The sequence below is a fragment of the Corallococcus sp. bb12-1 genome, assembly GCF_026626765.1.
Taxonomy (GTDB): Bacteria; Myxococcota; Myxococcia; order Myxococcales; family Myxococcaceae; genus Corallococcus; species Corallococcus terminator.
Genome location: NZ_JAPNJZ010000007.1, coordinates 226,657 through 457,342, shown reverse-complemented (window position 1 = coordinate 457,342; position 230,686 = coordinate 226,657). Strand labels below are relative to the sequence as shown.

Annotated in this window: 176 protein-coding genes, 1 tRNA gene and 2 pseudogenes (2 of these 179 running past the window's edge); 71 read left to right on the top strand and 108 right to left on the bottom strand. The window is 68.8% G+C overall.

Features of this window, described 5'->3' with window-relative positions:
* A protein-coding gene (locus OV208_RS12555; RefSeq protein ID WP_120543824.1) for a response regulator crosses the window boundary here: on the bottom strand, positions 1-238 show its 5' portion. 119 nt of this gene lie to the left of the window's left edge; only the first 238 of its 357 coding nucleotides appear in the window; the start codon lies at positions 236-238; its stop codon lies off the left edge, out of view.
* 88 nt (positions 239-326) lie between these two features.
* On the opposite strand from OV208_RS12555, the gene OV208_RS12550 reads away from it, so the two are divergent.
* The 3 genes from OV208_RS12550 (at position 327) to OV208_RS12540 (ending at position 1,879) form a co-directional block, all read left to right on the top strand.
* Complete coding sequence (locus OV208_RS12550; RefSeq protein ID WP_267574071.1) at positions 327-1,400, top strand: metallopeptidase family protein; 1,074 nt, start codon at positions 327-329, stop codon at positions 1,398-1,400.
* Positions 1,401-1,429: 29 nt separating this feature from the next.
* Positions 1,430-1,720: a hypothetical protein gene (locus OV208_RS12545; protein WP_267574070.1), complete on the top strand. Its 291-nt coding sequence runs from the start codon at positions 1,430-1,432 to the stop codon at positions 1,718-1,720.
* A gap of 60 nt (positions 1,721-1,780) precedes the next feature.
* Positions 1,781-1,879: transfer RNA gene (locus tag OV208_RS12540), tRNA-Sec, on the top strand.
* Positions 1,880-2,058: 179 nt separating this feature from the next.
* Here OV208_RS12540 and OV208_RS12535 read toward each other — a convergent pair.
* Positions 2,059-2,952, bottom strand: coding sequence for a DUF2381 family protein (locus tag OV208_RS12535; protein WP_267574282.1), 894 nt, complete (start codon positions 2,950-2,952; stop codon positions 2,059-2,061).
* 47 nt (positions 2,953-2,999) lie between these two features.
* Positions 3,000-4,856 (bottom strand): serine/threonine-protein kinase, encoded by a 1,857-nt coding sequence (locus tag OV208_RS12530; protein WP_267574069.1) that lies wholly within the window; start codon positions 4,854-4,856, stop codon positions 3,000-3,002.
* Positions 4,857-5,048: 192 nt separating this feature from the next.
* Here OV208_RS12530 and OV208_RS12525 point away from each other — a divergent pair, with 192 nt between their 5' ends.
* Both OV208_RS12525 and OV208_RS12520 read left to right on the top strand, forming a co-directional pair.
* Entirely contained in the window at positions 5,049-5,405 is a 357-nt protein-coding gene (locus OV208_RS12525) for a helix-turn-helix domain-containing protein (protein WP_267574068.1), read from the top strand.
* Between the two features lie 43 nt (positions 5,406-5,448).
* Positions 5,449-5,802 carry a helix-turn-helix domain-containing protein gene (locus OV208_RS12520; protein ID WP_267574067.1) on the top strand — a complete coding sequence of 118 codons (354 nt, stop codon included), beginning with the start codon at positions 5,449-5,451 and terminating at the stop codon, positions 5,800-5,802.
* A gap of 4 nt (positions 5,803-5,806) precedes the next feature.
* On the opposite strand, the gene OV208_RS12515 is transcribed toward OV208_RS12520, so the two are convergent.
* The 10 genes from OV208_RS12515 to OV208_RS12470 form a co-directional block, all read right to left on the bottom strand.
* Entirely contained in the window at positions 5,807-6,976 is a 1,170-nt protein-coding gene (locus OV208_RS12515) for a serine/threonine-protein kinase (protein WP_267574066.1), read from the bottom strand.
* A 98-nt stretch (positions 6,977-7,074) separates the two neighbouring features.
* Positions 7,075-7,362 (bottom strand): hypothetical protein, encoded by a 288-nt coding sequence (locus OV208_RS12510; protein ID WP_267574065.1) that lies wholly within the window; start codon positions 7,360-7,362, stop codon positions 7,075-7,077.
* An 8-nt stretch (positions 7,363-7,370) separates the two neighbouring features.
* Complete coding sequence (locus OV208_RS12505) at positions 7,371-7,874, bottom strand: hypothetical protein (RefSeq protein WP_267574064.1); 504 nt, start codon at positions 7,872-7,874, stop codon at positions 7,371-7,373.
* A gap of 47 nt (positions 7,875-7,921) precedes the next feature.
* Complete coding sequence (locus OV208_RS12500) at positions 7,922-8,488, bottom strand: M15 family metallopeptidase (RefSeq protein ID WP_267574063.1); 567 nt, start codon at positions 8,486-8,488, stop codon at positions 7,922-7,924.
* 42 nt (positions 8,489-8,530) lie between these two features.
* A complete protein-coding gene (locus tag OV208_RS12495) occupies positions 8,531-10,930 on the bottom strand; it encodes a fibronectin type III domain-containing protein (protein WP_267574062.1) in 2,400 nt (799 codons plus the stop codon).
* A 3-nt stretch (positions 10,931-10,933) separates the two neighbouring features.
* Positions 10,934-11,713: a hypothetical protein gene (locus tag OV208_RS12490; protein WP_267574061.1), complete on the bottom strand. Its 780-nt coding sequence runs from the start codon at positions 11,711-11,713 to the stop codon at positions 10,934-10,936.
* Positions 11,714-11,758: 45 nt separating this feature from the next.
* Entirely contained in the window at positions 11,759-14,404 is a 2,646-nt protein-coding gene (locus tag OV208_RS12485; protein ID WP_267574060.1) for a hypothetical protein, read from the bottom strand.
* A 236-nt stretch (positions 14,405-14,640) separates the two neighbouring features.
* A complete protein-coding gene (locus tag OV208_RS12480) occupies positions 14,641-15,024 on the bottom strand; it encodes a phage tail protein (RefSeq protein WP_267574059.1) in 384 nt (127 codons plus the stop codon).
* A gap of 34 nt (positions 15,025-15,058) precedes the next feature.
* Positions 15,059-15,484, bottom strand: coding sequence for a phage tail tube protein (locus tag OV208_RS12475; protein WP_267574058.1), 426 nt, complete (start codon positions 15,482-15,484; stop codon positions 15,059-15,061).
* A gap of 14 nt (positions 15,485-15,498) precedes the next feature.
* Positions 15,499-15,882: a hypothetical protein gene (locus OV208_RS12470; protein ID WP_267574057.1), complete on the bottom strand. Its 384-nt coding sequence runs from the start codon at positions 15,880-15,882 to the stop codon at positions 15,499-15,501.
* A gap of 87 nt (positions 15,883-15,969) precedes the next feature.
* Between OV208_RS12470 and OV208_RS12465 the strand changes: the two genes are divergently transcribed.
* The gene (locus OV208_RS12465) at positions 15,970-16,842 is read left to right on the top strand and encodes an HNH endonuclease (protein ID WP_267574056.1); all 873 of its coding nucleotides are present in this window, start codon (positions 15,970-15,972) and stop codon (positions 16,840-16,842) included.
* Positions 16,843-16,865: 23 nt separating this feature from the next.
* Here OV208_RS12465 and OV208_RS12460 read toward each other — a convergent pair whose 3' ends face one another.
* From OV208_RS12460 to OV208_RS12435, 6 genes are read right to left on the bottom strand one after another with little or no spacing between them, the layout of a single operon-like run.
* On the bottom strand, positions 16,866-17,288 hold the full coding sequence (locus OV208_RS12460; RefSeq protein WP_267574055.1) for a phage tail terminator protein: 423 nt from the start codon (positions 17,286-17,288) through the stop codon (positions 16,866-16,868).
* Positions 17,288-17,611 carry a hypothetical protein gene (locus OV208_RS12455; protein WP_267574054.1) on the bottom strand — a complete coding sequence of 108 codons (324 nt, stop codon included), beginning with the start codon at positions 17,609-17,611 and terminating at the stop codon, positions 17,288-17,290. Before OV208_RS12455 ends, OV208_RS12460 begins: the two co-directional genes overlap by 1 nt.
* On the bottom strand, positions 17,611-18,276 hold the full coding sequence (locus OV208_RS12450) for a hypothetical protein (RefSeq protein WP_267574053.1): 666 nt from the start codon (positions 18,274-18,276) through the stop codon (positions 17,611-17,613). The genes OV208_RS12455 and OV208_RS12450 overlap by 1 nt, the downstream gene beginning before the upstream one ends.
* A gap of 4 nt (positions 18,277-18,280) precedes the next feature.
* A complete protein-coding gene (locus OV208_RS12445) occupies positions 18,281-18,715 on the bottom strand; it encodes a hypothetical protein (RefSeq protein WP_267574052.1) in 435 nt (144 codons plus the stop codon).
* 31 nt (positions 18,716-18,746) lie between these two features.
* Positions 18,747-19,970 carry a phage major capsid protein gene (locus OV208_RS12440; protein ID WP_267574051.1) on the bottom strand — a complete coding sequence of 408 codons (1,224 nt, stop codon included), beginning with the start codon at positions 19,968-19,970 and terminating at the stop codon, positions 18,747-18,749.
* Positions 19,967-20,611: an HK97 family phage prohead protease gene (locus OV208_RS12435; RefSeq protein WP_267574050.1), complete on the bottom strand. Its 645-nt coding sequence runs from the start codon at positions 20,609-20,611 to the stop codon at positions 19,967-19,969. Before OV208_RS12435 ends, OV208_RS12440 begins: the two co-directional genes overlap by 4 nt.
* Before the next feature lie 137 nt (positions 20,612-20,748).
* Between OV208_RS12435 and OV208_RS12430 the strand changes: the two genes are divergently transcribed.
* A complete protein-coding gene (locus OV208_RS12430; RefSeq protein WP_267574049.1) occupies positions 20,749-21,954 on the top strand; it encodes a hypothetical protein in 1,206 nt (401 codons plus the stop codon).
* A gap of 39 nt (positions 21,955-21,993) precedes the next feature.
* On the opposite strand, the gene OV208_RS12425 is transcribed toward OV208_RS12430, so the two are convergent.
* Genes OV208_RS12425 through OV208_RS12415 form a run of 3 tightly spaced genes read right to left on the bottom strand, consistent with a single transcriptional unit; the run spans position 21,994 to position 25,200 of the window.
* A complete protein-coding gene (locus tag OV208_RS12425; protein WP_267574048.1) occupies positions 21,994-23,307 on the bottom strand; it encodes a phage portal protein in 1,314 nt (437 codons plus the stop codon).
* Between the two features lie 8 nt (positions 23,308-23,315).
* The gene (locus OV208_RS12420; protein WP_267574047.1) at positions 23,316-24,755 is read right to left on the bottom strand and encodes a terminase large subunit domain-containing protein; all 1,440 of its coding nucleotides are present in this window, start codon (positions 24,753-24,755) and stop codon (positions 23,316-23,318) included.
* Positions 24,745-25,200 (bottom strand): hypothetical protein, encoded by a 456-nt coding sequence (locus tag OV208_RS12415; RefSeq protein ID WP_267574046.1) that lies wholly within the window; start codon positions 25,198-25,200, stop codon positions 24,745-24,747. The genes OV208_RS12420 and OV208_RS12415 overlap by 11 nt, the downstream gene beginning before the upstream one ends.
* Before the next feature lie 197 nt (positions 25,201-25,397).
* On the opposite strand from OV208_RS12415, the gene OV208_RS12410 reads away from it, so the two are divergent.
* Positions 25,398-25,904, top strand: a complete 507-nt coding sequence (locus OV208_RS12410) for a hypothetical protein (RefSeq protein ID WP_267574045.1) — start codon at positions 25,398-25,400, stop codon at positions 25,902-25,904.
* A gap of 239 nt (positions 25,905-26,143) precedes the next feature.
* Here OV208_RS12410 and OV208_RS12405 read toward each other — a convergent pair whose 3' ends face one another.
* Together OV208_RS12405 and OV208_RS12400 are read right to left on the bottom strand one after the other, a co-directional pair.
* Entirely contained in the window at positions 26,144-26,452 is a 309-nt protein-coding gene (locus OV208_RS12405) for a hypothetical protein (protein ID WP_267574044.1), read from the bottom strand.
* On the bottom strand, positions 26,452-27,126 hold the full coding sequence (locus OV208_RS12400) for a sigma-70 family RNA polymerase sigma factor (protein ID WP_267574043.1): 675 nt from the start codon (positions 27,124-27,126) through the stop codon (positions 26,452-26,454). The genes OV208_RS12405 and OV208_RS12400 overlap by 1 nt, the downstream gene beginning before the upstream one ends.
* Positions 27,127-27,862: 736 nt before the next feature.
* Between OV208_RS12400 and OV208_RS12395 the strand changes: the two genes are divergently transcribed.
* From OV208_RS12395 to OV208_RS12380, 4 genes are all read left to right on the top strand, one after another.
* Positions 27,863-30,157, top strand: a complete 2,295-nt coding sequence (locus OV208_RS12395; RefSeq protein WP_267574042.1) for a virulence-associated E family protein — start codon at positions 27,863-27,865, stop codon at positions 30,155-30,157.
* A gap of 45 nt (positions 30,158-30,202) precedes the next feature.
* Positions 30,203-30,826, top strand: a complete 624-nt coding sequence (locus OV208_RS12390) for a hypothetical protein (RefSeq protein WP_267574041.1) — start codon at positions 30,203-30,205, stop codon at positions 30,824-30,826.
* Positions 30,827-31,520: 694 nt separating this feature from the next.
* Positions 31,521-32,864 carry a RecB family exonuclease gene (locus OV208_RS12385; protein WP_267574040.1) on the top strand — a complete coding sequence of 448 codons (1,344 nt, stop codon included), beginning with the start codon at positions 31,521-31,523 and terminating at the stop codon, positions 32,862-32,864.
* Positions 32,865-32,876: 12 nt separating this feature from the next.
* Complete coding sequence (locus tag OV208_RS12380) at positions 32,877-34,715, top strand: helicase (RefSeq protein WP_267574039.1); 1,839 nt, start codon at positions 32,877-32,879, stop codon at positions 34,713-34,715.
* Positions 34,716-34,720: 5 nt separating this feature from the next.
* Here OV208_RS12380 and OV208_RS12375 read toward each other — a convergent pair whose 3' ends face one another.
* On the bottom strand, positions 34,721-35,785 hold the full coding sequence (locus tag OV208_RS12375; RefSeq protein ID WP_267574038.1) for a RelA/SpoT domain-containing protein: 1,065 nt from the start codon (positions 35,783-35,785) through the stop codon (positions 34,721-34,723).
* A gap of 312 nt (positions 35,786-36,097) precedes the next feature.
* Between OV208_RS12375 and OV208_RS12370 the strand changes: the two genes are divergently transcribed.
* Positions 36,098-36,628, top strand: coding sequence for a hypothetical protein (locus tag OV208_RS12370; protein ID WP_267574037.1), 531 nt, complete (start codon positions 36,098-36,100; stop codon positions 36,626-36,628).
* An 83-nt stretch (positions 36,629-36,711) separates the two neighbouring features.
* Positions 36,712-38,700: a DNA polymerase gene (locus OV208_RS12365; RefSeq protein ID WP_267574036.1), complete on the top strand. Its 1,989-nt coding sequence runs from the start codon at positions 36,712-36,714 to the stop codon at positions 38,698-38,700.
* A 267-nt stretch (positions 38,701-38,967) separates the two neighbouring features.
* Here OV208_RS12365 and OV208_RS12360 read toward each other — a convergent pair whose 3' ends face one another.
* Complete coding sequence (locus OV208_RS12360; protein WP_267574035.1) at positions 38,968-39,285, bottom strand: hypothetical protein; 318 nt, start codon at positions 39,283-39,285, stop codon at positions 38,968-38,970.
* A gap of 324 nt (positions 39,286-39,609) precedes the next feature.
* Positions 39,610-40,677, bottom strand: a complete 1,068-nt coding sequence (locus OV208_RS12355; protein ID WP_267574034.1) for a site-specific integrase — start codon at positions 40,675-40,677, stop codon at positions 39,610-39,612.
* A 670-nt stretch (positions 40,678-41,347) separates the two neighbouring features.
* Here OV208_RS12355 and OV208_RS12350 point away from each other — a divergent pair.
* The 3 genes from OV208_RS12350 to OV208_RS12340 are packed head-to-tail and all read left to right on the top strand — an operon-like array spanning position 41,348 to position 43,801.
* Positions 41,348-42,349, top strand: coding sequence for a radical SAM protein (locus OV208_RS12350; protein WP_267574033.1), 1,002 nt, complete (start codon positions 41,348-41,350; stop codon positions 42,347-42,349).
* Positions 42,346-42,882, top strand: coding sequence for an NUDIX hydrolase (locus tag OV208_RS12345; RefSeq protein ID WP_267574032.1), 537 nt, complete (start codon positions 42,346-42,348; stop codon positions 42,880-42,882). The genes OV208_RS12350 and OV208_RS12345 overlap by 4 nt, the downstream gene beginning before the upstream one ends.
* Before the next feature lie 28 nt (positions 42,883-42,910).
* A complete protein-coding gene (locus OV208_RS12340) occupies positions 42,911-43,801 on the top strand; it encodes a hypothetical protein (RefSeq protein WP_267574031.1) in 891 nt (296 codons plus the stop codon).
* Between the two features lie 12 nt (positions 43,802-43,813).
* On the opposite strand, the gene OV208_RS12335 is transcribed toward OV208_RS12340, so the two are convergent.
* Both OV208_RS12335 and OV208_RS12330 read right to left on the bottom strand, forming a co-directional pair.
* A complete protein-coding gene (locus tag OV208_RS12335; protein WP_267574030.1) occupies positions 43,814-45,364 on the bottom strand; it encodes a GMC family oxidoreductase N-terminal domain-containing protein in 1,551 nt (516 codons plus the stop codon).
* 32 nt (positions 45,365-45,396) lie between these two features.
* Positions 45,397-45,966 carry a hypothetical protein gene (locus OV208_RS12330; protein WP_267574029.1) on the bottom strand — a complete coding sequence of 190 codons (570 nt, stop codon included), beginning with the start codon at positions 45,964-45,966 and terminating at the stop codon, positions 45,397-45,399.
* Positions 45,967-46,450: 484 nt separating this feature from the next.
* On the opposite strand from OV208_RS12330, the gene OV208_RS12325 reads away from it, so the two are divergent.
* The 9 genes from OV208_RS12325 to OV208_RS12285 all read left to right on the top strand — a co-directional run bounded on the left by OV208_RS12325 (position 46,451) and on the right by OV208_RS12285 (position 61,354).
* On the top strand, positions 46,451-46,885 hold the full coding sequence (locus OV208_RS12325; protein WP_267574028.1) for a response regulator transcription factor: 435 nt from the start codon (positions 46,451-46,453) through the stop codon (positions 46,883-46,885).
* 104 nt (positions 46,886-46,989) lie between these two features.
* The gene (locus OV208_RS12320; RefSeq protein WP_267574027.1) at positions 46,990-47,838 is read left to right on the top strand and encodes a phytanoyl-CoA dioxygenase family protein; all 849 of its coding nucleotides are present in this window, start codon (positions 46,990-46,992) and stop codon (positions 47,836-47,838) included.
* A gap of 34 nt (positions 47,839-47,872) precedes the next feature.
* Complete coding sequence (locus OV208_RS12315; protein ID WP_267574026.1) at positions 47,873-48,373, top strand: hypothetical protein; 501 nt, start codon at positions 47,873-47,875, stop codon at positions 48,371-48,373.
* 64 nt (positions 48,374-48,437) lie between these two features.
* Positions 48,438-49,148, top strand: a complete 711-nt coding sequence (locus OV208_RS12310; RefSeq protein WP_267574025.1) for a hypothetical protein — start codon at positions 48,438-48,440, stop codon at positions 49,146-49,148.
* An 88-nt stretch (positions 49,149-49,236) separates the two neighbouring features.
* Positions 49,237-50,259: a hypothetical protein gene (locus OV208_RS12305; protein ID WP_267574024.1), complete on the top strand. Its 1,023-nt coding sequence runs from the start codon at positions 49,237-49,239 to the stop codon at positions 50,257-50,259.
* Between the two features lie 28 nt (positions 50,260-50,287).
* The gene (locus OV208_RS12300; protein WP_267574023.1) at positions 50,288-58,372 is read left to right on the top strand and encodes an RHS repeat domain-containing protein; all 8,085 of its coding nucleotides are present in this window, start codon (positions 50,288-50,290) and stop codon (positions 58,370-58,372) included.
* On the top strand, positions 58,372-59,292 hold the full coding sequence (locus tag OV208_RS12295; protein WP_267574022.1) for a hypothetical protein: 921 nt from the start codon (positions 58,372-58,374) through the stop codon (positions 59,290-59,292). The genes OV208_RS12300 and OV208_RS12295 overlap by 1 nt, the downstream gene beginning before the upstream one ends.
* Positions 59,289-60,212, top strand: a complete 924-nt coding sequence (locus OV208_RS12290; protein WP_267574021.1) for an acyltransferase domain-containing protein — start codon at positions 59,289-59,291, stop codon at positions 60,210-60,212. The genes OV208_RS12295 and OV208_RS12290 overlap by 4 nt, the downstream gene beginning before the upstream one ends.
* A complete protein-coding gene (locus tag OV208_RS12285; RefSeq protein ID WP_267574020.1) occupies positions 60,209-61,354 on the top strand; it encodes a cytochrome P450 in 1,146 nt (381 codons plus the stop codon). The genes OV208_RS12290 and OV208_RS12285 overlap by 4 nt, the downstream gene beginning before the upstream one ends.
* Positions 61,355-61,451: 97 nt before the next feature.
* Here OV208_RS12285 and OV208_RS12280 read toward each other — a convergent pair whose 3' ends face one another.
* Positions 61,452-62,039: a hypothetical protein gene (locus tag OV208_RS12280; protein ID WP_267574019.1), complete on the bottom strand. Its 588-nt coding sequence runs from the start codon at positions 62,037-62,039 to the stop codon at positions 61,452-61,454.
* A 193-nt stretch (positions 62,040-62,232) separates the two neighbouring features.
* Here OV208_RS12280 and OV208_RS12275 point away from each other — a divergent pair, with 193 nt between their 5' ends.
* Positions 62,233-62,721: a hypothetical protein gene (locus OV208_RS12275; RefSeq protein ID WP_267574018.1), complete on the top strand. Its 489-nt coding sequence runs from the start codon at positions 62,233-62,235 to the stop codon at positions 62,719-62,721.
* Between the two features lie 112 nt (positions 62,722-62,833).
* Here the strand turns inward: OV208_RS12275 and OV208_RS41355 are convergent, their stop codons facing one another.
* From OV208_RS41355 to OV208_RS12260, 3 genes and pseudogenes are all read right to left on the bottom strand, one after another.
* Positions 62,834-63,046, bottom strand: a complete 213-nt coding sequence (locus tag OV208_RS41355; protein WP_420715014.1) for a hypothetical protein — start codon at positions 63,044-63,046, stop codon at positions 62,834-62,836.
* 49 nt (positions 63,047-63,095) lie between these two features.
* A complete protein-coding gene (locus tag OV208_RS12265; protein ID WP_267574016.1) occupies positions 63,096-64,796 on the bottom strand; it encodes a phospholipase D-like domain-containing protein in 1,701 nt (566 codons plus the stop codon).
* A 142-nt stretch (positions 64,797-64,938) separates the two neighbouring features.
* Positions 64,939-65,289, bottom strand: a pseudogene (locus OV208_RS12260) (transposase); the annotation flags it as partial.
* Here OV208_RS12260 and OV208_RS12255 point away from each other — a divergent pair.
* Together OV208_RS12255 and OV208_RS12250 are read left to right on the top strand one after the other, a co-directional pair.
* The gene (locus tag OV208_RS12255) at positions 65,251-65,604 is read left to right on the top strand and encodes a DUF3293 domain-containing protein (protein WP_267574015.1); all 354 of its coding nucleotides are present in this window, start codon (positions 65,251-65,253) and stop codon (positions 65,602-65,604) included. The pseudogene OV208_RS12260 and the gene OV208_RS12255 overlap by 39 nt on opposite strands.
* Before the next feature lie 130 nt (positions 65,605-65,734).
* A complete protein-coding gene (locus OV208_RS12250) occupies positions 65,735-67,639 on the top strand; it encodes a bifunctional metallophosphatase/5'-nucleotidase (RefSeq protein WP_267574014.1) in 1,905 nt (634 codons plus the stop codon).
* An 18-nt stretch (positions 67,640-67,657) separates the two neighbouring features.
* Here the strand turns inward: OV208_RS12250 and OV208_RS12245 are convergent, their stop codons facing one another.
* From OV208_RS12245 to OV208_RS12235, 3 genes are all read right to left on the bottom strand, one after another.
* Positions 67,658-69,244: an IS1182 family transposase gene (locus tag OV208_RS12245; protein WP_420715013.1), complete on the bottom strand. Its 1,587-nt coding sequence runs from the start codon at positions 69,242-69,244 to the stop codon at positions 67,658-67,660.
* Between the two features lie 102 nt (positions 69,245-69,346).
* Positions 69,347-69,955, bottom strand: coding sequence for a superoxide dismutase (locus OV208_RS12240; protein ID WP_267574013.1), 609 nt, complete (start codon positions 69,953-69,955; stop codon positions 69,347-69,349).
* Positions 69,956-70,002: 47 nt separating this feature from the next.
* Positions 70,003-70,503, bottom strand: a complete 501-nt coding sequence (locus OV208_RS12235; RefSeq protein WP_267574012.1) for a flavin reductase family protein — start codon at positions 70,501-70,503, stop codon at positions 70,003-70,005.
* A gap of 194 nt (positions 70,504-70,697) precedes the next feature.
* On the opposite strand from OV208_RS12235, the gene OV208_RS12230 reads away from it, so the two are divergent.
* The 5 genes from OV208_RS12230 to OV208_RS12210 are packed head-to-tail and all read left to right on the top strand — an operon-like array spanning position 70,698 to position 84,040.
* On the top strand, positions 70,698-73,055 hold the full coding sequence (locus tag OV208_RS12230; RefSeq protein ID WP_267574011.1) for an AAA family ATPase: 2,358 nt from the start codon (positions 70,698-70,700) through the stop codon (positions 73,053-73,055).
* A gap of 31 nt (positions 73,056-73,086) precedes the next feature.
* Positions 73,087-81,168, top strand: coding sequence for a hypothetical protein (locus OV208_RS12225; RefSeq protein ID WP_267574010.1), 8,082 nt, complete (start codon positions 73,087-73,089; stop codon positions 81,166-81,168).
* Between the two features lie 12 nt (positions 81,169-81,180).
* Positions 81,181-81,708: a hypothetical protein gene (locus tag OV208_RS12220; protein ID WP_267574009.1), complete on the top strand. Its 528-nt coding sequence runs from the start codon at positions 81,181-81,183 to the stop codon at positions 81,706-81,708.
* A gap of 17 nt (positions 81,709-81,725) precedes the next feature.
* Positions 81,726-82,493, top strand: a complete 768-nt coding sequence (locus OV208_RS12215; RefSeq protein ID WP_267574008.1) for a hypothetical protein — start codon at positions 81,726-81,728, stop codon at positions 82,491-82,493.
* A complete protein-coding gene (locus OV208_RS12210; protein ID WP_267574007.1) occupies positions 82,493-84,040 on the top strand; it encodes a formylglycine-generating enzyme family protein in 1,548 nt (515 codons plus the stop codon). The genes OV208_RS12215 and OV208_RS12210 overlap by 1 nt, the downstream gene beginning before the upstream one ends.
* A gap of 81 nt (positions 84,041-84,121) precedes the next feature.
* Here OV208_RS12210 and OV208_RS12205 read toward each other — a convergent pair whose 3' ends face one another.
* Together OV208_RS12205 and OV208_RS12200 are read right to left on the bottom strand one after the other, a co-directional pair.
* On the bottom strand, positions 84,122-84,262 hold the full coding sequence (locus OV208_RS12205; RefSeq protein ID WP_267574006.1) for a hypothetical protein: 141 nt from the start codon (positions 84,260-84,262) through the stop codon (positions 84,122-84,124).
* A gap of 9 nt (positions 84,263-84,271) precedes the next feature.
* Entirely contained in the window at positions 84,272-85,279 is a 1,008-nt protein-coding gene (locus OV208_RS12200; RefSeq protein WP_267574005.1) for a hypothetical protein, read from the bottom strand.
* 559 nt (positions 85,280-85,838) lie between these two features.
* Between OV208_RS12200 and OV208_RS12195 the strand changes: the two genes are divergently transcribed.
* From OV208_RS12195 to OV208_RS12180, 4 genes are all read left to right on the top strand, one after another.
* Entirely contained in the window at positions 85,839-86,735 is an 897-nt protein-coding gene (locus OV208_RS12195; RefSeq protein WP_267574004.1) for a transcriptional regulator, read from the top strand.
* Complete coding sequence (locus OV208_RS12190; protein WP_267574003.1) at positions 86,732-89,797, top strand: serine/threonine-protein kinase; 3,066 nt, start codon at positions 86,732-86,734, stop codon at positions 89,795-89,797. The genes OV208_RS12195 and OV208_RS12190 overlap by 4 nt, the downstream gene beginning before the upstream one ends.
* 213 nt (positions 89,798-90,010) lie before the next feature.
* Positions 90,011-91,357, top strand: a complete 1,347-nt coding sequence (locus OV208_RS12185) for a hypothetical protein (protein WP_267574002.1) — start codon at positions 90,011-90,013, stop codon at positions 91,355-91,357.
* Between the two features lie 253 nt (positions 91,358-91,610).
* Positions 91,611-93,815 (top strand): DUF4082 domain-containing protein, encoded by a 2,205-nt coding sequence (locus OV208_RS12180; protein WP_267574001.1) that lies wholly within the window; start codon positions 91,611-91,613, stop codon positions 93,813-93,815.
* A 62-nt stretch (positions 93,816-93,877) separates the two neighbouring features.
* Here OV208_RS12180 and OV208_RS12175 read toward each other — a convergent pair whose 3' ends face one another.
* Both OV208_RS12175 and OV208_RS12170 read right to left on the bottom strand, forming a co-directional pair.
* Complete coding sequence (locus OV208_RS12175; RefSeq protein ID WP_267574000.1) at positions 93,878-94,327, bottom strand: tellurite resistance TerB family protein; 450 nt, start codon at positions 94,325-94,327, stop codon at positions 93,878-93,880.
* 164 nt (positions 94,328-94,491) lie between these two features.
* On the bottom strand, positions 94,492-96,774 hold the full coding sequence (locus OV208_RS12170) for a hypothetical protein (RefSeq protein WP_267573999.1): 2,283 nt from the start codon (positions 96,772-96,774) through the stop codon (positions 94,492-94,494).
* 327 nt (positions 96,775-97,101) lie between these two features.
* Here OV208_RS12170 and OV208_RS12165 point away from each other — a divergent pair, with 327 nt between their 5' ends.
* The gene (locus tag OV208_RS12165; RefSeq protein WP_267573998.1) at positions 97,102-98,724 is read left to right on the top strand and encodes a kelch repeat-containing protein; all 1,623 of its coding nucleotides are present in this window, start codon (positions 97,102-97,104) and stop codon (positions 98,722-98,724) included.
* Positions 98,725-98,903: 179 nt separating this feature from the next.
* Here the strand turns inward: OV208_RS12165 and OV208_RS12160 are convergent, their stop codons facing one another.
* Positions 98,904-100,124: a CapA family protein gene (locus OV208_RS12160; RefSeq protein WP_267573997.1), complete on the bottom strand. Its 1,221-nt coding sequence runs from the start codon at positions 100,122-100,124 to the stop codon at positions 98,904-98,906.
* Positions 100,125-100,231: 107 nt separating this feature from the next.
* Positions 100,232-100,465 (bottom strand): hypothetical protein, encoded by a 234-nt coding sequence (locus OV208_RS12155; protein ID WP_267573996.1) that lies wholly within the window; start codon positions 100,463-100,465, stop codon positions 100,232-100,234.
* A 191-nt stretch (positions 100,466-100,656) separates the two neighbouring features.
* On the opposite strand from OV208_RS12155, the gene OV208_RS12150 reads away from it, so the two are divergent.
* Positions 100,657-100,950 carry a hypothetical protein gene (locus tag OV208_RS12150; protein WP_267573995.1) on the top strand — a complete coding sequence of 98 codons (294 nt, stop codon included), beginning with the start codon at positions 100,657-100,659 and terminating at the stop codon, positions 100,948-100,950.
* A 486-nt stretch (positions 100,951-101,436) separates the two neighbouring features.
* On the opposite strand, the gene OV208_RS12145 is transcribed toward OV208_RS12150, so the two are convergent.
* The gene (locus tag OV208_RS12145; RefSeq protein WP_267573994.1) at positions 101,437-103,026 is read right to left on the bottom strand and encodes a hypothetical protein; all 1,590 of its coding nucleotides are present in this window, start codon (positions 103,024-103,026) and stop codon (positions 101,437-101,439) included.
* Between the two features lie 265 nt (positions 103,027-103,291).
* Positions 103,292-103,813, bottom strand: a pseudogene (locus OV208_RS12140) (IS3 family transposase); the annotation flags it as partial.
* A 433-nt stretch (positions 103,814-104,246) separates the two neighbouring features.
* On the opposite strand from OV208_RS12140, the gene OV208_RS12135 reads away from it, so the two are divergent.
* Positions 104,247-105,347: a hypothetical protein gene (locus OV208_RS12135; RefSeq protein ID WP_267573993.1), complete on the top strand. Its 1,101-nt coding sequence runs from the start codon at positions 104,247-104,249 to the stop codon at positions 105,345-105,347.
* Between the two features lie 139 nt (positions 105,348-105,486).
* On the opposite strand, the gene OV208_RS12130 is transcribed toward OV208_RS12135, so the two are convergent.
* Positions 105,487-106,392 carry a LysR family transcriptional regulator gene (locus OV208_RS12130; protein ID WP_267573992.1) on the bottom strand — a complete coding sequence of 302 codons (906 nt, stop codon included), beginning with the start codon at positions 106,390-106,392 and terminating at the stop codon, positions 105,487-105,489.
* A gap of 100 nt (positions 106,393-106,492) precedes the next feature.
* Here OV208_RS12130 and OV208_RS12125 point away from each other — a divergent pair, with 100 nt between their 5' ends.
* Positions 106,493-106,897 carry a RidA family protein gene (locus tag OV208_RS12125; protein ID WP_120539146.1) on the top strand — a complete coding sequence of 135 codons (405 nt, stop codon included), beginning with the start codon at positions 106,493-106,495 and terminating at the stop codon, positions 106,895-106,897.
* Between the two features lie 279 nt (positions 106,898-107,176).
* Here OV208_RS12125 and OV208_RS12120 read toward each other — a convergent pair whose 3' ends face one another.
* The 21 genes from OV208_RS12120 to OV208_RS12020 all read right to left on the bottom strand — a co-directional run bounded on the left by OV208_RS12120 (position 107,177) and on the right by OV208_RS12020 (position 141,474).
* A complete protein-coding gene (locus tag OV208_RS12120) occupies positions 107,177-107,908 on the bottom strand; it encodes a hypothetical protein (protein WP_267573991.1) in 732 nt (243 codons plus the stop codon).
* A 1,237-nt stretch (positions 107,909-109,145) separates the two neighbouring features.
* Positions 109,146-111,317 carry a hypothetical protein gene (locus OV208_RS12115; RefSeq protein ID WP_267573990.1) on the bottom strand — a complete coding sequence of 724 codons (2,172 nt, stop codon included), beginning with the start codon at positions 111,315-111,317 and terminating at the stop codon, positions 109,146-109,148.
* The gene (locus OV208_RS12110) at positions 111,314-112,918 is read right to left on the bottom strand and encodes a hypothetical protein (RefSeq protein WP_267573989.1); all 1,605 of its coding nucleotides are present in this window, start codon (positions 112,916-112,918) and stop codon (positions 111,314-111,316) included. The genes OV208_RS12115 and OV208_RS12110 overlap by 4 nt, the downstream gene beginning before the upstream one ends.
* The gene (locus OV208_RS12105) at positions 112,887-113,081 is read right to left on the bottom strand and encodes a hypothetical protein (protein ID WP_267573988.1); all 195 of its coding nucleotides are present in this window, start codon (positions 113,079-113,081) and stop codon (positions 112,887-112,889) included. Before OV208_RS12105 ends, OV208_RS12110 begins: the two co-directional genes overlap by 32 nt.
* A gap of 4 nt (positions 113,082-113,085) precedes the next feature.
* Positions 113,086-114,273 carry a phage baseplate assembly protein V gene (locus tag OV208_RS12100; protein ID WP_267573987.1) on the bottom strand — a complete coding sequence of 396 codons (1,188 nt, stop codon included), beginning with the start codon at positions 114,271-114,273 and terminating at the stop codon, positions 113,086-113,088.
* A complete protein-coding gene (locus tag OV208_RS12095) occupies positions 114,270-114,479 on the bottom strand; it encodes a hypothetical protein (protein WP_267573986.1) in 210 nt (69 codons plus the stop codon). The genes OV208_RS12100 and OV208_RS12095 overlap by 4 nt, the downstream gene beginning before the upstream one ends.
* Positions 114,479-114,820, bottom strand: coding sequence for a hypothetical protein (locus tag OV208_RS12090; protein WP_267573985.1), 342 nt, complete (start codon positions 114,818-114,820; stop codon positions 114,479-114,481). The genes OV208_RS12095 and OV208_RS12090 overlap by 1 nt, the downstream gene beginning before the upstream one ends.
* A 26-nt stretch (positions 114,821-114,846) precedes the next feature.
* Positions 114,847-122,502: a hypothetical protein gene (locus OV208_RS12085; RefSeq protein WP_267573984.1), complete on the bottom strand. Its 7,656-nt coding sequence runs from the start codon at positions 122,500-122,502 to the stop codon at positions 114,847-114,849.
* Positions 122,499-126,140 carry a phage tail protein gene (locus tag OV208_RS12080; RefSeq protein WP_267573983.1) on the bottom strand — a complete coding sequence of 1,214 codons (3,642 nt, stop codon included), beginning with the start codon at positions 126,138-126,140 and terminating at the stop codon, positions 122,499-122,501. The genes OV208_RS12085 and OV208_RS12080 overlap by 4 nt, the downstream gene beginning before the upstream one ends.
* Positions 126,137-128,683, bottom strand: coding sequence for a hypothetical protein (locus OV208_RS12075; RefSeq protein WP_267573982.1), 2,547 nt, complete (start codon positions 128,681-128,683; stop codon positions 126,137-126,139). Before OV208_RS12075 ends, OV208_RS12080 begins: the two co-directional genes overlap by 4 nt.
* Complete coding sequence (locus tag OV208_RS12070) at positions 128,680-132,453, bottom strand: hypothetical protein (protein ID WP_267573981.1); 3,774 nt, start codon at positions 132,451-132,453, stop codon at positions 128,680-128,682. Before OV208_RS12070 ends, OV208_RS12075 begins: the two co-directional genes overlap by 4 nt.
* Positions 132,450-132,824, bottom strand: a complete 375-nt coding sequence (locus OV208_RS12065; RefSeq protein ID WP_267573980.1) for a GPW/gp25 family protein — start codon at positions 132,822-132,824, stop codon at positions 132,450-132,452. The genes OV208_RS12070 and OV208_RS12065 overlap by 4 nt, the downstream gene beginning before the upstream one ends.
* Positions 132,824-134,011: a phage late control D family protein gene (locus tag OV208_RS12060; RefSeq protein ID WP_267573979.1), complete on the bottom strand. Its 1,188-nt coding sequence runs from the start codon at positions 134,009-134,011 to the stop codon at positions 132,824-132,826. Before OV208_RS12060 ends, OV208_RS12065 begins: the two co-directional genes overlap by 1 nt.
* Complete coding sequence (locus OV208_RS12055) at positions 134,011-134,289, bottom strand: LysM peptidoglycan-binding domain-containing protein (protein WP_267573978.1); 279 nt, start codon at positions 134,287-134,289, stop codon at positions 134,011-134,013. Before OV208_RS12055 ends, OV208_RS12060 begins: the two co-directional genes overlap by 1 nt.
* Positions 134,290-134,294: 5 nt before the next feature.
* On the bottom strand, positions 134,295-135,023 hold the full coding sequence (locus tag OV208_RS12050) for a hypothetical protein (protein WP_267573977.1): 729 nt from the start codon (positions 135,021-135,023) through the stop codon (positions 134,295-134,297).
* Positions 135,020-135,235, bottom strand: coding sequence for a hypothetical protein (locus OV208_RS12045; RefSeq protein WP_267573976.1), 216 nt, complete (start codon positions 135,233-135,235; stop codon positions 135,020-135,022). Before OV208_RS12045 ends, OV208_RS12050 begins: the two co-directional genes overlap by 4 nt.
* Positions 135,236-135,253: 18 nt before the next feature.
* Positions 135,254-136,129, bottom strand: coding sequence for a hypothetical protein (locus OV208_RS12040; RefSeq protein ID WP_267573975.1), 876 nt, complete (start codon positions 136,127-136,129; stop codon positions 135,254-135,256).
* 1 nt (position 136,130) lies between these two features.
* On the bottom strand, positions 136,131-136,622 hold the full coding sequence (locus OV208_RS12035) for a phage tail protein (RefSeq protein ID WP_267573974.1): 492 nt from the start codon (positions 136,620-136,622) through the stop codon (positions 136,131-136,133).
* Between the two features lie 28 nt (positions 136,623-136,650).
* Positions 136,651-137,214: a phage tail protein gene (locus OV208_RS12030; protein WP_267573973.1), complete on the bottom strand. Its 564-nt coding sequence runs from the start codon at positions 137,212-137,214 to the stop codon at positions 136,651-136,653.
* Positions 137,214-139,541, bottom strand: a complete 2,328-nt coding sequence (locus OV208_RS12025) for a phage tail sheath subtilisin-like domain-containing protein (protein ID WP_267573972.1) — start codon at positions 139,539-139,541, stop codon at positions 137,214-137,216. The genes OV208_RS12030 and OV208_RS12025 overlap by 1 nt, the downstream gene beginning before the upstream one ends.
* A 16-nt stretch (positions 139,542-139,557) precedes the next feature.
* The gene (locus tag OV208_RS12020) at positions 139,558-141,474 is read right to left on the bottom strand and encodes a hypothetical protein (RefSeq protein ID WP_267573971.1); all 1,917 of its coding nucleotides are present in this window, start codon (positions 141,472-141,474) and stop codon (positions 139,558-139,560) included.
* Positions 141,475-141,823: 349 nt separating this feature from the next.
* Between OV208_RS12020 and OV208_RS12015 the strand changes: the two genes are divergently transcribed.
* Positions 141,824-142,219, top strand: a complete 396-nt coding sequence (locus OV208_RS12015) for a DUF1622 domain-containing protein (protein WP_267573970.1) — start codon at positions 141,824-141,826, stop codon at positions 142,217-142,219.
* Between the two features lie 72 nt (positions 142,220-142,291).
* Here OV208_RS12015 and OV208_RS12010 read toward each other — a convergent pair whose 3' ends face one another.
* Positions 142,292-143,413, bottom strand: coding sequence for a hypothetical protein (locus OV208_RS12010; RefSeq protein WP_267573969.1), 1,122 nt, complete (start codon positions 143,411-143,413; stop codon positions 142,292-142,294).
* Between the two features lie 218 nt (positions 143,414-143,631).
* Between OV208_RS12010 and OV208_RS12005 the strand changes: the two genes are divergently transcribed.
* The 4 genes from OV208_RS12005 to OV208_RS11990 all read left to right on the top strand — a co-directional run bounded on the left by OV208_RS12005 (position 143,632) and on the right by OV208_RS11990 (position 149,211).
* Positions 143,632-145,968, top strand: coding sequence for a PAS domain-containing sensor histidine kinase (locus OV208_RS12005; protein WP_267573968.1), 2,337 nt, complete (start codon positions 143,632-143,634; stop codon positions 145,966-145,968).
* Positions 145,969-146,108: 140 nt separating this feature from the next.
* The gene (locus OV208_RS12000) at positions 146,109-147,149 is read left to right on the top strand and encodes a hypothetical protein (RefSeq protein ID WP_267573967.1); all 1,041 of its coding nucleotides are present in this window, start codon (positions 146,109-146,111) and stop codon (positions 147,147-147,149) included.
* Complete coding sequence (locus OV208_RS11995) at positions 147,146-148,828, top strand: AMP-binding protein (RefSeq protein WP_267573966.1); 1,683 nt, start codon at positions 147,146-147,148, stop codon at positions 148,826-148,828. The genes OV208_RS12000 and OV208_RS11995 overlap by 4 nt, the downstream gene beginning before the upstream one ends.
* Positions 148,828-149,211 carry a DUF4280 domain-containing protein gene (locus tag OV208_RS11990; protein WP_267573965.1) on the top strand — a complete coding sequence of 128 codons (384 nt, stop codon included), beginning with the start codon at positions 148,828-148,830 and terminating at the stop codon, positions 149,209-149,211. Before OV208_RS11995 ends, OV208_RS11990 begins: the two co-directional genes overlap by 1 nt.
* A 13-nt stretch (positions 149,212-149,224) precedes the next feature.
* Here OV208_RS11990 and OV208_RS11985 read toward each other — a convergent pair whose 3' ends face one another.
* From OV208_RS11985 to OV208_RS11965, 5 genes are read right to left on the bottom strand one after another with little or no spacing between them, the layout of a single operon-like run.
* The gene (locus OV208_RS11985) at positions 149,225-150,901 is read right to left on the bottom strand and encodes a type VI secretion system baseplate subunit TssF (protein ID WP_267573964.1); all 1,677 of its coding nucleotides are present in this window, start codon (positions 150,899-150,901) and stop codon (positions 149,225-149,227) included.
* A 4-nt stretch (positions 150,902-150,905) separates the two neighbouring features.
* Positions 150,906-152,546, bottom strand: a complete 1,641-nt coding sequence (locus OV208_RS11980; RefSeq protein WP_267573963.1) for a hypothetical protein — start codon at positions 152,544-152,546, stop codon at positions 150,906-150,908.
* Positions 152,543-152,926, bottom strand: a complete 384-nt coding sequence (locus OV208_RS11975) for a GPW/gp25 family protein (RefSeq protein ID WP_120543361.1) — start codon at positions 152,924-152,926, stop codon at positions 152,543-152,545. Before OV208_RS11975 ends, OV208_RS11980 begins: the two co-directional genes overlap by 4 nt.
* Before the next feature lie 13 nt (positions 152,927-152,939).
* Positions 152,940-153,893 (bottom strand): hypothetical protein, encoded by a 954-nt coding sequence (locus OV208_RS11970; protein WP_267573962.1) that lies wholly within the window; start codon positions 153,891-153,893, stop codon positions 152,940-152,942.
* A 13-nt stretch (positions 153,894-153,906) separates the two neighbouring features.
* On the bottom strand, positions 153,907-154,878 hold the full coding sequence (locus OV208_RS11965; RefSeq protein ID WP_267573961.1) for a type VI secretion system protein IglI family protein: 972 nt from the start codon (positions 154,876-154,878) through the stop codon (positions 153,907-153,909).
* Positions 154,879-154,933: 55 nt separating this feature from the next.
* On the opposite strand from OV208_RS11965, the gene OV208_RS11960 reads away from it, so the two are divergent.
* The gene (locus OV208_RS11960) at positions 154,934-155,536 is read left to right on the top strand and encodes a hypothetical protein (protein ID WP_267573960.1); all 603 of its coding nucleotides are present in this window, start codon (positions 154,934-154,936) and stop codon (positions 155,534-155,536) included.
* Positions 155,537-155,587: 51 nt separating this feature from the next.
* On the opposite strand, the gene OV208_RS11955 is transcribed toward OV208_RS11960, so the two are convergent.
* Genes OV208_RS11955 through tssB form a run of 3 tightly spaced genes read right to left on the bottom strand, consistent with a single transcriptional unit; the run spans position 155,588 to position 158,397 of the window.
* The gene (locus tag OV208_RS11955; protein ID WP_120543365.1) at positions 155,588-156,235 is read right to left on the bottom strand and encodes a hypothetical protein; all 648 of its coding nucleotides are present in this window, start codon (positions 156,233-156,235) and stop codon (positions 155,588-155,590) included.
* Positions 156,236-156,270: 35 nt separating this feature from the next.
* The gene (tssC, locus tag OV208_RS11950) at positions 156,271-157,782 is read right to left on the bottom strand and encodes a type VI secretion system contractile sheath large subunit (RefSeq protein ID WP_267573959.1); all 1,512 of its coding nucleotides are present in this window, start codon (positions 157,780-157,782) and stop codon (positions 156,271-156,273) included.
* A 54-nt stretch (positions 157,783-157,836) separates the two neighbouring features.
* Complete coding sequence (gene tssB / locus OV208_RS11945) at positions 157,837-158,397, bottom strand: type VI secretion system contractile sheath small subunit (RefSeq protein ID WP_120545748.1); 561 nt, start codon at positions 158,395-158,397, stop codon at positions 157,837-157,839.
* 305 nt (positions 158,398-158,702) lie between these two features.
* Between tssB and tssK the strand changes: the two genes are divergently transcribed.
* The 9 genes from tssK (at position 158,703) to OV208_RS11900 (ending at position 174,215) form a co-directional block, all read left to right on the top strand.
* Positions 158,703-159,956: a type VI secretion system baseplate subunit TssK gene (tssK, locus tag OV208_RS11940; protein ID WP_267573958.1), complete on the top strand. Its 1,254-nt coding sequence runs from the start codon at positions 158,703-158,705 to the stop codon at positions 159,954-159,956.
* 35 nt (positions 159,957-159,991) lie between these two features.
* On the top strand, positions 159,992-160,591 hold the full coding sequence (locus tag OV208_RS11935; RefSeq protein WP_267573957.1) for a hypothetical protein: 600 nt from the start codon (positions 159,992-159,994) through the stop codon (positions 160,589-160,591).
* 10 nt (positions 160,592-160,601) lie between these two features.
* Positions 160,602-161,240 (top strand): DotU family type IV/VI secretion system protein, encoded by a 639-nt coding sequence (locus tag OV208_RS11930; protein WP_267573956.1) that lies wholly within the window; start codon positions 160,602-160,604, stop codon positions 161,238-161,240.
* Complete coding sequence (locus tag OV208_RS11925) at positions 161,237-161,569, top strand: hypothetical protein (RefSeq protein WP_267573955.1); 333 nt, start codon at positions 161,237-161,239, stop codon at positions 161,567-161,569. Before OV208_RS11930 ends, OV208_RS11925 begins: the two co-directional genes overlap by 4 nt.
* Positions 161,570-161,572: 3 nt before the next feature.
* Positions 161,573-165,265, top strand: coding sequence for a type VI secretion IcmF C-terminal domain-containing protein (locus tag OV208_RS11920; RefSeq protein WP_267573954.1), 3,693 nt, complete (start codon positions 161,573-161,575; stop codon positions 165,263-165,265).
* Positions 165,262-165,780, top strand: coding sequence for a hypothetical protein (locus OV208_RS11915; RefSeq protein ID WP_267573953.1), 519 nt, complete (start codon positions 165,262-165,264; stop codon positions 165,778-165,780). Before OV208_RS11920 ends, OV208_RS11915 begins: the two co-directional genes overlap by 4 nt.
* A 9-nt stretch (positions 165,781-165,789) precedes the next feature.
* Complete coding sequence (locus OV208_RS11910) at positions 165,790-171,519, top strand: choice-of-anchor D domain-containing protein (protein ID WP_267573952.1); 5,730 nt, start codon at positions 165,790-165,792, stop codon at positions 171,517-171,519.
* Positions 171,520-171,565: 46 nt separating this feature from the next.
* Complete coding sequence (locus tag OV208_RS11905; protein WP_267573951.1) at positions 171,566-172,549, top strand: hypothetical protein; 984 nt, start codon at positions 171,566-171,568, stop codon at positions 172,547-172,549.
* Positions 172,550-172,823: 274 nt separating this feature from the next.
* Positions 172,824-174,215 (top strand): peptidoglycan-binding protein, encoded by a 1,392-nt coding sequence (locus tag OV208_RS11900; RefSeq protein WP_267573950.1) that lies wholly within the window; start codon positions 172,824-172,826, stop codon positions 174,213-174,215.
* 637 nt (positions 174,216-174,852) lie between these two features.
* On the opposite strand, the gene carB is transcribed toward OV208_RS11900, so the two are convergent.
* Entirely contained in the window at positions 174,853-178,107 is a 3,255-nt protein-coding gene (gene carB, locus OV208_RS11895; RefSeq protein WP_267573949.1) for a carbamoyl-phosphate synthase large subunit, read from the bottom strand.
* Positions 178,108-178,251: 144 nt separating this feature from the next.
* Between carB and OV208_RS11890 the strand changes: the two genes are divergently transcribed.
* Positions 178,252-179,013, top strand: coding sequence for a hypothetical protein (locus OV208_RS11890; protein WP_267573948.1), 762 nt, complete (start codon positions 178,252-178,254; stop codon positions 179,011-179,013).
* 85 nt (positions 179,014-179,098) lie between these two features.
* On the opposite strand, the gene OV208_RS11885 is transcribed toward OV208_RS11890, so the two are convergent.
* The 6 genes from OV208_RS11885 to OV208_RS11860 all read right to left on the bottom strand — a co-directional run bounded on the left by OV208_RS11885 (position 179,099) and on the right by OV208_RS11860 (position 184,304).
* Positions 179,099-179,707: a carboxypeptidase-like regulatory domain-containing protein gene (locus OV208_RS11885; RefSeq protein WP_267573947.1), complete on the bottom strand. Its 609-nt coding sequence runs from the start codon at positions 179,705-179,707 to the stop codon at positions 179,099-179,101.
* Between the two features lie 138 nt (positions 179,708-179,845).
* On the bottom strand, positions 179,846-181,036 hold the full coding sequence (locus OV208_RS11880) for a pyridoxal phosphate-dependent aminotransferase (protein WP_267573946.1): 1,191 nt from the start codon (positions 181,034-181,036) through the stop codon (positions 179,846-179,848).
* An 83-nt stretch (positions 181,037-181,119) separates the two neighbouring features.
* Complete coding sequence (coaD, locus tag OV208_RS11875) at positions 181,120-181,602, bottom strand: pantetheine-phosphate adenylyltransferase (protein WP_267573945.1); 483 nt, start codon at positions 181,600-181,602, stop codon at positions 181,120-181,122.
* A 47-nt stretch (positions 181,603-181,649) separates the two neighbouring features.
* Entirely contained in the window at positions 181,650-182,207 is a 558-nt protein-coding gene (gene rsmD, locus OV208_RS11870; RefSeq protein WP_267573944.1) for a 16S rRNA (guanine(966)-N(2))-methyltransferase RsmD, read from the bottom strand.
* A gap of 9 nt (positions 182,208-182,216) precedes the next feature.
* Positions 182,217-183,263, bottom strand: coding sequence for a hypothetical protein (locus OV208_RS11865; protein ID WP_267573943.1), 1,047 nt, complete (start codon positions 183,261-183,263; stop codon positions 182,217-182,219).
* 45 nt (positions 183,264-183,308) lie between these two features.
* Positions 183,309-184,304 (bottom strand): cation diffusion facilitator family transporter, encoded by a 996-nt coding sequence (locus tag OV208_RS11860; protein ID WP_267573942.1) that lies wholly within the window; start codon positions 184,302-184,304, stop codon positions 183,309-183,311.
* Positions 184,305-184,416: 112 nt separating this feature from the next.
* Here OV208_RS11860 and OV208_RS11855 point away from each other — a divergent pair, with 112 nt between their 5' ends.
* The 3 genes from OV208_RS11855 to typA all read left to right on the top strand — a co-directional run bounded on the left by OV208_RS11855 (position 184,417) and on the right by typA (position 188,944).
* Positions 184,417-186,015: a sigma 54-interacting transcriptional regulator gene (locus OV208_RS11855; protein WP_267573941.1), complete on the top strand. Its 1,599-nt coding sequence runs from the start codon at positions 184,417-184,419 to the stop codon at positions 186,013-186,015.
* Positions 186,012-186,932 (top strand): alpha/beta fold hydrolase, encoded by a 921-nt coding sequence (locus OV208_RS11850; protein WP_267573940.1) that lies wholly within the window; start codon positions 186,012-186,014, stop codon positions 186,930-186,932. The genes OV208_RS11855 and OV208_RS11850 overlap by 4 nt, the downstream gene beginning before the upstream one ends.
* A gap of 164 nt (positions 186,933-187,096) precedes the next feature.
* Positions 187,097-188,944 (top strand): translational GTPase TypA, encoded by a 1,848-nt coding sequence (typA, locus tag OV208_RS11845; RefSeq protein ID WP_267573939.1) that lies wholly within the window; start codon positions 187,097-187,099, stop codon positions 188,942-188,944.
* 67 nt (positions 188,945-189,011) lie between these two features.
* Here typA and OV208_RS11840 read toward each other — a convergent pair whose 3' ends face one another.
* Both OV208_RS11840 and OV208_RS11835 read right to left on the bottom strand, forming a co-directional pair.
* On the bottom strand, positions 189,012-190,202 hold the full coding sequence (locus tag OV208_RS11840) for a PKD domain-containing protein (RefSeq protein ID WP_267573938.1): 1,191 nt from the start codon (positions 190,200-190,202) through the stop codon (positions 189,012-189,014).
* 57 nt (positions 190,203-190,259) lie between these two features.
* Positions 190,260-191,057, bottom strand: a complete 798-nt coding sequence (locus OV208_RS11835) for a hypothetical protein (protein WP_267573937.1) — start codon at positions 191,055-191,057, stop codon at positions 190,260-190,262.
* Positions 191,058-191,241: 184 nt separating this feature from the next.
* Here OV208_RS11835 and OV208_RS11830 point away from each other — a divergent pair, with 184 nt between their 5' ends.
* A complete protein-coding gene (locus tag OV208_RS11830) occupies positions 191,242-192,090 on the top strand; it encodes an AraC family transcriptional regulator (RefSeq protein WP_267573936.1) in 849 nt (282 codons plus the stop codon).
* Positions 192,091-192,096: 6 nt separating this feature from the next.
* Here the strand turns inward: OV208_RS11830 and cglE are convergent, their stop codons facing one another.
* The 14 genes from cglE to OV208_RS11760 all read right to left on the bottom strand — a co-directional run bounded on the left by cglE (position 192,097) and on the right by OV208_RS11760 (position 208,853).
* The gene (gene cglE / locus OV208_RS11825; protein ID WP_267573935.1) at positions 192,097-192,696 is read right to left on the bottom strand and encodes an adventurous gliding motility protein CglE; all 600 of its coding nucleotides are present in this window, start codon (positions 192,694-192,696) and stop codon (positions 192,097-192,099) included.
* Between the two features lie 175 nt (positions 192,697-192,871).
* Entirely contained in the window at positions 192,872-194,926 is a 2,055-nt protein-coding gene (locus OV208_RS11820) for a TonB family protein (RefSeq protein WP_267573934.1), read from the bottom strand.
* Between the two features lie 59 nt (positions 194,927-194,985).
* Positions 194,986-195,273, bottom strand: a complete 288-nt coding sequence (locus OV208_RS11815) for a hypothetical protein (protein WP_147448755.1) — start codon at positions 195,271-195,273, stop codon at positions 194,986-194,988.
* 158 nt (positions 195,274-195,431) lie between these two features.
* The gene (locus OV208_RS11810; RefSeq protein WP_420715011.1) at positions 195,432-196,928 is read right to left on the bottom strand and encodes a tetratricopeptide repeat protein; all 1,497 of its coding nucleotides are present in this window, start codon (positions 196,926-196,928) and stop codon (positions 195,432-195,434) included.
* Positions 196,925-200,590 (bottom strand): tetratricopeptide repeat protein, encoded by a 3,666-nt coding sequence (locus OV208_RS11805; RefSeq protein ID WP_267573933.1) that lies wholly within the window; start codon positions 200,588-200,590, stop codon positions 196,925-196,927. Before OV208_RS11805 ends, OV208_RS11810 begins: the two co-directional genes overlap by 4 nt.
* Before the next feature lie 263 nt (positions 200,591-200,853).
* Complete coding sequence (locus OV208_RS11800) at positions 200,854-202,392, bottom strand: tetratricopeptide repeat protein (RefSeq protein ID WP_267573932.1); 1,539 nt, start codon at positions 202,390-202,392, stop codon at positions 200,854-200,856.
* 2 nt (positions 202,393-202,394) lie between these two features.
* Positions 202,395-203,627 carry an outer membrane beta-barrel domain-containing protein gene (locus tag OV208_RS11795; protein WP_267573931.1) on the bottom strand — a complete coding sequence of 411 codons (1,233 nt, stop codon included), beginning with the start codon at positions 203,625-203,627 and terminating at the stop codon, positions 202,395-202,397.
* An 8-nt stretch (positions 203,628-203,635) separates the two neighbouring features.
* Entirely contained in the window at positions 203,636-204,454 is an 819-nt protein-coding gene (locus OV208_RS11790) for an outer membrane beta-barrel domain-containing protein (protein WP_267573930.1), read from the bottom strand.
* Between the two features lie 313 nt (positions 204,455-204,767).
* On the bottom strand, positions 204,768-205,436 hold the full coding sequence (gene rplC, locus OV208_RS11785; protein ID WP_267573929.1) for a 50S ribosomal protein L3: 669 nt from the start codon (positions 205,434-205,436) through the stop codon (positions 204,768-204,770).
* Positions 205,437-205,580: 144 nt separating this feature from the next.
* Positions 205,581-206,351, bottom strand: a complete 771-nt coding sequence (locus OV208_RS11780) for a hypothetical protein (RefSeq protein WP_267573928.1) — start codon at positions 206,349-206,351, stop codon at positions 205,581-205,583.
* An 83-nt stretch (positions 206,352-206,434) separates the two neighbouring features.
* Positions 206,435-206,905, bottom strand: coding sequence for a hypothetical protein (locus OV208_RS11775; RefSeq protein WP_120533964.1), 471 nt, complete (start codon positions 206,903-206,905; stop codon positions 206,435-206,437).
* A 55-nt stretch (positions 206,906-206,960) separates the two neighbouring features.
* Entirely contained in the window at positions 206,961-208,043 is a 1,083-nt protein-coding gene (locus tag OV208_RS11770; protein WP_267573927.1) for a HupE/UreJ family protein, read from the bottom strand.
* A 97-nt stretch (positions 208,044-208,140) separates the two neighbouring features.
* On the bottom strand, positions 208,141-208,710 hold the full coding sequence (locus OV208_RS11765; RefSeq protein WP_267573926.1) for a hypothetical protein: 570 nt from the start codon (positions 208,708-208,710) through the stop codon (positions 208,141-208,143).
* Positions 208,707-208,853 (bottom strand): lmo0937 family membrane protein, encoded by a 147-nt coding sequence (locus tag OV208_RS11760; protein WP_370052078.1) that lies wholly within the window; start codon positions 208,851-208,853, stop codon positions 208,707-208,709. Before OV208_RS11760 ends, OV208_RS11765 begins: the two co-directional genes overlap by 4 nt.
* 303 nt (positions 208,854-209,156) lie before the next feature.
* Between OV208_RS11760 and OV208_RS11755 the strand changes: the two genes are divergently transcribed.
* From OV208_RS11755 to OV208_RS11725, 7 genes are all read left to right on the top strand, one after another.
* Positions 209,157-209,894: a lytic transglycosylase domain-containing protein gene (locus OV208_RS11755; protein WP_267573925.1), complete on the top strand. Its 738-nt coding sequence runs from the start codon at positions 209,157-209,159 to the stop codon at positions 209,892-209,894.
* Positions 209,895-210,117: 223 nt separating this feature from the next.
* Complete coding sequence (locus OV208_RS11750; RefSeq protein ID WP_267573924.1) at positions 210,118-210,441, top strand: STAS domain-containing protein; 324 nt, start codon at positions 210,118-210,120, stop codon at positions 210,439-210,441.
* A gap of 130 nt (positions 210,442-210,571) precedes the next feature.
* Entirely contained in the window at positions 210,572-211,552 is a 981-nt protein-coding gene (locus tag OV208_RS11745; RefSeq protein WP_267573923.1) for an AAA family ATPase, read from the top strand.
* Positions 211,549-212,526, top strand: a complete 978-nt coding sequence (locus tag OV208_RS11740; RefSeq protein WP_267573922.1) for a DUF58 domain-containing protein — start codon at positions 211,549-211,551, stop codon at positions 212,524-212,526. Before OV208_RS11745 ends, OV208_RS11740 begins: the two co-directional genes overlap by 4 nt.
* A complete protein-coding gene (locus OV208_RS11735; RefSeq protein ID WP_267573921.1) occupies positions 212,523-214,586 on the top strand; it encodes a transglutaminase TgpA family protein in 2,064 nt (687 codons plus the stop codon). The genes OV208_RS11740 and OV208_RS11735 overlap by 4 nt, the downstream gene beginning before the upstream one ends.
* Before the next feature lie 417 nt (positions 214,587-215,003).
* The gene (locus OV208_RS11730) at positions 215,004-215,891 is read left to right on the top strand and encodes an RNA polymerase factor sigma-32 (RefSeq protein ID WP_120532981.1); all 888 of its coding nucleotides are present in this window, start codon (positions 215,004-215,006) and stop codon (positions 215,889-215,891) included.
* 151 nt (positions 215,892-216,042) lie between these two features.
* The gene (locus OV208_RS11725; protein WP_267573920.1) at positions 216,043-218,511 is read left to right on the top strand and encodes an OPT family oligopeptide transporter; all 2,469 of its coding nucleotides are present in this window, start codon (positions 216,043-216,045) and stop codon (positions 218,509-218,511) included.
* 60 nt (positions 218,512-218,571) lie between these two features.
* Here the strand turns inward: OV208_RS11725 and OV208_RS11720 are convergent, their stop codons facing one another.
* Entirely contained in the window at positions 218,572-218,901 is a 330-nt protein-coding gene (locus tag OV208_RS11720; protein WP_267573919.1) for a hypothetical protein, read from the bottom strand.
* 158 nt (positions 218,902-219,059) lie between these two features.
* On the opposite strand from OV208_RS11720, the gene OV208_RS11715 reads away from it, so the two are divergent.
* Positions 219,060-220,835 carry a HEAT repeat domain-containing protein gene (locus OV208_RS11715; protein ID WP_267573918.1) on the top strand — a complete coding sequence of 592 codons (1,776 nt, stop codon included), beginning with the start codon at positions 219,060-219,062 and terminating at the stop codon, positions 220,833-220,835.
* 4 nt (positions 220,836-220,839) lie between these two features.
* On the top strand, positions 220,840-222,150 hold the full coding sequence (locus OV208_RS11710; protein ID WP_267573917.1) for an HD-GYP domain-containing protein: 1,311 nt from the start codon (positions 220,840-220,842) through the stop codon (positions 222,148-222,150).
* Here the strand turns inward: OV208_RS11710 and OV208_RS11705 are convergent.
* The 9 genes from OV208_RS11705 to OV208_RS11665 all read right to left on the bottom strand — a co-directional run.
* Entirely contained in the window at positions 222,131-223,141 is a 1,011-nt protein-coding gene (locus OV208_RS11705; protein WP_267573916.1) for an RluA family pseudouridine synthase, read from the bottom strand. The genes OV208_RS11710 and OV208_RS11705 overlap by 20 nt on opposite strands.
* Positions 223,142-223,152: 11 nt before the next feature.
* On the bottom strand, positions 223,153-223,416 hold the full coding sequence (locus OV208_RS11700; RefSeq protein WP_120532975.1) for a hypothetical protein: 264 nt from the start codon (positions 223,414-223,416) through the stop codon (positions 223,153-223,155).
* A 77-nt stretch (positions 223,417-223,493) separates the two neighbouring features.
* Positions 223,494-225,497 carry a helix-turn-helix domain-containing protein gene (locus tag OV208_RS11695; RefSeq protein WP_267573915.1) on the bottom strand — a complete coding sequence of 668 codons (2,004 nt, stop codon included), beginning with the start codon at positions 225,495-225,497 and terminating at the stop codon, positions 223,494-223,496.
* Positions 225,494-226,561, bottom strand: a complete 1,068-nt coding sequence (locus OV208_RS11690; RefSeq protein ID WP_324291371.1) for a P-loop NTPase — start codon at positions 226,559-226,561, stop codon at positions 225,494-225,496. Before OV208_RS11690 ends, OV208_RS11695 begins: the two co-directional genes overlap by 4 nt.
* 123 nt (positions 226,562-226,684) lie before the next feature.
* Positions 226,685-227,278 (bottom strand): HNH endonuclease, encoded by a 594-nt coding sequence (locus OV208_RS11685; protein WP_120541473.1) that lies wholly within the window; start codon positions 227,276-227,278, stop codon positions 226,685-226,687.
* Complete coding sequence (selA, locus tag OV208_RS11680) at positions 227,275-228,669, bottom strand: L-seryl-tRNA(Sec) selenium transferase (RefSeq protein WP_267573913.1); 1,395 nt, start codon at positions 228,667-228,669, stop codon at positions 227,275-227,277. Before selA ends, OV208_RS11685 begins: the two co-directional genes overlap by 4 nt.
* A gap of 128 nt (positions 228,670-228,797) precedes the next feature.
* A complete protein-coding gene (locus OV208_RS11675) occupies positions 228,798-229,178 on the bottom strand; it encodes a VOC family protein (RefSeq protein ID WP_267573912.1) in 381 nt (126 codons plus the stop codon).
* A gap of 67 nt (positions 229,179-229,245) precedes the next feature.
* On the bottom strand, positions 229,246-230,280 hold the full coding sequence (locus OV208_RS11670; protein ID WP_420715010.1) for a serine/threonine-protein kinase: 1,035 nt from the start codon (positions 230,278-230,280) through the stop codon (positions 229,246-229,248).
* A gap of 16 nt (positions 230,281-230,296) precedes the next feature.
* Positions 230,297-230,686, bottom strand: the 3' end of a protein-coding gene (locus tag OV208_RS11665) for a hypothetical protein (protein WP_267573911.1). The gene runs 762 nt beyond the window's last position; only the last 390 of its 1,152 coding nucleotides appear in the window; its start codon lies beyond the right edge, outside the window; it ends in the stop codon at positions 230,297-230,299.

The window sequence follows — 230,686 nt, the reverse complement described above, 5'->3', positions numbered from 1 at the left end:
TCATCAGGACGGAGATGGACTGGAAGCGCGGGTCCGCCTTGAGCATGCCCGTGAAGGAGATGCCGTCCAGGTGGGGCATGAGGTAGTCGGTGATGACCAGCCCCACGGGGTGCCGCTCCATGATGTCCAGCGCCTGCAGGGCGTCCGACGCCGAGAACACGGTGTAGCCATGCATCTCCAGATAGCGAGAGAGCATGGTGCACAGCTCGTAATCATCGTCTACGACCAGGATGTTCACGGTGACTTGGGCAAAACGGGGCGCTGGAAGGTAACAGCCACGCCGGTCGTTGACAACGCGAAGCACGGCTTCTTAGCTGCCCGCCCGAATGGTGAAGCGCACGGCGAAGCAAGGGGAGGCGCAGGGCGTGGACGCGCGACTGGACCAGGTGGCGGACGCCTTCGAGGCCACGGACTTCGAAGCCGCGCTTTCCCGGGCCGAAGCGCTCCTCAAGGACGTCCCGGAGTCACCAGAAGCCCTGCACTACCGGGCTGCGGCGCTGGTGGAGGTGGGTCGGCTGGAGGACGCGGGCCGGGCCTATGGGGCCGCCCTGAAGGTGGCGCCGGAGGACCTGGAGATCCTTTTTGGCGCGGCCGAGTTCCTGGTCTGCCGCACGGGCGAGGACCGGGAGGCGGTGGAGGAAGGCCTGGAGTGGTGCGCCCGGGGCCGGAAGCTGGCGCAGAAGGCCGACGACGTGGAGCTCGTCTACGAGTTCCTTCTGCTGGAGGGTTTGGGCCTCAACCAGTTGGGTGAGTGCGAGGCCGCGCTGAAGAGCCTGGACGCGGCGCTGGAGCACATGCCGCGCTCGCCAGACGCGCAGTTGGAGCGGGGCATCGCGCTGTTCGAGCTGTGCCGCTTCCCGCCCGCGCAGGAAGCCTTCGAGCGGGTCCTGAAGGACACGCCGGAGGAGGCGTGGGCACACCACTACCTGGGGCTCATCGCGGAGCGGAAGGGCGATGCGCGCGAGGCGAAGAAGCGCTTCGGCCGCGCGCAGGTGCTGGCGCCCGAGGAGCTTCCGCCCCCGGTGGCATTGGAGGAGGCGGCGTTCGACCGGGCGGTGGAGGACGCGATGCGCGCCCTGCCCGCGCAGGTGAAGCAGTACATGGACAACGTCACGCTGGCGGTGGAGGACCTGCCGTCTGACGAGGATCTGCTGGGGCAGCAGCCGCCCCTGTCGCCGTGCATCCTGGGCGTGTTCCGGGGCACGCCGGTGGGCGAGCGCAGCGTGACGGACGCGGCGGATCACTTCCCGGCGTCCATCGTGCTGTACCAGCGCAACCTGGAGCGCTTCGCGCGCACGCGTGAGGAGCTGATCGAACAGATTGGCATCACGGTGATGCACGAGGTCGGGCACCTGATGGGTCTGGATGAGGACGACCTTTGGGAGCGGGGGCTGGACTAGCGCCGCCCTCCCCTGCCCTGATGTCCGCCATGCGAACCTGGATGAAGCTGGGGTTGATGGCAGTGGCGGTGTTGGGGCTTGGGGCGTGCACGGGGGACGGAGAGGAAGAGCCAATCATCTGTCCGCAGGTGGTGGTGTTCGCGCGCTCCTCGACGGGGACGTGCGAGAGCTTCTCGACGTCGTGCGACGTGCCCCAGGGATACCTCCGGTGTTGCGGCGGGCTCTTCGGCGGTTGCGCGACGGGGACGAGCTGCGTGGATGATCCGTCCGATACGTGCGCACCCGGGGCGAGCGCGGACTGTCCGGGCATCTGTCAGTGAAGCCATGGGGCCCATCAGGTGGATTGACGGGGCCCGGTCCGAAAAGCAGTAATCGTGCGCGGTAGGGCCTCCGGACCTGGTGGCCGGCCCGGTCTTCAAAACCGGTGAGGGGCTGCGAGAGCAGTCCCTGGCGAGTTCGATTCCCGTGCCCTACCGCCAATGCTTCCGAGGGGTTACGCCCCACCTGCCCCATGGAAACCGTACCCTGCTGCGTCCAGGCGCGTCCAGACCAGTCCACTCGACTGCGTTACCGCTGCGTTACTGCGCAGCATGTAACGGCGAGGACTGAGGCAGCAAAACTCGCCGTCAGGGACGACGAGGAATCAGCAACGGGCTCCCTAGGGGAACATCACGTTGCCGAACACGACTGTGCGCCGCCCGTCTTCCTCCCAGAGCTTGAGTGTGAAGGGCCCTCGGGTTGTTTCTGGTGAGGCCTCGGCTTCCACGACAACTCGACCGTCGTTTCCTCCTGGAATTGGCGTGCGTTGCCACACGCGGATCACCTTCAACTCCACGCCGGCCTTGCCCTTGAGAGTTGCGCCCTGCGCGAGCCATGGCTGAGCCCCAGTCTTCACGTCCAACTTGATGTCCACCGCCATGCCCGTAGTGGAGCGGTAGCTCGTGACGTAAGAGGCCGTCAGGTCACTCCCAGGTAATTGGGAGATGTCCTTGATCACGACTCGCCCGGTTACACCATGCTCGTCCATTCCTCCGGTGGAGATGAGGCCTGCCAGCCCTCCCGGAGAATCGTGCTCAGCCATCAATCTTGCGTTCTCAGTTTGGCAGCGCAGCAATTCCGCATGAGCCTCGCGGGCTTCCTGCTGGTACGTCTCAATCGTCCGCTTCACGCGATAGACCTCAATGAGAGACTCTGCCTTTGCCGGATGGATTCGAAGAAGGAAGAATGCGCTCAAGGGGGCTGCGCCATCCCTGAATCGCACGACCAGACGAAACCGCTCGCCTGGAGTTACACGCGACGAAGGCACCAGGCGGATGGTGGCTTGCCCCACATCCACGAGTGTGAAGCGATCCCGCCCCTCTAGCTCGACACTGTCGCGCATCAAGTCGGAATCGAAGAAGAGTGCCGTCGAGAGCCCCGAGCTGATCGCGATTTCGGGTGCGAATTGAACGTCATCCGACGGTAGTTCAATGCGGCGTGCGCCCGGCACCGACGCTGTCCCCTCTGCCTGAGCGACTGCCGTATCAGCTACGAACAGCAACCCTAGGAGCACGACGAAAGAATAAGATGGCACTCGACAATTACTCCCAGGTGGTGCTGCTACTCAAACTCGCTCACCGCCTTCACGCGTTCGCTCGTGAAGATACGGGCACTGGAGGGTGAGTCGTTTCCGGGCTCGCGTGCCATTCCTCGTTCCCCGTCTTGCACGTCGTAGACCTCCAGGCAGACAGGAAAACTGTCGCCCTTCGGCGTTGTCGCCAAGGTGAGTCGCCCGTAAACGCGGTCCCGCACGATTAGCCGGCCAGCCAGAACTGTCCCTTTCGGCATTTCCTCCCAATCGCCGTACAAGGTCACCTGGGCAGGGCCTTCTCGAACAGAGATGAACTGCGGGCGGTCACGGGTGAAAACAGCTTCGTGCTTGTCACCGATGTCGATGCCCAGCTTCGCCATGGCCTTCAGAGCACCCTTTGGACACGGCTCCGGAGGAGGTGCCGGACGCACCTGCGGACCTGGGCACGCGAGCGCCGTGCATGCCGCCACCGTGCCGACAGCACGGGCCATGACGCCCATGCCCTTCTTCGCGGGCTTCGAGGGGAACAGAAGGGGCTGCGTCTCTTTCGGCTGCGTCATCACGGTGGCTGAAACCTCCTGAAGCGTCGCGGGGAGAGCGACGGCCGCAGCGATGGCCTCGGGCCGGATGGGAGCTGCGGCCAAACCAGCTTGAGGCGACTTGCCAGAGGGCGCTACTTCCTGACGGGTGGGCTCGGGACGCGAAACGCGCGGCGTCCACCGCATCAGCACCGCGCCCATGGCGACAAGCACCACGGCCAGCGCCAGCGCCGCCCAGGCACGCGGACGACGGATCCTCCGCGGTGACACGCGCACGGTCGTCACGTGAGGCGATGCAGCCGCCACCGCGTCCGGCTCTACGTCGGCAGGCGGAGCTGGCCGCTTCTCCCGTGCCGCACGCTTGCCCCGGCGTGGCCGATGCCGTGGTCGATGGCGCCACTTCTCGAAGCTGTCCCCGTCCCCTTCCGTGGTCGCTGATCCTTCGTCGTAGGCCTCGCACAGAGGCACATCCCACATCGGGTCGGCGCCGCGTAGCGCCTCTTCCAGCGACGCGCAAACGGCCTGGGCACTCGACGTCCGCACCTCGGGCGTCTTCTCCAACAGCCGCAGGCACACGGCGCTCAGCACCGAGGGCACGCGCTCATTCACCTCGTGGGGCGGCGTTGGCGCGCTGGAGAGGATGGCCTCCGTCAACGTGTTCGCATCCGGGCCATCGAAGGGGAAACGAGCCGTCAGCAGCCGGTAGAAGACGAGGCCCAGCGCCCACAAATCGTCCGAAGGGCCGGCCGTGAAGCGGGCACCCGGCACGTCCCGTTGGCTTCGCAAGAAGCGCCACGCCTCCGGAGAGCGGTAGTCCGGCGTCCCTGGCGGCAGGATGTCCTGCGTCAGGGAGCGCGCGCCCTCGTAGTCGCCGATGCCGAAGTCCACAAGCTTGGCCAGGCCGTCGGCGGTGCGCACCATGACGTTGGCTTCCTTCACGTCCCGGTGCACCACCCCGTCCGCGTGCGCAGCGGCGAGCGCCCGCGCCACGTCCAGCGCCACGCGCGCCGCCTGCCGCCCGGTGGGGTTCTCCTCATCGGCCCATGTGTCCAACTGGCGCCCGGCGACGTACTCCATCGCGATGACGGCGAACTGAGGCTCCGCCACCGGCCAGTAGCCATGTCCCAGAATCCCCACCACGTTGGGATGGCGCAGGCGGGTGAGGATGGAGACTTCACGCTCCGCGCGCTCACCCACCCGCTTCAGGTGCAACAGCTTCAGCGCGCACGACTGGCCCTCGCACCGCGCGAGGTACACCGTGCCGAAGCCGCCCTGCCCCAGTTGCCTCTCCACCGTGTAGCCCAGCACCTGGGCCCCAGGCGCCCAGATGGCGGGCGGCGGCCTCATGGCGTCCTACTTTCGGGGTTGCCGGCCACTCGCATGCGACGTCCTCCCTACGGCGTGCGCACGCTACCAGAGGCGCGAGAAACCCGGGAATCCCTCCTCGCGGGCGAGGCCTCTTATGGACTCGCAGCATCCATTCATTTTCACCCAACCTCCAGCATTCACCCTTGGCCTGCCATGCGCTACCCTCGCGCCATGCCAGCCCCGTCCCCGCTGCCCGCCGTTTCCCAGCCACTCGCCAGCACCATCGGAAACGCGGCGCGGGCCGCTCGCGCCCGGTTGGGCCTCACCCAGGCCGAAGTCGCCTTGCGCGTGGGGCTCGCCGCCGCCGTCTACAGCCGCATGGAGCGAGGCCTCATCCATCCCAGCGTCTCCACCCTCCAACGCCTGTGCGCCGCGCTGGGCGCCTCTCCGGACGAGTTGATGGGCCACGGGCCCTCCGTAGCTGCCCGCAGCGAGTTCCCCGCCCGGCACCAACTCCTCCTTCGCATCCGCCACCTGAAGGACTCCCAGGTGCGTGCCCTTCTCCACCTCCTCCCCAGGCCCAGGTAGCGCGGACCGGGCGCGGGCTTCTCGGATACGCTCCGCACCCTCCATGAACGAAGAACTGGCCATCACCATTGGCACCGCGGCACGCGCCGCCCGCGAGCACCTGGGACTGACGCAGGCCGAAGTCGCCGAGCGCATCGGGCTGGTGCACGCCGTCTACAGCCGACTGGAGCGCGGGAAGATGCTGCCCAGTGTCCCCTCCCTCTACCGACTTTGCGGAGAGCTGCGGGTGTCACCCGAAACGTTGATGGGCCTGACGCCGAAAGCCAGCGGGCGGAAGTCTCAGCGCTCCCAGGAGGAAGAGGGGCCGAAGCTGCGCCGCCTCCTCCACCTCGCCCAGAAGCTGGAGGAGGAGGATCTGGACGCCCTCCTCCACGTCGCCTCCGCGCTGGCGCGTTGAGGCACTACTTCTTCACGAGCGCCTTCAGCTCGTGCTCCTCCAGGCCCTCTTGGAAAAAACCACCCTCGCCGAACTCCACCGCGTCACGAAGGACGCTGCCTTCGGCCAGCACCTGGGCCCATTCCGCAGCGGCCTCCTGCCGCCCGTAGCCCGGGTGTCGCCGCGCCAGGGCCACGCGCAGGACGTCGCGCATGTCCGCCGCCGTGGCGAAGCGCTCCTCCGGATTGGCGCGAAGGGCCGCGTGCAGCAGTTGCTTCACGTCGGGCGAAAGCTTCTCCACCGCCGCTTCGACGTCCGCTGGACTGAAGCTCGCGAGCAGTATCCGCATCTGCGTCAGCGGCAGGGAGGGAAGGATCTCCGAGTGGAGAGGGCTCATCCCCTCGGATTGACGGGGGATGTCCTGCACGTCGAAGGGGTGCTTGCCGGTGAAGAGCTCCACCAGCAGCACGCCCAAACTGAAGACGTCGGAGCGCGGTGTGAGCGGCAACCGCTCCAGGTACTCGGGCGAGGCATAGGCCACATCGCCCCGGACGAGGCTCGCGGGCGACTCCTCTCGCCCCACCACCAGCGAATAGGCCGCGCCGAAGTTCACCAGCTTCACCTCGCCGTGAGTCCCCACGTACACATGCCGGGGGTTGACGTCCCGGTGGATGATGCCCAGCCCCTTGCCATCCTCGTCCGTCAGCGTGTGCGCGTGGTGCAGCGCCTCCGCGAGTTCCGCGCCGACGTAGAGGGCGAAGGCTTCGGAGACAGGCTTGCCGCGCGCCACGCCCGCACTCACCAGCGTCTCCAGTGAGGGGCCGTCCACGTACTCCATGACGACGTGCAGCGCGTCCTGGTGCACCTTGCGGTGGAACACCTGGGCGATGGCGGGATGGCGGAGGCGGAAGGCCAGTTGAATCTCCTCCCCCAGCCGCGTGCGACGCATGAAGGTGGAGGGGTTGGCCAACCGTCGCACGAAGCAGAGCCCGGGAAGTGCGTTGCCCTGCCCCGAGAAGCGTCGGGCGAGCATCAGCAACTCCCCTGTCTGCATCAGCACCAGCTCGCGGATCGCCTCGAAGCGAACCCCGTCAATGGTGAAGAGGGAGCGGGGCCGCTCGGGCGTGGGCGGGGAGGCCCTTCGGCGCGACGACTCCCGGGTGCTCACCAGGTCATCGGTGGTGGACGTGGACATGACTCCTCGGGGGCAAGGGGGACGGCGCGACGGCGCCACCCAAGGAGTCTGGACGCAACGAACCTTAAAAGTCCATACATCTAGGACTTAAAAGGTCATCAGCGCAGCAGTCGCGCCGCCGTGAAGCCCACCCCGACACCCAGCGCCACGGCCATCACCACGGCCACCACAGGAACGGGACGCGGCTGCTGGCGTAGCACCTCGTTCTCGGCCTGGAGGCGGCGCAACTCGCGAGCCGTGAGGATGCAGCGCTCCGTGGAGAGCCAGCAACCCTCGGACACCGCCACCGTGCGTCCGTCCTGAAGCGTCACGGTGGCGCGGGCCACGTCCAGCACCTCGCCCTCGGCACGCGCTGGCCCCGCCACAACCAAGGCCAGCGCAATCACCAGGGGCCTCATCGCCCGTCGCCCGGACGCAGGGCATCGAGCGCCGCCACCGCTGCCGCCTTGCCGGCAATCTCCCCGGCCGCCGCCTCCCCGGCCTTCTCGGCGGCCTCCACCTGGGCGTCACCGAAGACGAGCGTCTTCATGACTGTGAAGCCACCCGCCGCACCGAGGCCAATGGCGAGCGCCTTCAGCAGCAGCGCCACGGTGAAGCCCTCGCCCGCGATCAGCGCGTTGGCCACCGCGCCGGCTACGGCCACCAGCACCGCGAGCACCGCCCCCGCCCGCGCCGTGCGCAGCAGCGGCCACCACGCACCCGCGAAGCGTCGCAGCACGTAAACGAGGCCGACGACGACCAGCGAAGCGACAAGGGCCCAGTTGCGGTCCGTCACCGCGTCGAGGACGAGTCGCGCGAAGGACTCGACGTTGCCGGGGTCGGGCGACGTGGCCACCTGCGCGAAAGCGATGGAGGGGAAGACGAGGCAAAGGGAGAGGACAGCGAGACGTCGCAGCATGGGCATGCCTTTCGTGGGTGACGCGCGGCGAAGCGCCGCACGGGAAGTCAGAAGCCGAGTCGTGCCAACGAAGTGACCAGGGCCGGGTGCATGGCGCGCCACTCAGGCAGCGAGCGCACCGTGTCGAGGAAGCGCCAGACGGCGGCGAGCCGCTGCGCATCCGTGCTGTCCACTGGCTCCGAGAGGTAGAGGCCGCGCACGGGCTCCAACTGGCTGCCGCTCACGAGGCCCGGCCACTGGCAGTGCGGTGCGTCGCCAAAGGAGCCACCCCAGACGAGTCCTGCGCGCCGCGTCTCCTCGCCCAGAATGGCGTAGGCAGGCCCGTCCCAGCGCGGTTGCAGTCCGGGCCGATCCAGGTCGGCATCGCGGCAGAAGTCGTTGGCCAGGCCGTAGTTGTGCGCGGAGAGCCCCTCGGGCGCCGCGCGTCCGCCCTCCCCTCGCAGGTAGCGCGCGTGGAGCGTTCCCTGCTCCGCGAAGGTGGCGAAGCCGCGCGTGGCGACGTAGTCCGCGCCTCGCGTGCGACAGCGGGAGATGACTTCGCCCATCACCGCCTGGAAGGGCGGGTAGAGGAGCTGCAAGTCGATGCGTGAGAAGAGGCTAGGGTTGGGAATCATCCCCCACTGAATGGGGGCGGGTTTTGACGGGTGGCGTGCGTGCTACTGCTCCACGCGGAAGCGCACCGTGTCGAAGCCCACCCAGCCTGTCCCCGCAGGTACGCTGTAGACCTGAAGGGCTCCGTCCAGCAGCAGTTGCGCCATCCCCAGCCCGTGACTCGTCGGCACCGTGAAGATGCGAGCGCTACTCGGGCGAGAGCCGCTCGGGAAGCGATAGGCCGTCACGTAACCCACCGTGCCGGGCCGGAGGAGGCCCCGCATGGACAGCTCGTTGTCGCTGTTGCGGTAGAAGCCCAAGGGCCAGCCTGCGTCCCACGCCGTCCAGCCATTCTCCAGGTCGCTGATCTGCCCGGTGCGGATGGCCGTCCAGGGCTCCACAAGGCCGCCGATGCGCTCCAGCCGCACCGAATCGACGTACAACCACGGCGCCCCCTGCGTGATGTTGGCCAGCAGGCGCACCTGCACGTAGCGAGTGCCAGCGGGCGCGTTGTGGAAGCCTGTGAGTCGCTCCCAGCCGCTCACGGACAAGACCCGCGTCGTATTCACCACACCCAACACGTTGAAAGCGCCGTCGTACCAGACGAGTTGGACGGACAGTGCCGTGCCCAACTGCGTCGCCGTCGCAAGCGCGTCCACGCTGTACCTGTCGCCCGGCCGCGCAATCATCGCCTGCGAGTCGAGGCGCGTGCCGTTCGCCACCAACCGAATGGCTCGCGCGCCCGTGTACGCGTCGGTCGTCACCTGGGCATGCGCGCCCCAGAGGCCCGTGCCCATCGTCCACGCGTCCGGGGGCAGCTCCTCGAAGGAGTGTGCCTCGAAGTCCGGATTGGGAGGCGACTCGCCGAAGGCCACGCCGGGCTGCAACGTGGCGGGCGTCAGGTAGCCCGTGGTGACGGATACTTCGGCTGAAGGCGCACCCAGATTGCCCTTCGCGTCGCGTCCCACCACCCGGCAGTAGTAGGTGGCGCCCGGGCGCAACTCGGAGAGCGGAACGCGCGTCGTCTTCCCTCGCGACTGGAAGGTGTCCTGCGACGGCAGGAAGCCCGGCGTCCGCGAGGCGTGCACCTCGTATTCGTCCCACGCGGGGCCGGACACGGCGGGCGTCCACGACACCACGAAGCCGTTGACGGTCGGCGTCGCCCTCACCTGCTGCGGCGCCGCGGGGCCGGTAAACGGGGCGCTGGGGGCGATGCCCGGCCGGCTGTCGCGCTCCAGCCACTCGCGCACCGAGGTAGATGGCTGGCCGCGCAGCACCAACTGCATGCGCGCCGTGCCGTCCGTGGCGCACTGGTGCTCCAGTTCCTGCACCGCGAGCCGCTGCGGCGTGTCCAGGCGGACGCCATCCGGCTGCACGAGCACCAGGTCCGCGAGCTCCAGGCCCGGGTGCGGATCCACCGTCAGCGTCACGGTGAGCGGCGACACGGAGAGGTCCGCGATGGCGGCATCCGCCAGCCGTTGCGCCTCCGCCGCAGTGTCGATGTTGCTGGAGGCGTCCTCCGTTACCTGCATCCAGCGGCGTCCCACCTGGGCACGAGCCGTGGGGTTGCTGGCCTTCACCTTCTTGCGCTTCGGCACGCCCGAGGCGTCGAGGTCGTACCTGTCGCTGTAGATGACCTCCACGTCCGTGCGGATGTCCGCCAACTGGCGCGTCACGCTATCGAGGCTGCCGTACTCGTCCGGGCCATAGCTCCAGTCCTCCTCCACCTGGAGCCTGTCCGGAGCAGCCAGGGTGAGCGCGTAGCCGCTCACGGAGGGCTGCCAGCGCATGCGGCAGTCCCATCCAATCTGCTGCGCCAGGGCACGAGCCGCATCCAGCACCGGCTCCACCTGCTGCACGTACCGGCCGCGCTGGGACATCGGATCCACGGGCGTGATGAGGCCGAAGGAGGCCATGCCGTTGTCGTTGAGGAGGGCCTGGATGATGGACTGCACGGCCACGCCCGCCGTGTCGTTGCCATACTCGCGCTCGACTTCGATGGTGATGTCCTGGAGCAAACCGCCCAGGTCGCGCCCCGCGATTCGCAGCTCCTCGGGCCCGGCGTCCACCTCGTCAATGCGGCCCCGGAAGACCTCGAAGTAGTCCTCCGCCTTCGGCACGGTGGAAAGAGGAGCAAGGCCCAACTCCACGCGGAAGTAGGCGCCCTCCACGAGCAACGGCGCGAAGCTGCCGGCAGCGGACGTGTTGACGAGGGAGTGCACCACCAGCGGAGACAGGGAGAGGCGCTGGCCAGCGGATCCGCTGCGCAGGAGGGACACCTCGGCCTCCGCGACGGGCGCGTCCAGCTTCTCGTTGACGCGCACGCCCAGCACCCAGTCGAAGCCCAGGAGGGTTTGCAGGTTGCGCCACGCCCCTGCCCCGTCGCGCACCCAGACGCGCGGATGGGTGGAGTAGCCGGAAGGACTGCCCAAGAGGGCGGCCTGGAAGGACGTCAACGGACGCATGCGTCAGCGCTCCTGCAACTCGAAGTCGAACTCCTGCCCCAGGACGAGGACGCCGCCCTCCCACCACTGCACCGCGCGGCCTGCCCCAATCCGCCCCAGCACGGGCAACGGCTCGTAGAGGGCGGCACCTGAAGCCCGGTGGTATGGGTACGGCGCGCCGAAGGGCTCTCCAGCGACGTACCAGGGCGACACCCAGGCGGCGGGCACCACCCACGGCAGCACCACCAGCTCGTCCACCAGCAACTCCTCCCCAGCGGGGTTGCGCAGCGTCACCGCGCCCTGGGGAAGGGTCGCCAGTCCCTCCGTGACGAGGAAGCCGTCCGCGTGGGGGCTTGTCCCTGGAATGCCGTTGACGCTGAGCCCCACGCCCGCACGGTGGATGTGGTGTCTCCATCGGTCCTTCGTCCCCTCGCGCTTCCACCAGTAGGCCACCGTCCACTTCGGCCCGAGGCCCGTGGGGAACGTGACGCTCGCCCCGGAGTCCATGCGCATGCATCCGCCAAAGCGGCCCGCCGACTCCACCGCCCAGACGTTGCCCTCGGTGGCGCTCGGCGAGAGGAAGGCGTGGCTGCGAAGCCCCTCCTCGAAGCTCCACACCTGGCCCTCGCCCTTGAGGAGCCCGCGGTAGGCGCGAGCCTCTTCCTGGGTGAGCGGGCCCGTGTTGCCCGCCAGGGTGAAGACTTCGCGCCGCTCGCTGCTGCGAAGCCACCCGGAGAAGGCGCGGCGGTGCTCGCCCAGCAACGTCGGCGTGTACGTGAGGCCCCGCTCCGCAGAGACGGGCAAGGGGATGCCAGAAAGGGACAAGGCAGAAGTCATGGGAAGGTGGCCTCAGAAGGAGGAGAAGCGCGTCGCGAGACGCACGCGGCTGCCGACGGTGCGCACGCCCGCGCGCTGCTGGCGCAGCGACTCGTCCCGACGCGTCGCCTCGATGGCGGCGTCGATGTCGTAGCCCGTGATGTTGTAGGTGACGGGCGCGGCCATGGCGGAGGCGTTGCCCGTCTCCGGCGCACGCACCTGCCCACCACCGCCAGTCAGCCAGGGCGGCAGGCCGAGCCATCCCGGCACCGTCGGATTCGCGGGCATTTGCCCCTGGAGCATTTGCTGGAGGGCGGGCGGGAACATGCCCAGCAGCCACTTCGGAATCGTCCCCTGCGCAGCGGGCGATTCCTCGGATTCTTCCGGCTCGCCGTCGTCCGTCTTCCCGGGCGTGGGCTTCGGCTTGGGCGGCACGGTGGGGCCGTCCTGCGTGTCCTCCGACTCGAAGCGACGCAGCGCCACCTTCCACGCGGAGGGCACGTTGGTAAGCGCCGCCGTGGCGCGGGCCACGGCTTCCGTGTGCTCGTCTACCTGGGCTGTTTCCTCGGCGCGCGCCTTCGCGGAGTCCCACGTCGCGTCCTCCAGCACCTGGAGGGACTCGCCCATGCTGTCCGTGTCCACCTTCAGCTTGTTGAGCGAGCGCGCGAGGCTCTTCAGCCCGTCGAAACCCGTCCACTCGACGAGGGAGGAGATGGCCCGGATGACGGTCTGCACCGCGCCGACGACTGCATTCCACACCGCGCCGATGGCCTTCGCGATGGTGAGGATGACGGTGCCGACGAACTTCAGGACGGTGAAGAGGCCCTTCATGACGGGCCCGCCCAGCATGCTGAGCGGCGCCATAATCAGCATGAAGACCTTGGCCACGATCTCGAAGAGGGGCGCCAGGCCCTTGACGATGTCGCCCAGCAGCATGAGCGGCGGCACCAGGGGCTCGATGGCTTCGCCGAGCATCTCGAAAACGGGCGTGAGGACGGAGAGGAAGCCGTCGATGATGACCGTGATTGCGGCCAGCAGGGGCTGAAGCGGCTCCAGCAACGTGCCCAGCGAGTCGGCCACCATCTGGATGATGGTGTTGACGGATTCGATAACGCCCCTGAAACCCTCGGACTGCATGAGCAGCTCGCCCACCACGGCGATGATGGCGCCGTAGATGCCGCCCGACTGCATGCCCTGGACGGCGGCGTTGATGAGGTCGCCCAGTTGGCCCAGGCCGCCGATGAACCTATCCACCAGCGCCGAGCGCGCGGACTCCATCGCCTGCTCCGCCGCAGCGGCGAGGCCTTCCGCCTCCAGGCGCATCTCGTGGAAGGCAGCGGCGCCAGCGGCTTCATCCGCGCGCACGCTGGCCAGGTACTCCCGGCGCGACTCCTCGTTGGCCTGGGCCTGGAGCTTCGTCATGGCGGCGAGTTCCGCCGCCTCCTGCTTCTGGGCGGCCTCCAGGGCGGCCTTGTCCGTGGGCTTGCGGATCCGCGCCTTGCCCTGTGCGCCGCTCCCACCCATCAGCTTCGCTAAGAGGGCTTGAATCTGAGACGTGACGCCCTCCAGGTTGAGGGCCCGAGCGAGGTCCGCGCCGAGCTTCTTCGCCCCCGCCGCGCTAGTGCGCAGGCCGTAGGCGACGCTCTCCTCCAGCTCGCGCCCTGCCCCGGCCACTGCGTCTCCCACCGCCGCCGCTGTCTGCCGCGTGCCGTCCCAAAGCACCTGGGCGCCCTGCCCCAGCGTGTCCAGCAGCTCCCGGCCCGTGAGGGTGGAGACCTGCTGGAAGGTAGCCGCCAGCTCCGGGAAGCCCGCCTGACGTGCCACGGGCTCCAGGAGGCGGGAGACGCCGCGCACCAGCGCCGCGACGCCATCCAGGACGGACAGGGCAGCCTGCTTCACGAAGTCACCCATAGCCACGAAGGCACGAGAGAAGCCGTCCGCGATGCGGCTCGCCCACTTCGCCAGTTGCTCGCCAATGCTCCGGAAGAAGTCAGCCAGGCCCGTGCTGCTGTCTTCCCAGGCGGCGTAGACGCTGCCCGCCAGCAGCACCAGGGCAGCCACGGCGGCGGCCACCGCTGCGAGCGGCACCAGCAAGCCTCCAGCGGACAGGGCCATGCGCCCCAGGCTGCCGGTGACGGACGGTGTGCTCGCCACCATGCCGCCCATGGAAGCTGTCACCTTGTCCACGGAGGCCGCGAGGGAGGCCAGGGCCACGGACTTGTTGAGGGCGCCCAGCACCTTCACCAGCAGCCCCGCGCCGCCCGCCACGGCCTCCACCACCCCAGCCACCTTGCCCAGCATCCCGACGGCGAGGCCCGCTCCAGCGACCCACACCAGCATGTTGGAGGCGGCGGCCTTCACGTCCGGGGAGAGGGACTGGAAGCTCGCCACCACGCGCTCGACGCCATCCGCGACGTGCTGCACCACCGGGAGGAAGGCATCACCGATGTCCGCCGCCAGCGTGTAGAGGAGCGCGGTTATCCGCTCCGTCTCCCGCGCCATGTCCGCGTTGGACGTGGCCGCCGCCGCGACGGCGCCGGCAATTCCCGCCGACACCGCCGCGCCGATTTCACCCAGGCCCTTCGACTTCTCCTTCACCTGCTTGGCGGACTTCTCGACGGCCTCCACCACCTTGCCGAGGTTGGACAGGGCCTCGCCAATGGAGGCTGTGACAGCCACATAAAGTCCTCCAACTTTCAAGGCACCGGACATGCATCACCTCTTGGGACGCTTCTTGAAAACCGTCGTCGTTATCTGAGGGCCGGAAGGGGCGGCGGGCCCATGCGTCCGGGCGCCGCGCGTCTCATCGGCCTCCAGCGCACAGAGCGCCAGGAGGTGGACGACGTCCTCCCAATCCCAGCCGCGCACCGCCTCGGGCGACTGACCCGTCAGCTTCACCACCCCGTGCAGCGCTCTCAGCTCGGGGTGGTCTCGGAGTTTCCCTTGGCGGTCTCCAGTGTCGGCCCCGCGAAGGCCTGGGCGAGCGCGCCCTGGATTTCCTCCAGCCAGGGCTCGTTCTTCACCTGGCCCGCGTCGTCCTCCGTGAAGACGCGTGTAGCGGTGCCCGGGTGGTAGAGGCAGGCCACGGCGATGCGAGCGATCATCATCATCCCCGCGGGCTCATCCACGGGCTGCCGGTCCGGCCCCAACTCGCGGGCCGCCTTCGCGGCGGAGAGGACGTCGAGCTTCTCGCCGAGCGTCGGGCGGCAGAGATCGTAATCGGCGCCGTCGAGGGTGACGCGCTGGTGGAGGGTACGGCGGGAGCCCAGGGGCTTTCGGTGCGTGATGGGTGCGGTCATAGCGATACCTCGGGTGTGAAGAAGAAGGGGCCGGCTACACCGCGACGGGCGCGCCCTGGCCAGCGAGGGTGGCGGAGAAGGTGACGACGTCCGAGGCGCTACGGCCCTCCTCGTAGGACGTCACCTTCACCGGGTAGCGGAAGCCCTGCGTGCCCACAGGCGCCGTCTCGTCCTCCACGACGGTGAAGAACACCGTGGCGTCGCTCTCGAAGGCATCGCGCAGGACCTGCTGCGGCGAACTGCTCATGAAGACGTGGCCGGACAGCGGGATGGAGAAGGATTTCCAGGTGCCCTTCGAGCGCTTCCACCCATCGCTGCCGAAGTAGTTGGCGTCCACGGTGTCCTTGGCGCGGTTGACGGGCGCCTCAAGGACGCCTTCCAGCGCATCCGCCTCGACGGGCGCGGTGTCAGTGGCGCGGATGTAGAGCTTGTCGAAGAAGGCCTCTCGGGGTTCGGGCATGGTGGTAGCTCCAGTCAGTGGTAGGGGAAGCGCTGCGTCAGGAAGTCTTTAAGGACGGCGGCCACGCGACGGCGAGCGCTGCCCCTGGCGCGACGGAAGGACTTGCGGAGGAAGTGTGGCGGTGGGTTGAAGAGCTGCGCGCCCCAGTGCCAGCCCTCGTGAATGGAACCAGCGGACGGATGCGCGTAGCCCGCAGTCCACGTCGTGGAGAGGCGCCGGCTCAGGTTGTGGAGGGGGCCACTCAGGAAGGCGCTGTCGCGCAGGTGGCCGTCTCCCACCGGCACGAGGAACAGGGAGTAGTCCAGGGCGAGGCGGGCGATGTCCCGGCAAGGGCCGTCCAGCACGCGCAGCACCTCAACAGGCGAACGGCGCAGTCGCTCCAGCTTCAGGACATCCATTTTGACTCGAAGAGGCATTCACCTCTTCAATGGGGATGTTGTTTGGCGCTGGCGAAGATTTCGCTACTGCAGCACATAGGGGAAGCGATGATTGAGGCGAAGGCAAAGGCGTTGGACGCACTACTGAGGGCTGCTGCCAATGAACTGCCGTTTATTCAACTGGTAGCGAAGCGCCATCCACTCTGGTCGCACAAGTGGCTTAAGGACAAGAAGCACAGAGCGGCGGTCCGTATTGCATCGGATGTCCCAGAAGATAGCGCGCTCCTTTTAGTCACCGTAGAGTGGCTTCCACGATCGCGCCCTGGCGACTGGTATCTCGTTGGGGTGGCAGAAAAAGCCCTAGGAACAACAGAAATCGAGTTCCATCACACCGCGCAAAACGGAACAGCCCTCCGCTGGAACTACCCGCCTAGGAAACATGATGGCCTGAATGCCAAGCGAGCAAAACGATTCGCCGCAAAGTATCCGCTAGGCCAAGCCCACATAGCGTTCCCAACATCGGTCGATGCTGTCTCCATCTTCGTTGAAGAAATCCAGGAACTAGTAGCAGACCGCAGACGTGCCGACGCACTGGGTACGCTAGAGGGCGCGAAGCATATCCCCCCTGACTCAGCAAACAATGACGCTGGATTTCCTGAAGGCGAAGAATTCCAGCGATACATTGTCCACCGACACAGGGAGCGCAAGCTTCGCATGGCCAAGATTAACGAAGTCCTGGAGAGCACCGGCGGGCTTGCATGCGAAGTCCCAGGATGCACATTTGACTTCAAGAAAACTTATGGCGCACTAGGGGATGGATTTGCGCATGTTCATCACATTACGCCACTCAGCTCCCTCAAAGGCATACGCATTACAAAGCTCGACGACTTGGCCATCGTTTGCGCAAACTGTCACGCGATGATTCATCTTGGTGGCAAGAGCCGCAGCCTGATTGAGGTCAGCCCTACACATCAGCCCTGAGATCCTACGTGCCCGAGGTGGCCTCAAGAAGCAACGAGGTAGCCGACTACGAGCTTGAACACCCAGCGGTGCCGATCCGCGTCGTCGGTCCCCAAGTACGCTGGTGCGCTCTCCTCTGCGCGTACCACGGAGTAGGGCATGAGGGCCGATTGGTTGAGAGCTGCGAAGACTGATTGGGCGAGACGCTGCCCACCCTCGAAGTCCTCTCGCTCGGAGCGGGTCCGTACCTGACACTCCGGTACGAGGTACGCCATGCGCCTCCGGCCCACATAGGACTGGGGGCCCGCGCCCCCCGTCACCACCAGGGCCACTACCCTGTCGGGCACGGCGCCGTCCGACTCGGGCATTGGCGATGTGAAGAGGTTTGCGCCTGAAGCTGGAGGACGCACCAGTCCGAGGCCCGCGCGCTCCAGTAGCACCGCAAGCTCCAACGCGATGTCGCGCATCAGAACCACACCTTCCGGAAACGCACCGCACCAGCTCCGTCCACGCTCTCGTCCACAGCAACAGGACGCCGGGCACGGTTGAAGTCGGCCACGTCCTCGCCCGGTAACCAGACGCGGTGTTGCAACGTGAGGAACGCGTCCGTGTATACGACGTGCGCGGCCAAGTGCTCGTTACCGTTGGCGTCACGGATGAGACGCCGGGACGGCTGCACGCGGGCCCGAGCCGTCGTCTGGGGCCCGAGCGTCGGCTTGCCGTAGGCATCCCTACCCGTCAGCACCGCGTAGGCAATCGACTGCCGGAAGGTGTCCGTGGGGGACGCCATCAGCTCACCCGGTGCATGACGTAGGGTGCGAGCAGCGCCTGCGCGGTGCCAGGGATGGAACTCTTCCCCTCGGCCTTCGCCGCGAAGTAGCTCACGGACCAGTCACCGATGGACTCGCTCGCGACCATCGAGTCGACGCCGCGCGAGCGGTATAGCTGCACCGCCGTGAGGATGGTGGCCTCCTGCACGTCCTCCGGCAGCGTCACCACGCGCGAGGCGTCCAGGGCTCGCTGCCCCGGCGTCACGAAGCCCCCGTCGTAGACGACGCGGAGTCCTGCATCCCCGCTTTCGCCCTGGAAGCTGTCCACCATCTCCACCACTTGGCCGCCCAAGCGTGCCGTCATGGGCCACACCCCGCCCTTGCGGTACAGCATGCCGGCATCGGCAAGCTTCCCGTGGCTCTCGTACTCCTCGGCCGGCACGAAGACACCGCCCTCCCAGACGCCCACCACCAGGACGACGGGAGGGCGCTCCAGGAGCAGCAACGGACGCCCGTAGCCAGCCGGGTACTCCACGAGGCCCTCGCCGTACTCGAAGACTCGGCCGCAGTAGCCAGCAACGGCCCGGCTCGCCGCCGTGACGAGGGACTCCAGGCGCGGCGTCACCGCCACGCCCAGGTCATCCGCCACGGTAGCGGCAAGGCACAGGTCAGCAGGATTCGGCATGGCGTCACACCGGCAGCGTCATGGCGCCGCCGAAGACGACGACGGAGCACACCTGAAGGCTGGGCGTCGTCCCGCCAGTCAGCGTCGTGGACTCCGCCACGCGGACGAACCGCTTCGCCGCCCCGAGGTCCACGTCCTTCTCCGCGAAGGCGTTCGCCGCAGTCAGTTGCACGAATGCCGAGCCCGCCCCGGACGGCACGTAGTCCGTCCAGGCGTCATCCTCCCCGTTGTCGCTGGAGTGCTGAAGCTTCGCCTCGTAGCCCTGTGCCGTGGGGCCACCCGTCACCGCGCCCGTCGCGGCGACGAGGACACAGCTCTCTCCCAGGACGAGCCGATCGTAGCCCGTCCCCTGGCGCGTCCCGGCAGGGGTCGCGGCGGGCGGCGTGCCCAAGCGAGCTGCGATGAAAGCGCCGATCTGGCTGATGTGTGGTGCGCTCATGGTGTCCTTCCGTTCTGGGGTCGCGCCCCGGTCAGTTGCTGCCCCAGCTCAAGCCCGTCACCACTATGCCGCTCTGCCGGTGGCGCATGGCCAGGTCGTGCTTGGTGATGGCGCGCAGCACGGTCTGGTCCGTCGAGATGCCAGAGACCACTTGGCCGCCGCGTGTGAAGGCGCCGTTCGGGAAGACGTCGATTTCCAGCGCCATGGACTCGCCGATGAGCACCTCGGCCATGTCCACGAGGTACAGCTCCGAGCGGCTGTTGCCCGTGCCGAGGGTCTCCGGAATCTGGTTCGTGACGAAGAAGGGCACGTTGCGCAGCGTGCCGCGCTCCACCATCTCCTTCTCCAGCGAGTTGTAGCCCTCGCCACCGGGGCCCACCGCATCCAGCAACGCCGTCTCCGCGCCAGGGGCCATGAGCCACACGGGCTTCACCATCGGCACGTTGGCCTTCTTCAGCTTCCGCTTCGCCTTGTTCAGCTCCTTCTTCATCTCCAGCAGCGTCGGCGAGCCCGCCGTGGCCACCGTCTCCGCGTAGACGTGGGCCGCGTCCACCTGGTTGCGGATGCCGCGGGGCTCCAGTTGCGTGCCGCTTCCCCGGAGGAAGGCCGCGTCCTCCCGCAGCGCCATGACGTTGAGCAGGTCGTTACGGATGAACTCCTCGGCGTTGATAGAGGCGTTGCGGATGAGGTCGTTCGGCACCGCCGTCAGCGCCGTGAGCTTCTTCTCCGAGAGGCTCACCGAGTCCGTGCCCGGCTCTGACTCCTGAATCGTGCTCGTCTCCCCTCCGTAGAAGGCGGTGCCCGTGCTGGACTGCCGGTCGAAGGTGAGCGAGGCCCCAATGGGAATCACGCGCGCGCCGGCCTGTCGCACCACGGCCTTGTTGCGCAGCAGCTCGATGAACTCGGCGGCGAACTGCGGATGCACCGTCGAGCCCAGACCGGAGTAGTTGCCCTGGGACAGCGACTTGCTCACCACCTCGTCGCCCCACCCCTTCAGCACGTCCACCACGTTGCGCCCATCCATGCGCGCGACGGCCTTCGCCTTCACGAAGCGGATGAGGTTGAGGCCCGTGCCCTCCGTCATGTGCTTGCCGGTAATCGGTGCGCAGCGGGGCTCCTCGGGCGCGCTGTCGGCCGCCTTGGCTCCCAGCAGAGCTGCGTAGCTGTCGCGGTGCCCCTTGGACTGCTCCACCAACTGCGCGGCCACCAGCGGGCCCAGCGACTTCGCCATCTCCTGCATTTCTTCGGGGGTCATGCCTTCTCCTGGAGGTGCTGCAACAGGGCCCGCGCCGTGTGCGCGGCGAGGGCTTGGGTGTCAGACTCGGACAGAGCGGGAGGCGTCGCGGGCGGCGTGGACTTGCGCTTCTTCCGCGCCTTGCGGCCCAGGGCCTTCACCACTGCGTCGGTGATGTCGCGGATGAGGGCGGCGCGCTCGTCAGCGAGCTTCTTCACCCGCACCGCGCGCTGGTTGCCGGGAATCGTGACGACGGAGATCTCCAGCAGTTCCTGCTCGTCGCAGTCAAAGCCCCCGCGCTCGTTCTCGTGGTAGCGCAGCATGCGGTAGCGCACGCTCACCGCGTTGAGGATGCCCTTCTCGACCTTGGACTCGACGCGCCGGGCGAAGTCGTCGTCCTGGTCGAACTCAATGTCCACAAGGAGGGCGTCGCCCTGGACGTAGGCACGGCCCTTGCCAATTGGTAGGATGTCCGTCCTGCCCGCACCGAACAGCCCACCGGAGCCGTCGTCGTGCATGTAGAGGACGACAGGATTCGCGGCGTAGGCGTCGAGTTGCCAGCCCTGGACGGACAGACGGTCGTTGTACCTGTCGTAATCGGCATCGTTCGCCCGGAAGGTGTAGACCTTCCGCGCCCCTTCTGTGGGGGACGAACCGTCCATCTGAGGGACGAGACGGCGGACTCTCTGAAGAGGCTTGCGCATTCACCTCTTTCAATGGGGGCAAGAAGCGCGCCCATCTGCTGCATTGTCTTCAAGAGAGCACGCTCTATAATCTGCTTCGGCTGAAACTCTCCCCCGTGCCAATCAGCGCACTTCTCTCATACAAAAAAATGACCAAGCCCGAATCCGACCCGCCTGATGATCTTACAGCAAGATGTAAAGCCGCAGGCCTCGATATTCGATACGAGGAACCCGAAGAATACGGGATGGCCAGTGGTCATATTATCTTCGACCCAGCCGAGCCAGACGAATGGACAGTTGCAATCATCAGCCCCATAGAAGAAGAAATTCTACTTAAGTCGGAATTTGAAAAATATAGACCGACACCGGGCTACGACGGGATGTGGTCAAAGAGCAACCGCACAATCGAATGCGAGCTGGTGTGCAAGAGCCCCATACTCACAGGCGACAACGAACTCACCTCCCTCGCATACGCATGTCACCTCCCACGTGACTCATTCAACAATCCGGGTTTCAGGTTTGAAATACCAACCCCCCAAGGGGGACCAACCGTCTCAATAGGATGGAGTTCTGCCGAACTGCTGATCTGGCGAGGAGCTTCACCTTCAATCCACCTCATAAGCCAAACAGCAAGAACGCCAAGCATTCGCATTGGCGGCGTTTCAGTCGCTACAAAACAGGACGCACGAAAGCTACTTGAACAGTACGGGGCTTCGGCACTACTCGAACTCGACGTCCAGGGCTTTGTTTCAAGACTCAGAACTCATCAGCCATGGGAATTCAGATTTACAACCGACAAGCCTCGGCAGTTACAGACAATCACGACCACCCCCTCAATCGAAGCAGCCAATCTCTACTGGCAAGGAAGGTTTTCAGACGGAATATCGGCAACATTCATCTGCTACTACCAAGTGCTTGAATATTTCTTTCCAAAATTCTCCCCGCAACCCAACCCACCACCCAAGAATAAACCCAAGGAGGTGGTCATGCTCGAAAACACCATTAGGTCAATCATATCCAACGATGAACTAAGAAGCCTCTTGGAATCTGATTCTCACCTCAAGTCATACTATCTCAAAACTACCCAGGACATCTCGCCCGAGTCGATACCTCTCGCAAATACTAATTCCAACCTGATCAATTCTTCCGCCAAAAGAATATACAGTATTCGCTGCATGCTGGTTCACAAGAAATCAGGACATGGCGGAAGCGTTCTGCTTCCACTCTCGCCAGAAGTTTCAAAACTCAAGAACGATACACGCCTAGTCAAGAAGCTCGCTCAAATATGCCTGCGCAAAACATCGACCCCTCTACCTTTCTGATGAAGACGAGCCAAGTCGAACAATCCTTAAACTAAACGCCTACCCTCCGACATGTGCCTTTTCGCTCTCTGCCACTTGATGACTTCCGCTGTGTTGCCCCGGCATCGGGAGCGGATAACCCTGTCGGCTTGGATCCGGCTTGAAGCCCGCTAGCTCCCGCCACTCCGTGTAGCTGAATGCCTCCGGCATGGTGCTCATGACGCGAAGCTGGTGCTCACGGTCCGCCGGCACGGGGCTGTCGTAGTCGAGGATGGCCTCCGCGTCGCCGAACAGAGGCATCAGTCGCATCTGGTACTCAGTGCGAAGGAACTCCATGCGCGGGAACGTCGCCTGCTCGGCGAGGTTTTCCCGTGCCGCGAAGGCCGTCGCCTTGTTCGAGCTGGAGATGTCGCCCACGATTTCGGGCGGCACCCGGTACGTCATCCGCACGAAGCCCATGAGGAACTTCCTCAGTTCCACCAGTTGCATGTCGCGGAAGCTCGTGTCGAGCCGTGCGAACGTTACCCGGCCACTGGTGAGCAGCAGCTTCCCCGCCTTGTCCGGCCCTTGGTGCTCGCGGGCCAGAGACTCCTTGAAGGCCTTCGCCCCCGCGCTGTTCGCGTCAGTCAATCCCTCGATGGACGCGATGGCAGGCGGCAGCATGTTGTTCCAGAAGCTCGCCCTGAGAAACCGCGCGACGAACTCATCCGTGTCCAGTTCGTCCCCCAGCGCGAAGGCAGAGCCCACGCCGCGCCCGAGCGGATCCTCGGGATCAGGGTTGCGAAGGTACAGCACGTCCGCCGCTGGAACCTGCCGCGACACGCCGCCCACGGTAACGGTGAACGTTCGCTGCTCGCGCTGGACGTCCATCGCGGGAAGCCGCGTGACGACGTTGGGCGGCACCGGCCAGAAGCCCACGGGGAAGCCCGCCACGCGCTCCAGCACCAGGAAGGCCTCGCCGACAAGGTCCAGGTACACCTGCACCAGCTTCGTCACGGAGCGGCCCGTCAGGTAGTCATTCGGGTCCGCGAGCATCCGCAGGACGGGATGGTCCGACACTTCCTGGATTTCGCCCGCGTCGAGCATGGACTTCAGCCGCAGGGCCCGCACCTCGCGCGTAGCACTGCGCAGGGAGTAGTCCTTCACCGGATGCCCGTCCCGCGAGACGCGGCGGTACACGCGCCAGTTCACCGCGGCTACCGAGTCCGCGACGGTATCCACCACCGTGCGCAACCACGGCATTTCGCGGTACGCGGCGAGGAGTTGCGTGGTGCCCCGGCGCGGCGGCGCCTGTTGCCAGCGCGCCATCTCAAGCCCCGTCCCTTGGCGCGGCGGGCGCACCACCGCCGACTTCATCCGCTCCCACAGTCCCATCGAGTTCCTCACAGGCAGAAAAAGGAGTCGGCAAAGACAAGCTCGTGGACGCCCCAGAGCAGGGCATCGACACGGTCATCGCGGCGGCCGTTGATGCCGCTGAACTTGGCGAGCTGCGCCTCCAGCTTCGGGAAGATGCCCACCAGTTCGATGCGGCCCGTCTCCGCCAGGGCGCTCACCGGCTCGGCGCGCTTCGACTTCGCTTCCCGTGCGCGCACCGGCTTCACGTTGACCTGGACGCCCATCTCCGAGGCCACGGTCTGGATGGTCGTCTCCACCATCTCCCCGCCCGAGTTCACCTCCGCTACCAGGGCATCGCAGCCGAAGGCCAGGTACTCGCGGATCGCCGCAGCGGCCCACTCGCGCGGCGAGCCGCGCAGGCTCGCGTCCTTGAGCACCGACACGCGCTTCAGAGGAGCCCCATCCGTCCCGACAAGGGGACTGGTTCTCACGCCCTGGACGACGATGCCCGTCTCGTCCGAGCCCGTCTCGCTGGTGGGCGCCGGGTCCACGGACACGATGCGCCGGTCCAGTCCCCGCGCGTACTCGTGGGCATCCGCCTCCAACCTGCCCCACTTCGCCGAGCCGAAGATGGCGCCGGGCACATCCATGAGCAGCCGGCCCAGCACCTCCTGCTGGCCCCAGCGCGTGTGCATGAGGGCGCGCATGGTGGCGACGGCGCTGGGCGCCAGGTTGGCGCGGTTGGCCAGGGACGAGCCCGTGCGCAGCACCACGCCGGGCCGCAGCGCCTTCGACTCCGCATCCGCGAAGAGCAGCTCCTCCAGCTTCTTCAACGGCCGGGGCGTCCCGGTGAGCAGCAACTGGGGCGGACGTGCCGCGGTGCCGATGCGCAGCACCATGGGGAGCTGGTCCAGCGCCGCCATCTCATGCTTCCAGGAGGCGGGCTCGTCGCCCCAGGCCCATCCGCAGTTGGGGCCGCGCAGCCGGTCCGGCTTATCCGCCGAGTAGCAGATGGCGTAGACGCCATTGGGCCACGTCACGCGCCGCTTGCTGGGCTCGTACACCGGCAGGAACCAGGGCGGCGACAGGGCCAGGATGCCGCTGGAGCCGCGAATCATCGTGTCGCGCACGTCGGCCGCCGTGGGACCGATGAGGGCGCCGATCGTCTTCGCCTCGCGGGCCTTCTGAATCACCCACCGGGCCCCGCTCCACGTCTTACCGAACCCTCGCCCCGCCATGATGAAGCAGGTGGAGAAGGAAGCCGGGGGCACCTGCTCGCGACGGGCCCAGAAGTCCAGGTCGTGGACGAGCGTTTCCACCTCGGGATGGGTGAGCTTGCCGAAGAGGCGCGCGAGGCCCTGGCGCGTGCCCGCGTGCTTCACCAGGTGCTCGGCGGGGGACTCGTCCGGGGCCAGCGTCTCCAGCATCCCCGAGAAGCGCAGGCGCTCGCGGTGGACGACCTCCCAGGAAGAGGTCTCACGAGGCATCGTCGCCCCCTGCCCCGCTGGCGTCCGCCTTGGGCTCCGGAACGTCCGGCAGGAAGCGCCCCAGCCGCTCCATGAGCAGCTCGCGAAGGGCGACCTCGTCGGCGGCCTTGTCCTCGGGTGCCTTCTCCTCGACGTTGTCGCGCCGGCCGTACAGCTCCGGGAAGCGACGAGAGAGCAGCCACTGGACGTGCTTCGGGTTGTGGGCCGCCGCAGCCATCAGCATGTCCGTGGCGGACTGCATGAACCTCGCTTCGGCCGCGCTCACCGCGAGGTGGAAGTCGCGATAAACGCCGCGTTCCTCCCCCGCACCACGATGAAACCAGCGCGAAAGCGTCTGTTCGTTGATGCCAACGAGGCCCGCGACGGCCCTGCGGAAGAGGCCGCGCTCCAGGTGGCCGCAGATAAGTGCCTGAACTTCGGGAGTCAGCTTGGACGGGCGAGCCATTTCCCCTGAGAAATGGGGGCGGTTTCGCTGAAGAATTCGGCGTTACGCCCTGCATTACTCTGGCGTCCGCCGCCCGCATATCACGCCGTTACGAGTTTCGGGCATAGTCCCAGGATTGCGCCCACTACCGGTCTAGATGCTGGCCGCCAAGCAAATGATCAGCTCGATACAGGGCTAGACCAAGCAAGGAGCAGAACATGAAAGAGCCGTCCTATGCCGACCCCGCTGATGCTGGGCTGATCCGAGTCTTCCCCGCCCCACTGTCGGAGCCCGTGCACCAAGCGATCCACACGTTGACAGGCAAGCCAACTCCGGACAAACCGGACGACTACCAGCAGCCCAAAATGAAGTGGTGCGAGAGCAACTGCCTACTTGTGATGTGGGCCTTGGCCAAGAAGGGCATCCTCGCGCGAATCGCCTACGGCGTTGCGATGCCGCCAGCGGACTGGTACACGCCGCCCTCCAAGCAGTGGCTCACCCATGCGTGGCTGATCGTCGGGGAAGAAAGGTACGACCCTACCTACGAACTCGCATGGAAGCGCGATGTGTCAAAGGTGACGTACTTCGAGCATTTCTCGGTGGCGTACGACGCCTTGCCTACCAATGTTCGCGATCAACTCGACGACGGGTCGCGCTCAAACTTCGAGCTCAGCGCAGAGAATAGGAAGCTGCGGGAGCTAGGTATCGACGCCTACCTAGCTTGAGACCTCTGGCGGGGCGCTCTAACCCCATCATTGAGGACGCTGCACGGCTATAGCCGAGTTCCAACGAACCCAGTTCAATTCCTGGTGCGGAACTGGATGCCCTCAATGGCGAGCAAAGCCGTACCAACTACCGATCAGCTGATCCTGCATCTGGATTTTTCCAGAATTTTTCGAGCGTGGGGGCCCGCCGAGCAAGGCCGAAAAGGGACGACCGTCCCAAATCTGGACCCGGGGGGGTCTTACGAGAGAGTCGCCACGATGCGCTCGTGGCAGGCCAGGAAGTCCACGCAGGACACTGCCCAGCGCCGCGTATACGCCCCGCCTTCGCACGTTTCGGTGACGGACAGGGCTCCGGCGCCCCTCAGCACCTGGACGCCGCACAGGACGCACGACGCAGCGTGCCGGTTGCGACGCAGCTCCGGCGTCCTGTCCGCGCACGCGAGGTGACGCGGCCCCGTGCCCAGCGTGTACTCGATGCGCTCGCCCTTCAGCACGGGCGCACCGCACGCGGCACAGGGCCCACCTCGCTGGGCGACGAGGACGGGCATCAGCGGCCCTTCGCCTCCATCCGCTCGCGCAGTTGCTCATGCGCACGGGCCAGCATCACGTCGAGCTGGCTCCGCGGCTGGTTCCACTCGATGGCCACCTGACGCACGCCGTGCGCCTTCTGGCCCAGCCCATGGACGCGGGACACCAGCTCGCACAGCTGCGGATCCAACTTCAGCACCTCACGGCGGAGGCGAGCGCACTCCTCCTGCACGGCATACAGCTCCTCGACGGTGGCCACCTCCAACGCCAGCGCGGCGTCGTGCAGCTGCGTGGCGGAGTTGGGCAGTGACTCCGTGGGCGAGTCACGGCTCACCAGCAGCGGCACACGCGGCGTCTTCGCCTTGCCCTTGCGCCCGCGCTGCGCGCTGTCCGACGGGTGGACGTCCGCGCTGTGCATGCGAATCTGGTCCATGATGGCGCGCCGGGCCCGCCACTCCACCCACGTGGCGAACGTCTGCCCGCCGCGCTTCTCGGGCTTGTACGTGCCCACGGCCTTCAGCGCCTCGATGAGCGCCACCTGCACGAGGTCGTCCTCCAGCAGCGAGCCACTCAGCTTCTCGAAGGTCCGCGCCTGCCGACGCAACTGGGGCTCCAGCAGGCGAAGCAGGGCATCCGTCAACTGCCGCGCTCGCGAGGACTCTCCCGCCGCGTGTCGTCCGTGAATCTCGCTCACCAGCTCATCCGGGCTCGGCCGCGCCGCACCACCACGTGAAACACGGGCCTCACCCTTCGCTGCACAACGTGTCATCGCTCCCCGTTCCTTCCGTGTTTTGAGAAAACCGCTGCACCCCATGCGACAATGTGGGCAACACCAAGCAATGCGCCTGCCATGTCACCCACGGAGGACGGCGCTCCGCCGAGAGTGAAACACCCGCCCTCGTGTGACAGGGCGCGGCAGCCGGCATGCCGCCCGGCCGTGTCCCGTTCGACCCGCATGGTTGCCTCCATCCGCCAGGACCTGGGGAGTAACATCCCCTTCTGACATGGGGTGGCGCCCCAGCACGCGGGACGTCCCCATTCACTCCAGCAAATGGGGGCGGCCTTTCGTCGTGGCGGCTGAAACACGCGGCGATTGAGGCTGGCGCGCGGTGCACACCCCTGGAACGACGTCCTAAACCCTTACGCGCGATCATGTAGGACTTCGCTACACGCGCGTGTGTGTATTCCTTCCCTATTCCTACCTCATCTTTCTAAAGGGTTTAGGAAATGGAGTGGTGGTGGTGGCGCCATGTGACTGCGGCAGCGCCTCGTCTCTCTCGCGTCACGGCTGGCACACCCCTCACGGTGCCGCGCGTGGACTCCGCGAGATGGCCAGCTACGAAAACCCACCCCCATTGAATCAGCGTGAGAACTCCCGCCGACGTCACAGCCTCACCCGTCACACCCAGCTTCCGTCGCGAGGCGTCCACATGCTGATCGCCTACTTCGACGACGTCACCGACGCGAAGCCCAAGCACCAGGACGTCACCTGGGAGGAGCTGAAGCAGCTACTCACCACGCACACCGTGTCGCCCTGCGCCCCCTGCGTAGGCCACGGGTGCCAGGCGAAGCGGAAGCAGCGCTGCTGGTCGCCCGTGGACATCGGCACTCGTCGTCTGGACACCGATGTGCGAGCTGTCACAGCCCTCGTCTTCGACGTGGACGCGGTACAGGACGCGCAGTTGGAGGAGGCGGCGAAGCGACTGGAGGGCTACGCAACCATCGCCCACACCACGCACGGGCACCGGCCGGGCCACACCAGCCTGCGCATCGTCCTTCCGGTGAGCCGGCCAATCCTCAGCGCCGAGTGGCCAACGGTGCGAGAGGAAGCGGAGCGGCTGCTGGCCATGCCGGCGGACCCCACCACGCGCAACCTCTCGCGCCTCTACCTGCTGCCCAATCACTCGGGAGAATTCGAGGCCGGTGCCGACGTCACCGAGGGCAAGCCCGTGGACGTGGACGCGCTACTCGCCGCGGCACGAACCAGGACCAGGCCAACCACGCTGGTGCAGCCCGTGGCACAGGTACAGGGGAGCCCAGCGGACCTCTTCGACCTGCGCGCCCTCCTCCGCCGCGTCCGCAAGCCCGAGCACCGAGAGCTCATCCGCCGCACCCTCGCGGGTGAGCCACTGGCCGCGCGCGGCTTGCAGGACACCACTCTCAACGCGCTGATGAGTTGCTGCGCCTTCGTCCTGCCCCGGGAGACGCCCGAGGAGGCCATCCTGGAGCTGTTCCGGGACAGCTTCGCCGCCACCGACTGGGGCGAGGGCAAGGAGCACCTGCACGAGCAGGCCCGCCTCAAGCTACGCCGACACCGCGCGCGCCGCGTGGACGTGAACGTGAAGCGAGTCGCGGAGAACGAGGCCATCTGGCGCGCGCTCGGCACGCGGCCTCCCGTAGCCAAGGGCCCCGCGCTCCCGCTGGAGGAAGGAGAGGAAGACCCGGAGGCATGGGGCCGGAACCTCGTCGTAGACGTCAGCAGCAAGGGGGAGAGCCGCATCCGCAACTGCGAGGCGAACATCTTCACCGTGTTGCTGTCCTCCCCGGAGTGGCGCGGCGTGTTGCGATTCAACGAGGTGAACAAGCGCCTGGAGTTCGAGGGTGGTCCGTTGCCGCCCGGCATCGACCCGGAGACACTGGACGTCGAGATCACCAACTGGATTCAGCAGAGCGAGTACGGGCGACTCGGGCTTCAGCCGAAAGCGTCCGTCGTCGCGCCGCAGATTCTCGCAGTGGCGAAGCGCAACCGTTACGACCCGGTCGCCGACTACCTCAACGCCCTGGAGTGGGACGGGACGCCGCGGCTCAACGGCTTGCTGGCGAGCTACTTCGGCGCCCAAGGCGACGAAGCGCACCTGAGCACCATCGGCGCAAAGTTCGCCATTAGCGCCGTGGCGCGGGCGCTCAAGCCGGGCTGCAAGGTGGACACCGTCCTCATCCTCGAAGGACCCCAGGGCCTGCGGAAGTCCACGGCGTTCCGAGAGCTGGCCGCGCCATGGTTCAGCGATGCGCCCATCGACGTCCACAACAAGGACTCGGCCATGCTGGCGTCCCAGTTCTGGTTCATCGAGCTGGCGGAACTCTCCACGCTGCGACGCGCGGAGAACCAGGCCCTCAAGGGCTTCATCAGCCGCACTGAAGACACGTACCGGCCACCCTACGGTCGCGCCAATGTGAAGACGGCGCGGCGCTGCATCTTCGTGGGGACGACGAACGACGACGCCTACCTGCGGGACCCCACAGGACACCGCCGCTTCTGGCCGGTGCGCTGCACTCACATCAACATCGAGGGCGTGCGGCAGGACCGAGACCGGCTATGGGCAGAGGCCGTGCTGCGCTTCAAGCAAGGCGAGCCCTGGTGGCTCTCCGACGAGGAGGCGCGCCGAGCTGAGGCCCAGGCGGCGCTTCGTGCCGAGGGCGCCGGTGACGGACGCGAGGAGGCCATTGTCCAGTGGCTCCTTCTCATGCCGAAGGAGCGGCGCCCCACTGAAGTGTCCATCCTCCAGGTGGCAACCGACGCGCTCGGCATGCCCACCGCGCACGTCGATCATCGCATCTCGACTGAGATTGGCACCTGCCTCGTCGCGCTCGGATTCGAGAAGCACCAGCGCCGCGTAGACGGGCACCGGCCACGCATGTACCGCACGCCAGAAGATCTAATTGAGGCTCCTCAGGAGAAGCAAAAGGCGTACAATCCCGCACCGACACACATCCCTAGCGACTAGAATACGCTACCCCAATCACCACAGAACAACAGGGCACGACAAAAAATGGAAACAAAAGACTTCCTACCACTAGTCGGCGTCTCGATTGGCTGGCTACTCAATGAAGCCAGCGCCTTCAGCAAGCGTTCAATCGAGAAGCAGCGAACCCTCGGACGCGCAGTCTCCGCCATCTACTTCCTGTGCCTAGAGATGATTCAAATAAAGATGAATCACGAAAGCATCAAAAGCCAAATTGCCGACATAAAGGAATGGGAGACCTACAGAAAGCACTCGTTCGACACGCACGCAAACAATAGTCCAGAATTCGCAAAACAATTACAGTCAACAATAGAATCAATTTCAGACTACTACCCCGTCGAAGGCTACCAGATAAAGGATATTCTCACAAAATACACGTTCATCAAGAACAAGTCGCTTGCTGACTTTGTGGGTCACCCGGACATCTACATTGCCCTTCTTTCGGCCTACGAAACAGGCTTTCTCGCACACCAAACCCGGCTCGAACGCATTCTGTTATCTCTCGCTCTCCGACACAGCCCGATTACTTGGTTTAAAATTCGACGTCACTTCATGAAGATGAAGAAGTCCCAACCCGCCGAGGACATCGTCTTCCTTGAGCAAGTCAAGGAACTGGCAAATGCTCGTCAATCAAAATCCCAATCGAAATAACGTGGCGCCCGCGCGCCATACAACCAAAGCGGAAATCGCGCCTCAGATAGTAGCGCTGCGAACCGCATCCAGCCAGCGTGCACCAGTCCATACGACCACAAGCAGGCACGCGATAGGAAATCTATTCCTCCTCGCAATTCTCAAAAACAAGCTCAACCACCATATTGATAGGATTCGGACCCGAACTACCTTGAAACCGAATCGGCCGCCCAACGTTCGACTGAATCAGCTCCTTAATTCTCTGTTGGTCAGCATTTGACAGGTGTGGGGCACACGGAAACCGCATCCTGTGCCGAGAACCAGAAGACGAATCCAGATGGCCGGAAATTCCATCGTTTGAGATTAAAGCACCACCTGCCATGGACCACGTGCGCATTCGGGGTTGGCGAAGTTCTTCAATGACTGCAACAAGGGCTTCACCAAGCTCCCGAACGTCTCCGCGACCATCTCTCGCGGCTTGAGCTAGCTTCAACAACTCACTGAGTCGACTCTCATCCATCTTGTTCTCCATCATCCTTCTGCGAGTCCTCATCTCAATCGACGTGCAGGCTACTACATGACACGGTTCAAGGACGAGCCGTCAATATCCTCGCGTGCGCACTGGTCGCCAGCATAAGGCCTCGTCCTGCCAGCAAAGGGTGCGCCACATCGGCGTGGCAGGCTGTGTGCCGAGGCTTGCCCCCATTTTGAGGGAGTGAGTTTACCCGTCGAGAGCGGCATCCTCCGCAGCTTGTCCGTCTCCCAGTTGCGGAGGTTCGCTCTCTGCGAGCGCGCGTGGTTCTTCGCCAAGGTCCTCCGGTTGCCTGAGCGGCCCCTCAAGGCCCGGGACCTTGGCACCGCAGTCCATGCCCAGTTGGAGTACTACCTGCGCACGGGCCAGGACGTGCTCGGCCCCTTCGCAGCGGCCGGCAAGCTCTTCCTCCCTGCGCCAGGACCCGACCTCCTGGTGGAGGAGCACTTTGGCCAGCCCTCGCCGCTCTTCGCGGATGGCGTCCCGCTCGCTGGCTACATCGACCTCGTCAACCCGCGACGCCTCGCCGAGGGCGTGCTGCGCGTCACGGACCACAAGACGACGAAGTCCATCGCCAGCTATGCCGCCACGCCCGAGCAGCTCGCCTCCGCCGAGCATGACGCCGGCATCCAGATGGTGGGCTACGGCTACTGGGCCGTCCTCGCCGCCGAGCGCTTCCCGGGGCTGAAGACGCTGGAGCTGGAGCACCTCTACTTCCAGACGCACGGCGCGCGGCTCGCCCGCTCCGTCGTCGCTACCGTCAGCGTCGAGCGCGTCCGCGACGAGTGGCACACGCACGTCGAGCCAATAGCGCGCCGCATGCGCGACGTCGCGCGCGCCGCGTCCCCCAGCCAGGTCAAACCCACCTGGAGCGCCTGCCAGAAGTACGGCGGGTGCTCCTTCCAGGCGCAGTGCCTCAACTCGCAGTCGCAAGGAAGCAAGCCCATGGCCCTGATGGATCGCATCCTGAAGCCCCAGACTCCGCCCACGACGCACACCGCGTCCGCGCCTGCGGAGGCCCCCACGACGCCGCCCGCGCCTGCCCAGGCCGCCCCTGCGCTGGAGCTGGCCGCGGTGCTTCCTCCCGACGCGCCTAAGAGCGATCCGGTGCTCGCGTCCATCCCGGCGCCCGAACAGCCAGCCCAGGCCGCTAGCGACGAAGCCCCACGCCGCAAGCGGCGGACGAAGGCGGAGATGGAGGCCGCCCGCTCCGCCGAGGCGAGCCTTTCCCTTTTCGTGGACTGCGTGCCCAACTGCCCCGCCGAGCCGCTGGCCGGCTACGTGGGCCGCATGGTGGCGAAGATTGAGCACGAGTGCGGCGTCGTGGACATCCGCGTTGCTCCCAACGACTCGCCCCTGGCCTACGGGAAGTGGAAGGGCGTGCTGGCCGCCACCATCCGCGCCGAGCCACCCGAGCCCGGCACCTACGCCGCCCTGGGCGTGGTGGGCAGCGAGCTGATGCAGGTGGCCGTGGAGGCCCTGGAGCCACTGTGTGGCACGGGGCACTTCATCCGGGGCGTCCGGTAGCGAGGGCCGCCCGTGAAGCTCCTCCAGCGCCTTGGCGTTTCCCTGCCGCCGTCACCGCCACCGGGCGACGTGCCCGCCGCAGCCGAGAACTACTCGCGCACGGGCCGCTCACCCGTGGGCTGGTCCTCGGACCTCTCACGCATCCTCGCCCTGCCCCGCCGTGACCTGGCGGCGTCCTACACGGCGGCCGACATCGAGGCGCTGGAGGCCCAACTGCGCGCCCCACCGAGCCCGTGTGGCTGCGCGGCCATGTCCCCTGCCCGCCCTTGCCCCACGCAGCTGCGACGCGTCCAGTCCCTGGCGCTGCTGGAAGCGTCTCGCGTGGGCGGGTTGCTGGGTCCTATCGGCACAGGCCACGGCAAGGAGCTGACGACGTTCCTCATGCCCATGGTGATGCCGGCATGCCGCGTGGCGGTCCTCTTCATCCCGGCCAACCTGCTGCCGCAGTTCACCGCGGAGTGGGACTACTACGGCGCGCATTGGAGCCTGCCGAACCTCGCGGGCGGGCGCTGGTTCCGTCCCGGCCTGCCGGTGCTGCACGTCATCTCCTACAACAAGCTCTCCAGCCAGGAAGCCACGGACCTGTTGGAGCGCATCCGCCCGGACCTCGTCATCCTCAACGAGGCGCACAACCTGAAGGACCCGAAGGCCTCGCGCACCGGCCGCTTCCTTCGCTACTTCGAGAAGCGTCCGGAGACGCGGCTCGTGGCGCTGTCCGGCACGTTCGCGTCCAAGAGCATCAAGGATTACGCGCATCTGTCGCGGCTGGCGCTGCGCGATGGCTCGCCCTTGCCGCTGGCGCACCACGTCGTGGAGGAATGGGGCACGGCCCTGGACCCGGGCAAGGTGATTGCCCCACCTGGCGCGCTGGAGCGGTTGTGCAAGGCTGCGGAGCACGTCCGCGAGGGCTTCCGGCGCCGCCGCAACGACACGCGCGGCGTCGTCGCCACGGACGAGAGCGCCCTCGACAAGCCGCTCATCATCCGCCCGCGCTACCCGGAGCCAATGCCCGCAGAGCTGCTGGCCCTCATCGAGCTGGCTCACGGTGGCGAGCGTCCGGACGGGGAGCAGTTCCAGGAGCAGCTCCAAGCCATCGCCTGCGCGCGGCAGCTCTCGGCCGGCTTCTACCACCGCTGGCGCTACCCTCGGGGCGAGCCGTCGGAGCTGATCGAGGAGTGGTTCGCCAAGCGGAAGGCCTGGAACAAGGAGGTGTGGGAGGAGCTGAAGGGCGAGCGCCGCGAGCACTTGGACTCACCGGGGCTGCTCACCAAGGCCGCCATCCGCGCGCAAATGTCCCCGCCCTATGAGGGCGACAAGCCGGTGTGGCATGCCTCGACGTGGCTGGACTGGGCGGAGATTCACGACGCGGTGCAGCCCGAGCCCCAGGCCGTGTGGGTGTCGGACTTCCTCGTGCAAGACGCGGCGAAGTGGGCACGGACCCAGGTCGGAATCGTCTGGGTGGAGTTCCCGGAGCTGGGGGAGCGCATCGCCCGCGCCGCTGGCGTGCCCTTCTACGGCGGGAGGCGCGCTGCGTCCGAGGCCATCCTCCAGGAAAGTGGGCGGCGCTCAGTCGTCGCGAGCATCAAGGCGCACGCGACGGGGAAGAACCTTCAGCAGTTCTGCCGCAACCTCGTGGTGACGCCGCCTTCGGACGGCGCCCTATGGGAGCAGCTCCTCGCGCGGACGCACCGCCCAGGACAGCAGGCGGCATGCGTCGGGGTGGATGTGTGCCTCCACACCCAAGACTACGCCCAGGCATTCGCTACGGCGCGAGAGCGAGCGCTCTTCATTCGGCAGACGGATGGGCAAAAGCAGAAACTTTTACTCACCTCAACGCGCCACCAAACATGATCACATCATTTCTTCTTACCCTGCCCTTTTGTTAGCACACTCGACTTCGTAGTGACCTTGCCCAATTTAATCGCCTGGCCATCAATCGCCTGGTCATCAATCGTCTGGTCATCAATCGTCATCCAGTTACCCAGAGAAAGCTTGCTTACAGAAGCAACGTCTCCAAGCCAAGAATCATTAACCGAAAAGATACCCTCCAATAAATCGGATCCAGGATACATCGCCTTCAACCGCCTCAGCTCCTCCTGAAGTTTGGCCTTTTCGTTGGATGCAATCTTCAGCTCACTGATCGTGTTTTCCAACTTAGACGCGGCGGCCTGATGCTGGACCGAGAGCCCTACGATTTCATTCCTAAGAGTCATAACGAAAGAAGCCATCTCATCAGCCCCACCCGCCAGACGATTAAAAACTCCCAAAAAGCTTTCAACGACCGGAGAAGCCGCACCATACGGATATCGCACGAGATGATCGACCTCGCTCCATCCCTCCTCAAAAAGTGTCCTTACCTGAATCTCAGCAAGAAACTTTTCCTTCCCCGGCCTAGATTCAATCAAATAATGAACGGAACGATATCCAGCAGGCGACTTCACAATGGAACAACCTCGACCCTCAAGCTGAGCAATAAACTCAGCACTATCACCATCCCGAACCTTTGCTTCAACCTTCCCAGCAAGAGCCCACTGGCGCACAATAAATTCATGAATCGGAATCCAGTCAGCCTTAAACAAATGAAGCACCCTAATGCCGATTAAATCATTAATTCGATCCCAATAGGCTTCTTTCGTAATTACCTCTTCAGGATTATCAATCGACTTCCTGATTATCTTTTCAATGAGGTGCTCGGGGTCCTTAAGCCGCGCCTTGATCGAATGCACCCCCTCTGCCGAACCCAACTGCTCTCTTACGTAATTCAATGTCGGCTGAAGGCTCCGCATTCTACCCACATAGTCAGCATGTATCTTCATCATCTCGGCCCACTCAATTTTGCTCTTGGCGAATTTCTCCTCAGAGATGTTGAACTTCTTCAAAAACTGCTCTTTCACCAGCAACCCACCAATGCCTAGCGTCATGTCAACCCCGTCGCATCTGAAGGATTTACCTTCAGCAAAAACCCATGTCAGACCAACCGACCACATCAAACACCGTGCTAACCTCGAACGACTCTACAGAAGACGGCCAATCTCCGACTACACACATATCCAATCAATCATCAAGAGCGACTCCTGACTGAACTCCCATTCGACCAGATCGGATGAAATCCTTATCTCCCAAGCTACACGCGGCAATCACTTAAGAAAAACAGGCAAGCCAATACGCAAAGTTACCCCCATTTGAACTAGTGAGGACGTCTTCCGACATCCCCTCAATGGGAGCAGTAGGACATGAGCAACGCGGCACTTTCACGAATCGTCAGCGCCCAAGCGGCGCTTGGTGCACAGTACCTCAAGACAGGCCGCTACCGACTGGAGGTGCAGTCCATCCGCACCAAGGACGGCTTCAAGGGCCTGTCCGCCATCGCTGAGCTGAAGGTGGTGTCCGCCGAGCGGACGCAGCCCGCCAGCGAGCCCAGCCGCATCGGAATGGTGGCCTCCTACGTGGAGAACCTCTCCGACGCGAAGAAGAACGGCGGCGGGCGCTTCAAGGCCTTCGTCATGGCTCTGGCCGGCGCCGAGGAAGAGGAACTGTCCCTGGAGCAGCTCGCCAAGTTCACGGGCGAGAAGCAGACCGGGACGTTCCTCCTCATCGACTGCGAGGTCTTCCCCAAGACGCTGCCCGAGAAGGACGGCAAGCCCGGGAAGGTCATCGAGGGCTACCGCTGGAGCACCGTCAGCCCCACCGACGACGAGCTGGCGGCCATCGAAGCGAAGCGCGCCGAAGCGAAGCTGCCGGCCCTCGCCATCGCGCTGGCCTGAGCAATTCCCTCCCCCAGCACCACTGAGCACCTGGCGCGGCCCCCACCGCCACGGCTGGCCCACGACACGGGCCTCTTCGTGTTGTGCCCACCTCCCTCTTCAGCTTCGACACCGAGACGCACCTGATTCAACCCGGCCTCCTCGCCCCGCCGCTGGTATGCGCATCCATCGCGCACGCGGCTCCGGGCAGCGAGCGCCTCCTCTCCGCAACCCAGGCACGCGACTGGTTCCGGGACGCCCTCTCCTCCTCCAGTGTCCACCTGACGGGAGCCAACCTCGCCTACGACCTGGGCGTCATGTGCGCGGACAACGCGCGGCTCGTGGATGCTGTCTTCGACGCAGCTGAGGCCGGACGCCTCCACGACGTCGCCATCCGCGAGGCGCTCATCGACATCGCCCGTGGGCTCCATGGCGTGGATCCGGAGACGGGCCGCCAGTTGGGCGACGACGAGGGCGCCCGCTACCCGCTCTCCCTCCTGGTGAAGCGCCACCTGGGCCTGGACATCAGCGCCGAGAAGAAGGCTCCGGATGCATGGCGCCTACGCTACGCGGAACTTGATGGCGTGCCGCTGGAGAAGTGGCCCGACGCCGCCGTGGCGTACCCGAAGCGCGACGCTCGTTTCACCCTGGACGTCCACCTCGCCCAAGAGCGCGTCGCGGCCAGCGTCGCCAATGGCGGCAACCTCCACGCGGAAGGCAACCAGGTCCGCACCGCCCTGGCCCTGCATTTCGCTTCCATCTGGGGCCTGCGCACCCACGGAGAACGCGTCACAAAGCTGCGGCAACGCGTGGAGGCGGAGTGGAGCGCCAACCGCGCCCGCTTCCTCGCCGCGGGCATCTTCAGGCCCGACGGCACCAAGGACTCGAAGCGCCTCTCCGCGCTCGTTTCCGCCGCCTACAACGGCATGCCGCCCGTCACCTCGCCCACGGAGCGCTTCCCGGATGGGCAGGTGGCCACAGACAGGGACACGCTCATCGACTCGGGCGACCCGCTGCTGGAGGAGCTGGGCAAGGCCGGCAAGGTGGACAAGTACCGCTCCACCTACCTGGGCAAGCTGGAGGCCGGCGTCACGCGGCCCCTCAACCCGCGCTTCAACGTGCTGGTCTCCACGACGCGCGTCTCCAGCGACTACCAGCAGCTCCCCCAGCGCGGCGGCGTCCGCGAGTGCCACGAGGCCCGTCGTGGCTTCGTCTTCTGCTCCGTGGACTACGCCGGCCTGGAGCTGCGCACCATGGCCCAGCGAGCCATCTGGGACGTGGGCTGGTCTCGCATGGCTGATGCGCTGCTGGCGAAGGAAGACGTCCACACGTCCGCTGCGGCGACGTTCCTCGGAGAGAGCTACGAGGCCCTCCTGCCGCGCGTGAAGGCGAAGGAAGCGACGGCCATCTCATTCCGCGCCCTGGCCAAGGTCTTCAACTTCGGCAAGGGCGGGGGCATGGGCGCGGGCGCCATGGCCTACCACGCACGGGCGAAGGACGACGTCCGCTTCTGCCTGCTGGCGAAGGTGGCGGAGACGTGCGGCGTTGAGCGGGTGCCGGTGCGCGTCCAGGGCAAGGTGAAGATGGTCTGCGCCGCGTGCGTGGAAGTCTCCCAGCGCTACGGCGACAGGTGGCTGGACGCGTGGCCCGAGCAACGGGAGCTGTTCTCCAAGGCAAGCCGTCTCACCTACGGCGACCGGCTCGTGGAGGTGATGATTCCCGGAGCCAACATCCTCCGGGGCGGGTGCGGCTACACGCAGTGGCTCAACACGCCCTTCCAGGGCCTGGGCGCCGTGGGCGCGAAGCTGGCCACCTGGCGCGTCGCCCGGGAGATGTACACGGCCCGGCGCTCCCCTCTCTGGGGCTCGCGGCTCGTCCTCATGGTGCACGACGAGTTGGTGGCGGAGCTGCGCGCGGACTGCCCCAACCGCCTGCACGACGCTGCCGAGCGCATGGCGGAAATCATGCGGCAGGCGATGCGCGAAACGACGCCAGACCTCGCCGAGGCCATCGAGGCCGAGCCCGCCCTCTCGCGCGTGCTGTCGAAGGACGCGGCCACGATCCGAGACGCTGCAGGGCACCTTCGGGTGTAGGAGCCATCGGAGCGGGCCGCCGCGTAAATCACTCGCAGCGGCTACCCCCATTGCAGGAAGGTGAACTCCGAACGAGCACCTACCCGCGATGAGGGCGCCACGAAGCTCGTCGCCATCGACCCTGGACTGCGTCACTGCGGCGTGGCCCTCTTCAACGTCGCATCCGCATCCCTCCTTTGCGCCGGGCTGCCGAAGAACCCCGAGCCCTCCCACGGAGCGCGTTCCCTGGCCTCGTGGGCCTCCATGGCCGGTGCGGTCCATGAGTGGCTACGTCCACGCGTAGACGAAGAGCCCTTCCAACTCGTCATCGAATTGCCACGCGTCTACGGCGCCACACATCAGCGCGGCGACCAGAACGACCTCATTCAGCTTGCTGGCGTCGTCGGCACGCTCGGGGGTGCCTTGGCCCCTGTAGAGGGCCGCCGCGGCGTCTACCCGCGCGACTGGAAGGGCACCCTCGATGCGGAAGCGTTCATCGAGCGCATCAAGCAACGCCTCGACGCAGCCGAGCACCTTCGCGTTGAGCTGCCCTCCACGCAGGACCTCCACCACAACGTCTGGGATGCCATCGGCATTGGGCTCCACGCCCTCGGTCGGCTCTCGCCCCGTCGCGTCTTTCCGAGGTGAAGATGGCCGCGCCACCGACCGGTCCTGGGCTCGATGGCCCCGCCGTGACTGTAGAGCGCGCGGCGGAGCTGCTCCATTGCAGTCGCGCTCGCATCTTCGCGCTGCTGAAGGAGGGGCGCCTCGTTCGTGCTCCCCGGTTTGGCCGGGAAACAACGCTCGTCACCGCATCCGTTCTGGCAGTCCTGCGGGTGGGCAACTCGGCCCCCAAAGCCGTCCAGAGCCGCGCGCCACGTTCCAAGCGTCGCGCGGCGGCACTTCGAACCGTCCCTCTGGACGGTCACATCAGGCGACCTGACGAGACTCCGGGATGACTTTGCCAGGGTCGTCTGGATGCTCCAGCCGCAACGGGAACACGATCATCGGAGGCACCTGCACGCCTTCATAGAAGAGCTTCGTCGTCCGGGTGCTCAGGTGTCCCATGACAGCCGCCACCATCTCCAACGGCACGCCGCCCGCAGTTGGCTTCACGACTTGCCCGCACTCGGCGGACCACGTCGCGAAGCAGTGCCGTAGCTCGCCAGGGTTGATGGGCGCTACTTCCTCATCAGGCGACTCCTTGCGGAGCCGAGCTGCCGCATATCCGATGCACTCACGAACCGTGTTCCTACGAGGAGAACTCTTCCGCGCCTGGAGCCGCCGTGCGGCTGCGAATCCCTGGGCGTCCAAGCTGACGACATGCACACGACCGTTCTTGTGGCGGAAGCTGACGGTCCCCCAGATGCCGCAAGCGTCCTTCACCTCAAGTAGCTCTCCAGCACCAGAGGCAATCCGCCCAATTTCGGAATCGTGCATGCCCGTCTTCGCGCGAAGGCAAAGGACGTCCCGGACGGCCTGGCTCTTGATGGCGGCATAGAAGCGCTCCACCAGTGCCATGGGGTAGCCCTTCGTCCGCCGGCCCTTCTCCGCTACGGAGGGAGGAACCCTAAGTTCCAGCGTGGGGTCCTCGGCCGGCTTGAGCCTGTCGTCCTCGCGAAGCCACGCTGTCAGCGTCTTCAGAGCGATGATCCGACTCTTCCGCGCCGTCTCCCATTCGGTGAGGTGCCGACGCAATTCCCGAAGCTGAACCTTACGAAGATCACGTCCGCCTAGAGCATCGCCCCAGGCTGCAAGGTAGTTCCGAACGTCGCGCCGGTAGTCGCGGCTCCGCCCCTTGTCGGTGAGGTGCGCCATCAAGCCGGCCAGAACCTCCTCGTCAATCCGCACGGGCGCATCATCGGCCGCAGCTTGCCGCCGCGTGCGGTAGCCGTCCGGGTTGCGCTCCCAGAGCGCCAGTTCCGCCAGGGCTTCCCGTTCGCTCGTAGCATCCAGGGCCACCCCGAATCGGCGGCCCGCCCATTGTCGCTCAATCACCCACACTCTGCGACCCGCAACCTCTCGAACCCGGCCGCCCTGCCACTTCCCGACCCACTTCGCTCCCATTTTGCTCCTCGGTGCGTTACCGGTGCGTTACCGGTGCGTTCCAAGGGCTAGATGGGGGCGTTTCCCCTCTGATGGCCTGCGAGCTAGAACTCGCCTTCAAAACCGGTGAGGGGCTGCGAGAGCAGTCCCTGGCGAGTTCGATTCCCGTGCCCTACCGCCAATGACAATGCGCCCCAGGTCTTCCTGCGGGAATTGGCATTCGCTGTCACATGCGCGGCCCCCACGGATGACCACGGGCTTCAAGGCCGCCGGTGACAGCAGCGCCCGCATCGTCGACGTCTTGCTCGGCGAACCCTGAGAGGCCTCACCACGACCTGTCAGGTTTGGACCGCGTGAAACGCACGCAGCAAATGTTTTCAACCCTGCTTGCAAGAAGCGGAATTCCGTGAAGTAATGTTGTAACGATTTTGTGACATAGTCCGGCCTTGCTTTTCTTGAGCTGTACGCAGTCGCGTCATCGCTGTCAGGGCCCTTGAAGGCCGTCCTTGGACCCGCCGAGGACAGGGGCCCACCCCATCGCGAGCGAGCACCAGGAGAGCGGGGCCCAGGCGGCCCGGCGGCCCTGGCCTTGTCTTTTTCCCTCAGGAGCCCTTCGCAGGCCATGTCCACGCACGTCCGAACCCGCAGGGAGAGCTGGGGCACCATCTTCTATGACAACACATTGGATGAGTTCTCCGCGGAGGTGCACGAGGGCTGCACGCCCACGCCGGAGAGCCCCATCGGTGTTGGCTGGCTGGTGACAGCCCCCTGCAACCTCAAGTGCATCCACTGCTACGGCAACGTGGAGGACCTCCCGTCCGAGCGCCTCACCACCGCGCAGCAGCTCAAGGTCGCGGACGAGGTCATCCGCGCCGGGGTGATGCGACAGATCCTCTCCGGCGGGGAGCCGCTGATGCGGCGGGACACCCTCCAGGTCATCGACAAGCTCACCGACAACGGGGTGGCCACCATCCTCGGGACGAACGGGACGTTCCTGTCCAGCCAGGCCATGAAGTCCGTGCGCCGGTGCACCCGCGTGGAGATCAGCCTCGACTCGATGGATGAGCGGGTGAACAACGAGATCCGCCCCAGCCGCAACGTCAAGGGCAATACCTATCAGGAGACCCTGCGGGCCATCAGCCTCTGCCAGGACGCAGGCGTCTCACTGCGCATCCTCACGTGCCTCAACCGCTACAACCACACGGAGGTCGCCGCGCTCGCGCAGTTCCTCTACGAGCGCGGCATCCGGGACTGGGCCGTGTCCTGGACGCTCTCCGCCGGCCGGGCGCACCACATCTACGGTGAGCTCATGCCGGAGGACACGACCCAGGTCGAAGACATCGTGGAACAACTGCGGCTCAAGTACCCGGACATGCAGATCCGGCTCTCCGACCGCACCGTCAACTACAGCCGGTACTACTGCCTCATCTGGCCCAACGGCACGCTGGGCACCGAGGAGATCCTCACCGGCAAGAAGCTCTTCTTCAGCTCGCTGGTCACCGGAAGCCTGCGCGACGGTTGGAAGCCGGAGAACTACGACCTGGATGCCCATTTCCGGAAGTGGATCGCGGGCCGCGTGAAGACGGTGGAGCAGCCCCAGGAGTTGAGGTCCCGGGTGGCATGAGCCAGGGTTCCCCCCGCATGGAGCTCATCGACGTCATCGACCTCTCGGGCCGCGTCATCGGCACCGCGCCCCGGGAGCGCATCTACCGGGAGAAGCTGCCCCACCGCATCGTCCACGTGATGCTCGAGCGTGACGGCACGGTCTTCCTCCAGCGCCGCTCCCAGCACGTCACCTACCTGCCCGGGCACCTGTGCACATCCGCGGGGGGACACGTCGACGCGGGCGAAGCTCCGCTGGACGCGGCCCTGCGGGAACTCGAGGAGGAGCTGGGCGTGCCGGGCCCCCTGGAGCCCGTCGCGGAGTTCGTCTTCGACGACGGACACCACCGCCGCATCTTCCTCTACCGCTCGCGCAGCGAAGCCCCCCTGCGCTTCGCGGAGCGGGAGGTGGACGGCGGTCTGTTCCGCGAAACGGCCCGGCTGGAGTCCCTTCGCGAAGAGCCCTGTCACCCGCAGTTGTGGCCCTGCCTGGAGCGGCTCTACCCGGAAGCCCTGGGCGCCGGACGCCCCGTTTCCGGGAGCACGAAGGCGTGATAGCCAGACGCTGAGCGCACGCCTACCGATGATGCAGACCGTCCTCTACGCCCTGCTGTCCGTCCTCCTCCGGTCCGCCAACAGCGTGTTCGACCGATGGAGCTACGGGCTGCGCAACCAGTCCATCCTGGTCCTCAACTTCGCCAACAACTTCATCCCCTTCGTGCTCCTGGCGGTGCTGCTGCTCGTGGCCAGCGGGGAGTCCTCCGCGTGGGCCCTCTTCGCGGATCCGCGGCTCGCCCTGTTCGCGCTGAGCATCCAGGCCGTCGGCTTCGCGTTCTCCGCGGGCTTCCGCAACCTCCCCGTGGCCAAGGTGAACATCGCGTCGCGGGTCGGGGACGTGCTCATCCCCGTCGCCCTGATGCTGTGCGGACGCACGGTGCGAGGGAGCGAGTACCTCTTCGCGCTGGCGGTGTCCGCCTGCTCGCTGCTCGCCATCCGACCGGGCAAGGAGGGCGCACCGCGCACCGTGGCCCGTTACGCGGTGATCATCACCTCCGCGGTCATCGCCCAGAGCGTCTGCGGCGAACTCTTCTTCCAGCAGGAGCAGTCCCCGGAGCTGTTGAAGAGCCTGGGGGTGACCACCGCCATCATGTTCTGGCGCAGCGCCTTCTGCCTGCTGCTGCTCGTGGCCTTCCGCCCGTCGCGCGAGCGGCTCGCGCAGGTGCGGGCACTCATCGCGGACGGGCCGGCGCGGCTCAACCTGCTGCTGCGTTCGGCGTTCACCGTCGGCAGCCAGATTACGTTCGTCCTCGCCCTGGCGACCGGCCAGCGCGTCATCGCCTGGCCCATCCTCAACTCGGTGACGCTGTTCTCGATGGTGTTCGCCAGCACCTTCATCCAGGAGCACCCGGAGCGCCGCGAGGTCTTCGCCATGGTGGCGGTGGTGTCCCTGGCGCTGCTCAAGGCCGTGCTGTGAGCTGTCGCCCGCTCAGGGTGTGAGCGTCGGCAGCACCTGATCCGCGAACCGGAGCGTCAGCGCGGTGAGCGTCAACGTTGGATTGACGGAGCCGTTGTTGGGGAAGTTGCCGTTGGTGACGGCGAACACGTTGCGCGTGCCGTGCAGCAGGTGCCGTCCGTCCACCACGCCCGTGTCCGGGTCCGGCCCGAAACGCACCGTCCCGACCGAGTGGTCCGCGCGCCGGATGACGCGGGAGACGACCACGTCCTGCTCGCGGCAGCCCGTGCGCTTCATCACCTCCATCAGCGTGTCCGTCATCCACTGCCAGCGCTCACGGAAGCCCTCGCGCGCGGCGTAGCTCACCGCCACCTGGCGGGCACCCGCGCCGTCTCCAGGAAGGATGCGGTTGTCCGGGTGGGGAAACTCCTCGATGAAGCCATGCAGGTTGAAGCGAGGCTCCCGCGCGAAGGACCCCAGGTACTCCGGCCGCAGGCCCTGCGCGGCCCAGGCCTGGAGGTCCAGCTCCTCCGGGTACTCGGAGAAGAGCATCTTGCCAGCCGCCTGGTGCTCCGGCGTGTCGAAGTGGCGCGAGAAGAACGCCGGCATGGGCACCTCGCGGCCGGTGAAGCCCGCTCGCGGCGGCCCCTCCAGCCGGCCCTCCAGCTTGAGCATGGGATGGGTCGTGAGGTAGCGCCCCAGCGCGGGCAACCGCTGCGCGTCGAAGCCCGAACGCCAGAGCAGCTTGGGCGTTTCGAGCGCGCCCGACGCGACCACGAACGCATCCGCGTTGACGGTGGCGGTCCCCCCATCGGGCGTCTTGTGCACCACCCCAGTCGCCTTCCCCGCCTGCATCTGGAGCGCGAGCGCCGGGCTCTCCGCCAGGAGCCGGAACCCCGGGTGCGCCTCCAGCGTGGGCAACAGCAGCGTCGGATCAAAGCGCGCCCCCATGGGGCAGTAGCGACAGGTGCCGAACGTCATGCACGCCCCGCCCACGCCCTCACCCGACTCTCCCCGGCGCGACATGGGGACGTGGTCGTACGTGATGCCCAGCGAGGCCAGGGCGCGGCGCCCGGGCTCCGTCTCCACGGGGTACGGCGGGCTGTTCCACTTGTACGGCGTGGAGCGCCACGGCGTCGGATGACCCGGAGACGGCGTCAGGGGACCGGTGACGTTCAACAACTGCTCGGCCTGGCCGTAGTACGGCTCCAGTTCCCGGTAGCCGAAGGGCCAGTCCAGCCCCTTGCCCGTGCGGGATTTCAGCTCGAAGTCCTCCGGATGGAGCCGTGGCGTCCACCCGCTCCAGTGCAGCGTCGAACCGCCCACGGCCATCAACCGGCTGCCCTTGAGCAGGAAGTGATCGAAGGCGGGGTCCGCGCCAGGAAGCTGGTTGGCGTCCCCCTGGGTGTCCTCGCAGGAATGGTAGGGCCGCACACCCGTGGTGACGAAGTCCAGCCAGCGGCGCCAGTTCCTCATGGGCACCCGGGGGCCGGCCTCCAACATCACCACTTCATGCCCCAGGTGGAGCGCCGCCCGGGCGATGACCACTCCGACGACGCCACTTCCGATGATGCACAGCCGCATGTCTGAGGATTCCCGCCACCCGGAGCCGACGCTCAGGGCTCATTGGAGGGCCGGAAGGAGCCGGACTCCTGGGGGTTGTGCCAGGAGCCGCCCATGTAGCCATTGAAATTGTTGAAGCCGAAGGCCCGGAAGCCACCGCTGACCAGCAGCATGATGGCGATCTCTCCCACCACCCTGCGCCGGTAGAGCTCCGGGAGGGCTTCCAGCCAGGCCACCGACAGCGCCTCGGGGAGCGCGGCCTCGGATGCGTAGCGGGTGTAGGTCCCCAAGTACGACGGAGCCTCCTCGCACTTCTGGCGCAGATAGGCTTCCAGGACGGCCTCGTCGGCGTGGGTCTCGAAGCCCAGGTGACGCGACACCCGCCGTCCCGTCGCGAGCAGGACCTTCGACAGGTCCGGGGGCAGCGGGCCGGTGACCTCCGGAGCAATCAATTGGAGCGGAGGCTCTACCAGCGCGGAGCCGGTCCGCAGCGCCCACACTCCGCCGCCGGCCGCGACCAGTCCCAATCCCAGCAATTGCAGGACCCGTCGGCGCGCCAGGAGCGGTTCGGGCGTGCTCGACGTGGATGTCTCGGACGGTGGCGGTGGTGGAGGGGTGCTCATGTCGACAAGGCACAGCATGACGTAACCGTTGCATTCAGGGCAAGACCCGCCCTCCTCGCGTATCTCGATACCACCGAGTCGGTCGAACCGGCGGCCCCCACCTTGAAGGCCATGAAGATCACCGCCACCTGCCCGAAGAAGAAACCGAACCCCATCAACGGGCAGATGCGTCCCCGATGCCAGGGCGGCCGCTGACGAAGGGATTCGAGCGCAACGACCTGGCAGGTCAATCCCACACGTCTTGGAAAAGCGACGCGACTCGCGTCCATGCGCCACACGCCCGCGCGCACGCTGACGCAGGCGCGTTCAGCCAGCACGCAGAACGTCCATGACCGCGGCAGGCATGGGCCCCGATTCCAACGAATCGCGGCCATGGTCCTGGCCTTGCAGCCGGCCGCGGCGTGCTCCTCACGACCTGCGCCCCACATCCCAACTCCCGCCCCCCGACACCTCCGTCCGCCAGGACACCGGCAAGGAGGCGCCAGTGAACCCCTCCGAGTCATCGGCCCTGACCAGCGCCGAACAGGAGATCGTCAACCACGTCCTCCTGGGCTGGACCAACAAGCAGATCGCCTCGGGCCGTGGCACCAGCGCGGGGACCGTGGCGAACCAGATCGCCGCCATCTACCAGAAGCTGGGGATCTCCTCTCGCGCCGACCTGCTGATCCGGCTCGCGGTGAGTGCCCCGGAGCCCGCCCCTGCCCGGCCCCCACTCACCTGCCTGTCCTCGCGGGAGCAGCAGGTCGTCCTCCAGGCCATCCAGGGACACTCCAACAAGCTCATCGCCATCGAGCTTGCGCTCACCGAGTCCACCGTCGCCACGCACCTGCGCCGCGCGCTCGTGAAACTCCGACTGCGCTCCCGACGCGACCTCATCGTGGAGCTCCAGTGCGCCGTGGCAACCCAAGGCGTCCCCTGAAACACGGTCAACCGCAGCGACCGTCACCGAAGTGCCCATGGATGTGAATGGCGGAATCCGTCATTCCTTTCCCAGACAGATGGATTCACGGTCTGGGAGAAACCATGAGACGCGTCTTCAGTGACCCCTCGCATGAGGCCATGTTTCAGCGCGATGGGGCGGTCGTCGTTCCCCTGCTGGATGCCAGCGAAGTCCAGTCCCTCCACGACGCCTACCACGCCCACCTCCCCAGCGTGGGCATGGGCTTCCACGCCACCATGTTCAGCCGCGACGTGGCGCTGCGCACGCGGGTGGACGTGGCGGTGCGAGAGCTGCTGGCGCCCAAGGTCCTGCCCCTGCTGTCGCGCTATCGCGCCGTCGTGGGCAACTTCGTGATGAAGGAACACGGGCGCCGCGACAGCGAGGTCCCCGTGCACCAGGACTGGAGCTTCGTGGAGGAGCCGCGCCTGCGCTCACTCAACGTCTGGTGCCCCCTGGTGGACACCACGCCCGCCAACGGCCGCCTCCACATCTTCAAAGGCAGCCACAACTTCGTGCGCGTGCTTCGCGGCCCGTTCTTCCCCAACCCCTACGTCACGCTCGCGCAGGAGATCCGCGAGCGCTTCCTCACCGAACTGCCCCTGCGCGCGGGCGACGCCGTCATCTACGACCACGGCCTCGTCCACGCCTCGCCGCACAACGTGAGCGGCCAGTCACGGCTCGCCGTCAACCTGGCGCTGGTCCCCGAGGAGGCCGACCTCATCCACGGCTTCCTCGACCGGAGCCGCGAGGACCGGCGCCCGGAGGTCTTCCGCGTGGATGACGCCTTCTACCTGCGCAACATCGTGGGCGAGCGGCCCCAGGGCATGGAGAGCCTCGGCTTCGCCGATGGCGCCATTCCCCAGTTGAGCTCCGCTGAGCTGCACCAGCTCCACCAGGAAGCCTTCCGGGCGTCCCACGCCACGGTGTCGTGAGCAGTCCCCCTGTACAACCCCAAGGAGCAGAACCATGGCGAAGTTCGTTGGTAGCAAGGAGTTCTATGCGCGCGCCGCCCAGCTCGGGCACAGCCGCGCGGAGATCGACAGCAAGGGTCACCAGGCGACGACCGTGGTGCTCCATTCCATGCAGGAGCTGAAGAAGCTGGTCCAGCCGCTGGACCCGAAGCTGCGCGAGGCACGGCAGGCGCAGCTCGACGCGGTGGCGAACGCCACGGCGGGTCAGGAGCTGCCCCTGGAGCACCACGTCAATGGCTACCTCTTCGGGACCCGCGAGCTGTCCGCGGAGAACGAAGCCCACTGCGCGACGTCGTTCCCGCTGACGCTCTCGCTGGCCTCCATGGGGACCCAGACGCTGCCTCCCGGCGAGACGCTCGTCGGACCCAATGGCAATCCGGCGGTCTGGAATTACGACACCCTCAACATCCCGGATGGCTCGTGGATCACCACGCAGACCACCAACTTCACGCTGACCGCGACCCATCTGGTCATGCAGTACACGCCGCCCACCTGAGCCATCACCTCCCGTTCGTGAAACCCATCTGAACAACCCTGAAACACACGGAAGACACCTACCAATGAGCAAACCCTATCACATTGGCATCATGGGCGCGGTCCAGAACCAGGCCGCCAACGGCAACAACGGGGACGCCGGCGTCAACGGCCCGGGCGGCGAGGGCGGCAGTTGCGTCTGGGGCAACTCCCACTGCGCCGTCGACGGCAAGCGCGGCGTGGACGGCGCCGTGGGGACCGCAGGCCTCGCGGGCCATCCCGGCCTGACGGGCTCCACCGCGCTTCAGGCCGACATCAGCATCGGCACGCTGACGGGCACGCTGGCCGTCTGGTCCCAGGGCGGTCCCGGCCAGCAGGGCGGCAACGGCGGCACTGGCGGCAACGGCGGCAACGGCGGCAACGGCGGCACGGGGCCTTCGTGCCAGGCCGTGGGCTGCGACGGCGGTGACGGTGGCAACGGTGCCAATGGCGCGCCCGGCGGCAACGGCGGCAACGGCGGCAGCGGCGGCTACGCCCAGCAGGTGAACGTCACGGTGACCAACCCGGGCGGGCAGGTGACGACCAACGCCCTGGCGGGCATCGTCGGTGCTCCGGGCAAGGGCGGCGTGGGCGGCCAGCCCGGCGCGGGCGGCCAGGGCGGTGGCAGCGGCTACAACGCCCACAAGGGCAAGCAGGGCGTCCAGGGCACGACGGCGGGCGCCAACGGCGTCGACGGCCAGCCCGGCTCCTCCACCGGCAACATCGGAATCATCAAGGTCGTCAAGCCCCAGGGCTGATGCCACCTCGACGCCCGCGCGGGTGCCGCCTCGTCGGCCCCGCGCGGGTCGCTGTCCGTCCCCTCCCCTCCCCCAAGCACCGCGCTCCATGCTCCCCTCCCACGCCACCTCCCTGGCCTCCCCCGCCCCTCTTCAATGGGAGGGATTGCTGGACGTCGCCGCCACGCTCACCGCGCGCCCCCGCGAGGAGCTCTCCGCGCAGGCCCGCGTGCTGTTGCACGGCGCGCCCTCGCTTGGACGCCATCCCCCGGGCGTCTCCGACCTGAACGCGAACGGCTCACCGCTGCAACTGCTGCTGTCCGGGCGCGAGGAGCGCTGGGGGTCGCGGCTGATTGGCGATCCCTGCTTCGACGAACCCGACGCCGTGGCCCGCGCCCGCGCGAGCCGCGCCGCGCTCACCGCCGCACTCACCGCGGGCGGGGCCCAGGCCCTCACGTCCCACCTGATGCACACGTTGGACGTGGTGGTGCCCTGGGACGAAGCGTCGCTGCGCGAGTACCCCACCGGCATCCTGCGGCTCGCGCTCCCGCTGGGCACGCCGGGCGTGGGCCTCTACGCGAGCCCTCCTCCGGGCGCGGGCGCATGGGACGCGGCGCGCCGCTGGGTGCGCGCCCTGCTGCCCTGGCCCGAGGAGGCGCTGCGCCTCGTGTCCACGCTCGCGCCGGGGTGCCGGCTGCTGGGCGTGGGGCTCGAAGGTGAGAGCCCCGCGCGGGCCCGGGCCAAGCTCTACTGGCGGATGGAGGCTCCCGCGCCGCTGTCCTCCTTCGAGCTTCCGCTGTTGGAAGCCCCCAGCCTCATCGCCTTCCTCAAGAGCGTGCTCGTCCGGGGGGCGGTGCCCCCCAGGGCCCTGACCTTCTCCGCCGGCTTCGAGCTGCGCACCGGCACGCTCGTGGATGCGAAGGCGGACGTGTGCACGCGCAGCGCGGGCCTGTCCCTGGAGCAGGCGGTGGGCGTCCTGAAAACCCAGACGGACGAGCTCCCGCTGCATCCGTTTCCGCTTCGCGATCCGCTGCCCCTTCTGCACGCCCGGAGGGTCGGCATCGGCTGCATCGGGCTCGGCATCGCTCCCGGTGGCGTGCACCGGTTGAACGTCTACCTCTTCCAGCAGTGAGCCCTTCTGCCCCGCCAAGGAGCACACCATGAGCATCGAGACCTCTAGCAACCCCGTGGGCGTCACCGAGGAGGTGACGATTCCGAGCCTCCGCACCTTCCAGAACCTCAACGCGTCCGACGCGGGCCTGACGGACAACATCAACCTCTTCCGCGGCAACGTGTCGTTCCAGCTCCCGCTGCTCACGCTGGAGAACCGGGGCGGTCTGAAGGCGGACGTCCTGTTGAGCTACGACAGCGAGGTGCAGGTGGACGTGTCCACCCGCAACCTGGAGAGCCCCACCGGCATCGTGGGCCTGGGCTGGTCGCTGCCCTACGAGATGATCGTCCTCGATGTCCGGGGCTCGGTGTCGGAGTACGACGACGCGTACTACCTGGCCGCGACGGACGGCTCCCGCAGCCAGCTCTTCCTCACGAACCGCACCCCCACGCAGTGGACGTTCGAGTCGGAGAACGAGGACTTCTCCCGCATCGTCTACCTGCCCGAGCAGCAGGTGTGGCGCATCACCACCACGGACGGGCTCGTGCGCAGCTACGGCGCGGACGTCCAGGCCGGACAGGATCCGAAGGCGCTCCGGATGGCCATCAAGTGGGGCGGCACGCAGGGCAACTGGACCGACAGCAGCGTCCAGGGCGGACAGAGCACCTTCCCCATCAGTTGGAACCTGGCCTCCGTGCAGAACGCGTGGGGCGACCGGATCATCTTCTCCTATTCGCGCTTCCCGGATGATCAGGTCCGCATCGGTGGGCCGGACGGGCTCACGTACAGCCGCGCCTCCTACCTGACGGGCATCCGCGACCCCTCCGGGCGCACGGTGAACTTCCACTACGCGGACAAGATCAACACCCCCACCATCGCGGAGTACCAGAAGCCGCACCAGAACCCGACGTCCAACGTAGAGGCCTTCCAGGACCGCTACGAGACGCGCTTCCTGGACAGCGTCACCGTCCTCCAACACGTGGCCCAGTCGCCCGTGGAGGTCGTCACGTTGCGCCTGCATTACTCCGTGGAGCGGCTGGCGGATCCCGCGACGCCGGGCCCGTCCTCCACGCTCTACAAGCGCTACCTGCGCGGCCTCACCACCGTGAACGGCACGGGCAAGCTGCTGCCCGGCATGCGCTTCGACTACTACACCGGCACGGAGACCACGTCCGGGCCGGTGCACCGGGGCGCGCTCAAGAACATCACCTTCCCGAGCGGCGGCACGGTGGCGTACGACTACCGCGCCCAGCCCCTCCAGGGCACCGCGCTGGACCTGACGCTGCAGCGGACGGATCCGGACTGGGTGCCGGGCATCCCCCGCGCGTGGTTCGGTCCGGACGCCGTCGTCGTCACCCACTACGACGCGGCGGACGGCCAGCGCCTCACCGTCAGCGTCTACGATTGGAACGGGCGGTGGCTCGCGTCCCGGCCGCTGTCCCAGCAGCTCGATTACGGACTGGACCTGTCCACGCTGGACGTGTCGTTCCAGGACGACTTCTTCCTCGTCAGCGGGATGACCGGCGGCGCGGGAACCAACGGACAGCTCGTCGCCTGGGCCGTCACGCCCGCCTTCGGCCGCTATGGGGATTGGGACGCCGTCGCGCTCGACACGCCGGACGTCCTCTCCCAGGACAACAGCTACCAGGCCGTCACCGGACGCGCGTTCGTGGCGCTCGCCGTCGCGGGCCAGTCCGACATCGCCCGGTACACCTGGAACCCGCGCGACCGCATCTGGGTGCGGGACGATCTGCTGCTGTCCACCAGCACGGATGGCCAGTGGACGCTCGGCGCCAATGAGAACGTGCTGACCGTGTGCCAGTACCAACCGGGCATGCCGCTGACGCTCACGCTGCACTACCTGGATCCCGTCACGCGGGATTGGAACGACAGCCTCGCTCCGCTCGACTCGATTCCCCAGTACGTCTGGAGCAAGGAGCTGCCCAAGCTGTCCTTCAGCCTCTCCAGCACCTTCGTCACCGCCACGTACCTGACGGCGGAGGATGAGTCCCGCAACACGGTGGACTACACGGTGCGGGTCTACCCGTGGGACCGGGACTTCAACCCGCTGCCGCAGCCCCCGGCCATCGTCGCCACGGGCGTTCCGGCCGACACGAAAGAGCCCGTCTTCCAGTCCAGCGCCACCGGCAGCCTCGTGGGCAACGTGGGCAACCTGCTGCGCTTCAACGGCGACCAGTGGCAGCGCGGCATCTTTGGCGACTTCAACGAAGGCACGGACGTGGCCCGCTTCGCGTACAGCGGCGACCTGGCCGTGGGCGTGAGCAGCGACAAGAGCGCCATCGCCGCCTATGACCCGTATGGCGATCAGTTCGTCACCATCATCCCCGCTGGTGGCACCCAGGGCCCGGCGTCGCCCACCCTCAACGGGCGGCTCGTCACCGTCCGCAATCGCATCTACGAGCAGCAGCCCACGGGCGAGCTCCTGCTGCTCGACCAGCAACTGCCCCTGGACTCGGTCTACGTGGCGAACCAGGCACCGTACTTCCTTGCGTACGGCATGCCGGATGGGACGTCCTATGCGTGGCTGATGAAGAACGGCGTGCTCGCGCAGGACGCGACGCGGCTCACCGGCCGCGTCTACGTGCCCGACGACGCGGCGGGCCCGGGCACGGAGTTGGTGGGCCCTTCCTCCTTCATGACCTGGGTGGGCGCGTCCTTCGACGAACCGGACTCGCTCACGCTGCACCGGGTGCTCAACCAGCAGACCGGCGGACAGGTGCCGACGTTCGTGGTCGCGTCGGTGGAGTCGGTGGATGGGCTGGGCGTGCCGGTGCAGGCTGCGTTCGACTACAACGTGCCGGGCTCGGTGGGCACCTGCGGGCCGTACGGGCTGGCCAGCCAGTTCAGCATGGTGAAGGCCGCGCTCGGCACGAACCAGACGACGTCGTGCCCGGAGGGCTCCTCCGTCTACCAGTACCAGGACGGCCTCACGCCCCAGGGTGACAGCACGACCACGCCGTACTCGCTTCTCAACGGCCTCTTGAAGCAGGTGTCCGGCTACGACAGCGCGGGCCACGAGGTCGCGCGCACGGTGCGGGAATGGGAGGTGGTGCGCACCGTCATCGACGCGGCCACCGGCGCGTCCCGGAAGCTGCTGGGCGCCTACGTCCGCCAGAAGCAGACGGCGGATACCGTCTTCGACGTGAACCCGATGGGCGCCTCCGCGCAGCCTCCCCTCACCCGGGTGACAGCCACCGCCTACAACGAGGCGAACGGGCAGGTGCGCTCCGTCGTCAGCACCAACTACAACCCGGCGACGGGCAGGGACGAGACCGTCACCGAGTCCTCCATCTACGCCTACGAGAAGTACCCCGCGTTCGCCACGCCCGCTGTGAACCTGCTCGCGCCCCGGGCCCAGCGGACCGTCACCGTGGATGAGGCCATCGTCCTCATCGACGCGACCACCTGGACGCAGGTGGGTGCCCATCAGGCGCCCGCGGCCTTCCGCAATTTCCTCGCGCTCGATGCCGGCGCCACGCTGAGCCCGTCGGACTGGGCCAACACCACCCGGCCCTCCGCTTCGAGCTGGAAGCGGCGCTGGGAGGTGACGCAGCGAGACCTGCGCGGGGAGATCCAGGAGTACATCGCCGAGGACGGGCTCACGAACGCGAAGCTCCTGGACACCACCCAGGAGCTGGTCGTCGCCACCTTCGGCAACGCCAGCCTCGTCGCGGGGCAGGTGGCGTACCAGGGCTTCGAGTCCTACGAGGACCTCACGGGCTGGACGCTCGCGGGCAGCGCGCAGACACTGAACTCGGCCATCGCCTCCGGCGACTCGTTCACCGGCCTGCGCTCGGTCGGCCTGCCCGGCACCCAGGCCGCGTCACCGCTCGCGCGCACCCTCACGGTGACGGAGACCGCGGGCCAGCGCTACATCGTGTCCTGCTGGTTGAAGACGCCCACCGGCTTCGACACGGGTCCGGGCGGCGCCAGCTGCTACGTCACCGGCGCCTCGGGTCCGCTCGCCAATGTGGCCATTCCCGACACGGGCGGCGTGTGGACGTCCTTCTACGTGCTGTTCGACCTGCCGGCGGACAACACCCCCCAAACGCTGACGCTCAGTTTCAGCAACACGCGAGGCAAGGAGCTTCGCATCGACAACATCCGCTTCTCGCCGTTCGCCGCCACCTTCACCGGCTCCGTCTACAACGCGGTGCACCTGGTGGAGGACGCGCAGGTGCTGGACATGGGCGCGATGCGCCGGCGCGTCCTGGGTGACTTCCAGGAGACGGACCTCACCGTGGACGCGCTCGAGGCCGTCGTCTTGATGAAGGGCGCGTACCTCTCCCGTCGCGGCAACCAGGGAGCCTTCAGCGCGGACGCTCCCAACTGCCTCATCACCCTCAAGCCGCGCGGGCTTGCCGTCTACGAAAGCTTCAACGTCGGAGACGTCTTCGCCGGGACCTGGACCAGCGAGGTGCCAGCCGCCTGGACGACTAGCGGCGGCGCGCTCCGCCACATCGCCTCCCACCAGCAGGCCTCCATCCACTACACCGGCTTCCCGGAGCCCACGGAGGGCCTGCCGGATCGCTTCGGCGTGTCGGTCCGCGTGCATCCGGACGGGCTGCTCACCTCGCAGGTGGGCATGCTGCTGGGGCCGGCGCTCCAGCTCCTCTGGCAGCCTTCGCAGGCCACCTGGGCCCTCCAGGAGAACGGCGGCACGGTGGCGACAGCGCCGGTGCGCTCGCTGCTGGACGTGGCCTCGTCATTCACGGGGACGCTCGACGCGGGCACGCTGCCCCCGGAGTTCCTGAACCTGTTCCCCCTGGCCGGCCTCCCGCTGGCCCCGGCCTCCACGGTCGCCGTCGTGTTGTCCGGACAGGCCTGGTGCGTGAGCGACGCGGCCAGCCGCACGCGCTACTACCTGGTGGCGGGCAATGGCTCGGTGCAGGTGACCGCGTTCCCGCAACAATGGCTCGTGCTCGTGCAGGACCAGCAGCTCGCCCTCATCACGGACGGAGGGCTGGCGCTCACCCATGCCTGCACGGAGGTCCCCTCCCGCGACATCGCGCTGGTCGCGACGGATGGCGTGGCGTTCGACCAGGCCTGCTTCATCACCGACCCGGACACGCAGTTGAGCTACCTGGACGGTGGCGGGCGCCTGAACCAGGAGCAGGTGGTGCTCGACAGCGGGCTGCTCGCCACGGCGACGATCCACGACACGGTCGGCCGCGACGCCATCCGCACCCAGGGCGCCGTGCTGACGCCCACCAGCGCGGCGTGGGGCGCATACCGGCAGGACCTGGCCACCTTCGACTGGAGCACGCTCACGATTTCGGGCCTGGTGAAGACCCAGAACCCGGCCTCCGGCGCGTTCCCCTACACCCGTTCGCGCTACGAGTCCTCGCCGCTGGGCCGCGAGGTCGAGCGCGGCGTGCCGGGTGAGGCCTACGCCATCCCCACGAGCATCAGCACTCCGGCGCATACCGCCCGCTGGGAGTACGGGCTCAATGACGGAAGCCTCGGCGTAACCGCGGGCAAGCTCGCGCGCACCACCGCCATCACCCCGGATGGCATCACCTCCATCTCGATGGTGGATCAACGCGGCTCCAGCATCCTCACCGCCGTGAGGAGCAGCGCGGCCTCCGCTCCCGCCGTGTGGCAGGTCACCCGCAACGTCTACGACGCCGCGGGCCGGTGCACCTCGACGACGATGCCCATGGGCTGGACGGACACGTTCAGCTCCGACTTCATCGGGCAGCCCCTCACGGAGGTCCGCGCCAACGCAGGCACGACCCGGTCCATGTACGACGCCCGGGGGCGGCTGCGCTTCCAGCAGGACGCTCGGGGTGCCGCCGCGACGACGCCCTACATCCGCTACTGGAAGTACGACGTGAAGTCCCGCGTCGTCGAGGAGGGCTGCGCGCCGTCCGACTGGCCGGGGACCCTGGCCCAGCACGTCGAGGATCCATCCTTCCCCCAGGCGACGGCGTCCAACCTCTACACCTACGACCTGGTGAGCCCGACCCTCACGCCCGACAACCTCTTCTCGCTGGGCCAGCTCGTGAAGGCGGTGAGCCAGAACGAGGTCGATCCCGCGGTGGCGGGATCCGACAGCTTCACGGCCACCGAGATCCTCACCCACGACATCTACATCACCGTCACGGAGTACTCAGTCCAGGTGCCGGGCGATGCGACGCCCCAGGTGACGTACTACACCTATGACAACCAGGGAGATGTCGCGGCCATCGACTACCCGGGCACCGATGGCGTGTCGTTGGGCTACCAGCGCGACGTCGCGGGGCGGGTGGCCCGCATCCTCGTCAACGACCAGCGCATCGCGGCGTACACGTACGGGGCGAATGGCGGCATCGCCACGGAGGCCCTGTACTCGGATGCGGGCCAGCAGGTCGGCGTGACGCGGACGTTCTCGTATGCGCCGCCCGGCTGGCTCCAGCAGACGCAGGGCAGCCAGTTCAGTGAGACCACCGACTACGCGCTGCCTCCGGGTGGAGGCGCTGGTTGGTACGGCGGCATGCCGTCGCGCATCACCACCGCGGCCCGCGGTCCGCGCCCCGAGCGCGTGTCCAACTTCGGGATGGATCCGCGCGGCTGGCTGTCGAGCGTCGACGCCAGCGATGGCCAGGGTGCGCAGCCCTACTCCTACGATGCGAACGGAAACCTCACGAAGCAGGCCGACATCACCCAGACGTACACGCAGGCCACGCAGGACCGCGCGCAGAGCCTCACCGCGCCGCCGGAGGCCGTCACCTTCGGCTACGACGCCAACGGCAACCAGACGACGCTCAGCGACACCACCGGGGGCAGCGGCGGCTCCACCTCCACGTGGGACGGCTTCCGCGACCGGGTGCTGGAGACGCGGATGGGCAATGGCACCCGGGTGGACGTGCGCTACGGCCGCGACTCCCGGCGGATCCAGAAGACGGTGACGCAAGCCACCGGTCAGTCGGTGGCCAAGCTGTACCTCCGGGGCGCGGGCAACGACGTGCTCGTGGAGGTGTCGGGGTCCAGCAGCGTCCAGTACATCTGGGGCCCGCGCGGGCCCGTGCAGCTTCGCACTGGAAGCCTCCGGGCCTTCATCGTCACGGACCGGCTCGGGTCCATCCGCGCGGTGCTGGACGAACAGGCGAACCTCATCGCGGGCTACGACTACCTGCCCTACGGCGACACGGCGGGGGGCGCGCTGGGCCCGCAGCCGGACATCATCCCCTACCGGTTCGTGGCCCGGGAGCTGGATGAGACGGGCGACTACGACTTCCGGGCCCGGATGTATTCCCCGCGCCAGGGACGGATGCGCTCCACGGATCCACGCCATCAGTTCAGCAGCCCGTACGCCTACGCGGGCAACAACCCGCTGATGTACATCGACCCGGACGGCGAGTTCGTCGTGGAGCTCATCACCGCCATCGGCCTCGCGATCGCCGCCGCGGCGGCAGAAGTCGCGGCGGCGGCAGCGGCAGCAGCCGCGGCAACGGCAGCAGCCATCGTGGAGGTGGCCCCCGCCATCGCGATTGGCGCGGGACTCGGGGCCGTGGCGGGCATCGTGAATGGCGCGGTGTCCGTGGCCAGCTCCGGAGCCAAGGGCAGCGAGGCGGCGGGCATCTTCTTCGGCACCCTGGCGATCAGCACCGTGGGCGGCGCGCTGGGCGGCGGGCTGACGGGCGGCGTGGCGATCGCGGCGCAATCGCTCATCACCAACGCGACCCTGGCCACCGCCACGACGATCGCGGTGGGCGCGGTGGTGGAGGGCGGCGTGGCCTCGGCGCAGGGCTCGGCGCAGGCAGCGCTGATGGGAGCCGATCCCGCGACGGCGGCCTGGCAGAGCTTCATCACGGGCACCATCGGTTCGGCGGTGGGCGGAAGTGTCTCCGGCATCCTCAAGAAGCCGCTGAGCACCCCCTCCTTGAAGGGCACGCTCCAGGCCACGATCAGGGGCGTGAGCGGTGGCGTGGCGGGAGGTCTGGCCAGCGCGTCGGTCGACGCCGCGCTCACGAAGTCGGATGCCACCTCCACGCTCACCGGCTTCATCCAGGGTGTCGCCTTCGGCGCCCTGAACGGACTGGTCCCGGAGGTCATCAACTACAAGATCGAGAAGCACTCTCAGGCCCGCAACGTCCAGACCACCATCATCAACGACGACTCGGGGCTGTGATGCGCACCGGTCCGGCCATCGAGCGCGCGGTGGACTTTCTCGCGCGGCGGCAGCTTCCGCACGGGGAGTTCGCCAGCGCCCTGCACTTCGACTCCCACCTCCGGGATGCCGGCACGTTCGACTCCTCCCCGTTCGTGACGACCTTCGTGCTGCACGCGCTCGACTTCGTGAGCGGGCCCACGGTGGAAGCCCTGCGCGAGAAGGCACGCGGCTTCCTGCGGGAGGAGCAGGAGGCCCCCGGCGTCTGGCGGTACTGGTCTTCGCGGAATGGGAAGCCCATCGACCCCGACGTGGACGACACGTGCTGCGCTTCATTCGCGCTCCGGGACGACGCGGGGATGGAGCGCAACGTGCCCGCGCTGCTTTCGAACCGGCACGCGTCGGGACTCTTCCTGACGTGGCTGCGTCCGCTCACGCAGAACAACGACCTGGACGCGGTGGTGAACGCGAACGTGCTGCTGTACCTGGGCGAGCGGCCGGAGACGCTGGCGGCCCGGGACCTGGTCATCGAGGAGATCCTCCAGGGCCGCGATGCCCGGGCGAGCTCGTACTACGTCCAGCCGCTCTCCCTGCACCATGCGGTGGCGCGGGCGTTCGAGCACGGCGTGCGGGGCTTCAGCGTCTGCAAGGACGCGGCGGTGGCGCGCTCGAAGCAGGCGCTCGTGGCGCAAGGGGGCTCGCTGTCGCTCGCGATGGCGCTCTGCACGCTGCTCGCCCACGGGGTGGACCTGGGCCCGGAGGAGCACCGGGCGGTGGAGACACTGCTGGCGCGGCAGACGTCGGAGGGCGGCTGGGAGCGGGAGGCGTTCTACGCGGGCCCGGAGCCGCCCACGCCGCACGCGGTGTTCTGGGGTTCGGAGGAGCTGACGACGGCGCTGTGCCTGGAGGCGCTCGCGCGCGTGGAAGGACGGTCCGCATGAGCGGCGCGGTGAAACAGGTCCTGGCCTTCCCGGGGGGCACGGTGATGGACGGAGCGTGGGTGCTGGGGCTCGCGCGGCGGGAGCCGGTGTTCTGGGAGATGCTCCAGGCCGGGGATGCGCTCGTCCGCCAGGAGGCGGGCTGGTCCCCGTTGCTGGAGCTGCGCGCGGAGGGAGGTCCCCGCCTCGCGGTGTCGGTGACGTTCCCCCTGGTGGTGGGGGTGCAGGTCGCGGCGCTGGCGGCGCTGCGCGCCCACGGCGTGGATGGGGATGCGGTCTTCGGCGTGTGCGCGGGCGAGGTGTCCGCGGCCCACGCGGCCGGCGCCTTCGGCTGGGAGGACGCGCTGCGGATCGCGCTCCATGGAGGACGAAGCCTGGAGCCCGAGGCCCGGCGCCACCGCATGTTGATTGCCTGGCTGCCAGAGTCGGAGTGCGCCTCGCTGCTGGCGACGCTGCCAGCGGGCGCGGTGGGCATTGGCGCGAGGATGGAACCGGGTGTCACGGTGCTGGCGGGAGACGCGGACGCGGTGGCGGTGCTCGCGCGAAGGCTCACGATGGCGGGCGTCCGCACGCGGGCCCTGCCCTTTCCGTGGGGCGTCCATGTGCGCTCCCTGAGGGAAGGACGCGCGGTGCTCGAAGCCGCGCTGGAAGGACGTGGGTCCCTGCCCCTCACCCGGCCCATGCTGTCCGGCGCACGGGCGCGGTGGTTCGAGGAAGGAGCGTCCGTGGCGGCCACGCATTGGTGGGACATGCTCCGCGAGGAGGTGCGTTTCCTGCACTCGGTGCAGGCCCTGGAGACGGTGGGAGCACCGCTGCTCATCGAGGTCGGGCCCGTCGCGGAGATGTCCCATCTCGCGCCACGGCTGGGCGCACGCGCCATCACGCTGGAGACAGCGCTCTCCACGGCAGGCGCCTTGTCATGAGTCTTCGTCCAGGACAGGGCGCCGTTCCCCCGGAGGCCCACGAACCGCCCCGGGTGCTTCACGACGAGGCGCGGGGCATCTTCGTCGTGCGAGGTGCACGGGAAGTGGAGGCCGTGCTCCGCGACGACACGCGCTTCAGCGCGGGCACGCTGGGCGTGGACAGCTTCGAGCTTCGCGCGCCCGGAGACGCCGCGCCGCTGGCCGCCCGGGACACACTGCTCGCGTCGGATGCACCGGTCCACCCGCACCTGCGCCGCCAGCTTGGCGCGGCGTTCTCCACGAGGAACGTCGCGCGGCTGGAGACCACCGCGCGGGCTGAGTTCGACGCCGTCATGGCGGTGAGTTCCCCCCGTGGAACGTGTGATGTCATCGATGACGTCTGTGTTCCGGTGGGCGTGGCGGTGATGACCTCGTTGCTCGGCCTGGACGAGGCCCGCCGTGCGGACGTCGCGCGGTGGATGCGGGTGTGCGCGCTGTGCAACGCGCAGTCGCGTCCCCCGTGGCTGCGGGCCTCCTTCGAGGACATGGTGCACGAGCTGTCGGAGGCACTCGCATCGCTCCCGGTGACGACGGAGCCGGGGCTCTTGGCCTCGCTCGTCGCCGCACGGCAACGGGGCGAGCTTCAGGCCGCGCAGGTGTTGGACCTGACGGTGACGGTGATGAAGGGCGCGGCGGATACCACGTGCCTGCTGGTGGGCAACGCGCTGGTGGCGGCACAAAGGGCGGCTGGGGAAGGCCCTCCCGCGCCCCGAAGCGCGGAGGCCCTGACCCTGCTGCTGGAAGCGTCCCTGCGGCAGGACGCCCCCGTGCAGCTCACGGTGCGAGAGGCCGTGGAGGAGGTGTGCCTCGCAGGGGTGGAGATTCCCAAGGGCGCGCGGCTGCTGCTGCGGTTGGGCGCGACGGGCCGCGACGCCTGCCCGGTGTCTCCGAACGAGGGAGCCGCGCGCGCGCCACGGCATGGGTTGGCGTTCGGTGCGGGAAGCCATCGGTGTCCGGGGGCGGGGCTCGCGATGATGCAGGCCCGGGTGATCCTCGAAGGGCTGTGGAGGACGCCAGGCGTGTTCCACGTCGACGTCCGAGCGATGGAGCCCCATGGGCTCGCGGCCCTCCGGGGCCCCCGGCATCTGCCCCTGCGGTGGTGAGCCTCCGGGTTCGGCTCGGGTGCGCTCAAGCCTCCTGCAAAGCGATATCAACGTCTACAGCCTGAACGCGTGGCTCTCCACCAGCACCACCTCCCCGTTACTCCGCCAGTTGCAACAACGCGTCGAAGTGGGAGTTCTCGAGGATGTGAAGCGTCTCGTAGAAGGACTCGGCCTGCAGGCCCGACCACGCGCCCATCTGCGGGCTCGGGCTGAGCCAGAACGAACGCTTCGCGTGATCCAGGCGCAGCGCGCCCACCAACCCGCGCTTTCCCTGATGCACATTCACGCGCAGCACCCGCAGCGTGCCCCGGGAGACCTCCCCCAACAGCGCCCCGGACGCATCCCGCGCGATCAGGTCGTGCGCGGAGAGCTCCAGGTGCACCGCGGGATCCTTGCAATGGGTCGAACCCTGGGCATCCACCTTGATGACCAGGTAGAGCGTTCCAAATACCGAAAAGTTGAGGCCAAACAGGAACAACAAGCCCGCGCCCCCCCCCATGCTGAAGCGCGGCCAGGAACTCCACGCCTCGATGCCCACGGCGCACACGAGGGTCGCCGGAACGACGATCTTGAAGAGCGCCATCGCGAAGCGCGTGCTGTTCAGCTCCCACAGGGTGAAGCGCTCCAGGGGTCGGCCCTTGCCGCGGCCTGTCCGCTCCGCGGAGCGCTCGTTCGCTGATTCCATGGCCCCACGATGAACGAATCCCGCCCCGAGGCGAAGCATCAACGGACCTGGGACTTGCCAGGGCCCTTCCGCACCGCGTCGTGACACACGGTCGGCCCGTGGCCGGTGCGGGGCCCTGGGGGTCTTCCTCGTGGAGGTGCTGCTCGCCGGAAAGGGAGCGTCGCTTCCGCTTCATTCCCCCTGGAGGATGCCCATGCGAAAGATCCCTGCTGCGTCACCCGTGGTGTGGCTGGCCCTGTGCACACTGCTGGCCGCCGGGTGTGGCGGCACCGAGAAGTCCGACCCCACGCTCAACACGGGAGGCGACAACCTGGGAGCGGACACGACGGACACCTCCGACGATCCCGCTGAAGCTCCGGACAGCCTCGGGAAGATCACCCTCTGTCACATTCCCCCTGGCAACCACGCCAATGCCCACACCGTGACCGTGGGGCTTCCCGCCATGGCGGCCCACCTGCGTCACGGCGATACGCTGGGCGCCTGCGGCGGTGACGGGGGAACTCCCGGTGATGGCGGCACGTGTGAATCGGATGGCGGCAGTGCGGACGCGGGCACCGGCGGTGACGTGGATGCCGGCCCCGTCTGCAGCCCCGAAGGCGCTGATTGCTCCGTCGAAGGGCCGGACTCCTGCTGCACGGGCCTGTCTTGCCTCGAAGGCCGGTGCTGGGCCGACATCGGCTGAGTCCTCTTCAAGCACTCCAAGGCTCGCGCGCAGTCCACCGCCCGCGAGCCCATCGGGTCCGCGAGGGGGGAGGGCCCGGTGGTGGCCCGTCCCTCCCCCACCGCGTCCAACCTCAGGGAGACGAGGGCATGCCGGAGCCGAGGTCACCCCAGCACCGGGCAAGGCCCCGGTTCGTCAACGCGCAGGTGTGGTTCGCCCCGCTGCTGACCTGGGTGAACTCCTGTCCCCAGGGCGGGCTGGCCTGGTTGGAGTAGTCACTCCCCCAGCACTCGAAGCCAGGACCGCCGCTGACGAGGGAGCAGGCGTGGGAGCTGCCCGGCGTCACACGGGAGCCGGTGCCGTTCGGTCGCGCTGGAGAGGAGCCGGCCTCCGGGTCAGAACCAGCTGTAGTCCATCGCGAAGGGCAGCTTCTCCTTCAACACCTTGAAGTCCCCCGGACTCCGGGGGATGAGCCGCACCTGGTCGTACGCGTGATGGGCGTCGTCACGAAGCGCCGCGGGCACTTCCTTCTGGGAGTGCACGTTGTAGTGCGGAAAGAGCTTCTGCTTCACCTCGATCGCGAAGGCATCGCTGTGGATGTGAAGGCTCATCTCCCCGTCATACTGCATGCTGCGATGACCGAAGTTCGCGCTGCCCACGATGACGTGACGCGAGTCGATGATCATCAGCTTGGAATGGACATAGATTTTCGTGCTGGCATCGTAGTGGTCGCTGTTGGACGGGAACCTGACGGGGCAGTAGAACTGGACACGGGGTGTCTCGCCTTCCGTCAGGTCCACACCATCAATCAGCTCCAGGGCCACCTCCAGCGGCTTGCTCACGCCCTTCTGGCCCTCCACCGGGGCAGGACGCATCTGGAGCTTCGCACCCTCCATCCAGCTCTTCGGCTTCTTCGCGTCGAGGACCTTGTAATACACACCCTGCTCGTTGTTCACAGGGTCGATGGCCTCCTGGAGCCGCAAGCTACGCAAGGTTTCGTCCAGCTTGCCCTTGGTCCCCTGCTTCTCCTTGAAGCTCGCCAGCAACATCCGCGTGTATGCGATGCGTGACAACTGCGTGTTCGCATGAGACGGGTCGCAGGCCTGATCCGGAATCACCACACAGACCTGGAATTGCTTCTGCGTCTTCAGCTTCCGGCAGATCTCCGTGACGATCTCCGGTTCGAAGAACTGGTAGTTCTCCGCATAGACATACGAGGTGGCTCCCTGAAGGAGCGTCTTGATTTCATCCCGGATGCTGTGTTCGGTGCCGAGGGCGGAAACCCCCGTCGTCAGCACGGAGATCGCCAGGCCGCCGCTCTGGGGCTGGTCCTTCAGGAGCCCCCGGACCTTTCCCCGGACCTTGTAGCGCGGCGGCCCTTTCCAGACCATGAACGAGTCGCTCGAGACCTGGCGATCCCAGCGGCGCAGCCACTCCTCCTCGATATCGAGGGTCACCGGTCCCTTCACCAACACCGCCGTGTCGTGGAGGGTGTGCCCCTTGTCGGTGATGGGGTGCTTGCCATGGTGATAGGCCGTGTCCCAGTACTCCTCCTCCATGTTGAAGCCGCCCACCAGCGCCTTGAGTTTCCCCCGGACGGAGAAGAGGGCCATCTTCTGGTGCAGCCCCAGGCCCACGCCCTTCGTCAGCCGGGCCGGATGCCCCTCCAGGTAGACGAGGATCTTGTCCTTGTACCCGTGCAGCAGCTTGTCCACGAGGTGGTTTCCGTCGGACACCTTCGTCGCGAAGTTGTCGGAGCCGCCCACGTTCCCCGTCAAGAGGTCCGGATCCCACAGGATGATCTCCACGTGGACGCCCAGGTCCGCCAGCTCCTTCAGGGCCACCTCGAGCGTGTAGGCGGGCTCGTCTATCTTCAGGGGCAGGTGGGGATCCATCGCCCAGTAGGCCAGCCGGACGTAGGTGTTCTCGGGCACTGCCGTGGGGACGTTCGACTTGTCCTCCGGCTTCGACAGTGACTCGGACTTGTCGGTGGCGCTGCGCTTCACCTCGTCCAGACACTCGACGAAGGCGGCGAAGAAATCTTCCCCATCCATCAGGAACTGCGCGCTGTTGCTGCCGCTCGTCCGCTTGCTCATGGGCGGACACTACAGGAGCAGCCTCGGAATTCGACCACCCGACAGGTGGGCCTTCCAGCGGAGAACCGCGCCACACCGGACCGTGCCGACCGGGCCGCGCGGTTCTCTTCAACGGATCAGCTAGAGCGCCGAACAGGTTAGGTCACGCTGCGAGTTGGTAACGCGCGGCGACCTCGAGGTTTTGGACGACCGAGAGTCGCCTGAGGTCAAAGAGGTTGCGGCGCGTGCCTCTGTAACGGGCCTTCGGGCCCTGGCGGTTGGCGAGATGAGCCAGGCGATGTTCGACGCCGACACGCTCGCGGAGTTGTGCGCGGCCCGCGCGCGACTGCAGACGTGAGCGAAGGCGCTGCTGGAGCCGCTCATCGTCACCCATCGTGACGCTGCGCCCCTTGCCGGATGCGGCCTGGGTACAACTGGGGCGCAGCTTGCACGGCCCGCAGGCTTCCGGGTCGAAGTGCACGACGGCGCCGGGCTCGAAGGGCTCCACCTCGCCCGCGGACATCGCGAGTGGGCCTTCCTGACCGCGTGGAACCCGGGCTCACGGCCTCGCGGCAAGGAAGAGAATCAGCGGGAGCAGGAGCGGCTGACGTCCCAGCTCGTCGCGGGCGGCTGGGTGGTGGCGCCCGCCATTGGCGAGGCCGAGGACTGCAGTGGGTCCGAGCAGAGCCTCTTCATCCCGGGACTGCCCCGCGCGGAGGCGGAGCGCTTCGGTCGCGCGCACGGTCAGGTGGCCGTCCTGGTGGGTCGCACCGGAGGTCCCGCGGAGTTGCTGCTGTGTGGCAACGAAGCGCCGCCATCCGCACCATGAGTACGGGCGATAGCCGCAGACCCGTGTCGAGACGAAGTCGGGGCGCGAGCTTCACCGTGCCGCCATGAAGTCGCGCCATCGTCTACGAACCAGAGTAGGTTCCCCCTCCCTGTTCGTTGGAGTTCCGTCGATGCCACAAGCCACACCGCGCTCGTCACTTCTGGGAGCGCGTCCCAGCGTCTTCCGGCTCGCCGGAGCGTTCGTCACCGGCATGTTCCTCTTCGCCCATGGCGGCTGCGGAGGTGACGAGTGCCAGGACGCCGCCGACTGCCGTGAAGACAAGGGACCGCCGGCTTCGAACACGGAGTGGGTCTGCGAAGACAAGCGCTGTGAGCAGCATTCCGTCCAGGTGCCGCCCCCGGATTCCGGCACGGACGCGGGGACGCCCGACGCGGGGACGCCCGACGCGGGGACTCCCGACTCGGGTCCCACCACGGTGAGCGTGCAGGTGCTCGCGTTCAATGACTTCCACGGGCAGCTCGAGGAGCCCGCGGGCCAGATTCTGACGGGCGTGGCCCCCGACGGTGGACCGGTGCGGGTGAACGCGGGCGGCGTGACGTACTTCGCCCGGCACATCGCGGCCCTGCGGGCCACCAATCCGAACACGGTGGTGGTAGCGGCGGGAGACCTCATCGGCGCCTCCCCGCTGCTGTCGGGGCTCTTCCACGACGAGCCCACCGTCGAGGCGATGAACCTGATTGGCCTGGACCTGGTCGCGGTGGGCAACCACGAGTTCGACGAGGGCAGCACGGAGCTGTTGCGCATGCAGTCGGGCGGCTGCCACCCGGTGGATGGCTGCCTGGACGGGGATGGCTTCCCGGGCGCGAAGTTCAAGTTCCTGGCGGCCAACGTGGCCACGGGCGTGGACCGCACGCTGTTCCCCCGCTACGACGTGCGCGAGTTCGAGGGCGTGAAGGTGGCCTTCATCGGCATGACGTTGGAGGACACGCCGGAAATCGTCACGCCCACGAGCGTGGCGGGGCTCACCTTCAAGGACGAAGTGCAGACGGTGAACGCGCTGGTGCCGGAGCTGCGGCGGCAGGGCGTCGAAGCCATCATCGTGGTGGTGCACCAGGGCGGAATTCCGACCTCGGGCTCGCTGGTGAACGAATGCAAGGGCGCGGGTGCGGACGGCCTCATCTCAGGTGCCATCGTGGGCATGGCCAAGGGCCTCAACGACGCGGTGGATGTCATCGTCAGCGGCCACACGCATCAGGCCTACAACTGCGTCATCGATGGCAAGGTCGTCACGAGCGCCTCGTCGATGGGGCAGCTCGTCACGGACATCGACCTGACGTTGAGCAAGGCGACGGGCGACGTCGTGGAGGCGCGAGCGAACAACGTCATCGTCACTCGCGACGTGCAGGAGGTCGGCGCGGTGAAGGAGCTGGTGACGAAGTACCAGGAGCTCGTCACGCTGAGGGCCAACCAGGTCATCGGATGGGTGTCGCAGACGCTCAGGACACAGACGGACTCCGCGGGCCAGTCCACCCTGGGCTTCGTCATCGCGGACTCGCATCTGGAGGCGACGAAGCCCGCGAACCTGGGTGGGGCGCAGGTGGCCTTCATGAACCCGGGCGGCGTGCGCGCGGACATCGCCCAGGGCGAGGTCACCTACGGCGAGGCCTTCACCACGCAGCCGTTCGGCAACAGCCTGGTCACCCTGACGCTGACGGGCGCGCAAATCGAGCAACTGCTGGAGCGGCAGTGGCGGCCGTCGGGAGCCACCCTCATGCTGCTTCCGTCGGCGGGCTTCACCTATGCGTTCAGCGCGTCGGCGCCCATCGGAAGCCGCGTCGACCCGGCGTCCATCCGGATCAACGGCGTGCCAGTGAGCCTGACGGCGGAGTACCGCGTCACCGCGAACAACTACCTCGCGAGTGGGGGTGATGGCTTCCCGGTGTTCGCCGAGGGGACGAACCGGCTGGGTGGCGCCGTGGACAGCGACGCGCTGGAGGCATACCTGAAGGCGCACAGCAGCATGGCGAGCCCCTTGCCCGCCCCCGCGCTCAATCGCATCACCATGCTGCCCTAGAGCACCGAACAGGTTAGGTCACGCCGCGCGAAGGTAACGCGCGGCGACCTCGAGGTTCTGGACGACCGCGAGTCGCCTGAGGTCGAAGAGGTTGCGGCGCGTGCCTCGATAACGGGCCTTCGGGCCCTGGCGGTTGGCGAGGTGTGCCAGACAATGCTCGACGCCGACACGCTCGCGGAGTTCTGCGCGGCCCGCGCGCGACTGCAGACGTGAGCGAAGGCGCTTCTGGAGCCGCTCGTCATCACCCATCGTGACGCTGCGCCCCCTGCCGGACGCGGCCTGGGTACAACTCGAGCGCAGCTTGCACGGCCCGCCGGCTTCCGGATCGAATTGCACGACGGCGCCAGGCTCGAAGGGCTCCACCTCGCCAGCAGGGCACGTGAGGGTGCCGTCGCGGAGGTTCACTTTGAAGTCGCGCTTGCCGAACAGTCCGGGCTTCGCGCTGGCTCCTCGCCACGGCCGACAGACGACGTCGCCGCCGCTCTCCAGCACGTCTTCTGCCAGGGTACTGTTGAGGTACGCCCTGTCGATGAGGAGGACATCGGGGAAGAGCTCCTGGTGGGCCATGTCTTGCTGCAGTGCAAGGGTCGCCTCCTCTTCGGGGCGGTTGGCTGGCGTCACGGCGCAGGCCACCACGAGCTGCGTGTCGAGGTCGGTGCCGACGTGCTGCTTGTAGCCATTGAATCGCTTGCTCTTGCTCTTGCGCCCGTGGCGCATGTCGGCGTCCTCGATGCAGATGCGCCTGTCGGCCGCCACGCCCTGTCGAATCTGAACGCCGCCCGCGGGGCGCGGCTCAAGGTCCTGTTCGCGCACCTGCGCGAGCGCTTCGATGTAACGAGTCAACGGAGCCGCGACGCACGACTTCGACTGCTTCGCCCCCCAGGCCATGAGACGGTCGAGCTGCCGGCACAGGCGATTGAGTGCGTCGAGCTTCGCATCAGGCGCGCTCCAGTCGATGTCGAGGCCCGCCTTGATGCTGCTGGCCAGCAGCAACGGCGCATCGGCCTGCTGACACACTTCCTCGACGTCGGTTCCGAGCGCGAGCGCCATGCCCTCGGCCACCTTGCGGCCTGCGTGGCCGAGCAGGTTGAGGGTGTCCTCAACCCGCCCGGCCCCTTCTAAAGGGCGGCTGTCCACCCCCACTCGCAGCGTCTTCGGCGTCTTCTTCGAATCGAACCCCTTCGTCCGCTTCGCCACCTCGACGGTGCGCTCCAGCAGCCGGCGGTCCATCTGGGTCGCGATGAGTCGCTCCCTGAATTGCTGCAGCCCGCCCTGGGAGAAGGCGGGCTCGTCCTCGTCCGCACCGAGTCGGTCCAATACCATTCGCCACCGGCTGTCGGTGCCCGAGAGGCACACGGCTTCGGCGTCCGAGGTCTGCGTGTAGGCCTGCACCAGCAGCGCCATGCACATCATCGCCGGCGACTGCGGCGTTTGCCCCTGGCCCGTCTGGCGGTACATCGCTTCGAGCTCGTCCTGAAAGGCCTCGTCGAACAACTCGTGCCGATGCTCGCGAAGGAAGACGAAGAGCTTCCTGCTCTTCCCCGCGAGCTTCAGCAGACGCTGCTCCCGTGCGCTCTGCTCCAGCGTCGGCTTCCAGCGTTCCATGAGCCACCTCCGTGAGGTGGCGACCTATGCACACGGCGCCAGCCCACGTCGATCGCTCGCGCAAGTACTCGACTTTCCTCGGGCAGAAACCTGATCGGCGCTCTAGCGGTCGCCCTTGAAGATTTCCGTGCCCTTGAGGTTCTGGGTCACGAAGTCCCAGTTCACCAGGCTCGTGAGGAACGTCTCGATGTACTTGGGGCGCAGGTTCCGGTAGTCGATGTAGTAGGCGTGCTCCCAGACGTCGATGGTGAGCAGGGCCTTCTGGCCGTGCTTCATCGGCAGGTCCGCGTTGCCCGTCTTCGCGATGCCGAGCTTGCCGTCCTTCTCTTGCACCAGCCACGCCCAGCCGGAGCCGAACTGCGTCGTGGCGGCGTTGGCGAACTCCTCCTTGAACTTCGCGTAGGAGCCGAAGGCGCCGTTGATCGCGTCCGCCAGCTCACCGCGGGGCTCGCCGCCGCCGTTGGGCGCCATGCAGTGCCAGTAGAAGGTGTGGTTCCACACCTGGGCGGAGTTGTTGAACACGCCACCGTCGCTGCTCAGGATGATGTCGATGAGCGACTTGCTCGCCTCGGGCTTGCCGTCGATGAGCTTGTTCAGGTTCGTCACATACGCGTTGTGATGCTTGCCGTGGTGGTACTCCAGCGTCTCCGCGCTGATGTGAGGGGCCAGCGCGTCCTTCTTGTACGGAAGCTCGGGCAACGTGAACGGCATCGGGTACGTCCTTTCGGTATGCGGTGAATGTGCTGCTGCTTGTTCTGCTACTTCCGCGCCGGCTCCGGATCCGGATGCGCCGTCACCGCGCGATAACCCCGGTTCCAGTAGACCAGCGGTTCGCCTTCCACGCCCTGCTGGATGCCCACCACGCGTCCCACCAGCAACAGGTGATCGCCGTAACGGTGCACATCCAACACATCGCAGCCAAGGCCCGCCAGACTGTCCTGCACGACGGCCCTTTCGTCGAATGCCAGGCCCTCCGCGTCACCCTTCGCGCAGCGGACCGAGATGTCGCGTTGGGCGGTGGACAGGATGCTCACGCTGAAGCGCCCAGCGGCCTCCACGCGCTTCAGCGTCCGGGAGGTCTGCTGGAGGGCCAGCACCACCAGCGGCGGGCTCAGCGACAGCGAGCTGAAGGAGCTGACCGTCGTCGCCGCGACACCCTCCGCGTCACGGACCGACACCACCGCCACCCCGCTCGCCCACCGGGACATCGCCTCCCGGAAGTCCAGGGCCGACACCCCTTCAGGACCGCTCTGACTCATGTGCCGGTCTCTACCACCTGCACCGCCACCGGGTCAGCAGATCCTCCAATCCATTGGAGGAATACCAATGGGGTGGCAGGGATGGACGGCGCAAGCCCAGGCCCTCGAACACGACCACTACCCGACGCCCGTGACGCGCCCGCCTTGCTCGGACCGACTCGGGCCTCCGTATGCTCGCGGAGGGGAGGCGCGCGATGGGACCCTCGTGGGGGGAGACGCTTCAACGCCTGGATGCGCTGCTGATCCAGGTCTGCGACCTGGAGGAAGCGCGTGCCTCGAAGCTCCGGGGTGAGGAGGAAGGCGGCTGGGACGCGGTCCGCGCCACGGTGCGGACGCCCTCCGCGGAGCTCGCCTTCAGCACGGCGCTTCCGGAGACGCCGCTGCTCGGGACTTCACCTCCCCTGCCCTTCGCGCGGCTGCGGGCGGCGCTGCGGCTGGAGGCCGTGGAGGAGGAGGCGCTCCTCGTCCTGCTCGCGGCGCACCTGGAGCCGCGCTACCCGCGCCTGTTCGCCGTGCTCCAGGACGAGACCGCCCAGGGCTGGAACGTGGAGCGGTTGCTCTTCACCGTCCTGGGCCGCACGCCGGCCCGCGCGCAGCGCCTGTGGGCGTCGCTGACCGAGAGTGGGCTCCTCGTCGGCGGGGGGCTCCTCCAGACGGGCCTGGGCGCCTTTCCTCCCATGCTGCGCCCCGTGGACCTGGCGCCGGAGGTTCGCGACGCACTGCTGGAATTGCCCCGGCCGTCCGTGCTGGGCGACATGCCCCTGGAGTGGCACGGCGAGCAGCAAGTGCCTCCTCCGGATCAACGTGCGTCCGGATCCGTCGCCGTGGTGCACGGCGAAGGCGAACACCTGGGCGTGGCGTTGGACCTCGCATCCCAGGCGGGCGTGCCCCTGGTGGTCGCCCGGTGGGCCGGGGTCCCGGAACCCACCGGCACGGCGAGGGCTCTGTGGCGCATGGCCTCCGTGCGTGGGGCGCTCCTGGCCGTGGACCTCGCCGGGTGTGAACGGGGACTCGCGCTCGCTGTCACCGAAACCCTCTCAGGTCTGTGCTCACGCTTCGGTGGCCGGGCGCTGGTGCTCTGTGATTCCGCGCAGCCCGTCGCGATTCCCCACCACGAAGCGCCGGCCCTGGGCTTCACCGAGCGGCGGGCCCTGTGGCGCGAAGAGGCCCTGGCACGTGGACTGTCATTGGACGAGTCCGAGGCCGGACGTCTGGCTTCCAGCTTCCGGGGGGGACGGCAGGAGATCCGTGGCACCTTCGACGCGGCCTCCGGAGGCGACGCGGAGGCGCTTCGTGCCGCCGCGTCCCGGCGGGTCCAGGTGCCGCTGCGCCATGGCTACCGGTTGGAGACGTCCCGGACGTTCGCGGACCTCGTGGTCCGGGACACCACACGCGAGGCCTTGGAGCGCCTGCTGTTCTACGTGGCCCAGCGTGACCGCGTCGCCGAGGAGCGCGGCCTCCTGCGCCGCTTCCGACTCCACACCGGCCCCGTGGCGCTGTTCTCCGGGCGCTCCGGCACGGGGAAGACATTGGCCGCGGAGGTCATCGCGCACGCGGTGGGCCGGCCGCTCTACGTCGTGGATTTGTCCCGACTCGTCAGCAAGTACGTGGGCGAGACGGAGAAGAACATCGACGAGGTCCTCACCCAGGGCGAGCGCGCGGGGGCCGTGCTGTTCTTCGACGAGGCGGATTCCCTCTTCTCCGCCCGCACCGAGGTCAGCAACGCCAATGATCGCTTCGCCAACCTGGAGGTCGGCTTCCTCCTCCAGCGCATTGAGCGACACGACGGCCTCATCATCCTGGCCACCAACCTGCAAACGGCCATCGACGAAGCCTTCCTGCGCCGCTTCCACGCGCGCATCGAGTTCCCCTTCCCCGAGGTCGACGAGCGCCGTCGCATCTGGGAGTTGATGCTCCCGGACGGCGTGCCGCGCGAAGGGACGCTCGACCTCGCGGGGCTGGCCCAGCGACATCGGCTGGCGGGCGGGGACATCCGCAACGCCGCCCTCAAGGGCATCTTCCTCGCGGAGCAGGCCGGGGCCCCGCTGAACCAGGACCACCTGGAGCGCGCTGTCGCGCTGGAGCTGTATGAGTTGGGCCGGCTGTCACGGCGCGCGGAGGCGGAGAGTCCCGGCGACGCGGGCACCCGCCTTCGCCGCGTGGCCGAGGTGTTCCAGGAGGCGCTGGACACGCAGCTTCGCCAACACTTCCTCAAGGAGATCCACATCCTCCACGGCTCTCCCACCCGGGAGGCCCTGGCGGGCAAGCGGCCCGCGGTATCGCTCGCGCTCTACCGGCTGGCGGTCACGCAGAACGGCGCCCTGCGCCTGGGCCTCATCGTCTCCGCGTGGTCCAACCGCGCCGAGGAGGAGCACGAACTGCTCGGCGTCCTGCATGGACTGCTCACGCGCGGACTCCCTCATGAGCTGGATGGCCGCAAGCTCACCCCTCGCGTGCAGGAGAGCTACGACTTCGACCTCCTGCATCGCTTTTGGAGCAGTCATGGACATCCCATCCGGGCCTCCCTGGTGCTGGATGTGGAGATGACCTAGCGTTTTTTTCACTGAGGGTGCCGGGGGGACCGTGCGCATCCGTGAACAGGGTACGAGGGCGTCCATCAAGGCCGCGATCCGGAAGACTTCCGGACGCACCCCTTCGTCTCCGCTCCCCCGGGGCCCCGCGTCCTCCAATCCCGCACGGGAGCTGGCGTCCCGCCTCGCCTCGCTGAAGGGAACGGGCCCGGGTGTCTCCGGGCAGGTGCTGCGCGATACGACGCGCGACCTGGGACGCCGGCTGAGCGATCCCGCCTGGCGAACACTGAGCGGGCCCCGCGCCCACCTGTTCGATCCGTGCCCCGCGCATCCTCCCGAAGTAGGGCTGCTGTCCGAGCCGAGCGCCGTGGACGCGGAGGCAGGCATCACGGGACTCGCGCCCCGGACGGCGACCGGGCTCGCGGAGGCCGACGGTGCGGCCCAGGCCACCACCCTCGCGGCGCAGGAGGAAGAAGCCCACCGGCGAGCGGCGGCGCGCACCGCGGTGTTGCCTCCCGGCTCCGCAGAAGAGATCGCGGACACCGCCGCGCGGCTCGCCGAAGCCCGCGCACGTACCGACGCTACCTCCCTGGAATCGGTGACCTTCGATGGCGCGAAGGGAGCCGACGGCTCCGCGAGTCTGGCGATGTCCGGGGACGCGGCCAGCCTGGGCGGCAGCACCTCGCCGGCTGGCGCTTCGGACGCGGACACGACCGTCGATACCCCTGGCGCGGCGAGCGAAGACACGTCCTTCGCGCAGGCCCTCACGACACGCGAGGCGGGAACCGTGCCGGGGGGATTGGGAGAGGTCGCACGACTCGACACCGCCCTGAGCGTCCTGTCGGGACGGGGCGACGTGCGCATCACGATCCGCCCGGCCTCCCCGGGCACGAGGAGTCCTTCGTCCGCCACGAAGCCGCCTCTCATCCAACCCGACGCCACCGCCGACACGGGCCGCACCGACGAAGCGCCCCCGGCCGCTCCTTCGGAAGTCCCCGCCGCGGTGGCGGCGACGAAGCAACTGGCCGAAGCCCACGCCCAGGCCCTCCAGGGCGTCCAGCAGGGGCTTGGGTCCGCGCCGGATCCGAGCGGCGCCATCCCCACCGAGGCCACGCTTCCCGCCATGCTCCCGGCGCCGCCTCCCGAGCCCGCCGAGCCCGCCGCCGAAGCGCCCGTGACGGTCAGCTCCGCGCCGGGACCGGGTCCGAGCACGGACGATGGCGCCCTGGCGGCGTGGAAGGGCCGCATCGCCAGCACCACCGAAAAGGTCCCCCAACCCCAACTGCCTCCGGCGCCCCGCTATACCTTCAAGGTCCAACAGGCCGCGGTGGACCCCAACGCGGTCCGCGCCGCTCGGCTCAAGCAACTCGAGGACGAGGGCAAGAAGGCCATCACCCCGGCGAAGCAGCCGAAGGACATGCCGGCCATCCCGGATGATCCCACCGGCAAGGCCTCCTCCCTGGTCGATGCGAAATGTGACCGCAGGCTGGAGGTCCCCCACGCCACGCTGCCCGATCTCCAACGGAGCCCGCTGGGCCACGTGCCGGAGATCGGCGCGCAGCTCATGCGCGATGACGGAGGGCACCTGCTCATCAAGGGCCCGCTGGGGGACCTCGTCTACAAGCCCGGCGGGCCCAAGCCCACCGACCCGGAGAAGCTCAAGGACTGGACGCTCCTCGAAAAGAAGATCACCGACGCGGCCGAAAAGCAGAAGAAGGCGAAGGCTACCCCCAAGGAACCCGCGAAGGGCGTCACCATCATCGAAGAGGCCGCGCCCGCGCCCATCAATGTCCCCGACTTCGCCCGCGTGGACATTGGCGACGTGCTGGCGCGCCTGCTCGCCGCTCCGGACCGGTACTCGGAAGCCTCCGTGCAGAAGGCCCGCGAGGCGTATGTCCCCGGCGGGCTCGACACATCCTGGGGCGTGAGCCTCATCGCCAAGGAACGGCCGCTCTTCGCCGCCGAACTCCAGCGCATCGCCGACGCCGCGCAGCTCAAGAAGGAGGACCTGGACGCCAAGGTCGAAGCGCGCCGCAAGACGCTCGTTGATTCGCACGCGGCCACCACCGACACGCTCAGCAAGGCCCATGAGGAGGCGAAGCAGAGCCTGGAGGACAGCGGGAAGACCTTCAACGATGCGCTCTCCCGCGTGCGCGCCTCGCTGGATGCCCAGGCGGAGGCCAAGGCCGCCGCCATCAAGGGCGGCGTCGACCTGACCGAGGCCCGCCGCAAGCGCGACGCGCTGCTCGCCGCCGTCGACACCAAGGTGGACAACTGGGTTGTCCGGTACTCGCAGAACGGCCAGCGCTTCAAGGAGGCCTTCATCAAGGCCGCGAGCGACCAGATGCGCGCGTACGAGCTCGCCGCCCTCCAGGACGAATGGCAGCTCAAGAAGGACGCCGGAGAGGATCCGGTGAAGCTCAAGGCCGCCACGGAGCTCTACCGTCCCACGAAGAAGTGGCTCGACGACCGCCGCAAGGAGATTGGCGCCGTCGTCAGCAAGGCCAAACGCGACATCGACCAGGGCGTGGAGCGCTACCAGGACGAGCTGCGCCGGGCTGGCAAGGAGGCCAAGGAGGTCATCCGCGACTGGCACGCGCAGCAGATCGGCTACGAGCGCGGCTTCTGGGACCGGCTGCTCGGCTGGATCCTCGACTGGCTCGAGTCCGCCCACGACGAGAGCAAGGCCTGGGAGGCCGCGGTCTCCGCCGAGAACAAGACATCGCTGGACAAGAACATGCTGTTCCTCGCGGAGGTGCGCCTGCGCCAGGGCGAGGAGCTGGACGCCGAAGCGCTCAAGAAGCGGCAGGACCTGAGCGAGGAGCAGAAGGCCATCCTCGTCGCCTACTACGGCAAGGACGGCAAGGACCCTGTCCAGGCGCTCGCGGAAGGGCTGGCGGTGCGCATCGCCGGCCAGCGGCGCAAGCCGCTCATGGAGGCGCTGGAGAAGGAGATCCTCGCCGCCACCGACCTGGAGCGCGTCCGCACCGTGGCGGAGGCGCAGAAGCCGCAGTTCAGCAGCGACGCCCTCAACATCGTCGGGAAGGTGGAACAGGGCGTCAACCACACGTGGGGCACCGAAGAGAAGAAGATCTTCGACGCGCTCGCCAACCTCACCCCCGTCCAGGGCCACTACGTCGAGCTGCTCTACGCGTCCCGCAACAGCGGTGAGAACCTGCGCGAGCGCCTGAAGAGCGAGCTGTACGACTTCTTCAGCAGCAGCAAGCACGACTGGGACAAGGCCGAGGCCCTGCTCTCCGGCAACGCGGCCAGGGCCGCCGCCGTGGAGCTGGACGACGCGATGCACGGCGGGTGGTTCCTGGGCGCGGGCACGGACGAGGACGCCATCCTCACCCTGCTGCGCGGCAAGACGCCCGAGCAGATCGACGCCATCAAGAAGGCCTACAAGGAGAAGTACGGCGTCGACCTCATCGAACAACTGGACAGCGAGCTGCGCAGCGGTTCGCTCAAGACCCACGACGCCGACGAGATGCATGCCCTGGTGGAGGGCCGCACCGAGGACGCGCGCGCCATCGAGCTGGACCGCGCCATGCGCGGCTCGTGGTTCTTCGGCCTGGGCACCGACCGCGCGGGCATCGAGGCGGTCTACGACCGCGTCCGCAAGGAGGCGGAGGCCGACGCGCAGCAGTACGGCTGGGACTCCAAGACGCTGAAGGAGGAGCTGCTCAAGCGCAACGCGGCCATCGACGCGGCCTACGAGCGCCAGTACGGCGAGGACTGGACCGAGCGCACAACGGGCGAGAGCGCGCTCAGCGCCGCGTACCGCGACGAGATGGGCGGCGAGGAGCTCAAGCTCATCGAAGGCCTGCGGGACGACAAGGGCCTGCAGGTCGACGCCGCGCGCATCCGCATCGAGCACACCAGCGTCCTCTACGCGGACGACAAGGTCATCCGCGACGCGATGTCCGCGGAGGGCCGCCGGCAGCTCGCCGACGAACGCCGCGACGGCTACCTGGACATCCAGGAGCGGCTCGACATCGAGCGCGAGTTGGACGAGGCGAAGGTCAAACCCGCGAGCGAAGGTCCGCTCACGGACGCGGACCGCAAGAAGGGGCTCATCAGCGAGCTGGAGTTCCTGGAGAAGTGGAGCCCGGAGAAGCTCCAGGCGCGCCTCGCGAAGGAGCGCAAGAACGTCGACCTCGCGGCGAAGACCCACGCCCAGGAACATGCCCAGGCGAACATGCAGGCGCTGGCGGCGGAGTACGACGCCAGCTACGTGCCCGCCGGCTCCGTCCAGATGACGTTCGAACAGGCCGTCCTCTTCAACACGTCCGGTTCGGATCAGGACGCGGTCGTGGCGCTGCTCGCCAAGGGCTACCTCTCGGACGCGGAGCTCGTGCAGTTCGCGGTCCAGGGCGTCGGCACCGACGTGGACGACCTCAAGGAGGTGCTCGCGGGCAAGAGCCGCGAGGAGATCAACGCCATCGCGGAGGAATGGGCGAAGAACAACCCGCCCGACGCGGGTGACACGCGCACCCCGTTCGAGCGCTTCCGCTCGCGAATCTACTGGGAGCTGAGCGGGCGCGAGGCCTTCGACATCCTCGACGTGGTGGACTACGGCGAGGCCGTCACGCCCCGGGAGAAGCTGGCCCGGGCGCGGCGCCGGGAGGGCTTCGAACAGGACTCGTCCAACATCTTCTCGCGCTCGAGCCGGAAGATTTTGGAGGAGCAGACCGCCACGCTCGAAGCCGAGGTGGCGGCGCTGGAGCTGCACGAGTCGCGGCGGCCGAAGCTGGGCGACACCGACTACAACGCGGACACGCTGCGCAAGTGGCAGGACGACTGGGAGAAGAAGACCGCCCACATCGACCATCAGGCGGAGCTCGCCGACGAAGCGGTGACGATGCACCGCGAGCAGGTGGACACCGTCACCGACTTCATCGTGACCCTCGCCACGGCGGCGGTGATGGCGATCGCGGTCATCGTCGGCGTGCTGCTGAGCATCTTCGCCCCCCCGGCGGGCGTGGGGTTCTGGGCGGCGTTCGGCACCTTCATGGCCAGCTCCACGGTGCTGGTGGGCACGGCGCTGGCCACCGTCGCCGTGACGATGCTCGCGAAGGCGGCGCTCAAGGGCTCCGCCTATGGCTGGGAGGAGGCGGCCACCGACGCGGGCGTGGGCGCCGTGGACGTCCTCACCTCCGTGGCGACGGCGGGCATGGGCTCCAAGCTGCTCAAGATGGGGTTCCTCGCGCGCATGGCCGAGGAAGGCGGAGTGATGGCGCGCATGACGGCGCACGGCCTGGCGCAAGGCGCCGAGGGCCTGGTGCAGTCGGTGCCCTCCGCGTTCCTGGGCAACGTCCTCAACGACGAGAACTACAAGGGCGGCAACGCGCTGCTCAACGTGCTCGCGGGCACCGCGATGCAGGCGGCCCCGGGCGCCCTCATCTCCGGAGGCCTGGGCGCGCTGGGAGGCATCTCCAAGCCCCGGATGCCCCCGCCGCGCACGAACGATCTGCTCGCCTTCCGGGGCACGCCGCAGGAGCGCCTGACGCTGTTCAAGAAGTGGAAGGCGGAGAACCCGGCTGGAGGGATGAAGGAGTTCCTGCGCGAGTTCGACGACAGCCTGCTCAAGCAGATGTCCGGCGACTTCGACAAGAAGCAGCTCCAGCGCACGATGCGCAAGGAGCTGCTGGAACACGTGCCGCCCGCGCAGCGCAAGGCGTTCGCGAACACGCCCATCGAGATGCTCTCCGAAGAGGACTTCGAGGCGCTCACCGGCAGCAAGTCCGCCGAGGCCGTCACGCTGTTCCGCAGGGGCAGGCCCACCATCGTCTTCAAGGCGGGCGCGGACCTGGCGGCGCTGGGGGAAGAGGGCCTGCACCTGCTCCAGCGCCACGACAAGGCGACGCTCGAGCTGGTGCGCGCGCTGGACGAAACGGCGCTGCGGCACTGGGAGCGGCTGCCCGTCGAGAAACAGTTCGAGCTGTACCGCAAGAAGTTGCTCCTGGAGATCGACGCGCAGGAGTCGCTGCTCGCCTCGCTGGAGGCGAAGCGCGGCGTGTCCATGGACCCGGGCGAGGCAGCGCGCCGCATCGAGCGGGGGGAACGGTCGCTCGGCAACCTGCGCAAGCGGCTGGAGGAGGTGGACGCCTTCACCCCGTCTGAACTCGCGGAGTTCGGCCAGGGCACGCGCACGAAGCCCCAGTACCTGAAGGAGCCGCCGCGGCTGTTCAGCAAGAACAAGCCCCCCGTCCCGCCCCCGGAACTCCAACTCGAGCTGCCCTGGGCGAAGGCGCCGGGGGTGGAGGCGCCGAAGGTGGAGGCGACGAGGCCCCCGGCGCAGCCGGTGACTCACACGCCGGAGGTGGAACCAGGGGTGTGGCCCCAGACCGCCCATGTGCATCCGAACAAGGACATCGGCGCCTACTCCCTCAAGCGCCCGGAGGTGGACGACCCGAACATCCAGAAGCTGGAGCGCACGCCGCTTTCAAAGCAGCAACTCCAACGCACCACCATGAAGCTGGAACCCGGGGAGTCGCTGGCCCAGGTGGGACCGCCGTGGGAGGCACCGAAGTTCGACCGCGTGCGGCGGATCACCGAGAAGCGCTACTACCGTCTGGTCGAGAAGACCGACGCGCAGGGCCAGAAGCAGTTGCTCGAGGAGATCCTTTCCGCCCACAAGAACGCACGCTGGCAAAAGCGCGGCCAATTCAACCAACAGGCAGGAGACGCGCTGGAGAAGGTCGCATCGCTCCGGATGACGGAGGAGATCCTGGGGGACCGGCTGGGACCGGGCAAGGAGTTCCAGCGCGTCACCTTCAAACCCAAGGGCAATCAGGGCAGCGGCTTCGACGAGCTGCTGTTCCAGTTCGATGACGGCGTCAATCCGACCCGGGCCGACCTCCACATCGTGGAGGTCAAGGGAGGAGGAGAAAAAGATGCACCCCAGTTCCGCAAGTTTACCTCGGTCAGCGGGAACCTGTTCCAGAACCTGGACCTGCTGAGCAGGGCGCTCGACAACCCGAACTGGACGGGCCCCTACAACCTGGGCCCGGCGCACATCGCGGCCCTCCACGAGGCCATCGACCAGTGGCGGATCCAGATCGAGCTGCGCATCGGCCCCAAAACGAAGATGTCCCAGCAGATCCTGGTCGACCGCATCGAACGCACCGCGAATGCGTGGCGTAGGTTGGATCTCACCGGGGCGAAGCTTCCGCGAGGGAGCGATGACCAGGCGCTCGTCGAGCAACTCCAGCGTGATCTGAAGGCGGCCTTCGAGTCGGAGCGGGTCACGGATGTGGACAGGATGCTCGATACCGTGGACGAGACCCTGGATGGGACCCTCTCGGGGAAGGGGCTGCTCTCAACGCATGGAATCGACCTGGGCCCCCTGCCTCCCATGATCCGAGGATTGGCCCCCGGCTCGGTCCCGGGGGTCATCACCCGCATCGACGCGCGCTTCTTGCCCCCACCCCCCGCCGTCAAGCTGTCGACGGTGAGCGACGTGGCGAACGCGGCGACGGAGCTGGGGGAGACACACCGGGTGCGCACCGTCGTCCCCGGGGTCGGGGTGCTGGGCTGGGGAGGCTTCGACATCAGCCTGTCCCAGCAGTGGTCGGCGCGAAAGTTCATGGAGTTCGAGCGCGTGCAGCTGCGCGAGATCCGCGACCGGCTCAAACAGATTCCCGAACTGGATCCGAGGAAGTTCAACACGCTGCGTCCGTTGGAAAGGAAGCAGGCGCTGCTGGAGGCAGCGGAGATCACCCTGGAAGCGCTGGGCATCCCCAAGTCGCGGCGGCCGGACATCCTCTTCAAGAACCTGCGCGGGGACTATGGCTACATGAGCTGGAACTTCCGGCGCCTCAGGAGCGGGCGGCTGAGGCCCTACCGGAAGAGGGGCCGGCTGGTCATCGCGAACGGATTGTCCGTGGGCGACGCGGTCGGGACCATCGTGCACGAAAGCCGGCACTACTATCAGGCGTATCAGGCCTATCAGTTGTCGCTGGGGCGCACCTCGCATCCCCTCGCGGGCGTTTGGGCTGGCAACCTCCCGGGCTCGGGAGGTACGTATTTCACCGTGGGTCCACGCTACTATTCGCAACCGATTGAAGCGGACGCGGAGACCTTCGGTCGGCGCCTCATCGATCTGCTCCCGGGGCGGTGGCCCCCATGAGGAAGACACGTCATGCGCGGTGAACCTTCGAGAACAGTCACCTGCTACGTGTGCGGTTCGAAGTTCACCGTGCATCAGAAGCTGGTGGTCACCCGGCGCGAAACCGTCGTGCGTCCGGACCCGGATGCCTGCCCGTTCTGTGACACGCCCCTCAAGACCATTCCCCCCCTGGACGAGGGCATCGCCAAGGGACTGGTGCTCACCACAGCGGAGTTTCCGGAGGAGAAGAAGGAGTACGGAACGGCGGAAGACTACCTGGAGGAGTTCACGCTGACCGAACAGGACGTGGACGCATTGGTGGAGCTGACCCAGGGGTTGGACTACGCGGAGTGGGCCCGGGACAACGCGGAGCGGCTGAAGCGGCGCAAGAACCCGAGCGTCCAGGCCGTGTCGCGCTTCCTGCCCAAGCTCCAGGCCCAGGTGGAGGGTGGCGTGCTGCCAGCGCGGTTGCGACAGGCGGCGGAGCACGTCAAGGAGGAGTACCGCGCGCGACGGAAGCGTCACCTCGCGATCTTCGAGCGACGCAAGCAGCAACAATGACGGGCGAAGGAGGACGCATGGCGGACCCGCTGAACAACAACCCCAGCACCTGGAGTGACCTCTTCGGCTCTGGTGGCCGCCAAGGCGCTGATGCGAAGGAGTTGATCACGCGGCTGACGCCCTCCGTGCTGGCACGCGCGAATGCCCCCATGCGGAAGGTGGGCACCGTGATCAACACACTCAGCCGGGCAATCGTGCTGTGTGGCCCCACCGAGGGCCGGGCGCTGGCGGAGCCACTGGCCCTCCTGGCAGAACCCGCGCTCGAGCAGGTCGCGAGGGGCTTCGAGGACCTGATGCCCGTTCAGGTCGTCGACACCCTGTCGTTCGTGAACACGCTGGAGTGTCTGGGGCTGGAGGACGGGCTGCTCGCCCGTACGCCCGTGGAGACCTGGCTGGAGGCCTTGATGAAGGCACACCGGACGCTGCACGAGGAGATGGCGTACCGCTGTGGCCTGGTGTCGCTCGCCCAGGGGCTGCCGGACCTCGCGGCGCGGTTCGTCGGGGGGGACAAGCTTCCCGCGACCTTCACGCCGGGACAGACCTTCGGGCTCAACGTGCAGGGCTTCGTCCGCTACCTCGCGACGGCACTGCGGCAGCAGGCCCGGGCCGAGGAGGTCCGCCCGGCGTGGGACATGTTCGTGGAGGTGTTCCCCCTGAAGTCCGCCGCCGACACGCTCGAATGGAAGGACCTCTTCTGGGCGGCGCGCGCCTACCACGTCGGGTTCGAGCACCGCCCGGTCGCGGAGGTCGCGGAGGCCCTTCACTCGCGCGTGAAGCCCGCCTGATGCCTTCCCCAACCCTCGTCGCCCGGCCGAACTTCGCCTTCGAGGCGCTGGACCGCGTGCTGGAGGGGCTGGGCTGGTTCCTCCAGTCCGAAAGCCAGACACCGCCGCTCATCCCCGGCGAACCGGAGCTGGCGGTGTATGTGCATCGCGCGAAGGGCACGGAGCTTCAGTACTCGTTCAACCCCGTGGTGAGGCTGCGGGTGCTCCAGTTCCACGGGCGGGACGCGGTGGAAGGCTGGAACGCGGTGCGGCGGCAGGTGCCGGTGCTGGACGCCCCGGCGCTCGCGACGTTGCTGGCGTCGCGGGAGACGAAAGAGGTGTTGCTGGGGTTGCTCGCCACCGGGGAGCTGCGGGAGCGCTCGTCGCTGGAGCGCGTGGCGGCGCTGCGCTTCCATCCGGAGGAGAGCGTTTCACGCACCGCCGAGCATGTGCATGCGCAGCTTGTCCCGGCGGGGGTGACGGAAGCGTTCCAGGTGCTGGAGGCGGAGAAGCGGGCGCATCCGGAGCGCTCCGTCCTGTTCGCGCATCTGCCGGGGGAGGAGCAGCGGCGGCAGGTGCTGCGCTGGCTCATCCAGGATCATCCGCAATCCAATCCGCACATCGACGCGGTGTTGAACTCGGCGCTGGTGGATGCGGACGCGGAGGTGCGGGTGACGGCGGTGATGGCCGCGGCTCGGCTCCAGGCCCGCGCGGTGATTCCGGCGCTGCTCGCGGCGAAGATGCCCACGTCCACGCGGGAGGGCGCGGATCCCCGGGACCGGCTGTTCTATTCGGGCCTGCGGGAGCTGGTGGCGGGGGTGCTCGCGGGACGGCCGCTGCCGCCGGAGGGTTCACCGAAGCGGGAACGGATGGCGCCGCTGCTGCGGGCGCTGTCGGGGCCGGCGGAGGTTCGGGATGATCCCACGCTGCTGTTGCATGCGCTCACGACGCCCGTGGACCTGGGCAGTCCGCCGCAGGTCCTGCCGGAGGCGCTGGTGGCGCATGAGGGCACCTACCGGCTGCGGCGCTCCGGGCTGGAGGCTCGCTGGGTCCCGGCGGTGGAGCACTGGCTGGGGACGGGTGCGACGTTGCGGCGGGTCCCGTCGCCGGGGCTCTTCGTGGCGCGGGTTCCGGTGAGTCGGGCCGCTTCGACGTGGGCGCTGGCGGCGGCGCAGGGGCCCATGGGGACGGCGAGCGCGGACGCGGAGGAAGCGGCGCCTTGCACCTGGGCCCAGGCCGAACAGGTGTGCGCGGCGCTGTCACGGATTGAGGGCGTCGAGCTGCGATTGCCTTCCGGTGAGGCGTGGGAGATGGCGGCGCGCGGTCCGGATGGGCGGCTGTTCCCCTGGGGGAACTCGATGCGGGACGATGGGGCTTCGCACACTTCTCCGTGGGGCGTGGCAGGGTTGGTGGGTTCGCTTCCGCAGTGGGCCGCGGATGAGAAGACGGGCGGGCACCTGCTGTGTGGCGGACGAGACCAACCGCTGTGCTCAGTCAGACGCGACGTGGCGGAGGCGGACTCGGCGGCGCGCGGCGCGGTGCGGTGGGTATTGGCGCTACAGCCTTGAGCCAACCCAGCAAAGGGCAGCACCACGAACTCGAAGGGGCTCAAGGTGGCACAACAGGACTCAGGAGCGAGGGTCGGCACTCTACGTTGACACCCACCGCTGGCGGCGTTCCAGCAACCAGCGACGAGCCACCCCATGCTGGCCGAAGCCGCCTGGAACCTCAATGGCGTTGAGCGTGACGTCACGCACCTGGTTGTCCTCCTCCAGGAACTCGCTCGTCACGGCAGACTCTCATCCCCATTGCTCCGAGTAATAGCCATAGGAGTCGTCTCCCAATTTAATGCAACAAAATCCATCAAGAAGAAGGTCGGCCTTCAACACAAACAAGGTGCTCTCGAAGAAGGCGGGAGCGAAGAAATCGTGGCTGAGCATTTTGAAGGCAGGGGCGATGGGCTTGAGCTTCTCGCCCTTGTGCAGCTTCACGGCTTTGGCGAACTCCAGGTAGAAGCTCGATTGAATCCGCTTGATGATCTTTTCCTTGGCGAGCTTGAACTCCCGCCACGTGAAATCCATCTCAAAGTAGAGCTGGAACGCCTTATACTCCCAGGTATCGATGAAAGCCTGGATGATCACCTGGATGGTGTTGCTCGGCTTCCTGTTCTCGACATTCGTCGGATCGTTCAGGAACACGTCCCCTTCAGCGTTCAGCATGAACTGGAAGTCACCAAAGCTCTTCTCGTGCAGGACCATCTGCCCCCAGCACAACATCAATTGCTCGATGCTCTTCTTGGTCACGAACCGGGTCAGCTGGGGGTTGGGGGCAGGAGCGCTCTTTTTCGTATCGACGTAGTCCTTGAGCGTCCGCTGATAGCCGATGATGCTCTTGCTGTCGGTCCCGCCGCTGACGGACTCCATGACAAGCATCAGCTTGCCTGCGTTGCGGTGCAACCCCTTGACGACCGTCTTCAGGCCAATGGCCTCCATCTCCATGAGGGACCGGTATTCACGTGAGTCCTCCCTGCCTCCTGAGCCGGCGTCCTTGATGAGGAACCGAGGCGTCTCGTTGACCCGATAGACGCTGTTGGTGCCGCCCTGCCCCATCTGCTGGCCTTGCGACAGCGCGTTGTTGGGGATGCTCGGGAAAAAGAAGAAGAGCGCCTTCTCTCTGCGCAGTGCCTGGAAAATCGCCTCCACGGAGGGGTAGGCGAACAGGCACTCCACGGAACAGAAGCCTCGTAGGATCCAGGCGCCGAACGGAAGCGCTTGGGATTTCTCCCGACAGGTCATGCACTTGGCCATGCCCAACTCTCGGCACGTTTCAATACCTAGTCAAGAATCACAAGTGTCCCGGGACGGCCGTTGACCTCGCAGCGCGTCGGGGCACCCAGTGATCACCCATTGGGGAGGGTGACCTTCTTCCTCTGACGCCGGCAAATGACGACGCACTGTTCCTTGTCGATGGCATCGGGAGTCCCGGGACTCCACGTACCTCCGCCGGATGCCATCTTGGCGGCTGCGTCATAATTCGGCCTCACCGGCTCTGCTTGTTGCAGCCGAGGTGGGCAACAACTGGTCGGAACATCCCTCCGCAGACGTCTGTGAAAATTGGGTCAGGGGTAGAAGGGGAAGCCGGGCCTGGGCCGGCCCTGTGGGGCACTGCCCCGAAAGCCCTGGCCCAACATGATGACCCGCACCATCGTGCTGCTCATCGCCGGGGCTCCGGACAGCCGCCCGCCGAGGGCACGGCGGCGCGCATTCCCACCCGCGTGGCGTTCAGTGCGCGCGGGCCTTCGTGGTAGATGCATGGGCGTGGCCCCGGCCCTGTCGACCCGTGGTCCTGATGTCGGGAGTGCTTGGGATGCATGGGGCTGACTCCGAGTCCTTCGAGAAGGTGTTGCAGTCCGTCGGCGAGCGGTCCTCCGCCCTCCTCCGGGAGGCTCCGGGAGCCCGGCAGGCCGTGGAGCGCGCCCTCTCCCAGGTCGCGGCCCTCCGCGACGCCGCTCCCGAGCCGGGCGACTTCGCGCGACACCTCGGGACCCGGCTTTCGGGAGCGGCGGACCCGATGCTCGCCCTGGAGCGACTGCATGTCCGGGACCTCGCGCTCGCGCTCTCCTGCGCCCAGGGGCTGCCGGCGGCCCGGACGCTCCTGGAACAGGAGGTCCTCCTCAAGCTGCGCGTTCCCCTGTCCCGCATCCATCCCTCGCCGGTGTTCGTTGACGAAGTACTGCAGGTGCTCCGGACCCACCTCCTGATGCCTCGCGCGGAGGCTCCTTCACGCCTGCTCGGCTACTCGGGCGTGGGCCCGCTGCTGCACTGGGTGAGCATCTCCGCGGTGCGGCTCGCGTTGAGGATGCGCAAGGCGCAAGGGGAAGCGTCGCACGTGGAGGCCGAGGTGCTCGCCGCGCACCCCGCGCCGGGAGGGCTGGAGCTGGGCTTCGTCCGGGAGGAGGCCCGGGGACATGTGCGCGCGGCCTTCATCCAGGCGGTGGCCTCGCTGGACGACGAGGACCGGGAGCTGCTGCGGCTGCACTTCGTCGAGCGCCTCTCCCTGGAGCGGATGGGCGCCCTGTTCGGCCTGCACAAGTCCACCCTCTCACGCCGGCTCTCCGCGGTGCAGACGCGGTTGGAGAAGCGGACGCGGCGCGCGCTCACCGAACGCCTGTCGCTGCCCGAGCCGGAAGTCGACAGCCTCATGCGCGCCATCCATGGACGGCTGGACCTGAGCCTCTCCGGCCTGCTCGCGGGGCGCGAATGAGCTGCCCGGATGAGAACGCGCTCTCAGGTTATGCGAGCGGCGCGTTGGACCCTGAGGACACGGCGGCCGTGCGCCTGCATGTCGTCGGCTGCCCGGAGTGCCGGAGCGTGCTCGCCGCACTGGGCGGGCTGGAGATGCCTCCACCGCTGTTCGACACCGGGCTGCTCGTCTCAGGCTCTCGCGTGGGGCGGTACATCGTGCTCGGTCTGCTCGGTGAGGGAGGCATGGGGCGCGTCCATGCCGCCCATGACCCGGAGTTGGATCGCAAGGTGGCGCTCAAGCTGCTGAACCTCGCGAGGCTCGGGGAGGGCTCTCTTTCCCAGGCACGTCAGCGGCTGGAGCGCGAGGCCCGCACGATGGCCCGGCTGTCGCACCCCCATGTCGCCCAACTGCACGACGTGGGGGAGTTCCAGGGGCAGCTCTTCCTGGTGATGGAGCTCGTCGAGGGAGGCACGCTCCGACGGTGGCTGCTGGAGAAGCCCCGAGCGCGCCGGGAGATCCTCGCGCGCTTCATCCAGGCGGCGGAGGGGCTCGCGGCCACCCACGCGCTAGGCATCATCCACCGCGACTTCAAGCCCGACAACGTCCTGCTGACGCGCGACGGCCAGGTGCGCATCACCGACTTCGGCCTGGCGAACGCCGCGGGAGGGCTGGGGCCTCACCGGGAGGACGAGGCCTTCGTCTCCAGCGAAGCGCCGCTCACCGTCACCGGGGCGTTCCTGGGGACCCCCGCCTATGGCGCGCCGGAGCAGCTTCGCGGAGAGCGGGGGAATGCCCGCTCCGACCAGTTCGCCTTCTGCGTCGCGCTCTACGAGGCGCTCAACGGGCAGCGGCCCTTCGCGGGCGCCACTCGCGAGGAGCTGCTGGCGTCCATGCTGCGCCAGGAGGTGCGTCCCGAGAAGCGAGACGTGCCCTCGTGGCTCAAGGCCGTGGTCCGGCGCGGACTCTCCGTGGACCCATCGCGGCGCTTCGAGTCCATGCAGGCGCTGCGGGCCCGCCTCTCGCGGGAGGCGGGGGCCTGGAAGCGCAGCGCCGCCACGGCGGTGCTCGCGGGAGGACTGGTGGGCCTGGGGTTCCTCGTGCTGGGACCTTCAGCGGCGACACCGGCAGAGGCCTGCCAGGGCAGTGAGCGGCACCTCGCGGGCATCTGGGACGCGTCCGTGCGGGAGTCCACGCGACAGGCCTTCCTGAGGACGGAGGACCCCGCCGCCGCGGCCTCGTTCCAGGCCGTGGCCTCCACGCTGGAGCGGTGGACCCAGGACTGGACGCGCGCGCATCAGTCCGCGTGCGAGGCGACTCGCGTCTTCGGCGAGCAGCCCGAGGCGGTGCTGGGGCTTCGGATGACGTGTCTGGACCAGCGGCTGGGAGAGCTGTCACGGCTGACGGTGGCGCTCCAGGGCGCGGACGCGCGGACGGTGGAGCGGGGCTTCGGGCTGGGGGCCTCGCTCCCAGGCGTGGGCCGCTGCGCGGATGTGCGCACGTTGCAGGAGGCCGTGTCTCCTCCAGAAGACCCGGGGGTCCGCGCGGAGGTGGATGCGGTGCGCGCGGAGCTGGCGCGTGCGAGCGCGGAGCTGCTCGCGGGCCATACCCCCGAGGCGCTGCGGATCGCACTGCCCGCCCGGGAGCGTGCGCTCGCCACCCGGCACCGGCCCCTGGAGGCGGAGGCGCATCACCTCTGCGCTCGCTTGCAGGAGGACGCGGAAGCGTTCGAGGACGCGAGAGAATCCCTGGCCCGGGGCGCGTTGGCGGCCGAAGCGGGACGGCATCTGGGCGTGCTCGCGCGGGTGCTGCTCTCCCAGGCCTGGCTGCACGGGTACGGCCTGGGGCGCCCCCCGGAGGCGTGGCCTTTCCTCCAACGCGCCCGGGCCGTGGCGGAGACGCTGCGAGACGCCGAGCTGGACACCCTGCTGGACCAGATGCAGGCGGAACTGCTGGAGCAGGAGGGCCGCTTCACGGAGGCGGAGCCGCTGCTGCGGGCCTCGCTGGAGACCGCCAGCGCGCGGGGCCAGACGTTCGCGCACGCGGAGCTGAGCGGCCGGCTGGGCCTGCTGGCCCAGCAACAGGGGCGGCTCCTGGAGGCGAAGCGTTGGCAGGAGGAGGCGCTGCGGCTCCATGAGGAGCACTTCGGTCCGGCGCACCGGGACACGGGACGGGCCCTGGCGAACCTGGGGGGCACCCTGGCCCTCCTGGGCGAACTGGCGAGGGCCGAGGCCGTCCTCCAGCGGGCGCTCGGAATCCTTCGCCGGACGCTGGGCGAGGAGAACCTGTCGGTGGCCCGGACGTTGTCCAACCTGGCCCTCGTCTACTTCGAGTGGGGACATGCGGCCCAGGCGCGGGAAGCCGCGGAGGAGAGCTGGGCCCTGGCGCTCAAGAGCGTGGAGGCCGGCAGCCCGGTGCTGATGGGGCTGGCGTCGAACCGGTTCGGCGTCCTGGGAGAACAGGGCGAGCGTGCTCGGGAGCTGGAGCACGTCCGGCGCGTCCTGGCGCATCGCGAGCGCGTCTATGGCGCCTCCCACCCGGAGGTGGCCCTGGACGTCCACGAAGTGGGGAGGCTGCTGCGCCTGCTGGGGCGTCCGGAAGAGGCGCGAGGCTTCCACGCGCGCGGCGTCCTGCTCCAGCAACCCCTGCTCGGCCGGGGCGAGGTGGATGGCGCGGGGCTGCGTGCCCTGGCGGATGCCCTCCTCTTCCTGGGGCGGGTGGATGAGGCCCGGCGTCATGTGGAGCAGGCGCTCGCGAGCATGGAGCGGGACCTGGGGCCTTCGTCGTCCGAGCGCATCGAGGCGCTGCTCCTGCTGGGGGACGTGCACCTCGCGCGAGGCCAACCCGCCGAGGCCCTGGCACCGCTGCGGACCGCGCTGGAGGTGCTCACGTCGCGGCAGGTGATCTCCGCGCGCGTCCCCAGGGTGCGTCGCCGGCTCGCGCGGGCGCTCCGGCTGACGGGCGCGGTGGAAGCGGCCTGTGAAGAGGCGCGACGCGCCTGGGAGGAACTGGCCGTGTGGAGCAAGGCCCATGCCCAGGAGACGGCGGAGGCCCGGGCCGAGCTGGGACACTGTCGAGGGTAGCCTCATTCAACCGCAAGGCGCGCGACTGCGCCTGTGACATGACGACGAACACGCCGCTCATGGGACAACCCATCTGCTACTGAGCCAGGACGTCGCGCCCCCAATGACTGTTCACCCGTCGGTGCCCACACGGCCCTCCGGAGCAGTGTCTCCGGGCCCGCCGCATTCCTAACTCGCCCTGGCTGTCTGCATTCGCGGGCAGCGGGGGTGCACATGGTTGAGATGCGGATGACGGCGGGATGGCGGTGGCTCTTGGGCGTCACGGCGGTGATGGCGCTTGGCGGGTGCGCGGCCCCGGAGGAATTCGAAGCGCCATCCCAGACGCAGGAAGCCGGACTCGCGGGCGGAGCCCTGGTCTGGGTGAAGCAACTGGGCTCCCCCCTGCAGGATGAGGCCCGGGCCGTGGCGTTCGACCGCGACGGCAACATCCTGATGCTGTTCCAGTACCAGGGCAGCGTGGACCTGGGCGGCGGGCCCGTGGGCTCCGGCAATCCCAACCAGTTTGGCTTCGCGGTCGCGAAGTACACGTCGGGCGGCGCGCTGTTGTGGACCCGGAACTTCGAGGGCGACCTCTCCGCTGGAGCGCAGGCCTTCATCAGCGCGCCAGCGCTCGCGGTGGACCGGGAGCGCAACGTCATCATCTCCGGCGAATCGGCCCTGCCCCTGAACCTGGGCGGGGGCGTGCAACCGGCAGGGGCCTTCCTGCTGAAGCTGCGCAAGACGGGGCAGTTCCAGTGGGCCCGGCACTTCACGGGCATCATCTCTCCACGCGACCTGGTCACCGACTCGCACGACGCCATCGCGCTGACGGGCACCGCCTACCTCACGGTGGACTTCGGCCAGGGCCCCGTCTCCTCGCAGGTGACGGACGTCACGACCACCTTCCTCACGAAGTTCAACGCCGCGGGCACGCCGCGGTGGACGCTGCGGGAGCAATTGAACCTGAGCGGTGGCACCAGCGTCGCGGTGGATGAAGCGGATGACCTCTACCTCGCGGGCTTCTGGTACCCCGATCCGGAGGTCTGGAAGGTCACCCCTTCCGGCGCGGTGACGTGGAAGCGGCGCCTGGACGGCGCGGCCGGGGCTCCGCTCGGCGTGGCCGTGCATGGCAACCGCGTGGTCGCCGGTGGCCAGTTCAATTTCCCCTTCACGTTCGCGGGAAAGAACGTTCCGAATCCCTCCTCGGGCAACGGCGGCTTCCTCGTCGCGTGGACCCGGGCTGGCGACGAGCGCTGGGCGAAGAGCTATCCGCAGGTGGTGGGCGCGGTCGCGATGGGCGAGGACGACAGCGTCGTGGTGGGCGGGCATGACACGGCCGCCAGCTCCGCCTCCGGCTACAAGCTCTTCACCGCGCGGCTCGACCGGATTGGCGGACAGCAGCACTGGCTGCGCGCCTACGACGTGACCGAGCGCCCGTATTTCACGGACGTGTCCGTGAACAAGCAGGGCGCGTTCGTGGGGGCGGGCTACTACTCGGGCACCCTCCGCATTGGCGGAACGAACTACGTCTCACGCGGCGCCGAGGACGGCTTCCTGCTCAAGGGACTGACGGGCCACTGACGCGCACCCTTCCCATCCAACGCCCATCACTCCCCCCTCCCGCGCGAGCGATTGAGGCTGCCGGGGGGGGCTACCCTCCTTCCTGAACCCGGCCCGGACGACCGGACGCTCCGGCCCAGGTGCAGTTGCGCGGGTACTTCGCCCAGTAACCGCTGGGCGGTTTCCGCGACGAAGCCGTTCTCCAGGAAATGCTCGACTCCAAAACCAGCACTGTGCGATCCCACCTCCCGCTTTCATCACAAGGGAGTCCGCCGTGCTGAGCCGTTCATCATTCTGGATCACGTCGCTGCTATTGGGTTTCACAGGAATACAGACGGGCTGCGGCGCTGGAGAGCCTTCCGCCACGGATGCACCGCGCACCGAGCAGGCCGCGCAGCCGCTGCTGACGGGCGAGCGCGCCCTCTTTGGCGCCTCCGAGGTGCCGGCCGTGGCGGCCGCGAATGACAGCGCCGCGGTGGAGCTGGGGATGCGCTTCCGCAGCGATGCGCCCGGGCAGCTCAAGGGCGTGCGCTTCTACAAGGGCGCGGGCAACACGGGGACGCACACCGGCAGCCTCTGGTCCGCGACGGGGTCGCTGCTGGCCACCGCCACCTTCCAGGGGGAGACGGCCTCTGGCTGGCAGGAGGTGCGCTTCGCCACGCCGGTCAACATCACGGCGGACACGAACTACGTCGTGTCGTACCACGCGCCCGCGGGGCACTACGCGGTGACGAGCAACGGCTTCGCCTCCGCGCTGGATGCGCCGCCCCTGCATGCGCCCGCGAGCGGAACGGGGAGCGGCAACGGCCTGTATCGCTACGGCACGAGCGGCTTTCCCACCGACAGCTTCCAGGCCAGCAACTACTGGGTGGACGTGGCCTTCCAGCCCAACGACACCACGCCCCCGACGGCCCCCACCAACGTGGTGGCGACGCCCAACTCGTCCACCGCCATCGACCTGACCTGGTACGCCTCCGTGGACGGCAATGGCGAGATGCAGGGCAACGCGCGCGCGCACCGGGTGTACCGGGGCAGCCAGCTCCTCGCGGAGCTGCCCGGCACCACCACGAGCTACCGCGACACCGGCCTGACGCCCGCCACCGCTTACACGTACACCGTGCGCGGCCGTGACGCCGCCGGCAACGTGGGTCCCGCGTCCGCCACCGTCACCGCGACCACGCTCGCGAGCAGCACCTGCAACCCGTGCAGCCTGTGGAACGTGGTGACGGGCGACCCGCATGCCATCAACGGGGACGCCACGCCGGCCGAGGTGGGGCTGAAGTTCCACACGGACGTCGCGGGCACCGTGACGAAGGTCCGCTATTACAAGAGCGGCATGGACACCCCTCCGGCCGTGGGCCACCTGTGGAGCGCCACCGGCACGCTGCTGGGGACCACCGTGCAGGCGCCCGTGGAGAGCGGCTTCGGCTGGCGTGAGCTGGCGTTCACGACGCCGGTGAGCCTTGCCGCGAATACGACCTATGTCGTGTCGTACTTCGCGCCCGGGGGCTACTACGCCATCACGAGCTCCTACTTCAGCAGCGCGGGCGTGGACATGCCGCCCCTGCACGCACCGTCCTCGGTCGCGGCGGGCGGCAACGGGGTGCGCCACCTCAATGGCAGCGGCTTCCCCTCGGACACGTACTACAACGCCAACTTCTGGGTGGACGTGGCCTTCGTGCCCGCCACGGGTGATGCGTCCCCGGTCGACCTGTCCGTGCAGCACGACTTCCCCGCCGGGGCGGGCGTCCGGGGCCAGGCGCTCTCCTATGAGGTCACGGTGACGAACCACGGCACGCGGGCGGCCACCAACCTCTCGTTCGACATTCCCGTTCCCGCCGGACTCGCGCCCTACGCCTTCACGCCGGAGGCGTCGGTGGGCACGTGCGGCTACTGGGTCAGCAACATCATGCACTGTGACATCACGAGCCTGCCCGCCGGGCAGGACGCCGTCATCCGCATGACGCTGGTGCCTTCAGTCGCCGGGACGTTCCAGTTCCAGGCGACCGTCACGGCCTCCGAGACGGACAACGTCCCGGCCAACAACACCAGCACCCTGACGATCCCCATTGGCCCCGCGACGAACGTGGTCACCTTCGATACCTTCGACGGCGAGGACGGGCCCCTCACCGGGATCCACGGCCCCTTCTACTTCGTGCAGAACCACTGGTACCTCGCGTCGCCCTGGGGCGGGTTCACCACGAAGAGCGTCTCGTTCAACGGCGGGGGGATGAACCAGGGGGAGCTCAGCATCCATGGGCCGCGGACCGTCGTCGGACTCGACGCGTTCACCTGGGACGCGGGCGCGACGCTCACCGTGAGCTGCTTCAATCAGCCCACGCGCACCTTCACCCTGACGCAGGGGCAGGTGACCCACGTCGTGACGAACTGGCAGGGCACCTGCTCGTACGTCACCCTGGCGACGTCAAACGGCTGGGACACGAACTTCGACAACATCGAGCTGTCGCCGCTGCCCTGAGCCCCTGACCGCGGGGTACCCCACCCCGCCCCCTGCGCCTGCCTCCACACCGGAGGCAGGCGTCAGGAATTCCCACCAGCGACATGGAGCAGCTTCGCCATGAGCTCGCGCTCACGCTGCTCCAGCTTGATCGACGCGAGCGTCCAGTCGATGAGTTCGTCAGTGACCGACACGTCGAGCCCGAAGGCACCGGCGGCCTCGTTCACCGACGCGCGCTCCTCGGTCGCGACCTCTCCGTCGGCACATGCCACCTCGACGAGCATGCGCAGCAGGGAGACGCGCAGCTCGCGAATCTCGATCTTGCTGACGATGTCGGTGAGGCGGCCAGGCTTCTGGAACTCCCCCTCGATGATCGCGGCGACCTGCTCGTCGCGAGGCGACAGGCCCATGCCCAGCACCACCTCATCGAGCTGCTGGCGCTCGTCCTCGGTGATGCGGCCATCGCTCGCCGCCACGTTGGCCATGGCCTGGACGAACGCCAGCAACTGCTCCTGAGGGTACTCGCGCGTCATGTCGTCTCCGGGTTGAGCGGCGCGCGGCCGGCCGGCGACTCCCGGACAGACGCGGAGCCGGGCTGTTCAGGTGCCATAGGATAAAGGGCGCCCGAGAGGATCGAAAACGGTTTCGTCCATCCCCCACTGGCAGTCCCGTGCCGCAGCGCGCAACGCGGCCTTCCCTAGCCACCTCGAAGATGGACGGTGGCGTAGAGCATCTTGCCCATCACGTTGTCGTGGGTCGGTTCCTTCATCCCGTTGCTCTGACGGACCCGATATTCGATCCCGTTGACACTGATGAGGGCGCCATGGTCCACGCCCCGGGCAATGAGGAAGTCCGGGACGAGGTTGGGGGTCTTCGGATCCCAGCCTTCGATTTCGAACGCCGGGACCCGGCGCGCGAGCGGCTCCGGGACGGGCGGCGCTCCGTACCGGTCGTCCAGGAGACCGAACTCTCCGCTTTCGACGTCCTTCATGCTGAACTGGATCTTCTCAGGCACCGCCGCCCGGATCCTCTTGGCCCAGATGGATTGGAAGATGTTCTGAAGGCCCAGACTGAGCGTCTTCACCTCCGCCTGATTGAAATACCCCAGCATGACCGACTCGTTGACGCCCGTCATGCTCTTGGGGCCCAGGACCTTGGGGTTGTAGCGGGAGGCCTTGGTGTATTGGCTGAGGCCCACGTTGACCTGGTGCTGCATGCGGAACCAGGGGAGCTTGGGCAGCGTGAGACTCGGGCTGTAGAACTCTTCGAGCTCATAGGCCAGTTGCTTGATTCGAGGGGCGCCGCTTTCGGGGTCGAGACAGTCGACCGCGCGCTCCAGATAGACCGTGGGGAGGCCATTGTAGGCCAGGAACTCCAACATGCCGGACCGCACGCCCATCTGGATGATCTCGAACCGCTTCCACAGCGCGAGCAGGAACGTCCGCTGCTTGAGCATGGAGGCCTCGCCCTTCAGAGCATCGGGGGCACGCTCCCAGTATTCGACCAGGTGGTCGGGGTCCGTCCGGTCGATGTAGTGGGGGCTTTGCGGATCGTACATGTCCTCGAAGAGGATGTCGCCAATGGCGACAGGGATGACATGGGTGTGTTTTCCACTGATGGATTCACAGATCTCCGAAACCTGCTTGAAGATCTGGACGTTCATCACGTGATGGGGGTTCTTCTTGGCGTCCGCGTTGATGGTGTCATGGTTGTGCTCTGAGAACTGATAGACAGACGCGTCATCATCCCAGCCGGACTTCCTCTTGAGACCCTGGACCCCCCGGCGCTCCGTCGGGTTCAAGCCACGGACCCACACCAGGAGGAGCTTGATGGTGGCGGTCGATGAGGGGTGCTGCTTCCGGTAGTTGTTGATGATCCGCCTGCTCCAGGCGTTGACCTCCCCTTCGATGCTGCTGACCGCCTGGGCGCCCAGGTTCCTCAGGAAGGTCGTCCCGACGAACTTCGTCGCGGCGGCGAACCTGTGCCCTCCCACCTGCTCCAGCAGCAGGTTGAGGTGCATGTGGCTCTTCCCGATCGTGATGACCCTCAGTTCGGGATGGGGCTGGAGGAGCCTGGCGACGGCTGAAAGGCCGGTGGCCCTGGCGATGTTGTTGGGCTCCGAGGCATCCGAGTAGAGCTGGTTTCCGCCCCGCCAGGTGAAGTCATCAAGGTTCGACCAGACAAAAGGAGCGTGATAGCGCCGGGTCTCCAGCTCCTCCGCGAAGCGGTTCTGGGTCTGGGTGGTATCCCAATAGAGTTTGGCCAACTTGAACTTCGCGGCGCTGTAGCCCTTCTTGGCCTTGTCGTATCGGGTCTGGTGTGTGTCGATCTGCTCGTCGATGTAATCCGTTCTGCGCTCAAAGACCTTCCGCGCGTCATCGTCCATCTGCGCCGGACGGGAGGCCGCGTGTTCGAGCTTCTTGGCCTGAAGCAGTTCACTCCGGGCGGTGAACCCGCCTTCCAGCGACAACCAGAGGGTGGATTGCTTTTCGAACTCGGCTTCGAGGATCCTGAACTGTTTCGAGGCGGCTGCTTCGGCGTCGCCGTGGGTCAGGATTGGAACGATCTTGTAGCCAACGCAGTCCAGGCCCTCCATGCCGCTCGCATAGAACTCGGTGAAGGAAAGCATCTTGTCGACCGAGGCCTTGTCGGCGGCACAGAAGAAGGCGACCGAGGCATCCTTGAACAAGCTCAGGGCATAGAACATCCCGTAGCGGTCACCGGAGCAGCTGAGGTGTTGCCCGTAGGCGAGCTGCTTGAGGGATGCTTTAGCGGCTCTCTTGTACTGGGAGCTCAGTGTCTTGATGGTGTCGTCGGCTTGAATCACCAGCGGGACATAGGACTGCCTGTACTTGTCGCTCTTGTAGGAAAACCGGCCCGGGTTGATGACGGGGCGCGCGGGCTTCGCACAGTGCGTGGCGTTTTCGCTGTCCAGCCAGACCTCGCTGGTGCAGACGCTGCATTTGTACAAGTGCTTCATGAGGTCTCCAGGCCCTTCACGAATCGGAAATGAACGCGCCTTCGGAGGTTAACCCGGGCATGGGCCCGTTGCGAGGACGCGTCGCATCCGCTTCGCACCGCACCCAGCAGACAGGTCGCCAGCAACAGCCCGGTCCGTGAATTTTCATGAGCCTCCCCGCGTGTGCATGAATGAACAAGTGGTATTTTGATGTCCTTCCCACACATTCGGTTGCTCATCCCGGAAAACGGCGCTCCCATGTCCCCTTCGAAAAGTCTCACCGTGATACCCTGGTGGTCCCTGGGCGTCTCCACCTGCGTGGCCTTCTGTGTCGCTGGATGCGACCCGATGGCCCCCGAAGCGTCCTCCTCGCCAGCGGAGCCCCGCTCCCAGGCCGCCGCGCTGACTCCCGCGCTCGTGACGGTCCTGGAGCCCGAGGCGGACAGCACCGTCACGACAGGGATCTTCGAGGAGGACACGAACTTCGGCGGCGCGGGTGAGCTCAAGGTCAGCGTCTTCTTCCAGACGACCGCCTTCCTCCGCTTCAACCTGGGCGCGCTGCCCGCCGGTGCGAAGGTCCGCTCGGTGAAGCTGACGACCACCGCCTTTACGGGCTACGCCGGTGGCTACGATGGCAATGTCTACACCTACCTCGTGCCGGACAACACGTGGGGGGAGTACACAATCACCTTCAACAACCGGCCGGCCCATGTCGGGGGACCGCTGGGCTCTTGGTTCCTCTGGTACCCGTACGTCGGGTACTACGAGGACAAGGCAGGCGTGAACGAGGATCCGAGCCTCGTTCCGGTCGTCCAGAGCGCCATGGAGGCCTCCGACCGGCGGATCTCGTTCCAGCTCATCAACCCGGGCTACTACGACACCTACTACTACCCGCGTGAGGCGGCGGACGCGACGAAGCGCCCCAAGCTGGAGGTCCGCTACGGCGACGCCTGGCAGACCGCCAGTACCGCACCCTCGGTTCGCACGAAGCACAGTGCCACGCTGCTGGCGGATGGCCGGGTGCTGGTTGCGGGCGGCGCCAACAACGCGGGGTGGTTGGACAGCGCGGCGGTCTATTCGCCGGCCACGGACACCTGGACCTCCACGGGCTCCATGTCCGTGAAGCGGTATGGACAGGGCGCCACCCTCCTGGCCTCCGGCGAGGTGCTCGTCACCGGAGGTCAGAACACCGGCGGCGTCGTCGCTTCCGCCGAGCGGTATGTCCCCTCCACGGGGACCTGGAGCGCCGCGGCCTCCATGGCGACCGCCCGCTTCCGCCACACCGTGACGACGCTGAACGACGGGAGGCTGCTCGTCGCCGGTGGCTTTGACGGCAGCCTGGGCCTGACGAGCACGGAGCTGTACAACCCGCTCACGGGCCTCTGGAGCTCCGGGCCCGCCATGTCCACGCGCCGCTACGGCCACTCAGCCACGTTGCTGGCGGATGGCCGGGTGCTGATCACAGGCGGTCACACCGGGGGACAGACGCTGGCCACCGCCGAGGTGTACGATCCGGCCACGAACAGCTGGACGGCGACCGGCACGATGGGCTCCCGCCACTTCGGGCACGGCGCGACCCTGCTGGCGGATGGCCGGGTGCTGGTCGCGAGCGGACTCACCCCCAGCGGTGTCCTCACGCCCACCACGGAGCTGTACAGCCCCGCCACCGGGACCTGGGCGAGCACGGGCTCCCTGGCCACGGCGCGCAGTGAGTTCAGCCTCGTGGCGCTGCCCTCGGGCCGGGTGCTGGTGCTGGGTGGCACCGATGGCACGACCATCACGCCTTCGGTGGAGCGCTACGACGTGGCGACGGGCACGTGGACGCAGGCGCCGCCCATGAGTGGCCCCCGGCGCAACCTCACCGCCACGGTGTTGCTCGACGGCCGCGTCCTCGCCGTCGGCGGGCAGGCGGACGCCTCCACCGCGTCGCTCGTTTCCGCCGAGCACTTCACGTCCATCACGGACCTCTGAGACAGGGGGGGCCGCCTGCGTGCACCGCACTGGCGTGCCGATGAGACAGGACTGGCGGGTGGCGACGCGCTTTGAGACGCGCGCCGCCACCTGGATGGGAGGCTCCCGTCACAGGAGGAACGCGTAGCGGGAATCAGACGCTGGTGCGTCTCGCCGAGCACCTCCGGGCACGCATCGGCTCAGTCGGTTGAGGTCGAGACGAACTCGATGCACGAGGTAGGCAGTCCGGAGTCGGGCCGAGGGGCGACCAGCTTTGTAGGAAGCTGTTCGGTCGTGCAGCAGCGTTCGAGATAGGCGACCACCCGCCTGCCTTCCTCGCTGTCCGCGGACACGTGCATCGGCTCGTTGGCCGGATTGATGATCGCGGGCAGGAAGCCGGCGGAGATGCGCCCGGACGGAGCGATGTGGATCACCGCCGCGCCGGTCAGCCTGGAATCCTGGTGAAACGGCAGCAGTGGGTAGCCCTGCCGAGGGCGGATCATGTACTCGCCGAACTTGCGGGCCCATGCCGCCATCTCTTCCGGCCGTCCCACGCCCAGGTAACCGTCTTTCGCGAGGCGCTCAGCGAGGTTCGGCAGGTCGAACACATAGTGCCCCAGACCGTAGAAGATGGGTTTTCCGGAATGGAACTCGACACCGCGGAGCATGTGATGATGGTGGCCCACGACGACGTCGGCCCCGTTGTCGATGGCGAGCCTGGCCGTCCGTCGTTCGTGGTCGGTCAGCGAGAACGGCACGGTGGAGTCACCCCAGTGGAAGCTGGCGACGACGATGTCGGCCTTCGCGCGTGCTTCGGTGATGCTGTCGATGAACGCCTTCTGATCCTCGACCAGCGGCTCGGTGCTCACCACAGGGGCCATGCCCGGATTCCATGTGTTCAAATCCAAGGGAGTGTATCGGGTGTGTGCACGCAAGGGAGCCAGGCCGGGGACACCCGGGCGCGCCTCATAGCCGTAGGGAAACACGGAGCTGAAAGCCAGAAAGGCCAGCCGTGTTCCATTGCGCTCGAGATACACGGGCGCGGTGGCCTCCGCGAGATTCGCGCCCGCGCCCACCGTGGCGATGTCCAGGTCGGCCAGTGTCCGGCGCATGGACAGCAGCGCGGCATGTCCCCCGTCGAGACTGTGGTTGTTGGCCAATGACATGATGTCGAAGCCCGCCTTGGCCAATGGGGCGGCGTTCGCCGCGGGCGCCGTGAGCGTCGAGCCGGCGCTGGGGGCACGCTGGATGTCGTCGCTGAAGACGCCCTCGCAGTTGCCGAAGACGACGTCACCGGAGCGCAGGACGTCGCGGGCGGAGTGGAAGGCCGTCGCCGGGTCGTCGCGGTCCACGAAGACATCGCCCACAGCGAGGATCGACAGCCCGGGTCCACCGGGATGAGCAATGTTGTTCGAGGCCACGGTTCACTCCTACATCCTGCTCGGATGCGTTCCTCGTGCCTTCTACCAGATGAGGGTGCCGCGGATGCTCATTCCGTTGAGCGCCAGCAACTCGGCACCTGCCTTGCTCAAATTCCAAGTGGCCCTTCAACCTTGCCATGACGAGCAAAGCCCTCTCTCCACATCCGAATGAGCTTCTGATCAAAATCATCCCCCGTCATGTCCAAGTACCAGCCATACCAATAGAAAGGCTTGTCGTCGACCACAGCAAAGACGTGGCTCACCAGCTCCGAATCTCCCTTGACCGAACCAGCCACAGGATGCGCCAGCGTATCCACATCACCAATCACAACCTCAAACATCGAAACTCCAAGGCTCCAACGGGCTGACCCTCTATTTTCACGGAAGCTCCCGCCAGTTGGCGCCACGCGAGAGGTCGTCCTGCTCGGCAGTGTACGCCGCGCCTCCCAGGGGATTTGAGCGCCCTCCGTCTTCTGTATTAACAACCCCAAGTCCGCTTTTGACGGAAAACTGGAATATAAGGACAAGACCCATGAACGTGATGACGCAGGGGTTGCTGGCACTGGTGGCGGGACTGATGCTGGCGTGTGGAGGCGTCGTGGATGCGCCCATGCAGGAAACGGCGCGGCAGGAACAGACGTTGTGCAGCGTCTGTGGGGACTTCTTCTGCGACGCCAGCACGGAGAACGCCTTCAACTGTCCGCAGGACTGTGGCGGCTCCCTGGCATGTGGCGACCGCCGGTGCTGCGATGGGGAGAGCCCTTCGACCTGTCCGCAGGACTGCCCCTACGCGTCGGACTCCTGTTACGTCACGCCGCAGTTCTGACCCGCGTCAGGCGATACCTCCGCGCGATTTGAGCGCCGCCAGCCTTCCGTAACGGGTGGCGAGGGAGGGACATGCAGCGGACGCCGTCGATATCAACCGGGCCTCCCTCGTCTCCCTGTAGCGCGGAGCGCGGGCACTTCACTGCCTGTGACATATGTCGGGCGGCGCCGATGTCGGTGCATGGGGCTGGCAACAACCTGCTGGCGCTTGTCGGACGAAGCCCTTCACCCCGGAAGACTTCGACAGGGGCGCGAACGCTGGACTCGCCTCTGGGGAAGCATGGGCTTCCGTGGAAAAGCCTGGTCATTGCCATAGCTTGAGCCGCGCGGCGTGTTCCTCGGGGATGGCATCGCCATGTGAACTAGGGGCTGTCTGGAGTTGCCCCCGTCAAATCGAACAGTGAGACCGCCGGAGCAGGCCCACCCTCGCGCCTGGCCCAGAACACCGCCTCACGCAGTCCAGGCGCCTGCCCCAGCCTGGTGGATTCTATTGCCAGATGCGCAGCTTGACGGAGGTGAACTCCTCGACGCTCACTCCGTTCACCTGGACGAAGCTGCTCGTGAAGCCCACCGGCTTGACGACAAGGCCACTCGCTGCGTACTCACTGGTGGCCCTGGGGCCAAACCGCGCCAGTTGTAGCGTGCTCAACTCCATGCCCACGCAGCCCTCGCACTTGGGGGCACGGTACACGAACACCGCGCCGCCCCCAATCTGGTTCGCGTCGTTCAGGCGCGGCTTCGGTACGGTGAAGAACAGCCGATCCTTGCCGCCGGGAATGTCCCAGACCGCGCCCAGCGGGAGGCTGCTGGTGCTGACCGCGTTGCTGCCCACCGGACGCAGGTTGACTTCGATGAAGCCAGCGCTGTCGATGGCCGAGTTGATCTGGATGAGCTCCTCCTTCTTCGTCCATCCCAGCCAGTGGATCTGCGGGAGGTTGTAGTTCTCCGACACGAACCTGCCCATGTACGTGCTCGCGTCTCCATACTGGGTGACCACGCCGGTAGAAGGATCTCGCACGTTGCCGTGCCCGAGGCCGAGGACGTGTCCCGTCTCGTGAATGTAGCTCCGGAGCAGGTTGTCATTGAGGAAGATCCTGCGCGAGCCGGCGTTCGAGGAAGCACACACTCCGCCGGGCATCACATACACGGTCAGGAACGCGCTTGTGCTGACTTGCTGGGCCGCCTGGGTCTTCGCCGTCCCGCAGTCGCTGCTCGTCACCTGAACGGTCTGCGATCCGATGAGTTCCAGGCGCATTTGATTGCGAGATGCGACGGCGAAGAAGGCGTCCATTTCGCGGACCTTGGCCTGGATGGTGGTCAGCGCGGGTGTTGTCTTGCCCGCGAGGGTGACGCGGACGACCCTGACAGGGTGCGTCTGGTGGAACGCGCCCAATCTGCTGTTGTAGTTCCTGACGCACGTCGACTCCTCACTGGCGCAGGTGTAGCGGTACGCCGAGGGTGGCGCCACGACGTCCTGAACCTGGAACGAGCGCACGGTATTGTTCGTGCTCGCGCCGCTCCCGAACGAGGTCTCACAGAGGTTCGCGTCGGTCTGGACGGTGACCGAGTCCCCGGTACAAGACGCACCGGCGTGGAGCGTCACGGACTTACCGAACGGCACCTCGACGAAGGAGGCGCCCGCGGTCGGCGCGAGCGTATGACAACCGTTGGACGCGGCATCTTGAATCACTGGCGAGTCGCCGAAGCAGGTTTCACGCACGCGGACGCGCTGCGGGCGCGGGGCGATGAGCTGCGCGCGCAGCGTGGGCCAGTTCGCCACCGTGCAGTGATTGGCCTGCACCTCTTCGAGGAAGAGGCCGTCCTCGAGCTCCGAGTGCTCGTAGGTCAGGCACGTCTCCCACAGCTCGCTCCAGTGCGGCCAGTTGCAGGTCCCCGCGTTGACATACGTCTCGACGCACGTGAGCGCTGCCGCGAGCTCCGGGGAGACGACCGCTTGGCTGGAGGACCCGATGGAGGCCTCGGCGCCAGTGCCGCCGGGCCGTTCGTTGGCGGGCTGCACCGCATCCTCGCCATTGCACGCTGACACCAGCGCACCGCATAGCATCACGACCGTCATGGACAGCTTCCTCATACTGCTCCCTCTCGCAGCCCGTGGCTGCTTGGCACTGCGCGTCATGCGCAGTGAAGTGGCTGTTGGACTTCCATTGGCTTGCCAGCCTGTCGCTCCGCAGCGTCGTCAGGGGTGCCTAGACCGCAAGGCCGCATGAAGCCACTCTGGATTTACAGTATTTGCCGATCTGGAAGCTAAACAAGATAAAGCTTGAAAAATATAACGCGCCGTCCGACTGTCTCACTCGGGCCCGCGATGGGCCTGCTCCGGTTCAGTGGACAGGTTGACTACGCTGCCAGTCTCTTGGTCTCGGCCATCCGCTCGTACTCCACTGGGCAGACGTAGCCCACAGCGACTGCTTCGCCGCCTCACGTGTCTTGAAGCGGGTGACGTAGACGAGCTCCAGCTTCAGGGTGGAGAAGAAGCTTTCCGCCACGGCGTTGTCCCAGCAGTTGCCCTTGCGCGACATGCTGCATTCAATGCCGCGCTCCTCCAGCAGCCGGCGGTAATCCTCGCTCGCGTATTGGCTACCGCGATCGGAGTGGTGAAGCTGCGGGGCGGGACGGCCGAGCAACGCCATGTCGAGCGCGCTCAGCACCAGGCCGCGGTCGATTCTCTCGCCCATCGCCCAGCCCACCACCTTGCGGCTGAAGAGGTCCAGCAGCACCGCCAGGTACAGCCAGCCCTCGTCGGTCCAGACGTAGGTGATGTCACCGACCCACGCGCGGTGGGGCTGGCCCGGTTGGAAGTTCCTTTCCAGGGTGTTCGCTGCCACCGGGTAGTGGTGGGCTGAGCCTCACCGCCCCGGCCTTGAACTCCGCCGTGAACTCCCGGCGCGGCCTCCGGGGCTTCCTCTGCTTCTCATCAGTCGCGGACATCCCGTGCTCCTTCCATCACATCTCGGGTGTCCACGGAACCGGGCCACTCCTGCTTCACTGGCTGTAACAAATGTCGGGCGGCGCCGGTGTCGGCGCATGGGGCTGGCAACAACCTGCTGGCGCGTGTCGGCCGGTACCCTTCACCCCCGAAGGCTTCGACAGGGGCGCGAACGCTGGACCCGCCTCCGGGGAAGCATGGGCTTCCGTGGAAAAGCCTGGTCATTGCCACAGCTTGAGCCGCGCGGCGTGTTCCTCGGGGATGGCGTCGCCATGTGAACGAGCCTCGTCCATGACGCAGCGGGCCGGTTCCGCTCGCATCTCAGCAGGGAACCCGAGACAATCCCCGGCATGAAATTGCGACGCTCGATTCTCCCCTTGTTGATTGTCTCACTCGCGGCCGCTCCCGCACTCTCTGGCTGTGGTTCCGACAACGGCCCTCCGACGCCGCCCACTCGCATTGATGCGGGCACCCAGCCCGATGCGGGCACCGGGTCCGATGCGGGCACCGAGTCCGATGCAGGCACTGAATCCGACGCGGGCACCGAGTCCGACGCGGGCACTGAATCCGACGCAGGCACCACGCCTGATGCGGGTAGCGAAACGGACGCGGGCAGCACGTCTGACGCGGGCACCACGCCCGACGCAGGTAGCGAAACGGACGCGGGCACCACGCCCGACGCGGGCACCGAGCCTGACGCGGGCACCACGCCCGACGCGGGCACCGAGCCTGACGCGGGCACCACGCCCGACGCGGGCACCGAGCCCGACGCGGGCACCACGCCCGACGCGGGTAGCGAAACGGACGCGGGCACCACGCCCGACGCGGGCACCGAACCTGACGCGGGCACCACGCCCGACGCCGGCACCGAACCTGACGCGGGCACCACGCCCGACGCCGGCACCGAGCCTGACGCGGGCACCACGCCCGACGCTGGCACCGACCCCTTCACCGTCTGCGAAGGCACCTGCCAGGACACCGCCGCCACGATCGAGATGGAGGGCAACCAGCGCGTCATGACCAACGCCTTCTTCGGCTACGAAGAGCCCTCGACCCCCGGGGAGCCGTGGGAGCTGTGGATCGAGCTCAACAACGGCACGCCGGGTGAGTGCCCGTCCCCGGACTCGTCGTTCCCGCCGCAGCTCATCAGCGTCTACGCGGTGAAGGTGCCGGTGGACACGACGCCGCAGACAGGCTCTGCGCCTGGCGAGCCGCGCGCGACCGTGGTCGACCTGGAGGGCGGGCTCTCCTCGAACTACTTCGACCACAGCACGAGCTTCACCTTCACGCCCGTGGCGGCCTCGCTCTGCCCCACCTGCGCCAAGGCCGGCGCCCCTCCCGCTTCGCACTTCGTGGCCTTCGACGTGGACGGCCTCTACGTGGACGGAGTCCTCACCGGGCACGGGTACGCCACCTACTGCCCCTCGCTCGACACCTTCCAGACCCCGTGACCGCGGACCGGCTTGCCTGACGGTGAGCCGGACCCGTCGGTCGAAGCGAGCAGCCCCTTGAGATGAACGACCCCGTGGCGCCCTCAGGGAGCCACGGGGTCTTGTTTTCGGGCCTGGACGCCGAAGACGCCACGCGGCGTCAGCGCGACTTCGCTCCCCATTGCTCGACCATCAGGTCGATGAAGCGCCGCACCTTCGCCGGCAGGTAACGTTTGCTCGGGTAGATGGCCATGATCCCGACGACCCCTGTCTCGCAAGACGGCAGCAGCGCCTTCAGGCGGCCACCCGCCAGGTCTTCGTCGACCAGGAAGCCGGGAAGATAGGCGATGCCCAGCCCCGCGACCGCCGCGTCCCGGATCGCCTCGCCACTGTCGAGACGAAAGCGGCTTCGCCCCTCCACCGTCACCCAGGCGCCGTCCTTCTGGCGCAGCCGCCAGTGCTGTCGTCGCGTCCGGCTGCTGAAGAGCAGACAGTCATGCTCCGCGAGCTCCTCCAGCGTCTCGGGTTCGCCGCGCGCGTCGAGGTAGGAAGGCGCGGCGCAGACGATGGCCCGGTGTTGCGCCACGAGCCGGGACACCAGGCGCGTATCGGTGCTGGTCCCATTGATGCGCACGGCCAGGTCGTACCCCTCCTCGATGATGTCCGCGACGCGATCGGTGAAGCTCACCTCCGCCTGGACCTCGGGCCACCTGCGCAGATAGTCCCGCAGCAAGGGCAGGACATGCAGTCTGCCGAAGGCGCCGGGCACGGTGAGCCGCAAGACTCCTCGGGGAATCCCCGTGCGCTGCCCGACGCTGGCTTCCGCTTCATCCAGCGCCGCGAGGACCTGCTGGCAATGCTCATGGAACACACGGCCATCGTCGGTGAGGCTCAGGTGGCGCGTCGTGCGATTGAGCAGGCGCACCCCCAGGCGGGACTCCAGCCGGGCCAGGGCCTTGCCCGCAGCGGAGCGAGTCAAGCCAATGGCCCGGCCGCCGCCCACGAAGCTGCCCGCGTCCACGACGGACATGAAGGCGAAGATCTCATCCAGATTGGCGCGCTTCATCGATGGCTTCCGGTTGTAGCTCGCGCGTCGCTGGAGAGGGGAACGCCGTTCGTCAATGGGCCCGGTATCTTCACCCGACACCAACCCCTGGAGCGCACCCATGCCCGTAACCCTGCTCAACCCCGACGGACTCATGAAGACCGAGATGTACCGACAGGTGGCCATCGCCACCGGAACCCGGCAGGTGCACATCGCAGGGCAGGTCGCGTACGACGCCGAGGGGCAGCTCGTCGCACGGGGCGACCTGGCGGGACAGGTGGCGCAGTCCCTGCGCAACGTCTCCATCGCCCTGACGGCTGCCGGGGCGACGTTCAAGGACGTCGTACGGCTGACGTTCTACGTGGTCGACTGGAAGCGCGAGCTGTTACCCGACTTCGCTGCCGGCATCGAGCGGGTCGCCGGGGAGCTGAAGTTCGTGCCGGCGCCGGCATCGCTCATCGGCGTCTCCGTGCTCTTCGAACCGGGCGTGCTCGTCGAGATTGAAGCCACCGCGGTCGTGGACTGAGCCACGCGGCGACCTCCGCTCCCTGCCGACTATTTCTTTGGCAGTCGGACGTTGGGATTCGGAGCTGCGGTGGGCGGAGCCTTTGCCTTGAAATTGCCACCGGCCCCGGTCTTCATGGCGGGCCCCGCCGCATTCCCCAGTTGGGTGCGAGGTGACGCCGTCGCGGGCTGTTGGGTGGGCGCGACAGGCCGGGTCGTGGCCGGCTTGCGCTCCGGCGTCCGTTTGGTTTGAGGGGTCATCGTCTTCATCGGCTTCCTCCTTCGCCATCCATCGTGAGTGTCATGGGCGCGGACCCGGGATCCGACCGGCGGGAATCCCTTCCACCTTGAGGGGCAGTCCGGGCGCCGCGGGGGCGTCCAGATCCACCAGCCCTCCCGGGCCGGTGACATGCACATCCGTCCCGATTTCCAGCCGGCACCCCACCGCCGGACGTCCCACCTGGTCCTGCGCCAGGAACCGGCGCCGGTCATCGCTCACCACCACCGACGGCCGCCGCAGCACCACCTGCGCCTGCGCGACGAGCACGCAGCGCTGGCCCTTCACGCTGGCCCGGACCTGGGCACGGACGCGCGCCACTTCCGGCGTGGTGCCTTCGGGGGGCTTCGCCAGGAGCGTCGCCCGGGGCGATGGAGCCGCCTGCGTCACCGCGCCCTCCCAGAGCGCTTCGAAGCCGTCGTCCAGCCCCACCGCCGCCAATGACAGCGGCACCCGCACCGGCTCCGCTCCCATCCAGAGTTCATCCGGCGCGACGATGGCCACCTCCGGCTCCAACTGGAGGTCCGCGACCTGGCGCCAACGCTCCGTCAGCACGTCCGCGAGCCACCCGGCTTCTTCCGGGGACAGGCGGGCCAGCGCCTTTTCCAGGTGCGCGGGGTCCGACAGTCTTTGGAGCGCGGCGGCACCGTCGGTGAACCGGGCGTTCTCCAGCAGTCCATCGAGCTGGCCTGGGAGGTGCTTCGAGAGCGAGCGCAGCAGTTGTCCCAACCGCTGCCGGGGAGGAAGGCCGCTCATCCCCGCCTCCGCCACAGCGACCGACCCGTCATCCTTCGCCGCAGTCGTTGACCGGCCTGCTGAAGGGCTTCCTGGTCCTCGCGTGTCACCCGCCGGCCATTCACGAAGAAGACCTCCCTGCCTGCATCTGTTTCAGGATCCGGTGGCTCCGCCCACGAGCGCTCCTCCTCCCACGTCACTTCCCGAGGCGGTGCTTCGACTCCGAGGGGCGGAACCAGGGCCTTCACTTCGATTCGCACGGGCTCCAGGGTGGGACGACCGGTGCTCCGGACTGGAGGCGGTGGAGACGTCCGCGAGTCCCGGGAGGAAGGCGGTGGAGGCCGCGGCGAATTGGCTTCGGGCTTCGTCAGCCCTGGCCGATGCCTTGGCTCACCCGTCAGGACCGGAGCGGTGCGTTCGCCCAGGGCCGACGGTGGCAGGTCTCTTGTCGGTGCATGCGGCCTTCTCCGACGAGGCTGCGGCGGTAGAGAGGGACCTGATTCGACCAGGGCGAGCAGCGGCGCAGGGGAACCGGTACGGGACACCCGGTCACGACGCACCGTCTCTTCGGGTGCGCGTGCGCGAAGGGGTTGGCTTGTTGTCTGTGTTTCAGGGACTGCGCTGGGCGGGCGCGGGACCCGGGTCCTTCGCGGCGCCTCGGCTTCCGACAACGAGGCCCTGGCGCGAGGGACTTCGGTCGACCGTGCTTCGGGACTTCTCAAGATCGCGCGGGCAGGCGTGACGGACGGAGCGTCCTGCTCGCGCCGTGGGAACAGAGGCGACATGACTCCAGGTGATTGCGTGCTCACCTCGTGGACCCCCTCCACGGAAACGGGCGCCCTCTCGGTGTCCTGACTTCCACCCGTGACTTCGATCCCGGGGCCGCGCGCGGGCTGGAACTTCGGTGCTCCCGCCAGGGTCGGCTCCGGACGAGGAACGCGGCGGCGCCGGGAACTGGGGGCCTCCGGCATTGACGGAGCACGGGCCTGGACAGGCTGCACGGACGCAGGCACCTGCCCCGTGGCCACGCCGCGAGGTTCCACCGACAGCGCGGCCCTGGGGCCTGACGCCAACGATGCGGTCTTCGCCGAGCGTCCGCCCTCCCCTCCCCGTCCCGTTGACGGAGGCGAGGGCAGGGACGGCGGCAGGGGCGGCTCCACCTTGAAGTCTCCGCCCTCTCCACGCTCCAGCGGATGCAGCACGCGGTCCAGCTCCGTGAGGAGCGCGGCCACCGCGTAGACATCGTCTCGCAGATCGCTCATGTCGGAACTCCCAGCCAGGTCTTCAGCACCGCCGCCGCGACCCGCAGCTCCGGATCGCGCAGCACCGTCTTCGTCACAGCGCCATCCTGCACGGTGACGTTCACCGTGCCCGGATCCAGCTCGATGGGCAGCATCACTCCCGTGGCGAGGCTCGGGCCTCCGAAGCCCTTGAAGTCGCGCCGCAGCGTCACGTCCCGCACCAGCGCCTTTGGCAATTGCAGGTCGCGCAGCGTGATGACCACCACCTCCTCGTCATCCCCGCAGCACACCGGCGTGGGCGTCACCGTCACCGGATCTTCCTCCCGGGCCGCCGCGCCCGTGAGCACCGACACCGTGTCCACCTGGGCCACGCCCTGCCACCACGTGCCTTCATCGTCCGCGCCACGCACCAACAGCAGCTCGCCCGGCCGTGCGACCGGAACAGGCGTCGTGGAGCCCGATGCGCTCGCCAGCGGCATTCCGTCCAGGAACAGCCGCGTCGCGCCCACCTCCACCGGCGGCAACAGCTTGAACGTCTGTCCCGGATACGGCGCGGGCACCGTCGGCGGCACCAGCCCCAGCGCACTGCCCCCCTGCCCCAACAGCAACGTCAGCCGTGTCCCCAGCGCGATGGCCTCCTGCACGACGCCGTCCGCCTGCGGGCCCGCCGCCGACTGCCCCTCCAGCAACTCCTGCGTGCCGAGCGACACCGCGCTCCCGCTCACCGTCGCCCCGCTCCTCACCAACCCCGCCACGCCCGGCAGCTTCGCGTCCGTGGCGATGGAGACATTCAGGGGCGTGATGCGCAACCGCGTGTCCCCGGGCGGACCGCCCTTCACCTCCCAGCCGAGCACGATCGCCAGCGTGGGCCGCTCGCCTCCCACGTGCGCCACGTGCCCCGCCTGCACCTTCGTCAGGTCCGCCGTGGGCGTCACCGACAACGCCGTCGCCTGCGTGGGCGTGTCCTTCACCACCGTCACCGCGCCCACCAGCGGAATCCCCGTGGACGTCCCCGCCAGGACACAGGTCAGGCTGTCGCAGAACGGCTTCAACACCTGGCGCAGCAGCGGTGCCAGCACTGCGCGGTTGCGCGCGTCGAACCACCGCTGACGGAACACCCAGTGGAAGCGCAGCGACCATTCCAACGTCCGCAGCATCCGCAGTGAGCCGTCCGGATACGCGAGCCGTGCCGCCACCGCGTCGTCCATCCCCTTCCCCGCCTCCACGTCCAGCAACGTCATCTCGATGGAGAGCTGACCGGGAAGGCCCGGTGAATCCGCCCGGCGCAGCGTGGCCTGGAGGTCCGCCAGCGCCGTCGGGGAGTGCGTGGCGGTGCGCGGCGGCTGGAGCGCGGTGGCGACCGTCCCGTAGTCCGTTGCCTGCCCCTGGAGCGAATCCGCCGCGCGCTGGAGCGCATCCGTCAGGGCCACGTCCGCGCCCTGCTCCTCCACCGTGGTCTTCGCCTGGAGCAGCACGTCGCGGTCCGCCAGACATTCATCGCGACAGGTCGCGGCCCCCGACGCCACCGGATCGAACGCGCTGGAAAGCGAGGTGGTGCTCAGCCCGTCCAACACACTGCTCAGCGGCACCGTCTCCGCCGTCGTCGTCAGCTCGCCCCGGCGCGTGGCGCGCAGCCCGGTCCACGTCGTCATCTCCGCCTCGTCACCTTCCGCGGCGGCGCGGCGCTGGTCCGTGCTGAAGAGTCCCGCGTCAATGGCCTCGTCCACGGTGCCGCTCGCCAGCAGCGGCCCGAAGTCATACGTGGGCACGCGCACCGCCACCTCGCCGCCGTGCTTCTCGTCGCGGAACGCGAACAGCGTCACGGTGCCCGCGAGGATCGACGCCCCCGTGAGCTCGCCGTCCGCGTTCGTGCCGATGGTCCCCACCGCGAACTCCAGCTCCTCCACGCCCGGCAAGCGCTGCTCACCACCCACGAGCGACGCGGTGGTCAGTCCGAGCAGGCCCGCGCCTCCAGGGGCGCTCGGCAGGGCTGGCGACAAGGCGATGCCCACCGCGCGACGGCGAGCCCGTTCGATGACGCTGAACACGGGCAGCAGCGCGCACACCGTCTGCACGTAGGGCGAGTCCTGATCCGCCGCGCCCTCCACCCGGTCCAGGAACGCATCCAGTTGCTTCCAGGCCGCCTGCCATCCGTCCAGCTCCATGCTCAGGCGCTTCACCGCGCTCACGGACCGCTCCCTTTCTTCGGCGTCCCGGACGCGTCCGACGGGGCCGGCGTCACCGGGGGCGCCGGGCTGGGCTCGCGCTCCGACGGCCCCGGTCCTCCGAACCCCATCGCCAGTGAGCGTCCGCCCCGGCGCTGGGCCTGCTTCGTCGCGGCGATGCCCGCTTCGATGTTCGCGGACGTGGGCAACTGCTCCTTCGACTGTTCCAGCACCTCCACCAACGTGGAGCGTGCCCGACGCGCGCCGTCCACCAGCTCCTGGGGCGTGCGCCCCACCGCCTCCGCGAAGCCGGCCGGCGCCTTCTCCAGCGCCTTCACGAACGCGTCCGCCTCCGCCTGGCTCGCCGTCTTGAGGTTGCCCCAGGCGTCCTTCACCTCATCGCCGCTCGCCTCCAGCACCTGCACCGCCTTGCTGTCCGCCAGTTGCTGCACCGCTTCGTTCAGCGTGAGCTCCCCTTCGGCCAGCTCCATCGCCGGAGTCTGTCCCAACAGCTCCCAGAGCAACGCGGCCTTCGCCAGGTTGGGACCGGACGCCAAGAGGCAGATGCCTCCCACGTAGCCGCCCGGAGGCCGGTTCTCCGCCTGGAGGAAGGCCTGCTTCAGCCCCGCCACCCCACCGCGCGTGGACACCGGCAGCGCGTACATGCCCGCGGACTTCAGCGCGTCCAGCAGGTCCACCACGGCCTGCACCGCCTGGACGAGCTTCAGCAGCACCTGCACCTTGTCCTGCATCGCGGCCGCCAGGCTCCTGATGAGCCCCGCCAGGTTGTCCACCGACAGCAGCAGCGACTTGAGCGCCTCCGGCAGGATGAGCAGCTTCTCCAGGTCCGGGAACAAGTCCCTCATGCGCGCGGACTTCCAGTCCGGCTTCACCGACCGGCTTCGCACCCGGCTGCGGCGTGGATCCACCGCGCCCTTCGGATACTTCTCGAAGGCCTTCTTGAAGGCGCTGATGTTGAGCAGCTTGCCCAACAGGTACAGCGCCTGCCGGAGCGCATCCAGCGACGGCGCCGCCATCACGATGAACACCGCCTGCACCGGCGCGCCGTCCGTCACCACCGGGCGGGCGTCGTCGCCCGGGTCATCGAAGGACGCGGTGAACCGCCCCGCCCAGCGCGAGAAGGCATCCGGCGTCACCGGCGGTCGCTCCAGCGCGAACCCCGCCTTGAAGTCCTTCGGCAGGTTCGGGATGAAGCCCGTCTCCGCGAGGTTCGTCTCCGTGGGGCCGATGCCTGGCGCGTCCGCGTAGAGGTACGCGCCCGCGTTGAGCAGGTCGTCGATGATGTCCTTGAGCAGCGCGTACGCCGCCAGGATGAGCGCCCGGAATGGATCCGACAGCCCCAGCAGGATGGCCGCCAGCGCCTGGAGCAGCGCCTGGACGAACTGGAGCACCGCGATGATGACCTGGAGCGGCGGCTTGATGATGCCCACCAACTGCTCCAACCCCGGCGGCGCCGCGAGCACCAACGGCCGCCACGAGGGCCCCCCGGACGTGCCGGTGCCGTCGCCTCCCTCGGCCTCTTCCAGCGCCTTCGCGAGCTCCGCGCAGCAGACCTCCAGCGCGCCGTGGAGCTCAGCGAAATCGGCGTCGGTGGGGTCGGCCACGCGCGTCCTCCCGGGTGCGTTGCTCCAGCTCCAACATCTTCTCCAGCCGCTCGGCGTCCTGCGCCACGCCCACCGCCGCCGCCTGGAGCAGCAGCGCCTTCACCTCCTCCAGGCGCTCGCGCAGCACCGCCGCATCCAGCGGACTCCAGCCGGGTTCTTTCATCGCGTCACCCCACCGGCATGCGCTTGACGAAACCGAAGTAGGACCAGTCCAGCATCGGCGTCATCGCGGCCCACACGTCCAGCAGCGGCCCGTACGCGGCCACCGTCATCGGGTTCACCGCCTTGAGGATCTGCGCCAGCATCGTGAAGTGGATGGCCAGTCCGTCTCCCAGCACCATCGGCGACACGGCGGAGATGCCCCCCACCTGGCACATGCCCAGCATGGTGTTGATGGACACGTTGCCCATCAGCGCGTCGATGGAGACAGCGTTGAGCGACGGGCCCGGCAGGTCCGGCATCGTCGCGGCGATCTTCACCGCCTTGCCGGCGGCGATCTGCGCGTTGCCTCCGGACGTCACCCCGTAGCCGCCCACCGCCGTCTCCTGCGACGCGCCCGACACGGTGCGCGTGTGGCTGCCCTGGATGCGGTCCTCGCGTGGGCCGCCCACCGTCTCCTTCAGGCCCGCGCCGCCCACCTCGCGGGAGTAGCCCGCCGTGTCCACCTTCTCCGTCAGCGACCCCGTCACGTGCAGCGTCACGTCTCCGCCCACGTCGCGGGTGTGGCTGCCGTCCACCGTCTCCTCCTGCTTGCCGGCGACCTCCAGGCGGTCGTCACCGTCCACCTCCGCGGAGCGGTTGCCTTCGTTCACCGTGCGCTCGTTGCTGATGAGCTGGTCCAGCCCTTCGGACGACAGGATGATGCGGTTGCCCTGCCGGTCGTGGATCTCCACGCGCGCGGACTCCGGCCTGTCATCCAGGACGATGTAGTGGCCCGTGGCGGACTTGAGCATCCGCACCCCTGGCACCGCCGTCTGCGGTGGGTAGTCGTGCTTGGGCACCTCGCTGGTGTCGGGCGCCACGCGCGCGGTGGAGTCCGGCTGGCCCAGGTCCGCGAGGGCCGGCTCGCCCCACCACATGCCGCTCCAGATGGGCTGGGACAGGTCGCCGCCCTCGAACTCCACCCAGACCCCGGCGCCCACGTCCGGCACCAAGAACAGGCCCTGGTCCGGTCCCGCGTAGGGCGTGCAGGGCATGGCCCAGCCGGTGGCGACGTCCCCCATCAGGCGCGGCACCACGCACTGGATGCGGCCCAGGTTCTTGGGGTCCTCCACGTTCGACACGTAGCCGCGGTACTTGCCGAAGTAGCGGCTTTCGGTCCGTTCGATGAGCTGTTGCAGGAGTTGTTCAATCATCGCGCGCTCCCCAAATCATTGTCCTCGTCGTACTGGCGCACGCCGGAGACGTCCGAGAGGTTGATGTACACAGGCGTCGTGCCGTCCGGCCCCGTGAGGTGGACGACGTCGTCGATGAGCTCCACCACCAGGCCCACGTACACCTGGCCGAGCGTGGTGAAGAGGTAGCAGCGCTGCCCCATGCGGGCTTCGAGCAGCTTGCGCATCAGTCCTCCAACGCCGTCACCAGCCGCGTCGTCAGCTTCACGCGCGTGTCCACCCAGACGCCCACGTCGCGCTGGCGCTCGGTGGCGAGCTTGCGGCGCGCGGCGCGCACCAGGTCCTGGAGCTTCACCGGCTGGGGCTCCACCGGCGGCAGGCGCGAATAGCGCCCGTCCAGCGCCTTGAGCACGGCCAGGTCCACGTCCAGCTTCGCGCGGGTGCCAGCCAGCTTCGACAGCGCCGCTTCCTTCGCGTCCGGTGCGTCCGGCGTGGTGGAGAGGGTGACTTCCGGCAGCGCGTTGCGCTGGAGGGCGACTCGGCCGTTGAGGGCGAAAGCGTCAGGCATGGTGGGGGGGTCCTTGGCGTTGTTCGCTACGGGTTGAGTTCCACCACGGCGTCGGCTTCCTGCACGTGGACGCCCGACGTGGTCGCGTTGCCGACCGCCGCCACGCGCGAGCCCCCCAGGATGACGACGGAGTGGGCATACGGATCCGGCGGAGGGGGCGCGGGGACGTTCGCCGTCACCGTGGCGCCCTGCACCGGCGTGGGGCCCCCCACGCTGCCTCCGCTGTAGAACGAGTCCGCCAGCACCTCGTGCAGCACGGACACGTTGAGGATGCTGTTCTTCACGGTGGGCGCCGCTGAATCGATGCCGAGCACGCTCTTGTCCACGAGCTGGAGGGCCTTCTTCGGATCTCCCTCCGCCGAGGCCAGCACGGAGCGCACGTGGCCCTGCACGTCCTCCGGCTTCTCCACATGGAGCGCCACCCGGTCCACCAGGTTGCGCAGCGCCGCCGTGGGCGAGTCATCCATCGGCTCGGCGATGCCGTAGAGCGTCCGGGTGCTGATTCGCAGGTCGATGCCTTGCGGCAGTCGTGCCCGCACATCCTCCAGCGTGGGGCGGTCCACCACGGCGCGGGTGGGAATGTCCGCGAGCAGGGGCTCGCCGTCCGGTCCCACCTGCGGGGGCGGCGCTGTGACCATCTCCGCCAGCAGCGTGGAGAAGGCGTCGCTCGCCACGTCGCGGCGGCGCTGGAGGCCACCCAGCAGCAGCTCCTGGTTCAGCGGCACGCCCAGCGATGTGCCTCCTCCCACCGGAATCTGGAGGATCAGCGAGTCCGAGGGCAGCGTCCACGGCGGCTGCACGGGCGGCAGGGCCGGCGTCACCGGCTCCGCGCCCAGCACCACGTTGCCGGTGAACGTCACCGGCGCGCGGCCCACGCGCAGGACGACGACGTTCACCGTGTCCAGGCTCTCGCAGCGGTTGCCGCTGAAGACGGTGGAGTCCGCGCGGCGCAGGTACACCGCGCCCACGCCACCCGCGCTGCGCAGCGTGTTGCCGGACACCGTGGTGGAGATGACCGGTCCGCCATTGCCCAGGACAAGCAGCGCCGGGCCCCTGGCGGAGATGTCATTGCCCTCCACCTGCACGCCTCGCATCGCCCGGACCTGGGGCAGCGGCAGGAGGGGGATGGGCTTGATGAGGAAGTCGAGCAGCGCGGACTGCACCGGCGCGAACGCGGCGTCCAGGTAGCGCGAGGCCGCCGTGCTGGCGCTCTTCGCGGGCACGAAGACCTGGGGCGGCACCGTGAGCGGGCGGTTGAGCACCGGCCCCGCCGCGAAGCGCTGCTTCAGGGAACCGAGCTGCACCAGGTCCTCCGCGCGCGGCACCCCGGCGAGCACATTCACCGGGAACGCCAGCGTCGCGGGCGTGACGGAGCGTCCGGGCAGGTCGACCTTGGGCGGAGGATCCGAGGCCAGGAAGGGCACGCGGGACAGCTTCGTCACCAGGCCCTCCGGGAGCGTGTCGGTGACGACGAGCACCCCCGTGCCCCCTCCTCCTCCGCCCTCGTGGCGCACGGTGTTGCCGCGCACGCCCACTTCGCCGCGCCAGTCGATGGCCACCTCGTGCAGCAGCGCCTGCGCCAGCGTGTTGCCGCTCTCCAGGAAGACGTTGTCGCGCACCACCAGCTCACCGGAGCCCGCGAAGGAGGCGACCGCCTGGCCCAGGCCCGGGTCACCCGCGGTGGGCAGCCCCCCGCACGCGAAGAAGTGGTTGTCCGCCACCACCGTCACCGCCAGCCCCTGGCGCACGACGAGGCCCGCCACCGCGCACCCCTCCAGCCGGTTGCCCTCCACGTCGAGGAGCGAGCCCGGCTGCACCTCCGACTCCGTCATGACGTGCCCCGACGCGGTCAGGACGGTGATGCCGGTGACGGCGTCCCGCACGGTGTTGCCGGACAACCTCACCCGGCCCCCCACGCCCGCCAGGAAGAGGCCATCCGCGGGCTGCGGGAAGGTGTCGAAGACGGGCGGAACCAGGTCGCCTGGATCCGGCGCCTCGCCCCGCGCCAGTTGCTCCAGGGACTTGCGCAGCACCTCCAGGATGCCGCCCAGGTCCGTCATGCCGGTGACGATGACGACGAGCGACGCGGAGACCTTCGTGGCGCGCTGGCGCAGGTACTCCTGGAGCCGGGCAATGCGCGACGCGTCGTCCTCGGCCGGGTCGAGGCCCTGCTCCGTCGCGCGCAGCAGCACCGCGGTCGCCTCCAGCTCCGGCGTCACCGGGCTGCCGGCCTGGGCGGAGGCCGTCCCCACGCTCTTGCCCACGGCCTCGGCGGCGAGGTCGGCCGGCTCCCTCGCAAGCTGGTGCAGTGCCTGGCGCGCGGAGTCGCCGGGTTCGTTGCTGGTGAGTCGCTGGATGGCTTCCCGGATGCGCTGCAGGACGCTCTCCCGGAACTTCCCGTCGATGCCCACGATGTCCAGGGCGCGGCTGTAGTGCGCCACGTAGAGCGCCATCGATTCCGTGAGCACCTTCCCGGGAGGGACGCCTCGCACCGCGAGCACCAGCGCGCCCAACGCGGCGAGCCTACGGTCCAGGGGATCCGCCCACACCGACCCCGTGGGAGGCAGTGGAATCGGCGTCGGCAGCACGTCCAGCGTCTGCACGCGGATGCGATCCAACAGGCCTCGCGCGATGGCCACCTGCTCCGTGCGCTTCTGCGGCTGCGCGATGGCGGCGAGCACCGCCTGGTGCGCCTGGGTGGAGAGCACGGACAGCTCCGCGTCCCCGCTCACCAGTTCCGACAGCTGCCCCACGGCGGTGCTGAAGGAGCGCAGCTGCTTCTCCACCGTGTCCTCGGACTCGGTGATGAGGCCCGCCGCCTGCCGGTCCAGGCTCGCGGTGTAGAGGCCGATGGTGGCCGTGCGGCCCTGCGCCGTCACGCGCTCCGCGTCCTCCACGGACAGCTCCACCGGGGCCACCACGCCGTTGGTGAACTCCAGGATCTGCTTGAGGGTGGAGCGCAGCCGCTCCACCGGCCGGGACTGGCCTCCCGTGCGCTCCACGTCGCGGTAGTCCGTCTCCACCTGCTGGGCCAACTGCGGGTTGACGTCCTTGAGCTGATCCGCCAGGGCCTCCTTGGACTGGCGCAGTTGCAGCAGCACGTCCGCGCTGGCCTTCACGCCCATGGAGCGGCCCTTGCGCGGAAGCTGCTCCAGCGCGCTGGTGGCGAAGGTGCCGATGATGGTCCTCCGGGGGCCCACCGCCTCGCCGATGACGGGCAGCCGGGCCTTCTGGGCCTGCGCCTCGCGCAGCTGCGCCACCTGGGCCAGGTTCGCGGACAGCGCGACCATCCGTTGCAGATCGTCCGGTTCGCCCTGCACCTCCGCGAGCGCCTTCAGGAGCGGCTTCTTCACCGTGTCAGGCAGGCCCTGCACCAGGACATCCAGGGAGCCCTTGATGCGGTCCGCCGTCTTCGCCACCGCCTCCTTGCCGGACACGGTCGCCAGGTCGAACTGCGCCACGGTGTCCCAGGCGTCCTGGGACAGGTCATCCGGCGCGGTGAAGCTGGAGGCGCGGGCCAGTGACGAACGGACCGCGTGCGATGTCTTCGTGTGGTCCTCGTAGCCCTGGGCCGCGCGCATCTCCGCCACCTCGCGCACCAGCATCTCCGTGAGGGTCGCGGGCGTGCCGCCCAGGTCCTTCACCTGCTGCGCGAGCGTGTCCAGCGGTCCATACAGGCCCCGGCCGAGCTGCTGACGTCCGCTCTCGTCGGAGCCCGTGTACTGCAACACGGTGGCGTACATGCCCACCACGGCGGAGTGCACATCGCCGCGCTCCAGCCGGACGGTGGCCGGCGCGAGGCCCATCTGTTGGAGGACCCCGGCGATGGGCGGCAGCTTCACCGGCGGCTTCACCGGCGGCACCGCCGTCTTGCGCACCGGCGCGCGGAGGGTCTCCACCTCGTTGGCTTCCACGGTGAGGCCCTGGCCTGACACCACCGCGATGCCCGCCGCGCGCACCTCCGCGTCCTCCAGGCCAGGCTCGCCGTACGCGACCGTGCGCCCCACCTGGAGCAGCCGGTTGCCGCTCACGTGGGCCTCCTCCACCCCCGCCAGCACCACCGCTCCGCGCAGCGTCAGCCGCTCCAACCACCGCAGCGCCGCGTCCAGGGGCGCGCGCACCCGGGGCGTCACGTTGGCGAGCAGCGCCTCCAGCAGCGGCCGGGGCCGGGACAGCGCGGCCGGGCTCAGCTTCGTTTCCAGGCCCGGATCCAACCGGGACAGGGCCAGGGTGTTGTCCGTCTGCGATGGCACGTCCGCGAGGGCCACCTGTTCGAAGCGGTTGTCCTGCACGCGGATGCGCCCCACCGCGCCACCCGTGCCCCAGGCGCGCACCGCCGCGTCGCCCAGCGCGCGCACCACGTTGCCTCGGATGCGCACGTCGAACACCGGCTGCGGCCCGCCCAGCAGGATGCCGAAGCCCGGCGTCGCTTCGCCCGCGCCCTCGATGCGGTTGTCCACCACCTCCACATCCACTGCGGGGCGTCCGTTCGACTGGCCGTCGTCCAAACCATCTCCCACGACGATGCCGGCCACCACGCCCAACACCGACGCGGCGGGCACGGCGGGCAGCGCGATCCAGGAGTCACGCACGCGCAGGCCCCGACCGGAGAGCTGGATGCCCACCTGGAACAGGCCGTTGGACACCGCGTTGCGGATCTCATTGCCCACGACGTCCACGCCGTCGCCCGCGACCTGGATGCCCACCGCCGAGGAGCCCAGCACCTGGTTCTCCGCCACCAGCACGCGGTCCACCGGGCCGGTGGCGCCCCCCTCCGCCAGGTCCTGCACGAGGATGCCCACGTGGAAGCCCTGCACGCGGTTGCCCCTCACCTCCACGCCGGACAGCGTGCCGTCCGCCACGTGGATGCCGGTGGTCGCCTCGCCCAGGGGCTGGAGCCGGTTGCCGGTGATGGACAGCGTATCGATGAAGAGGCCCGCGCGCGGGAAGGATGCGAGGAAACGCTCGGCCAGATAGGGCGCGTACGGTGCGACGGCGATGCCGGTGGCCGCGCTGATGCGGTTGTCGTCGATGTTGATTCGCGAGCAGGTGCCCGTCACCAGCACGCCCGTCGCCTCGCTGCCGGCCTGGTTCGCCTGGAGGTGGCAGCGGCGCAGCGACACGCCGTGAGAGTCCGCCAGGGTCACCACGCCGTGCGGCAGCGTCTCCAGCGCTTCCAGCAGCGGCTTCGCCTCCGGCAGGTCCTCCAGCGGCTTGCCGGGGTGCAGCCGTTGCAGCTTGCGCAGTTGCACCAGCGTCGCCACCACCGAGCCCGCGGCGCGGCCCTGACCGGGCACGAGGATCTTGATGCGCTCGGACACCACGTCCACGAAGTCGGCTTCGGCGGACGGGTGCTTCACGTCGTCCGTCTCCAGCGCGCGGTCGTCGTCCACCTCCAGGAGCGGCACGAAGCGCAGTCCGTCCGTCGTCGCCACGCGGGGGGTGGGCGTGAGGAGGGAGGGCCGGGGTTCACCCATCACCACGTCCTCGAAGGGCGCCTCCACCAGCCGGAAGTCCTCGATGCGCACGTCGCCCAGCAGGCCGCAGCGGTCCACGAAGAACGCGCCGCCGGAGCCCTGGGTGCGCAGCTCGGTGGCGTCCCCGTCCCCCAGCAGGTGCACGGAGGACAGGTTGCGAAGGAGCACCGGGTGCTCCAGCTTGTAGCGGCCGGCCCGCACGAAGATGGAGCCGCCCTGCCCGCTCAGCCGGTCCACCGCCGCCTGGAGGGCTTCGTCCCCGGTGATGCCTTCGAGCATGTCCTGGTCGATGTCACCGAAGCTGCGCACGCCATCGCCCACCACGACCGTGAAGACGCCCGGGCCCGTCACCCGTTCGGACAGCTCCACGAGCCGGTCCCTCACCTGCGCGAGCGGGAGGTAGCGCGGCCGCAGGTCCTCGAACACGCGCGTCGTTCCATTCTTCACGCGGGCCAGCGGCACGAAGTGATGCACGGGGCCATGCACGGGCGCGTCGGTGAGCTGCTCCACGACTCCCCGGGCCGCCCCGTCCGCCGCGTGCACGCGCGCGGTGAAGGACCAGTAGTCCCCCGTGCGCCAGCCGCTGCCGGAGAACGCCAGCGTGATGCCATCCGGAAAGCGGTAGCGCAGGCCGGTGACGAGCAGGTCGCCACCATCCCACCGCCGCACCAGCGCGCCCTGCGCCGGATTGAAGGCCCGGCCCAGCGTGCCCCCCACCGGCAGCGGCACCGGATCCGTGGTCAGCACGGCGCTCGCGTCCGCCAGTTCCAGCTTGCCGGTGTCCGCCTGCACGCCGCGCAGCCGCCGCAGCACCGGCTGCGACACGCCTTCCGCTTGCAGCCGCGTGACGCGGTCCTCGATGACGATGAGGTCCCCGGCCCGCAGCTTCGCGGCGCTCTCCGGGGACACCTGGAGCGTCATCGCATCCGCGGAGGCGGGCGCGGTGAGCGGCAGCACCGTGGAGCCGTTGTCGCGCGACCACAGCACCACCGGACGCTCACCGCCCTTGAACAGCTCCACGCGGACGTGGAGGTTGTCGGTGCCCAGGTAGCCCTCCCCGGTGGAGGCGTTCTCGGTGGAGAGGCAGCGGTCGCGGCACGGGTCCAACGGCTCTGGCGGAAAGCGTTCCGGCAGCGCGCCCGTCGGGATGTTCGTCGTGAGGCGTCCCCCACCCGTCGGCGTGGGCAGGACCTCCGCGTCGGTGGCGGACAGCCCCTGGAGCGCGCGCACCTGGGACACGAGCCGCAGGCGCACGGTGGTGTCCTGGCCGTCCAGCGCTGGCTCGTCCAGGAACGCGTCGTCGTACCGGGTGGTGGTCAGCTCCCAGCAGTCCAGGAAGAAGAAGTGGTGACGGCTGCCGTCCGCCGGCAGCGCGGCCAGCGGTGGCGCCTCCGGCAGGTCCGGCTGCGCGGTGTAGCGCAGGTCGCGCTCCAGGAAGACGCGCACGCCGTCGAGGAGCAGACGGCCCGCTCCGGGCAGCGTCCCATCGCCTCCCCGAATGACGACGTCGGGCCCCAGCGCCGCGTCCTCCACGCGCAGCGCGGACACCCACGTCCGCGCCACTGGAGGCAGGCCCAGCACGCCCCAGGCCTTCACCTTCGTCGCGTCCACGCCCGTGAGCGCGGCGACGGGGAAGCGCACGTCGTGCCAGCCGAAGGGACGCTGGCCCAGGCCGGCGGAGAGGATGGCCTCGCGGCCCTCCGTGTCCGCGACGACCACGCGGATGTCCACGAGTTCATCGTCGGTGGGCGGACGCTCGAAGCGCAGGCCCATGACGAGCGCGGAGGCACTGAAGGTGGAGCCATCCGCTCGCGCCACGGCGGTGAGGTCCAGCGGCGCGGGCAGCGTGCGGCGCAGCGCCACGTGCCCCCGGCTGCGCATCACGAAGGGCAGCGTCTCCGCGTCGTAGCGATCCAGGCGCAGCTCGCGCGGGATGACGCGCTCGTCGTCCGCGGGCAGCCCCTGCCCCGTCCAGCCGAGCACGTTGCCGATGGGGTCCACGAGGAAGCTGTCGACGATGCGGAAGCCGTCGTCGGGCGAACCGTCGGCCACGTCGGCGGAGCGGCGGCGCGCGTCCACGGTGCGCAGCCGCACCTCCTCGTTGTGGTCGGCGTCGAGGCTCATGCGCCCCATCTGTTGATAGACGCCGGAGAATCGCCGGGCTTCGTCGAAGCGGGACCTGGAGGTGTACGCTTTCACGGTCATGATCGGCTCATCCGGGTGAGGTCGTCTTGGGTGCGGTCGGCGTGGAACGGCGTCACGCCAATGGGCATGCTGTCGTCGGTGCGCGCGAAGAGCTCACGCTCGTGGTCGGAGCGTTCGCCGTGGGCGCCCGGAGTGCCGCCGCGTTCGGAAGCGCGGAGCGCGTCAGGGCCGTTGTTGTCCGCCAGCACGAGGTAGCCCGGATCCGTCTGGCGGTTGGATTGGAACGACACGGTGTGCACCCGCGACTGGTGCGAAACCGGCGGCTGTCCACCGCGCCCCAGCAGGCTGTAGCGGACCCAGCCCAGGTCCGGCCGGTCCGTGCGCACCTCGCCCGCGAAGGCGCAAGAAGACGCCTCCAGTACGCCCGCCTCGGTCGCGCCCAGCACCGTGCAGTGCCGCAGCCTCACGCTCGCGCCGGCCGCTCGGATGGCGGTGGCTTCGCGACTGCCCGCATCGAAGGTGCACCCCGCGGCGATGAGGTGGACCCAGGGTGGCAGCTCGATGGCGCCCACCAGGCAGCCGTAGAGGCGCAGCTCCACGTCGGCCGGAGGCAGGGAGCGGCGCGCGCTGATGTCCTGGTGCCCACCGCCCGGCATCCACAGCCCCACCTGCCCGGGCGCGCCCAGGTTGCACCAGCGCAGGTCCGCCTGCCCTCGCGCGAGCACCAGGTCCAACCGCCCGGTGAGCCACAACCCCGCGAGCCACACGCGCGTGTCCGCGCCACCACCGAAGCCCGGGTAGAGCGCCAGCGAGAGGCCGTGCTCATCCGCGCCGATGCAGGGCGCGGCGCCGGTGTCCGCGGCGAAGAGGGACATGCCCGACTCCAGGCCCAGGGACAGACGCTCCGGCGGCAGTCGAGGCGACCCGATGATGCCCACCAACGGCGGCGTGCCGATGCCCAGAGCTTCCGCGAGCGTGGCGACGATGGGCCGCTCCACATCGCCGGCCGCGAGCACTCCTCCCGCGCGCGACGGGGAGATCCACGCCGTGACAGGACGCCCGGTACCGGAGCGATCGCCAGGGCGATCCGGGGGCTCGGGGAACGGCAGGTCCGGCTCCGCCCAGTCGTCCGGCGGACGGCGGTCCGGGGTGAGCAGGCCCGCGCCCAGGGACGCGCCCCGGCCCACGCGGGCGGAGACGGTGACGAGGCCCTCGGGAGCGTCGTCCTGGAGCACGATGCGGCCCAGGCGCGGATCCACCGCCACGATGCCGTCCGCGTTGCTCGGGGCCAGCGCGCCCCACGGCCCCAGGCTCCGCTGACGCAGCCGGAAGAGGTGACGTCGCAGACGACCGGGCACCGAGTACCGGCGCGCATCGCCGGACCGCGAGGCATCCCGTGCGTGGTACGCGCCGCCGGGGCGCGCATCCAGCGGAAGAGGCTGCCCCGGACGAGGCTCGATGAAGACCGCGCCGTCATTGGCGACGTTGAAGCGCAGGAACTCATCCGGCAGCAGCGCCAGCTCCGGCAGGAACGCGAGGTAGCCGCGTCCCCCCAGCGAGAAGACGACCTCCGACGCGGGCAGCGGCGCGGGGTCCACGAAGAGCACGCGCCCGTCGGCGTACAGCGCCTGACCGGGAATCGGAGGGTTCGCGCCGTCCGCTTCCAGGACGCCCCACACCCAGGCGCTCTCCCCCGAGGTCAGCGACAACAACCGGGGCCGGGTCGTGTCCGCCCAGATGAGCACCTCCACGCCGGTGGCGGTCTCCCGGGCCACGAGCACCCCGGGCAGTCCCGGCTCAACGGGCAACGGGGCCAGCGGACGCCAGGCGGGACTCGCGGAGGCGGGGTCACAACCCATCACCGTCACGGCCAGCTCCCCCGTCACGGCCTCTCCGCCCATGAGCACCAGTCCCTGCGGCGTGCCGAGCAGCGTGGCCGCCTTGCGCTCCTGGCGGTTGCGCACCGCATGCGGACGCCACGTGCCGCCCGCGACCGGGAGCGACCACAGGTCCCCGGTGGGCGCACCGCCCAGGTCTCCGCCAAAGAGGAAGAGCCGCCCCCCGCGCACGCACAGGCTGGGAGCCCATCTCGCCGCCGGCTGTCGTGGACTCGGGGTGTCCAGCCGGGTCGCCGTGGGCGTGGCACCGTCCAGGCCCGTCACGGACCACACGCCCAGCTTCCCCGCGCCATCCGGAGCCACCAGCAGCAGCGCGTCCGCGAGGGCCGCCACCGCCATGCCCGGCCCATCCGGAGGCAGCGCTCCCACCAGTTCCTCCGCCTGCCAGGGCTCACCATCGCCGCTCGCATCGAAGCGGACGAGGCGCAGGCTTCCGTCCGCGAGGTGCTGTTCGATGCGCGCCACCCACGGGACTCCCGCCAGCAGCACGCGGACCGCGTTGCTCCGGGGCAGGCCCAGGCGGATGCCGGCGGTGAGCGTGCGCCACGTGCCATCCGTGTCGCGCACGCGCGGCTCTCCCTTCAAGCGCTCGACGAGCAACGCCGCCGTGGTGCCGCCCAGGGACTGGTTCGCTTCCGGGGTGACGGTGACCGTGTTCGGCGCGCCCGGTTCGAGCACGGTGGACAGCAGCGGCGTGTCCGAGTCCTCACGCGCGGCGAGCAACGTGAGGCGCCACTGGTCTCCCGCCGAGGGCCGTCCCCGGTCCGCGAACCGGAGCGAGGGGGAAGGCCCCACGGGTGCGGTGGGCAGCGGGCCTCGCAGCAGCGGCAGCGCTTCCGGGCCCACCAGGGGAATGCCATCCACGGAGACGGTGAGGGCCTCCGCCCGCTCGGCCGCGTCCGCGTCTTCCGCCAGCGCGGTGGGCGTCAGCAGCATCGCCGCCGTGCGTCCCGTCGCGAGCGAGGCGGGTTCGGGTTCATGCCGCGCGGTGAGACCTCCGGTGAGGTCCGCGCGCTCCAGCGGCTTGAGCCACACCAGCGGTCCGTCGCGGTCCAGCGGATCCACGCGGAAGCCCCGGTAGCCATTGGGCAGGACGTGCACGACCGCGGGAGTCACCTCCTCCAGTTCCACGGGCGTCAGGCGCGCGGTGCGGATGAGGGCCACGTCCGGACGGGCCCAGCCCAGCAGGTCCAACGTGCGCGGCGAGGCGGCATTGCGTCCCGCGTCCGCGCGGCCCAACCGGCGCAGGGCCTGATCCAACGTCTCGCCCGGTGCCACGCCGAGCAACGGCCCCCGTTCGGGGACACCATCGCGAGGCCGTTCGATGCCGGGAGAGCGGCGCGTGAGCGGATCCGCGAGGCCGATGGGATCCCACACCACCGCGGTGCGCCCGCGCCAGGGCAGCAGGTCGTTGAGGTCCTGCGTCTCCAGGAGCGAGCGGAAGGCTTCATCCGCCTCCGCGTCCCAGAGGCTGGTGACTGACAGCATCTCCTCCAGCGACGCGGGCGTGCCCTTGCGGCGGCGCCACGCCACCGTGCGAGCCACCACGCCACGCTGCACGCGGGGGTCGCCGGTGATCAGCCGCGCGCCCAGCAACTCCGCCAGCAGCGGCAGTGCCTGAGGCCCGGCACGTTCGACGAAGTGGTCATCCCAGAGCTGGTCCACCGCGAAGGAGGACGCGTCCAGCTCCGTGCCCAGCACGGCGAGCAGCTTGAGGAAGGGATGGTCCGCGAGGACGGCATCCTTCGCGGTGTAGAGGCCGGGCAGGAGCTGAAGCAGACGCTGCGATGGAGGGCTCATCGGTCCTGCGCCTCCTCGTAGAACAGCGCGACGCCATCGCTTCCACCCGAAGGCGGCGCCCAACCGAGCAGCTCTCCTGGCGCGGCGGTGATGCGCTCGGAGAGCGAAGGCGGAGTGCCCTCGTGATGCAGCCCCTGCACCACCACCGAGCGCAGCCCTTCGATGTCCGCCAGGGCGCCGTACACGTCCGACACCTGGAGGTCCGCGCCCAGCTCCACGCGGTTGGCGTCCAACAGGCCCGGTGCACGCTCCGGGTCCCGGTCCACGCCCAGCCGCAGGCGCGTCTCCTGGAGCACCGTCACCGGATCCGCGCCCGTCACCACCCGCAGGAGCAGCCGCAACCGCACCTCCACGCGCTGCCGGTTCTTCAAGCGCAGCTCCACGCCAGGGGCCACCCTCGCCGCCAGGTGCGCGCCCAGGGCCTCCAGGTCCTCCCGACCCAGGGCCGCGCCGTCCGGTCCCGACACCACCACCGTCAGCAGACGGCTGCGCACGCCCTCGCGGAACACGTTCGCCCGGTGCACGCCGTCGAAGACCTGCGTCAGCGCCCGCACATCCGACAGCGACACCGCGCGGTCCATCGCGCCCACCATCGCGGGCCCTCGCACCCGCGCCAGCGCCGGGTCCTCTGGATCCGTCCCTCCGGACAACAGCAGCGGGTTGAAGGTCTTCTCCACGCAGGGATGCGGGCTGCCCATCGCCGTCAGCCGCAGCGCCGTCCGATTGCCTCCCACGCCCCGGCCCACGCGGTAGCGCACGCGCACCTCCGCGCCCAGCGGCAGCGCCGCGCCGTGGTCCTGGCCGCCCACCCGCAGCCTCGCGGCGCCTCCCGGCAACGGCTCCACCGCGAAGACCGGATCATCCGGCGCGGCCTCCAGGAGTGAGTCCACCGGTCGCCACGCACGACCGCCCACCGTCAGGGACACCTCGGGCCTGCGGCCTCCCGCGTGGTTCGCGTCCCGCAGCCAGGTCACCGGAGCGTGCAACAGGGGCACGGTGCGTAGGTCCTGCGCGGGCTCGGCGACCTCCTCCACCGTGGCCCCCTCGCTGACCAGGGTGTTGTTGCCCAGCAGCACCACCCGGTCCAACGCATACGCGCGGGACAGCGGCGGCTGGAATGTCACCTGCGTCATCGGCGTGCGCTGCCCTGCGGGCGTCTCCATGCGCACGCGGAGCACCCGCAGCGCTTCGCGATAGATGCGCTCCGTGCCCTTGGCGCCCGCGGGGCCCAGACGCTCCACGTCCTCCGCGAGCACCAGCCAGTCTCCCGGCCGCACTGGGGGTTCCTGGGAGGAGAGCCCCGAGGCGTCCGTCAGGGGCTGCAGGAAGAACGTGTCCGCCCCGGCGCCTGCGAGGCCCAGCGGCCTGGCCACCCCCGCCTCCGCGCCAAAGGCGATGTCCGCGCGGTTCAGCGCCTCGCTGCCCTTCAGGAGGACGAGTTGATCGCGCGCCTCCTGGATGAGGCCATTCACGAAGGCATCCAGGAACGTGACCATCCGGTCCAACCGTCGCGCGTGCGCGGCCGGGTCTTCGTCCGCGCACGGCGCCAGGGCTTCCTCCAACGCAGCGAGCGCGTCCGCCTGCCGCTTCTGGAGGTTGCGCAACTGCCGCGCGACGATCTCCTGCGACTCGGACAGCGCGCCCACCGGACGACCTGCGGGGGGCACCGCCTGGGCCACCACCTTCTGGGCCTCGCACAACTGCTCGCAGAGCGCGTCGAGGGTGCTCTTGCAGCCGGAGTCCCCCTCCAGGTCCAGCGTCTTCATGAGCGACGCCAGCTTGCGCGCGTCCTGTTTCGCGCGAGCCACCCGCCGCTCCTCCAGCGGTCCGTGGCGCTGCACCTCGATGCGGTCCTGAAGTCCCGCGAGCACCGAGCCGGGACCGAAGATGCCGCCCGTGGGAGCAGGAGCCCCGGGCTCGCCCGCTTCTTCCGAAGGCACGCCCGTGCCTCCCGTGCCGCCAGTCCCCCCGTTCCCGCCCGTCCCTCCGGTGCCCGCTCCGCCCGTGCCCGTTCCGCCCGTGCCTGTTCCGCCTGTCCCTGTCCCAGAGTCCGAGCCCGCGCGGGGCGGCATGAACGCGCGCAGCTCGTTGAGCTCTGGCAGCACGCGCAGCGGTGCGAGCGTCTCGAAGGTGGCGGCCAGTTCCTCCCCTTGCGCGGAAGACGTCACCGCGAAGCCCGCCGGCAGCGTGCCGCTCACGTTCGCCTTGCACCGGAAGTGCTGGAGCCCCACCGCCGCCGTGCCGGGACTCGGCCGGTAGCCGATGTGCCCGAGCAGCTTGGAGACGGACCCCTCCAGCCGGGCGGTGGCGAGGAAGCACTCTTCCGCCCAGGCCTGCTGGTACGTCCACAGCACATGCAGCGCGAGCGCCACGCTGTCCAGCATCCCGCGTCCCAGGTCCACCGACGACGGGGCCGCGTACGCGAGCGGGTTCCACGTGGGCGCATCGTCCCCGCGGGTGAAGGTGTTGCGCGCGGTCTCACCCAGCCGCGTGCGGAGCTGTTCGTGCGACAGCGCCTGATGCGTCTCGGGAACGCGGCTCATCGCAGCCCTCCGCAGACGCGCACCGTCAAGGCCCCTTCGGAGCCCGGCCAGAAGCCGCCGCGCGCGGTGGCCACCTCTTCCGGACCGATGGGGATGACCCCTTCGGCCAGCCGCTCCGGCGCGTGCGATTCCAGCCGCCGGAAGCGCTTCACCCGCACCGCCGTCACTCCGGCCACGCGCAGCACCGCCTGGTACAGGTCCGCGAGCTGCACATCGCCGTTCAGCCCGGAGCGGTCCGGATCCAACAACCCTCCGTCCCCCGCGATGGCGCCCACCACCGCATCGCGTACCCAATCCGCCTGCGCATGCGGCGCGGCGTCCACCTCCAGGTCCAGATCGAGCGGCACCCACCGGGGCGGCAGCGCCTCCACGTCCACGCCCAGCAGGCGGATCTCCTCCAGCCTCCGCCGCACGTCCGCCCACCGGCGCAGGATTTCATCCGGGTCCAGCGTGTCCTCGTCGCGCAGCAGCACGGTGACGCGGATGACGGTGCGCAGATCCCTGGCCACGACCCGCGCGGAGGCCCCGGCGACCTCCGGCATCCGCTGGAGCAGGCTCACGTAGTCCTCGACGGTGACGGCGGACAGCGGCTCTGAAACTCCCGCCGGTGCGCGGTAGCGGATGGAGTCGAGCGATTCCGGATCGCGTCCCCCGACCGCGGGCAGCGGGTTGTCCACGCGCACCAACAGGCGCACGTCGTCCATCGACTGGTCGAGCAATGCCCCCGCCGACGGCGAGCGCTGGGCATCCAGCGGCACCTGGAGCAGGCGCGTGAGCACGCCCTCCCCCACGTTGGCCACCGTGCCCAACCCCACGCGCAACGACAGGCCCAGTGCCGTCATGCGCGGCGGCAGCGCGGCGCCGTTGACGCCATCCCCACACCGGAGGCTTGCGCCACCGTTGGGGGTCGCGCGCAGCACGACGACTTCATCCCCGGGTCCCTGCACGGACAGGTCCTCCACCAGCGTCCACGGGTCGTCCTCCACGCTCATCTGGAGCTGGGGCGTGCCTCGCCGCGGCTCGTCTCCCGGCAGGGGATACCCGGGGGCCTGGACGCTGATGGGATGGAAGGGCAGCACCACCTCGCGCTCACGGCTGCCATCCACGGTGGGGGACAGCAATGCGCGCCACTGCGCGAGGCTGCGCGCGAAGGGCTCCGCTGAATCCGATTCGAAGCCTTCCGGCAACGGCGTCACTGGCAGCCCATGGTGCGCGGGCACGACGTTGCCCAGCACCACCGCACGAGGCCCGGGCAGCGGATCGCCAGGAGCCAGGAAGGTCTCCGTCGCCAGCCGGCGCGGATCCCACCCGACGAAGGTCGTGTCCGTGGCGAGCGCCACCGACGTGACGCGCACCACGTGCCCACCCTCGCCGCGTCCCCGGTACAGCACCAGCCACCGGCCGGGCTCCAGCTCCGGGAACACGCCCGCGAGCGTGGCCCCGGTGTCCCCCACCCGCACCGACTCCGCGAGCGAGATGGACTCCAGGCGAGGGAAGTACGACAGGGGCGCTTCGGTGACGAACACCAGCGACTGCTCCTGCGTGGAGCTGTTGGCCACCAGCGTGTCCGCCGGAAGCTCCAGCACGCCCCCTCCGGTGAGGAACTCCAGGGCCGTGGTGCCGGGCGGAAGCGAGGGCAGGTCCAGCTCCTCCAACCGTGCCTTCACCAGCGTCGCGAGCGCGTCCCCATCCAACCGGAAGCGCAACATCACCGTGGCGGACAGGCCGGGGTCCGGCGTGTAATCCAGTGCGCGCGCATGGTCCTCCACGGAGCGACGCAACCGCGCGTCCTCCAGGAAGCCCTCCACCACCGCGCGCTCCTGCTGGTAGGCGAGCGAGTCCAACTGCGCGGCCACGGCCTCCAGCAACATGGTGGTGAAGTCCGCCGGCCCCCGGTCCTCCCACGGCGCCATCACCGTGCGGGCCCGCTCCAGCATCACCGCCAGCAGCGAGCGCGCATCCCGGGCCAGGTAGTCCACCAGCGCGCCGGGCGCCGGAAGCTCCGGGGCCGGAAGCCACGGGCGGGGCTGCGGGTCGCGCACGTCACATCCCGGCACCACGTCCGGAGCCCACGCCCCGACGAATGGCGCCGGATCACGAGGACCGTCCCCCGGCACGGCCACGGCGGCACGAGAGACCACCGCGTCCGGCACCAGCCGCAGGTCCACCGTCTCCGGCGGAGGCAGGCTGCCGGTGAGCAACACCGCGGGCACCGTCGGCGTCCCCGGCGTCACGTAGGGAAGCGGGCCCACCTCCAGGAACGGAGGCCCCGCCCCTTCGGCGAAGAGCGCGAGCGACGCGGACAGCTCCGCGTCCGACTCCAACACGAACGGCTTGCCGACGATGGCCGTGAAGAGCGAGTCATACGCGCGCACCTCGCCCGGCCCCAGCCGGAGCCCGTGCGCGTGCCGGTGCCAGGTGAGCTGCGCCAGCAGGAGCTGTTCCGCCTGGAGCCAGCCCCCGTGCACGGAGGTCCACGCCTCGGTGCGCCGCACCAGCGCCGTGCGCAGCCCGCCCTCCAGTTGCAGCGCGGTGCCGGTGATGACGAACAGCGAGCAGTCCTCGACGGTGATTTCCCCCGGGGTGCCCACGTCCAGCACGGGCTCCAGTCCCCCCAGCGGAGCGGCCACGTGCAGGCCCACCACGTCCGCGACCGCCGGAAACGCGGGCAGCGTCAGCGGACCGACGACCGCCCCCGCGAGGGAGTCCAGAGCGGCGAGGAGCCAGTCCGACCAGACCGGGTCCGGATGCGCATCCGCGGGCACGGGCGCCGCCGACACGCGGCTCACCTCCACGTCGCGCACGCTCACCGGCAGGAGCGACGGTCCCCCCAGCACCCGTATGCCCGTGGCCACGGTGCCGCCCAGGATCTCCTCCACCTGCCCGATGCCCACCTCGATGCCGTGTCCACCCAGCGCGAGCAGGCCCAGCGCGAACGCACCCAACACCTCTCGCACGGTGAAGCCGCGCACCTGGAGTGGCCCTGACGAGCCGAGCAGCAGCCCCACGCACCACTCCGGCTCCAGCGCCTCCACCTCGCTGATGGACACGTCCACCGAGGACAGGCCCTCGCCCTCCTCGCGGGACACCAACACCCGGGCCCCCACGGCGCGGGCTCCGGAGATCTTCGTCACGGTGAGCCCGGAGAGGTCGGCACGGAAGAGGCCCGCGAGCTCCAGGCCCACGCCCACCTGCCCGCCATGGACCTCCCGCACCGCCACGTCCGCCCACTGCGAGCGCTGGCAGACCGCCCGCACGCCGAAGGCCTCTCCGGATGAAGCCTCCACGTCGGAGAGGGACAGTCCGGTGATGTAAGCCTCCTTCGCCAGGAGCCGCAGCCCTGTCGCGTCCGAGCCCTTCGACGCCAGCACCGTGAGCGAGTCGATGACCACCGTGCCGTCGGGCGACTCCACCGTCAGCGCCGTGCAGTCCGCCGAAGCCGTGGCGGCCACCGACACGTCCGACACCTCCACCCGCCCGCCCTTGAGGACCAAGCCCTTCGCGGACTCCTCGGCCACGACCCTCACATCCGACAGGCCCGTCATCGTGCCGGTGAGTTCAAGCGACCCTCCGTCGAGCCGCAGCGTCACACCGTCCCCGCCCCGCAGCCGCAGCGCATGCACCGGCGAGCCAATGACGAAGTCGGTGGTGAGTACGCCCACGCCCACGGGCAGCACCCACTCCACCTCGCCCGGGGACGTGGTCTGCAACGCCGTGTTCGCCGCCTCCAGCGAAGCCTCCAGGGGCAGCGTCAGGACGAGCGCGCTCACGGAGGCGCCTCCAGCGCCCGGCGGAACAGCTCCGCGTGCTCCTCGCCCGTCGCCAGCAGCGTGTAGAGGATGTCCACGTAGAGGGTCGCGTCCTCGGCGGTCACCTTCACCGCGTCCAGCCGCACCTGCTCGCGCATGAACTCCTGCACGTTGAGGCGGATGATGTATTCGGACGCGGCGGCGGCCTCCGGGCTCGCCGCGCCGAAGACCATCTTCTGCACGCCGCACCCGAAGCGCGGCCGGTTCACCCGCTCCCCGGGCAGCGTGAAGAGCAGTTGCTCCAGTTGCTGCCGGATGACCTGCGCGGCCCCCACGGTGCGGGGCGTGCCCAGGTCTCCCAACTGGAAGGGGAAGTGCAGACCGCGGCCCATCACGCCACCCCGTTGAGCGCGTCGCGCGCCAGGTCCACATCCACTTCGTAGCGGGCCAGGGCCTCCGCCCACACCCACCGGTGCCGAGCGCCGCGCACGTACCACGTGCCGTCCATCAGCTTGCCCGCCCCGACAAGCCCCACCGGGCGCCGCGCCCGGAGGATGCGCTCGTAGCGCAGGCCCTGCACCGTGCCGTTCGCTTCCGCCAGCCAGTCCGCCTCGCGGTAGTCCGCCCACGCCAGGTTCTCCACCTCCGGCACGTCGTGCGGCACGTCCACGTACTGCAACCCCACCGCCGTCACGTCGGGACGCTTGGGCAGCACCGCCGCCATGCGCGCCTTCAGGATGTCCGCGCGGCTGGTGCTCCCCATGCGCGGGAAGCGCGGCGCGGACACCGTGGCGGAGCGGATGCGCCGGGTGCGCTCGTCGATGTGCGCGCCCCTCAGCTCCGTGGGCCGGTGGCTCTCCCACCGCGCCTTCAGCTCGATGACCGACGGCGTGGAGCGCGGCAGCAGCGACAGGTCCGGCTGCTTCGGCGCGTCTGGCCGGGGCAGGTGGAAGTGGCCCACGCACTCCACCGCCGCGTTGGCGCCCGCGCCCACCGGGCCCGGCTTGCGCTCCACGAAGGCCTCATACCCATTGCGCCGCGCGAGCCACCGGATGAGCGCCGCGTCCGTGCCGCGCTGGAGCACCACCGCGCGCGCCGCGTCCCGCACCGGCGCCGTCTCCTGGACATCCAACGCGAAGCCGTACTCACCGTAGAGCTGCCGGACGATGCCCGCGTCGGACAGGTCGCTGAACGAACGCGTGCGCTCCTCCAGGTGCATCAGGCACGACGCGTCCAGCCCGTACAATTCCAGCGACGAGTCCGGCACCCGCGACGGGCCAAAGTACGGCTCCACCGCGGTGATGTACCCGTCGAACACCACCTCCTCCACGTCCGGCGCCTCGCTGTCCGGCGCGCCCAGCCCGAAGCTGATGGTGATGCGCTTGAGCAGTTGGAAGCGCCCGTCCGCCAGCGCGTCCCAGTCCCCAGCGTCCGTGGGCGACATGTCCAGCGACAGGTGGAAGGACGACGCGTCGTCGGTGCGCTCGTCCACCTCCAAGCGCGACACCCGGCCCCGGGCATCCGTCATGGGCTGCCCGTCGATCCATAGCTGGAGGAACGCCGCGCGTTGCTCCGCCATCAGGGCTTCTCCGGGATGAACAGCACCGTGCCCGGCTCCAGGAGCGACTCGGGGACGAAGGTGGGGTTGGCGTCCACGATGCGCCACGCCTGGAACGGGTCGCTGAAGTAGCGCTGCGCGAGCAGGTCCAACCGGTCCCCCGCCACCACCTTGTGCAGGAGGGCCGTGGCCTGACGCGGCGCCACGCGAGGCGTGTACAGCGACACCGTGGCGCCACCCGCGCCCAGGGGCACCGCGTACATCGGCTGGTCCTTGTTCCGGGACGAGGGGTCGCTCATGGCCGTCAGACCGTGCCGTTCGACTTGAGTCCGGGCTCCAGCGCCTGGGCGATGAGGGTCTGCGCGTCCGCGCCCTTCACCGCCGCCAGGTCCTCCATCTCCAGCCGCTGATCCCTCAGGTTCTTGAAGGCCTGGGCCACCTTGCTGTTGGCCGCGTTCTCCCCCACCTCCAGGATGCGCATGCGCAGGTCCACCTCCGCGCGCAGCGGGAACAGCCCGGTGTCGAAGCGCTGCTCCACGATGGTCATCCCGGTGATGACCACCGGGAACTTGCGCGGCCCCAGCAGCAGCAACAGCTCCGTGGGATTGAGCGACACCAGCTTCGTCGCGGGCTTCTTCTCCTCCTCCCCCGTCTGGTCCTTGCCCAGCGCCATGCCCTCCAAAATCGCCAGCTCCGGCAGCACGCCGGACGTGCCCGCCCACTCGCGGTCGCGCAGCAGCGCCTCCGTCACGTCGAAGATGAGCTTCAGGGCGAGGGTCTCGCTCTTGGCGTGCAGACCGCCGCCGCGCTGCCCGTCGGTGAGGACCTTGGTCTGCTCCGGCGTCTTGCCCGGCTTCGTCTCCCACTGCCCCGCGCGGGTGCGCGTCACCGTCTCCGGGTTGTACTGGAAGCGCAGCGCGCGGACGCTCGGCTCGGACGTCGTGTCGTCGGCCGCCTGAGGCAGCGTCACCAGCATGCCCCGGGCGAGCTGCTGGTCGAACGCGAGGAGCGTCGGATCCAGGTTGCGCGTCATCCGTTGCCTCGCAGGTCACCGGACGCCTCACGCAGGGCGAGGCTCCGGGCGATGGCGTCGTTGTTCTTGTCGATGAGCGCCACCATCGTCTGGGTGAACAGCTTCACGAGTTCGCGCGGGTCCTCTGGAATGGTGCGCAGCATCCACGCCAGCTCGCGCTCCAGCTCGCGGCGGGTGAGTCCGACCTGTCCATGCACGGGGGGTGGGGCCATGGCGTGTGCGTCCTTTCTTCAGCTCCAGCCATCCACCAGCGGACGGCCGTCCAGCTCTCTGCGCAGCAGCTCCAGGTAGCGCCACCGCCGCGACCGGGGCAGCGCCAGGATGTCCGTCTCCGACCAGTGGTAGTGGAACGCCAGGACGTGCACCTCTGTCTCCAGCCGCGCCGCCCCATCCCGCAGCTCGCGCGCCAGCAGCGCGAACGGATCCAACTCCAGCTCCAACCACGCCGAACACCGGGGACAGCGCGCCAGGAGTCCCAGGTCCGGCGCCGTCGTGCCCTCCGCCAGCGCCAGCGCCACCGCGTGCCGGGACTTCGCGGGCAGCGCCCTCCAGTCGCCGGGCGACAGCGGCCGGCCCTCCACCTCCACCAGCCGCGACCACAGGAGCGCGGAGCGCTCCTCGCGCGAGCCCTGCCTGTCCCAAAGCACCGCGTCGTCCTCACCCGTCGGCTCGCGCACCTCCGCGGAGCCCTCCGGCAGCACCACGCGAAGGACCTCCGGGGCCGCGTCTGGCCGCTCCGACGCCAGCGCGGACAGGCGCACGTCCACGTCCGCCATCGCGCCACAACCCGGCGCCGGGCAGCGCGCCACCAGCATCAACCGGTCCCCATACATCCGGGCCCGCAGGTGAAGGGCCAGGTGGTGCCGGTCCCCGCGCGTCAGCGCCGCCGCGAGCGACACATCCACGTTCGGATACTCCCCCAACCGTCCCAGGCACGAAGCGAGCAGCGCGCTCACGGTGCGCGGATCAAGCTGCTCGCCCGCCTGCGCCAGCGCCCACTCCTCGCGGCCGGTGAGCGGGCGCAACTCGCCCTGGCGGTGGCACCGGCCGTCCTCGTCGAAGAGGCCGTGCGGCAGCAGCACCGGGATGGGGGGCTCGAAGAGCACGTCAGGCCACCGGCTCGCTGGTGAAGCCCTCGTGGTTCAGCTCGATGATCGAAACGAGGATCTCGTTCGCTTCCGCGGCGAGCTCCGACATCGCGGTGAACTTCGACACCCACGCGTTGTAGAGGATGAACTTCTTCACCGGCTTGTTCTGATCCAGGTCGTAGACGAGGATCTCCACGGTGCGCCGGTATTCGGGCTCCACTGCACGCAGGCCAGGGGTGGCCTCGTGGCGGATGAGCTGGGTGGCCCAGTCCAGGAAGGAGGTGTCGTTGGTGAGCCCCGCCTCCAGCGTGACGGTGTCGAAGTGCACGCGGCCCGGGGACAGCTCATCCACGGAGCTCAGGTTGTTGCCAGCGCGAAACTTCACCACCTCCACGGTGCCGGTGAGGCCGGAGATCTTCCGGCACGCGCATACCTCCACGTTGTTGAGCAGCACGCGGAAGTTGAAGTTCCGGAATGGGTCTCGCTTCGTGGATTCGACGAATCGGGGCATGGCGGGCTCCTCGAAGGACGCAGGGAACTCAGGCAGGCGTCGTGGACGGCGCGGGTTTCGTGGGGGGCGGACGGGGCACCGGCTCCCAGCCCTCGTGGGTGAGCTCCACCGTCATCAGCGCCACCTCGCCCGCCATGGCGTCCAGCCTGGGCAGGGCGTGGTACTTGCTCACCCACGCGTTGTGGACGTGGAAGCTGCGGATGCGCGCCGACGCGGGGCCCGGCGTCGGGACCTCGGTGGGATGGGCATACTCGTCCCACAGGTCGATGAAGACATCGCGCTTCACCGCCTCACCGGGCGCCTTGCCGGTGCGCGCGAACTCCAGCACCGCGCGCGCCCAGCGCTCCAGCGTGTCATCCACCGCCAGGCCCTGCTCCAGGACGATGTTGTCCCAGCTCACCTTGTGGGGCTGGGCATAGCGGTGCAGGTTGTTGCCGCCCTCCCACACCTCGTAGGCGCCCACCTGGACAGTGAGCCCGGACACGGAGCGCACGCCCGCCACGTAGTCACCGGCGGCGGACGTGTCCATGCGCAGGCGGAAGCGGTAGGTCCGCAGCGGATTGCGCGCGTTGGCGGGGACGGGGGTCGTCATCAGGCGGCCAGCAGGCTCTTCTGGCTGATTTCGATGACCACGAACTCCGCGGGCTTGAGCGGCGCGAAGGCCACCTGCGCGGTGACGATGCCCGCGTCCACCAGTTCCTGCGGGTTGGTGCTCCGGTCGCACACCACGCTGAAGGCCTCCTCCGGCGTGGTGCCCTGGAACGCGCCCTGTCGGAACAGGCCCAGCATGAAGGCCTGGATGGAGTTGCGGATCCGACTCCAGAGGAACTCGTCGTTGGGTTCGAACACCGCCCACCGCAGGCCGCGCCGCAGCGACTCCTTGAGGAAGAGCGCGGTGCGCCTCACCGGGATGTAGCGCCACTCCGGATCCGGCGACAGCGTGCGGGAGCCCCACGACACGATGCCCACCCCGGGGAACTGGCGCAGGCAGTTGAGGTTCACCGGGTTGAGCAGGTCCTGCTCCTCGTCGATGACCGGGTACTGGAGCCCCAGCGCTTCGGAGATGGAGGCTTCGATGCCGGCGGGCGCCTTCCACACGCCGCGCGTGTTGTCCGTGCGCGCGAAGAGGCCCGCGACATGGCCCGACGGGGGCACGAGCCGCGTGGGATTGCGGCCTATGCCCACTGGATCCGTCACGCGGATCCACGGGTAGAACATGGCGGAGTTCTTGGACCGCGACGGCAGGCCCTCGATGAACTGCTTGGCGTCGTCCGGGGCGACGGCGAAGTCCTTGTCCACGCCGCCGGGGCCGTCCGCCAGGAACAGGCAGTCGCCCCGGTTGTCGCAGTAGGCGATGCCGGTGGAGATGTAGGCGACCTCGTTCTTCCCCGGCAGCGCCACCAGGTTGACGTCCTCGCCGTCCAACGCGTGCAGGCCCGTGCGCGACCTGGCGTCACCCGCGAAGTCGGAGGTGTCCAGCGCCGTGCTGCCGTCGCTGCCGCCCAGGAGGCGCACCTGGGTGATGATCGTGGGCCGCACCAGCGGGTTCGCCGGTGAGTTCACCGCGTAGCCCCGGGCGCGCGGCGCGAAGCCCAGCAGCCGGAGCATGGGCGGCACCGTGGGCTGGAGCGTTTCGGAGATGGAGAGCTGGAGGCCGTCTTGATTCGTCGACGTCAGCCCCGCGGCCCCGGCGGCGGCCGTGCCGGTGATGCCGGTGCCGCTCACCGCGAGCGTGGTGGTGCCCGCCGCGGTGGGCAGGCCGGTGATGAGGAGGTTGCCCCCGGAGTCGATGACCACCGACGCGACCTGCCCGGCGAGCGCGGCGGCGAGCGACGCGCGCAGCTCCTCGGGCGTCACCGCCGTGTCGTCGGCCGCGAGGATGGGGATGGGGACGTCCGTGTCTCCACCCGGCGTGCCGAGCGTGACTTCGAGGTCCCCCGCATCCAGATCATAGGCGGTGGCCGGAGCGACGGGCTTCGCGATGGAGAGCGTGGGCCCGGTGGCCACCTTGAGGGCGATCTCCGGCGCGTCCGTGCCTTCGATGACGAAGGTGCCGGTGAGCGCCGCGGCCGTCACGGCGTTGCCGAGGAACGTTTTCAGCTCGGCGGCGGTCAGCAGGACCCTGCCATTGCTGAACGTCGCGGCCGGGACGGCGGCCACCACCAGGGCCTGCGTGACGGGGATGTCCAGCGCCGTGGGCTCCACGTCCGGCAGGGCGGCATCCGACGTCACGACCTGGAGCTTCGCGCCGTCGTACAGGGTGTACTTGCCGCTCGGCTGCACGGCGGCCTTGAGCCGGGGCACCTGGGCGGCGACGAGCACCGTCCCGGACGGCGACGCGGCCAGCTTCACCTGGTACCCGTCGAGGATCCGGATGTACCGGGAGATGTCGTTGATGCGCTCGCCGACGTAGTCCTCGACGGACGGGTCCATGCGCAGGTCGTCGAAGGTCTCCAGCGTCCGGGTGGCCCCGGCCTCCGTCCAGACGACGTCCACGCGGAACGCCTCGCTGGGGAAGTTGGTGGAATCCGCCACCTGGATGCGCAGGAACTCCGACCATTCCCCCGCGCCCCGGGCCAGGAAGGTGAGCGCGTCGAGGCCGCCGCCCGCGCGCGTGGCCAGGGCCGTGGAGGCGCCGGTCACCGCGTCCGACGGCAGCACGCGCACGACGTAGGCGCGCCGGCCGCCCGAGTCGAAGAACGCCTCCACCGCCTGGGCGAGCAGCCCCGCCTCCCCGGGCTGGTGTCCACCGAAGGCGCGCTCGTATTCCGCGAAGCCGGTGAGGAACCAGGCCATGCCCGGAATGCCGCGCGCCGCCTGCCCGATGAACGCCGCCGTGGAGGTGCCCACCCCTTCGATGGGGCGTGCACCGGCACTCTTCTCTTCGACATACACGCCCGGATGCAATCGCTCTGGCACGTTCGTCCTCCTGGTTTCAGATGGCCCCGCGCTTGGCGGTGTCGACTTCGGTGACCGACGTTCCCGGGTGGCCGCCAGCGGCGCGTGAAGCGCCCCGAGGGACCAGCTCCACCTGTGGCGTCTCCACGAGCCGGGCGCTGGTGCGCGCGTTCAGCTCCTCCATCAGCGCGGACACCCGGTAGTCCACGCTGCAGCGGTACAGGTGGTTCAGCAGGTCGTCCCTGCGGCGCAACTGGGTCTGGAAGAAGAAGCACTCCTCCTGGAACACCAGCGTGCGGCCCCGCGTCCAACCGCCCTCCACGGGACGGCTGAGCGTCACCTCGTCGCCGTCCACCGCCATTGCCAGCGCCTGGAAGCGCCGCTTGCCAATGCGGTAGCCGTCCTCGCAGTCCCCCAGCACCACCACGTCCCCGGGCCGCAGCCGCGAGGGGGCGGTGACGGAGCGGCGCAGCGAGGGATCCAACGGCCCCACGGGCTCCGCCATGAGGTGCAGGTGCTCCACCGTGAACGCCAGCGGCGTCCCCGTGTCCGAGCCCAGCGTCAGCACCATGTCGCTCGCGGCCACGGGGACCCCCGGCGCCGCGACAGGAGGCGCGGGCGTGGCCTCTGGATCCAGCAGGGGCTGCGGCGCGCCATCCACCGACAGCCACACCACGCCCTCCCCCGCCTCCAGCCGCGCGTGCAGCACCACCCCGGCCTCCAGCCGCTCCGAGGCGAGGCGCCAGCGCGTCTCCGCGGCCTGCGTGCCGCCGTCGCGCGACAGCGTCGCGGTGGCCACGACTTCGCCCCACAGCCGCGTGCCCACCTGGAAGTAGCGCAGCACCAGCCGCAGCACCGGCTGCGCCTGTGAGAGCAGCACGAACACCGGCAGCGTCTGGGCATCCGCCGCGCCCGGGGCCACCTGGAGGCCCAACGAGAGCGAGAGTCCGTCCGGCGCGGGGGTGTCGGAGTGGAAGGGGTCGGGCACCACCGGCGTGGGGTTGACGCGCAGGGTGGCGGTGCCGGTGCCGGACAGGAGCAGGCCGCCGGAGGACGGTATCCAGGAAGCCCCCGGCGTCAGGTCCACGCGGCCTCCGCGAGCGCGCTCCAGGCCCTGGTCGCTGGCCTCCAGGTGCGCCAGGGACGTGGGCAGGGTGGGCTCACCGCGAGGCAACAGGCGGAGCTTCGTAGCGCCCTCCGGCACGTCCGCGCCCAGCAGCGACGGGCGGAGGATCATCTGTCCGCGCGTGGGAATGGAGAGCGCCACGGTGTCCATGATGGACGCCAGGTCCACCTGCGACGCCGCCCACAGGTCCACCTGCACATCGACCGTCATCGCCCGGGGCGCTCGCAGCCGGCTCAGGTACGCGCGCCCTTCCTGGGCCCGCTCCGGAGGCTCCAATCCCAATACACCCGCGATGCTGGCGGCCACGGGCAGCAGCTCCACGCTGGAGCGGAAGTCGAGCGACGGGATGCCGGGGTCCGCGCTGATCGCGATCCGCCCGCCCTCCGCGTCCCACCGGCAGGTGACGGCGGCGAGCGCGGCGAGCAACAGCGGATCCGTGAGCGGCGCCCCGGACAGGTCCTGGAACTGTCCGCCCGCGAGCGCGTCCGAGAGCTTCGTGGTGAGCGCCGCGACGAGCGCGGGGCCGGTGGTGGCGGCGCCAAACGAACCGCCCGGCAGGCCCGTGAGCGTGACGGTGGCCAGACCATCCAGCCGCAGCTTGAGGGCCCCCCCCGCTGGCACGCTGTCCGCGGGGCCCCGGGGTCTGCCGATGAGGTGCCCCGGGATGCGGACGGTGGAGGTGGCGGTGCGGCCGTTCTCGCGCTCGGGTTCGGGATGGAGTCCCAGCGGGCCGACGACGGAGAAGAATGGCACGCGCGAGGGTCGGTAGCCTTCATCCACATAGCCATGCGCGGCGAAGACGCGCGCGTCACCGCTTCGCAAGGCCATCCGGCCCTGCCAAAGCAAGCCACTGAGGATCTCACGAATCACGCGGCCTCACCGGCGGCCCATGAAGGAAATGGCCCTCTGGATTCAAGCTGCTGCGTCACGGCACCCCCGGACCCGCAGAACCAGAATGTCTTGAAGCTTCGCGCGGCGACAATGAAGCAGAAAGCTCATCATCGTCAATACTGCAAGCGCGTCAGTCGTTGCCCATCGATGTGTCAAACCTGACGCTCATCCAGCACTGGAAGGCATTGATGTCCAAAGCCTCACGGGCGGGCATGCGCCACCTCACCCCTGGCTGCTCCCCTCACCCTCCCCGGGGACACGCGCCATCCTCCTGCCTGGGGGCGTGATGCAATTCACCAACTTCGTGGACCTGGCCGCGCGTCTGTTCGAAGGCGCGGGCGTGGGGGTGATGGTGGTGGGGGCGGTGGCCGCCGTGGGGCTCGTCGCCGTGCGCTACCGGGGAACGCGGCGCAAGGATGGCTTCCGCGTGCTGCGCCATTACCTGGGCAGCGCCATCCTGCTGGGCCTGGAGCTGCTCGTGGCGGCGGACATCATCCGCACCGTCGCCGAAGCGCCCACGTTGCGACAGGTCCTCATCCTGGGCCTCATCGTCCTCATCCGGACCTTCCTCAGCTTCACACTGGAAGTGGAGATTGAAGGACGCTGGCCCTGGCAGCAGGGGCGACACGCAGAAGACCGTCCCGGCGTGGACACAACAACAGACGACTCAAGACCCCCATGATCATGAGCAGACACAAAAGGGGCCCCGGGTCGCCTCCGCGCTGACGGACTGAACCCAGACAGGGGGCCTTGCTCAGCGGGTGGCGGGCGCGGTGCGCGTCAGCTCCACCCATTCACGCCACGCCCCGACGTCCTCGCCCAGGTCGCGGCCCGCGAGGACGGTCAGCACCTTGCGCGCGGGTTCCCGGTCGATGGCCTGCTGCATGCCCGCCATCTCCACCAGGACCTCCCCGGCCTGGTTGAGGATGCGCTGCCGCCGCGCGGCGCCTTCCGTCTCCACGATGTGCACCAGCGCCCAGGCCGCCTTGTTGCGGTCGCTGGACAGCGGGAACCACAGCGCCTCCAGCACGGGCTCCAGCGGAATGAGGGCCTTCGCCTGTCCCTGCTGCACGGTGCCCAGCAGTCGCAGGGCTTCGTTGCGGACGCCCTCGAAGGGGTCATGCACGGAGGGGCTGACGTGGCGCACCAGCTCCTCGCGCGAGCGCACATAGGACAGGAGGATGGCGGCGGTCATCCGCTTCGAATCGTCCCGGTCCTCGCGCAGCACGCGCACCAGCGCCGCGGTGTTCCGGGGAACCCCGTCGATGAACTTCGCCTCGAGCGGCGCGAGCTGGGGATGGTTGAAGCCGCCGTAGCACGTCAGGGCCTGGCAACCTCCCTGGGCCGTCTCACTGACGGCGCCCTCGCGCCGGAGCTTCCAGTAGGCCTGCTGGTAGGCGTCCCATGCGGCGATGAGCCCCTCCGGGTCCTCGACCGTGCCCGTGGGCGCCGGGGCGAAGCGCATCCGCCATTCGTCGCCCGGTTCAATGAGGTCCACGGTGACGCGGAAGGTGTGCGTCGGCGGATAGGTGACCATGGAATAGCGGCAGAACGGCAGCGGATGCGCCGCCAGCAGGCGCGGCTTGCTCTCCAACAGGTACGGCGTGAATTCCCCCGCCTCCAGGTTGAAGCGCGAACCGGGCGTGGGCATGCCAATGAGCCTCAGCAGCTCCTCCCGGGGGAGCTTGCGGATGCCAAACACCTCCACACCTTCGAAGAGGTACAGGGGAGAGGGCGCGGCGGGCTCAGGACGGCTGGCGGCTTCGACCGGAGCGGGCGTGGACGGGGGACTGGCCGCGCCGGTGGACCGGACAGGCGTGGCGCAGGCGGAGCACAGAAGCAGGCCCACGGGCAGAAGCTTGCGAAGGTCGGTCATGATGTCTGGACTGTAGTGCCCCCCGCGAAGGGCAGGAAGGCAGACACGGAGCGCGGGGACCGGCCAATCAGCGGCTGCGCTCCTGGGCAGTCGGTGGATGCCAGGAGTGCCCGGGGATGCACACCCTCCAGTTCAGGCCACTTCAGCGGTGGGAAGCGGCGTCACGGGGCCCCGCTTCCCCGCTAGCCAAAAAGGGGCCGTGGGCCCAGGAGGCGCGCGTGGAAAGTCCCAGCGCAAGCTTCGACGGTGCGGCCAACGTGGGCATGACCGAGGCGCAGTCCCGCCTGCTCCTCGAAACCCTCGTGGCCTGCACGCCCGTGGGTCTGGCCGTGGTGGACCTGGAACAGCGGTTCGTCCAGGTCAACGAAGCCCTGGCGGAGATGAACGGGATTCCGCGCGCCGCCCACCTGGGCCGCAAGGTACAGGAGCTCCTCCCCGACCTGTGGGCCATCCTGCGGCCCCAATACCAACACATCATGGACGGCGGGGACGCGCGGACGTTCGAACTCAGCGGCACGACGCCCAAGGCCGCCGGGGTGGAGCGCCATTTCCTCACCAGCTACTACCCCATGCGGACGCCCTCGGGCGTGCTCCTGGGCATTGGCATCATCGTCGTGGAGGTCACCGAACAACGCCGGGCCCACGACGCGCTCCAGGCCAGTGAGGAGCGCTACCGCTCGCTGGTGGAGGCCATGGCGCAGCCGGTGTGGACAACCAACAAGAGGGGCGAGGTGGTCGAGCCCGCGCCGCGCTGGCTGGCCTTCACCGGCCAGACACACAAGGAGCACCTGGGCCTGGGCTGGCTTGCCGCCATCCACCCGGAGGACCGCAAGCGCGTGGTGCGGGGGTGGGTGGACTCCCTGCGCACGCGTGCGTCCTACCGGGGAGAGTTCCGCCTGAAGTTCCATGCGGGCGGCTACCGGGACGTGGTGGGCCGCGCCGTGCCCGTCTTCAACAAGAAGGGGGGCATCCGTGAGTGGGTGTCCACGGCGGAGGACGTCACCGACCGCAGGCAGGCGGAGGCACTGATGGAGAACGAGCGGGCGCGGCTGCATGCCGTGTTGATGAGCGCGCCCGCGTCCATCGCCATCCTGTCGGGGCCGGAGCAGCGCTTCACCCTGGTGAATCCCTTCTACCGGCGCCTGTCGGGGGGAGTGGACCTGACCGGCAAGTCCCTGCGGGAGCTGGCCCCCCCCGGGGATGAGTACTCGAAGATATTGGAGCGGGCCTTCACCACCGGAGAGGAGCAGACCCAGAAGGAGGTGCCCATCGCCACCGACGTCAACGGAGCCCGGAAGGGCGCGACGCGCCGCTTCGACATCGTCTACCAACCGCTGCGCGGCGTGAACGGACGGGTGGACTCCGTGCTCTCGTTCGCCATCGACGTGACGGACAAGGTGGAGGCACGGGAGAAGTTGGAGGAGTGGGCCGCGTCGCTCCGGAACCAGCAGCAGTGGCTGGAGGCGGTGCTGGACCGGACGCCCGTGGCGTTGATCCTCATGGAGCCGCGCACCGGCCGGGCCCTGTTCTCGAACCAGGCGGCCCGGCAGATGGCCGGCAGCGACGTTCCCGAAGGCCTTCAGCTTGAACGCTACGCGGACACGCACCTCTTCACGGACGAGGCGGGCCGGAGGCTGCGCAGCGACATGGTGCCGGGTGTCCTGGCCGCCCGCGGAGAGCCGGTGCACGCATCGCCCGTCGTCTGGCACACGCCCACCGGGCGCTACTCGCTGCTCGTGGAGGCCGCGCCCCTGCCCGCCCAGCATGGCCGTCCGGCGGCGGTGCTGCTGGCCCTCCAGGACGTGAGCGAGCTGAGAAAGACGCAGGCCCAACTGCAGCACGCCGTGAGCCTGCGGGACGAATTCCTGACGGTGGCGTCCCATGAATTGAAGACGCCGCTGACGCCCTTGCAGCTCAAGCTCCAGTCCCTGGTGCGCGACGCCCAGACGGCCGACTCCCTGGAGTCCCTGCGCGAGCGCGTGGTGCGCACCTCGGAGAGCGTCTCAGGGCAGATCCGCAAGATGACCACGCTCATCAATGACTTGCTGGAAGTGACGCAGTTGACGGGCCCGTCCGCGCCGCTGCGCCTGGAGCCGGTGGACCTGGCCTCCGTGGTCCAGGAGGTGGTGGAGGGCTTCCAGGCCCAGGCGGCGAAGGCAGGCTGTGAACTGCGCCTCCACGCGCGGCCCGGCCTGGTGGGCCAGTGGGACCGCCACCGGCTGGAGCAGGTGACGACCAGCCTGATCTCCAATGCACTGAAATACGGCGCGGGGCTTCCGGTGACGGTCTCGGTGGAGCAGGCCCGGGGAATGGCACGACTTCGCGTGAAGGACGAAGGCATTGGCATCGCACCGGAAAGCCTCCAGGCCATCTTCGATAAATTCACCCGCGCCGTTTCGACACGCCACTATGGAGGTCTGGGATTGGGCCTCTTCATCACGCGACAGATTGTCGAAGCGCATCAGGGCACGCTGCGGGCGGAGAGCCAGCCCGGCCAGGGCGCATCCTTCATCGTGGAGCTGCCCCTGGGCGCCCGGAACACCAGGACCCCCTGAGTCTTCCAACCCCTTGCATCCGGGCCTACGCGACCCATTTCCTGCTCATTCCTGACGGCTCCTGACTATGTTTCGCGTCGCTGTCTGGGTATCATGAGGCTCGCGGTGCGCGTCCCGCCGGAAGCGGCCGGAGCGCCCTCATGCCCATGCCAAAGTTCCCGCTGAAACACGGTGCCCTCGTCGCGCTCCTCCTGGGGGGCCTGCCCGCCCGGGCCCAGTCCACCCTGCCCGGCTTCGACCTGGAGCACCTGGAGGTCAACGTCGGCCGCGGCCTGTCGGTGTTGCGCAATGGAGAGCTGCTGGTGACCGGCGGGTTGAGCGTGGGACTCGTGGGGCAGTATCAGCAATTGCCCCTGGTGCTGCTCAATGGCGAGCGCCAGCTGGAGCTCGTGCGCAACCGGGCCTCCGCCGTGCTGTCGGGCAGCTACGGCGTGCTGCCGTGGCTGGAGGTGGGCGCCCAGGTGCCCATCGTGCTGTGGCAGCAGGGCGAGGACCCCAGCACGGTGGGCCTGACGCCGCTCGCGTCGCAGGGGCTGGGCACGCCGGAGGTGCAGGCCCGGCTGGGCGTGCTGTCCCGGCGCGACGACCAGCCCGTGGACCTGGCCGTGGACCTGGGCCTGGGGCTGCCGCTGGGCAGCGCGGCGGTGCTGGGCCGGGACTCCGGCCTGCGCGTGCGGGCCCTGGCGCACGTGGGCACGCAGGTGGGAAGCCTCAAGCCCTCGCTGGAGGCCGGCGTGCTCCTGCGCTCGCGAAACCCCCTCTCCGCGCCGGGCGCCACCGGACAGGCCCTGGAGGTCCGCCTGGGCGCCGGGGTGACCACCTCCGGACAGGGGCTGCGCGGAGAGCTGGCCGTGAAGGCGGCCTTCGCGGCGGACATGGCCCAGCCCTCCGTGGAGGTGCTCGGCGGCGGACGCATCCCGCTCTCCGAGGGCCTGGAGCTGCACGCGCTCGCGGGGCCCGGGCTGGGCAACACCCCCGGCACGCCCATCGCCCGGGTGCTGCTGGGCGTGTCGTTCCGCAGCGAACCGCCTCCGCGCATGGAGACGCTCCCGGAGCCCGTGCCCCAACTGCGGCTGGAGGAGCTCCAGACGCGGCCGGAGCGCCGCCCCGCGCAGCACGTGGAGCCGGTGCCCACGCGCGAGCTGCTTCCCCCCGAGCCTGATTCCTCTTCCCAGCCATGACCTTCGAGCCGCGCGTCATCCTCGCCGCGTTCGACGGCAGCACACCGCCCCTGGTGGGCACCCCGCCCGCGTGGCTCGAACGGAGCTGGGAGGATCCGGACGGCTTCGTCGCCGCGCTCACCCCCGTGCACACCGGCCGGAGTCCTCCGTTCAAGAGCCGCGCGGGCCAGCACCACGACTTCTTCCACGACCTGGTGGTCCGCCACGCCACCACGGACCGCGTCGCGCTGCGCAGCTACTCGCGCACCCAGGGCTGGCGCACGCTGAGCTACCGCCATCTGCATGATCAGGCCACGCGCCTGGCCACCGCCTGGGCGGGGCTGGGCGTGAAGCCCGGCGCGAAGCTGTGCCTGCTGCTGCCCCCAGGCCCGGATCTAATGATGGCGCTGTGCGCCGCGCTGGGCCTGGGCGCGTGCGTGAGCCTGCTGCCGCCCGGGGCCCGCACGTTCGTGGCCCGCAGGCTCGCGGCGCTTGCGCCCCAGCACATCGCCGCGGAGCCGCACCAGGCGCCCCTGCTGGGCCCCTTCGCCGGCACGCTCCTGCCGCTCAAGACCCAGGTGCCGCCCGCGCTCGCGTCGTACACGTACAAGCCCACGGAAGCAGTGGGCCTGTTGTTCTCCCCGCTGGCGTCCCCCTCCGACGTGCCCGTGCCGCTCACCGCCGGGGACGCGTGGCGAGGCGCCCTGGTGGACGGGCTCATCACCTTCGGCCTGTCCCCCGGCGACCACCTGGCGGCACCGGGCTTCGCTCCCCTCCAGCACCTGCCCGCGCTGTACTTCACCACGCTCCTGCGCGGCGCGACGTACCTGCACGTGGATCCCCAGGACCTGGAGGCCACGCCCGCCCTGCTCACCGAACACCCGGTGCGCGCGCTGGGCGTCACCCCGGGCCTGCGCGACCTGCTGGCCCGCTCGCGCGTGACGATCAAGAACGTGGGCCTGTGGTTCAGGGATCCGCAGGCCCCTTTCGACTTCCAGGCGTGGCGCGACGGTCTCAAGGCCTGCGGGCTGTCCAGCGTGCCCGGCGGCAACGTGTCCGTGGACGCGACGTGGGGCGGCGCGGTGCTGTGCTCCCCCCGACGCGTGGGGGAGGTGCACACGGACGCGCTGCCCACGCCCGGGCGGACCTGGGCCCTGCGGGACTTCACCAACAGCGGCCAGGACGCCGTGGGAGACGCGGGCCTCTTCACCCCGCTGCCCGACGAGGGCCGGCCCCCCGCGCACGTCGTGCTCGCCCGCGTGCGAGGCCAGTACCACTACGCCGGAGCGCGCGAACCCCGCCGCGAGGGCCGGGTATTCCCCTTCGGGGAGATGTCCCAGGTGCTGCGCGAAGGGCCGGGCCCCCGGCTGGACGCGGTGGGACTGGCCGTGCCGGTGAGCGGCATGGCGAACGCGTACCGAGGCGTGCTGCTGGTGTTCACCGGGGACCTGCCCCCGGACGTCACCGTCACCGACGCGGACATCCGCCGCCGCCTGGAGCAGGGCCTGGGCGCGGACGCCCTGCCCGACCGCATCGAACGCTTCGCGCTGCACGCCCGGCGGGTGGACAGCGTCGTGGACGGGCCGGTGGACGAGGACTGGTGCAGGACGCAGTACCTCACGGGCTCACTGCGAATGAAGTCGCAGGACCCCTTGTTCCAGGCGCTCACCACCCTGCGCGCCCGGTTGGAGCCACGCTGATGGGAAGCCAGGTCGTGTCCGGTGCCGCCCTCCAATGCACCTTTGGCGCGGCGCCATCCGCGCTGTCGGTGCTGCCCGCCAACATGGTGATGTCCAGCGCGCCTTCGGCCACGATGATGGACTTCGTGCCGGCGATGAACATCCCGCCCTTCGGCATGTGTCAGTCGCCGGCCAACCCCACCGTGGCCGCCGCCACCGCCGCCGCGCTGGGCGTCCTCACGCCCATGCCGTGCATGCCCGTCACCACGCCCTGGGTGCCCGCCGCCTCGAAGGTGTGCATCAAGGGCAAGCCCGCGCTCACCAGCGACTCCTCGTGCACCTGCGCCTATGGCGGCGTCATCAAGATCAACGTGCCCGCCCAGATGAAGGCGCAGTTGAAGTGAGGCGCCGCGCGCATCACCCGCCTCCGGGCCGGGGCACGTAACGCAGCGGCGCTTCGCGCTGGGGCAGCCGCACCTCCAGTTCCACCACGTCCTCCGCGCTCCAGCACGCGAGCAGCTCCACCAGCCGTCCGCAGAGCAGGTCCACCAGCGGCAGCAGCGACGCGTCCATGGGCCCGAAGCCCAGTTGGTACACGTACTTGAAGCCCGCCGCGCTCCGGGCGAAGGGCTTGGGCTTCACGGTCAACTCCGTCAGAGACGGCAGCAGGTCGCGGAAGTAGCGCTGCGCGCGCACGCCCAGCACCTCCAGGAGGAACACCAGGTCCTCGCGCCCCAGGAAGCGCTGCGTGCGCAGCGCCAGCAGTTGCAACAGCGCCTGCTGCCCATGCTCCACCGGGTTGTCGCCCCCAGGCGCCACCGTGCCCACCAGGCTCCACGGCACGCCTTCCAGGAAGCGATCCGCCAGCACCGGCCGGTAGCCCCGGGCATCGAAGCGCGGCGGCAGGGGCTGGTGCCACAGGCCCTCCACGCCCAGCCGCACCGGCCGCAGGAAGGCGTCCGGCAGCTCCGCGTTCAGCCACGCCGTGCGCGACAGGCCGTGGCCCTCGTGCTCCATCTCGTACGTCTCCGGGCCGCCCGCGATGGCGCCGGGCCTGAGGGGCACCATGCCCTTCGCGCCCAGTTGGTACACGCCCACCACCGCGTTGAGCCGGTAGCCCGCCGCCTGCTCCGGGTGCTGCACCGCGTGGCGCTCCTTCGTGCCGTCATGTTCGATGGGCGTCGCCATGGCGCGCTGCAGGTTCACCACCGGCACCGCGTGCGCCACGAACGAGTCCCGGGTGAGCACCAGCTCCGAGGGCCAGCGCCCCGAAAGCCGCAGGGTCAGCGTGAAGCCCTGCCAGTTGCGCGGCGCGGGCGGGATGCGCGTCTCCAGGAACAGCTCCTGCTGCGGGAAGTGCAAGAGCTGCCGCAGCCGCTGGAGCGGATGTTCGGACACCTCCCCCTCCACGGGCACCGGGGGCGGCGCGCCAAAGCGCACCGGCCCTTCGTGCGCGTCGAAGGGCTTCACCTCGTGCTCCACGTCTCCGTCGTCGAAGCTCACCGTCGCGGAGCGGAAGGACGACTTCAACTGGAAGAACACCGCCAGCGCGGCCCGGAAGTCGTTGAGGTGGTTGATGTGCAGCCGCACCACGCCGGGGGCGTCGTTGCGAGGAAAGCCGCCCTCGAAGACGAGCCGCAGGCGCGCGCCTTCATCCCCCTGGCGCTCCAGCCGCGCCTGGGTGAGCCGCACCGGCAACAGCCGCAGCGGCGCGAGCGTGCGCAGGGTGAGGGGCCCGGTGGGCCCGCCCGTCTCCCCGGGGTTGAGCAGGAAGGGCGTGCCCCGGGGCAGGTCCGCGGCGTCCACGAAGCGCGCGTCCGGCTCCGCGCGCACCATGGCCATCGCGGGCACCGGGTTGAGCAGGTAGGCGAAGTGCTGCTGGAACAGCCGCAGCGTGCTGCGCTCCAGGGTCCGCTGGCCCGCGCGGCGGGTGCGCGCGGTGAACAGCGCCATGGCCTCCGTGAGGCGCCGCACGTCCGCGTCCTCGCCGTCCAGGGGCGCCGCCGGGTGCAGGGCCGTGTAGCCCAGCCGGAACTTCTCCAGCGCCTGGAGCTCCTCCAGGAACGACGCGTACAGCGCTTCGTCCATCTTCATGGCCTCACCCCTTCTCTTCGACGCGCAGGTACATCCGGCCTTCGGCCACCTCGATGAGCTGGGTGTCCTTCTCCTGCGTGCGCTGGATGCGCAGGAGCGGCTTCGCGTCCTGGTACAGGTGCTGGATGGAGGTCTCGCTCTGGTCCGTCTTGCCCATCAGCAGGTGGTTGCCCTGCGACTCCTTGGGAAGCCGCGCCCCGGGTCGCCACTCCAGGAAGCGGTCCAGGCGCGCGTCCTGGTATCCCAGTGACACCAGCAACCGCGTCTCCTTGTCCGCCGGGAAGTAGAAGTGCCCGGGCTGCTGGTGCGGTTCGTACGGCACGCGGATCTCCTTGTCCCACAGGGGCAGGCGCACCCGGTACGACTCCACCGACGTCTTCGAGTCCTGGCGCACCTGGTAGGTGCGCTCCTCTTCCTTCCCCTCCTCGCTCACCACCCGTCCCTCGCCGAGGAAGGGCCAGCGCGGCGGGCGGAAGGCCGGGCGGCGGAAGGTCTTGTCCGCGGCCTCCTCCAGCGTGCCCCGGAGCGACAGCTCATAGACGTTGAAGACGCCGTCCGGGTCGTGCGCCGCGTCGTCCTCCACCGCTCTCGCCTCCAGCCGCAGCGCATGCAGCCGGTACTGCTTGCCGTGCGTCGCCAGGCCCTTGCTGCCGTCCGGCCCCAGCGAGTACAGCCCGTTGAGCACCAGCGCCACGCGCGGGTAGCGCGCGAAGATGACGCGCACCTCCGGGCCCTCCAGCTGCTGGCGCGCCGTCTCCAGCGTCACCCGGTCCGTGAGCGTGTCCTCCAGCGTGGAGGTGATGAGCCGCTCGGTGAGGACGCCGGCGATGGAGTCCGCGTTCTCCACCGGCTTGCGCGGCGTGCCCGCGTCCACGTAGCTGTTGAGCACCGACAGCGCGTCGCGCCGGGGCTCCGGGAAGCGCAGGTCCACGCGGTGCAGGTCGTCGCGCGCCAGCTCCAGCGCCTCGCCGCCCTCCGGCTTCGCGTCCGCGAGCGTGTACTTGCCCGTCGCGTAGTCCAGGAACAGGCCCGTGTTCGAGCGCGCCTGCACCCAGTGAACGAAGTCCAGGAAGCTGGCCCCGGAGTCGTCGTCCGCGCCCAGCCCCAGCGTGTGCAGGGGGTGCTTCGTCTCCGCCGCCTTCCACTGGAAGGCCACGTCCAGGCCCTGGGGCGTGTTCGCGACGACGACCTCCTTGAGCGACTGGTCCACCCACACACCCGTGGGGAAGTGGCGGCGCCACAGCATCGCCGCCGGATCCACCAGACGGATGCGGTAGTGCCGCTGCATCACCGGCGCGTCCTTCACGTTCGCGAAGGTGCGCTCCCGCACCTCGCGCGCCTCCACCCGTCCCACGAGCTTCAGCGGCTTCGCCTCCGGATCCGAGCGGCCCTCCGCCTTCGCCCCATACCGGCGCTCCACGCTGAGCGTCGCCGTCAGCGGCTTCGTGTCGGTGAAGGGGGCGAACAACGTGTCCTCGTCGGTGCCTTCGCGGCAGTGCACCCACCACTCCACCAACGCCTCGAAGCCATGGGACCACGCCTTCACCGACAGGCGCTTCAGGCTGCCCGCCGGAATCGTGAAGGCTTTGTCCCCCGCCTTGAGCTCCAGCGTCGTCTTCAGCGGCTCCACGAACTTGAACTTCATGTCCCCTCCTCCGACTCCACGTCCCTGGGCCGCTCGCGAAGCGTGCGCGCGCCCGGCCCGAGCAGCAGATCCATGGGCTCCCGGGTGTCGCGCAGCAGCAGTCGCACCACCAGCCCGGGCGCCCCGCCGCCCGACGCCGGGTCCTCGTCGATCTCCACCACCTCCACGCGAGGCTCGTAGCGCGACAGCGTCTCGCGGATCTCCTCGCTCAAGCCCGCCAGCCGCTCCGCGTCCGAACGGAAGCCCGTCTCCGTGAGGCCGAAGCCCGGCAGCATCGACGCGGCGCCCCGCTTGGCCTGGAGCAGGTGCGAAAGGTTGCGCATCACCGCCTCGCGCGGCGTCTCCGTCAGCCCCAGGAACTTCCGGTGCAGAAAGCCCATGCCCGTGCCTCCCCTACCGCCGCGCCGCGCGGGGCGGCCCCATGGACAGCGCCTTGCGCTCACCGGACGGACGCGCGGCCGCGGCCACCGGCACGGAGGTGTCGCCCAGGTAGATGAGCTGCTGGAGCGGCTGGCCTTCCGCCCCCGGCAGCCGCTCGTAGCCCAGCAGGCCTGGAGGCCCCAGCCGCGCAGACAGCGTGTGCACGCGCACCGTCAGCAGCACTTCCAACTGCATGCGCTCCGGCTCCAGCAGCGGCAGGACGTGGCGGTGGAAGCGGTGGCGCACGAGCGCGGGCCAGTTGCGGCCGCGCATGTCCGCCTCCTCGTCCGCGAACAGCTCCACCTGGAAGCCGCCCACGTCCGCCGCGTACGCGTTGCCCAGGAAGCCGGTGCCGTCCAGCGGCGTGGGCCCGAAGGTGGTCCGCATGCCGGCGAAGCGCGTGCGGAAGGCGCGCCGGGTGCACGTCACGCGCAGCTCCGGGAACAACTGCTGGAACAGCCACTGGAGCGTGGCCGGGGCATTCAGGCCCACCATGCGCTGGTAGAAGCCCTTCGTGCGCTCCCAGTCGCCCACGAGCCCCGTGTCCCGCTCCGGGTGCAGCGCGTCCACCAGCGACGCCAGGAGCCGGTGGTCGAAGAAGCGGATGAAGTCGAGGAACGGCTCCGGCTCCGGAAGCTGCTCGGCCACCTGGAGGAAGTAGCTGGGCAGCAGGCCCGGCGTGCCCAGCAGGCCCAGGTTGAGCGTCACCACCACGCGCCGCACCGGCGCGACATGGAACGTCACCGCCTCCACCAGCGACGCGGACGCGACGGGCTCCGGGTTGCCTTCGAACAGCACCCGCTCCCGCCCGTAGCCCTCCGTCTCCAGGAGGCGCAAGAGCGGCCCCAGGTCGAACGCCTTCGCGCGCGCGCTGATGCGCCGCTCCAGCGGGGACAGCGCGGACAACCGAACCGGCAGGGCGCTCATGGCGGAGGCGGCCTCACTCGCCCGGGCCCACGAACGCGGCCAGGTCCACCTGGTAGAACTGCGACAGCGTGCGCCACTCCACCGACTCCTTGCGCTCCCAGTGCTCCTGGATGTCGCCCACGTGCTTGTTGAGCAGCCCGCCGAAGGTGGAGAACAGCTCCGGCAGATAGCGCCGGGGGTCGAACCCCTCCAGCGTCTGGAGGACGTCGTCGCCCACCAGCGCCGCCTTCTGGAAGTCGCGCCGTTCGATGAGCACCTCGAACGCCTTGAGCTTGTCGCACAGCTCCAACAGGTGCGCCGACCCGCGAAGCTGCAACGGCCCCACCGTGCGCGGGAACGGCGGAGGCGGCGCGGGCGGAGGCGTGGCCTTCGCGCCCCGTCCCTTCGCGGGAGCAGCAGCGGCGGGCGGCGCGGGCGCGGCCACGGGCGGGGGCGTGCGCTCCTGCGTCTCCCGGAGCCACTGGCCCAGGCCCGCGAGCCCCTGCACGCCGGTGCGGAACGCGCTGCCTTCCAGCAGGCCCTGCACGTCCTGGAGCGCGCGCAGCACGTCGCGGCGCTTGCTGTCCGTGAAGCCCTTGGTCCACGCCTCCCACGTCGCGTCCTTCTTGCCGTGGTGGTAGCGCAGCGCGCTCAGGAGCGTCTGGCACAGCCAGGTCAGCGCCTTGTTGAAGAGCACCGCGGGCTTGCCAGCCTTCTCCTGCGAGCCCTCCGGCGGCGCCAGTCCCTTCGCCAGCGCCGCCACCGTGTCCAGCACGTCCGGCAGCCGCGACAGCCCCTCCTCGCGCAGCGTCGCGAAGAGGTAGTAGCCCGACAGCCGCACCTCGTGCGCGCCCTCGCGGTCCAAGGCCTCCACCGCGTCCGCGGCCTCCGAGTACGCCTCCCGCTGCGCCAGGTCCGCCACCGCCAGGAAGCGCGGATCATGCGCCTCCAGACGCTCCGTTGGGGAATCCCCCAGCGGGCGGAGGCACAGGTTCAGGTCTCGCATGGTCTGCCTTTCCACTTCATGATACATGTCTTTCATTGCCAAGGACAGACACACCATGCCCATCCGCAAGCCCGACGTTCTTGAAATCCACTGTGACTGGCGCGCCGGCTTCCAATACCGGCCCGGCTTCCGAGGCTCCCTGGGCTATCTGCTCGACTGGAGCGGCTGCGGCGGATTGAACCTCAAGCGTGACCTGACGTTGTCATCTCCCACCGTGGGCAAGATTGGACCCACGGTGCAGTGCATCGGTCTGATTGAACGGCTGTACATGGACGGCGGACCCGCCGGGCCCATGGACTTCCGCGTCTACGTGGGACGCGGCACGGCGGCCAACGTGCTCAACCACTTCGCCCAACCCCTGGAGAACCTGCGCGTGAAGCTGGCCTGGGCCGTCATCGACTTCGACGAGAGCGGAGACACCTGGTTCGAGGCCGCCCACCTGAAGAGCCCGGACACCGCCGAGGCCCTCATCGACACCGTGCAGGGCGCGCCCCGCCTGTTCCTGGACAACCAGCCCACCACGCTCTCGGAGCAGTTGGACGTGCGCTTCTTCTGCTTCGAATTCCAGGTGGTGCCCGCGCCGAAGAAGAGCACCACGCTGGAGTTCGCCACCAATGCCCAGGAGCGCCGCATCACCAAATGGGGCACCCCCGCATGACGGGCGCGGTGGGGGGAGCAGACCTCCCCCCACCCGGAGCACCGTCAATGACTACTTGGTGCCTTCCTTGAAGCCCCAGCCGTACACGTCATTGGCCGCCGAGTTGTGGCCGTAGTGGAAGTTGCAGAGGTTCTGCTTGTCCGGGATGACCTGGAACGTGAGCTGGCAGAACTTGATGTCGGTGTTGGCACTCACGGCCTCCGGTTCGGAGACCTTGAAGTTCACCTCGCTGCCCTGCTGGTTGAGCCGGCCCACCAGCGCGTTGGCGGTGCCACCCTCATCCCCCAGCGGGTAACACTTCTCGTACCACTTGCCCGCGGCGCTATCCCACTCGCAGATCCAGAACGTGAGCTTCTTCAGCTCCGTGTTGGTGATGCCAGTGAAGTCCGGCTTGTTCTCCGGGGAGATGAGCGCCACGAAGTCGATGGGGTCCAGCTTCCCACCCTCCCAGTGCAGGTGGGTGATGAGGCCCACGCAGCGCACGGCCTTCTTGGCGCCCACGGCCTCCAGTTTGACTTCGCCGTAGGCGGGCTCGCCTTCGAACGGCGTGTAGAAGAGGCTGGTGCTCTTGGGGAAGGAGCCGTCGTCCTTGCCCATGCCCTTGATGTCCAACAGGTAGCCCACCGGAACGTTCTTCTGGGGGCGCTGCTGGATGGTCTGCTGCCATTCACACGAAATGCCAAGCGGTCCATCACCCATGATGTCGGTCCTCCTCTGTTGTGTTGCGTTTTTCTTCAGCCGAGCCGCGCATCCACGCGAAGGTCCACGTTCATGCCTTCGAACTGGATGTGCGGGAGGACGGACAGGTTGCAGTGGTACCAACCCACCTTGCCGGGCACTTCCGCCACGGCGAGGCTGTAGGCCTTGAACGGGTAGTAGCGCAGCGTGAGGTCGTCCGGATTCACCAGCGTGGTGACGTAGCGGGAGATCCACCGCTCAATCTGCTGCTGGATGTACTGGGCCCCCGCCGTGCTGCCGATGTTCTCGCGCATGATGGCCTTCACGTAGTGCGCGATGCGGCTGATGGAATACGTGTAGGCCAGGTTGGTGACGAGCTGGGAGTTCTCCGAGTCCTTCGGGTCCTCGAAGACCGTGGAGCGCTTGAGGGACTGGACGCTGAAGAAGACAGCCTCCGCGGAGCCCTTCTTGTGGATGAGCGGCATGAAGCCGCCGTTGGCCAGTTCCAGCTCGCGGAAGTCCGGGATGGACATCTCCACGGGCAGCTTCATCTCCTCCTCGCCGCGCAGGTGCGTCAGGTGCACGGGCAGGCCCGCCACCAGGCCGCCGCCCCGGGGGCCGCGGATGTGCTGGCACCAGCCGGAGGTTTCGAAGGAGCGGACCAGGTTGCGCGCGAACAGCATGGCCGCGTTGCCCCAGAGGTACTCCTCCTCCTTGTCGCCCTTCACAGCCTCCGTGAAGGCCATGCCGGTGGCCGGATAGGTTTCAGGGTTGTAGGGCGGCCGGACGATGTAGCGCGGCAGCGTGAGCCCCACGTAGGCGGCCTCATCCGTTTCGCGCAGCGCGTTCCAGGCGGAGTACTTGGGGGAGTCCAGCAGGCTGGACACGTCCCGCAGCTGCGCCACCTCCCGCATGCTGTCGCAGCCGAAGAACTTGGGGGCCACGGACGCCACGAACGGCGCGTGGCTGGCCGCGGCGATCTTCCCCATGGTCTTGAGCCACAGCATGTCCTTGGGCGTGTTGGCGAACTCGTACAGGCCCACCAGCGCGCCGTAGGGGGCACCACCGTACTGGTCGTACTCCGCCACGTAGAGCTTCTTGAAGAACTCCGAACCCGCCACGTCGGCCGCGTTCGTCTCCAGGTCGCCGTAGGCCTCCTCCTTGGAGACATCCAGCAGGCTCAGCTCGATGTTGGCCTTGAAGTTGGTGTTCTTCACCAGGTCCGCGAGCGCGGTCCACTGCGCCTCCACCTCCTGGAACTCCGGCGCGTGGAGCACGGCGTTGAGCTGGTCCGCCACCAGGGTGTCGATGGTGCCGACCAGCTCCTGCACGCTCTGCTTGTCGAAGCGGCCCTCGTCCAGGTCCATGTTGTGGACCATGGCGGCGAGGCTGGAGACGAAGCGCTCCTCCGGCGTCGCGTCTTCGGGGACCACCAGCTGGTTCGGCTGGGTGGCGGGGTCGCGCAGCGGGGGCGGGGTGCCCAGCCGCACGCTGTTGAAGAACAGCGGCAGGTCCAGGGTCTGGGTGGCCACGGGGGCGGGAGGGGCTGGAGGGGTCGGGGTCGGCATGGATGAAGGGTCTCGTTCAGGCGGAAGGTCGGAAGGGAGGGCTCGCGCCCGGCATCACGTCGTCGGAGGCGGAGGGTTCGTCGCGGCCAGCTTCGGCAGGCCCAGCGACTTGAACGCGGCCAGCTCCGTCTTCAGCCGCTCCACCGCCTTCGGGTCTTGCGCCAGCTGACGCACGAGCTGGCGGAACTCCTTGCGGTTGTCCAGGTTGCCCTGCAGCTCCAGCAGCAGCTTGCGCAGCGTGAGCAGCGCGTTGATCTTCGGCACCTGGCGCGCCACCTCCACCGGGGTGAAGGACTTGAGCGAATCCAGCTTGAGCTTCACCGGCAGCGTCCCAGGCGCCGAACCGTCCGCGGGATCCGGCCGGTCCACGCGGTTGGGCACGCTGAACTCCAGCGTCATCCCCATGTTCTGGATGACCTGGTTCAGGTTCTTGCCGTCCAGGTTGCGGATCTCCCGCTGATCCAGGTCCTTCTTGCGGTCCACGGAGGTCCCCTTGGAGAAGTCCCCCATCACCAGCAGGCGGAAGGGCAAGGCCTTGTCCGCCCGGGTGCCATTCACCTGGGTGCGGTACGTCAGGGTGATACGTGATCTGGGAATTTCATCGGTGATGGCCATGGTGCCCCCGGGCTGAACGCCGTTTGTAAAAGAATTGATAAACCATAACTTTGCATAAAATCAATACACCCCCTGCGACATGACCTGGCACATAGGGGGAGCGCTCACCTGGGGAGCCAGGAGTGACCCAACCCGGGCGTGTATGCCCATTCAAAACAGGAAGAAACCAGACACGGAGGATCCGCCAGGGTGACTTGACGCCGCCGGCCTCCGACCTGTAGCTTTTTTAAACATTTTCATCCGCGCTGGACGTGGGCCTTCCCCTGAAAGCCCCGTGCGCCGCCAAAGGCTCGCATCCCCTCTTCATGAACCCAGACACCCTCGCTCGCGTCCTCTGGCAGGAAGGGCAGACACTGCTGCCCGAGCACTTCCGCGCCCAGGAGGAATCCCTGTCGACGGAGGCCCGGCTCTACGCGGGTCTCGCGGGCCTGCCGGTGGTGGGCGTGAGCGCGCTGCGTTTCAACGAGGTCCTGCTGACCAAGGGCACCGTGGCGCTGGAGGAGCTGGAGGTCATCATGCCGGGCGGCCACCTGGTGGAGGTGCCGGGCAACGCGGACGTGACGCCCCTGTCGCTGGAGGAAGCGGGCCGCACCCGGGTCACCGTCTATCTGCACCTGCTGGCGGTGCAGGAGGCTCGCGAGGATGTCCCCGCGCCGGGAGAAGAGGCCTCTCCGGTGGTGCGCGCGGTGCGGCAGTTGTGCCTCTCGCTGGATCCGGTGGTGGACGGCGGCGTGAGCCGTCTGGCGTTGGCCGTGTTCACCCGGGAGGCGGAAGGTCCCTGGTTGCTTTCGAGCACGGGCCTGCCGCCGCTGCTGCGGGTGGGGCCGCATCCCTTCCTCGAGCCCCTGTTCGCGCAGCTGGACGGGCTGCTGCAACAGGCGCGCGGGCAGCTGCGCACCTCCCTCCAGGAGGGGCTGGTGCGCGGGGATCGGCTGGCCAGCGCGAGGCGGGCGCTCTGCGAGGTGCGGGGGCTCCAGGTGCTGCGCCAGGACATGCGCAATGGCGTACAGCCTCCGCCCTACCTGCTGATGCAGGCCTTGCGGCGGCTGTATTTCGAAACCTGCTGCTACCTGGAGTCGGAACCGGACGACGAGCTGCCCGCGTACGAGCACGACACGCCGGGGCCGGGCCTGGCGCGGTGGATGGAATTGCTCACGCGCGGGTTCCGGCCTCACGCCAGTCCCCTGTCCTACCGGGCCTTCGACTGCCAGGACGGTCACTTCCGCCTGGGGCCCCTGCCCCGGGAGACGCCGCCGCCCAATGACTTCTACCTGCTGGTGCGCAGGCAGGAGCGGGATCAACCCCGGTCCATGGAGGGCGTGAAGCTGGCCAGCCCCCTGCGGCTACCGGCGGTGCGGCGTCAGGCCTTGAAGGGCGTGCCGTACCGGCGCGTGCCCTACCCGTCCTTTCCCCACGCGTTCGACGCGGACATCGACTGGTACCAACTGACGCACCAGAACGAGGAATGGGAAGCCGCGCAGCGCGAGGACGGGCTCACCTTCTTCGCCACTCCCCCGCTGGAGGGAGCCCAGGTGCTCCTCTACTGGCGCAGGGCGTGAGGCCGCGCCCGGACGCCTGAGGGGGAACGACGCCCATGCCCAAGCTCATCTGCATCATCGAAATGGACAAGGAGAAGGGCCTCATCCTCACCACCGAGGACAAGGAGGGGAAGATCCTCCAGACGGTGACGATGAACGGGGAGTCCATCACCCTGGAGGTGAAGGGCAACGACGCCACGAGCACCGTGGTGCAGAAGCAGGACAGCGTCACCGTCACCTGCAAGTCCTTCGTGCTGAAGGCGGAGACCATCGAGGTCACCTCGTCGAAGACGTCGTCGTGGAAGAGCGACGACACGTTCGCGCTGGAGAGCACCAAGGCCTTCACCCTCACCTCTGGGGACACGCTGACGCAGAAGGCGAAGGCGGACGCGTCGCTCAGCTCCGACACGGCGGTGGCGCTCAAGGCCACGGGGAAGTTCAGCGTGGAGGGCGAACAGGTCGCCGTGGAGGGGAAGACGGGCCCGGTGGCGCTGAAGGCGCCGACCGTGAAGCTGGACGGCGTGAAGGACGTGGTGGTGGCGGCCCCCATGGTGAAGGTGACCGCCGAGGCGCTGCTGGCGCTCAAGACGGACGGGATGGCGGAACTCAAGGGCGGCATGACGACCGTGGGCGGCTCCATGGTGAACGTGGGTTGAGGGGGGCGCGATGAAGCTGGAGCACTGGCAGGTGGTCTTCACGCAGTACCGACAGGCCCAGGCAGTGATGGAGCAGTGGCTGCCCGCGGCCGCGCCCGGCGCCACCGCGACGGGCGTCCTGCTGGGCCGCGAGGGCCTGAAGCTCCTCCAGGAACAACTGGTGGAGGTGGTGGAGCGGCTGCGCGCGGGCCTGGGCGTGCACGCCCGCGACGAGGAGGTGCAGGACGCGCTCAAGCCCTTCACGTACCTGGTGGACGAGCGGGTCCTCCTGCGGCTCGCGGACTCGGAACAGCCCCTGTGGCCCCTCTTGCAGTACCGCCTCTTCGGCGAGGACGGCGGCGGCGAGGCCTTCTACACGCTGGCGGATCAGCGGCTGGATGCGCCGGGCGCGCCCCCGCTGCTCTTCGAGATGCTCCACTTCTGCATCACCGCGGGCTTCGGCGGCCGCTACCTGGGACACACCGCGAAGCTGCGCGAGTACCAGGAGCGGCTGGCGGCGCGCATCGTGACGCCCCCGCCCCCGCCCGCCCCTGGAGAATCCGGTGACGAGGTCGGGCCCCTGCTCTACGCCTTTCCCGGCCGCTACTACGCCGTCGCCGCCAGCTGCGTGCTGGGGCTGCAGGGCGTCCTGTGGTGGGTGACCCGATGATGGCCCCGCCCCCACGTCCTTCGTCCGGAGCCCCGGCGGCGCCCGTCGCGCCGGGCATCGAGTCCGCGCCGAAGGTGCTCCAGGAGATGCAGCGCCTCATCGACGCGCGCTTCGGCACCGGGCGCGCCGGCATGGGGCCCTTTCTGGAAGAGCTTGGACAGGGACTGGCCGCGCTCCTGCCGGGACCGGGGGAAGCACGACTGACGCCGGAGGCGCAGCAGGCCTCGCGCGCGGAGCTCACGAGCACGTTGGACACGCTGGAGGACGTCCTGGAGGCATTTCACCGCTCCGGACGGGCCCGGAACGTCACGGGATGGGGAGAGCGCTGAGCCATGGAGGTGTTCCGCAAACTGACGTCGTTCCTTCCGCCCGCGTGGAAGCCGTGGGTGCTGCTGGCCCTCGCCCTGCTGGCCCTTGGCGTGCCGCTGCTGGTGTGGCTGCGCAAGCGCAAGGCCGCGCCCGCTGAATCCGGCCCCGTGCCCATGGCGCGCAACCGGCTGCGTCAGGTGCGCCAGAAGTTCCTGGCCGGCCTGCCGCTGCGCCATCGCGTGGCGGTGGGTGATCTGCCGGGCGTGGTGGTGATGGGGCCCGCGGGCGCGGGCAAGTCGCGGCTCATCGAGCTGGACATGGACTGGAAGCGGCAGGCGCGGCAGTTCCTGCCCAGCCTCCTCACGGACTCGCTGCTCCAGGTGTACCTGGGCGCGGATGCCGTGGCCCTGGAGGTGTCCGCGCAGCTCCTGGAGGATGAATCCAAGGAGGCGGGCGAGGCCCTGCGCCGGCTGTGGAAGGACAGCTTCGGCCACGGGCAGCAGGCGCTCGCGGTGCTGGTGCTGGACGCGCGCTGGCTGTCGGACACGCCTCCGGACGAGGTCCGCAGGGCGGCGCAGCTCCTGCGCGGCAAGCTCAACCTGCTGGCGGAGGTGCGAGGGGGCGCGCTGGAGACGCGCGTGTGCCTGACGCACCTGGATGAGCGGGAGGGCTACGGGGACTTCGCGCGGCTCTTGCGCGCGCACCACGTGCCGCTGCGCTTCCCCCTGCCGGAGCCCGGCCAGGAGAAGCAGTTGTCCACGCTGCTCAAGTCCCAGGAGCAGTACCTGGCGCTGGGCCTCACGGCCCTGCCGGTGGAGTCCTTCGAGCGGCTGGAGCGCTTCTATTCGGAAGGCCATCAGCCCTTCGAGGCGCTGGCGCGCTTCGTGGCGGCGCTGATGGAGGGCCAGACGCTGGCGTACGCGCCCCGGCTGACGACGGTGTCCCTGTCCTCCGCGGACGCGGACGCCCGAGACCCGGGTGTGTTGTCGGTGTCCACCGAGGCCAGCGCGGCGAGGGCCGTGCGTCAGCGCTACCTGCACACGCACCTGCGCCGCGCGGTGCTGCTGGGGCTCGCGTGCGCGCTGCCGCTGGGGGCGGCCTACGGCCACTTCACGTGGAGGCTGGGGCAGGCCCGGGCGCGGGTGGTGCGCTTCGAAGAGACGGTGCAGCGCATGCGCGACCAGGGCCAGGAGGTGTCCGGGGGCGTGGTGCAGGATCAGGTGCTCGCGGCCGGCCAGTCGCTGGACGTGCTGTGGCGGGCGATGGGGACCTGGCCGCTGTTGCGCTACAGCTTCACCGACGCGCGCGAGGATCTGCGTCAGCGCCTGGCCCGGGGCATCCGGGAGGCGCACGTGCGGCCCGCGTTGGAGAAGTGCCACCGCCAGCCGGAGACGTGCCGGCCCGAACAGGTCATCTACCTGCTGGCCACGCTGCATGGCTCGCGCGAGGAGGCGCTGGGGCAGCTGGTGCTCGCGAGCCTGAAGTCCCGTCCCACGTGGAGCTTCATCCCGGAGGCCAGCCAGCCGCCGTCCGCCGGGGAGGCCGCCTCGTTGGATGAGGGGCGCTCGTGGGTGTCGGCGGTGGGACTGAGCGAGTCGCTGGTGGCGGACTACGTGCTGATGAGCGACCCACCCTGGAAGGCGCCGGAGACGCCGGAGTCGGACTGGGCGCGCTGGCCCTTCCCGGAGCCGCTCACGCTGGAGTCGCAGCTCTCGCCGTGGCAGTCGCACCTGAAGCGGTTGCAGGACCTGTTGCAGAACCGGTCCGTGGAGCCGCAGGTGCTGGAGCGGCTGGACGCGGACCTGGAGGCGATGCAGGACGAGCGGCGGAGGCTGCAGGCGCTCCTGGACGACAGCGCGCGCTTCAGCAGCCTGCCACGCGCGCTGGAGCTCCTGGCCGCCTCCGAGGCGCGGGTGGACACCAGCCGCTTTCGGGGCATCCCCTCCACGCTGAAGACGGTGGCGTGGATGAACGACCACCGCGAGGTGCTCTCCAACATCCTGCGCATGGAGGAAGAGGCCTACCTGGGCGTGAAGGCGGTGCAGAAGCTGAGCGTGGCGGAGCTGCTGGTGCGCGACGGCCTGTGGCTGCCGGGCAGCGGGCCAGCGGTGCTCCAGGCGACGGTGCTGCAGAGCACCTTCGAGTTCCGTCCCAAGGACGGCTCCAGGCTCCTGCATCAGGCGCTGCTGCGCTACCACGAGAAGACGGGGCGCATGCCCTTCGGCACGGTGGTGCCGGGCGACGACGCGCTCGCCTCTCGCGGGGGCGTGGGGCTGGCCGCGGACCGGCTGGAGTTCGACACGCGGCTGCGCCCGCTGGTGGATGAGTTCACCCAGCGCATCAAGGGCTCCGGCCTGTCGGTGGAGGAGGCGTCCCAGCGCCAGGAGCACGTGCGCCGCAAGGTGAACCAGTTCGCGCACCAGTACAGGAACCGCCTGTTCCAGCGCGTGTCGACCTACCGCTTCCAGGCGGTGGTGCCCGCGCTCCTGACGGAGGAGCTGTCGCGCCTCACCCAGCCCTCCTCGGAGCTGGTGGACATGCTGCGCGACGTGTCCCAGGGCGTGGCGTTGGAGCCGCTGGACGGGCCCTTCTACGAATCGCTGCGCAACGCGGTGGCGCCGTTCAAGCCCATCGCCACAGTGATGAAACCGGATGACAGCGGCAACTATGTGGCGCTCAACCCATACCGCGCGCTGGTGGCCCAGTTGGCGGACGAACTGAACGCGGTGCCCCGCCAGAGCGTGGTGCCCGCGGAGGCGACCGCGTCCCTCACCGGGGCCGTGGCGGGCGCGCCGCCTGCGCCCAACGGGGCCGCGCGGCTGCCGGAGCTGCTGACGCCGCTGGGCCGCCTGGCCTTCGCGATGATGCTGGAGGACGACACGTCGTACCTGCACAAGGTGGACGCGTGGTTGGATCAGCAGGGGCTGATTGGTGAGCTGCGCCAGCCCTTCCGCCAGCCGTTCCTGGCGGTCAAGGAGCTGGGGCAGCGGGAGATTGAACGGACGCTGGAGCGGCAGTGGGCGGATGCGTCCGGGCGGCTCTTGCGTCCGCTGCTGGGGCGCTATCCCTTCGCGCCGGACGCGGCGCAGGAAGTGGAGCCGGGGGACCTGGAGATCTTGCGCCGGCAGGACGGCGCGTTCTGGGACTTCGTCACGCGGGTGCTGTCGCCGGTGTGCGAGGAGCGCGGCACGGAGTGGGTGCCACGCGGCGCGCTCCAGTCGCGGCTCACGCTGCCGCCGGGGATGCTGCCCACGTTGGGTCGGCTGTCACGGCTGGCCCGCGTGCTGTGGGACAACGAAGGAAGGCCCCGGCCGTTGTTGTTGCAGGTGATGCCGCTGCCGCTGCCGAAGGCGCCCACGCCGGGCAGCTTCGTGACGCTGGGCTCGCTCAAGTGCGGCAAGACGACCTTCCTGGCCTACAACCAGAGTCCGTCGTGGCAGGAGTTCCCGCTGGCGTGGTGGGACCAGCAGACGGCGTCGCTGATGCTGGAGGTGCGCGCGCCCGCGGATCAGTCGGTGCAGTACGCGTCGCTGGAGAAGTCCCGTTCGGCGTGGAGCTGCTTCCGGCTGCTGGAGTCGTCACAGGCCACGGGAGAGCAGCAGCACCGGCAGTGGTCGCTGCGAGCACGTGGCGGAGCGTCCATGGATGGGGTGATGGAGCTGCGCTTTGGCATCAAGGGTGAACCCTGGACTCCGTTCCGCGAGGTGCCGCGATGAGACTGCTGGCGAGATGCATTCCGGCGGCGCTGTGCCTGCTGACCGGATGTCAGGCGAGCACGCTCCATTTGAGTGTGAAGGCGCCGTCGGGCACCAACCAGGGCCGTCCGCTCTACATGCTGGTGCGCAAGGTGGATCCGAAGCAGTTCGCCATCGAGTCCTATGGCGAGGTCTCCGCGCGCGTCTTCCAACCGGACGCGGACGTGTTGCTGTCCGCGCTCATCTACCCGGGCACGCTCCAGCGCATGAAGGTGCCGCTGCCGGACGGAGCCCCGGTGGCGGTGTCCTTCCTGTTCACCGCGCCGGACGGCACCTGGCAGCAATTCGTCAACGCGCCCGCGCCCGGTTCGTTGGACATCGAGCTGCTCGAAGGGCGCATCCGCACCGGCACGCAGCCCGCGGAGCCACGCGAACCCGGGGGCGATGACGCCTCGAAGCCCCCCGAACCTCCCGCCGCCCCAGCGGCCCCCACTCCTCCCGCGGCCAAGGCCCCGGCCCTTACCGCAGGCAAATGAGGTCGTTCCATGCACCGCATCCTCCTTCTCCTCACGGCCTCGATATGCCTGCTCACCGCCTGTGGTCCCGATGGGGACGAAGCGGAATCACTTCAATCCCAGAGGGCCCGCCTCTCGGACGGTGGGGATGCCGACGCGGGTGACGCGGACGCGGGCGACGCGGGCGACGCCGATGCGGGTTCGGCGGATGCAGGTGACGCCGATGCCGGTGCGGCGGACGCGGATGCAGGGACCGGCGTGGATGCCGGTACGGCGGATGCGGGCGCCATCGACGCGGGCTCCGGGGGCGACGCGGGTGCGGCGGATGCAGGCGCCGTCGACGCGGGCTCCGGGGGCGATGCCGGTTCCGCCGACGCGGGTGCCATCGATGCGGGTTCAACCGACGCGGGTTCCGGAGGCGATGCCGGTTCCACGGACGCGGGTGCCACGGATGCAGGTGCCTCCGACGCGGGTTCCGGAAGCGATGCCGGTTCCGCCGACGCGGGTCCGAAGGACGCCGGCACCATCGTGGATGCCGGTTCGGGCGACGCGGGTTCCGGAGGCGACGCCGGTTCCACCGACGCGGGTGCCATTGATGCGGGTGCCAGCGTGGATGCCGGTTCGGGCGACGCGGGTACCGCCGACGCGGGCACGCAGGACGCAGGGGTGGTGGTGGTGCAGGACTTCCCGCTGAACCTGTCGGACTCCTCCATCGACTTCGGCTCCGAGTCGTCATGCGCGACGAGCACGGACGCGGTGGTGCTGCGCAACCCGTCCACGAAGGTGCGCAAGGTGCACCACGCGGCGATCACCGGAGGCTTCACCTTCGTGGGCCTGTACGACGCGGCGGGCATCGCCTGCGCCCTGCCCTGCACCGTGCCGCCCATGCCGCTGGGCAGCCCCCAACGGATGGACGTCCGCGTGGCGCTCACGCCCCGGCAGCCCGGCAACTTCCACGGCACGCTGACGCTCTACACGGATGATCCGGACGCGCAATCGCTCACGTTGACGCTCGACGGTCGGGGCACCGGCTCGCTGCTCGTGCTCGGGCAGTCCTCCCTGACGTTCAGCGCCCAGCCGATGGGCACGACGACGACGCAGCAGCTCACGGTGCTCAACCTGGGCAACGAAGCGTTCTCCCAGGTGCCGTCCGCCACCGCGCCCTTCAGCGTGCCCAACACCGCGCTGAACATCCCCGCCGGCGGTTCGAGGACGCTCAACGTGTCGTTCACGCCCACCACGCGCGGCACCTTCACGGGTGCGCTCACCCTGGCGAACAGCTCCACGTGCCCCACCCCGCCCTTTGCCTGGCTCAACGGCGAAGGACTGTCCCCCGCGAAGCTCGTCCTGAGCCGCGACACGCTGTCCTTCCCCCAGACCGCCGTGGACACGGACAGCGCCTCGCAGGAGGTCACGGTCCGCAATGGCGGCGACACGCTGCTCCAGGTGACCGCCCTGGCCCTGGCCACGAACTCCCCGTTCCGGGTGGACCCTTCCGCGAGCTTCAACCTCGCGGCCGGAGAGACCCACCGCCTGACGGTGAAGTTCCACCCGTCGCAGCCGGGCTCCGCGTCGGAGACCCTGCTCTTCAACAGCAACGACACGACCGTACCCTCGCCCCGGCTGTTTCTGGCTGGCAGCACCACGCCGGGCACGAACTGCATCGAGGTGTCGCCCCGGTCGTTCGACTTCGCGCAGCAGGAGTCGGGGGACGCCGCGAGCGAGCTGCGTCGGGTGACGGTCACCAACACGGGCACCAACGCGTTGACGGTGACGCCCACGCTGACGGGCAGCGGCTTCACGTTGAATCCCACCACGCCGTTCACGCTGGCGCCGGGCTCGGCTGGCCGCGAGCTGCTGATCACCTTCGACCCCGGTCTCAACGAGAGCGGGGCCCTGAACGGACTCATCACCTTCGGCTCGTCCCCCTCCACGACCTGTCCGTCCGATGTCGCCCTGAGCGGGACGGCGCGCAAGACGTCGCTGACGGTCAGCCCGTCGTCGCTGCCCTTCGGAGACACCATCGTGGGCGCGGCGGCCCCCACGCGTCAGGTGACACTCACCAACCCCACGAACTGGCCCGTCACGGTGTCCCCGGTGCCGCCGGAGTCCCTGGCGCCCTATACGCTCACGGGCATCCCCGCCTCGGGGCTGATCATCGCGGCGCGCAGCAGCGCCATCCTGACGGTGACGTTCGCCGCGAGCTCCTGGGGCGAGGCCTTCCCGCGCACGCTCGCGTTCCAGACCAACGCGACCCTGCCGGTCGCCTCGGTGGCCATCACCGGCCGGGCGCTGGCGCCGGAGCTGACGCTGGCGAGCAACACGCTGGTGTTCCCGAACGTGGCGCCCGGCAGCGAAACCTCCTCCGACATGTTGGTGACCAACACCGGCAACCAGGCCCTGTTCCTGTCGAAGGTCATGCCCGACAGCGACGCGCACTTCCAGGTCATCGAATTCCTGCCCCAGACGGTGCAGCCCACCCAGTCCACCACGGTGAAGGTCCTCTTCCGTCCCACGGACGTGGGGTCCCTGGAGACGCGGCTGCGCTTCTTCACCACCGATAACGTCGCCCTGGCGCGCACGCTCATCGTCAAGGGCACCTCCACGGGCCCCATCGCCATCTTCGGGCTGAACGACGCCATCGACTTCGGCTCACGGCAGGTGGATCAGGTCCACGTGAACAACCTGCTCACGCTGCGCAACCTCATCCAGGCCTCGGAGGGCCTCAAGGTCACCGCGGTGCGCGTCCTGCCGGGTGGCTCCGCGTTCTCCGTGGATGCCATCAACTCCGCCGAGCCCGTCATCGCCCCCGGCGAGGAGCGCGCCCTGCCCTTCCGCGTCACCTTCAGCCCGACCACAGTGGGCAAGCAGCACCAGGACACGCTGGAGATCGTCTACCAGGGCGTGGTCACGGGCGTCACCGCGACCCGTCGCTTCGTCCTGACGGGTCGGGGCGCGGACGCGCTGATGACGGCCCCCACGGAGGCGCTCGACTTCCCCGCCACGCTGCCGGGCGCCAGCAGCCAGCGCATCCTCACCATCACCAACGCGGGCCAGGTGCCCATCGACCTGTTGAGCGTGCGCACCAACCCGGACGCGTACTTCCGTTCGAGCGTGGATCAGTGGCCCGACACCATCATCCCAGTGGGAGGCACACGCCGCATCGTCCTCACCTTCAACCCGACGGCCACCGGCTTCGAATCCTCGCAGTTGGAGATCCGCCTGAAGAAGTCCCCGACGGTCGTCGCCCTCTCCCGCGAGCTGTCCGGCGTGGGCGCGTTCGCGAAGCTGGAGCTGAGCAACAACCAGATCATCTTCGGCGAGGTGCCCCGGCTGGGCACCGACACCCGGTCCATCACGCTGCGCAACTCCGGTTCCGCCACGCTCACGGTGAACAACGTGACGACCAGCGGGCCCTTCACGGCCAGGCTGAATGGCGGAGTGTTCCCGCTCAACCTCACGAAGGACGCCACGGCCCAGTTGGATGTCACCTTCCGTCCGGAGGACGCGGGAGACGTGACGGCCACGCTCCACGTGCTGAGCAACTCCGACCAGACCACGGACCTGTCGCTGTTCGCCTCGGGCCGGGGAACCGTGCCGCTGTTGGTGTTGCCCGGTGGCTCCAGTCCCAAGTTCGCGCCCCAGGCCCTGGGCATCGAGGGTCCGCGTCAGCCGCTGGTCGTGAAGAACGATGGGCGGGCACCGCTGGTGGTCTACTCCGCCACGGTCCCCGGGGACTTCTGCCTGCGTCCGGATGACGGGACGCAGACCGAAGGCTGCCCGTCCTTCCTGCCGGGCTTCACGGTGCCGCCCGGCGAGGTGCACACCTTCCTCGTGTCGGCGAAGCCCTCCGCGCGGGGACCCATCACCAGCGTCCTGACCATTGTCAGCAACGCGGTGACCACCCCGAACACGGTGCAACTGGTGGTGGAAGGAGTGGGCAGTGTGTCGCTGCCGTCCAGCGCGGTCGTCTTCGGTCCGGTGAACTTCGGTTCGCACGCGGACCAGGTGGTGACGGTGACGAACACGGGCATCACGGCCGCGCAGGTGTCGCTCGACTTCGCGGCCGGAAGTCCGTGGCGCTCGGAGTTCTCCGCGCTGGGGCTGCCGCTGGTGGTGCCCGCGGGAGGCAGTGCGCCGCTCACCCTGCGCTTCCAGCCGCAGGGGGCGACGGGAGGGTTGCGGACGCTGACGGCGACGCTGAGCGTGGGGGGCACTGCCGCCCAGGCTCCACTGACGCTCACGCTGCAGGGCACGGCCACGTCGGCGCGGTTGGATGTGACACGGCGGGACGACGTGGCCTTCGATGGAGCGTTGGACTTCGGCGGGACGCGGGTGAACACGTCGTCGGAGTTCATCGGCTTGCGGCTGACGCATGCGGCATCGAGTGGGTCGGACGCGGGCACTGACGGAGGGGGCGACACGGGAGCGGGCCTGCTCACGGTGCAGGACATCACGCTGGACGGGGAGGACGCGAAGTCCTTCGTCCTCCAGAAGCCCACGATGCCCGTCAAGCTGGTGCCGGGAGGCAGCATGGAGCTGTCGCTCCAGTTCCATCCGGATGCCCAGCGGCGCTTCAACGCGGTGCTGCGCATCACCTCGGACGACAGTCAGGCGAGCACGATGCTGGTGACGCTGGGAGGACGGGGGCGGACGAACCAGCTCAGCCTGTCCACGCCCACGCTGGAGTTCGGCGCGCGGGTGGCCGAGTCCTCGTCGGCGGCGACGCGTTCCATGCGCATCACCAATGAGTCGCTCCAGCCGTTGCAGGTGCAGGGCCTGGAGATCATCGGGGTGGCGGAGAACTCGGAGCCGTCGCACTTCACCGTGGAGGGAGCGCCCGCGCTGCCCTTCACCCTGGCGGCGCAGGAGTCCAAGGAGCTGTTCATCAAGTTCGTGCCCCGTCCGGACGTCACGTCCAAGGCGGCGCTGGCGGTGGTGACGAATGATCTGGAGTCTCCAGTGGCGCAGGTGACGCTGTCGGGTCGAGGCCTGTCCACGGTATTCCGTGCGCTCAGCCGCACGCTGGACTTCGGGACGGTGCGGCAGGCGGAGACGGTGACGACGAAGGTGTCGCTCACCAACGACAGCACGCAGGAGCTGGTGCTGCTCCAGCCGAAGGTGGAAGGGCCCCAGGCCACGAACTTCGTGGTGGTGTCGCCCACGATTGGAGCGGAAGGGCGCGCGTTGCCGCCGGGGGATTCGCTGACGCTGGAGATTAAATACGACACGTCCCAGGTGGCGTCCTCGAAGGCCACGTTGGTGCTGGGGACGAAGGACCAGGAGCGCGCGGCGCTGGTTTCGATCTCGGGCGTGACGGTGGCCAGCTTCCTGACGCTGGAGCCGATGGAGTTGGACCTGGGCTGGGTGGACATCGGCGCCACCAGCGCGCCGCGCACGGTGACACTCACCAACCAGTCCGCGTCGCCCGCGAGGCTGAGCGTGGTGGAGAACACCAACCCCGCGTTCGAGATCGACGCCAGTGCACTGGACGCGGAGCTGGCGCCCGGAGCGCAGGCGACGGTGAGCATCCTCTTTCACCCGCAGGTGGGAGGCCCCGCGGAGGGGACGCTCCGGCTGCGTCTGAGGGGAGAGACGAACGCGGAGGCTGCGCTCACGCTGAAGGGCCAGGCACGGACCCTTGGAGGCACGGGCGGAGGCTGCTCCTGCGGCACCAGTGGCGAAGGGGGCGCGGCGATGGCGCTGCTGCTCCTGCTGGGTTGGGCGCTGAGCCGTCAGGCGCGGCGTCCACAGATGTGAGGCTGAACCACTTCCACCAACACAGCGTCACCCAGCGGGGGGCAGCATGGACTTCACGGAGCTCAAGATCGCCAGGGGCACGGGCCAGTTCCATGTGAACCAGTTCCGGATCCACTTCAGCATCCCAGGAGTGCTGAGCGAACCGCTGAAGCAGACACCCTTGCTGGTGGGTGAGTTCATCAAGGACTTCCCCAGGTTCTTCAACGGCCTGGGGAAGCGCCTGACGGAGAACCGGGCCGCCGTGGCCTGGTCTACGCGTCAGTTCGAAGGCAAGAAGACACTCCGGTTCCTGCTCGACTTCAAATCCGAGAAGCTGGGCATCAACCTGCCGGATGTGCACAGCGACTGGGTTTCCGTCATCTGGCAGAGCGCGAACAAGGGCTTCGCCGCGCAGACGCTCAAGCGCAACTTCGTGGAGAACGCGGACTACCTGACGGCGGCATTGCCACCTCCGCTGGGGCCCATCTTCACGCAGATGAACAGCTATCACTTCCTCGCGGGGCGTCGGTCCTGGGTCTTCGGTGTCCTGGGGCCGGACATGCCGGGCTGGAGGCCCGGGGGCATCACCGTGGGGAAGGTGGAAGGAGGCCGGTTCACGGCCTACGGCGGGAGCACCCTGCCCGTCTTCTACCTGGAGTCCTCGGCAGTGGAGCGCTACTCGTCGCTCATGTATGCGTTGATGGAGAAGGACCCCGGTATCTTCATCGACATCCGCAAAGCGATTGTCGACATCTGGAGCATCCTTCTCGCGAACTACGTACAGGCCAAGAGCTTCCGACTGAACGTCGGGCATCCCAAGAGCTACGCGGAAGATGATGGCGCGGGCCTCTGGAGCAGCCAGGCATCACTGCGCGGGGTCTATCACCGTGAAGCGGTGTTCATGACGCCCCGGGAGCTTTACGCCAGGAAGTGGGTCCAGCACCTGCTCGCGCTCCACCCGGGACTCAAGAGCCAGCCGCTGTCGGAGAGCGAGTTCAAAGGCTTTGGTGGGGGCAAATTTGGTGGAGCGGGGGCCGGAGGAAGCTGGTGATCAATTCACCCTCTCGCCACTCACGCCATGGAATCAGCGCAATTGATTGTGATTGAAAACACGAATCCATCAATCGAACCCGACGACGACATCCAGGAATCAGAATCGGCGCTGCGGTTACAAGCGCGCTGTTCAACGTCTTCACCCACTGATGGACGCCCTTCGCGTATGGCGCCCTGGAGGCGCAAGACCATCAAATAGCCAACCGTCTCCTGGAATGGGGACCCAGGCAGATCTCCAACCGCGCAGAGGGACAGACTTGCAGTAATAAAAGATGGAGACCGCGGTGACCTATAGGCTCGCAAGTTCGCTCAATCAGCTGCGAAATGAGTTGAACCTGTGCGCGCCCTCACGCAGCAAGTCGAGCGATGGCTGGATTGGCGATGCCGCTCACGCGTCTCGTGAAAGTGATCACAATCCCTGGGTGAAGGACGCGGGCACGGGGATCGTCACCGCGTGTGACTTCACGCACGACCCCGCCCATGGCGCGGATATGAACGACTTCGTGGCGCACTTGGTCAGGCGCCGCGATCTCCGCATCAAGTACATCATCTGGAACCAGCGGATCTGGCGTTCCTATAAGAGCAAATCTGACGCGCCTTCATGGGCCTCACAGGCGTACAGCGGGAAGAATCGCCACACGAAGCACGCGCATGTCTCGGTGAGCGCGAAGAAGGAGCTGTACGATTCGACCGCCTCCTGGGGCATCACGCGGATGTGGAAAGACTCGGACACAGGGAGTGTTGTCGCCCCCCTTCGGTCCCGGAGCGAGCCCTCATCTGCCATCCGCCCTGTCGCGCCGTCGGAATTCCAGGCCTATCGCGACAGAATCCCTCTAGGGACGCGAACAGTGCATGTGGGCCTCGCGGGCAACGATGTCAGATGGATACAGGCGAAGTTGGGAGTCCGCGCGGATGGTCTCTTTGGACCCATCACGGATGACGCCGTCCGGGAGTGGCAGCGCGCGCATGGCTTTGTGGCGGACGGGATCGTGGGGCGCCTGACCTGGAGGTCGCTCCTGGGCCCAGCCTGGAGTGCGGTCGGCTCGGCGATGGCCTCGTCCTCTGTGACAACCGAGGCAAAGCCTCTCTCGGTGGGGAGCGCGGTTGCCAGGCATTCCATGAGCCTCGGGGAGCACCAGGGCACGTCGAAAGCATCCCTGACCTCGTTCAAGGGGGCGGGCCGCGAGGGAACCATTCAGGCCATCAAGGAAGAGTGCATCCGACAGGGCGTGAAACTGCCAGCCCAAATCGCCTACGTTCTCGCCACGGTGCAACACGAAACAGGCGACACCTTCAAACCCGTCAGGGAAGCCAACTACCTGCGCGAGAAGGCCGAGGCGTACCGCAAGAAACTGCGCTACTACCCCTACTACGGGCGCGGCTACGTGCAACTCACCTGGAGGGACAACTACAAGAAGTACGGCGACATGCTCGGTCTGGATCTGGTCCACCAACCCGACCTGGTCCTGAAACCGGAGGTGTCGCTCTTCGTCTTGGTGCATGGCATGAAGACAGGCGCATACACCTCGAAAAAGCTGGCGGATTACATCACCGCATCCCAAGTTGAATTCGCCAAAGCACGCGCCATTGTCAATGGCAAGGACCGGGCGGAACTCATCGCGGGTTATGCAAGGGCGTGGCTGAAGTCCATCAAACTCAGATGATCACGTTGCAGTCGTGGGTGTACCGGCGTCGGCGGTCCGCGACGACGCGCGGTGAGCCGGTGCGACTGTTGCCAACCAACTATCTCAAAAGCCGATCTGCTCTTATCCGAAGGAGTCTCCTGAACCAGAGGAGCGCGCAGGCGAATTGGGCAAGTCCGAGGTAGTAACGGGCCTGCTTGTTGTATTTGAGAGAGTTAATGTCGAGCCCCTACTCTTCGAACTCCACGCACGCCCACTTCACGTGCGTCTTGCTGATCTCAATGGGATTGCACGAGAGCGGCCAGGGACAGGAGTCATGCCTGGCGTTGAAGGTACAGCGCGGCGTGCACTGAGCCCTCCCACGCAAGGAGCCGCAGACGAACCGGGAATCACAGTCCGCATTGCTGGTGCATGAGGGGCCGCGATAGCACCCCTGCCCCACTGCACCGATGACCAGGATGAGCAGCAGCCCCAGGACGTTTCTTCTGGGGCGACGCGTGTCCTCAAGCCTCTGCGGCATTCGCATGGATTCCGTCAGGTCGACCTCCCTGAGAAACCCTAGGCCCTCTGGAGGCAGGCAATCCTCATGCTTCCATCATCGTGGAGGCATGGGCACGGCACGGAGGAGCGAGCAGCACCCGCTCCCCCGGAATGAAACCTAGCGACGACCGCCCGGCGGGATGCCCTTCTCGCCGTACAGGTATTCCTGCAACGGCTTCACCGCGAGGTCCGAACGCTTCAGCGACTCCAGCGCGCCCACCGCCATACGGGCCGCCTGCACCGTCGTGTAGTACGGCACCGAGTGCATCAACGACTCACGCCGGATGGAGAAGCTGTCGCTGATCTCCTGCTTGCCGAAGGTCGTGTTGATGACCAGCACGATCTCCCCGTCGACGATCTTGTCGACGATGTTCGGCCGGCCTTCCTTCACCTTCTGCACCAGCTGCGACTCGATGCCCTTCGTCTGCAGGTAGTCGTGCGTGCCGGACGTGGTCGTCAGCGTGAACCCCATGGAACGCAGGCGCCGGGCCAGGTCCACCACCGCCGGCTTGTCCTCGTCCTTCACGGAGATGAACACCCGCCCGGCCTTGGGCAGCTTCACCCCCGCCGCCAACTGGCTCTTCGCGAACGCCGACGCGTAGTCGTCCGCCAGGCCCATCACCTCGCCCGTGGACTTCATCTCCGGCCCGAGAATCACATCCACCCCGGCGAAGCGCGCGAACGGGAAGACGCTCTCCTTCACCGCCACGTGCTTGAACTCCGTCTCCTCCGTGCGGCCCAGCTCCTTCAGCGTCTTGCCCACCATGCAGAGCGCCGCGATCTTCGCCAGCGGCACGCCCGTCGCCTTGGAGATGAACGGCACCGTGCGGCTCGCGCGCGGATTCACTTCCAGGATGTAGATGGTCTTCCCCTGGATGGCGAACTGCACGTTCATCAGCCCCACCACGCCCAGCTCGCGCGCCATGGAGATGGCCTGGTCCTTCATCCGCTCCACCAGGTCCGGCGACAGCGAGTGCGGCGGCAGCGTCGCCGCCGCGTCTCCCGAGTGCACGCCCGCCTCCTGGATGTGCTCCAGCACGCCGCCAATCAGCACCTGCCCCGTGCGGTCCGCCACGAGATCCAGGTCCACCTCGATGGCGTCCTTCAGGAAGCGATCAATCAACACCGGGTGCTCCGGCGACGCGCTCACCGCCTCGCGCATGTAGCGCTCCAGGCTGGACGCGTCGTACACCGTCTCCATTGCCCGTCCGCCCAGCACGTACGACGGCCGCACCATCACCGGATAGCCGATGCGCTCGGCCACCTTGAACGCCTCCGCGTGGCTGCGCGCCACCCCGTTCTCCGGCTGCGTCAGGCCCAGCTTCTCAATCAGCTTGGAGAACTTCTCGCGGTCCTCCGCCCGGTCGATGGCGTCCGGCGACGTGCCAAGAATCGGCAGCCCCGCCTGCTCCAGCGGCACGCTCAGGCGCAGCGGCGTCTGCCCGCCGAACTGCACGATGGCGCCCACCGGCTTCTCACGCTGGGACACCTCCAGCACGTCTTCAATCGTCAGCGGCTCGAAGTAGAGGCGGTCCGACGTGTCGTAGTCCGTGGACACCGTCTCCGGGTTGCAGTTGACCATCACCGTCTCGTACCCGGCCTCGCGCAGCGCGAAGGCCGCGTGCACGCACGCGTAGTCGAACTCGATGCCCTGACCGATGCGGATGGGACCGCTGCCCAGAATCAGCACCTTCTGCCGGTCCGTGGGCGGCGCCTCGTCCTCCTCGTCGTAGGTGGAGTACAGGTAGGGCGTGTACGCCTCGAATTCCGCGGCGCACGTGTCCACCCGCTTGAACACCGGCCGGATGCCGCGCGCGTGCCGGTGCGCTCGCACCTCCGCCTCCGGGTAGCCCAAGAGGTTGCCCAGGTACTTATCGGAGAAGCCGTGTGACTTCGCCTGCCGGAGCACGTCGTCCGGGAGCTGATCCAACCGGCCGTGGTCCGCCAGCATCTGCGCCTCGTGCACCAGCGCCTCGATGTGGCGCAGGAACCACGGGTCGATGTGCGACAGCTGGTGCACCTGCTCCACCGTCAGGCCCTCGCGGAACGCCTGGGACACGAACCACGGCCGCTCCGGCCGGGGCACGCGCAGGCCCTCGCGCAGCACCTTCTCCCGCTCCTCCTTCTCCGAAGGCAGGTCCGGCGACTCCAGGCCCACGCGCCCCAACTCCATGGAGCGCAGCGCCTTCATGTACGCCTCGGGGAAGGTGCGGCCAATGGCCATCACCTCGCCCACGGAGCGCATGCTCGTCGTCAGCGTGCGGTCCGCCTTGGGGAACTTCTCGAAGTTGAAGCGCGGCACCTTCACCACCACGTAGTCCAGCGTCGGCTCGAAGGAGGCCGGCGTGTCCCGGGTGATGTCGTTGCGCAGCTCGTCCAGCGTGTAGCCCAGCGCCAGCTTCGCGGCGACCTTCGCGATGGGATAGCCCGTCGCCTTGGACGCCAGCGCGCTGGAGCGCGAGACGCGCGGGTTCATCTCGATGACGACCATGCGGCCGTCCTGCGGATGGATGCCGAACTGGATGTTGGAGCCGCCCGTCTCCACGCCAATCTCGCGGATGATGGCCAGCGACGCCTGCCGCATGCGCTGGTACTCGCGGTCCGTCAGCGTCTGCGCGGGCGCCACCGTGATGGAGTCGCCGGTGTGCACGCCCATCGGATCCAGGTTCTCGATGGAGCAGATGATGATGACGTTGTCCGCCGAGTCGCGGACCACTTCCAGCTCGTACTCCTTCCACCCCAGCACGCTCTCCTCGACGAGGATGGTGGAGGTGGGGCTCGCCTTGAGGCCCGAGCGGCAGATGGCCTCGAACTCCTCGCGGTTGTACGCGATGCCGCCGCCCGTGCCGCCCAGCGTGAACGAGGGACGGATGATGGCCGGGAAGCCGATGTCCTCCGCCAGCGCCATCGCGTCCGTCAGCGTCGTCGCGTAGCCGCTTCTTGGCAGCGCCACGCCAATCTTCTGCATGGCCGCCTTGAAGAGCTGCCGGTCCTCCGCCTTGTTGATGGCGTCCAGCGACGCGCCGATGAGGCGCACCCCGTACTTCTCCAGGATGCCCTGCTCCGCCAGGGCCTTGGCCAGGTTGAGCGCCGTCTGCCCGCCCATGGTGGGCAGCAGGGAGTCCGGACGTTCGGCGGCGAGGATCTTCTCCGCCGCCTCCACGGTGATGGGTTCAATGTAGGTGCGGTGCGCGAACTCTGGGTCCGTCATCACCGTGGCGGGGTTGCTGTTGAGCAGCACCACCTCCACGCCCTCGTCCCGAAGCGCCTTGATCGCCTGGGTGCCTGAGTAGTCGAACTCGACGGCCTGCCCGATGACAATCGGGCCCGAGCCAATCACAAGAACCTTCCGGATATCGGTACGCTTGGGCATCGGGCGCCCCCCATACCAACCTCCGCCACGACATGCACGCGGTGCGTTGTCCCCATGCGAAGGTCCTGTCCGCCGCCCGCCCGCTCGCAGGACCTGCGCTCCCAGGTCCTCTGCTACGCTGCCGCGTTCCCTTCCGGAGGTTCCATGCGTCGCTGGTCGTCCCTGGCCCTGCTCGTCCTCGTCTCCGCGCCCGCCCTCGCCCAGGACACCGCTCCCGCCGCCACGCCCACCCCTGAAGCTCCGGCCACCGCTCCGGCCGCGGCGCCAGCACCCGCCCCGACGCCCACTCCGGCCGCTGAGCCGGTGGCGCCCCCGGCTCCCGCCCCCGAGGCTCCCACCGAGCCCGCGCCCGCCAGGCCTGCCCCCACGCGCAGGGCGGCCCCGACGCCAGCCCCCGCCGCTCCCCTGCCCGCCACGGCACCGCCGCCCGCCACGCCCCGCGCTCCGGCCCCGCCGGCCCCGCCGCCCGCCCCGAGCCGCGACGCCGCGCGCCCCCTCGCGGACGACCTGTCCCCCGAGGGCCTCACCCGGTCGGTCATCCACGACGAGGCGCGCTTCCTCTTCCAGAGCCTGCTGACGGGCGACGTGCGGTCCGCATCCGCGGAGCTGACGTACCCGTTCCAGTTGGAGGAAAAGCGCTTCAACACGCCAGAGGAGCTGGTGCAGGCGTGGGTGAAGCAACTGCGCGCCCGGCGCACCGACCTCGTCACGCTCTACGACATCGAGGTGCTGCCCTTCGCGGAGATGGAGAAGAAGTACGGCAAGCCGCCCGCGCGCCTGGGCCTGGATCCGCGCGCGCTCAAGGACACCTGGGCCGCCGTGGGCAACCTGTCCGGCCACGCGGCCATCTTCCTCTTCCGTGGCAGCTCCGACCTGAACTGGCACGCCTTCGCCTATACGGACTGACGCGAAAAGGGGCACCGGGCCTGCTTCGCCCGGCGCCCCCCTGTCGAGGCCGCGCCTTCCAGCGCGACCCTGCCCCCGATGAGGCCTAAGGGCGCCCCAGCGTGAGGTTCACGGTGCGCGGGGAGCCCAACATGCCGACGTAGGTCTCCTCGCTCGCGTAGCCCTCCTTCGTGGCCAGGAGCGTGTAGCTCCCGATCTCCAGCCCTTCCAGGACGAAGCCGCCCTGGGCGTTCGTGGTGGTGGTGAACGCCGTGTTCTCGAGGGAGACGGTGATGCCCTCATGCGAACTCGCGCCTTCCAGCGTGATGGTGCCGGAGAGGCGGTTCGTGGCCGCGCCAGGATCCATTTCGATGCCCATGCTGACGGTCTTCCCCGCCTCCAGGTCCACCGATCTCCGCAGCGACTGATAGCCCGCCTTCGAGATCACGAACGTGTAGGTACCGACGTCCAACGCCTCGAAGGCGAACGTCCCCTGGGCGGTCGTCGTGATGCGGGTATCGGTTTCCTGGAGGTGGATCTCCGCGCCCGCGGGGGACGCTCCGTCCGACATCGAGACATTGCCGGTGATCCGTCCCTTGCGAGTCTCGGGGGTCGTGTCCGGATCCTGCTCCGCGTCCGGATCGCACGCCGGCAGGACCGCCAATGCCATCGCCACCACGAGCGCGGTCAGCGCCCCTCTTCGATTCGTGTTCATGTGAGTGTTCTTCCCTGTCGAGTGCGCACCGGGCCTGCGCACCCATGCCGCCGCCTGCGAGTCCAACCGCCTCGCGAGTGCGACGTGCGGGCCTCATGACGCGAGGCCCCAGTGGAAATTCACACTCTCACGCCAGACTCAGCTCAGCGCGGCAACGAATTCGCGCAGGCGCTTGAGGCCCTTCTGGAGCACCTCGCGCGAAGTGACGAAGCTCATCCGGATGTAGCCGGGCGCGCCGAACGGATCCCCCGGCACCGCGGCCACCAGGAAGTCGTTGAGCAGGGCCTCGGAGAGCTGGAGGCTGGTGGTGAGCGTCGTGCCCTTGTACGTGCGGCCCAGCAGGCCCCGCACGTCCGCCATCGCGTAGAAGGCGCCTTCCGGCAGCCGGCAACGGATGCCGTCGATGGCGTTGAGCCCCGCGATGAACAGGTCCCTGCGCTCGCGGTACTCGTTCACCATCGCGGTGATGGTGTCGGACGGGCCGTTGAGCGCCGCCAGTGCCGCCTTCTGCGTGATGGAGGAGGCGTTGGACGTGGACTGGTCCTGCACCATCTGCATCGCGGCGATGAGCGCCTTGGGGCCGGCCGCGTAGCCCAGCCGCCAGCCCGTCATCGCGTAGGACTTGGACAGGCCATTGGACACGACGAGCCGGGGCACCAGGTCCGGCGCCACGTTGCCCAGGTTGAGGAACTCCCCCGTGTAGAGGAGCTTCTCGTACATGTCGTCGGTGATGATGAGGCAGTCATGGCCGCGCACCGCGTCCGCGATGCCCTCCAGCGTGGCGCGCGAATACACCGCGCCCGTGGGGTTGGCCGGGCTGTTGAGCACGATGGCGCGCGTGCGCGGGGTGAGCGCCTTGCGGATGGCGTCCGGATCCGGCGCGTAGCCGTCCTCCTCGCGCGTCTGGACGAAGACGGGCGTGCCGCCCGCCAGGTGCACCATGTCCGGGTAGCTCACCCAGTAGGGCGCGAAGATGATGACCTCGTCGCCTTCGTCCAGCAGGGCCTGGAAGCAGTTGTAGAGTGACTGCTTGCCGCCGGCCGTCACCACCACCTGATCAACGGCGTACTTCAGGCCGTTGTCCTTCTCCAGCTTGCGGCAGATGGCCTCGCGCAACTCCGGCATGCCCGCGGTGGCGGTGTACTTGGTGAAGCCCGTGCGGATCGCGTCGATGGCCGCCTGCTTCACGAACTCAGGCGTGTCGTAATCCGGCTCACCGGCGGCGAGCACGACGACGTCCTCGCCCTTGGCGGCGAGCGCCTTGGCCCGCGCGTTGAGGGCCAGGGTGGCGGAGGGCTTGATGGCTTGCAGCCGGCGGGCGAGTTTCATGTCGCCAATGCCTAGCGCGGAAGTCCCGGGACGGACAAGACCCTTGTAGCGCGCTGCGTTGCCCGGCTGCCTCCACGCCCGGATCAGGGCTTGGTGCCGAACTTCTTCTTCAGACCGGCGTACACGTTCGGGGGGACGAGCCCTTCCACGTTCCCCCCGAAGGAGGCGACCTCCCGGACGAGCTGCGAGGAGATGTAGAAGTAGTCCTCGCCCGTCATCATGAAGACGGTGTCGATGTCCGGGGCCAGCTTGCGGTTCATGTTGGCGAGCTGGAATTCGTATTCGAAGTCCGACACGGCCCGGAGCCCTCGGATGACGACGCCCACCTGACGCTGGTGCACGTAGTCCACGAGCAGCCCGTGGAAGGCGTCCACCTCCACGCGGCTGTCCTTCACCGCGTCGCGGATGAGCTCGATGCGCTCCTCCTGGCTGAAGAGGGGGGTCTTCTTCGGATTCACCGCGATGGCGACGATGAGCCGATCAAACATCTTCAGGCTGCGCTGGATGAGGCTCAGGTGCCCGTTGGTGAGCGGATCAAACGAACCAGGATAGATGGCAACCGGCATGGGTACCGGGAAGTCTCGGCGGGCCCACGGGGCGGGTCAAGCGCACGTCACGGTGCCCGGTAGAAGCTCACCAGGGTGTCCCCGAACCGGCGCTGGTCGTCCCGGGTGAAGCCCGCGTGGGCCTCCGGGGCCTCTTCGCGCTTGTCGTGCTCCACCACCACCGTGCCCCCGGGCGACACCACCGAGGACGCCGCCAGGGCCTCCAGGACCGTGGGGACGACGCGCGCCGCGTAGGGCGGATCCGCGAAGACGAGCTCGAATCGCTCGCCCTTCTTGCCCAGCGTCTCCAGCGCCCGCGCCACCGGCTGCGCCAGGATGGCCACCTGGGCGGCGAAGCCCAGCGCGTCGGTGTTCAGCCGGCATAGCCCCTGGGCCTCGCGGTCCTGGTCCACCAGCACCACCCGCCCGGCCCCGCGCGACAGGGCCTCCAGCCCCAGCGCCCCGGTGCCGGCGTACAGGTCCAGCACGGCCTGTCCGTCCAGGAACTGGCCCAGCATGTTGAAGAGGGTTTCGCGAACGCGGTCCGCCGTGGGGCGGATGTGTCCGGACGACGGCTTGGGACCCTGCAGGGCCCGGCCCTTCGCGCTGCCTGCAACGATGCGCATGGGCGCCTTCTAGCCCAGGTCGCCGCCCGTCTTCGCGAGGAATGCCATCGCGTGGGTCGCCGAACGCCGGGCCCCCAGCGCCGCCAGCACCTCCGTGGCCTCCGCGAAGGCCAGCGCCTCCAGCGTCTCCCGGGCCTCCGGCGTCAGCGGCGGCAGGCCCTCCTCCAGCATCGACAGCAGCTCCCCGGCCGGCATCCCCGCCGCCTGGGCCCGGGCCACCACCTGCGCCCGCGTGTCCAGAGGCCACGCACGCAGGGCCAGCGGGCCGAACGGGCCCCCGCAGTCCACCTTGCGCACGCCCGCGGCGACATAGCTGGACAGCCCCCGAGGCGCTCCGGCCGTCAGGTCGCCCACCGTCACCGCGACGCCCCGGGCATGGGCCAGCTCCACCACCTGCCGCAGGAGCCCCACGTCCAGGTCGCCTTCGCCCAGCTGCGCCTCCGACACGCGCAGGAAGCGCAGCGGCACCTTCCACTGCGAAAGCCCCTCCAGCAGCGTGCCGCACGCGTCCAAGAGCCCCGTACCCGAGGGCGCCTGGGGCGCGGACAGCTCCAGCGACAGCTCGCGCTCCACCAGCGGGCCCACCAGCGCGTTCACCGCCTCCACCGCTTCGTAGGTGGTGAGGCGCGACAGCTCCAACGACACCAGCGCGAAGCCCGCGTCCACCACGCGGAAGAGGCCCTCCTGCATCGCATCCAGGACGTCCGCGTCGGTGGATGTCACGCGCACCGGACCGGCCTGGAGGAACAGGGGCCGGGTGTGCTCGGCGTCCAGGGCGGCGTTGCGCACCGCGGACACGAAGCGCTCCGGTGCCCCCCGGTCCGCGAGCGGGTGCGGGCAGGCGAGCCCCAGCACCGCGTCCTCCGCCCGTGCGGCCCTCAGCAGGCCCGGCAGCGCGCCCTTGGCCAGCACGGGAATGCAGGGCAGCGCGACCGGAGAGGACTCCAGCGCCCGCAGCAGCTCACGGGGATCCAACACGGGGACCCGGGAGCCCGGGCCCATCCGAGCCACCACGTTGCCCGGCCGCAGCGACAACACCTTGTCCAGCACGCTCATAGGAGCCGCCGAGAATCCCCGCCCTGCCCGGCTTTCGCAAGGAGGTCAGTGCACCTCGCCCAGATGGGCGTAGGCCTGGCTCTCAATCTGGATGGTCGTGTGGTCGATGCCGAACCGGTCGAACAGGTCGTGCTTCACCGCGGTCAGGATGTCGTCGTTGTTGCAGACCATCGGGTCCGCCACCACCAGGTGCACCGACAGCGCGTACATCCCGCTGGAGATGGTCCACACGTGCAGGTCATGCACCGCCTGCACGCCCTGCACCTTGGCCATCAGGTCGCGCACCTGCTCCAGGTCCACGTGCGCGGGCACCGCCTCCAGCAGCACGTCCACCGCGTCCTTCACCAGCCGCAGCGCGCCCACCACGATGATGATGGAGATGAGCACGGAGATGATGGGGTCGACGACGTACCAGCCCGTCCACCACATGATGCCCGCGCCCACCAGCACGCCCACCGACGACAGCGTGTCGCCCAGCACGTGCAGGAACGCGCCGCGCACATTCATGGAGTGCGTCTGGTGCAGGAAGCCCAGCGCCGCCAGGTTCGCCACCAGGCCCACGCCCGCCACGATGGCCATGGGCCCCAACTCCACCGGCGCCGGCGTGCGCAGCCGCTGCCACGCCTCCATCAAGATGAAGATGGTGATGACCAGCAGCATCACCCCGTTGAGGAGCGCGCTCAGAATCTCCATCCGGTAGTAGCCGTAGGTCTTCTTCAAGTCCGCGGGCCGGCCGGCGAACCACAGCGCCAGCAGGCTCAGCACCATCGCGGAGACGTCCGTCAGCATGTGCCCGGCGTCGGAGAGCAACGCGAGCGAGTTCGTCAGGAAGCCGCCCACCGCCTCCGCGACCATGATGGTGGCCGTCAGCGCCAGCGCCGCCAACAGCCGCCGCCGATCCTTGCGCCGCTCCTCCGCCAGCCCACCCTTCCGGGGCCCGTGCGAATGGCCGTGACCATGCCCATGTCCGTGGTGGGAATGGTCGTGGTCGTGCGAGTGGTCGTGCCCGGCCCTGCCGTGTGTATGTGGGGGTGCGCTCACAGGAGCCCAGGGTACGCGATCAGCGCCATCTGCGGACAGGTGCCGCTGGATTGATTTCAGACAACCCCGTAGATCCACTGTCCGAATCTGCAACAGGGGGAGGCCCGCGGGGATGGACTTCGAGAAGCATCAGAATCTGCACACCATTGTCATGTTGAGGGATGTCATCCGCAAGTGGTGGCAGGTGGAGCTGTCCTTCGCGGATCGTAACGGCGTGGTGCACGACTGGCAGCGCGGGGATTTCATCCCGCCGCCGAACGACTTCTGCCGCCACTCGCTCGGTTCGAGGGAGGGGATGCGGCGGTGCGCCCAGTCCGTGCGGGTGCTGCACGACAAGTTCAAGGCGGCCAAGAAGCTGCGCCGCTCCATGTCACACGACTGCCACCTGCGCCTGTCCATCGTGGGCGCGCCGCTCTACATCCGCAACGAGTACGAGGGCTTCCTCTTCGTGGAGGGCTTCGCCCGGCAGCCGCTCACGCCCGGCGACGGCCAGGTGCTGATGGACAAGATGCGCGACATCGCGCCGGGGGCGCAGGCGGACCTGGAGGGCGCGTGGGAGCGCGTACCGGTGCTGGACGGCTCGGAGCTGAGCAAGCTGTCGGACCTGCTGGAGTTCGCGGTGACGGAGATTGAGAACCAGGAGGTGGAGCTCACGCGCAAGGAGGAGACCATCCAGTCCATGGCCTCCGAGCTGTCCAACCGCTACCGCTTCGAGAAGATCATCGGCCGCTCCGGGGCGATGAACGAAGTGTTCCGCCTGATGGAGAAGGTGGCCAACTCCGACTCCACCGTCCTCATCAACGGCGAGTCCGGCACGGGCAAGGAGCTGGTGGCGCGCGCCATCCACCACAACGGCCCGCGCAAGGACAAGCCGTTCGTCGTGCAGAACTGCTCCGCCTTCAACGACAACCTGCTGGAGAGCGCCCTCTTCGGTCACACGCGCGGCGCCTTCACCGGCGCGCTCAAGGACAAGAAGGGCCTCTTCGAGGTCGCCGACACCGGCACCTTCTTCCTGGACGAGGTGGGCGACATGTCCCCTGCCCTCCAGGTGAAGCTCCTGCGCGTGCTCCAGGAGGGCACCTTCCTGCCCGTGGGCGGCACGCATTCCCGCGAGGTCGACGTGCGCGTCATCGCCGCCACGCACAAGGACCTGGGGGAGATGGTGAAGCGGGGCGAGTTCCGCGAGGACCTCTTCTACCGCATCAACGTCATCCGCCTCCAACTGCCGCCCCTGCGCGAGCGCAAGGACGACCTGCCCGTCCTCATCGACCACTTCCTGCGCAAGCACCACCGCGAGGGCCAGCGCGCCCGGGGGCTGGTCCCGGAGGCCCTGGGCATCCTGGGCGCGTACGCGTGGCCGGGGAACATCCGCGAGCTGGAGAATGAAATCGAGCGGCTGCTGGTGCTGGGCGGCGAGCTGGAGGTCATCCCCGCGGAGCTGCTCTCCAGCCGCATCCGCGACACCGTCGTCCCCGGCGGCGGGCACTTCATCGCCCCGCGCGCGCACGGAAAACTGCACGAGGCGGTGGAGTCGCTGGAGAAGGAGATGATCCACCAGGGGCTCGTGCGCACGCGCAACAACAAGAGCCGGCTGTCGCGCGAGCTGGGCATCAGCCGCTCCAACCTCATCCTGAAGATCACCCGCTACGGACTGGACCGGCTCCTGCCCGGGGGACTCACCGACGGCGCGGATGAGGAGGCCGAAGCGTGAGCCCCCCCGGACACGCGACCACCTTCCGCCAGGACACACTGCGGGTGCCTGATGGTGCCGACCTCTACTTCCAGGTCCGCGGCGAAGGCACCCCGGGCATGGTGCTGTGCGACGGCCTGGGCTGCGACGGCTTCGCGTGGAAATACCTGCTGCCGTACCTTGCCCGGCGCCACCGGGTGCTGCGGTGGCACTACCGGGGCCACGGCAGGAGCAGCGTGCCGGAGGACCGCACCCGCATTGGCATGGCGTACACCTGCGACGACATGGCGCGGGTGATGGACGCCGCGGGCCTGGAGAAGGCCGTCCTCTTCGGCCACTCCATGGGCGTGCAGGTGGCGCTGGAGTTCCACCGCCGCTACGCCCGGCGCGTGCAGGGGCTGGTGCTGGTGTGCGGCAGCTACGGCATGCCGCTGGACACCTTCCACGACTCCACCCTGCTCAAGCGCATCTTCCCCACCCTGCGCCGCGCGGTGGAGCGCTTCCCCCTGCACACCGCGCGCATCGTCCACGGGGCGCTCACCACGGAGCTGGTGGTGCAGCTGGCCATCCGGCTGGAGATGAACCCGGAGCTCATCGCCCGCAACGACCTGGCCCCCTACTTCTCCCACCTGGCCCGGATGGACCCCGTCGTCTTCGTGCGCACCCTGGATTCACTGGCGAGCCACACCGCGTGGGACCACCTGGAGCACGTGGACGTGCCCACCCTGGTCGTCGCTGGGGAGAAGGACCGCTTCACCCCCGGCTGGCTCTCCCGGAAGATGGCCGAGCGGATTCCCTCCTCCGAGCTGCTGACCATCTCCGAGGGCACCCACACCGCGCCGTTGGAGGTCCCAGGGCTGGTGGAACTGCGCGTGGAACGCTTCCTGCGCGAACGGTTGGGCGTGGAAAGCGGGGAATCCGGGCCGAAGGTGGGATAAGCGTCCGGCAGGGGATGGGTACGGCTGTCTGGCCGCTGGACATCCGCCTTGATTGCAGGCGGGAAGCCCCCGGCATATAAGCCCCCGCCTTCCGGGTTCCGGTGGGATTGAGAAACCCCGTTCTGGGCGTCTCTCCTCGCACCTCTTTCTGTCAGTCGGTCCGCATGATCTCTCGCGAAAACATCCGCAACGTCGCCATTGTCGCCCACGTCGACCACGGGAAGACCACCCTGGTCGACCACCTGCTTCGGCAGGCCGGTACCTTCCGCTCCAATGAGCACATGACCGATCGAGTGATGGACTCGAACGATCTCGAGCGGGAGAAGGGCATCACCATTCTCGCGAAGAACACCGCCGTCTCCTACAAGGGGATGCAGATCAACATCATCGACACCCCGGGCCACGCCGACTTCGGTGGCGAGGTGGAGCGCGGTCTGCGCCTGGTCGATGGCGTCATCCTGCTGGTGGACGCGGCCGAAGGTCCCCTGCCCCAGACGCGCTTCGTGCTCACCAAGGCCCTGGCCATGGGTCTGAAGACGGTGCTGGTCATCAACAAGATCGACCGTCAGGACGCCCGGGCCAAGGAAGTGCTGGACCTCGTCTACGCGCTCTACATCGACCTGGGCGCGGACGATACGCAGCTGGAGATGCCGGTCCTCTACACGGTGGCCCGCCAGGGTCAGGCCTCCACTTCGCTGGACGTGCCGGGCAAGACGCTGGAGCCCCTGTACGACGCGATCATCAAGCACATCCCGCCCCCGCCCGCGCCTCCGGTGGACCAGACCACGCTCCAGTTGCTGGTGGCGAACCTGGACTACGACGACTACGTCGGCCGTCTGGCCGTCGGTCGCGTGCAGGCGGGCCGCATCACGGCCAACATGCCCGTGTCCGTCGTCCGCGACGGCGGCAAGGTGCAGCCGGGCAAGATCGTGAAGCTGTACGGCTTCTCCGGCCTGAAGCGCGTCGAAATCGCCGACGCCGGCCCGGGTGAAATCGTGTCCATCGCGGGCATCGAGGACATCTCCATCGGCGACACCATCGCCGACGCGGAGAAGCCGGTGGCCCTGCCGCGCATCACCGTGGACGAGCCCACGATGATGATGATCTTCAAGGTCAACGACGGGCCGCTCGCGGGCAAGGAAGGCAAGTTCGTCACCTCCCGCAACCTGCGCGAGCGCCTGTACCGCGAGGCGTACCGCAACGTGGCCGTGCGCGTGGAAGACACCGCGACGCCGGACGCGTTCCGCGTGGTGGGCCGTGGCGAACTCGCCCTGGCCGTCATCATCGAGAACATGCGCCGCGAAGGCTACGAGCTGACGGCCTCCAACCCGGAGCCCATCACCAAGCACGTGGACGGCGTCCTGCACGAGCCCATGGAGCTGGTGTTCTGCGACGTGCCGGAGACCAGCGTGGGCGTGGTGACGGAGCGCCTGGGGCCCCGCAAGGGCCGCATGACGGACATGGCGCAGCTGGGCTCGGGCCGCACCCGGCTCCAGTTCCGCATCCCCGCGCGCGGCCTCATCGGCTTCCGCTCGGAGTTCCTCACCATCACTCGCGGTGAAGGCATCATGAGCAGCCAGTTCGACGGCTTCGAGCCGTGGTTCGGCTACATCCCGAAGCGCGCCAACGGCGCCATCGTCTCCGACCGCCTGGGCGACACGGTGCCCTACGCCCTGTTCAGCATCCAGGAGCGTGGCCAGCTGTTCGTGAGCGAAGGCGTCACGGTGTACGAGGGCATGATCATCGGCGAGCACTCCCACCCGTCCGAGCTCAACGTCAACTGCTGCCGCGAGAAGAAGCTCACCAACATCCGCGCCGCCGGCCGCGACGAGAACGTCCTCCTCGTCCCGCCGCGCGAGATGGGGCTGGAGAAGGCCCTGGAGTGGATCGCCGACGACGAGCTCGTCGAGGTGACGCCCAAGTCCGTGCGCATGCGCAAGAAGGCGCTGGCCAACGGCGACCGCTACCGCGCCGAGCGTGAGCGCAAGCGCGAAGAGCGCAACGACGCTTAAGCAGCCTTCGTCGCTCCCGAAGTCTTGAAGAGGCCGTCACCCACCCGGGTGGCGGCCTCTTCTTCGTTCAGGGGTGCTCCTGTTTGAACGACGCCCAGGACACCACCACGTCGTTGCCCCGCGCGTCGCGGCCGTGGAGGACGTCCAACACCTGCTGGATGTCGGGCGTCGCCTCGTCCGGGCCCACCACCACCGCCGCCCGGAAGCCGCCGCGCTCCAGCGTCTCCTGCACCGTCAGGGCGCGCTCCCAGGGCATCCGCGTGGCCCGCCGTTGGTCGTCCCAGCCCACGAGGATGCGTTCGACCTCCGCCCAGGTGACGGCCTCCGCGCCCTCCGGGATGTGCACGGAGACCTCGCTGCGCCAGCCTCCGGTCTCCAGCAGCGGCTGCCAGCGGGACACCTTCAGCGCCACGCGGGGCGGCGCTTCCGGGAGCGCCAGCGGGCGGACGCCCACGAAGGTGGTGATGGACCGCAGCGCGCCGGACTCCATCCGCGCCCGCACGCGCACCGTGAAGCGCCGGGGGACGGCGCCGTCCGCGGGCTCCACCGCGTAGGTGTGTTCGAGGATGGGCCCTTCCGTCTCCTCCGTGGTGCCATCCCCCAGGTCCCAGTCGTACGCGCGGACGGACCCGGCTTCCTCCAGGCCCTGGACCTCGAAGGTGAAGGTGGACGGGCCGTCCTGCCGGGACCCGAGGCGCAGCGGAGACTCCGCCCCGGCCTCGCAGTCCCGGACCTCCAGCAGCACCGTGCGCTCGGCCAGCACCCCGACGCGGCGGCCTCCCAGGTCGCGGCAGAGCTGGAAGCGCACCGGGTAGCGTCCCGGAACGGAGGGCGCGCGCCAGTCCAGCGCCGCTCCCGGCTGGAGCCCCGCGCGGCCTTCCGGCGTGGGCCACACCCAGCGCTCCATCAGGTCGGGCTCGCGCGAGCCACCCACCCTCGCGACGACGCTGACGGCGCTGCCCGCGCAGGCCCAGGGCCGGTCCGTGTCCAACTGTTCGATGAAGGCCGTGGAGGCAAGGGGCTCCCAGACCTCGCCCAGGATGCTGGCGAGCCGGAAGTCCTCGGACGTGCCCCCGTTGGCGGCGGAAGGCTTCAGGGCCGCGAGGGACGGCGCTCCAGGCCCGGACGCGGCGCGCTCCGGAGGGATGCGGGCGTCGGGGTGGACGGGAGACGCCGGCTCGGCTCCGGCCGTCCGGGCGGCATCCAGCCCCGCGAGCAGCAGGCTCATGGCGACCACGCCGCCCGCCGCGAGCACCATGCGGGTCCTTGGTCGCAGCCCCGACGACTTCGAAGGCGGAGGGGGACCCATGGCGCGCTAGAAGCCGAAGCGGATCAACCGCGCGCGGTAGGGCGTGGCGTTGGACCGGTACCACTGGTTGTCCCAGCCCCTGAACTCCACGGCGTCCAGCAGCCGCTCCGTCTGTCCCCGGAACGTGACGGAGTTGATCAACGGCGTGCCCGTGGAGCCCACGTTGCGCGACGCGAGCCGGTTGTCCGGGTCCAGCAGCTCCGAGCGGCCCTGCGAACAGCCATCCACGTAGCAGCCGCCCCGGTCGCATGTGGACACGGAGTTGTAGGAGCCGTGCTTGTCCTGGGCGGCGTAGATGCGCGGCGCGCCCCGGAACTCCGACAGGTATTCGAGCTGCGCCCAGCTGTACCAGGCGGAGGACTCGCACACGGTCTCCAGGTGCGCGGAGAGGAAGGCCCAGTCCAGCAGCCAGCGGCCGTCGGAGTAGTGCACCTCCAGCACCTGGAACTCGGTGTCGCCGTCGTGCGCGTCCACGACGCCGCCCAGGATGCCGTGGTCCTCGTAGAAGGCCGCCAGGTAGAAGATGCGCAGCGTGCGCAGCGCGAAGGACTGCGACTTCACCGCGAAGTACGGCCGGCGGCCCGCGCCCCGCTCGTTCTTCGCGAGCCACAGCGCCGGCATGAAGGCGGACGCCACCTGATCTTCACAGTCGTCGTTGAGCCCGTCGCCATCCGCGTCCGCCCCGGTGCCCCAACACGTGTCCCCGTAGGGGATGGAGGCGATGCCCTGCGCGAAGGCCGGCACGGACAGCAACGACACCACCAGCACCAGCGCGCAAGCGCGGGAACGGACGACGGACGCCATGGGGCACACCCGGGACGGTCAAGCGAGGGGACCGGCCCACGGTGCGCATCTTCGGAAGGGACCTGAATCCGACCCGGGGTCCGGCCCGGTGTCCGCCTTCCATCGCGGTGGGAGGCCAGCACCTGTCCACCTCCGAAGTGCGATTGTAGAAACGCGGCAACCCGAAACCCGGGAGGCATGGACCATGGTGGCGTCGAGCGCGGGCCCTGCCCGTGGCCTGCTGTACCCCCGGCCGGACGCGCGGCACTTCGCGCACGCGCGCCTCCTGCCCGCCGAGGACCTGCGCCCGTGGGTCGAACACTTCTGGGCCGTGCGCTGGGACCTGCGTGGACAGCCGCCCTTCCTCCAGCAGAACCTCCCCCACCCGTCCGTGCACTGGACCTTCCAGGACGGCACCTCGCGCATCGGGGGCGTGCACTCCGGGCGCTTCTCCATCCTCCTGGAGCGCCTGGGCGGCGTGTTCGGCATCAAGTTCCGGCCCGGCGGCTTCTTCCCCTTCGTGAAGACGCCGGTGTCCGCGCTCACGGGACGCACCGTGGCCCCGGCCCCGCTCCTGGGCCCGGAGGCGCTCACGCTGGAGGCGGCCATCCTCGCCACCGACGTCACCCGCGACGCGGACGCGGAGCGCGTGGCCCTGACGGAGGCCTTCCTGCGCACGAGATTGCCCGCGGCGGATCCGAACGTGGCCGGGGTGCAGGGGATGGTCACGCGCATCCTGGAGGACCGCGCGGTGACGAAGGTGGAGGACCTGCTGACACCCGGAGGCCCGGGCCTGCGCACGGTGCAGCGGCTGTTCCGCCGCTACGTGGGCGTGAGCCCCAAGTGGGTCATCCAGCGCTACCGGCTGCACGAGGCAGCGGAGCGGCTGAAGCAGGTGCCACCGCCGGAGCTGACGACGCTGGCGCTGGAGCTGGGCTACTTCGACCAGGCGCACTTCATCCGCGACTTCCGGCGCGTCGTGGGCTGTCCGCCCGCCGAGTACGCCCGGCGCGCGCCCGGCCCCGTGACTCCGGCCCGGCGCACTCCGCGGTGACGGACCTCAGAACGTGTACTTCACCCGGGGGAACACCGCGAAGGTCATGATGTTGGGCCCGATGATGTAGCGCCCCATCACATCCGCCCCCACCGAGAAGTGGTCGAAGGACGTGGCGTACTCCACGCCCACGCCCAGGCCCGCGTTGAAGGCGTTGACGGAGCGGCCCGGGTCGCCCTGGTCCGGATCCACCGGCGTCGGATCCAACCGCGTGTAGCCCGCGGCCACCTTGGGCGTCAGGTAGAAGCGGTTGGCCAGCTTCACGTGGTAGGCGGCCGTGAGGTCGCCGAAGGCCACGGTGAAGTTGTCCGACAGGGCGCAGACGTTGGACTGCGGCAGGTAGCCCGCGAAGCAGTTCTGCGCGGAGGACCCCAGCGCGAAGTGCGCCCCCAGCGACAGCCGCTCCGTCAGGTCGTAGCCGATGCCCAATTGCAGGTACGACTGCGCGTTGGAGTAGTTGTTTTCACCGCCCACGGTGAAGAACACGCCGACGTCGGTCTCGGTGAAGAAACCCCGGCGCGGCTCGAACGGCACGCCTTCCGGTGGGGTGGCCCCCAGGGCCGGCGTCCCCAGCGCGAGCGCGGCGAACAGCAGCGACTTCCTCACGACTCCTCCCGTCACGGTGGTCCTCTCGCGCCACTCACACGCTCGGAGTGGCGCACGGACACTAGTGATGCCGCGCACGAAACGGCAGCGGGGAAAAACGAAAATGGCGTGGACCGTTTCGTCCACGCCATTTGGTCTTCCAGTCTACGAACCGCCAGACGTCAGGGCCAGCGTGCTACCCCTCACCGTCCGCGCCGGAGGGCGAGAACATCCAGGGGTACGTCACGGACACCACGCCGCCGCCCTTGGGCTCCGGGAACTTCCAGCGACGGATGCGGGAGAGCATGCAGTTCTCCGCCGGGGTGCTGCCCAGCGTCGTCTCCGCCACGTTGGCGTCCGCCACCGCGCCGGCCGGGTCGATGGTGAAGGCCACCGCGACCTTGCCCGCGAGCGCCGGGTTCTTGTTCAGCTCCGACTCGTAGCAGTACTTGATCTCGTTCTGGTGCCGCCGGATGACCTTGGCGATGACGTCCTTGTCCAGGCCGCCCACCACCGTCGTCTTGCCGGGAATCACCTTCGTCACCGACTTGCCACGGCCACCCAGGTCGATGCCGCCCGAGCCGCCCACGCCGCGTCCATTGCCCTGCGTCCCCAGGCCACCGATGCCCAGCGCCGTGCCGCCGCCGCCGTTGCCGGTGCCACGCGAACCCAGGCCGCCCACGCCCTGCGCATCACCCATGGCCGCGCCGCCCTTGAGGCCGCCCAGCGAGTTGTTGATGCCGGTGCCGATGCCGCCCGGACCGAACACGTCCGACGCGCCACCCTTCATGCCCTTGAGCGCACCCAGGAGGCCGACCTTGCCCACCACCTGGCGGTCCTTCTCCTTCTTGCTCTTGTCCACGACGTTGGTGCCCGGCTTCGAAGGCGCGGCCTCCGCCAGCTTCGCCTCCTCCTTGCCGAACTTGCCCTCTTCGTCCTTCGCCTTGGCGCCCTCTTCCACGCCGGAGAGCTGGAGCTTCTTCGCCTCCACCTTCTTCTGCGGGGCGATGAGGAACTTCGCCACGCTCTGCTGGGACTCGAAGACGTCGTCCGCGGAGCGCGATTCGGAGTGCGGCGTGAGCACCATCGTGGCGACGAACGCGGCCGACGCCAGGATGCAGATGGCGGCGATCTTGAAGAAGCCGAAGTCGCGGTCCGACAGCGAGGTGGCCAGGATGGCCGGAGAAGGCTTCACATAGCGCATCATGAAGCCGACGGTGCCCAGCGACACCTCCGCGCGGTCGTGAAGGCCCAGGGTGAAGACCTGCTCCTGATCCGCCGAAGCGGAGTTGAGCTGACCCGCGGCGCGCAGCGCGTCCTTGGTGCGCACGTCACCCTTGTTGGTGACGAACACGCCAGAGCCCGCCGGAGCCTTGAGCTCCAGCTTGTCGCCCTTGCTCACCGCGAGCACGTGGCGGTTGCCCACCTGCGGCACGAACACGTGGAAGGCGTTCTTCTTGCCCTCGCCGATGGTGACCGGAGCGCCGTCCTTGAAGTGCTGGACCTCCAGCATCTGGTCGCCCCAGAGCAGCGCCACCTGGAGCACCTTCGCCTCGGGCGTCGGCTGCGCGTCCAGGGGAAGGGGATCCTGCAGGTGCGCCGCCAGCTGCGGCTTCGTCGCCGCCGCGATCGCCGGGGGCGTGGGCTTGCGCACCATCCCCGGAGGCGCCGACGGGCCGAACACCGGCGCAGGCGCCGCGTGATTCGCCGTGGACACCTGCATGCCCCCCGCCGCCGAGGACCGCGGCGTGCTCACCGTGCCCACGAGGTTGGAAGGCGCCGCCGCCTGCACCGGAGCCCGGGGAGGCGCCACGTCGCGCCGGACCGGGGGAGCCACCTGCGCAGCCGGCTGCATCGCCGGACCGCGAGGAGGCAACTGATGGAACGCACCCGGCATCGCCACCGCCGCGCCCACCGGAGCCACCGACCGGGGCGTGTCACCGAAGAGCACCTCCACCCGCGAGGTCCCCACCGTCAACACGTCACCCGGCTTGAGCGCCGTGGGAATGACGAGCTTCTGCCCTGAGACCTGGGTACCGCCTTCACTGCCCAGGTCGATGGCCGTCACCGAACCATCGTGGTCCACCTTCAGCATCACATGGAGATTGGAGACCCGCGGATCCTGAATCTTCACCGCCGCTTGGGCGCCCGACCCCACGATGACACTCTCCGCCTCCGACACGGTCTCCTGGATGGAGCCGTCTGGAGTCGTAATCCGAAGCGTCAAACCGTTTTTTCTCGCCGCCGCCATGAAGTTCTTCCTTCTTCCCTTCCCGTCCCGAAAACGTTCAACGCCGCCTGAGAGCCCGTCTAAAGATTGTCCGCTGACTTCTGCAACTCCGGGTCGAAGTTCTCCCGGACCTTGATGAGGCTTTGGAAGTCCGTCTTCTTGCGATTGAGGACGTAGGAGCCTTCCGGCTTGGTGAGCTCGCCCTCCACCGCCACATCCGTGAAATCGATCACCGTCTTCTTGCGGTACACCGTGCGGTCCTCCTCCTGGATGACCTTCACGGAGTCTCCGCCGCTGTTCTGCGCCAGGGCGGGGGCCGCTACCCCCAGCACCCCCACCATCACCACCGATGCCAGCAGTCGCTTCATGTGCAGTCTCCGGTAGCCCAGCTTCGTGGCTTCCATTGCAGGGCTCGCACCAACTCCAAGTCCCTGGATTCTAAGGGAGTCGCCCGGTCGCTTGCACCTGGGGGGCTGGAGTCGGGAAGAAAGTTCTCGTTCTTCCAGCCGGGGCGACTGTTCTTTCTTCAGGGCGTCGGGGCAGGCACAGGGGCCGCCTGCGACTCGGGGACGGCTTGACCGCCCGCCGGCTGTGCCGGGGCCGCCTGGGCCGCCTCGGGAGAGGTCCCCGTGGCCGCGTCGGTCGCCGGAGCCTGGTCGGGCGCGGCGGTGTCCTGGGGCAACTGGTTCATCATGGACGAGGACGAACCCGCGCCTCCGATGGCTGCCGCGCCGTCCTTCTTCGGCTCGCCCTCCCCTTGCGCCGTGGCGGCGGGGGGCGGGGCCGGCGGGTTCTTCAGCATCGTCTGCAGGCCCTGCACCTTGGCGGTGATGAGCTGCTTGTCCTGCGAGGACGTGGCGCCCAGCTCCTTGCAGCGATCCAGGAAGGCGATGGCCTTCTCGAAGCCCGCGCGGTCCGCCGCGTACGCCCAGCCCGCGCCGCACACGGCCTCCGGCTGTTCGGAGCGGCGCGCGAGCACCTTCTCGAACGCCTCGCCCGCGGCCACGCCCTTCTTCGGGTCGATGCCCTTCTGACCGTCCAGCGCGTACGCCAGGTACAGCTGGCCTTCCACGCCCTCCGGCTCCAGCGACAGGGCCTTGGTGAAGGAGCGCTCCGCGCCCGCGTAGTCGCGGTAGGAGAGCGCCAGCGCGCCCAGGTTCAGGTGCGCGGCGGCGAAGTTGTCATCCAGCGACACGGCCTTCTGGAACTGGGCCAGGGCGCGCGGACGGTCCTCCATCTTCAGGTAGATCATCCCCAGCGTGTTGGAGATGGCCGGGTCCTTCTCCGCCACCTTGCGCGCGTTGATGACCAGCAGCTCCGCCAGACGGAACTGGCCGCGGTCATACGCCACCAGCGCCAGCGTCTTGTAGGCCTCCGGGTTGTCCTTGCTGCGCGCGAGCACGCGCCGGCCGGTGGCCTCCGCCTCGTCCAGCTTGCCCGCCAGCCGGTACGTCGCGGCCAGCCCGTTGAGGACGGGCTCGACGTGTTCGTGGCCCGGCGTCTGGAGCGCCTTCGTGTACAGCGCGATGGCTTCGTCCAACTGGCCCTCGTGCCGGTGCATCAGGCCCAGGTTCATCACGGACGGCGTGTGGGCCGGATCCAGGAAGAGGACCTTCTCGTAGGCGGCGCGCGCATCCGCCGGACGACCCTGCTTCTCCGCGATGACGCCCAGGTTGAACTGCGCGTTGAGCGTCTTGGGCTCCTTCGCCACGACCTGCTCGAAGCCCTTCTTCGCGGTGTCCAGGTCCCCGGCCTCGTAGGCCTTGAGGGCCTCCGCGAACAGGTTGTCCACGCTGCCCTTCTCCGCCACTTCGGGCGCGGGGGTGGTGGGGACGATGGCGGCGGGCCTCTCCACCGCGTTCATCGCGACGGGCGTGGGCCGGGGGCCCGTGGCGCACGCCGTGGTGAAGGCGAAGGCGAAGGCCCCCGCCAGGAACATCCGCTTGGTGCGAAACCCGTTCATCCGCTGCGTCCCCATCCCCTCGAACTGGCTGCTGATGTCGTTGCGGTTCGTCGTCTTCACGGCTGCACCCCCTCGAGCAGCGCGGTGGGTTCGGAGCGCGAACCCTCGGGAAGGGCGGGCTTCTGCCCTTCCGGCTGCGTGCCTTCCGGCGCGGGAGGCGTCTGGGGCTTGGGCTCCGCGGAGGCGCTGACGGGGCCATTGAGGTCCTTCAGCACGCCCGCGGCGATGCGCGAATCACTGCTGCCCCGGTACGTCACCGGCTTCACCTGGGCGTAGGCGCCCGGACGGAAGCGGTTCACCTGATCCTGCGCGGCCAGCGTCCACTCGCTGTAGATGCCCAGCTCGTAGGCCTTCTGGAGGCCCTTCTCCAGCGCCTCGCTCGCCTTGTCCTCCAGCGGGAGGGCCAGCGTCTCCAGCTCGCCCCGGTACATGCTCAGCTGATCATCATCCAGGCCGGACGGATCCGGCGAGTCCATGATGTTGCGCGCGAAGTCCGCGTACGCAAGGCCGATGCGGGTCAGCGCCGCGATGCCCCACTCGCCGGAGCCCGTGGCGAGCACCGCCGCGTACTCCTTCTCCACCTTCTGCATCTCCTTCTGCTTCGCCGTCAGGTCGCGGCGGATGGTGGAGACGCGCGTGAACTTGATGTCCGAGAAGCGCTTCCACGTGGGCTCCAGCGCCAGGAAGCGCGCGTGGCCATACGCGTTGAGCACCGCGGCATCCTTGCGCACGCCTTCCGCCAGCTTGTTCCAGCCGCGCACCAGTTCGTCCTGCGCCTTCTCCTGGCCCCGGATGTCCTTCATCTTCTGGTACGCCAGCAGCTCATGGTAGCGGGCGAGGTACGGCTGGCCTGCGACGGTGCGCGAGTCCCGGCCGTAGGTGTCCACGAAGGAGCTGAAGGCGCGGGCCGCATCGCCCCACTTCTTCTCCTTCTCCCAGACGAGCCCGATGGAGAACGCCACCTGGGGCACGTCCTTGCGGTCCTTGAAGCGCGTCAGGTAGCTGTTCCACGCGGTGACGGCCTTCTGGGATTCGCCCAGGCCGTCGTACCAGACGCCCGCGTTGAAGAGGGCATCCGCCACCCACGCGCCCGCCTCGTCCACCTGCACCTTGCGCTCGGCGGCCCTCTGCTCGCGCGTGGACTCCGCGTCCTCCGCGCCCGGGATGTCGTCCTTCTTCGCCACCGCGCTGCCCTTGGCCTTCTTGGTGTCCCTCTTCGCCTCGCGGGCCTTCATCGCCGCGTCGTACGCGGACACGAAGGACTCCGACATGGCGGCGGCCTTCTTGAACTCGGCCACCTTCTCGTAGAGGCCCGACAGCGTGTAGCGGGTCTTCAGCTCGAAGGGGCTGGTCGGGTACTCCTTGAGGACGCGCTCGCCGGCGGTGATGCCCTTGTCGACCTCGCCCGCCTCCTGCGCGATGACCATCGCGTAGGTGAGCGCGCGGTCCGCGTTCTCCGACTTGGGGAACTCCGTCACGAAGGTGAGGAACTGCTCGGCCGCCTTCGCCGGGTTCTTCTCCTTCTTGTAGACGACCTCGTCCACGTACTTGTACTGGCTGCCCTCCACCACGCGGGCCACGCGACCGGCGAAGTCGGAGCCGGGCTTGGACAGCTTCTTGTTGCCCAGGAACTTGCGCGACAGCGTGTTGAGCTCGAGCCACTCCTCGCGGCTCTCCAGCACGTACATGGTCAGGTCCGCGGCATCGCGCGAGCGGCGCTCCTCCGGGAACTTCTCGATGATCTCCCCGAAGCGGCGGGCCGCGTCCACGAAGTGCGCGCGGTCGTAGAGGATGACGGCGGCCTGGTAGCGCAGGTCGATCTCATCCTGGTTGCCCGGGTACAGGCTGTTGTACGTGTCGCACGCGGCGACCAGCCGGTCCTCGAACTTCGTGAGGGGCTGCTCCGCCTGCTCCTTGGCGTCGCGCTTCACGAGCTTCTGCTTGGCGACGTCGCCCTTGTCCTTCTTCTCGTCGACCTTCTGGCCGTCCTTCAGGTCGCTTTTGGAGAGCTGGCCGCGTTCAATCTTGACGAGCTTGTCGTACGCGAGCACCGCGTTGTACGACGCGCTCTTGCGGTAGGCCTCGTTGGAGACCTCGCGCGCGGAGTCGCGGTCCGGAATCTTGAAGGCCACGACGGCGTCGTACTCACCCGCGGCGACCTGCCACTCCTCCAGGGCCCAGAGGATCTCCGCGTAGAAGAAGCGGATGTTGAAGGCCGAGTCCGCGACGAACTCCGGGTTCTCGCTGGACGCGAACGCCTCCACGTACTGCTTGTAGATGTCGCGCGCGAGCCGGTAGGTCTCCACCTGGCGCGTCTTCTGCGCCTCCTGGTGGTACTCGGTCACCATCACGCGCATCGCCTCTTCGGTGACGCTGAAGGCATTGCGCAGCACGCCCGCGTTGCCCGCGTTGGTGGTCCACCACTCGCCGCCCGGGCGGTAGAGGTCCACCATCCGCTTCATCTCCTTGCGGACCTGCTGGCGCTGACGCAGCCCCTCATACGCGCGCACCACCGCCTGCTGGTACTCCGGCGCGTTCACGCCCATGGGCGAGTCGTCGATGAGGGTGCGGTACACCAGGATGGCGCTGTCGAAGTGGCCCGCGTCCACCAGGCCCGCGGCCGTCTTCGCGAGCAGCCGGCCCTGGCGCTTCGGCGGCGCCTTCTCCTTGAAGTAGGCGAGCGCCTCCTTGGGCTGATCCAACTGCACGTAGAAGACGGTCAGGTCGTTGAGGGCTTCCGTGCGCAGGTCGCCCAGCTCCTCGCCGCGCTGGCCCGCGTAGTCCACCACCTCGTGGAGCTTCTTGAGGCCCGCGTCCAGGTCGCCCGCGTTGAAGTCACACCAGGACAGCTTGTAGGTCGCGTAGGCGTAGATTTTGGGAACGCCCGAGTCGCGAGCCTTCTCGTAATTCACCTTCGCGGGCCCGAGCTTGTTGTTCTCGAAGTAGTGGTTGCCCAGTTGGATGTACGCGTCCGGGACGAACTGCGACTTGGGGAAGTCGCGGATCAGCTCCTCGTAGCGCGCCACCGCGTCGTCGCGGCGGTTGAGCTCGTAGAGGTTGTAGCCCAGGGAGAAGAGCACCTCGTCGCGGGCCGGGTACTCCGGGTACTCGCGAAGGATGTCCTCGTAGATGCGCATCGTGTCGGCGCGGTAGCGCTCAGACCCGGTGTGGTCCTGCTCCGGCGCGGTGACCTTCTCGCCGCGAGCCACCGCCGCGTCGTAGGCCTTCTCCGCCGCGAGGAACTTCTCCATCTCCAACTGGTAGAGGTACTTGGACTTCTCCCAGTAGAGCTCCGACAGGCGGTACTGCATCTCCGCCTTCTGGGTGGAGGTCTCCTGGAGCTTGGGGATGAGGCGCTTGAAGCCTTCAATGGCCTCGTCGCGCTTCCTGTCCGCCATCGCGTCCTTCTTGGAGTCCGCGATGCGCGGCACGTCCGCGAACTTGGCCGAAGCGGGCTTCACCCGCGCCGGACCCTTGCGCATGTCCTGGGGCGCCACGCCGGGGGGAAGCTCCGCCTTCTTGGCGTCGGCCCCCTTCTTCGCGTCCTCCTTCTTGCCAGCGGCGTCGCCCTTCTTGCTCGCGGCCTTCGCCGCCGAAGAGGACTTCTTCGTCGCCACCTTCCGCGCCGGTGCCGTCGGCTCCGCCGCCTCCGCCTCCCCCACCCCACCGGCCGCGAGCGCGACGCCCACCGCCAGTGCACCGAACCGAAGAAACACCTTCATGCGAGCTCCTGGAGAACCGCGCCTCGCCAACGTGGGCAAAATTCTGCCCAACCGGGAGGGACGACGGAAAGTAGACGCGGGTACCCAGGTTGGGAAGTGGCCCGGAACGTGCCTTGTGCCCCGGCGTACGCGATCGCCCCGAGCGAACTTCCAGGACTCAACAACGAGGAAGAGGCCCGCTCCCCACGACACAGGGTCGCGGTGAGGGGCCTCTCTTGACGAGCTTGCTGGGCAGGCGGGTACGCCGGGGTCCTACTTCGCGCCTACTTCTCCTGGCGTGCGGGACAGCCCCGCTTCAGCGTGTACTGGTAGTAGCCAATCTCGTCGATCCAGAACTCGCCCTGGAAGCGCCAGTAGTTCCACGACGCGCCCGGCATCTTCGGACGGTAGAGCGTCTGGCGCGTCAGCAGCGTCTTCTGGTCCACGCCCGCGGAGAAGAGGTCCTTCTCGTCGAGCGCCGTCTGGACGCGGATGATCTCCGCTTGGTCGGAGAAGGTGCGGAGGTTGTCCGCCGCCTCCTGGATGCGGTTCTTCGCCAGCGTGCCGCCCACCTGGAGCAGCGTGCCGCGGATCTCCTCCAGCGACGCCACGGTCTGCGCGGCCAGCGGGGTGCCCCGCCAGGGCCCATCCGTGATGGCGCGCTTCTCCGCGTCCACGCGGGTGAGGGTCCGCATCACTTCCCGGATGCGCTCGTTGTTGCGGATCCACAGGTACACCGCGCGAGGCAGCCGGCGGTTCTCCGAGGCCACTAGGTTGAAGGCCTGCACGGGCGGCAGCTCCTCGCCGGTGAAGGGCTCCAGCTGCTTCGCCATGGGGCCATAGCGCTCGTCGAACGCCGCGAGCGTCGTCTTCACCTCGTCGTAGAGGCACGAGTAGTAATAGACGGTGGACTTGAGGATCCACGACTCGGGCTGGAAGGCGCCTTCGAACTGGGGGGCGTGCAGGGCCTGGAGGCTGCCCAGCGCGCCGCCGAAGTCCTCGTTCTGGAAGCGGGCGAAGCCGTTCTCGAACAGGGCCTGATCCCAGAAGCGCGCGTAGCGGGGCACGCCCTCGTAGGCCTTCACCGCGTCGGCGTACTCGCCCCGGCGGTAGTGCACGCGGCCCAGGGCCAGGAGCGCCAGCTCGCGCGTCTCCGGAAGCTCCACCTGGGGCTCCTTGGTGGAGAGCACCGTCTGGAACGCGGCGATGGCCTCCTTGTCCAGCGTCTCCCCTTCCCCGGGACGGCCCGGGAAGCGCGGATCCGCGAGCACCGTGCCCAGCAGATAGCGGGCCTTCGCGTAGACGCGGCTGTCGGCGGGCACGGCCTCCAGCAGCGCGCGGGCCTCGTCGAAGCGCATGCGGCGCTGGGTGGCGGTGCCGACCAGGTAGTTGATCCGCGCCAGCACTTCCTTGGGCAGCGTGACCCACTGGTCGCGCACCTCGTCGGAGTAGGCCTGGTTCAGGATGCTGGGGATGAGGTTCTGCTCGTCCAGCCGCTGCTGCATGTCCACCAGCCCCTCGATGGCCTTGAGGTACGAGGGGTGCTTGGGGCCGGCGTTGACGATGGCCGCGTAGGAGATGAAGGCAGCTACGGGCAGCTCCTTCTTCGCGAAGGTCTGCGCCAGGTAGTACTCGGCCTTGCCCTTCAGGTCCGCGTCCTCCCCTTCGGCCAGCTGCGCGAAGAGGGGGGCGGCGGAGTCGAACTGGCCGGCGTTGAAGGCGGACAGCGCGCGGTTGTAGGCGCCCACGTCCTGCTGGGCGAAGGCCGCGGCCGGCACGACGAGGGGCCCGATAACGACGAGGAGTCGGAGCAGTCGGGACATGGTTAGAAGAGCATCGAGAAGCCAGCGTAGAAGCTGACGTTGTTGAGGACGTCCGACGAGGGTTCGGCCACCAGGTCGCGGCCGAGGATGATGTCCTCGCGGTAGTTCTTCTTCGTCTCCGGATCGACGCCGTCGAACTTCGCGACCTTGCAACCGCCGCTCAGCGACAGGCCGTCGAAGGGCTGGTTCGCGGCCCGGGCGGCCTCCAGCGCTTCGAAATCACCCAGGTTGCAGCCGTCCACCTTGTCCACGCGCGCGGTGTAGATGAGGTCGCGCACCTCCAGGCGGATGGCGTAGGACTCGCCGAACTGCACGCGAAAGCCGCCGCCCACCTCGCCCAGGAACTTGTTGCCGGTGTCGCCGAAGCGCGCGGGCACCTGGTACGTCTGGCCGTCCACCTCGTTGGCCACCTTGGGGCGGATGAGGTGGCGCGTCTTGCCCACGCCCGCGCCGCCGGAGAGCACCACGCTGAACTGCGCCAGCGAGTTGTTGAAGAAGGCGAACTTGCCGTAGAGCGGCGTCACCTCCACGCCCGCGTGCGCGCCCCACTGGAGCAGGAGCGAGGACGCGGCCTGGGCCTGCTCGCGCACCTTGTCGATGAGCTCCAGGTTGAAGTCGCTCTCATCGGAGTACCAGTTGTACTGGCCGCCCACCTGGAGGGCGAAGTTCTCCTGCAGGTGGTAGACGTAGTGCAGCGCGGAGCCCACGTGGTTGGTGAACTTGCCGTTCACCTGGACGACGCCCGGGTACAGCACCAGCTCGTGCTTGCCCTCGTCCGCGAAGCGCTTCTTCTGGACGATGTGGACGTTCACGTTCGGGTTGTAGAGCGGCGCGCCGTTCACCAGTCGCTGCTGCTGGGCGTCCGTGGTGCGCGGGGCCTCACCGGACTCCGGCGACTCCAGCACCGGGGCATCCGCCGGCGCGATGCCGGACGTTGGGCCCGTGGGAGCCGGAGACTGCGCGTCGTCGTCCGACGAGGTCCCGGGGCCAGGACGGGACGCGGGGGGCGCGGCCGGCGTCTCCGGTGTCGCCTGGGGTACCGCGGGCGCGTCGCGCTGGGTGCGCGAACGCTCGGGCGGCTCTCCGGGTGAGGTGGAGGAAGGAGCGGTCGTTTCCGGGCCCACGGAGGCCGGAGCCCCAGGGGTGGCCGGCGGCTGCGCCGGGGCGGCAGCCTGCGCGAACGCGAGGGCGGGCACCGCGGCGACGAGGAGCGCGATGGAACGGAAGGGTCGCATAGGAAGGGTCAGAACGAGTAGGTGTAGCCGAGGTCGAACTGCACCAGGTGCGTGAGACCCGGGCTGCCAGCGGGCTCGCCGGTGGGATTGCCGGCCTCCCATTCGTCGCGCTGCAGGTTCACGCGGTAGCTGTCCTTGAAGATCCAGTCGCGCAGCTCCAGGCGGATGCCGTGCTGCTCCTTGACGAAGAAGCGGAAGCCCAGCGCGGCGGACACCACCGGCGCCACGCGCGTCTCCTTCACCCAGTAGTTCTCCGTCGCGGATCCGCGATCATCCACGGCCGTGCGGTTGTCACAGACGCCCGCGGCACGGTCCACCACCTGGGTGCACTGGATGACCGACTCGCGCTTCAGGTTGCCCAGCCCGCCGCCCACCCAGAGGTAGGTCTGGAAGTGCACCGGGAGGTCCGCGACGAGCGAAATCTTTCCGTAGATGGGGGCCCACCGGGCGCCAATGACGCCGTGCAGGTTCATCCGCCAGAGGTCTTCCAGCTCGTCCGTGACGCGCTTGTCCTCGCGGTCCAGGAAGGATTCAGAGATGGAGCGCGCCAGGCCCGTGTGGCGGCTGGCCGCGAAGCCCGCCCGCGCTTCCACGGCGAACGTGTCGAAGAGGTTGTAGGCGACGCCTACGTCGAAGAAGTAGTGCGCCGTCAGGTACGTCTGGACCGGCAGGCCCACGGACAGGGACAGCTCTGGATGGCCCGCGGGCTTGTAGAGCCGGTTGCGGACGACCGCGGAGTCCAGGACGCCGTCTTCCTGTGCGGCGGCGCCGAGCGCCGTCAGCGAGATGCACAGCGCTGCGAAGGCGCGAAGCGAGCGTGCGTTCATATCTCCTGCCCGGCCCGGGGGTGGGCCGTTGGGTAGGCCGGCGGCCCTGCGACCGTCTGCTTCGACGGTGAGGCTCCGGCGTGGGACAGCCATGTGAGCACGGCGCCCCTTCACCGCAAGCGGAACCCCACGCCTGTCGGTAAAGTTTTCGCCCTTTGTCCCCAGGGCGACCAGCACTCAACGTTTCGACGCACGCCGCGCGAGTCGGATGCCGGAAACGACGAACGCCCCGCCCGGAACCCGAAGGTGCCGGAAGCGGGGCGTCGAATGGGGCGCGCCGTTGAGGGCGCGCCCTACGTCGGCAGCGGCGGGATTACCGCGCGGCCTTGTGCGCGGCGCGCATCGCCACCTTGATACTGGGGCGCACGATCACGATGCCGTCGTTGTGGCCGGAGACCGCGCCCTTCACGAGCACGAGACCCTTCTCCACATCCACGTCCACCACCGTCAGGTTCTGGGTGGTGTTGCGCTCGACGCCGTAGTGACCCGGCATCTTCTTGTTCGGGTAGGTACGGCCGGGCGTCTTACGCTGACCGATGGCGCCCGCGTGACGCTGATACTCGTGCGTACCGTGCGTCTTCGTCTGCGAACCCTTGAAGCTCCAACGGCGCATGACGCCGGAGAAGCCGCGGCCCTTGGTGACGCCCGTGACATCCACGAGCTCGCCCTTGGTGAACATGTCCGCCTTGACGGCGTCGCCCACGTTGAACGCGGCGGCCTCCTCGGCCGTGACGCGGAACTCACGCAGGTGCCGGCGCGGCGTGGCGCTGGCCTTCTTGAAGAAGCCGAGCTCCGGCTTGTTCAGGAGCTTCTCGCGAATCTCGCCGAAGCCCACGGTCACCGCGGAGTACTGATCCTTCTCCGGGGTGCGCTTGCCGACAACCAGACAGGTGTTGACGTCGATGACCGTCACCGGAACGAGGTTGCCCTCGTCGTTGAACACCTGGGTCATGCCGATCTTCTTGCCAATCAGACCCTTCACGTCGTCCTCACAGCGAGCGCCCGTGGCGCCGAAAGCCCAATGAATTCAATGAACTGGCCTACACGCGTGCCCGCGGCCGCCAGGAAGCGGCGCAAGATAGCAAACACACTCCCCACGTCAAGCACCAAGGGCGTGTGCAACCCCCTACTGCGCGCGATCCAGCCGGGGGTAGAAGGAGGCGAGCTGTGCCTCCCCGATACGCTGGGCATACACCTCTTCGCCCAGCAGGAACAACGCCTGATCCAGATAATCTTCCGCGCCCTTCGACTCCTCCTCCTTGGCGGCGATGGCCTGGTCCAGCTCCGCCATCCGCTCGTCGTGGGTGCGTTTCTGATCCGCGGCGGCGTCCTCCAGCTCGATCAGCCGCTTGTGGGCCAGGATGCCGGCCCCACCGGGCTGGCCGGGCGTGGGCGTCAGCGCAGTGGCGAGCTGTGACTCCCAGTCCTCCACCTCGCGGGCCAGGCGCATCTGCGCGATGCGGTTCTTCTTGAGGTTCTGCCGGGCGGCGTCCAGCTTCACGGGGTCCTGGGTGTCCATCTCCAGGTCCGCGAGCTTCGCCTCGATCTTCTTCAGGCCGGCGATGGCGTAGCGCAGGTCGGCGCGGCGGGTGTCCAGCGTCTTGCGCAGACCCTTGACCTTGCCTTCCACGGCGTCCACGGCCCGCTTGAAGCGTCCGGTGATCTCCCGCTGGGCCGCGCACTCGTCCTCGTGCTGCGCGAGGTACTCCTGGTACGCGACATCCTCGTCGTTCATCTCCGCTTCCAGCACCGCCAGCTCCTCGCGACGCGCCTCCAGCACCTCTTCGGCGCGGTAGACGCGTTCCATGGAGCGGGGGCAGTTCGGCTTGCCCGGGAGGATGTCCCGGGCGAGGTCGCCGAGCTGGAAGATGAGGTCGTTGTAGCTCTCCTTCGCCATGGGCGGATTCATACGCCCAAGACGCCAGGACTGTCACCGGCCGAGCACACCTTGCCTGGGTGCCCGGCCCTGCCCGCGCCGCGTCAGGAGTCCGCGGGCGCCGCCACGGCCTGGGATTCCCGCCGCACGGCCGCCATGGCCCCTTCCGCCAGGGCGAGCAGCTCCCGGGCGCGGTCCTGCTCCTCGGTGCGGTTGAGCTCGCAGACCCAGGCGGACGACAGGTCCGCGTGCTGGCGGGCCATCTCCGCCGTCGTCTCATAGCGAGCAGCCGACGCCCGGGCGAAGGCGCCCTCCCGGCGCAGCTCCAGCACCGTGTCCGGATCCAGGTCGATCTCCTCCGGGGGCACCGGCAGCGGCCCCCGTCCCAGCGCCGCCAGACGGGCCAGCAGCCGGGACGCATGGGCCCGGCAGAACGCCGCCAGCACCATCAGCCGCGCCCTCACGCGCGCGTCGTTCATGCGTTCCGCCAGCCCCGTCATGCGGCGGGCCGACACCACTTCCGCCTCCCAAGCGGCGGCCAGTGCAGCGGCCAACCGGGTATGCCTCGCGCCCATCAGCGTCCCTCCCCCACCCTCATCAGCCCCAAGCTAGGAACGCATGCGGGGTAATTCAACCGACCCCGCGAGCAACCATCCAATAGAGGCCTACTCCCGCGAGCCCGATGGATGACACGCGCATGACCCTCGAGTGCAGACGGGGCCTGCGCTGAACGATTCGCAGCACGGGCACCAGGAAGGCCATCACCACCGCCTGCCCCACCTCCACCCCCAGGTTGAAGCCCACGAGCCCCGGCACCAGCGCATCCCCCAGCCCGTACCCGCGCAGCACGCTCGCGAAGCCCAGGCCGTGCACCAGGCCGAACAGGAAGGTGAGCCCCGAGCGGTGCCCGTGTCGCTTCAGCACCAGGTTCTCCAGCGCCATATAGAGGATGGACGCGGCGATGGCCGCCTCCGCCCACCGCGTGCCCCGCGCCCCCAGCGTCACCCAGCCGAGCGCCGTCAGCCCCAGCGTCAGCGAGTGCGCCACGGTGAAGGACGTCACCAGCGCCAGCATCCGCCGGAACGAGCCGCCCACCAGCAGCACGGCGACCAGGAACAGGAGATGATCCGCGCCCTCCAGGATGTGCCGCACGCCCAGGCCCACCCAGTGGGCGAAGCCGTCCACCGCCCCAGCCGACCCCTCCAAAGGCAGCGTGGGGTGTCCCTGGTCCGCGAAGGCCGCGCCCGCCGGAGCACCGCCCTCCCCCAGCCCCACGCGGATCACCCGGTAGCCCCGGGGCAGCGCGTCCAGCACGCCGAACGTCTGGTGGAGCGCGCCGGGTGGACAGCGGAAGTCCGCGCGCAGCGCCACGCCCCGCTCCGCGTCCCAGGTACCGCCCGAGGACTGGAGGATGCACGGCGCCCTGTCCGCGAACAGGGGCACCCGGCTCCAGACGCGCGCCTCCAGCTCCGCGCGCCGGGCGTCGAAGAAGGAGGGAGCGCCTGGCGCATCACCGTCGCGCGCGCCGAGGTCGGGCAGCAGCAGGCGGAGCGTGTCCGGGGACAACGTCAACGTCTCGCGCACGCGATCCGGGGACGCGTCATCGCGGACGGCCCGCACGGAGATCAGATCCGCCTCATGGGCGTGGGCGACGCCGGGCCCCAGCATGGCCAGGACCATCAGCATCACCCGGACGACAGGGCCGGGCTTCATCGCGCCCGCGAGCCTGCCCTCCGCGCGACCCGGCCGTCCACTGCCGGATTTCGCACGAGGGGCGAAGCTTCGCGGCCGTTGCCGCCTCGGGGTGTCGCTACTCCTGTACGAACTCCAGGGTCACCTGCCGGCGTCCGCTCAGCCCGCCATGGTGCGCGCCGCAGCGCGGACAGACGAGGGGCGCGTCCCAGTCCCACGACGCCTGCACCTCGTCCCCACAGCAGAGCATGGGCAGCGTGCGCAGCAGCTCCTCATCCGGAGGCAGCGGTCGGGGCAGCGGCTCCGGCGCCACCGACACGAAGGTGGGGTGCGGGTTCTGCGACAGCGTGCGCTGCACATACGCCAGTTGTTCGTAGCGCACGTGGTTCGCCCACGAGCGCGCCATCTGCTCCACGTGGGCGGACTGCTCCGGCGTGAGCCACGCATCCGGCAGCGCGCGGTGGCCGCAGTACAGGCAGTGGAAGGCGGGCAGCTCCTCCGCCGTGTACGCCTCGTGGACGTTCTCGAAGGGGAAGTAGCCGGCCAACAGCCGCTGCAGCATCCCCGGATCATGCCGGTTCGGGCGCGTCTTGAAGTTGCGCTGGCAGCGGGGACATTCGCGCCGCACGAAGCCCGCCTTGTCGCGTGGCAGCTCCAGCCACGCCATGTCCAGCTCCGGCACGTTCACGCCAGCCCCCGCCGGCGGCCCAGCGACGCGACGGCCAGCACGAAGGCGATGACGGAGAACACCAGGAGGAGGTGCACCCACTGCCCCTCCGTCGAACCGGTGATCAGCCCCATCACCCACAACACCATCAGAATGATGCCCATGGTCCAGTACACGCCACGCCTCCCGCCACACAGGGCCCACGAATAGAACGAGGCGCAAGCTAGGAACGCGGCCCCCTCGCGGCAACAGGGGGAGGTTTCTGCAGCCTCAGGTTGGGAAACAAACTTCCCTCCCCGGGCATTTTTTCAGACCCGCCACGGACCCGCAGGACCGTTCCGGACGCGCTCTATAAGGATCTTACAAGGAGGCATACACACGCATCGTACGCTGGCACGTTGTCTGCTTAGTCGCTGGGTGTGGGCGAGTCAGCGGGCGCGAGCAGTCGGGCGCCAGGGGAGGGCGAGATGCGGGGTTGGACGGTGGCGATGGCGGCGGCGGTGGTGCTGGTGGGGACGGGCGCAGGGGCTTTCCCGGTGCAGGTGCCGGTGGGTGCGCAGGGTGAAGCGCCGGACGTGGCGGCCCTGAGGGCGGAACTCGCGCAGAAGGACGCGCAGCTCAAGGCGGCGCTTTCCAAGCTCCAGATGTACGAGGACGAGGCGGACTTGCTCCGCGCGGAACAGATGGGCGTCGTCGAGGCCGTGCGCGCCTCCGGGCTTCCCGAGCGGCAGCAGCGCCGGCTGGCCGTCGCCATCGTTCGCGAGGCGGAGCGCAACAACCTGGATCCGATGCTGGTGGTGGCGCTGATCCGCTGCGAGTCCTCCTTCAACAACTACGCGGTGTCCGGTGTGGGAGCCATGGGCCTCATGCAGGTGATGCCGGACACGGGAAAGTACCTGGCGGGCAAGGCGGGCTTCCAGTTGGGCCGGCACACCAACCTGTTCGACTTCGAGACCAACGTGAACCTGGGCACCGCCTACCTCGCGGAGCTCATCGGCCGGTTCGGCTCCGTGGAGAGCGCGCTCGTCGCCTACAACGCGGGTCCCACCACCGCCCGGAAGATCCTCGCGAAGAAGGAGAACCGGGTGAAGTTCATGGCCGGCTATCCCGCCAAGGTCGTGAAGGAGTTCCAGAAGCTGAAGGCCCAGCAGGAGCGCGCGGTGAGCCTGCGTGCTGCCCAGCCGACGGAAGGTCGCAAGGGTTGACCGCTGTGTGACACGCCTTCCGCCCGGTCGCCAACACTCGGGCGGAAGTTGCACGCCTGCCACTGACTGAAACACCCGTGAAGGTGCAGTGTGGTTCTCCGGCTGCGCACCCCCACGGGTCACCTTGGGAAAGCCGGACCCCACAAGGGGTCCGGGATGTGCTTCAGCCGCCATCACCATCGCAGGCGGCACACAGGTGCACACCTCAGCAGGAGCACGGAACATGACGGGGCTTCAGATTCTTCGGGAAGAGGCGGCGGGACGGGTCACCCTGCGCCTGGAAGGAACGTTGGACGGCCGTACGGCGCAGGAACTGAGCCTGTCGCTGCAGTCGCTGGCCAAGAGCGAGGTCGTCCTGGACTTCGCGCACCTGCGTGAGTTCAAGGACAGCGCGGTGGGGGTGCTCACCCACGGCCTGAAGGAGGGCGCGGTGCAGATGCGCGGCCTGGCCACGCACCACGAGCGGATGTTCCGCTACTTCGGCGTGCTGTCCTCGCCCGCGACGAACCGGGCCTGGTACACGCCCGAGGACATCCTCTCCGTCTAGAAGCGGCAGTGCCCCGGGCGGGCCCCGCGCATCCTGGAAGCCTCCGCGCAAGCAGGCGGGCTCCGAATGCGAAGTTGCCGCCCTGGAGGGTGTGCCGGCTCGCGGTCGCCTGGGTTAGAGTCCGCCCAGGATGACCCAGCCCGCCCGCGTCCTCGGTCCTGTTCCCACCCCTGCTTCCGCGCGTGCGGTCATGGAGCGGCTCGCCGCCCAGCTTGGCCGCGCCGTGCAAGGCAAACCCACGGAGGTGCAGCGCGTCGTCACCTGCGTGGTGGCGGGCGGGCACCTGCTCCTGGAGGACATGCCGGGTGTGGGCAAGACGACGCTGGCCGAAGCCCTGGCCCGCGCGTGCGCCCTGTCCTTCGCCCGCATCCAGTTCACCGCGGACCTGCTGCCGGCCGACATCCTGGGCGCGCAGGTGTTCCACTCGCAGACGGCCACCTTCTCCTTCCGTCCCGGGCCGCTGTTCCGGCAGTTGGTGCTGGCGGACGAGCTCAACCGCGCCCCGCCGCGCACCCAGTCCGCGCTGCTGGAGGGCATGGCCCAGGGTCAGGTGTCGCTCGACGGTGAGACGCACCCCCTGCCCTCGCCCTTCACCGTGGTGGCCACCCAGAACCCGGTGGACTTCTCCGGCACCTACCCGCTGCCGGACTCCCAGTTGGATCGCTTCCTCGTGCGCCTGTCCCTGGGCCACCCGGCGCCGGACGTGGAGGCGCGCCTGCTCACCACGCGCGGCGCGGCGTCCCCCCTGGCGTCGGTGGAGGCGGTGACGGGGCCGGAGGAGCTGGCGTCGCTGCGCGACTTCGCCGCGGAGGTGAAGCTGGACGCCTCGGTGGCGGAGTACGTGGTGCGGCTGGCCCGGGCCACGCGCGAGCACGGCGACCTGGAGCGCGGCGCCTCCACCCGCGCGGTGCTGGCGCTGGGGTCCGCTGCCCGGGCCCAGGCCCTGTGGGAGGGGCGCGACTTCGTCACCCCCGGCGACGTGCGCACGATGCTGGTGCCCTGCTGGGCCCACCGGGTGCTGCTCAGGAGCGCGGTGCAGGGCGTGTCCGCGCGCGACGAGGCGGCGCACCTGGTGGAGGAGCTGTCCCGCAAGGTGGCGGCGCCCCGGTGAAGGCCCCCGCCCGCCCCCCCTTCCGGGCGCGGCTTCGCGCCCTCTTGCGTCCGCCGCGCACACTGTCGGTGACGAAGACGGGCCGCACCTATCTGGTGGTGACGTTCGGCGTGGGGCTGGGCGCGCTCAACACCGGCAACAACCTGCTGTACCTGCTGTTGGGCCTGCTGCTCAGCATGGTGGTGGTGTCCGGCGTGCTGTCCGAGCGCTGCCTGCGCGACCTGACGGTGCGCCGGGTGGGCGCCGACGCGGCCTTCGCGCGCGAGCCCTTCGCCTACCGCTGGGCGGTGTCGCGCAAGGCGGGGCACGGCTTCGCGCTGACGCTGGCGGAGGACCTGTCGCCGCTCGTCGGCACCGGCCGGCTGGGCTACCTGCCAGCGGGCAAGGAGCTGGTCGTCCGGGCGGACCTGGCTGCGCCCCATCGAGGTCCGGTGCGGCTGTCCGGCGTGCGCGTCACCACCACGTGGCCACTGGGCCTGTTCGCCAAGACGCGGGTGTTCTCCCTGGAGGGCACGCTGCTCGTATACCCGCGCCGGGGCTACGCCTGCCGGGAGCCGGGAAAGGCGGAGACGGGCCCCCGGGGTGAGTCAGGCAGTCCGCGCCATCATGACGGCACCGGCGACGTGGCGGGCCTGAAGGAGCTGGCCCCGGGCGAGGATGCGCGCCGCATCCACTGGAAGAAGAGCGCCGCGGCGGGGCGCCTGCTCAAGGTGGAGCGCGAGCGCGAGGAGCGCCGCATCTGGAAGCTCGCGCTGCCCCCCGGGCTCACGGGCGACGCGCTGGAGCACCAGTGCGAGGAGGTCGCCGCCCAGGCGCACCAGCTCCTCGGCGCGGGGCATGAAGTCGGGCTCCAGCTTCCGGACCACGTGCTGCGTCCGGCGGCGGGCGCGGGGCAGGAGCGGCGGATCCTCCAGGCGCTCGCGTGGGTGGGCTTCGAGGACGTGGACGCCATCACGAAGCAGGAGGCGGCGTGAAGAGGCCCCTGCGGTTGCGACTGGTGCTGCGGGACCTGGGCGCGGGCGCCGCGTTTGGCGCCATGGCCGTGTCCGGGCAGCTCCCCCTGTGGGTGCTGGGCGTGTTCCTGCTGGCGCTGGTGCTGGCGCTGTCCGACGTGCGGCTCGTGGCGCGGCATGCGCGCCTGTCGGCGGTGCTGCTGCTGATCGCGGCCGTCCTCCTGGGCCTGCGGCTGACGTCCGGCTCGATGAACGCGGTGGTGGCCGCGTGCGCCTTCGCGGGCCTCATCTCCGCGCAGCGGATGCTGTCCACGCCGGACAGCGCCGCGGACGGACAGACGCACCTGACGGGGCTGTTGATGGTGGCCGGCGGCGCGGCGCTGTCGGGCGACATGACGTACGCGCTGTGCCTCATCGCGTTCGGCGTGCTGGCCAGCCTGTCGCTGGCGCTGGGCGTGGTGGAGGCGGCGGTGCCGGACGGCGAGCCCGTGCCGGTGCGCTCGGTGTTGCTGCCGCTGTCGGGAGGCCTGAGCTTCGCGGTGGCCGGCGCGATGGCCTTCTTCATCCTCTTCCCCCGCCTCAACTGGGCCATGGTGGGCCCGCGCTCCGCCCCCGGCTTCGGCGCGGTCAGCAGCGCGGGCTTCTCCGACACGGTGCGGCTGGGCGGCGCGGGCACCATCAAGAGCAACCCGCGCGTCGTGCTGCGCGCCACGCTCACGCCCGACCCGGGCCGCGAAGAGCTGGACGCCTACTGGGTGGGCCGCACCTACGACACGTTCGACGGCCAGGAGTGGACCAACGTCGTCGGAGCCCAGCGCACCGAACGGCAGATCACCCTGCGCCCGGCCAGCGACACGCTGCTGCACCAGCGCGTGGAGCTGCTGCCCGCCTACGGAGGCCGCACGCTGGTGGCGCTGGAGTCTCCGTCGCGGCTGGGCAACGCCCTGGCCCTCACGCCCACCGGCACGCGGGCCAGCACCGTCCAACTGCACGGCGGGGGCGAGGTGCGCTTCACCATCACCGCGCCCGCGTACACATACGAAGCCTACAGCCTGCCGCCGAACGCGAAGGCGGATGCTCCTTCCGGCCTGCGGTCCGAGGAGCGCGATCAGCTCCTGGCCCTGCCCGAACACCTGGATCCGCGCGTGGCCCAGTTGGCGGCGAGCGTCCTCGATGGAGAGAAGGAACCGCTGGCCGCGGCGCGCAAGCTCGTCAGCCACCTGCAACGCGACTACGCGTACACGCTGGAGCAGGGGGGCTCCCTGGAGGATCCGCTCGCGGACTTCCTCTTCGCGCGCAAGGCGGGGCACTGCGAACACTTCGCCACCGCGCTCACGTTGCTGCTGCGCACGCAGGGCATCTCCGCGCGGCTGGCCACCGGCTTCTTCGGCGGGACGCGGATGGACGGGGGCTACCTGGTGCGCGCTGGTGACGCCCACGCGTGGACGCATGTCTTCGTGCCGGGGCGCGGCTTCGTCACGGTGGACGCCACCCCTCCCTCACACCGCACCAGCCAGGGCTCCGAGCTGATCGAGAAGCTGCTCGCCCTCTATGAAGCGGTGGAGGGGCGCTGGCGGCAGTCCGTCGTCGACTACTCATTCCGCGACCAGTTCGAGCTGGCGAGCAAGCTGGTGCGCCCTCCGCGCCGCACCGCCGAAGGGGCTGCCACCTCCAGCCGCCTGCCCCCGATGCGCGCCTGGGTGACGGCCGCCGTGGTGGCCTTCCTCGTCTGGCGCCTGGGCCGCATCGTCGCCCGCTGGCCGCGCCGCGCCCTGCGCCTGGAGGCCACGCGCTTCCTGGATCGGGTGGACGCGCTACTGGCCCGCGCCCACGTGCCGCGCCGGGAGGACGAATCCCTGGAGGACCTCACCACGCGGCTGGCGCGCGCTGGCCACCCGCTGGCCCTGGCGCTCACGCCCCTCACCCGCCGCTACCTGGAAGCGCGCTTCGGCGGCCGGGCCCTGCGCGAGGGAGAGACCGAGCACCTGCTGGGGACGCTGCGCCGCGCGCTCGAAGCCGAAGCCGCCCGCCACGCGCAGAGGCCAGACGAGCAGGCAGGCCCTACCGCCCGCGCTTCCTGATCGGAAAGGAAGTGCCCTCCGGAAGGAAGCGGCCTTCCCCTCCCGGTCGCCCGCCCTCCTCAGGGACGTCCGGGCGGAACCGAAATGCCAACACCCGCGCCTTGCGCGGCCATTAGCGTTTCCGCGAACCCTCATTCGCGAGCGCAACGGCGACGCACGCCCAGGGGCGAAAGAGACGTGCACTTTCTACCCACTCAGGCCCGCGGATTTCCTCCGGTGGCCGGGTAACGGTTACAGACCGCCCTACCCCGGCACCCTCCTGCGTCCGCCAACCCCTTGGAGACACACGCGAATACATCCGACCGCGGTTGGCATCCCGGTTGCTCAAGGCAATGCACGTCAAGTTGTAGGACTTGAACCTAGAGCACCTTTCAAACGCCTCCCTCCGAGGAGGCCCCAGATTCGGAGAATCCATCCATGCAGGCCTCGACCGAGCAGTCGTCCAATTCCGGCTCCCTGGCGATGTATCTCTCGGAGATCAACCAGTACAACCTCCTGAAGGTGGAGGAGGAGCAGGAGCTCGCGCGCCGCTTCATCAAGGGCGACCTGGCCGCGGGCCACCGCCTGGTGACGGCCAACCTCCGCTTCGTGGTGAAGGTCTCCTACGAGTACCGCTCCTACGGCATCAAGATGTCCGACCTCATCCAGGAGGGGAACATCGGCCTGATGAAGGCGGTGCAGAAGTTCGATCCGGACAAGGGCATCCGCCTCATCTCCTACGCGGTGTGGTGGATCCGCGCGTACATCCAGAACTACATCCTGAAGAGCTGGTCGCTGGTGAAGCTTGGGACCACGCAGGCGCAGCGCAAGCTGTTCTTCAGTCTGGCGCGCACGCGCCGCGAACTGGAGAAGCTGGGCAGCGGCGACGCGGTGGTGAACGTGGATGAGATCGCCCGCAAGCTGCACGTGAAGCCGGGCGAGGTCCGGGAGATGGAGCAGCGCATGGGCGGACGCGACTTGTCCCTGGACGCGCCCATGGGCGAGGACGGCGGCAACAGCCACGTGGACTTCGTGGTGAGCGCCGCGGCGCCGCAGGACGACGAGTTCGCGGACAAGGAGGAGGCGGGCCTCATCAACAACCGCGTGCGCACCGCGCTCATGCGCCTGGATCCGCGCGAGCGCTTCATCATCGAGCAGCGCGTGATGAACGAGCGCCCCATGACGCTCAAGGAGCTGGGCGAGCACTTCGGCTTCTCCCGCGAGCGCGCGCGCCAGCTGGAGATCCGCGCCAAGGACAAGCTCAAGTCGGAGCTGGCCGCGCTGATGGCGGAGGTGGATCCGGAGACGCTCGCCGCGCAGGGCTGACGCATCCTGGCAGTGAAGCGCAGGCCCCACGCCGCCCCGCCGCCCCTTGCCGGGCGTGTGGGGCGCGCGTGTTCCAGGGACACGGGTGTTTTCGCGCACGGACGGGGACCCTGCTAGAAAGGGCGTCTGATTCCCTGTCAGGAGTGCCTGCTTGTCCCACGCATCGCAGCCGGTCGTCGATGATCGCGTTCCCCTCGCGGGGACGCCTGTCCCCGCCACGCACAAACCCTATGTGTCGCCGGAGCAGTCGCCCGCCGAGCTGACGATCCGCGGGCTGGTGCTCGGGTCGGTGCTGGGCATCGTGTTCGCGGCGTCCTCCGTGTACCTGGCCATCAAGGTGGGCCTCACGGTGTCGGCGTCCATCCCGGTGGCGGTGCTCTCCATCGCCATCTTCCGGGCCCTGGGGCGCTCCAGCATCCTGGAGAACACCATCGTCCAGACGACGGGCTCCGCGGGTGAGTCGCTCGCGTTCGGCGTGGCGGCGGCGCTGCCTGCCCTGCTCATCCTGGGCTACGACATCAGCCTCACGCACGCGTTCCTCACCGCGGCCCTGGGCGGCGTGCTCGGCGTCCTGATGATGATCCCCCTGCGCCAGGGCCTCATCGTCCAGGAGCACGGGAAGCTCACCTACCCGGAGGGCACCGCGAGCGCGGACGTGCTCATCGTCGGCGAGCAGGGCGGCACCAACGCCCGCACGGTCATCCTGGGTTTCATCATCGGTGGCGTCTACAAGTTCGCCTACTCCGGGATGAAGCTCTTCAAGGAGGCCATCGGCATGCCCATCAAGGGGCTCAAGGCCGCGACGCTCTCCACGGAGGTGTCCCCGGAGCTCTTGGGCGTGGGCTACATCATCGGGCCGCGCGTCGCGTCCATCACCTTCGCGGGTGGCGTGCTCAGCTACCTCATCCTCATCCCGATGGTGTCCTTCTTCGGCAGCGGCATGGACACGCCGCTGCTCGTGCACAACGGGATGCTCATCCGGGACATGTCGCCGGATCAGATCCGCAACGCGTACGTGCTCTACATCGGCGCGGGCGCGGTGGCGACGGGCGGCCTCATCAGCCTCATCCGCTCCCTGCCCACCATCGTGGGCGCCTTCAAGCGCAGCGTGGAGACCCTGCGCGCCTCCCGCACCCAGGGACCGCTGCCCACGGTGCTGCGCACGGACCAGGACCTGCCGATCACCGTGGTGCTGGTGGGCAGCGCGCTGCTCATCCTGGCCATCTGGCTGGCGCCCCCGCTGCACGTGAACTTCATCTCCGCCATCCTCATCGTCATCTTCGGCTTCTTCTTCGTGACGGTGAGCGCGCGCATCACGGGGGAGATTGGCAGCTCCTCCAACCCCATCTCCGGCATGGTGGTGGCCACGCTGCTCGTGACGTGCCTCGTGTACCTGCTGTTCGGCTGGACGTCGTCGCCGGACCGGTTCATGGCGCTCACCACGGCGGCCATCGTGGGCATCGCGGCGTCCAACGGCGGCACCACCGCGCAGGATTTGAAGACGGCCTACCTCGTCGGCGGCACACCCCGGAAGCAGCAGATCGCCCTCTTCGTCGGCGTGCTCACGAGCGCGATGTTCATCGGCCTGGTGCTGGTGCTGCTCAACCAGGGCGCCACCGCGGTCATCCCGGAGTCGCACCCCGGCGTGAAGGTGACGGAGATGTCCACCGAGACGCGCACCCAGCACACGTACCGCTGGGCCGTGTCCCAGGACGCGCTCACCCAGCGCGGCATGACGCCCGCGCTGCTCAAGCGCTCGCTGTGGTCGGAGCGCCTGGACGCGGTGCCCGCGGACGGTGCGTTGGAGCTGCGCAGCTGGCGCCCCATCCCCGCCACGGAGCTCGCGGGGATGACGCTGACGTCGGCCACGGGCCCGTCGCTGAAGCTGTCGGACGCGGGGCTCGTCACCGCGGGACCGGACCGCATCTACAAGGAAGGCTTCGTGCGCGGCGCGGACACGCCGGTGCCCGCGGGCCGCTACCTCGTGGATGACACGGGCAGCATCCAGTACGTGGTGGACCCCGGCATCGGCGGACGCATCAGCGAGTACGAGGGCCAGACGCTCACCCGCTACTCGGCGCCCAAGGCGCAGCTGTTCGCGCTCATCATCGACGGCATCCTCACGCAGCGGCTGCCGTGGGACCTGGTGCTGATGGGCGTCTTCATCGCGCTGATGCTGGAGCTGTGCGGCGTGTCGTCCCTGCCCTTCGCGGTGGGCGTGTACCTGCCCATCAGCAGCAGCGCGCCCATCTTCGTGGGCGGCATGGTGCGCCACTTCGTGGACAAGCTGCGCGGCGGCAGCGCGGCGGAGGCGGAGTTCTCCCCCGGCACGCTGATGTCCTCCGGCTACATCGCGGGCGGCTCCATCGCGGGCGTGCTCATCGCCTTCCTGGAGATCGCCAGCGACGGCACCTGGACGCGCGCCATCAACCTGCCCGCCCTCTTCGGCCACGAGAACGCCATTGGCGCCTTCCTCAACGCCGTGGGCGAGAGCGAACTGGCGCACCCCACCTGGTCCAACGTCTGGGGCCTGGTGTTCTTCGCCGGCCTCACCGCCGTGTTGTTCCGCTCCGCCCTCAAGGGCAAGAGCGGCGCGGAAGCCCCGCCCCCGTCGCACTGACGCGAGCGGCGGCACACCCGGCTTGACGCCCTCCCCCGCTGCCTCGCGCGGGGAGGGCCGCTACAGGCCGGGGACCGAGGCAGGAACCTCGGCCCCGTCTCCCGCGGCATCCGGCCCCTGCGCGCAGACGTACTCGGTGCGCAGCGGGGCCACGATGCCGAAGGTGAAGGCGTAGACGATGGGGCTCCACCACGGCCAGTACACGTCCACCCGCGACAGGCCGTGCCGGCATTCGCCCGCGGCCACGTCGGACGTCGTCAGGCCCGCCACGAAGCTCGCGCCCAGCCGGCTCTCGGGTGCCCCATCGCGCGGCGCAGGGCTTCGCACGCTCATGCGAAAGCAGCCCGTCAGGGACGTCAGGACGAGGGCGGACAGGGCCAGTCGCTTCATGGGCGGCACCTCCAGGGGAACGGGGGCCCTTGCGTAACACACCGGGGATTCCCCGCCAGTCCACCAACTGTTGCACAGGTGTCACGCCAAACCCCTGGATTCAGGATGGTTCTGGGATTGGGACGGGGCCTGGGACGGGAGTAGGATGGACGTCTCTCATGGCCCAGCCCCAGAAAGTCACGGACGCGAACGCGAGCGCCGAGGCGGAGCAGTCCCCCGAGGTCCGCGAGAAGGTGGAGCTTGCGCGCACGTTCGCATTCCACCTGCTCAAGGGCATCAAGCAGATCGGCATGTACCGCCACAACGAGGCGCGCTTCCCGGAGTTCCTCGCCAAGGCGCAGGAGTCCATCTCCGCGTACACGGAGAAGTTCGGCCCGCTGTCGTTGAAGGTGGAGCAGCAGAACTTCACGCTCCACAACGAGTCGCTCTTCACCGAGGAGTCGTCGCTCCCCTACAAGTTCTTCCGCGACGGCATCCGCCAGCTCATCTTCCGGCCCGGGCTGCCGCTGGAAGAGCTCGTCACGCTCACGCTGATCGCGCTGTCGGAGCCGGAGCGCGGCGCGGAGGACGTGCTCGCGCAGTTGTGGCGCGCGGGCATGCAGCAGGTGGAGTACGTCGTCGTGGAAGGCTTCTCCATGGAGGGAGCCAACGAGGACGAGGTCCAGGTGGAGGTGGACAAGGTGGTGGGCTACCTCTACTCCCGCCTCCAGACGAACTCGGATGACTTCCTGCGCTTCGCGCGCGTGTCCGCGGAGGACCTGGACGCGAAGCTGGATGGCGTGGAGCAGATCCGCGGCCTCGTCGTGGGCGGCCGGCACGCGTCGGACGACCTGAAGGCGCGGCTGCAGAAGGACATCACCGAGGAGGAGAACGCGCGCCTGTTCCCCAAGCTGGTGGGCGCGGTGTTCCAGGTGGTGGAAGGCGGCGTGGACGACGCGGCGCTGCTGGAGGAGATCTTCCTGCAGCTGTTGGACATGCTGCTGCTCCAGGACGACTTCGGCACGGTGAACCAGATCGTCCTCAAGCTGCGCGCGCTGTCCCAGCGCCCCGAGGGCGGTGATGACCTGGCGCGCCTGCTGTCCTCGTTCCTCCACAAGATGGGCGAGGAGCAGCGCCTGAGCCGGGTGGGCGAATCGCTCAAGACGACGCGCGCGAAGCAGCCGCAGGACGTGACGCGCTACCTGCAGGCGCTGGGCATGGACTCGGTGCTGCCGCTGCTCAACGTGCTGGAGACGATTGAGCTGCCGGAGAACCGCGCGCTCCTGTGCGACGTGCTGGGCGGCTTCGCGAGGGAGCTACCGGAGCCCTTCGTGGCGCGCCTCCTGTCGGACCGGCCGCAGACGGTGCGCGACATGGTCTACATCCTGGAGAAGAGCAACCACCCGGACCGGGTGAAGATGTTCGCCCAGGTGCTCAAGAGCCCCAACCTCGTCGTCAAGCTGGAGGTGATGCAGATCATCGGGCGCGGGCGCACGGCGGAGTCGCGGCGCATCATCCAGGATGCCCTCAACGACAACGTCTCACAGGTGCGCATGCTGGCCGCGAAGCTCTTGCCAGAGTTCGACCGCGACAAGGCGTTCCCGGACCTGGTGAAGCTGGTGAGGGATCCGGGCTGGGACAAGAAGACGTCGGATGAGAAGGCCGCGGTGTACTCGGCCATCGGCGCCACCAACCTGCCCTCCGCGCTGTCCATGATGCAGCTGCTGCTGGCGGTGAAGCCGTCGCTGCTCAACAAGCGCCGGGTGATGGACGACAAGTTCCTGGCCATCCACGGCCTGGCGGGCGCGGGCTCCATCCAGTCCTACAAGTTGTTGCAGGCCGTGGTGGAGGACAAGGCGCAACCGCTGGATGTCCTCACCGCCGCCCGCAAGGCGATGTATCAGACGCGCAAGGCCCTCTTCGGGGACTCGGCGCTTCCGGAAGAGACGAACTGACGCCATGGCCGACAACCTGAAGATCAGCCACAACCAGGAAGAGAATCTCAGCGAGTACGGCCGCGAGCACAACGAGAAGCTCCAGAGCCTCTCGCGCTCCATGCTCGCGGGCCTCTACATGCTCGTGCGCTCGGTGAAGATGTACGACCCGGAGAACGCGGTCTTCGAGAAGCCGCTGCACCAGCTCCAGGACATCATCAACCAGATCATCGGCAAGGAAGGCCGGCTGGAGCTGGCGGGCGTCAAGGACTCCTTCTACCTCAACGGCATGCTGGTGAAGGTGGACCTGAACTCCATCGAGAACCAGCGCTACCTGCTGGCGGAGATGCGCGCCAAGGACGTGGGCGGCATCACGCTGACGAAGCCCGTCACGGTGCAGGAGCTGAAGAACTTCGTCTGGATCTTCAGCAAGGAGCAGTCCACCGCCGCGGAAGAGGACGGCCTCTCCGGGCGCAAGCTGCTCAACATGCGCGTGGCGAAGTTCTCCAAGCTCAAGGAGAAGCTGAACAAGGACATGGACAACCCGGGCGACATGAAGGTCGACCGGAAGAAGTACGCCATGACCGTGTACGCCCGCGCGGTGTTCTTCCTGCAGAAGTACCTGGAGTCGGTGCGCGCGGGAAAGCCCATCGGCTCGTCGCGTGCGCTGCGGCTGGTGCAGGACTTCGTGGACATCTCCTACGACCAGCGCACGCACTTCCTGGGCATGACGACGCAGAAGCGCGAGGACGACTACCTCGTCTACCACCAGGTCAACGTCGCGCTGATGTGCATCGTGTTCGGCGCGGAGCTGGGCCTGACGAAGCCGCAGCTTCGCGACCTGGGCTACATCGCGCTCTTCCACGACGCGGGCATGACGACGCTGCCGGAGGAGCTGTCCACCAAGCGCGGCGCCCTCACCGCGGATGAGAAGGTCACCGTCGCCCGCGCGCCCCTCATCAGCGTGCGCAACATCCTGATGGAGAAGGGCTTCAGCCGCTCCACGCTCCTGCGCGTGGTGACGACGTTCGAGCACAAGACGGACTACGGCACCGCGGTGCGGGATGCGCGCGGCAACATCCAGATGATCATCCCCAAGACGAACCTGGGGGTGTACGCGAAGCTCATCGCCATCTGCGACGCCTACGACGCGCTCACCTCACGCCGGCCGTACCGGGATGCGTACGGCCCGGAGGTCGCGCTGATGCTGATGTGGACGGAGATGCGCCAGAAGTTCGACCCGGAGCTGCTGTCCGTCTTCATGCGGGTGATGGCCATCCAGCCCATCAAGGTGCTCTCCCGCCGTCAGCAGCAGATCAGCGTTTCCGGACTCTAGTCGCCTTCGCCGGGGCCTTCTTCGCGACGGGAGGCCCGGCGGGAACGCCCGCCTCCCGCAGCAGCGCCAAGGCCTTCGTGAAGTCCTCCGGCAGGGGGGCCTCCAGCGACAGCGCCTTGTGGGTGCGCGGGTGTTCGAAGGCGAGGCGCCACGCGTGCAGCGCCTGACGGCCCAGCAGCTCCTGGGCCTCGGCCACCGCGCCCTTCGCCTTGCGGCCCGCGCCGTAGAGCGCGTCACAGAGCAGCGGGTGCCCGGCTTCGGCCAGGTGCACGCGGATCTGATGCGTGCGGCCGGTAAGCAGGTCCACCTCCACCAGCGCGGCGCCTTCGAAGGCCTCGCGCACGCGGTACAGGGTGATGGCGGTCTTGCCCTCCTTCACCTTGCCGGTGAAGCGCTGGCGGTGGATGGGGTGGCGACCGTAGAGCGTTTCGATGCGGCCTTCGGCCTGGGGCACGCCGTGCACCAGCGCGAGGTACGTCTTCTGGACCTCTCGCGTCTTGAAGGACTTCTGGAGCGCCACCAGGGCCTGCTCGTGCTTGGCGACGACGAGGCAGCCGGTGGTGTCCTTGTCCAGCCGGTGGACGATGCCCGGGCGCAGCTCGCCGCCCACGCCGGCCAGGTCCTTCACGCGGTGCAGGAGCGCGTTGACGAGCGTGCCGGAGGCGTGGCCCGCGCCGGGGTGCACCACCATGCCGGCGGCCTTGTCCACGACGACGAGGTCGCGGTCCTCGTGCAGCAAGGAGAGCGGAAGCGCTTCGGCCTGGGGGATGGCGGCGACGGGCGCGGGGATGTGGACGGAGAGCCGTTCCCCTCCGCGCAGGCGCTGGGCCACCTTGCCGGGCTTGCCGTCGGACAGCACGTGGCCGTCGGCGATGAGGCCCTGGAGGCGGGAGCGGGTGAGGTCCGGGAACGCTCGGGCCAGGTACTGATCCAGGCGCTCTCCCCGGGCTTCGGGGAGGGCGAGGTGCTCGCGCGTGTCGGGTGAGGCCACGGAGCGGGTGACTACCAGATCTTCGACTTCACGTGCGCCTTGGAGCGCAGCACGATGTCGTTGACGGCGCGCTCGAAGAAGTTCGCCTGGGTGCTGATCTCCTGGCTGACGCGGCTCTTGTAGAGCGCACGCCCCTCCTCCAGCTCCTCCTTGAGGACCTCGAAGAGGTTGTCCTGCTCGATGCCCTTGATGATCTTCTGCTCGTTGTAGAGCGAGATATCCGAGGCAATCGCGCGGGCCAGACGCATCGCCTTGACCTTTTCCTCTTCCGTCATCGTGCCATTACTTAGGCACCCACCCCCTGCGAGTCAACTTTCCTGATGCACGGCGTGACGGCGGGCCGCCCTTCGGGTCAGCGGCCCGACTTGGCGGGTTTCTCGGAGAACAGCCCCAGGTAGCTCTTGGACACGCGCAGGGGGTCCAGGCCCAGCTCGCGGGCGAGGTTCATGAGGATGCCGCGCAGGTACACCGGCGGGGGCAGCGCGGTGTAGCGGTCCGCCTCCACGTTCTCCAGGTGACGCACGGAGATGCGGGTGCGGTCGGCGAGCTGCTGGATGGACAGGCTCCGGGCCTCACGCACGCGGCGCAGCAGTTCGCCGTTGAACTCGGCGTCCGCCGGGATGTCCACGCCGCGGGGACGGGCCTCGCGCACCCGGGCGGCCACCTGCGCCAGCGCGGACTCCGCGGTCGCGATGGCCGAGTCCTGGGAGAGCACCTGGGCGTCCCCGAGCTTCCGGGTGACGGGGGTCTTGGACCCGGGGACAGGACGGGTGTTCGCCGAGGGACGCGCGTCGATGGGGCGCGCGGTGAGGGGACGCACGGCGGCACGCGCGGCGCCGGTGGCCGGGGTCCGCGACAGCGCGGTGGAGGAGACCTCCGGGGTCGCGTCCGGCGTGCTCGGAGCGCGAGCGTCCGGGGCGGGGTTCGGATCCGACTCCCCCGGGGCCGGGGCAGCGGCGACGGGGGTGCTGTCGGCGCCCGGCGCGGACGGGGTTTCCGGCTGGCTGGAATCGCTCGAAGCGGATGTGGCGGCGGCTTCGGTGGGCGTGCCGGGGTTCGGCTCGTTCGGAGGCGTCACCAGGGCGGCCGACGCCGCGTCCACCGGAGCCTCCGTGCGCTCCGAAGTGGAAGCCACAAGCGCCGAAGCCGAGGCGGCGTCCTCGTGCCCCGACGACGTGGAGGCCGCAGGCGCCGATGCAGCATGACCCGACGTGGAGGCAACAGGCGCCGAAGCCGTGGCGACATCCGCGTGATCCGACGTGGAAGCAGTCGGCGCGGAGGCCATGGCGTCCGCGCGGTCTGAACTGGCAGCCACGGGCGCTGAAGCCACCGCGACATCCGAAGCCGTAGGCGTTGAAGCGGCGGAGTCTTCCGCACGGGCTGACTCAAGGGCCGCAGGCGTCGAGGTCTTCGCGGCCTCCGAACGGTCTCCCGCAACAGGAGCAACAGGCGTCGAAGCAGTCGCAGGGGGCGACGCGGACTCAACGGGCGTCGCGGCCACGCCCCTCGAAGCGGAGGCAACGGGCATCGAGGCCACGGCGACAAGGCCCGCCCCGCTGTCCGGGGACGAGGCGACGGGCGCGGCTTCGACCGCGTTCGCGGCCAGGGCACCCGAGCCCTTGGGAGCATCGGCTCTGGACGAAGCCTGGGCACGGGGCTCCACGGAAGCCGGAGGACTCGCCACCGGAGCCGGGGGCGCGCTGGGGACACCCCTGCCCTGCCCTCGCAGCGGACCGGCGGGGACGTAGACGAACGACAGGCTCTGGGTGAACGAGGCGCGGAATGCCTCCACCACCGCCACGCCCCCCACCATCACCGGCTCGGGGGTCATGCCCGACGCGTCCTCCCCCGAGGCCTCCTGCCGCTTCGACTCCTCACCCCGCATCCGCTCCTCGCTCTTTCCGGGCGACCCGCTCGTGCGCGGGGCCTCCTCATCATTCACGGACGCGGCGGCCTTCAGTCGCGACTCCGCCTCCACCCTTTCGGCATCCACGGCGCCCGCGGCCTTCGCCAGGGCCGCCGCGGCGGTCGCCAGGGCCTCCGCGACCCGCGCGGCCGAGTCCGCCTTGTCCACGGCCCCCGCCGCCACGCTCGCCTTCGAAAGCCGCTCCGTCGACAGCCCGATCGAACGGTCGTACTCGACCCGCAGATCCGCGTCGGTGAGCATCTCCATCGCTTCGGTCATCCTCTCGCGCAGCGCATCCACCTGATCCGGGTCACCCAGCGCGTACACGGCGATGGAGTCCGGCGAGTACAGCTCCATCAGGCGCTGATGGGCCGCGCGGATGTCGTCGTCGGACGCCGAGGGCGGGACCTCCAGGATTTCGTAGTAGGTCTGCTGCGCGAAGGGCTTCATGGGATTGCGGACTCGGGGGAAAGGCCGTCGAGCGACAGCAGACGCGTGGCGATGCGCTGGAGACCCAGGGACACGGGCGAGTCGGGACGCTCGATGAGCACCGGCTTGCGCTTGCGCACCGCACGCCACGCTTCGTCGTCGTACCGCAGCGCGCCCAGATCATCCATGTCGATGCCAAAGAACTTCTTCCAGGCGGCCACCATCGCGGCGCCCACGTTGGCATCCGCGTCGGTGCGCGCCTGGTTCACCACCAGCCGCACCCGGAACGACGCCAGCTCCCGCTCCAGCCGCTCCGCGTCCGAAGGCGCCTTCTTGCGCACCTGCGCGACCACGTCATGGAGCGTGCGCAACCCACCCTCACGGGTAGACAGCGCCCCCTCGACGAGGTCCTGGATGCCGTACTGCGCCTCCACCTGCTGGAGCTTCCGGAAGAAGGCCGCCTTGACGAAGCGGTACGCGTTCTCCACCGACGTGGGCTCCGGCAGCACCACCAGCAGGCCGTGGTCCGCGAGGAGGAAGAAATCCAGCGTGTTGAAGCTGGTGCCCGCGCCCAGGTCCAGGATGAGGTAGTCGGCCGTCTGCGCGAGCAGCGTGCGCAAGAGCTTCTGCTTCTGCGCGTACTTGAGGTTCGCCGCGTCCAGCGAGTCCTGCGCGCCGGCGATGAGCGACAGCCCCGGCACGCCGGTGGAGACCATCACCTCTTCCAGGCTCCCCTTCCCGCGCCGCAGGAAGTCCGACAGCGTGGACTCCGGAGGCCCGACGCCCAGGCACGTGTGCAGGTTGGCCCCGCCCAGGTCCGCGTCCACCAGCAGCACCTTATGGCCGGCCTGCGCGAGCGCGACGCCCAGGTTCGCGGACACCATCGACTTGCCGATGCCGCCCTTGCCGCCGCCCACCGCGATGATCCGGCGGGAGCGGGCCCGACGCGCCAGTCCGGCGGGGCCCGAGGAAGCCACGGCGTCAGGCTCCACGGCACTCAAGGGGCGCGCCGGCGCGCCGGCCAACGAGGCGGGAGCGGATCCGGGCGGCGGAGACAAAGGGGCGGGCTTCACGGAGGCTCGCATCAAAACCCGTCCTACCGCCCGAGTCGACACCCCGCCATTTCACGACCCATCCTCGTACGGCACCCCGCCCGCGCCCCGACGCCCGGAGGGTCGGGGGGCAGGCGACCGGAGGGCCGGTCGGTGTCACTCGTCGAGCAGTTCGACGTTCCAGTACGAGATGTCCGCCAGGTGCAGGAACGGCAGCCACTCCCGGTAGGTGACCTTGCGGATGGCGCCACGGAACAGCGGCGTCCAGCGCGGGCGTACCGGCTTCTTGAGCAGCCGCATCCCGGCCTGCTCCGGTGTTCGACCGCCCTTCTTCAGGTTGCAGGGGACACAGGAGCACACCACGTTCTCCCAGGTGGTCTTACCGCCCTGGGTGCGCGGGTTCACGTGGTCCAGGTTGAGGTCACTGCGGGGAAGCTGCTTGGAGCAGTACTGGCAGGTGTCGTTGTCGCGCGCGTAGATGTTGAGGCGCGAGAAGCGCACCTTGGCGCGCGGCAGGTGGTCATACGCGCCGAGCACGAGCACGCGAGGCACGCGGATGGTGCGGTCGATGGTGGTGATGCTGTCCTGCGTGGCACTCAAGGCCGCCCAGTCGGCGAACTCGTACAGACGGTACTGCGCGTCGATGGCCTTCGCGACGCCCTGATACAGCAGTGAGAACGCCCGTTTTACCGACGTCACATGAACCGGCTGATAGTACCGGTTGAGCACGAGCACGGCGCTGTTGATCATGGATGGCTTCCCGAACGGGCGGCCGCCACGGATTGCGCGACCACACCCAGGTCCTCCTCAGAGAGACATCGGACGTCGAGGACCACCTCGCCATCCGCGATCCTGCCAATAACCGGCACCTCGCCACCGCGCAGACGTTCCAGGAATACTTCCGGCGCTCCAACGGTGAGGCTGCAAGCGTAGGAAGGCAACCGGGCCAACGGCATGGCCCCCCCGCCCACCCGTCCATCCACGGACACCACCCGTGCGGTGACACCGTGCGCCTTGAGCAAATCCAACAAGCGATCAGCCCGGGCGCTCAACACCTCTGGCTGCTGGACGAGCAGGCTTTGCGCGGGAACCGCTTCGGGGCGGCCATCCCGGTACAGCTCCAGCGTCGCTTCCAGAGCGGCGACCGTCATCTTGTCGACACGCAAAGCGCGTGTGAGCGGGTGGGATTTGATGCGCTGGAGCAGGTCCTTCCGGCCCACGATGACGCCGGCCTGCGGTCCACCCAGAAGCTTGTCGCCAGAGAACGCTACCACATCCGCCCCGGCGCTGATGGCCTGGCCCACCGTGGGCTCCAATGTGAGACCCGGCCCGACCAGGGGCACGAGCGCTCCGGAGCCCAGGTCCTGGAACACGGGCACACTGCGGGAGCGGCCCAGTTCCGTGAGCTCCGCGAGCGAAGCTTCTTCGGTGAAGCCGACGAGGGCGAAGTTGGAGCGGTGGACCTTCACGATGAGGCCGGTGTCGGGACTCAGGGCGTTGGCGTAGTCCGCGCGGCGGGTGCGGTTGGTGGTGCCTACTTCCACGAGCTTCGCGCCGGACTGGCGCATGACGTCCGGGATGCGGAAGCCGCCGCCGATTTCGACGAGCTCGCCGCGTGACACGACGCACTCACGGCCGGAAGCGAGCGCGGCCAGGACGAGCAGCACGGCGCCCGCGCAGTTGTTGACCACGAGCGCATCCTCCGCGCCGGTGAGCGTGCGCAGGAGGCCCACGAGGGGCGCGTAGCGGCTGCCGCGTTCGCCTTCGTCCAGGTCGTATTCGAGGTTGGAGTAACCTCGCGCGACGGCGACGACGCGCTCCACGGCTTCGGGGGCGAGGGGCGCGCGGCCCAGGTTGGTGTGGAGCACGACGCCGGTGGCGTTGAGGACTGGCCGCAGGTTCGGCGTGGCCAGGGACGCGAGCGCGGCTTCCACGTCCGCGTCCTCGAAGGGCCGCGCGTCACCGTTCAACAGGCGGGCACGCACGCGTTCGACGGCGAGCCGCAGGGCCGCCACCGCGCGCGCGTGGGGAAGGTTCGCGAGCAGGGGCTCCAGCGACGGCCGCCTCAGGAGTTGTTCGATGGAGGGAAGGTTGCGCAACAGCGCGTTCTTCCCTTCCGGGGGTTTCGACTCAGCGCCCATGGGCGGGGAGTCTACTCGGAGCACGGCCCGACACGTGACCGTCAGCCGTCCCCAAAGCCTTAAGTCAGCGTTCCAATCTCATACGCGCCCTGAACCCCATGCAATGCCAGGCCGCTGCCTTTGCGGACTCACCATCCGCCGTAGGGGACGGTGATGGCTTCCATGTAGTGACCTGACGGGTCCTGGAAATAGACCCCTCGGCCGCCATCATGGGTGTTGATCTCGCCGGACTGCTGACCACGCGGGTCGGCCCAGTGCTGGATCCCGCGCTCACGGATCTTGGCGATCAGCGAATCGAACACGTCCTCCGACACCAGGAAGGCGTAGTGCTGGCCGGGAAATTCGTCGTCGGTCTGGATGTAGTCGAGCGCAACCCCGTCGCCCAGCTTGACCGCCAGGAAATGCCCGAAGGGCTGGGGCTCCGCGAGCCCCAACAGCTCCGCGAGGAATTTCGCGGAGAGCACCTTGTCCTTCGCGGCAACAACGGTGTGATTGAAACGGACGGTCATGGATGGATCCCCCAGAGACCGCCCATCCATATCATCCGAGCGCAGTGACTGCCGAGAGCCCAGGCACTCACCCAGTCTGCTTGAGCGCCTCCGGCCATAGCTTCGCAAGCTCGACGCGCAGCGCCGTCGCACTGGCGAACCGGTCCTCGGGCCGCTTCTGCATCAATCGCAGCACGAGCTGTTCGAAGGACTCCGGCAGATCCGGCCGCAGCGTCCGGAGCGGCACCGGCGCCTCCTGGACGTGCAGGAACATCAGCGGCACGGGCTGCGCGTGGCGGAACGGCAACTGCCCGGTGAACAGCTCATACGCCACCACCCCCAGCGCATACAGGTCCGTGGCCGGAGACACTCCCGTCCCCATCACCTGCTCGGGCGCCATGTACTCCGGCGTCCCCAGCGTCGCCCCCTGCGCCGTGGCGCCCACCACATGCGTGCTCTTGGCGAGCCCGAAATCCATCAACTTCAGAACCCCGGTGCGCGTGATGAACAGGTTCCCGGGCTTCACATCCCGGTGCAGCACCCCCTTCGCGTGCGCATGCTCCAGCGCCACGGTGGCATGCGTCAGCCACCGCAGCGCACTGGCGAGCGAAGGACGCCCCTCCAACAACACCTGCCGCAAGTCCCTGCCCTCCAGCAGCTCCACCGTCAGGTAGTGCCGCGCCCCATCCCAGCCCACGTCGAAGACATGCAGGATGTTCACGTGCTCCAGCGCCTGCGCGTGCTGCACCTCCTGCCGGAAGCGCGTCACCATCGCCTCGTCCGCGTGGGGCACCACCAGCACCTTGAGTGCCACGCGCTGCCCCTTCTTCACGTCCAGCGCCTGGTACACCGTGGAAGTCCCACCCACGCCCAGCCACTTCTCCACCCGGTAGCGCTCCGCCACCAACTGCCCTGGAACAAGGCCCAGGGCAGCAGGCGAGGACGGCGTCACCGCGCCTTGGATCAACGTCCCCATCGGTGACATCGGCGGCGTCACCTGATGCAACGTCGCCTCCGTCCCATCCGAGACCGGGGTGCTCACGGGCCGTGGATACCCCTGCGCGTCCAGCTTCTCCGCGCTCAGGTAGGTCACCCCCCCGGAGTCCTCATCCTTCGAACGCACCAAGTCCCCTCCCCTCTCAGGATTCAAGCAGGGAGACAGGGGCCGGTGAGCCGGAGCCCTCGATGTCCAGGTGCGGCGTGGGCAGGTTGTACTCGGCGGCGGCGATGGTGGCCTCCACCAGGATGGGGCCTGCGATCTCCTGCGGCTCGCCCTGGCAGAGCACATCCACCACGTGCTCCAGGGTCCACTTGCCCATCCGATGCACTTCCAGCCGCTTGCCATTGAACCGGGCGGTGTCCGACAGCTGGTCGCTCGCGTTGAGCTTGGCCTCCACGGAGTCACCCAGGTAGCCGCGCGCCACCGCCAGCACCCGGTCCACCACCGTGTTCCACGCCTGGAGGAACGTCTTGTCCTGCGCCTCGTCGATGATGTCCAGGCCCACCTGGAGCCGCTCCATGCGCTCCAG

Bases quoted from the DNA above. Each gene is read 5' to 3' on its own strand.
- tssC (WP_267573959.1), bottom strand. From the start codon at position 157,782: ATGCCGACCCCGACCCCTCCAGCCCCTCCCGCCCCCGTGGCCACCCAG.
- OV208_RS11750 (WP_267573924.1), top strand. From the start codon at position 210,118: ATGACGGGGCTTCAGATTCTTCGGGAAGAGGCGGCGGGACGGGTCACC.
- OV208_RS11720 (WP_267573919.1), bottom strand. From the start codon at position 218,901: ATGAAGCGACTGGCCCTGTCCGCCCTCGTCCTGACGTCCCTGACGGGC.
- OV208_RS12265 (WP_267574016.1), bottom strand. From the start codon at position 64,796: ATGAGCAAGCGGACGAGCGGCAGCAACAGCGCGCAGTTCCTGATGGAT.
- OV208_RS12515 (WP_267574066.1), bottom strand. From the start codon at position 6,976: ATGTCCACGTCCACCACCGATGACCTGGTGAGCACCCGGGAGTCGTCG.
- OV208_RS11675 (WP_267573912.1), bottom strand. From the start codon at position 229,178: ATGACCGTCCGTTTCAATCACACCGTTGTTGCCGCGAAGGACAAGGTG.
- OV208_RS11820 (WP_267573934.1), bottom strand. From the start codon at position 194,926: ATGGCGGCGGCGAGAAAAAACGGTTTGACGCTTCGGATTACGACTCCA.
- OV208_RS12185 (WP_267574002.1), top strand. From the start codon at position 90,011: ATGGTTGAGATGCGGATGACGGCGGGATGGCGGTGGCTCTTGGGCGTC.
- OV208_RS11930 (WP_267573956.1), top strand. From the start codon at position 160,602: ATGAAGCTGGAGCACTGGCAGGTGGTCTTCACGCAGTACCGACAGGCC.
- OV208_RS12230 (WP_267574011.1), top strand. From the start codon at position 70,698: ATGGGACCCTCGTGGGGGGAGACGCTTCAACGCCTGGATGCGCTGCTG.
- OV208_RS12015 (WP_267573970.1), top strand. From the start codon at position 141,824: ATGCAATTCACCAACTTCGTGGACCTGGCCGCGCGTCTGTTCGAAGGC.
- OV208_RS11805 (WP_267573933.1), bottom strand. From the start codon at position 200,590: ATGAAGGTGTTTCTTCGGTTCGGTGCACTGGCGGTGGGCGTCGCGCTC.
- OV208_RS12310 (WP_267574025.1), top strand. From the start codon at position 48,438: ATGAGCAAACCCTATCACATTGGCATCATGGGCGCGGTCCAGAACCAG.
- OV208_RS12410 (WP_267574045.1), top strand. From the start codon at position 25,398: ATGAAAGAGCCGTCCTATGCCGACCCCGCTGATGCTGGGCTGATCCGA.
- OV208_RS12505 (WP_267574064.1), bottom strand. From the start codon at position 7,874: ATGCTGCGACGTCTCGCTGTCCTCTCCCTTTGCCTCGTCTTCCCCTCC.
- OV208_RS11995 (WP_267573966.1), top strand. From the start codon at position 147,146: ATGACCTTCGAGCCGCGCGTCATCCTCGCCGCGTTCGACGGCAGCACA.
- OV208_RS12065 (WP_267573980.1), bottom strand. From the start codon at position 132,824: ATGGGCCGCGGTCTGCACTTCCCCTTCCAGTTGGGAGACCTGGGCACG.
- tssK (WP_267573958.1), top strand. From the start codon at position 158,703: ATGAACCCAGACACCCTCGCTCGCGTCCTCTGGCAGGAAGGGCAGACA.
- OV208_RS12300 (WP_267574023.1), top strand. From the start codon at position 50,288: ATGAGCATCGAGACCTCTAGCAACCCCGTGGGCGTCACCGAGGAGGTG.
- OV208_RS12435 (WP_267574050.1), bottom strand. From the start codon at position 20,611: ATGGACGGTTCGTCCCCCACAGAAGGGGCGCGGAAGGTCTACACCTTC.
- OV208_RS12165 (WP_267573998.1), top strand. From the start codon at position 97,102: ATGGCCCCCGAAGCGTCCTCCTCGCCAGCGGAGCCCCGCTCCCAGGCC.
- OV208_RS12335 (WP_267574030.1), bottom strand. From the start codon at position 45,364: ATGCGGCTGTGCATCATCGGAAGTGGCGTCGTCGGAGTGGTCATCGCC.
- OV208_RS12445 (WP_267574052.1), bottom strand. From the start codon at position 18,715: ATGAGCGCACCACACATCAGCCAGATCGGCGCTTTCATCGCAGCTCGC.
- OV208_RS11835 (WP_267573937.1), bottom strand. From the start codon at position 191,057: ATGGCGTCCGTCGTCCGTTCCCGCGCTTGCGCGCTGGTGCTGGTGGTG.
- OV208_RS12415 (WP_267574046.1), bottom strand. From the start codon at position 25,200: ATGGCTCGCCCGTCCAAGCTGACTCCCGAAGTTCAGGCACTTATCTGC.
- OV208_RS12465 (WP_267574056.1), top strand. From the start codon at position 15,970: ATGATTGAGGCGAAGGCAAAGGCGTTGGACGCACTACTGAGGGCTGCT.
- OV208_RS11730 (WP_120532981.1), top strand. From the start codon at position 215,004: ATGCAGGCCTCGACCGAGCAGTCGTCCAATTCCGGCTCCCTGGCGATG.
- OV208_RS11795 (WP_267573931.1), bottom strand. From the start codon at position 203,627: ATGCGACCCTTCCGTTCCATCGCGCTCCTCGTCGCCGCGGTGCCCGCC.
- OV208_RS11980 (WP_267573963.1), bottom strand. From the start codon at position 152,546: ATGAAGTTCAAGTTCGTGGAGCCGCTGAAGACGACGCTGGAGCTCAAG.
- OV208_RS11745 (WP_267573923.1), top strand. From the start codon at position 210,572: ATGACCCAGCCCGCCCGCGTCCTCGGTCCTGTTCCCACCCCTGCTTCC.
- OV208_RS11840 (WP_267573938.1), bottom strand. From the start codon at position 190,202: ATGGTGCTCGCGGCGGGCGGCGTGGTCGCCATGAGCCTGCTGCTCGCG.
- OV208_RS12340 (WP_267574031.1), top strand. From the start codon at position 42,911: ATGATGCAGACCGTCCTCTACGCCCTGCTGTCCGTCCTCCTCCGGTCC.
- OV208_RS12285 (WP_267574020.1), top strand. From the start codon at position 60,209: ATGAGTCTTCGTCCAGGACAGGGCGCCGTTCCCCCGGAGGCCCACGAA.
- OV208_RS12195 (WP_267574004.1), top strand. From the start codon at position 85,839: ATGCATGGGGCTGACTCCGAGTCCTTCGAGAAGGTGTTGCAGTCCGTC.
- OV208_RS11890 (WP_267573948.1), top strand. From the start codon at position 178,252: ATGCGTCGCTGGTCGTCCCTGGCCCTGCTCGTCCTCGTCTCCGCGCCC.
- OV208_RS12420 (WP_267574047.1), bottom strand. From the start codon at position 24,755: ATGCCTCGTGAGACCTCTTCCTGGGAGGTCGTCCACCGCGAGCGCCTG.
- OV208_RS12135 (WP_267573993.1), top strand. From the start codon at position 104,247: ATGAAATTGCGACGCTCGATTCTCCCCTTGTTGATTGTCTCACTCGCG.
- OV208_RS11960 (WP_267573960.1), top strand. From the start codon at position 154,934: ATGCCCATCCGCAAGCCCGACGTTCTTGAAATCCACTGTGACTGGCGC.
- OV208_RS12315 (WP_267574026.1), top strand. From the start codon at position 47,873: ATGGCGAAGTTCGTTGGTAGCAAGGAGTTCTATGCGCGCGCCGCCCAG.
- OV208_RS11855 (WP_267573941.1), top strand. From the start codon at position 184,417: ATGGACTTCGAGAAGCATCAGAATCTGCACACCATTGTCATGTTGAGG.
- OV208_RS11985 (WP_267573964.1), bottom strand. From the start codon at position 150,901: ATGAAGATGGACGAAGCGCTGTACGCGTCGTTCCTGGAGGAGCTCCAG.
- OV208_RS11975 (WP_120543361.1), bottom strand. From the start codon at position 152,926: ATGGGCTTTCTGCACCGGAAGTTCCTGGGGCTGACGGAGACGCCGCGC.
- OV208_RS11755 (WP_267573925.1), top strand. From the start codon at position 209,157: ATGCGGGGTTGGACGGTGGCGATGGCGGCGGCGGTGGTGCTGGTGGGG.
- OV208_RS12095 (WP_267573986.1), bottom strand. From the start codon at position 114,479: ATGCGCAAGCTGCTCGAAGCCCGCATGGGGCAGCGCTGCTACCTCTTC.
- OV208_RS12440 (WP_267574051.1), bottom strand. From the start codon at position 19,970: ATGACCCCCGAAGAAATGCAGGAGATGGCGAAGTCGCTGGGCCCGCTG.
- OV208_RS12450 (WP_267574053.1), bottom strand. From the start codon at position 18,276: ATGCCGAATCCTGCTGACCTGTGCCTTGCCGCTACCGTGGCGGATGAC.
- OV208_RS11815 (WP_147448755.1), bottom strand. From the start codon at position 195,273: ATGAAGCGACTGCTGGCATCGGTGGTGATGGTGGGGGTGCTGGGGGTA.
- OV208_RS12250 (WP_267574014.1), top strand. From the start codon at position 65,735: ATGCCACAAGCCACACCGCGCTCGTCACTTCTGGGAGCGCGTCCCAGC.
- typA (WP_267573939.1), top strand. From the start codon at position 187,097: ATGATCTCTCGCGAAAACATCCGCAACGTCGCCATTGTCGCCCACGTC.
- OV208_RS11715 (WP_267573918.1), top strand. From the start codon at position 219,060: ATGGCCCAGCCCCAGAAAGTCACGGACGCGAACGCGAGCGCCGAGGCG.
- OV208_RS11690 (WP_324291371.1), bottom strand. From the start codon at position 226,561: ATGCGAGCCTCCGTGAAGCCCGCCCCTTTGTCTCCGCCGCCCGGATCC.
- OV208_RS11865 (WP_267573943.1), bottom strand. From the start codon at position 183,263: ATGAGCGTGCTGGACAAGGTGTTGTCGCTGCGGCCGGGCAACGTGGTG.
- OV208_RS12150 (WP_267573995.1), top strand. From the start codon at position 100,657: ATGAACGTGATGACGCAGGGGTTGCTGGCACTGGTGGCGGGACTGATG.
- OV208_RS11905 (WP_267573951.1), top strand. From the start codon at position 171,566: ATGGACTTCACGGAGCTCAAGATCGCCAGGGGCACGGGCCAGTTCCAT.
- OV208_RS12525 (WP_267574068.1), top strand. From the start codon at position 5,049: ATGCCAGCCCCGTCCCCGCTGCCCGCCGTTTCCCAGCCACTCGCCAGC.
- OV208_RS11775 (WP_120533964.1), bottom strand. From the start codon at position 206,905: ATGGGCGCGAGGCATACCCGGTTGGCCGCTGCACTGGCCGCCGCTTGG.
- tssB (WP_120545748.1), bottom strand. From the start codon at position 158,397: ATGGCCATCACCGATGAAATTCCCAGATCACGTATCACCCTGACGTAC.
- OV208_RS12215 (WP_267574008.1), top strand. From the start codon at position 81,726: ATGGCGGACCCGCTGAACAACAACCCCAGCACCTGGAGTGACCTCTTC.
- OV208_RS12275 (WP_267574018.1), top strand. From the start codon at position 62,233: ATGCGAAAGATCCCTGCTGCGTCACCCGTGGTGTGGCTGGCCCTGTGC.
- OV208_RS11780 (WP_267573928.1), bottom strand. From the start codon at position 206,351: ATGGCGAAGGAGAGCTACAACGACCTCATCTTCCAGCTCGGCGACCTC.
- OV208_RS11965 (WP_267573961.1), bottom strand. From the start codon at position 154,878: ATGCGAGACCTGAACCTGTGCCTCCGCCCGCTGGGGGATTCCCCAACG.
- rsmD (WP_267573944.1), bottom strand. From the start codon at position 182,207: ATGCGCATCGTTGCAGGCAGCGCGAAGGGCCGGGCCCTGCAGGGTCCC.
- OV208_RS12320 (WP_267574027.1), top strand. From the start codon at position 46,990: ATGAGACGCGTCTTCAGTGACCCCTCGCATGAGGCCATGTTTCAGCGC.
- OV208_RS12030 (WP_267573973.1), bottom strand. From the start codon at position 137,214: ATGACGACCCCCGTCCCCGCCAACGCGCGCAATCCGCTGCGGACCTAC.
- OV208_RS12500 (WP_267574063.1), bottom strand. From the start codon at position 8,488: ATGATTCCCAACCCTAGCCTCTTCTCACGCATCGACTTGCAGCTCCTC.
- OV208_RS11900 (WP_267573950.1), top strand. From the start codon at position 172,824: ATGGAGACCGCGGTGACCTATAGGCTCGCAAGTTCGCTCAATCAGCTG.
- OV208_RS12130 (WP_267573992.1), bottom strand. From the start codon at position 106,392: ATGAAGCGCGCCAATCTGGATGAGATCTTCGCCTTCATGTCCGTCGTG.
- OV208_RS12370 (WP_267574037.1), top strand. From the start codon at position 36,098: ATGAGCAACGCGGCACTTTCACGAATCGTCAGCGCCCAAGCGGCGCTT.
- coaD (WP_267573945.1), bottom strand. From the start codon at position 181,602: ATGCCGGTTGCCATCTATCCTGGTTCGTTTGATCCGCTCACCAACGGG.
- OV208_RS12045 (WP_267573976.1), bottom strand. From the start codon at position 135,235: ATGGCCCCACCCCCCGTGCATGGACAGGTCGGACTCACCCGCCGCGAG.
- OV208_RS12155 (WP_267573996.1), bottom strand. From the start codon at position 100,465: ATGTTTGAGGTTGTGATTGGTGATGTGGATACGCTGGCGCATCCTGTG.
- OV208_RS12035 (WP_267573974.1), bottom strand. From the start codon at position 136,622: ATGCCCCGATTCGTCGAATCCACGAAGCGAGACCCATTCCGGAACTTC.
- OV208_RS11770 (WP_267573927.1), bottom strand. From the start codon at position 208,043: ATGAAGCCCGGCCCTGTCGTCCGGGTGATGCTGATGGTCCTGGCCATG.
- OV208_RS12220 (WP_267574009.1), top strand. From the start codon at position 81,181: ATGCGCGGTGAACCTTCGAGAACAGTCACCTGCTACGTGTGCGGTTCG.
- OV208_RS12170 (WP_267573999.1), bottom strand. From the start codon at position 96,774: ATGAAGCACTTGTACAAATGCAGCGTCTGCACCAGCGAGGTCTGGCTG.
- OV208_RS12245 (WP_420715013.1), bottom strand. From the start codon at position 69,244: ATGGAACGCTGGAAGCCGACGCTGGAGCAGAGCGCACGGGAGCAGCGT.
- OV208_RS12020 (WP_267573971.1), bottom strand. From the start codon at position 141,474: ATGGCCTTGCGAAGCGGTGACGCGCGCGTCTTCGCCGCGCATGGCTAT.
- OV208_RS11970 (WP_267573962.1), bottom strand. From the start codon at position 153,893: ATGAGCGCCCTGCCGGTTCGGTTGTCCGCGCTGTCCCCGCTGGAGCGG.
- OV208_RS11710 (WP_267573917.1), top strand. From the start codon at position 220,840: ATGGCCGACAACCTGAAGATCAGCCACAACCAGGAAGAGAATCTCAGC.
- OV208_RS12075 (WP_267573982.1), bottom strand. From the start codon at position 128,683: ATGAGCCGCGTTCCCGAGACGCATCAGGCGCTGTCGCACGAACAGCTC.
- OV208_RS12390 (WP_267574041.1), top strand. From the start codon at position 30,203: ATGGAAACAAAAGACTTCCTACCACTAGTCGGCGTCTCGATTGGCTGG.
- OV208_RS12295 (WP_267574022.1), top strand. From the start codon at position 58,372: ATGCGCACCGGTCCGGCCATCGAGCGCGCGGTGGACTTTCTCGCGCGG.
- OV208_RS12000 (WP_267573967.1), top strand. From the start codon at position 146,109: ATGCCCATGCCAAAGTTCCCGCTGAAACACGGTGCCCTCGTCGCGCTC.
- OV208_RS11695 (WP_267573915.1), bottom strand. From the start codon at position 225,497: ATGAAGCCCTTCGCGCAGCAGACCTACTACGAAATCCTGGAGGTCCCG.
- OV208_RS12550 (WP_267574071.1), top strand. From the start codon at position 327: ATGGTGAAGCGCACGGCGAAGCAAGGGGAGGCGCAGGGCGTGGACGCG.
- OV208_RS12460 (WP_267574055.1), bottom strand. From the start codon at position 17,288: ATGCGCGACATCGCGTTGGAGCTTGCGGTGCTACTGGAGCGCGCGGGC.
- OV208_RS12375 (WP_267574038.1), bottom strand. From the start codon at position 35,785: ATGACGCTAGGCATTGGTGGGTTGCTGGTGAAAGAGCAGTTTTTGAAG.
- OV208_RS12240 (WP_267574013.1), bottom strand. From the start codon at position 69,955: ATGCCGTTCACGTTGCCCGAGCTTCCGTACAAGAAGGACGCGCTGGCC.
- OV208_RS12145 (WP_267573994.1), bottom strand. From the start codon at position 103,026: ATGACGGTCGTGATGCTATGCGGTGCGCTGGTGTCAGCGTGCAATGGC.
- OV208_RS12235 (WP_267574012.1), bottom strand. From the start codon at position 70,503: ATGAGTCAGAGCGGTCCTGAAGGGGTGTCGGCCCTGGACTTCCGGGAG.
- OV208_RS12395 (WP_267574042.1), top strand. From the start codon at position 27,863: ATGCTGATCGCCTACTTCGACGACGTCACCGACGCGAAGCCCAAGCAC.
- OV208_RS12100 (WP_267573987.1), bottom strand. From the start codon at position 114,273: ATGATTGAACAACTCCTGCAACAGCTCATCGAACGGACCGAAAGCCGC.
- OV208_RS11925 (WP_267573955.1), top strand. From the start codon at position 161,237: ATGATGGCCCCGCCCCCACGTCCTTCGTCCGGAGCCCCGGCGGCGCCC.
- OV208_RS11685 (WP_120541473.1), bottom strand. From the start codon at position 227,278: ATGATCAACAGCGCCGTGCTCGTGCTCAACCGGTACTATCAGCCGGTT.
- OV208_RS12455 (WP_267574054.1), bottom strand. From the start codon at position 17,611: ATGGCGTCCCCCACGGACACCTTCCGGCAGTCGATTGCCTACGCGGTG.
- OV208_RS12055 (WP_267573978.1), bottom strand. From the start codon at position 134,289: ATGAGCGACCCCTCGTCCCGGAACAAGGACCAGCCGATGTACGCGGTG.
- OV208_RS11935 (WP_267573957.1), top strand. From the start codon at position 159,992: ATGCCCAAGCTCATCTGCATCATCGAAATGGACAAGGAGAAGGGCCTC.
- OV208_RS12085 (WP_267573984.1), bottom strand. From the start codon at position 122,502: ATGACCGTGAAAGCGTACACCTCCAGGTCCCGCTTCGACGAAGCCCGG.
- OV208_RS12520 (WP_267574067.1), top strand. From the start codon at position 5,449: ATGAACGAAGAACTGGCCATCACCATTGGCACCGCGGCACGCGCCGCC.
- OV208_RS11700 (WP_120532975.1), bottom strand. From the start codon at position 223,416: ATGACGGAAGAGGAAAAGGTCAAGGCGATGCGTCTGGCCCGCGCGATT.
- OV208_RS12200 (WP_267574005.1), bottom strand. From the start codon at position 85,279: ATGGCCAAGTGCATGACCTGTCGGGAGAAATCCCAAGCGCTTCCGTTC.
- OV208_RS12345 (WP_267574032.1), top strand. From the start codon at position 42,346: ATGAGCCAGGGTTCCCCCCGCATGGAGCTCATCGACGTCATCGACCTC.
- OV208_RS11990 (WP_267573965.1), top strand. From the start codon at position 148,828: ATGGGAAGCCAGGTCGTGTCCGGTGCCGCCCTCCAATGCACCTTTGGC.
- OV208_RS12090 (WP_267573985.1), bottom strand. From the start codon at position 114,820: ATGCCTGACGCTTTCGCCCTCAACGGCCGAGTCGCCCTCCAGCGCAAC.
- OV208_RS12050 (WP_267573977.1), bottom strand. From the start codon at position 135,023: ATGACGCGCAACCTGGATCCGACGCTCCTCGCGTTCGACCAGCAGCTC.
- OV208_RS12405 (WP_267574044.1), bottom strand. From the start codon at position 26,452: ATGCCCGTCCTCGTCGCCCAGCGAGGTGGGCCCTGTGCCGCGTGCGGT.
- OV208_RS11885 (WP_267573947.1), bottom strand. From the start codon at position 179,707: ATGAACACGAATCGAAGAGGGGCGCTGACCGCGCTCGTGGTGGCGATG.
- OV208_RS12010 (WP_267573969.1), bottom strand. From the start codon at position 143,413: ATGACCGACCTTCGCAAGCTTCTGCCCGTGGGCCTGCTTCTGTGCTCC.
- OV208_RS11760 (WP_370052078.1), bottom strand. From the start codon at position 208,853: ATGGGCATCATTCTGATGGTGTTGTGGGTGATGGGGCTGATCACCGGT.
- carB (WP_267573949.1), bottom strand. From the start codon at position 178,107: ATGCCCAAGCGTACCGATATCCGGAAGGTTCTTGTGATTGGCTCGGGC.
- OV208_RS12290 (WP_267574021.1), top strand. From the start codon at position 59,289: ATGAGCGGCGCGGTGAAACAGGTCCTGGCCTTCCCGGGGGGCACGGTG.
- OV208_RS12330 (WP_267574029.1), bottom strand. From the start codon at position 45,966: ATGAGCACCCCTCCACCACCGCCACCGTCCGAGACATCCACGTCGAGC.
- OV208_RS12190 (WP_267574003.1), top strand. From the start codon at position 86,732: ATGAGCTGCCCGGATGAGAACGCGCTCTCAGGTTATGCGAGCGGCGCG.
- OV208_RS11880 (WP_267573946.1), bottom strand. From the start codon at position 181,036: ATGAAACTCGCCCGCCGGCTGCAAGCCATCAAGCCCTCCGCCACCCTG.
- OV208_RS12545 (WP_267574070.1), top strand. From the start codon at position 1,430: ATGCGAACCTGGATGAAGCTGGGGTTGATGGCAGTGGCGGTGTTGGGG.
- OV208_RS12425 (WP_267574048.1), bottom strand. From the start codon at position 23,307: ATGGGACTGTGGGAGCGGATGAAGTCGGCGGTGGTGCGCCCGCCGCGC.
- OV208_RS12060 (WP_267573979.1), bottom strand. From the start codon at position 134,011: ATGGCGGAGCAACGCGCGGCGTTCCTCCAGCTATGGATCGACGGGCAG.
- OV208_RS12305 (WP_267574024.1), top strand. From the start codon at position 49,237: ATGCTCCCCTCCCACGCCACCTCCCTGGCCTCCCCCGCCCCTCTTCAA.
- OV208_RS12175 (WP_267574000.1), bottom strand. From the start codon at position 94,327: ATGACGCGCGAGTACCCTCAGGAGCAGTTGCTGGCGTTCGTCCAGGCC.
- OV208_RS12480 (WP_267574059.1), bottom strand. From the start codon at position 15,024: ATGACCGCACCCATCACGCACCGAAAGCCCCTGGGCTCCCGCCGTACC.
- OV208_RS11790 (WP_267573930.1), bottom strand. From the start codon at position 204,454: ATGAACGCACGCTCGCTTCGCGCCTTCGCAGCGCTGTGCATCTCGCTG.
- OV208_RS12495 (WP_267574062.1), bottom strand. From the start codon at position 10,930: ATGCGTCCGTTGACGTCCTTCCAGGCCGCCCTCTTGGGCAGTCCTTCC.
- OV208_RS12280 (WP_267574019.1), bottom strand. From the start codon at position 62,039: ATGGAATCAGCGAACGAGCGCTCCGCGGAGCGGACAGGCCGCGGCAAG.
- OV208_RS12350 (WP_267574033.1), top strand. From the start codon at position 41,348: ATGTCCACGCACGTCCGAACCCGCAGGGAGAGCTGGGGCACCATCTTC.
- OV208_RS12105 (WP_267573988.1), bottom strand. From the start codon at position 113,081: ATGAAAGAACCCGGCTGGAGTCCGCTGGATGCGGCGGTGCTGCGCGAG.
- selA (WP_267573913.1), bottom strand. From the start codon at position 228,669: ATGGGCGCTGAGTCGAAACCCCCGGAAGGGAAGAACGCGCTGTTGCGC.
- OV208_RS11920 (WP_267573954.1), top strand. From the start codon at position 161,573: ATGGAGGTGTTCCGCAAACTGACGTCGTTCCTTCCGCCCGCGTGGAAG.
- OV208_RS11910 (WP_267573952.1), top strand. From the start codon at position 165,790: ATGCACCGCATCCTCCTTCTCCTCACGGCCTCGATATGCCTGCTCACC.
- OV208_RS11915 (WP_267573953.1), top strand. From the start codon at position 165,262: ATGAGACTGCTGGCGAGATGCATTCCGGCGGCGCTGTGCCTGCTGACC.
- OV208_RS12470 (WP_267574057.1), bottom strand. From the start codon at position 15,882: ATGGATGTCCTGAAGCTGGAGCGACTGCGCCGTTCGCCTGTTGAGGTG.
- OV208_RS11830 (WP_267573936.1), top strand. From the start codon at position 191,242: ATGGTGGCGTCGAGCGCGGGCCCTGCCCGTGGCCTGCTGTACCCCCGG.
- OV208_RS12080 (WP_267573983.1), bottom strand. From the start codon at position 126,140: ATGAGCCCTCCATCGCAGCGTCTGCTTCAGCTCCTGCCCGGCCTCTAC.
- OV208_RS12530 (WP_267574069.1), bottom strand. From the start codon at position 4,856: ATGAGGCCGCCGCCCGCCATCTGGGCGCCTGGGGCCCAGGTGCTGGGC.
- OV208_RS11955 (WP_120543365.1), bottom strand. From the start codon at position 156,235: ATGGGTGATGGACCGCTTGGCATTTCGTGTGAATGGCAGCAGACCATC.
- OV208_RS11800 (WP_267573932.1), bottom strand. From the start codon at position 202,392: ATGTCCCGACTGCTCCGACTCCTCGTCGTTATCGGGCCCCTCGTCGTG.
- OV208_RS12210 (WP_267574007.1), top strand. From the start codon at position 82,493: ATGCCTTCCCCAACCCTCGTCGCCCGGCCGAACTTCGCCTTCGAGGCG.
- OV208_RS12475 (WP_267574058.1), bottom strand. From the start codon at position 15,484: ATGCCCGAACCCCGAGAGGCCTTCTTCGACAAGCTCTACATCCGCGCC.
- OV208_RS12120 (WP_267573991.1), bottom strand. From the start codon at position 107,908: ATGAGCGGCCTTCCTCCCCGGCAGCGGTTGGGACAACTGCTGCGCTCG.
- OV208_RS12125 (WP_120539146.1), top strand. From the start codon at position 106,493: ATGCCCGTAACCCTGCTCAACCCCGACGGACTCATGAAGACCGAGATG.